The sequence below is a fragment of the Bacillus sp. DB-2 genome (assembly GCF_003315125.1).
GTDB lineage: Bacteria > Bacillota > Bacilli > Bacillales > Bacillaceae_G > Bacillus_A > Bacillus_A mycoides.
In genome coordinates this window covers 54,224-284,909 of record NZ_QNRN01000001.1, presented here as the reverse complement: position 1 = coordinate 284,909, position 230,686 = coordinate 54,224, and the positions used below count along the sequence as shown (strand labels likewise).

229 protein-coding genes, 3 tRNA genes, 3 pseudogenes, 2 riboswitches and 6 other annotated features (2 of these 243 cut by a window edge) are annotated in these 230,686 nt (G+C 36.7%); of the genes and pseudogenes, 193 read left to right on the top strand and 42 right to left on the bottom strand.

Annotated features, from left to right (window positions below; all coding sequences use genetic code 11):
• The 8 genes from DET63_RS01545 to DET63_RS01510 form a co-directional block, all read left to right on the top strand.
• Positions 1-117, top strand: partial view of an MFS transporter gene (locus DET63_RS01545; protein ID WP_113935656.1) — the final stretch only. 1,209 nt of this gene lie to the left of the window's left edge; 117 of the gene's 1,326 nt are visible here — the last part of the coding sequence; its start codon lies beyond the left edge, outside the window; its stop codon occupies positions 115-117.
• A gap of 232 nt (positions 118-349) precedes the next feature.
• Entirely contained in the window at positions 350-1,162 is an 813-nt protein-coding gene (gene racE / locus DET63_RS01540; RefSeq protein ID WP_002015338.1) for a glutamate racemase, read from the top strand.
• 130 nt (positions 1,163-1,292) lie between these two features.
• Entirely contained in the window at positions 1,293-2,339 is a 1,047-nt protein-coding gene (locus tag DET63_RS01535) for a GerMN domain-containing protein (RefSeq protein WP_113935655.1), read from the top strand.
• A 131-nt stretch (positions 2,340-2,470) separates the two neighbouring features.
• Positions 2,471-3,208, top strand: a complete 738-nt coding sequence (gene rph / locus DET63_RS01530; protein WP_002138500.1) for a ribonuclease PH — start codon at positions 2,471-2,473, stop codon at positions 3,206-3,208.
• An 11-nt stretch (positions 3,209-3,219) separates the two neighbouring features.
• Positions 3,220-3,828, top strand: a complete 609-nt coding sequence (locus DET63_RS01525) for an XTP/dITP diphosphatase (RefSeq protein ID WP_113935654.1) — start codon at positions 3,220-3,222, stop codon at positions 3,826-3,828.
• Between the two features lie 13 nt (positions 3,829-3,841).
• Complete coding sequence (locus tag DET63_RS01520) at positions 3,842-4,345, top strand: metallophosphoesterase (RefSeq protein WP_002034207.1); 504 nt, start codon at positions 3,842-3,844, stop codon at positions 4,343-4,345.
• Positions 4,346-4,453: 108 nt separating this feature from the next.
• Positions 4,454-4,527, top strand: a tRNA-Gly gene (locus DET63_RS01515).
• A 1-nt stretch (position 4,528) separates the two neighbouring features.
• Positions 4,529-4,602: transfer RNA gene (locus tag DET63_RS01510), tRNA-Arg, on the top strand.
• 51 nt (positions 4,603-4,653) lie between these two features.
• Here the strand turns inward: DET63_RS01510 and DET63_RS01505 are convergent.
• Entirely contained in the window at positions 4,654-5,268 is a 615-nt protein-coding gene (locus tag DET63_RS01505; protein WP_016092377.1) for a PH domain-containing protein, read from the bottom strand.
• A gap of 315 nt (positions 5,269-5,583) precedes the next feature.
• Between DET63_RS01505 and DET63_RS01500 the strand changes: the two genes are divergently transcribed.
• From DET63_RS01500 to yihA, 7 genes are all read left to right on the top strand, one after another.
• Positions 5,584-5,832 carry a hypothetical protein gene (locus DET63_RS01500; protein ID WP_001983650.1) on the top strand — a complete coding sequence of 83 codons (249 nt, stop codon included), beginning with the start codon at positions 5,584-5,586 and terminating at the stop codon, positions 5,830-5,832.
• 198 nt (positions 5,833-6,030) lie between these two features.
• Complete coding sequence (locus tag DET63_RS01495; protein ID WP_113768839.1) at positions 6,031-7,029, top strand: hypothetical protein; 999 nt, start codon at positions 6,031-6,033, stop codon at positions 7,027-7,029.
• A 310-nt stretch (positions 7,030-7,339) separates the two neighbouring features.
• Positions 7,340-8,617: a trigger factor gene (gene tig / locus DET63_RS01490; RefSeq protein ID WP_002034203.1), complete on the top strand. Its 1,278-nt coding sequence runs from the start codon at positions 7,340-7,342 to the stop codon at positions 8,615-8,617.
• 264 nt (positions 8,618-8,881) lie between these two features.
• On the top strand, positions 8,882-10,141 hold the full coding sequence (gene clpX, locus DET63_RS01485) for an ATP-dependent protease ATP-binding subunit ClpX (RefSeq protein WP_000472285.1): 1,260 nt from the start codon (positions 8,882-8,884) through the stop codon (positions 10,139-10,141).
• Between the two features lie 106 nt (positions 10,142-10,247).
• Positions 10,248-11,918 carry an ATP-dependent protease LonB gene (gene lonB / locus DET63_RS01480; protein ID WP_002034202.1) on the top strand — a complete coding sequence of 557 codons (1,671 nt, stop codon included), beginning with the start codon at positions 10,248-10,250 and terminating at the stop codon, positions 11,916-11,918.
• Between the two features lie 185 nt (positions 11,919-12,103).
• Positions 12,104-14,434, top strand: coding sequence for an endopeptidase La (gene lon / locus DET63_RS01475; protein ID WP_002067361.1), 2,331 nt, complete (start codon positions 12,104-12,106; stop codon positions 14,432-14,434).
• The gene (yihA, locus tag DET63_RS01470; protein WP_002088829.1) at positions 14,431-15,027 is read left to right on the top strand and encodes a ribosome biogenesis GTP-binding protein YihA/YsxC; all 597 of its coding nucleotides are present in this window, start codon (positions 14,431-14,433) and stop codon (positions 15,025-15,027) included. The genes lon and yihA overlap by 4 nt, the downstream gene beginning before the upstream one ends.
• A gap of 34 nt (positions 15,028-15,061) precedes the next feature.
• Here yihA and DET63_RS01465 read toward each other — a convergent pair whose 3' ends face one another.
• Together DET63_RS01465 and DET63_RS01460 are read right to left on the bottom strand one after the other, a co-directional pair.
• The gene (locus tag DET63_RS01465; protein WP_002067365.1) at positions 15,062-15,478 is read right to left on the bottom strand and encodes an organic hydroperoxide resistance protein; all 417 of its coding nucleotides are present in this window, start codon (positions 15,476-15,478) and stop codon (positions 15,062-15,064) included.
• 2 nt (positions 15,479-15,480) lie between these two features.
• Entirely contained in the window at positions 15,481-15,933 is a 453-nt protein-coding gene (locus tag DET63_RS01460; RefSeq protein ID WP_002015350.1) for a MarR family winged helix-turn-helix transcriptional regulator, read from the bottom strand.
• 417 nt (positions 15,934-16,350) lie between these two features.
• Between DET63_RS01460 and hemA the strand changes: the two genes are divergently transcribed.
• The 32 genes from hemA to pheA all read left to right on the top strand — a co-directional run bounded on the left by hemA (position 16,351) and on the right by pheA (position 49,884).
• Positions 16,351-17,682, top strand: coding sequence for a glutamyl-tRNA reductase (gene hemA / locus DET63_RS01455; RefSeq protein WP_002034196.1), 1,332 nt, complete (start codon positions 16,351-16,353; stop codon positions 17,680-17,682).
• 17 nt (positions 17,683-17,699) lie between these two features.
• Positions 17,700-18,533 (top strand): cytochrome c biogenesis protein, encoded by an 834-nt coding sequence (locus DET63_RS01450; RefSeq protein WP_002015354.1) that lies wholly within the window; start codon positions 17,700-17,702, stop codon positions 18,531-18,533.
• 15 nt (positions 18,534-18,548) lie between these two features.
• Positions 18,549-19,478: a hydroxymethylbilane synthase gene (gene hemC, locus DET63_RS01445; RefSeq protein WP_002034194.1), complete on the top strand. Its 930-nt coding sequence runs from the start codon at positions 18,549-18,551 to the stop codon at positions 19,476-19,478.
• A gap of 2 nt (positions 19,479-19,480) precedes the next feature.
• Positions 19,481-20,233, top strand: coding sequence for a uroporphyrinogen-III synthase (gene hemD, locus DET63_RS01440; RefSeq protein WP_113935653.1), 753 nt, complete (start codon positions 19,481-19,483; stop codon positions 20,231-20,233).
• A gap of 20 nt (positions 20,234-20,253) precedes the next feature.
• Positions 20,254-21,243 (top strand): porphobilinogen synthase, encoded by a 990-nt coding sequence (hemB, locus tag DET63_RS01435; RefSeq protein WP_113935652.1) that lies wholly within the window; start codon positions 20,254-20,256, stop codon positions 21,241-21,243.
• Positions 21,243-22,532, top strand: coding sequence for a glutamate-1-semialdehyde 2,1-aminomutase (gene hemL, locus DET63_RS01430; RefSeq protein WP_002138492.1), 1,290 nt, complete (start codon positions 21,243-21,245; stop codon positions 22,530-22,532). Before hemB ends, hemL begins: the two co-directional genes overlap by 1 nt.
• Positions 22,533-22,611: 79 nt before the next feature.
• Entirely contained in the window at positions 22,612-23,619 is a 1,008-nt protein-coding gene (spoVID, locus tag DET63_RS01425) for a stage VI sporulation protein D (protein ID WP_181777885.1), read from the top strand.
• Positions 23,620-23,691: 72 nt separating this feature from the next.
• Entirely contained in the window at positions 23,692-24,717 is a 1,026-nt protein-coding gene (gene ysxE / locus DET63_RS01420; protein ID WP_002088823.1) for a spore coat protein YsxE, read from the top strand.
• Positions 24,718-24,851: 134 nt separating this feature from the next.
• Positions 24,852-25,083 (top strand) — a binding site (T-box leader).
• A 38-nt stretch (positions 25,084-25,121) separates the two neighbouring features.
• A complete protein-coding gene (locus tag DET63_RS01415; RefSeq protein WP_002143265.1) occupies positions 25,122-27,767 on the top strand; it encodes a valine--tRNA ligase in 2,646 nt (881 codons plus the stop codon).
• 94 nt (positions 27,768-27,861) lie between these two features.
• Entirely contained in the window at positions 27,862-29,163 is a 1,302-nt protein-coding gene (locus DET63_RS01410; protein ID WP_113935651.1) for a bifunctional folylpolyglutamate synthase/dihydrofolate synthase, read from the top strand.
• Between the two features lie 164 nt (positions 29,164-29,327).
• Positions 29,328-30,290 carry a stage II sporulation protein B gene (locus tag DET63_RS01405; protein WP_113935650.1) on the top strand — a complete coding sequence of 321 codons (963 nt, stop codon included), beginning with the start codon at positions 29,328-29,330 and terminating at the stop codon, positions 30,288-30,290.
• Between the two features lie 217 nt (positions 30,291-30,507).
• Positions 30,508-31,083 (top strand): Maf family protein, encoded by a 576-nt coding sequence (locus DET63_RS01395; RefSeq protein WP_002143262.1) that lies wholly within the window; start codon positions 30,508-30,510, stop codon positions 31,081-31,083.
• A gap of 50 nt (positions 31,084-31,133) precedes the next feature.
• Positions 31,134-31,811 carry a DNA repair protein RadC gene (gene radC / locus DET63_RS01390; protein ID WP_002015368.1) on the top strand — a complete coding sequence of 226 codons (678 nt, stop codon included), beginning with the start codon at positions 31,134-31,136 and terminating at the stop codon, positions 31,809-31,811.
• A gap of 158 nt (positions 31,812-31,969) precedes the next feature.
• Positions 31,970-32,989 (top strand): cell shape-determining protein MreB, encoded by a 1,020-nt coding sequence (gene mreB / locus DET63_RS01385; protein WP_002015369.1) that lies wholly within the window; start codon positions 31,970-31,972, stop codon positions 32,987-32,989.
• A 41-nt stretch (positions 32,990-33,030) separates the two neighbouring features.
• Complete coding sequence (gene mreC, locus DET63_RS01380; protein ID WP_002138478.1) at positions 33,031-33,882, top strand: rod shape-determining protein MreC; 852 nt, start codon at positions 33,031-33,033, stop codon at positions 33,880-33,882.
• 14 nt (positions 33,883-33,896) lie between these two features.
• Entirely contained in the window at positions 33,897-34,442 is a 546-nt protein-coding gene (mreD, locus tag DET63_RS01375; RefSeq protein ID WP_002015371.1) for a rod shape-determining protein MreD, read from the top strand.
• Positions 34,443-34,477: 35 nt separating this feature from the next.
• Entirely contained in the window at positions 34,478-35,164 is a 687-nt protein-coding gene (gene minC, locus DET63_RS01370; RefSeq protein ID WP_002015372.1) for a septum site-determining protein MinC, read from the top strand.
• A gap of 2 nt (positions 35,165-35,166) precedes the next feature.
• Positions 35,167-35,964: a septum site-determining protein MinD gene (gene minD / locus DET63_RS01365; protein ID WP_000503308.1), complete on the top strand. Its 798-nt coding sequence runs from the start codon at positions 35,167-35,169 to the stop codon at positions 35,962-35,964.
• A gap of 133 nt (positions 35,965-36,097) precedes the next feature.
• A complete protein-coding gene (locus tag DET63_RS01360) occupies positions 36,098-36,844 on the top strand; it encodes a M23 family metallopeptidase (protein ID WP_002165033.1) in 747 nt (248 codons plus the stop codon).
• A complete protein-coding gene (locus tag DET63_RS01355; RefSeq protein WP_002088816.1) occupies positions 36,837-37,697 on the top strand; it encodes a M50 family metallopeptidase in 861 nt (286 codons plus the stop codon). Before DET63_RS01360 ends, DET63_RS01355 begins: the two co-directional genes overlap by 8 nt.
• Positions 37,698-37,830: 133 nt before the next feature.
• Positions 37,831-39,240, top strand: coding sequence for an Rne/Rng family ribonuclease (locus DET63_RS01350; RefSeq protein ID WP_113935649.1), 1,410 nt, complete (start codon positions 37,831-37,833; stop codon positions 39,238-39,240).
• A 77-nt stretch (positions 39,241-39,317) separates the two neighbouring features.
• Positions 39,318-39,396, top strand: a sequence feature (ribosomal protein L21 leader region).
• Between the two features lie 14 nt (positions 39,397-39,410).
• Positions 39,411-39,719 (top strand): 50S ribosomal protein L21, encoded by a 309-nt coding sequence (gene rplU, locus DET63_RS01345; RefSeq protein ID WP_000270907.1) that lies wholly within the window; start codon positions 39,411-39,413, stop codon positions 39,717-39,719.
• Between the two features lie 11 nt (positions 39,720-39,730).
• A complete protein-coding gene (locus tag DET63_RS01340) occupies positions 39,731-40,075 on the top strand; it encodes a ribosomal-processing cysteine protease Prp (protein WP_002138477.1) in 345 nt (114 codons plus the stop codon).
• Between the two features lie 3 nt (positions 40,076-40,078).
• Positions 40,079-40,369 (top strand): 50S ribosomal protein L27, encoded by a 291-nt coding sequence (gene rpmA, locus DET63_RS01335; RefSeq protein ID WP_000944957.1) that lies wholly within the window; start codon positions 40,079-40,081, stop codon positions 40,367-40,369.
• 63 nt (positions 40,370-40,432) lie between these two features.
• On the top strand, positions 40,433-40,981 hold the full coding sequence (locus tag DET63_RS01330) for a sporulation initiation phosphotransferase B (RefSeq protein WP_002015377.1): 549 nt from the start codon (positions 40,433-40,435) through the stop codon (positions 40,979-40,981).
• Positions 40,981-42,264 carry a GTPase ObgE gene (gene obgE / locus DET63_RS01325; protein WP_002015378.1) on the top strand — a complete coding sequence of 428 codons (1,284 nt, stop codon included), beginning with the start codon at positions 40,981-40,983 and terminating at the stop codon, positions 42,262-42,264. Before DET63_RS01330 ends, obgE begins: the two co-directional genes overlap by 1 nt.
• 172 nt (positions 42,265-42,436) lie before the next feature.
• Positions 42,437-43,144 (top strand): response regulator transcription factor, encoded by a 708-nt coding sequence (locus tag DET63_RS01320; protein ID WP_002034150.1) that lies wholly within the window; start codon positions 42,437-42,439, stop codon positions 43,142-43,144.
• Entirely contained in the window at positions 43,134-44,216 is a 1,083-nt protein-coding gene (locus DET63_RS01315) for a HAMP domain-containing histidine kinase (protein WP_113935648.1), read from the top strand. The genes DET63_RS01320 and DET63_RS01315 overlap by 11 nt, the downstream gene beginning before the upstream one ends.
• A gap of 93 nt (positions 44,217-44,309) precedes the next feature.
• A complete protein-coding gene (locus DET63_RS01310) occupies positions 44,310-45,086 on the top strand; it encodes an ABC transporter ATP-binding protein (RefSeq protein ID WP_002015381.1) in 777 nt (258 codons plus the stop codon).
• Positions 45,061-46,974: an ABC transporter permease gene (locus DET63_RS01305; RefSeq protein WP_113935647.1), complete on the top strand. Its 1,914-nt coding sequence runs from the start codon at positions 45,061-45,063 to the stop codon at positions 46,972-46,974. Before DET63_RS01310 ends, DET63_RS01305 begins: the two co-directional genes overlap by 26 nt.
• Before the next feature lie 49 nt (positions 46,975-47,023).
• Positions 47,024-48,937: an ABC transporter permease gene (locus DET63_RS01300; protein WP_113935646.1), complete on the top strand. Its 1,914-nt coding sequence runs from the start codon at positions 47,024-47,026 to the stop codon at positions 48,935-48,937.
• A gap of 95 nt (positions 48,938-49,032) precedes the next feature.
• Positions 49,033-49,884: a prephenate dehydratase gene (gene pheA / locus DET63_RS01295; RefSeq protein WP_002015384.1), complete on the top strand. Its 852-nt coding sequence runs from the start codon at positions 49,033-49,035 to the stop codon at positions 49,882-49,884.
• A gap of 112 nt (positions 49,885-49,996) precedes the next feature.
• On the opposite strand, the gene DET63_RS01290 is transcribed toward pheA, so the two are convergent.
• From DET63_RS01290 to DET63_RS01280, 3 genes are all read right to left on the bottom strand, one after another.
• Positions 49,997-50,644 (bottom strand): MOSC domain-containing protein, encoded by a 648-nt coding sequence (locus DET63_RS01290; protein ID WP_113935645.1) that lies wholly within the window; start codon positions 50,642-50,644, stop codon positions 49,997-49,999.
• Positions 50,645-50,724: 80 nt separating this feature from the next.
• Positions 50,725-51,267, bottom strand: a complete 543-nt coding sequence (locus DET63_RS01285) for a transcription repressor NadR (protein WP_113935644.1) — start codon at positions 51,265-51,267, stop codon at positions 50,725-50,727.
• Complete coding sequence (locus tag DET63_RS01280; protein ID WP_002034158.1) at positions 51,267-52,409, bottom strand: IscS subfamily cysteine desulfurase; 1,143 nt, start codon at positions 52,407-52,409, stop codon at positions 51,267-51,269. Before DET63_RS01280 ends, DET63_RS01285 begins: the two co-directional genes overlap by 1 nt.
• Before the next feature lie 153 nt (positions 52,410-52,562).
• On the opposite strand from DET63_RS01280, the gene nadB reads away from it, so the two are divergent.
• The 5 genes and pseudogenes from nadB to DET63_RS01255 all read left to right on the top strand — a co-directional run bounded on the left by nadB (position 52,563) and on the right by DET63_RS01255 (position 59,198).
• Positions 52,563-54,092, top strand: a complete 1,530-nt coding sequence (nadB, locus tag DET63_RS01275; protein WP_113935643.1) for an L-aspartate oxidase — start codon at positions 52,563-52,565, stop codon at positions 54,090-54,092.
• Positions 54,093-54,111: 19 nt separating this feature from the next.
• On the top strand, positions 54,112-54,945 hold the full coding sequence (nadC, locus tag DET63_RS01270) for a carboxylating nicotinate-nucleotide diphosphorylase (protein WP_113935642.1): 834 nt from the start codon (positions 54,112-54,114) through the stop codon (positions 54,943-54,945).
• 30 nt (positions 54,946-54,975) lie between these two features.
• Complete coding sequence (gene nadA / locus DET63_RS01265; protein WP_113935641.1) at positions 54,976-56,082, top strand: quinolinate synthase NadA; 1,107 nt, start codon at positions 54,976-54,978, stop codon at positions 56,080-56,082.
• Positions 56,083-56,306: 224 nt separating this feature from the next.
• A pseudogene (gene safA, locus DET63_RS30995) lies at positions 56,307-56,463 on the top strand (SafA/ExsA family spore coat assembly protein); the annotation flags it as partial.
• A gap of 2,087 nt (positions 56,464-58,550) precedes the next feature.
• Positions 58,551-59,198, top strand: coding sequence for a YhcN/YlaJ family sporulation lipoprotein (locus tag DET63_RS01255; RefSeq protein WP_002034140.1), 648 nt, complete (start codon positions 58,551-58,553; stop codon positions 59,196-59,198).
• Between the two features lie 32 nt (positions 59,199-59,230).
• On the opposite strand, the gene DET63_RS01250 is transcribed toward DET63_RS01255, so the two are convergent.
• Positions 59,231-59,665 carry a hypothetical protein gene (locus DET63_RS01250; RefSeq protein WP_002143234.1) on the bottom strand — a complete coding sequence of 145 codons (435 nt, stop codon included), beginning with the start codon at positions 59,663-59,665 and terminating at the stop codon, positions 59,231-59,233.
• Positions 59,666-60,098: 433 nt separating this feature from the next.
• On the opposite strand from DET63_RS01250, the gene DET63_RS01245 reads away from it, so the two are divergent.
• Entirely contained in the window at positions 60,099-60,614 is a 516-nt protein-coding gene (locus DET63_RS01245) for a BofC C-terminal domain-containing protein (RefSeq protein WP_113935639.1), read from the top strand.
• A gap of 13 nt (positions 60,615-60,627) precedes the next feature.
• Here the strand turns inward: DET63_RS01245 and DET63_RS01240 are convergent, their stop codons facing one another.
• Positions 60,628-61,572: an iron-hydroxamate ABC transporter substrate-binding protein gene (locus DET63_RS01240; RefSeq protein ID WP_113935638.1), complete on the bottom strand. Its 945-nt coding sequence runs from the start codon at positions 61,570-61,572 to the stop codon at positions 60,628-60,630.
• Between the two features lie 189 nt (positions 61,573-61,761).
• On the opposite strand from DET63_RS01240, the gene ruvA reads away from it, so the two are divergent.
• Genes ruvA through yajC form a run of 6 tightly spaced genes read left to right on the top strand, consistent with a single transcriptional unit; the run spans position 61,762 to position 66,095 of the window.
• A complete protein-coding gene (ruvA, locus tag DET63_RS01235) occupies positions 61,762-62,379 on the top strand; it encodes a Holliday junction DNA helicase RuvA (RefSeq protein ID WP_002088786.1) in 618 nt (205 codons plus the stop codon).
• 5 nt (positions 62,380-62,384) lie between these two features.
• Positions 62,385-63,386, top strand: a complete 1,002-nt coding sequence (ruvB, locus tag DET63_RS01230; protein ID WP_000344470.1) for a Holliday junction branch migration DNA helicase RuvB — start codon at positions 62,385-62,387, stop codon at positions 63,384-63,386.
• On the top strand, positions 63,383-63,583 hold the full coding sequence (locus DET63_RS01225; RefSeq protein WP_000138161.1) for a DUF2905 domain-containing protein: 201 nt from the start codon (positions 63,383-63,385) through the stop codon (positions 63,581-63,583). The genes ruvB and DET63_RS01225 overlap by 4 nt, the downstream gene beginning before the upstream one ends.
• Positions 63,584-63,602: 19 nt before the next feature.
• The gene (queA, locus tag DET63_RS01220; protein ID WP_113935637.1) at positions 63,603-64,655 is read left to right on the top strand and encodes a tRNA preQ1(34) S-adenosylmethionine ribosyltransferase-isomerase QueA; all 1,053 of its coding nucleotides are present in this window, start codon (positions 63,603-63,605) and stop codon (positions 64,653-64,655) included.
• Positions 64,656-64,667: 12 nt separating this feature from the next.
• On the top strand, positions 64,668-65,807 hold the full coding sequence (gene tgt / locus DET63_RS01215) for a tRNA guanosine(34) transglycosylase Tgt (RefSeq protein WP_002015319.1): 1,140 nt from the start codon (positions 64,668-64,670) through the stop codon (positions 65,805-65,807).
• 27 nt (positions 65,808-65,834) lie between these two features.
• A complete protein-coding gene (gene yajC / locus DET63_RS01210; protein WP_002015317.1) occupies positions 65,835-66,095 on the top strand; it encodes a preprotein translocase subunit YajC in 261 nt (86 codons plus the stop codon).
• 37 nt (positions 66,096-66,132) lie between these two features.
• Here the strand turns inward: yajC and DET63_RS01205 are convergent, their stop codons facing one another.
• Positions 66,133-66,516: a TIGR04086 family membrane protein gene (locus DET63_RS01205; protein ID WP_002034133.1), complete on the bottom strand. Its 384-nt coding sequence runs from the start codon at positions 66,514-66,516 to the stop codon at positions 66,133-66,135.
• A gap of 103 nt (positions 66,517-66,619) precedes the next feature.
• On the opposite strand from DET63_RS01205, the gene DET63_RS01200 reads away from it, so the two are divergent.
• A complete protein-coding gene (locus DET63_RS01200; RefSeq protein WP_002015314.1) occupies positions 66,620-67,276 on the top strand; it encodes a DUF421 domain-containing protein in 657 nt (218 codons plus the stop codon).
• A gap of 29 nt (positions 67,277-67,305) precedes the next feature.
• On the opposite strand, the gene spoVB is transcribed toward DET63_RS01200, so the two are convergent.
• A complete protein-coding gene (gene spoVB, locus DET63_RS01195; RefSeq protein WP_113935636.1) occupies positions 67,306-68,865 on the bottom strand; it encodes a stage V sporulation protein B in 1,560 nt (519 codons plus the stop codon).
• 186 nt (positions 68,866-69,051) lie between these two features.
• Between spoVB and DET63_RS01190 the strand changes: the two genes are divergently transcribed.
• From DET63_RS01190 to DET63_RS01145, 11 genes are all read left to right on the top strand, one after another.
• Positions 69,052-69,336, top strand: coding sequence for a post-transcriptional regulator (locus DET63_RS01190; RefSeq protein WP_002015311.1), 285 nt, complete (start codon positions 69,052-69,054; stop codon positions 69,334-69,336).
• Positions 69,337-69,618: 282 nt separating this feature from the next.
• Positions 69,619-71,883: a protein translocase subunit SecDF gene (gene secDF / locus DET63_RS01185; protein ID WP_113935635.1), complete on the top strand. Its 2,265-nt coding sequence runs from the start codon at positions 69,619-69,621 to the stop codon at positions 71,881-71,883.
• 297 nt (positions 71,884-72,180) lie between these two features.
• Positions 72,181-73,074, top strand: coding sequence for a cation diffusion facilitator family transporter (locus DET63_RS01180; protein ID WP_002034095.1), 894 nt, complete (start codon positions 72,181-72,183; stop codon positions 73,072-73,074).
• 101 nt (positions 73,075-73,175) lie between these two features.
• The gene (gene recJ, locus DET63_RS01175) at positions 73,176-75,497 is read left to right on the top strand and encodes a single-stranded-DNA-specific exonuclease RecJ (RefSeq protein ID WP_002138444.1); all 2,322 of its coding nucleotides are present in this window, start codon (positions 73,176-73,178) and stop codon (positions 75,495-75,497) included.
• Positions 75,498-75,562: 65 nt separating this feature from the next.
• Positions 75,563-76,075 (top strand): adenine phosphoribosyltransferase, encoded by a 513-nt coding sequence (locus DET63_RS01170; RefSeq protein WP_002015305.1) that lies wholly within the window; start codon positions 75,563-75,565, stop codon positions 76,073-76,075.
• Positions 76,076-76,286: 211 nt separating this feature from the next.
• Positions 76,287-78,470 (top strand): GTP diphosphokinase, encoded by a 2,184-nt coding sequence (relA, locus tag DET63_RS01165; RefSeq protein WP_002138443.1) that lies wholly within the window; start codon positions 76,287-76,289, stop codon positions 78,468-78,470.
• Positions 78,471-78,487: 17 nt separating this feature from the next.
• Entirely contained in the window at positions 78,488-78,928 is a 441-nt protein-coding gene (locus tag DET63_RS01160; RefSeq protein ID WP_016092357.1) for a D-tyrosyl-tRNA(Tyr) deacylase, read from the top strand.
• Positions 78,929-79,197: 269 nt separating this feature from the next.
• Positions 79,198-79,374: a hypothetical protein gene (locus DET63_RS30085; protein WP_001242605.1), complete on the top strand. Its 177-nt coding sequence runs from the start codon at positions 79,198-79,200 to the stop codon at positions 79,372-79,374.
• A 54-nt stretch (positions 79,375-79,428) separates the two neighbouring features.
• Positions 79,429-79,659 (top strand) — a binding site (T-box leader).
• Between the two features lie 69 nt (positions 79,660-79,728).
• On the top strand, positions 79,729-81,000 hold the full coding sequence (gene hisS, locus DET63_RS01155) for a histidine--tRNA ligase (protein ID WP_012261743.1): 1,272 nt from the start codon (positions 79,729-79,731) through the stop codon (positions 80,998-81,000).
• 12 nt (positions 81,001-81,012) lie between these two features.
• On the top strand, positions 81,013-82,788 hold the full coding sequence (gene aspS, locus DET63_RS01150) for an aspartate--tRNA ligase (protein ID WP_002067242.1): 1,776 nt from the start codon (positions 81,013-81,015) through the stop codon (positions 82,786-82,788).
• Between the two features lie 505 nt (positions 82,789-83,293).
• Complete coding sequence (locus DET63_RS01145; protein ID WP_000903181.1) at positions 83,294-84,061, top strand: tRNA threonylcarbamoyladenosine dehydratase; 768 nt, start codon at positions 83,294-83,296, stop codon at positions 84,059-84,061.
• 156 nt (positions 84,062-84,217) lie between these two features.
• On the opposite strand, the gene DET63_RS01140 is transcribed toward DET63_RS01145, so the two are convergent.
• Positions 84,218-84,859, bottom strand: coding sequence for an RsfA family transcriptional regulator (locus tag DET63_RS01140; RefSeq protein ID WP_113935634.1), 642 nt, complete (start codon positions 84,857-84,859; stop codon positions 84,218-84,220).
• A 37-nt stretch (positions 84,860-84,896) separates the two neighbouring features.
• Positions 84,897-86,183: a replication-associated recombination protein A gene (locus tag DET63_RS01135; RefSeq protein WP_002067244.1), complete on the bottom strand. Its 1,287-nt coding sequence runs from the start codon at positions 86,181-86,183 to the stop codon at positions 84,897-84,899.
• 395 nt (positions 86,184-86,578) lie between these two features.
• On the opposite strand from DET63_RS01135, the gene cymR reads away from it, so the two are divergent.
• The 7 genes from cymR to DET63_RS01100 all read left to right on the top strand — a co-directional run bounded on the left by cymR (position 86,579) and on the right by DET63_RS01100 (position 92,985).
• A complete protein-coding gene (cymR, locus tag DET63_RS01130) occupies positions 86,579-86,995 on the top strand; it encodes a cysteine metabolism transcriptional regulator CymR (RefSeq protein ID WP_000704117.1) in 417 nt (138 codons plus the stop codon).
• A 35-nt stretch (positions 86,996-87,030) separates the two neighbouring features.
• On the top strand, positions 87,031-88,176 hold the full coding sequence (locus tag DET63_RS01125) for a cysteine desulfurase family protein (RefSeq protein ID WP_002067246.1): 1,146 nt from the start codon (positions 87,031-87,033) through the stop codon (positions 88,174-88,176).
• A 16-nt stretch (positions 88,177-88,192) separates the two neighbouring features.
• The gene (gene mnmA, locus DET63_RS01120) at positions 88,193-89,308 is read left to right on the top strand and encodes a tRNA 2-thiouridine(34) synthase MnmA (RefSeq protein WP_002088752.1); all 1,116 of its coding nucleotides are present in this window, start codon (positions 88,193-88,195) and stop codon (positions 89,306-89,308) included.
• 110 nt (positions 89,309-89,418) lie between these two features.
• Positions 89,419-90,078 (top strand): tetratricopeptide repeat protein, encoded by a 660-nt coding sequence (locus tag DET63_RS01115; protein ID WP_113935633.1) that lies wholly within the window; start codon positions 89,419-89,421, stop codon positions 90,076-90,078.
• A 107-nt stretch (positions 90,079-90,185) separates the two neighbouring features.
• Entirely contained in the window at positions 90,186-92,522 is a 2,337-nt protein-coding gene (gene recD2, locus DET63_RS01110; RefSeq protein ID WP_113935632.1) for an SF1B family DNA helicase RecD2, read from the top strand.
• 127 nt (positions 92,523-92,649) lie between these two features.
• Positions 92,650-92,838: a hypothetical protein gene (locus DET63_RS01105; RefSeq protein ID WP_002015288.1), complete on the top strand. Its 189-nt coding sequence runs from the start codon at positions 92,650-92,652 to the stop codon at positions 92,836-92,838.
• A gap of 18 nt (positions 92,839-92,856) precedes the next feature.
• The gene (locus tag DET63_RS01100; protein ID WP_002015286.1) at positions 92,857-92,985 is read left to right on the top strand and encodes a YrzQ family protein; all 129 of its coding nucleotides are present in this window, start codon (positions 92,857-92,859) and stop codon (positions 92,983-92,985) included.
• Between the two features lie 36 nt (positions 92,986-93,021).
• Here DET63_RS01100 and DET63_RS01095 read toward each other — a convergent pair whose 3' ends face one another.
• Positions 93,022-93,234: a hypothetical protein gene (locus tag DET63_RS01095; protein WP_113935631.1), complete on the bottom strand. Its 213-nt coding sequence runs from the start codon at positions 93,232-93,234 to the stop codon at positions 93,022-93,024.
• A 158-nt stretch (positions 93,235-93,392) separates the two neighbouring features.
• Here DET63_RS01095 and DET63_RS01090 point away from each other — a divergent pair, with 158 nt between their 5' ends.
• The 13 genes from DET63_RS01090 (at position 93,393) to DET63_RS01030 (ending at position 106,953) form a co-directional block, all read left to right on the top strand.
• On the top strand, positions 93,393-94,478 hold the full coding sequence (locus DET63_RS01090; protein ID WP_113935630.1) for an AI-2E family transporter: 1,086 nt from the start codon (positions 93,393-93,395) through the stop codon (positions 94,476-94,478).
• A 112-nt stretch (positions 94,479-94,590) separates the two neighbouring features.
• Positions 94,591-94,809 (top strand) — a binding site (T-box leader).
• A 41-nt stretch (positions 94,810-94,850) separates the two neighbouring features.
• On the top strand, positions 94,851-97,493 hold the full coding sequence (gene alaS, locus DET63_RS01085; RefSeq protein ID WP_002015283.1) for an alanine--tRNA ligase: 2,643 nt from the start codon (positions 94,851-94,853) through the stop codon (positions 97,491-97,493).
• A gap of 78 nt (positions 97,494-97,571) precedes the next feature.
• A complete protein-coding gene (locus tag DET63_RS01080) occupies positions 97,572-97,838 on the top strand; it encodes an IreB family regulatory phosphoprotein (protein ID WP_000348591.1) in 267 nt (88 codons plus the stop codon).
• A gap of 3 nt (positions 97,839-97,841) precedes the next feature.
• The gene (ruvX, locus tag DET63_RS01075; protein WP_001221204.1) at positions 97,842-98,255 is read left to right on the top strand and encodes a Holliday junction resolvase RuvX; all 414 of its coding nucleotides are present in this window, start codon (positions 97,842-97,844) and stop codon (positions 98,253-98,255) included.
• 12 nt (positions 98,256-98,267) lie between these two features.
• Entirely contained in the window at positions 98,268-98,546 is a 279-nt protein-coding gene (locus DET63_RS01070; RefSeq protein ID WP_002034112.1) for a DUF1292 domain-containing protein, read from the top strand.
• 241 nt (positions 98,547-98,787) lie between these two features.
• A complete protein-coding gene (gene mltG, locus DET63_RS01065; RefSeq protein ID WP_113935629.1) occupies positions 98,788-99,858 on the top strand; it encodes an endolytic transglycosylase MltG in 1,071 nt (356 codons plus the stop codon).
• A 215-nt stretch (positions 99,859-100,073) separates the two neighbouring features.
• Complete coding sequence (locus DET63_RS01060) at positions 100,074-100,715, top strand: O-methyltransferase (RefSeq protein ID WP_012261742.1); 642 nt, start codon at positions 100,074-100,076, stop codon at positions 100,713-100,715.
• A 7-nt stretch (positions 100,716-100,722) separates the two neighbouring features.
• Positions 100,723-101,652, top strand: coding sequence for a peptidase U32 family protein (locus DET63_RS01055; RefSeq protein WP_113935628.1), 930 nt, complete (start codon positions 100,723-100,725; stop codon positions 101,650-101,652).
• An 18-nt stretch (positions 101,653-101,670) separates the two neighbouring features.
• Positions 101,671-102,951 carry a peptidase U32 family protein gene (locus DET63_RS01050; RefSeq protein WP_002015275.1) on the top strand — a complete coding sequence of 427 codons (1,281 nt, stop codon included), beginning with the start codon at positions 101,671-101,673 and terminating at the stop codon, positions 102,949-102,951.
• A gap of 17 nt (positions 102,952-102,968) precedes the next feature.
• Complete coding sequence (gene udk, locus DET63_RS01045) at positions 102,969-103,607, top strand: uridine kinase (protein WP_002015274.1); 639 nt, start codon at positions 102,969-102,971, stop codon at positions 103,605-103,607.
• A 255-nt stretch (positions 103,608-103,862) separates the two neighbouring features.
• Positions 103,863-104,339, top strand: coding sequence for a transcription elongation factor GreA (greA, locus tag DET63_RS01040; protein WP_078213491.1), 477 nt, complete (start codon positions 103,863-103,865; stop codon positions 104,337-104,339).
• Positions 104,340-104,431: 92 nt separating this feature from the next.
• Entirely contained in the window at positions 104,432-106,186 is a 1,755-nt protein-coding gene (locus DET63_RS01035; RefSeq protein ID WP_002138430.1) for a peptidoglycan D,D-transpeptidase FtsI family protein, read from the top strand.
• A 116-nt stretch (positions 106,187-106,302) separates the two neighbouring features.
• Positions 106,303-106,953, top strand: a complete 651-nt coding sequence (locus tag DET63_RS01030; protein WP_002138429.1) for a YrrS family protein — start codon at positions 106,303-106,305, stop codon at positions 106,951-106,953.
• A gap of 36 nt (positions 106,954-106,989) precedes the next feature.
• Here the strand turns inward: DET63_RS01030 and DET63_RS01025 are convergent, their stop codons facing one another.
• Positions 106,990-107,205 (bottom strand): YrzA family protein, encoded by a 216-nt coding sequence (locus tag DET63_RS01025; protein ID WP_002015268.1) that lies wholly within the window; start codon positions 107,203-107,205, stop codon positions 106,990-106,992.
• A gap of 137 nt (positions 107,206-107,342) precedes the next feature.
• Here DET63_RS01025 and DET63_RS01020 point away from each other — a divergent pair, with 137 nt between their 5' ends.
• The 13 genes from DET63_RS01020 to DET63_RS00960 all read left to right on the top strand — a co-directional run bounded on the left by DET63_RS01020 (position 107,343) and on the right by DET63_RS00960 (position 119,183).
• Complete coding sequence (locus tag DET63_RS01020; protein WP_002015267.1) at positions 107,343-107,981, top strand: class I SAM-dependent DNA methyltransferase; 639 nt, start codon at positions 107,343-107,345, stop codon at positions 107,979-107,981.
• A gap of 14 nt (positions 107,982-107,995) precedes the next feature.
• Positions 107,996-108,691, top strand: a complete 696-nt coding sequence (gene mtnN, locus DET63_RS01015) for a 5'-methylthioadenosine/S-adenosylhomocysteine nucleosidase (protein ID WP_002015266.1) — start codon at positions 107,996-107,998, stop codon at positions 108,689-108,691.
• Between the two features lie 82 nt (positions 108,692-108,773).
• Complete coding sequence (locus tag DET63_RS01010) at positions 108,774-109,697, top strand: O-acetylserine dependent cystathionine beta-synthase (RefSeq protein ID WP_113935627.1); 924 nt, start codon at positions 108,774-108,776, stop codon at positions 109,695-109,697.
• Positions 109,698-109,700: 3 nt separating this feature from the next.
• Positions 109,701-110,834 (top strand): bifunctional cystathionine gamma-lyase/homocysteine desulfhydrase, encoded by a 1,134-nt coding sequence (locus DET63_RS01005; protein ID WP_113935626.1) that lies wholly within the window; start codon positions 109,701-109,703, stop codon positions 110,832-110,834.
• A 260-nt stretch (positions 110,835-111,094) separates the two neighbouring features.
• On the top strand, positions 111,095-113,698 hold the full coding sequence (adhE, locus tag DET63_RS01000) for a bifunctional acetaldehyde-CoA/alcohol dehydrogenase (protein ID WP_113935625.1): 2,604 nt from the start codon (positions 111,095-111,097) through the stop codon (positions 113,696-113,698).
• 126 nt (positions 113,699-113,824) lie between these two features.
• The gene (locus DET63_RS00995; RefSeq protein WP_002034123.1) at positions 113,825-114,061 is read left to right on the top strand and encodes a YrhC family protein; all 237 of its coding nucleotides are present in this window, start codon (positions 113,825-113,827) and stop codon (positions 114,059-114,061) included.
• A gap of 147 nt (positions 114,062-114,208) precedes the next feature.
• Complete coding sequence (locus DET63_RS00990) at positions 114,209-115,156, top strand: ABC transporter substrate-binding protein (RefSeq protein ID WP_002015260.1); 948 nt, start codon at positions 114,209-114,211, stop codon at positions 115,154-115,156.
• A 5-nt stretch (positions 115,157-115,161) separates the two neighbouring features.
• The gene (locus tag DET63_RS00985; RefSeq protein WP_113935624.1) at positions 115,162-116,190 is read left to right on the top strand and encodes a FecCD family ABC transporter permease; all 1,029 of its coding nucleotides are present in this window, start codon (positions 115,162-115,164) and stop codon (positions 116,188-116,190) included.
• On the top strand, positions 116,177-116,995 hold the full coding sequence (locus DET63_RS00980) for an ABC transporter ATP-binding protein (protein WP_113935623.1): 819 nt from the start codon (positions 116,177-116,179) through the stop codon (positions 116,993-116,995). Before DET63_RS00985 ends, DET63_RS00980 begins: the two co-directional genes overlap by 14 nt.
• Positions 116,962-117,357 carry an ankyrin repeat domain-containing protein gene (locus tag DET63_RS00975; protein ID WP_113935622.1) on the top strand — a complete coding sequence of 132 codons (396 nt, stop codon included), beginning with the start codon at positions 116,962-116,964 and terminating at the stop codon, positions 117,355-117,357. Before DET63_RS00980 ends, DET63_RS00975 begins: the two co-directional genes overlap by 34 nt.
• A 294-nt stretch (positions 117,358-117,651) precedes the next feature.
• The gene (locus DET63_RS00970; protein WP_113935621.1) at positions 117,652-118,179 is read left to right on the top strand and encodes a GNAT family N-acetyltransferase; all 528 of its coding nucleotides are present in this window, start codon (positions 117,652-117,654) and stop codon (positions 118,177-118,179) included.
• A gap of 58 nt (positions 118,180-118,237) precedes the next feature.
• A complete protein-coding gene (locus DET63_RS00965) occupies positions 118,238-118,696 on the top strand; it encodes a GNAT family N-acetyltransferase (protein WP_113935620.1) in 459 nt (152 codons plus the stop codon).
• Between the two features lie 109 nt (positions 118,697-118,805).
• A complete protein-coding gene (locus DET63_RS00960) occupies positions 118,806-119,183 on the top strand; it encodes a hotdog family protein (RefSeq protein WP_002088730.1) in 378 nt (125 codons plus the stop codon).
• Positions 119,184-119,222: 39 nt separating this feature from the next.
• Here the strand turns inward: DET63_RS00960 and DET63_RS00955 are convergent, their stop codons facing one another.
• Entirely contained in the window at positions 119,223-119,768 is a 546-nt protein-coding gene (locus DET63_RS00955; protein ID WP_113935619.1) for a helix-turn-helix domain-containing protein, read from the bottom strand.
• A 156-nt stretch (positions 119,769-119,924) separates the two neighbouring features.
• Here DET63_RS00955 and DET63_RS00950 point away from each other — a divergent pair, with 156 nt between their 5' ends.
• Positions 119,925-120,329 (top strand): DoxX family protein, encoded by a 405-nt coding sequence (locus DET63_RS00950; protein ID WP_070144931.1) that lies wholly within the window; start codon positions 119,925-119,927, stop codon positions 120,327-120,329.
• Positions 120,330-120,350: 21 nt separating this feature from the next.
• Positions 120,351-121,208: a VOC family protein gene (locus tag DET63_RS00945; RefSeq protein WP_113935618.1), complete on the top strand. Its 858-nt coding sequence runs from the start codon at positions 120,351-120,353 to the stop codon at positions 121,206-121,208.
• Between the two features lie 16 nt (positions 121,209-121,224).
• Here the strand turns inward: DET63_RS00945 and DET63_RS00940 are convergent, their stop codons facing one another.
• From DET63_RS00940 to DET63_RS00930, 3 genes are all read right to left on the bottom strand, one after another.
• On the bottom strand, positions 121,225-121,539 hold the full coding sequence (locus DET63_RS00940; RefSeq protein WP_113935617.1) for a 4a-hydroxytetrahydrobiopterin dehydratase: 315 nt from the start codon (positions 121,537-121,539) through the stop codon (positions 121,225-121,227).
• Positions 121,520-123,274, bottom strand: coding sequence for an aromatic amino acid hydroxylase (locus DET63_RS00935; RefSeq protein ID WP_113935616.1), 1,755 nt, complete (start codon positions 123,272-123,274; stop codon positions 121,520-121,522). Before DET63_RS00935 ends, DET63_RS00940 begins: the two co-directional genes overlap by 20 nt.
• Before the next feature lie 162 nt (positions 123,275-123,436).
• Positions 123,437-123,664, bottom strand: a binding site (T-box leader).
• 51 nt (positions 123,665-123,715) lie between these two features.
• Positions 123,716-123,944 (bottom strand) — a binding site (T-box leader).
• A gap of 70 nt (positions 123,945-124,014) precedes the next feature.
• The gene (locus DET63_RS00930) at positions 124,015-126,762 is read right to left on the bottom strand and encodes a S8 family peptidase (RefSeq protein ID WP_113935615.1); all 2,748 of its coding nucleotides are present in this window, start codon (positions 126,760-126,762) and stop codon (positions 124,015-124,017) included.
• 228 nt (positions 126,763-126,990) lie between these two features.
• On the opposite strand from DET63_RS00930, the gene DET63_RS00925 reads away from it, so the two are divergent.
• A complete protein-coding gene (locus tag DET63_RS00925; RefSeq protein ID WP_113935614.1) occupies positions 126,991-128,229 on the top strand; it encodes a TolB family protein in 1,239 nt (412 codons plus the stop codon).
• A 43-nt stretch (positions 128,230-128,272) separates the two neighbouring features.
• On the opposite strand, the gene DET63_RS00920 is transcribed toward DET63_RS00925, so the two are convergent.
• Positions 128,273-128,395, bottom strand: a complete 123-nt coding sequence (locus tag DET63_RS00920) for a DUF4023 domain-containing protein (RefSeq protein ID WP_000071861.1) — start codon at positions 128,393-128,395, stop codon at positions 128,273-128,275.
• A 72-nt stretch (positions 128,396-128,467) separates the two neighbouring features.
• Positions 128,468-128,806, bottom strand: coding sequence for a phosphoglycerate mutase (locus DET63_RS00915; protein WP_113935613.1), 339 nt, complete (start codon positions 128,804-128,806; stop codon positions 128,468-128,470).
• Positions 128,807-128,975: 169 nt separating this feature from the next.
• On the opposite strand from DET63_RS00915, the gene DET63_RS00910 reads away from it, so the two are divergent.
• The 3 genes and pseudogenes from DET63_RS00910 (at position 128,976) to DET63_RS00900 (ending at position 130,661) form a co-directional block, all read left to right on the top strand.
• A complete protein-coding gene (locus DET63_RS00910) occupies positions 128,976-129,551 on the top strand; it encodes a histidine phosphatase family protein (protein WP_113935612.1) in 576 nt (191 codons plus the stop codon).
• A pseudogene (locus tag DET63_RS00905) lies at positions 129,552-129,896 on the top strand (delta-aminolevulinic acid dehydratase); the annotation flags it as partial.
• 264 nt (positions 129,897-130,160) lie between these two features.
• The gene (locus DET63_RS00900; RefSeq protein WP_113935610.1) at positions 130,161-130,661 is read left to right on the top strand and encodes a DoxX family protein; all 501 of its coding nucleotides are present in this window, start codon (positions 130,161-130,163) and stop codon (positions 130,659-130,661) included.
• A 36-nt stretch (positions 130,662-130,697) separates the two neighbouring features.
• Here DET63_RS00900 and DET63_RS00895 read toward each other — a convergent pair whose 3' ends face one another.
• Together DET63_RS00895 and DET63_RS00890 are read right to left on the bottom strand one after the other, a co-directional pair.
• Positions 130,698-131,582 carry an alpha/beta fold hydrolase gene (locus DET63_RS00895; RefSeq protein ID WP_113935609.1) on the bottom strand — a complete coding sequence of 295 codons (885 nt, stop codon included), beginning with the start codon at positions 131,580-131,582 and terminating at the stop codon, positions 130,698-130,700.
• Positions 131,583-131,597: 15 nt separating this feature from the next.
• A complete protein-coding gene (locus DET63_RS00890) occupies positions 131,598-132,437 on the bottom strand; it encodes a GNAT family N-acetyltransferase (RefSeq protein ID WP_113935608.1) in 840 nt (279 codons plus the stop codon).
• A 269-nt stretch (positions 132,438-132,706) separates the two neighbouring features.
• Between DET63_RS00890 and DET63_RS00885 the strand changes: the two genes are divergently transcribed.
• Together DET63_RS00885 and DET63_RS00880 are read left to right on the top strand one after the other, a co-directional pair.
• Complete coding sequence (locus tag DET63_RS00885; RefSeq protein ID WP_113935607.1) at positions 132,707-134,092, top strand: alkaline phosphatase; 1,386 nt, start codon at positions 132,707-132,709, stop codon at positions 134,090-134,092.
• A gap of 54 nt (positions 134,093-134,146) precedes the next feature.
• Positions 134,147-134,611: a hypothetical protein gene (locus DET63_RS00880; RefSeq protein ID WP_113935606.1), complete on the top strand. Its 465-nt coding sequence runs from the start codon at positions 134,147-134,149 to the stop codon at positions 134,609-134,611.
• Positions 134,612-134,790: 179 nt separating this feature from the next.
• Here DET63_RS00880 and DET63_RS00875 read toward each other — a convergent pair whose 3' ends face one another.
• Positions 134,791-135,441, bottom strand: a complete 651-nt coding sequence (locus DET63_RS00875; protein WP_002015229.1) for a GTP pyrophosphokinase — start codon at positions 135,439-135,441, stop codon at positions 134,791-134,793.
• A 304-nt stretch (positions 135,442-135,745) separates the two neighbouring features.
• Between DET63_RS00875 and DET63_RS00870 the strand changes: the two genes are divergently transcribed.
• From DET63_RS00870 to DET63_RS00860, 3 genes are all read left to right on the top strand, one after another.
• Positions 135,746-137,242 (top strand): YcdB/YcdC domain-containing protein, encoded by a 1,497-nt coding sequence (locus tag DET63_RS00870; RefSeq protein ID WP_113935605.1) that lies wholly within the window; start codon positions 135,746-135,748, stop codon positions 137,240-137,242.
• Positions 137,243-137,425: 183 nt separating this feature from the next.
• Positions 137,426-138,139 (top strand): RNA polymerase sporulation sigma factor SigK, encoded by a 714-nt coding sequence (gene sigK, locus DET63_RS00865; RefSeq protein WP_000051382.1) that lies wholly within the window; start codon positions 137,426-137,428, stop codon positions 138,137-138,139.
• 291 nt (positions 138,140-138,430) lie between these two features.
• Positions 138,431-139,219 (top strand): phosphatidylserine decarboxylase, encoded by a 789-nt coding sequence (locus DET63_RS00860; RefSeq protein WP_113935604.1) that lies wholly within the window; start codon positions 138,431-138,433, stop codon positions 139,217-139,219.
• A 152-nt stretch (positions 139,220-139,371) separates the two neighbouring features.
• Here the strand turns inward: DET63_RS00860 and sda are convergent, their stop codons facing one another.
• On the bottom strand, positions 139,372-139,527 hold the full coding sequence (gene sda / locus DET63_RS00855) for a sporulation histidine kinase inhibitor Sda (RefSeq protein WP_002015226.1): 156 nt from the start codon (positions 139,525-139,527) through the stop codon (positions 139,372-139,374).
• Positions 139,528-139,773: 246 nt separating this feature from the next.
• Between sda and DET63_RS00850 the strand changes: the two genes are divergently transcribed.
• The 8 genes from DET63_RS00850 to DET63_RS00815 all read left to right on the top strand — a co-directional run bounded on the left by DET63_RS00850 (position 139,774) and on the right by DET63_RS00815 (position 144,906).
• Positions 139,774-140,286 carry a YqeG family HAD IIIA-type phosphatase gene (locus DET63_RS00850; protein WP_002015225.1) on the top strand — a complete coding sequence of 171 codons (513 nt, stop codon included), beginning with the start codon at positions 139,774-139,776 and terminating at the stop codon, positions 140,284-140,286.
• A 3-nt stretch (positions 140,287-140,289) separates the two neighbouring features.
• The gene (gene yqeH / locus DET63_RS00845; protein ID WP_002015224.1) at positions 140,290-141,396 is read left to right on the top strand and encodes a ribosome biogenesis GTPase YqeH; all 1,107 of its coding nucleotides are present in this window, start codon (positions 140,290-140,292) and stop codon (positions 141,394-141,396) included.
• A 15-nt stretch (positions 141,397-141,411) separates the two neighbouring features.
• Entirely contained in the window at positions 141,412-142,245 is an 834-nt protein-coding gene (gene aroE / locus DET63_RS00840) for a shikimate dehydrogenase (RefSeq protein ID WP_113935603.1), read from the top strand.
• 4 nt (positions 142,246-142,249) lie between these two features.
• Complete coding sequence (yhbY, locus tag DET63_RS00835; protein WP_002015220.1) at positions 142,250-142,543, top strand: ribosome assembly RNA-binding protein YhbY; 294 nt, start codon at positions 142,250-142,252, stop codon at positions 142,541-142,543.
• Between the two features lie 135 nt (positions 142,544-142,678).
• On the top strand, positions 142,679-143,248 hold the full coding sequence (locus tag DET63_RS00830; protein ID WP_002067321.1) for a nicotinate-nucleotide adenylyltransferase: 570 nt from the start codon (positions 142,679-142,681) through the stop codon (positions 143,246-143,248).
• On the top strand, positions 143,238-143,807 hold the full coding sequence (yqeK, locus tag DET63_RS00825; RefSeq protein WP_113935602.1) for a bis(5'-nucleosyl)-tetraphosphatase (symmetrical) YqeK: 570 nt from the start codon (positions 143,238-143,240) through the stop codon (positions 143,805-143,807). Before DET63_RS00830 ends, yqeK begins: the two co-directional genes overlap by 11 nt.
• Positions 143,804-144,160: a ribosome silencing factor gene (rsfS, locus tag DET63_RS00820; RefSeq protein WP_000653209.1), complete on the top strand. Its 357-nt coding sequence runs from the start codon at positions 143,804-143,806 to the stop codon at positions 144,158-144,160. The genes yqeK and rsfS overlap by 4 nt, the downstream gene beginning before the upstream one ends.
• A complete protein-coding gene (locus tag DET63_RS00815) occupies positions 144,157-144,906 on the top strand; it encodes a class I SAM-dependent DNA methyltransferase (protein WP_002088700.1) in 750 nt (249 codons plus the stop codon). The genes rsfS and DET63_RS00815 overlap by 4 nt, the downstream gene beginning before the upstream one ends.
• 172 nt (positions 144,907-145,078) lie before the next feature.
• Here the strand turns inward: DET63_RS00815 and comER are convergent, their stop codons facing one another.
• A complete protein-coding gene (gene comER / locus DET63_RS00810; protein WP_002015213.1) occupies positions 145,079-145,906 on the bottom strand; it encodes a late competence protein ComER in 828 nt (275 codons plus the stop codon).
• A gap of 77 nt (positions 145,907-145,983) precedes the next feature.
• On the opposite strand from comER, the pseudogene DET63_RS00805 reads away from it, so the two are divergent.
• The 3 genes and pseudogenes from DET63_RS00805 to DET63_RS00795 all read left to right on the top strand — a co-directional run bounded on the left by DET63_RS00805 (position 145,984) and on the right by DET63_RS00795 (position 149,539).
• Positions 145,984-146,582, top strand: a pseudogene (locus DET63_RS00805) (helix-hairpin-helix domain-containing protein).
• A 63-nt stretch (positions 146,583-146,645) separates the two neighbouring features.
• Positions 146,646-147,203 carry a ComE operon protein 2 gene (locus tag DET63_RS00800; RefSeq protein WP_002088698.1) on the top strand — a complete coding sequence of 186 codons (558 nt, stop codon included), beginning with the start codon at positions 146,646-146,648 and terminating at the stop codon, positions 147,201-147,203.
• A 14-nt stretch (positions 147,204-147,217) separates the two neighbouring features.
• A complete protein-coding gene (locus DET63_RS00795; RefSeq protein ID WP_113935601.1) occupies positions 147,218-149,539 on the top strand; it encodes a DNA internalization-related competence protein ComEC/Rec2 in 2,322 nt (773 codons plus the stop codon).
• A gap of 31 nt (positions 149,540-149,570) precedes the next feature.
• Here DET63_RS00795 and DET63_RS00790 read toward each other — a convergent pair whose 3' ends face one another.
• Positions 149,571-149,705 carry a YqzM family protein gene (locus tag DET63_RS00790; protein ID WP_000997609.1) on the bottom strand — a complete coding sequence of 45 codons (135 nt, stop codon included), beginning with the start codon at positions 149,703-149,705 and terminating at the stop codon, positions 149,571-149,573.
• A gap of 348 nt (positions 149,706-150,053) precedes the next feature.
• Here DET63_RS00790 and holA point away from each other — a divergent pair, with 348 nt between their 5' ends.
• A complete protein-coding gene (holA, locus tag DET63_RS00785; RefSeq protein WP_113935600.1) occupies positions 150,054-151,064 on the top strand; it encodes a DNA polymerase III subunit delta in 1,011 nt (336 codons plus the stop codon).
• 84 nt (positions 151,065-151,148) lie between these two features.
• Here holA and rpsT read toward each other — a convergent pair whose 3' ends face one another.
• On the bottom strand, positions 151,149-151,406 hold the full coding sequence (gene rpsT, locus DET63_RS00780; RefSeq protein WP_113935599.1) for a 30S ribosomal protein S20: 258 nt from the start codon (positions 151,404-151,406) through the stop codon (positions 151,149-151,151).
• A gap of 180 nt (positions 151,407-151,586) precedes the next feature.
• On the opposite strand from rpsT, the gene gpr reads away from it, so the two are divergent.
• The 32 genes from gpr to DET63_RS00620 all read left to right on the top strand — a co-directional run bounded on the left by gpr (position 151,587) and on the right by DET63_RS00620 (position 182,821).
• Positions 151,587-152,690 carry a GPR endopeptidase gene (gene gpr / locus DET63_RS00775; protein ID WP_002088693.1) on the top strand — a complete coding sequence of 368 codons (1,104 nt, stop codon included), beginning with the start codon at positions 151,587-151,589 and terminating at the stop codon, positions 152,688-152,690.
• Positions 152,690-153,052: a DUF3679 domain-containing protein gene (locus DET63_RS00770; RefSeq protein WP_061689604.1), complete on the top strand. Its 363-nt coding sequence runs from the start codon at positions 152,690-152,692 to the stop codon at positions 153,050-153,052. Before gpr ends, DET63_RS00770 begins: the two co-directional genes overlap by 1 nt.
• A gap of 208 nt (positions 153,053-153,260) precedes the next feature.
• Complete coding sequence (lepA, locus tag DET63_RS00765) at positions 153,261-155,084, top strand: elongation factor 4 (RefSeq protein WP_002034072.1); 1,824 nt, start codon at positions 153,261-153,263, stop codon at positions 155,082-155,084.
• 189 nt (positions 155,085-155,273) lie between these two features.
• Positions 155,274-155,648, top strand: a complete 375-nt coding sequence (locus tag DET63_RS00760; protein WP_002015203.1) for a winged helix-turn-helix transcriptional regulator — start codon at positions 155,274-155,276, stop codon at positions 155,646-155,648.
• Between the two features lie 51 nt (positions 155,649-155,699).
• A complete protein-coding gene (gene hemW / locus DET63_RS00755) occupies positions 155,700-156,839 on the top strand; it encodes a radical SAM family heme chaperone HemW (protein ID WP_113935598.1) in 1,140 nt (379 codons plus the stop codon).
• 133 nt (positions 156,840-156,972) lie between these two features.
• Positions 156,973-157,989 (top strand): heat-inducible transcriptional repressor HrcA, encoded by a 1,017-nt coding sequence (gene hrcA, locus DET63_RS00750; protein WP_002067157.1) that lies wholly within the window; start codon positions 156,973-156,975, stop codon positions 157,987-157,989.
• A 114-nt stretch (positions 157,990-158,103) separates the two neighbouring features.
• On the top strand, positions 158,104-158,670 hold the full coding sequence (gene grpE / locus DET63_RS00745; protein WP_113935597.1) for a nucleotide exchange factor GrpE: 567 nt from the start codon (positions 158,104-158,106) through the stop codon (positions 158,668-158,670).
• Positions 158,671-158,696: 26 nt separating this feature from the next.
• Entirely contained in the window at positions 158,697-160,532 is a 1,836-nt protein-coding gene (dnaK, locus tag DET63_RS00740) for a chaperone protein DnaK (protein ID WP_002015198.1), read from the top strand.
• Between the two features lie 202 nt (positions 160,533-160,734).
• Positions 160,735-161,841, top strand: a complete 1,107-nt coding sequence (gene dnaJ / locus DET63_RS00735) for a chaperone protein DnaJ (protein ID WP_002015197.1) — start codon at positions 160,735-160,737, stop codon at positions 161,839-161,841.
• Positions 161,842-161,869: 28 nt separating this feature from the next.
• Positions 161,870-162,808 carry a 50S ribosomal protein L11 methyltransferase gene (gene prmA, locus DET63_RS00730; RefSeq protein ID WP_002138379.1) on the top strand — a complete coding sequence of 313 codons (939 nt, stop codon included), beginning with the start codon at positions 161,870-161,872 and terminating at the stop codon, positions 162,806-162,808.
• 145 nt (positions 162,809-162,953) lie between these two features.
• Complete coding sequence (locus DET63_RS00725) at positions 162,954-163,703, top strand: 16S rRNA (uracil(1498)-N(3))-methyltransferase (RefSeq protein ID WP_113935596.1); 750 nt, start codon at positions 162,954-162,956, stop codon at positions 163,701-163,703.
• Between the two features lie 6 nt (positions 163,704-163,709).
• A complete protein-coding gene (gene mtaB, locus DET63_RS00720; protein WP_002138376.1) occupies positions 163,710-165,062 on the top strand; it encodes a tRNA (N(6)-L-threonylcarbamoyladenosine(37)-C(2))-methylthiotransferase MtaB in 1,353 nt (450 codons plus the stop codon).
• A 464-nt stretch (positions 165,063-165,526) separates the two neighbouring features.
• Positions 165,527-165,700, top strand: a complete 174-nt coding sequence (gene rpsU, locus DET63_RS00715) for a 30S ribosomal protein S21 (RefSeq protein WP_000048061.1) — start codon at positions 165,527-165,529, stop codon at positions 165,698-165,700.
• Positions 165,701-165,715: 15 nt separating this feature from the next.
• Positions 165,716-166,159, top strand: coding sequence for a GatB/YqeY domain-containing protein (locus DET63_RS00710; protein WP_000054578.1), 444 nt, complete (start codon positions 165,716-165,718; stop codon positions 166,157-166,159).
• Between the two features lie 107 nt (positions 166,160-166,266).
• On the top strand, positions 166,267-166,560 hold the full coding sequence (gene yqfC, locus DET63_RS00705; protein ID WP_002067170.1) for a sporulation protein YqfC: 294 nt from the start codon (positions 166,267-166,269) through the stop codon (positions 166,558-166,560).
• Between the two features lie 249 nt (positions 166,561-166,809).
• Positions 166,810-168,009: a sporulation protein YqfD gene (gene yqfD, locus DET63_RS00700; RefSeq protein WP_002015190.1), complete on the top strand. Its 1,200-nt coding sequence runs from the start codon at positions 166,810-166,812 to the stop codon at positions 168,007-168,009.
• A 3-nt stretch (positions 168,010-168,012) separates the two neighbouring features.
• Positions 168,013-168,972: a PhoH family protein gene (locus tag DET63_RS00695; protein WP_002015189.1), complete on the top strand. Its 960-nt coding sequence runs from the start codon at positions 168,013-168,015 to the stop codon at positions 168,970-168,972.
• Positions 168,973-169,168: 196 nt separating this feature from the next.
• Complete coding sequence (locus tag DET63_RS00690) at positions 169,169-171,313, top strand: HD family phosphohydrolase (RefSeq protein WP_002015188.1); 2,145 nt, start codon at positions 169,169-169,171, stop codon at positions 171,311-171,313.
• Positions 171,310-171,780, top strand: coding sequence for an rRNA maturation RNase YbeY (ybeY, locus tag DET63_RS00685; RefSeq protein ID WP_002088675.1), 471 nt, complete (start codon positions 171,310-171,312; stop codon positions 171,778-171,780). The genes DET63_RS00690 and ybeY overlap by 4 nt, the downstream gene beginning before the upstream one ends.
• Positions 171,777-172,130 carry a diacylglycerol kinase family protein gene (locus DET63_RS00680; protein WP_113935595.1) on the top strand — a complete coding sequence of 118 codons (354 nt, stop codon included), beginning with the start codon at positions 171,777-171,779 and terminating at the stop codon, positions 172,128-172,130. Before ybeY ends, DET63_RS00680 begins: the two co-directional genes overlap by 4 nt.
• A 99-nt stretch (positions 172,131-172,229) precedes the next feature.
• Positions 172,230-172,628, top strand: coding sequence for a cytidine deaminase (locus DET63_RS00675; RefSeq protein WP_113935594.1), 399 nt, complete (start codon positions 172,230-172,232; stop codon positions 172,626-172,628).
• On the top strand, positions 172,621-173,526 hold the full coding sequence (gene era / locus DET63_RS00670) for a GTPase Era (RefSeq protein WP_002088672.1): 906 nt from the start codon (positions 172,621-172,623) through the stop codon (positions 173,524-173,526). Before DET63_RS00675 ends, era begins: the two co-directional genes overlap by 8 nt.
• 176 nt (positions 173,527-173,702) lie before the next feature.
• Positions 173,703-173,846, top strand: coding sequence for a YqzL family protein (locus DET63_RS00665; protein WP_000883924.1), 144 nt, complete (start codon positions 173,703-173,705; stop codon positions 173,844-173,846).
• A 33-nt stretch (positions 173,847-173,879) separates the two neighbouring features.
• On the top strand, positions 173,880-174,626 hold the full coding sequence (gene recO / locus DET63_RS00660; RefSeq protein WP_002129136.1) for a DNA repair protein RecO: 747 nt from the start codon (positions 173,880-173,882) through the stop codon (positions 174,624-174,626).
• Between the two features lie 106 nt (positions 174,627-174,732).
• Positions 174,733-175,365, top strand: coding sequence for a transcriptional regulator CcpN (gene ccpN / locus DET63_RS00655; RefSeq protein WP_002015181.1), 633 nt, complete (start codon positions 174,733-174,735; stop codon positions 175,363-175,365).
• A gap of 29 nt (positions 175,366-175,394) precedes the next feature.
• On the top strand, positions 175,395-176,207 hold the full coding sequence (locus tag DET63_RS00650; protein ID WP_113935593.1) for a pyruvate, water dikinase regulatory protein: 813 nt from the start codon (positions 175,395-175,397) through the stop codon (positions 176,205-176,207).
• A 664-nt stretch (positions 176,208-176,871) separates the two neighbouring features.
• Complete coding sequence (locus DET63_RS30080) at positions 176,872-177,015, top strand: hypothetical protein (RefSeq protein WP_162836445.1); 144 nt, start codon at positions 176,872-176,874, stop codon at positions 177,013-177,015.
• Between the two features lie 81 nt (positions 177,016-177,096).
• A complete protein-coding gene (dnaG, locus tag DET63_RS00640; RefSeq protein WP_002015179.1) occupies positions 177,097-178,899 on the top strand; it encodes a DNA primase in 1,803 nt (600 codons plus the stop codon).
• Positions 178,900-178,958: 59 nt separating this feature from the next.
• Complete coding sequence (rpoD, locus tag DET63_RS00635; RefSeq protein WP_000764062.1) at positions 178,959-180,086, top strand: RNA polymerase sigma factor RpoD; 1,128 nt, start codon at positions 178,959-178,961, stop codon at positions 180,084-180,086.
• 385 nt (positions 180,087-180,471) lie between these two features.
• Entirely contained in the window at positions 180,472-180,828 is a 357-nt protein-coding gene (cccA, locus tag DET63_RS00630) for a cytochrome c550 (RefSeq protein WP_002015178.1), read from the top strand.
• Positions 180,829-180,995: 167 nt separating this feature from the next.
• Positions 180,996-181,703, top strand: coding sequence for a tRNA (adenine(22)-N(1))-methyltransferase (locus DET63_RS00625; RefSeq protein ID WP_002015177.1), 708 nt, complete (start codon positions 180,996-180,998; stop codon positions 181,701-181,703).
• Positions 181,700-182,821 (top strand): Nif3-like dinuclear metal center hexameric protein, encoded by a 1,122-nt coding sequence (locus tag DET63_RS00620; RefSeq protein ID WP_002129128.1) that lies wholly within the window; start codon positions 181,700-181,702, stop codon positions 182,819-182,821. Before DET63_RS00625 ends, DET63_RS00620 begins: the two co-directional genes overlap by 4 nt.
• A gap of 40 nt (positions 182,822-182,861) precedes the next feature.
• Here the strand turns inward: DET63_RS00620 and DET63_RS00615 are convergent, their stop codons facing one another.
• Together DET63_RS00615 and vrrA are read right to left on the bottom strand one after the other, a co-directional pair.
• Positions 182,862-183,812 carry a 4-hydroxy-3-methylbut-2-enyl diphosphate reductase gene (locus tag DET63_RS00615; protein ID WP_002015175.1) on the bottom strand — a complete coding sequence of 317 codons (951 nt, stop codon included), beginning with the start codon at positions 183,810-183,812 and terminating at the stop codon, positions 182,862-182,864.
• A gap of 89 nt (positions 183,813-183,901) precedes the next feature.
• Positions 183,902-184,615, bottom strand: coding sequence for a VrrA/YqfQ family protein (vrrA, locus tag DET63_RS00610; protein ID WP_113935592.1), 714 nt, complete (start codon positions 184,613-184,615; stop codon positions 183,902-183,904).
• Positions 184,616-184,794: 179 nt separating this feature from the next.
• Here vrrA and DET63_RS00605 point away from each other — a divergent pair, with 179 nt between their 5' ends.
• Together DET63_RS00605 and DET63_RS00600 are read left to right on the top strand one after the other, a co-directional pair.
• Positions 184,795-186,105, top strand: a complete 1,311-nt coding sequence (locus DET63_RS00605) for a DEAD/DEAH box helicase (protein ID WP_002015172.1) — start codon at positions 184,795-184,797, stop codon at positions 186,103-186,105.
• 250 nt (positions 186,106-186,355) lie between these two features.
• Entirely contained in the window at positions 186,356-187,252 is an 897-nt protein-coding gene (locus tag DET63_RS00600) for a deoxyribonuclease IV (RefSeq protein ID WP_002088660.1), read from the top strand.
• Between the two features lie 19 nt (positions 187,253-187,271).
• On the opposite strand, the gene DET63_RS00595 is transcribed toward DET63_RS00600, so the two are convergent.
• Entirely contained in the window at positions 187,272-187,526 is a 255-nt protein-coding gene (locus DET63_RS00595) for a DUF2624 domain-containing protein (protein WP_002088657.1), read from the bottom strand.
• A 151-nt stretch (positions 187,527-187,677) separates the two neighbouring features.
• On the opposite strand from DET63_RS00595, the gene DET63_RS00590 reads away from it, so the two are divergent.
• The 4 genes from DET63_RS00590 to DET63_RS00575 all read left to right on the top strand — a co-directional run bounded on the left by DET63_RS00590 (position 187,678) and on the right by DET63_RS00575 (position 190,767).
• A complete protein-coding gene (locus tag DET63_RS00590; protein ID WP_002015168.1) occupies positions 187,678-188,556 on the top strand; it encodes a YitT family protein in 879 nt (292 codons plus the stop codon).
• 180 nt (positions 188,557-188,736) lie between these two features.
• Entirely contained in the window at positions 188,737-189,507 is a 771-nt protein-coding gene (locus DET63_RS00585; protein ID WP_002015167.1) for a metal ABC transporter ATP-binding protein, read from the top strand.
• Positions 189,507-190,340 (top strand): metal ABC transporter permease, encoded by an 834-nt coding sequence (locus DET63_RS00580; RefSeq protein WP_002015165.1) that lies wholly within the window; start codon positions 189,507-189,509, stop codon positions 190,338-190,340. Before DET63_RS00585 ends, DET63_RS00580 begins: the two co-directional genes overlap by 1 nt.
• 13 nt (positions 190,341-190,353) lie before the next feature.
• On the top strand, positions 190,354-190,767 hold the full coding sequence (locus tag DET63_RS00575; protein WP_002015164.1) for a Fur family transcriptional regulator: 414 nt from the start codon (positions 190,354-190,356) through the stop codon (positions 190,765-190,767).
• Between the two features lie 85 nt (positions 190,768-190,852).
• Here the strand turns inward: DET63_RS00575 and ispG are convergent, their stop codons facing one another.
• The 3 genes from ispG to yqgB all read right to left on the bottom strand — a co-directional run bounded on the left by ispG (position 190,853) and on the right by yqgB (position 193,339).
• Positions 190,853-191,956: a flavodoxin-dependent (E)-4-hydroxy-3-methylbut-2-enyl-diphosphate synthase gene (gene ispG / locus DET63_RS00570; protein ID WP_161793976.1), complete on the bottom strand. Its 1,104-nt coding sequence runs from the start codon at positions 191,954-191,956 to the stop codon at positions 190,853-190,855.
• Between the two features lie 165 nt (positions 191,957-192,121).
• On the bottom strand, positions 192,122-192,505 hold the full coding sequence (locus DET63_RS30075) for a hypothetical protein (RefSeq protein WP_181777884.1): 384 nt from the start codon (positions 192,503-192,505) through the stop codon (positions 192,122-192,124).
• 66 nt (positions 192,506-192,571) lie between these two features.
• On the bottom strand, positions 192,572-193,339 hold the full coding sequence (yqgB, locus tag DET63_RS00560; protein WP_002034056.1) for a protein YqgB: 768 nt from the start codon (positions 193,337-193,339) through the stop codon (positions 192,572-192,574).
• A 239-nt stretch (positions 193,340-193,578) separates the two neighbouring features.
• Between yqgB and DET63_RS00555 the strand changes: the two genes are divergently transcribed.
• The 15 genes from DET63_RS00555 to glcK all read left to right on the top strand — a co-directional run bounded on the left by DET63_RS00555 (position 193,579) and on the right by glcK (position 209,474).
• Positions 193,579-193,652, top strand: a tRNA-Ile gene (locus tag DET63_RS00555).
• A 223-nt stretch (positions 193,653-193,875) separates the two neighbouring features.
• Complete coding sequence (sodA, locus tag DET63_RS00550) at positions 193,876-194,487, top strand: superoxide dismutase [Mn] (protein ID WP_001052029.1); 612 nt, start codon at positions 193,876-193,878, stop codon at positions 194,485-194,487.
• A 122-nt stretch (positions 194,488-194,609) separates the two neighbouring features.
• The gene (locus DET63_RS00545; RefSeq protein WP_002015154.1) at positions 194,610-195,887 is read left to right on the top strand and encodes an MFS transporter; all 1,278 of its coding nucleotides are present in this window, start codon (positions 194,610-194,612) and stop codon (positions 195,885-195,887) included.
• Between the two features lie 109 nt (positions 195,888-195,996).
• Positions 195,997-198,123: a peptidoglycan D,D-transpeptidase FtsI family protein gene (locus DET63_RS00540; RefSeq protein ID WP_113935591.1), complete on the top strand. Its 2,127-nt coding sequence runs from the start codon at positions 195,997-195,999 to the stop codon at positions 198,121-198,123.
• A 522-nt stretch (positions 198,124-198,645) separates the two neighbouring features.
• Positions 198,646-199,563 (top strand): PstS family phosphate ABC transporter substrate-binding protein, encoded by a 918-nt coding sequence (locus DET63_RS00535; RefSeq protein WP_098635939.1) that lies wholly within the window; start codon positions 198,646-198,648, stop codon positions 199,561-199,563.
• Between the two features lie 27 nt (positions 199,564-199,590).
• The gene (pstC, locus tag DET63_RS00530) at positions 199,591-200,541 is read left to right on the top strand and encodes a phosphate ABC transporter permease subunit PstC (RefSeq protein WP_113935590.1); all 951 of its coding nucleotides are present in this window, start codon (positions 199,591-199,593) and stop codon (positions 200,539-200,541) included.
• A gap of 1 nt (position 200,542) precedes the next feature.
• Positions 200,543-201,409 (top strand): phosphate ABC transporter permease PstA, encoded by an 867-nt coding sequence (gene pstA, locus DET63_RS00525; RefSeq protein WP_002088645.1) that lies wholly within the window; start codon positions 200,543-200,545, stop codon positions 201,407-201,409.
• Positions 201,410-201,437: 28 nt separating this feature from the next.
• Positions 201,438-202,253, top strand: a complete 816-nt coding sequence (pstB, locus tag DET63_RS00520) for a phosphate ABC transporter ATP-binding protein (protein WP_002088644.1) — start codon at positions 201,438-201,440, stop codon at positions 202,251-202,253.
• 252 nt (positions 202,254-202,505) lie between these two features.
• Positions 202,506-203,636, top strand: coding sequence for an RNA-guided endonuclease InsQ/TnpB family protein (locus tag DET63_RS00515; RefSeq protein WP_113935589.1), 1,131 nt, complete (start codon positions 202,506-202,508; stop codon positions 203,634-203,636).
• A 272-nt stretch (positions 203,637-203,908) separates the two neighbouring features.
• Positions 203,909-204,565, top strand: a complete 657-nt coding sequence (phoU, locus tag DET63_RS00510) for a phosphate signaling complex protein PhoU (RefSeq protein ID WP_002015145.1) — start codon at positions 203,909-203,911, stop codon at positions 204,563-204,565.
• Positions 204,566-204,910: 345 nt separating this feature from the next.
• Positions 204,911-207,265 carry a sugar phosphate nucleotidyltransferase gene (locus tag DET63_RS00505; protein WP_113935588.1) on the top strand — a complete coding sequence of 785 codons (2,355 nt, stop codon included), beginning with the start codon at positions 204,911-204,913 and terminating at the stop codon, positions 207,263-207,265.
• A gap of 69 nt (positions 207,266-207,334) precedes the next feature.
• On the top strand, positions 207,335-207,484 hold the full coding sequence (rpmG, locus tag DET63_RS00500) for a 50S ribosomal protein L33 (RefSeq protein WP_001265616.1): 150 nt from the start codon (positions 207,335-207,337) through the stop codon (positions 207,482-207,484).
• Between the two features lie 104 nt (positions 207,485-207,588).
• Positions 207,589-208,167 (top strand): 5-formyltetrahydrofolate cyclo-ligase, encoded by a 579-nt coding sequence (locus DET63_RS00495; RefSeq protein WP_002034038.1) that lies wholly within the window; start codon positions 207,589-207,591, stop codon positions 208,165-208,167.
• Between the two features lie 103 nt (positions 208,168-208,270).
• Positions 208,271-208,471: a YqgQ family protein gene (locus DET63_RS00490; RefSeq protein ID WP_000253699.1), complete on the top strand. Its 201-nt coding sequence runs from the start codon at positions 208,271-208,273 to the stop codon at positions 208,469-208,471.
• Between the two features lie 19 nt (positions 208,472-208,490).
• On the top strand, positions 208,491-209,474 hold the full coding sequence (gene glcK, locus DET63_RS00485) for a glucokinase (protein ID WP_113935587.1): 984 nt from the start codon (positions 208,491-208,493) through the stop codon (positions 209,472-209,474).
• A gap of 80 nt (positions 209,475-209,554) precedes the next feature.
• Here the strand turns inward: glcK and DET63_RS00480 are convergent, their stop codons facing one another.
• Positions 209,555-209,725 (bottom strand): DUF2759 domain-containing protein, encoded by a 171-nt coding sequence (locus DET63_RS00480; protein WP_002034036.1) that lies wholly within the window; start codon positions 209,723-209,725, stop codon positions 209,555-209,557.
• A 170-nt stretch (positions 209,726-209,895) separates the two neighbouring features.
• Here DET63_RS00480 and DET63_RS00475 point away from each other — a divergent pair, with 170 nt between their 5' ends.
• Together DET63_RS00475 and DET63_RS00470 are read left to right on the top strand one after the other, a co-directional pair.
• The gene (locus tag DET63_RS00475) at positions 209,896-210,525 is read left to right on the top strand and encodes an MBL fold metallo-hydrolase (RefSeq protein ID WP_002088640.1); all 630 of its coding nucleotides are present in this window, start codon (positions 209,896-209,898) and stop codon (positions 210,523-210,525) included.
• Between the two features lie 9 nt (positions 210,526-210,534).
• Complete coding sequence (locus DET63_RS00470; protein ID WP_113935586.1) at positions 210,535-211,647, top strand: class I SAM-dependent methyltransferase; 1,113 nt, start codon at positions 210,535-210,537, stop codon at positions 211,645-211,647.
• A 150-nt stretch (positions 211,648-211,797) separates the two neighbouring features.
• On the opposite strand, the gene DET63_RS00465 is transcribed toward DET63_RS00470, so the two are convergent.
• The 4 genes from DET63_RS00465 to metI all read right to left on the bottom strand — a co-directional run bounded on the left by DET63_RS00465 (position 211,798) and on the right by metI (position 215,470).
• Complete coding sequence (locus DET63_RS00465) at positions 211,798-212,088, bottom strand: ArsR/SmtB family transcription factor (protein ID WP_000894375.1); 291 nt, start codon at positions 212,086-212,088, stop codon at positions 211,798-211,800.
• A 436-nt stretch (positions 212,089-212,524) separates the two neighbouring features.
• Positions 212,525-213,037: a cysteine hydrolase family protein gene (locus DET63_RS00460; protein WP_113935585.1), complete on the bottom strand. Its 513-nt coding sequence runs from the start codon at positions 213,035-213,037 to the stop codon at positions 212,525-212,527.
• A 160-nt stretch (positions 213,038-213,197) separates the two neighbouring features.
• Entirely contained in the window at positions 213,198-214,361 is a 1,164-nt protein-coding gene (metC, locus tag DET63_RS00455) for a cystathionine beta-lyase (protein ID WP_002088638.1), read from the bottom strand.
• Positions 214,358-215,470 carry a cystathionine gamma-synthase/O-acetylhomoserine thiolyase gene (gene metI, locus DET63_RS00450; protein ID WP_002143142.1) on the bottom strand — a complete coding sequence of 371 codons (1,113 nt, stop codon included), beginning with the start codon at positions 215,468-215,470 and terminating at the stop codon, positions 214,358-214,360. Before metI ends, metC begins: the two co-directional genes overlap by 4 nt.
• 89 nt (positions 215,471-215,559) lie before the next feature.
• Positions 215,560-215,673: riboswitch (SAM riboswitch) on the bottom strand.
• 202 nt (positions 215,674-215,875) lie between these two features.
• Positions 215,876-215,985, top strand: a riboswitch (SAM riboswitch).
• A gap of 70 nt (positions 215,986-216,055) precedes the next feature.
• Between metI and DET63_RS00445 the strand changes: the two genes are divergently transcribed.
• From DET63_RS00445 to DET63_RS00420, 6 genes are all read left to right on the top strand, one after another.
• On the top strand, positions 216,056-217,888 hold the full coding sequence (locus tag DET63_RS00445; RefSeq protein ID WP_016100611.1) for a bifunctional homocysteine S-methyltransferase/methylenetetrahydrofolate reductase: 1,833 nt from the start codon (positions 216,056-216,058) through the stop codon (positions 217,886-217,888).
• Complete coding sequence (gene metH / locus DET63_RS00440) at positions 217,888-221,286, top strand: methionine synthase (protein WP_113935584.1); 3,399 nt, start codon at positions 217,888-217,890, stop codon at positions 221,284-221,286. The genes DET63_RS00445 and metH overlap by 1 nt, the downstream gene beginning before the upstream one ends.
• An 18-nt stretch (positions 221,287-221,304) precedes the next feature.
• Positions 221,305-222,363 (top strand): undecaprenyldiphospho-muramoylpentapeptide beta-N-acetylglucosaminyltransferase, encoded by a 1,059-nt coding sequence (locus DET63_RS00435; RefSeq protein ID WP_002067149.1) that lies wholly within the window; start codon positions 221,305-221,307, stop codon positions 222,361-222,363.
• Between the two features lie 244 nt (positions 222,364-222,607).
• Positions 222,608-222,850, top strand: coding sequence for a DUF3966 domain-containing protein (locus DET63_RS00430; RefSeq protein WP_085960924.1), 243 nt, complete (start codon positions 222,608-222,610; stop codon positions 222,848-222,850).
• A gap of 97 nt (positions 222,851-222,947) precedes the next feature.
• Complete coding sequence (locus DET63_RS00425) at positions 222,948-223,325, top strand: nucleoside 2-deoxyribosyltransferase (RefSeq protein WP_113935583.1); 378 nt, start codon at positions 222,948-222,950, stop codon at positions 223,323-223,325.
• Positions 223,326-223,433: 108 nt separating this feature from the next.
• Complete coding sequence (locus tag DET63_RS00420; protein ID WP_002015119.1) at positions 223,434-223,922, top strand: hypothetical protein; 489 nt, start codon at positions 223,434-223,436, stop codon at positions 223,920-223,922.
• Between the two features lie 35 nt (positions 223,923-223,957).
• Here DET63_RS00420 and DET63_RS00415 read toward each other — a convergent pair whose 3' ends face one another.
• On the bottom strand, positions 223,958-224,269 hold the full coding sequence (locus DET63_RS00415; protein ID WP_002129099.1) for a hypothetical protein: 312 nt from the start codon (positions 224,267-224,269) through the stop codon (positions 223,958-223,960).
• 252 nt (positions 224,270-224,521) lie between these two features.
• Between DET63_RS00415 and DET63_RS00410 the strand changes: the two genes are divergently transcribed.
• Positions 224,522-224,737, top strand: coding sequence for a DUF3912 family protein (locus tag DET63_RS00410; RefSeq protein WP_113935582.1), 216 nt, complete (start codon positions 224,522-224,524; stop codon positions 224,735-224,737).
• A gap of 399 nt (positions 224,738-225,136) precedes the next feature.
• Here DET63_RS00410 and DET63_RS00405 read toward each other — a convergent pair whose 3' ends face one another.
• The 3 genes from DET63_RS00405 to DET63_RS00395 form a co-directional block, all read right to left on the bottom strand.
• On the bottom strand, positions 225,137-226,531 hold the full coding sequence (locus DET63_RS00405) for an L-cystine transporter (RefSeq protein ID WP_002138338.1): 1,395 nt from the start codon (positions 226,529-226,531) through the stop codon (positions 225,137-225,139).
• Between the two features lie 107 nt (positions 226,532-226,638).
• Positions 226,639-226,881: a DUF2626 domain-containing protein gene (locus tag DET63_RS00400; protein WP_002015110.1), complete on the bottom strand. Its 243-nt coding sequence runs from the start codon at positions 226,879-226,881 to the stop codon at positions 226,639-226,641.
• 279 nt (positions 226,882-227,160) lie between these two features.
• Entirely contained in the window at positions 227,161-227,856 is a 696-nt protein-coding gene (locus tag DET63_RS00395; RefSeq protein WP_002014995.1) for a helix-turn-helix transcriptional regulator, read from the bottom strand.
• 205 nt (positions 227,857-228,061) lie between these two features.
• On the opposite strand from DET63_RS00395, the gene comGA reads away from it, so the two are divergent.
• The 4 genes in view from comGA to comGD are tightly spaced (at most 11 nt apart) and all read left to right on the top strand, a layout consistent with a single transcriptional unit that may run on beyond the window.
• Positions 228,062-229,105 (top strand): competence type IV pilus ATPase ComGA, encoded by a 1,044-nt coding sequence (gene comGA, locus DET63_RS00390; protein WP_113935581.1) that lies wholly within the window; start codon positions 228,062-228,064, stop codon positions 229,103-229,105.
• Positions 229,092-230,129: a competence type IV pilus assembly protein ComGB gene (gene comGB, locus DET63_RS00385; RefSeq protein WP_016096112.1), complete on the top strand. Its 1,038-nt coding sequence runs from the start codon at positions 229,092-229,094 to the stop codon at positions 230,127-230,129. Before comGA ends, comGB begins: the two co-directional genes overlap by 14 nt.
• Before the next feature lie 11 nt (positions 230,130-230,140).
• Positions 230,141-230,440, top strand: coding sequence for a competence type IV pilus major pilin ComGC (comGC, locus tag DET63_RS00380; protein ID WP_002088623.1), 300 nt, complete (start codon positions 230,141-230,143; stop codon positions 230,438-230,440).
• Positions 230,437-230,686: the 5' portion of a competence type IV pilus minor pilin ComGD gene (gene comGD, locus DET63_RS00375; protein ID WP_002165074.1), read on the top strand. It continues 206 nt past the right edge of the window; the window shows 250 of its 456 coding nt (coding positions 1-250); the start codon lies at positions 230,437-230,439; the stop codon falls past the right edge of the window. The genes comGC and comGD overlap by 4 nt, the downstream gene beginning before the upstream one ends.

Here is a 230,686-nt window from a genome sequence, read left to right as displayed (position 1 = left end):
GTTATGGAATCTACAAATAGTTATCGTTTGAATTTTATTTTAATCATCATTTTAATTTCTGCTCATTTCTTCTTATTAATAGGGATGTCTTCTTTCCAAAAAAAGATGGAGCAATAAAGTGAAACTTTAATTAGTGGGATAAATGCGTATTTTGTATAGAAGAAACCGACTTTCATATAGAAGGTCGGTTATTTTTCTGTCTTGCAAATTATGAAAAAAAGGAGCAAAATAAAAAAGGTCCTAGTCTATACAGGTACAAATGAAAATTTTCATACAGAAGCAGTTTAAGTGAGCGAACTTAAAGTGTATAAAATATAATGATAAAATAAGATGATGAATGAGAAAACGGGTGATTAAGTTGAATAGAGCGATCGGTGTTATTGATTCAGGAGTGGGCGGTTTAACAGTAGCGAAGGAATTAATTCGTCAGTTGCCGAAAGAACGTATTATATATTTAGGAGATACAGCACGTTGCCCTTATGGTCCGCGTTCTCGTGAAGAAGTGCGTCAATTTACGTGGGAAATGACGGAGCATTTATTAGATTTAAATATCAAAATGTTAGTTATTGCGTGTAATACAGCAACTGCGGTTGTCTTAGAAGAAATGCAGAAACAATTACCAATTCCAGTAGTTGGAGTTATTCATCCAGGATCACGTACAGCTTTAAAAGTGACAAATACGTATCATGTTGGGATTATTGGAACGATTGGAACAGTAAAAAGTGGCGCCTATGAAGAGGCACTAAAGTCTATTAATAACCGTGTTATGGTAGAAAGTTTAGCGTGCCCACCTTTCGTTGAGCTTGTAGAGAGTGGGAATTTCGAAAGTGAAATGGCGTATGAAGTTGTAAGAGAAACATTGCAACCGTTGAAAAGTACTGACATTGATACGCTTATTCTAGGATGTACACATTATCCGATTTTAGGTCCTGTTATTAAAAAGGTAATGGGGGATCAAGTACAATTAATTAGTTCGGGTGATGAAACAGCGCGTGAGGTAAGCACGATTTTATACCATAGTAAGATGTTAAATGAGGGAGAAGAACAAAGTGATCATCTCTTCTTAACGACTGGTAAAATAGGTCTGTTTAAAGAAATTGCATCAAAGTGGTTCGGTCAGCCGATTGAAAATGTGAAGCATATCAATTTAGAAACAGAATAATAGTAGATTCATATAAGAGAACTCCTGAGAAATCAGGGGTTTTTTCTGTGTAAGTAGCTATAGCTTGTTCTAAAATATGAAACAGCTCGTATACATAATAGTACAAACTTAGATTTTAGGGGGGAATGGCATGCCTAAATCCACTTTTAAATGGGTTGTTGGTGCTACTGTGAGTGCGATTTTATTATCAGGGTGTGGCTTGTTAAATCAAGAGAAAGCGACAGAACAAATTGATCCGCCAAAAAAAGTTACGTATACAGAAGGTGAAAAGAAAGAAACTGCTAAAAAAGATAAACAAGAGCAAACAGTAAATAGAGAGTTATACCTCGTTGATAAAAATGGATATGTCGTACCGCAAACTATTGCAATGCCTACTCCGAAAGCGAATGAAGTTGTACAGCAAACGTTAGAGTATCTTGTGAAAGATGGACCAGTTACAAATTTATTGCCAAATGGATTTCGAGCAGTCCTTCCAGCGAATACGACGATGACCTTGAATTTGAAAAAAGGCGGGACAGCAGTAATTGATTTCTCTAAAGAAATGAAAAATTATTCAAAAGAAGAAGAACGTCAAATTGTTGAATCAGTAGCGTGGACTTTGACTCAATTTACAGAAATAAAACAAGTGCAGTTCCAAATAAATGGTGAAAAGTTAGCGAAGATGCCTGTTGCGGGTACACCGCTTGGTGAAGGTGTAAGTCGTGCGAATGGAATTAACTTTGATGATGAACAAGTAGCAGATGTGACGCATACAAAACCGGTTACACTTTACTTTATGGCGCAAAATAATAAGCAGCAATATTACGTACCGGTAACAAGGCGCGTTGCAGAAGGAAAAGAAAATGATTACTCGGCAATTGTGGATGAGCTTGTAAAAGGTCCGATTCAAGGATCACTACTAAATGATTTTAATCCAGGAGCTAAGCTTATTACGAATCCGAAAGTGAAGGACGGAAATATTACATTAAACTTTAATGAAAATATATTTGTGAACCCAGACAAAAATATGATTTCAAATTATGTGTTGAAATCGTTAGTCTTATCTTTAACGGAAAAACAAGGTGTGAAAAATGTTTCTATTGAAGTGAATGGGAAAGCAAATCTTATGGATGAGAAAGGTGAAAAGTTAATAAAACCTGTTAATCGTCCACAAAACGTGAATACAGGTAGTTTTTAATCGCGAATAATTTGATATACTTATGTAAGAAAGGGGAATTGCTTTTTGAGTTCCCCTTCTTTTATTGTTATACATATCGTACATTTAAATTTGGCTATACTAATGAGAGTATTTATGAGGGGGTTATTTTTATGCGAGTAGATGGTAGAGGAAAAGCAGAGCTACGCCATATACATATTCATACAAATTATTTAAAACATCCAGAGGGATCAGTACTAATTGAAGTTGGGGATACAAAGGTAATTTGTTCAGCGACAATTGAAGAGCGTGTACCGCCGTTTATGCGCGGAGAAGGAAAAGGCTGGGTAACAGCAGAATATTCAATGATTCCACGTGCGACAGAGCAACGTACAATCAGGGAGTCAAGTAAAGGGAAAGTAACAGGGCGCACAATGGAGATCCAGCGTTTAATTGGACGAGCATTGCGTGCGGTTGTTGATTTAGAAGCGCTTGGCGAAAGAACGGTTTGGATTGACTGCGATGTAATTCAAGCGGATGGCGGAACGAGAACAGCTTCTATTACAGGTGCTTATGTAGCGATGGTATTAGCTTTTGAAAAATTATTGCAAGCAGACAAAGTATCTAAAATTCCGGTGAAAGATTATTTAGCGGCAACGTCAGTAGGTGTTGTTGAAGAACAAGGTGTTGTTTTAGATTTAAATTATGCTGAAGATTCTAAAGCAGACGTTGATATGAACGTTATTATGACTGGAAAAGGTCAGTTTGTTGAAGTGCAAGGAACTGGAGAAGAAGCGACGTTTAGCAGAGCTGAATTAAATGAATTACTTGATGCTGCTGAACAAGGGATTTTCCAACTTGTTGAAAAGCAAAAAGAAGCATTAGGTGACATCGTATCTCATATAGAGTAGAGGTGGAAAATATGAAGCAAGTTGTTGTAGCGACGAAAAATCTTGGGAAAGTACGTGAGTTTGCTGAGTTATTTGAGAGATTTGACTTAGAAGTGAAATCTTTACACGATTTTCCTCATATTGAAGAAGTCGAAGAAACTGGTGAAACATTTGAAGAAAATGCAATTTTAAAGGCGGACAGTCTTAGTAGACAGTTGAATTCCATCGTAATTGCGGATGACTCTGGTCTTATTGTAGATGCCTTAAACGGGAAACCAGGTGTGTATTCAGCTCGTTTTGCTGGGGAGCCGAAAGATGATCAGGCGAATATAGATAAGGTGTTACAAGGGTTAACTGACTTCGATTTAGAAAAACGTACAGCTCGTTTTTACTGTGCGCTAGCAGTTGCTTTCCCTGAAGTGGATAAAGAGCCGGTTATTGTAAACGGAACGTGCGAAGGGAAAATTCTAGAACAGCGCCGCGGGGAAAATGGTTTCGGATACGATCCGATTTTTTATGTAGAAGAATATAAAAAATCGATGGCTGAGCTAAATTCGGATGAGAAAAATGCGATTAGTCACCGCGGACGCGCTCTTCGTAAATTAGAAGAAAAAATCCCAGAATGGTTTTTAGAAGAATAAGGGAGAGAGATTGATGAAAGCTTTAATCGTAAGCGATAGTCATAGCTCTGTGAAGGAATTACAGCAGTTAAAAGAGAATTACGAAGGGAAAGTAGATGTCATGATTCATTGTGGTGATTCAGAGCTAACGCCTGCTCACGAAGAGCTACAAGGTTTCCAAGTTGTAAAAGGGAATTGTGATTATGCTAACTTTCAAGATGAAATTGTAACTGATGTAGATGGAATTCGTTTCTTAGTTGTACACGGTCATCGTCATAATGTGAAAATGACGTTACAAACGTTAGCGTATCATGCAGGAGAAGTAGGAGCGCAAGTAGCATGCTTTGGACATTCTCATATATTAGGGGCAGAATTAATTGATGGGATTTTATTTATTAATCCAGGAAGTATTTTGCTCCCACGCTCTCGTGTGGAAAAGACATTCGCTTTATTAGAAATGGATGAAAATCATATAGAAGTTCGTTTTGAAACATTAGATGGACAGCTGGTGGAACAAGCAATTTTTAAAAGAGGATAAGAAAAATTATCCTCTTTTAAAAAAGTGTTGACTTTATAAGTAGTTATGAATATAATAAATATTGTCGATAGGGCAACGGCGCTAACGAAGAAAAATAAAATAACATATGCGGGTGTAGTTTAGTGGTAAAACAAGAGCCTTCCAAGCTCTGGTCGAGAGTTCGATTCTCTTCACCCGCTCCATGTCCCAGTAGCTCAGCCGGATAGAGCATACGCCTTCTAAGCGTACGGTCGGGAGTTCGAATCTCTCCTGGGACGCTAACAAAACCTTGTTATCTTTTGATAACAAGGTTTTTTGTTTGTTTTAAATTAGTTATTAATAAATTTTTCAAAGACAAAACCGTAATCTTTCACGTTATATTGCTTTTTCGTATCAACGAGCCAGTTAAAGGCGATCTCGTTCATCTCTTTAAACTGTTCTGCTAAATTTACTTGTGCATTTGAAATACGGCTGAAAGCGTTAGATGCCATATCTAAACTTTTATGTGCATACTGCAATTTAATGTCGTTGTCGTATGAAATTTCTTCGATTTTAAGAAGAGCCTTATATAAATCTTTTAATTCTTCAATATGTTTTTTATGAACATCAATTGAGTAATGCTCATCTCCCATTTGAAATTTAATTTCTACATCTAAATCAATCGTTCCTGCAGTTTCAAGTGCTACGTTTTTAATTTGATATTTACTATAGCTAAAGCGGCGTAATGTACGTTTTTTGCTTGTGGCACTTGTACCATCTAGGTGAATTAATCCTTTGTTTGTGAAACAATATTCATCTGATTTTGATTTAATAAGAAAGTAAATTTTCTCCCCATCTTCATGCATTACGTAATCATCAGCATCGACCTTATCGTAATCTTTTGGTGTGATAACGGAACCTACATCGCTTAATCCTAAAACGTCAGCTGCCATTTTTTTGAACATATATAATCCCCCTTGTAAATTAAATTCTTAATTGTACAAAAATATATTAACATGATTTTAAATCTATTTTTGAAATCTTACAATTCTGTAAGGTAAGTGTAAGGAAGTTCGATGGTAACAAATTACTAATCCTATATAATGAAGATAACAACGATAAATGAGGAGGAAGAGATGATGAAAGGATTAATCGTAACGGGTTTAACAGTAGCTTTTGGGTTTGTGGCGTATGAAAAGTTAACATATGTAATTGATGTTGTAAAACATTTAGTAGCGTAGAAAAAACTGCCATGAGAGGGAAAGGGAATGAGTGAATGAATGGAATGGTTATTTGGAATTATAGGTACTTGTAGTGTAGTTTTATTGTTCTTTGTCCCGAGTGGTATACTCAGTTCGACAACGAGTTTGTTTTTTTTAAGTTTGTTTGCTTGTACGATGCTCATTATTATGTTTTTAATGAAGCGAAGTAAACCAATCTTCTATTTTAGCATGATTGTTATGGCAATTATTGTTCTCCAAATTATTACCCTTGTTATATACCCCACAATTATAAAAGCTTTCCATTAATGATGAACCCTCTGCCGTCTGTTGCTGAGGGTTTTTGTTTGTGAAAAATGAATTTCATTTAGAAGTTTGTTGCTTTTTTGTTATGAAAATAGAATATTCCTATATTTCGAATAAATGTTTTTGGAATGTTGTGTTCTCATTACGCATTTGATATATTTACTTTGAAGATCATTAAAATCTAGAAAAAGAGGCGGACGTATGGATAAAAAAGAAAATACGGTCGTATTGTTTCCGCAACTATCAGAACGCTATATTGATAAAGGTTTTTTAGCGTTGAAAGAGCGGGAATTCGAAGATGCATTGCGCTGCTTTGAAATATTACGTCAGTATAATGCAGAAACGGAACAAACAGAATTAGCTTCCGTTATTTGTTTGCTAGAATTAAAACGTATGGAAGAAGCGAAAGAAAAATGTGAGCAGTTGCTTGAAACAGGAGCTGTATTATTTGGTGATATTCTTGAAACGTATGTAACTATTTTAGTTCAAACAAATGATTATGAAGGTGTCATTGAAACTGTTGAGGAAGTTTTGCAAACGAAAGATATAATTCCTGAGCAAAAGGAAAAATTGGCGCAGCTTGCTTTGTTTGCGCAAGGGATGCTGAATGAAGAAGATAAACCGCTAGTGGATTCGAATTTTGAATTAGAAGAATTTACCGATGGGCTTTTTGGAGAAAACTTTGGTCAAAAGCTAAGAGTGATCCAGAAACTTTCGTTAAAAGACCTGGATCTCGCACTTCCTACTTTAAAGAAATTTTTAATAGACGAAGATCAGCATCCTTATTTAAAAACTTCTATTTTGTATAAAATGGTAGAAAATCAAATAGAAGAAGAGATAGAAGTAGAGAAGTTTGGAAATACGATAAAGGTGATTCCAGCATTTACAGGTCATAATGAGGAGCAATCCGATAAAATTATACATAAATTCTCAAACCGATTAGAGCAAAATTATCCAGATATATTTAGTACGATGGTTACATACTGGAAAGAATTACAAATTAGCATTTTTCCGTTCCCTCTATTAATGGATAAAGTAGAAATTTGGGCTGCTGTCTTAGAGAGAATTGGAAGAAAGCGTTTCGGATTGGCTATTGATGAAGAAGAACTTATGACAGCATACAATATTGAGTTTGAGGAATTTCATATTGCCTATCAATGGTTACTGCGCATTGAAAGAGAAGGGTATTTGCCCGTATAATTATGAAAAAGAATCGTTCAGTTATTGAAACGAGCACATTCTATGTTATAATGTAAGGGTTGCAAAAGGCAGAAATCTGCCTGTTTGTAAGAGAAGAGGAGTATAATTCTCTTACTTAATATGTTTCATATTAGTCTCGAACAAAATATACCGTAGTTGTCTTTTAGACAATTAGTAGATTGGAACATTGTATCTGAAAGCTTTTTGCTAGAGGGTTATTTGTACATTTGTTATTTCAAGAAAGAGATAATAAAAATTTTGATCTATAAAGGTATGTGCATACATTATTATAGTTGGAGGGAAAGAATAAATGTCTACAAAATGGGAAAAATTAGAAGGTAACGTTGGCGTTTTAACAATCGAAGTTGATGCTAAAGAAGTAAATAACTCTATCGACGCTGCATTCAAAAAAGTAGTAAAAACAATTAATGTACCAGGTTTCCGTAAAGGGAAAATGCCTCGTCCATTATTCGAACAACGCTTTGGTATTGAATCTTTATACCAAGATGCTTTAGATATCATCTTACCAAAAGCATACGGTGAAGCAATCGATGAAGCTGGTATCTTCCCAGTTGCTCATCCTGAGATTGACATCGAGAAATTCGAAAAAGGCCAAAACTTAATTTTCACTGCAAAAGTTACTGTAAAACCTGAAGTTAAATTAGGTGATTACAAAGGTTTAGCAGTAGAAAAAGTTGAAACAACTGTAACTGACGAGGATGTAGAAAACGAAGTAAAAGCTTTACAAGAGCGTCAAGCTGAACTAGTTGTTAAAGAAGAAGGAACTGCTGCAGATGGTGATACAGCTGTAATCGACTTCGAAGGTTTCGTTGATGGCGAAGCATTTGAAGGCGGAAAAGGCGAAAACTATTCTCTTGCAATCGGTTCTGGTACTTTCATCCCAGGTTTCGAAGAGCAAGTAATTGGTCTTAAATCTGGTGATTCTAAAGAAGTTGAAGTATCATTCCCAGAAGAGTACCATGCTGCTGAATTAGCTGGTAAACCAGCAACATTCAAAGTAACAATTCACGAAATCAAAACAAAAGAACTTCCTGAGTTAAACGACGAGTTCGCTAAAGATGCTGACGAAGAAGTTGCAACTCTTGATGAATTAAAAACAAAACTTCGTACAAACTTAGAAGAAGGCAAAAAGCACGAAGCTGAGCACAAAGTACGTGACGAAGTAGTAGAATTAGCTGCTGCTAACGCTGAAATCGACATTCCAGAAGCTATGATCGACACTGAGTTAGATCGTATGGTTCGTGAATTCGAGCAACGTTTAAGCCAACAAGGTATGAACCTTGAGCTTTACTACCAATTCACAGGTACTGACGCTGACAAATTAAAAGAGCAAATGAAAGAGGACGCACAAAAACGTGTAAGAATCAATCTTGTTCTTGAAGCTATCATTGAAGCTGAAAACATCGAAGTTACTGAAGAAGAAGTAACTGCAGAAGTTGAAAAAATGGCTGAAATGTACGGTATGCCAGTAGACGCTATCAAGCAAGCTCTTGGAAGCGTAGACGCTTTATCTGAAGATCTTAAAGTGCGTAAAGCTGTAGACTTCTTAGTAGACAACGCTGCATAATAAAATAACAAGGCGCGATTTTAATCGTGCCTTGTTTTATAAATATAGAAATATATTTATAAAACTTTTCGATGAAGAAGGAAAAGTGCCTTTGTAAGTCGAATATACATATTTCAAAAGTTTTAAAATTTTTTTATTTGTACATAACTAGTCATATTATTTGTATTTCTCGCTACGTAGTGACATAATATGTATTTACATACGATACATTTATCGTGTACATACGAAGGCAAGAGGTTAGCACTTTGTAAGGGGTGTGAAAATATGTTTAAATTTAATGATGAAAAAGGTCAATTAAAATGTTCTTTCTGTGGTAAAACACAAACGCAAGTTCGAAAGTTAGTTGCAGGTCCAGGTGTTTACATTTGTGACGAGTGTATCGAGCTTTGTACTGAAATTGTACAAGAGGAGCTTGCGAAGGACGAAGAAGTAGAATTCAAAGATGTACCGAAACCGGTAGAAATTCGTGAAATCTTAGATGAGTATGTCATCGGACAAGATAACGCGAAAAAAGCACTAGCGGTAGCGGTATATAACCATTACAAACGCATTAATTCTAACAGCAAAATTGATGATGTAGAATTAGCGAAGAGTAATATTTCACTTATTGGGCCAACTGGTAGTGGTAAAACATTATTGGCACAAACATTAGCGCGTATTTTAAATGTTCCATTTGCAATCGCGGACGCAACATCTTTAACAGAAGCTGGATACGTTGGGGAAGATGTAGAAAACATCTTACTAAAACTAATTCAAGCGGCTGATTACGATGTAGAAAAAGCGGAAAAAGGAATTATTTATATTGATGAGATTGATAAAGTGGCACGTAAGTCCGAAAATCCATCAATTACACGTGATGTATCTGGTGAAGGTGTACAGCAGGCACTTCTGAAAATTTTAGAAGGTACTGTAGCAAGCGTTCCACCTCAAGGTGGTCGTAAGCACCCACATCAAGAGTTTATTCAAATTGATACAACGAACATCCTATTCATTTGTGGTGGAGCGTTTGATGGCATCGAGCCTATTATTAAACGTCGCCTTGGTGAGAAAGTAATTGGATTTGGTGCTGAGAAGAAAAATGCTGATGTAAATGAGAAGCATGTTTTATCTCACGTTTTACCAGAGGATCTTTTAAGATTCGGTTTAATTCCGGAGTTTATCGGTCGTCTTCCAGTTATTGCGAACCTAGAGCCGCTTGATGAAGATGCTCTTGTAGATATTTTAACTAAACCGAAAAATGCACTTGTTAAGCAATTCCAAAAATTATTGGAGCTTGACGATGTTGAGTTAGAGTTTGAAGAAGGTGCACTAGTTGAGATTGCGAAAAAAGCAATTGAACGTAAAACAGGTGCTCGTGGACTTCGTTCTATTATTGAAGGTTTGATGCTTGATGTAATGTTCGAACTTCCATCTCGCAAAGATATCGAGAAGTGTATTCTTACGAAAGAAACAGTAGCTGATAATGAACCGCCGAAATTGGTGTTACAAGACGGTACTGTACTTGATACAAAAACATCTGCATAATTCGAAGAAGAAACAGCAATTTTTATAATTGCTGTTTTTCTTTATGTTTAGCACTATTCCTCCCAGGAAATACTAAAAGGTAAAACATAGCGGGAGGAAATGAATTATGAGCTGGACAAATATATTTTTACTTGTTCAACTTGTTTTTGGCGTAATTGTCGGATTGTATTTTTGGCATTTACTTCGAAATCAGCGAACACAAAAAGTTTCAATTGATCGAGAATCGAAAAAAGAATTAGAGCAGCTTCGTAAAATGCGTGAGGTTTCTTTAACAGAGCCGCTTGCGGAAAAGGTACGTCCTACATCCTTTATAGACATTGTAGGGCAAGAAGACGGGATTAAGTCGTTAAAAGCGGCTCTTTGTGGTCCTAATCCGCAACATGTGATCATATACGGTCCGCCAGGTGTCGGAAAGACAGCGGCAGCACGCCTTGTATTAGAAGAAGCGAAACGAAATCCGAAATCTCCATTTCGTACAAATGCAACATTTATCGAACTTGATGCGACGACAGCTAGGTTTGATGAGCGTGGTATTGCGGATCCATTAATTGGTTCAGTGCATGATCCTATTTATCAAGGAGCAGGTGCAATGGGACAAGCGGGTATCCCGCAACCGAAAAAAGGGGCTGTAACAGATGCGCATGGTGGTATTTTGTTCATTGATGAGATTGGTGAATTACATCCAATTCAAATGAATAAAATGCTAAAGGTGTTAGAAGATCGGAAAGTGTTTTTGGAAAGTGCGTATTATAGTGAAGAAAATTCGATGATTCCAACGTATATACATGATATTTTTCAAAAAGGTTTACCTGCAGATTTTCGCTTAGTTGGTGCAACGACACGTTCACCAGAGGAAATTCCTCCTGCAATTAGGTCGCGTTGTTTAGAAGTGTTCTTCCGTGAGTTAGATACAGAAGAAATTCAAAAAGTAGCGAAAAATGCAGCTGACAAAGTGGAGATGCAAGTAGGTGAGAACGGTATCGAAATGATTGGAATGTATGCAAGAAATGGACGAGAAGCAATTAATCTCGTGCAAATTTCTGCTGGTATGGCGATAAATGAAGAACGACCTTTCATTAAAGATGAAGATATTGAGTGGGTTGTTCATTCTAGTCAGCTTACACCAAAGTACGAAAAACGTATTTATCCAATTCCGAGAATCGGTCTTGTGAACGGGCTTGCTGTATATGGGCCGAATACAGGTGCGTTATTAGAAATTGAGGTAACAGCTATTCCTGCGAAAGATAAAGGATCAGTAAATGTCACTGGAATTGTAGAAGAGGAAAGTATTGGAAATCAAACGAAATCAATCCGCCGTAAAAGTATGGCGAAAGGTTCTGTTGATAATGTGTTAACAGTACTTCGTTCTCTAGATGTGTTGCCAGAAGGATATGATATACATATTAATTTTCCTGGTGGTATCCCGATTGATGGTCCTTCAGCAGGTATTGCTATGGCAACAGGTGTCTATTCAGCAGTGCATCGTACGTATGTGAATAATGAAGTAGCGATGACAGGTGAGATAAGTATCCACGGAGAAGTGAAACCTATTGGTGGTGTGTACGCAAAAATAAAAGCTGCGAAAAAAGCGGGAGCTAAGAAAGTCATCATTCCGGCTGAAAACATGCAACCATTTTTGTATACAATAAAGGGAATTGAGATCATTCCTGTTCGCAAATTAAAAGAAGTATTTGAATTAACATTTATGCAGGAAAATATGCATCGTGAGCTTGATGCACATAATGATTTGGACGAAACAGATGCACAATCAATGTGAGAATATACAATAATAAAAATTTGCCAGACTTCGTTTAAGTTTGTATGCTTAAGCGGAGTCTTTTTTCTTTTCGTGAGGCACAAAAAAACAGGGGATTAACAATTGCGAAGAATCTCTGCAATTGCATCTAGATGTATTGTAATATAAAATAGTTGAACAGGAGTTTAATTTATTATGGAGGTGCTATGTCTAGTATGAATACGAATGAAAGAATTGTGCCCCTCCTACCATTAAGAGGCATTCTCGTATATCCAACGATGGTTCTGCATCTTGATGTAGGACGTGATAAATCGATACAAGCACTAGAGCAGGCGGCAATGGATGAAAATATCATCTTTTTAGCAATGCAAAAAGAAATGAATATCGACGATCCGAAAGAAGATGACATATATAGTGTAGGTACAGTGGCGAAAGTGAAGCAAATGTTAAAATTGCCGAACGGTACGCTTCGTGTCCTTGTAGAAGGTTTACATAGAGCAGAAGTAGTAGAGTTTATCGAAGAAGAAAATATAGTGCAAGTTTCTATTAAAACGGTAACGGAAGAAGTAGAAGATGATTTAGAAGAGAAGGCTCTTATGCGTACGTTACTGGAGCATTTCGAACAATATATTAAAGTTTCGAAAAAAGTTTCAAATGAAACATTTGCAACGGTAGCTGATGTAGAAGAACCGGGAAGACTAGCTGATTTAATTGCTTCTCACTTACCGATTAAAACGAAGCAGAAACAAGAGATTTTAGAGATTGTATCTGTGAAAGAACGACTACATACACTTATTTCAATTATTCAAGATGAACAAGAGTTACTTAGCCTAGAAAAGAAAATTGGACAAAAAGTGAAACGTTCAATGGAGCGCACGCAAAAAGAATATTTCTTACGTGAGCAAATGAAGGCAATTCAAACTGAACTTGGTGATAAAGAAGGCAAGGGCGGGGAAGTTGAAGAACTTCGTGAGAAAATTGAACAGTCAGGAATGCCTGAAGAAACAATGCAGGCTGCACTGAAAGAATTAGATCGTTATGAAAAATTACCTGTAAGTTCTGCTGAGAGTGGTGTCATTCGTAATTATATTGATTGGTTATTAGCTCTCCCATGGACAACAGCAACAGAGGATATGATTGACCTCACTCATTCGGAAGAAATTTTAAATAAAGATCATTACGGTCTTGAAAAAGTGAAAGAGCGAGTACTTGAATATTTAGCTGTACAGAAGTTAACGAATTCATTAAAAGGGCCAATTCTTTGTCTAGTAGGACCTCCTGGGGTTGGGAAAACTTCGTTAGCACGTTCTATTGCAACATCGTTAAATCGTAATTTTGTACGTGTTTCTCTTGGTGGTGTGCGTGATGAATCTGAAATTCGTGGTCACCGTCGTACATATGTAGGAGCGATGCCAGGACGTATTATTCAAGGTATGAAAAAGGCGAAAACAGTTAATCCAGTCTTCTTATTAGATGAGATTGATAAAATGTCTAACGATTTCAGGGGAGACCCATCAGCGGCGTTACTTGAAGTGTTAGATCCAGAACAAAACCATAACTTCAGTGATCATTACATTGAAGAGCCATATGATTTATCGAAAGTTATGTTCGTTGCAACTGCTAATACACTTGCAAGTGTTCCAGGCCCATTGCTTGACCGTATGGAAATCATTTCGATTGCTGGTTATACAGAACTTGAAAAGGTGCATATTGCTCGTGAGCACTTATTGCCGAAACAATTAAAAGAGCACGGTTTGCGAAAAGGTAATTTGCAAGTACGTGATGAAGCGCTTCTTGAAATTATTCGTTATTATACACGCGAGGCTGGTGTTCGTACGTTAGAGCGTCAAATTGCAAAAGTTTGCCGTAAAGCAGCAAAAATTATCGTTACAGCAGAACGCAAGCGCATTGTTGTAACAGAGAAAAATATTGTTGATTTACTTGGTAAGCATATATTCCGTTATGGTCAAGCTGAAAAAACAGACCAAGTTGGTATGGCAACAGGTTTAGCTTACACAGCAGCGGGCGGCGATACACTTGCAATTGAAGTGTCTGTAGCGCCAGGAAAAGGGAAATTAATTTTAACAGGGAAACTTGGGGATGTTATGAAAGAATCCGCACAAGCCGCGTTTAGCTATATTCGTTCTCGTGCAGAAGAACTTCATATTGATCCGGATTTCCATGAGAAAAACGATATTCATATTCATGTTCCAGAAGGAGCAGTTCCAAAAGATGGACCGTCAGCAGGTATTACGATGGCAACGGCACTTATTTCTGCACTAACAGGTATTCCTGTAAGTAAAGAAGTTGGTATGACAGGTGAAATTACACTTCGTGGTCGTGTATTACCGATTGGTGGTTTGAAAGAAAAAACATTAAGTGCTCACCGCGCGGGATTAACAAAAATTATTTTACCGGCGGAAAATGAGAAAGATTTAGATGATATTCCAGAGAGCGTAAAAGAAAACCTTACGTTTGTGCTTGCATCTCATTTAGACGAAGTATTGGAGCACGCATTAGTAGGAGTGAAACAATGAAAGTAACAAAAGCAGATATTGTAATTAGTGCCGTTAAACCGGAACAATATCCAGACAGTGATTTACCAGAAATTGCCTTAGCAGGTCGTTCTAATGTCGGGAAGTCTTCCTTTATTAATAAAATTTTAAATCGTAAAAAGTTAGTACGTATTTCTTCTAAACCAGGAAAAACGCAAACGCTGAACTTTTTCTTAATCAATGAAATGATGCATTTTGTTGACGTTCCAGGTTATGGATATGCGAAAGTATCTAAAACAGAGCGCGCGGCATGGGGCAGAATGATTGAGACTTACTTTACAACACGTACGCAATTAGACGCAGCTGTATTAGTAGTTGATTTACGTCACCAACCAACAAAAGATGACATTATGATGTATGATTTCTTAAAGCATTATGAAATCCCAACAATTATTATTGCAACGAAAGCCGATAAAATTCCGAAAGGGAAATGGCAAAAGCATTTAAAAGTTGTAAAAGAAACGCTTGCTGTTGAAATTGGCGATGAAATCGTTCTATTCTCTTCTGAAACAGGACTTGGAAAAGAAGAAGCATGGAAAGCAATTCATAAAATGACAAAAACAAAAAACGCGTGACGAATGTCGCGCGTTTTTTTTATTTACTAAACTTTTAGCGTACGTTTAATGTAACTTCAATATTTCCTCTTGTTGCTTTAGAGTAAGGACATACACCGTGAGCGGCTTCTACAAGTTCTTGTGCTTCGGCATGAGAAACACCAGCAACATGTACGTCAAGTACAGCAGATAGTCCGAAACCACCATCTGTATCTTTACCGATAGAAACGTGTGCAGCCACTTCTGTACTTTCCACCTTCATACGTTTTGTACGAATTACAAGTTGCAATGCACTATCAAAGCAAGCTGCATAACCAGCTGCAAATAATTGTTCTGGATTTGTTGCTTCTCCGCCTGCGCCACCTAATGCTTTTGGCATTTTTACATCAAGATTTAATATGCCATCATCTGAAACTACCTTACCGTTTCTTCCACCTGTTGCTGTTACTGAAGCAGTATATAATTTATCCATGTTTATTCCCCTTTTCTGTCATTAATTTTTTTCATTGTTTCAATTAATGTGTTTAATTGGATTAATAAAGAATGATATTCTTGCTCTGTAATTCCTAAATTTGTAGCCATCGTTGTTGGTAATGAACAAGCTATTTCTTTTAAATCTTTACCTTGTTCTGTTAATTCAATACAAACTTTTCGCTCGTCTTCTTTTGAACGAACACGTTGTACAAGTTTTAATGATTCCATCCGTTTTAACATAGGTGTTAAAGTACCAGAATCTAAAAATAGACGTTCTCCAATTTCTTTCACTGTTAGTCCGTCTTGTTCCCAGAGTACGAGTAAAGTAATGTACTGGGGATACGTAATGCCCATTTCTTCTAAATAGGGGCGGTAAAAACGGGTAACCTCTCTAGAACAAGCGTAAATAGAAAAACAAAGTTGGTTATCTAGATGCAAAGGATTTTCTTTCATAGGCAACTCCTTATATTTTTAAGTTGTGCACAATTTAATTTTGTAAAACCAATATAACGAAAAAGAAATACAATGTCAAATGCATTGCATCGAGAAAGTGAGTACTATATTTTGGAACAATCATACATATTTTCCTTCATGATGAAAGAAGATAGAAAAGATGATGTTATAATTAATATGGAATAGTTTCCATCACTTGATTATGAGGACTTTTTTTGGTAACGTACAAATAGAGTTATTATTTTATAATTATTATAAAGTAGAAAGTTCTTTATTAATCTTACTGAAGCTCCTTTATTACATATGGAGAATAAATAAAAAATAATCAGTTGTTCACACGATTGTCAGATTCATAAGAGGAAAGTTGTATTATGATAGTAGATAAAGTGATAAAACGGGTGAAGGGGGACATGCTGCGTGCATATTCTTGTTGTTAGTGTAAATTATCGAACAGCCCCTGTAGAATTTCGTGAGAAACTCACATTTCAGGCAGCAGAGCTAGAGCAAGCAATGACTACATTACAAAACCAAAAGAGCGTGCTAGAAAATGTCATTGTATCAACTTGTAATCGCACTGAGATTTACGCTGTTGTCGATCAATTACACACGGGACGGTATTACATTAAGAAGTTTTTAGCTGATTGGTTTCAGCTTGAAATAGAAGAAGTCGCACCATACTTGTCTATTTTTGAACAAGATGGCGCAATAGATCATTTATTCCGCGTAACATGCGGTTTGGATTCTATGGTTGTTGGAGAGACGCAAATTTTAGGTCAAATAAAAGATAGCTTTTTAGAAGCACAACAAGTAAAAGCGACAGGTACAATTTTTAATGAGTTGTTTAAGCAAGTGGTTACGTTAGCAAAACGTGCGCACTCAGAAACAACGATTGGTGAAAGTGCGATGTCTGTTAGTTATGCTGCTGTTGAGCTCGGAAAGAAAATATTTGGCGATTTAACAGATTGTCATGTACTTATTCTTGGTGCGGGTAAGATGGGTGAACTTGCACTGCAAAACTTATACGGAAGTGGAGCTCGTAAAGTAACGGTTATGAATAGGACGCTTACGAAAGCGGAAGTGATGGCTGAGAAATATATGGGACATGCAAAGCCTTTAAGTGAATTGCAATGTGCATTATTAGAAGCGGATATTTTAATTAGTTCAACGGGTGCATCAGAATATGTCATTACGAAAGAAATGATGACAAAAGTAGAGAGAATGCGCTCTGGTCGTCCGTTATTTATGGTTGATATTGCAGTACCACGTGATATTGATCCGGCGATTGATGAATTAGAAGGCTCTTTCTTATATGATATCGACGATCTGCAAGGTGTAGTTGAAGCAAACCGTGCTGAACGTTTAAAAGAAGCAGAGAAAATTCAATTTATGATTGAAGAAGAAATGGTTTTATTTAAAACGTGGTTAAGTACGCTAGGTGTTGTACCGTTAATATCAGCTCTTCGTGATAAAGCGCTAGCAATTCAAAGTGATACGATGGAAAGCCTTGAGCGAAAAATACCAAACCTTAGTGATCGTGAGAAAAAAGTAATTAGTAAACATACGAAAAGTATTATTAACCAATTGTTAAAAGACCCAATTTTAGTAGCTAAAGAATTAGCTGTTGAAGAGGGAGCTGGCGAAAAATTAGCTTTATTTGCGAAGATTTTTGATTTAGAAGTGGAAGAAGCGGGAAATACGGAAGAAGTAGAACATAAAAGAGCGTGGACACCATCCGTTCCATCTTTATAACTTGGAAGGATGATCGGATGAGTTTTTTAAATAACAGTATTATTTATCATATTGCAATTATTTTATATGCTTGTAGCATTAGTTTATATTTTATAGATTATTTCCAAAGTAACCGAAAGGCGAACCGCTTTGCTTTTTGGTTACTTTCGATTGTATGGGTTCTGCAGTCTATCTTTATGTTGCTTAGGGCTACAGATTCAGAAACGAATCCTATTTTAACTTTATTATCAGGGATTTATTTTTATGTTTGGTTATTGATTACGATGTCATTAGTCATTAATCGATTTATGCGTATTGACTTTTTAGTCTTTTTTACAAATGTTGTAGCATTTGGCGTAAGCGCTTTTTCTATTTTTACACCGCTCGGGAAGATGTCGCCAGTACTTGCAGAGCAACTAGTTTCAGAACTTGTATACGTGCATGTCGGTATGGCGATTATTTCTTATGCAACGTTTACTGTATCGTTTATTTTTTCTATTATGTATTTATTGCAATACCGACTATTAAAAAAGAAAAAGTGGAATGCGAGATTAAGAAGATTAGGAAATTTGCCGAAGCTTGAATCTATGTCTTACGGATTAAATTTATTTTCTGTTCCGTTTTTCTTATTAGCAATTATATTAGGATGCATATGGGGATATACAAAATTGGATAATTTCCATTGGTATGATACGAAAGTAATTGGGTCTTTTGTCGTTCTATTTGTATATTGCGTGGGCTTATATTTACGAGCGGCAGATGTGTTGCAAGGTAAGAAAATTGTGCAGTGGAATATCGGGGCATTTCTCGTAATGCTAGTTAACATTTTTCTATTAAGCAGTTTATCTAATTTCCACTTTTGGTATTTATAATGAGGAGAGAGAATTATGCGCAAAATTATTGTAGGTTCACGAAAGAGTAAACTAGCATTAACACAAACTAATTGGTTTATTGATCAATTAAAAGCGCTTGGTTTACCATATGAATTTGAAGTGAAAGAAATCGTCACAAAAGGTGATGTTATTTTAGATGTTACTCTTTCAAAAGTAGGCGGAAAAGGTTTATTTGTAAAGGAAATTGAACATGCGTTACTTACGAAAGAAATTGATATGGCTGTACATAGTATGAAAGATATGCCAGCTGTACTTCCAGATGGATTAACGATTGGTTGTACGCCAAAGCGCGTTGACCCTCGTGATGCTTTTATTTCTAAAAACGGAGAATCGTTTAAAGACTTAGCAGAAGGCGCGATCTTAGGAACGAGTAGTTTGAGACGTAGTGCACAACTACTAGCTGCGAGACCAGATTTACAAGTGAAATGGATTCGTGGGAATATCGATACACGCTTACGTAAGTTAAAAGATGAAGATTACGATGCAATTATTTTAGCGACAGCTGGATTACAGAGAATGGGCTGGGACGGAGAAGTTATTACAGAACATTTAGATGAAACGTTATGTGTACCAGCCGTAGGACAAGGTGCATTAGCGATTGAATGTCGTGAGGATGATACGGATTTACTTCAGTTGTTAGCGCATATTAATGATGCAGTAACAGAAAGAACAGTGGCTGCTGAACGAGTATTTCTTCATAAACTTGAAGGTGGATGCCAAGTTCCAATCGCTGGATATGCAACTCTTAAAGAAAATGATGCAATCGAATTAACAGCGCTTGTCGGTTCTATGGACGGTTCTGTTTTATTGAAAGAGATAGTAGTAGGCAATGATCCGAAGCAAGTTGGATTAGAGGCTGCGGACCGTTTAATTAAACAAGGAGCAAAAGAGCTCATCCTTGCTGCAAATAAGGAGCAACAATAAATATGAACGCTCTCGCTGGCAAAACAGTATTGATTACACGTGCCCAGCATCAAGCGAAACAAATGAGTGTAGCAGTGAAAGAAAGGAGCGGAATTCCATTGGAAATTCCGCTTTTGCGTATGAAAGGCACATCTCATAGGCAAATTCAACGTATAACAAGGCAACTACATTCGTATGACTGGGTTATTTTTACGAGTAAAAATGGTGTAGCTTTTTTTCTAGATGGTTTAGAAACAAAAATACCATTAACTATTAAAATCGCTGCGGTAGGCGTGAAAACAAAATTAGAGTTAGAAAAAAGGGGCTATCAAGTTCATTTTGTTCCGACCTCGTTTGTTGCAGAAACATTTGCCGAAGAGTTTCTAAAAGAATTAAGTGGAAACGAGCGTATTTTATTTCCGAAAGGGAATTTAGCAAGAGATGTAATCCCGGTTAAACTTAGGGAGTTTGGTGTTTTTCTAGATGAGTTAATTGTATATGGTACGAAGGTGAATGTAGAGAAAAAACAAGAACTTATAACAGCATTGAAATTAGGAGAAGTAAATATTATTACATTTACGAGCCCTTCAACTGTTGATAGTTTTGTTCGTTTACTTGAGGGTACAAACTGGAGAGAATGGACGAAAAAATGTACAATTGCTTGTATAGGGCCTATTACGGAAAAAGAGGCGAACCTCTATTTTCCACATGTTATTGTGCCAAAAGAGTACACTGTAGAAGCATTACTGCAATGCATTTGTGAATCTATAAAATAAAAGAATGGGGATAGAAATCTATGAATTCTTTACAATTTAATCGTCATCGTCGTTTAAGACAAAGCGGGGGCATGCGTGCGCTTGTACGTGAAACATTTTTACATACAGAAGATTTTATTTACCCTATTTTTGTATTAGAAGGAGAAAATACTCGTAATGAAGTTCCTTCTATGCCAGGCGTATATCAAATGTCTTTAGATTTATTGCAAGCTGAAATGCAAGAGGTCGTTGATTTAGGTATTCGTTCTGTTATTGTATTTGGTTTACCTGCTGAAAAGGACGAAGTTGGATCATCGGCATATTGTGAGCATGGAATTGTACAGCGTGCAATTAAGCAAATTAAAGATGAGTTCCCAGAGCTAGTAGTAGTTGCAGATACATGTTTATGTCAATTCACAAGCCATGGTCATTGCGGTGTTATTGAAGATGGCGTTATTTTAAATGATGAGTCTCTTGCAGCTCTTGCAAAAACAGCTGTAAGTCAAGCGAAAGCAGGGGCAGACATTATTGCACCATCTAACATGATGGACGGATTTGTAACAGCAATTCGCCATGCATTAGATGAAAATGGTTTCGCGCACGTACCAGTTATGTCGTACGCTGTGAAATATTCATCAGCATTTTACGGACCGTTCCGTGATGCAGCACACGGTGCACCGCAGTTTGGTGACCGTAAAACATATCAAATGGACCCAGCGAACCGTATGGAAGCATTCCGTGAAGCAGAATCAGATGTAATGGAAGGGGCAGACTTCTTAATTGTAAAGCCAGCTCTTTCTTATCTAGATATCGTTCGTGATGTGAAAAATAACTTTAACTTACCAGTCGTTGCTTATAACGTAAGTGGTGAATATTCGATGATTAAAGCAGCAACACAAAATGGTTGGATTAATGAAAAAGAAGTTGTACTTGAGAAATTAATTAGCATGAAACGCGCAGGAGCAGACTTGATTATTACGTATCATGCAAAAGATGCAGCAAGATGGTTACAAGAAGGAGGCGCTAAATAATGAAAAAATTTGATAAGTCGATTGCGGCGTTTGAAGAGGCTCAAAATTTAATGCCTGGAGGCGTAAACAGCCCTGTTCGTGCTTTTAAGTCTGTTGGTATGAATCCGCTGTTTATGGAGCGCGGAAAAGGCTCTAAAGTATATGATATCGATGGGAATGAATACATCGATTACGTATTATCGTGGGGACCTTTAATTCATGGTCATGCGAATGATCGTGTTGTTGAGGCTTTAAAAGCTGTTGCTGAAAAAGGAACAAGCTTTGGTGCACCAACAGAAATTGAAAATAAATTAGCGCAGCTTGTTATTGAGCGTGTACCATCAATTGAGATTGTGCGTATGGTTAACTCTGGAACAGAGGCGACAATGAGTGCACTACGTTTAGCTCGTGGTTACACTGGACGTAACAAAATTTTGAAATTCATTGGTTGTTATCACGGTCATGGTGATTCTTTATTGATTAAAGCAGGTTCGGGTGTAGCAACGCTAGGTTTACCAGATAGCCCTGGTGTACCAGAAGGTGTAGCGAAAAATACGATTACAGTAGCGTATAACGATTTAGAAAGTGTAAAATATGCTTTCGAACAATTCGGTGATGACATCGCTTGTATAATTGTAGAACCAGTGGCAGGGAATATGGGTGTTGTTCCCCCGCAACCAGGGTTTTTAGAAGGACTTCGTGAAGTGACAGAGCAAAACGGTGCACTACTTATTTTTGATGAAGTAATGACAGGATTCCGTGTTGCTTATAATTGTGGACAAGGTTATTACGGTGTAACTCCTGACTTAACTTGTTTAGGTAAAGTAATCGGTGGTGGCTTGCCGGTAGGAGCATACGGTGGGAAGGCAGAGATTATGCGTCAAGTTGCACCAAGCGGACCGATTTACCAAGCTGGAACATTATCGGGTAATCCACTTGCAATGACAGCAGGTTATGAAACGTTAGTGCAGTTAACGCCAGAATCATATGTGGAATTTGAGCGTAAAGCAGAAATATTAGAGGCTGGACTACGTAAGGCAGCTGAAAAGCATAATATCCCGCATCACATTAATCGTGCAGGTTCTATGATTGGTATTTTCTTTACGGATGAGCAAGTTATTAATTATGATGCAGCAAAATCTTCAAACTTAGAATTCTTTGCAGCTTACTATCGTGAAATGGTAGAACAAGGTGTATTTTTACCACCTTCTCAATTTGAAGGTTTATTCTTATCGACAGCACATAGTGATGCAGATATTGAGGCGACAATTGCAGCGGCCGAAATTGCAATGTCAAAATTAAAAGCATAATTTCTTAGAGAAAATCGCTTTCCATTAGGGGAGCGATTTTTTTTATTCATAAAGTAGCCTTAGGGAACATAAATCTGTAATGACATATAGTTTGGGAGGGGGAAAAGAAGTGGCAACAGATCATTCATTACGATTTTCATTAAAAGAATCTGTTTGGTTCCAGAAGGGACAGGAAGTCGAAGAACTTTTGTCAATTTCGTTAGATCCAGACGTTGAGATAGAGGAGCTCGATCATGAAGTTATCGTGAGGGGGCAATTAGATTTAACGGGAGAGTACGTTGCAAGGCAAGATGATTCAGCTTATTCATTAAGAGAGCTATCACCAGCAAAGGCAATTGATTATGTAGAAACAAGGGGAGACGGGGTTAATGAGCTTGTCCATTCCTTTCCGCTCGAAATATCAATTCCAAGAAATCGAGTGAAAGTAATTGAAGAATTATATGTATCAATCGAGGAATTTGATTATGAATTAAAGGAAAATGGTTGCTTACAACTATTAGCGGATATATCTATTACAGGCTTATGTGATGAGGAAAGAACCGAGGATGAAGAGGAAGAGACGGTGTATGCTGAGTTGGAAGCTGATTCAGCTGAAGAGGATGAAAGTAGACCTGTGCTGCACGAAGAGGTACCAGTCTATAAAGAATCAGATGGATGGGAAGATTATGCATTTGAACCGTTTCAGCTAGAGGAAAGAAAAGAGCAAGAAATAGAAGAAGAGGCATTAGAAGAACATGAACTTGTGGAGCGTGAAGAGGAGCAAGAAAAGACGCCACAATTTGAATTGTTCGGGCGGAAAAATTTCAAGAAAGAAAAAGCGAAAAAGCAGGAAGAGCCAGAGGAAGAAGCATATTCACAGCGAGATGAAAATGCACTTTATTTAACGAAATTATTTACGAAAGAACCAGAAGAAGAATTTACGAAGTTAAGAATGTACTTCGTACAAGAAGGAGATACAATTGAATCGGTTGCAGAACGTTATGAAACGACTGTACAAAGCTTATATCGTGTAAATCAATCAGAAGATATATATTTAACTACAGGGCAAATTATATATATTCCTGTTTCAAAAGCAACAGTGAAATAAGTGAGTGAGTTTTTTCACTCACCTCTTTTCTTTTCCTAGAAGCTATGTTTTGAATAAGAAAGGGTTATTCGTATGGATATTGAATTACGAAATCGCTATGAACCCATTGTGAGGCAATATAGATTGGACACTCAGCATATGGAAGAGCACGGAAGTGTAATGAAAATTTATACGAATCAAGGTCCGTATGCGTTAAAGAAAATACAAGATAGAAAATTAGAGCGGAATAATTTTTTACACCATATTCAATATTTGAAGGAGAAAGGTTTTTCGAATTATGTACCTATCTATCACACGACGGACGGGAATTATGTTTTAAGTGATGGGGCGTATAGCTATTATTTAATGCCTTGGTTAGAACGTGCGGAAGGAAACGGCGAAGATAATGATCAATACCATAAGATGTTTCAAACGCTCGGGACGTTGCATCAAAAAACGGTGAAAGAGGAGACTTATACAGAAGAAGATTTAGAAAAACATTATACAAATATATCCGACCGTTGGGAAAATGATGGCGAGATATTAGAAGAGTTTCTCATAGAATCTGAAGCGAAGTGGTATATGTCTCCATTTGAATTACAATATTGTACGTATTATCACCACGTTATGAGAGCACGTGAGTTCGCAACGAAACAATTAAGTGAATGGCATGATGCAATGAAAGAAAAGGAAAAAACACGTACTACTTTCGTTCATGGAAATGTATCGCTTAATCACTTTTTATTTGATTATGAACGAAACGGTTATTTTATTAGTTTAGAAAAGTCTCAGTTTGCTACACCGGTACAGGATATCGTCAGCTTTTATTCAAGGTCTTTGAACACATATCCAATTGCGCGGAGCGACCGCTTTGAATGGTATCAAATGTATCAAAAAAATTTTCCATTTACGAAAGAGGAGCAGCTTCTTATGTTTGCGTATATGACGTACCCGTCGCATTTTATTCGGCAAATTCAGTCGTATACGAAAAGAAGAAAGAGTCGTAATGAAGAAAATGAGCTTCGCGGGGTGAAAATTCTGCAGCAATCGCATTGGCTCATTAGTAATACAGAATATTTCCTTTCGCAATTACAAGCTGCCCAGCAAGGGAACGGATAAAGAAGATAAGTAGGGAGAACCCTGCTTATCTTTTTTTATTAGTTCCATAAAGAGATAAAAGCCGTAGTTTCAAATTTATCTTGACGAATAAGGTTTCGTTTTTTACACTATTGTATATAATAATTAACAATCACATAAATGCATTGAAGGGGAAGAGTATAACATGAAACGTCTTCAGAGAGGGGAACCATTGGCTGGGAGGTTCTCTAGATAGTTATGTTAGAAGGTAGCCCTGGAGCATCTTTTCTGAACGGAATGATTCTTATTAGGAAAAGACGGATTTGTCCGTTATCAAATTAAGAGTATAAGCAAATTCTGAATTTGTTTGTAAATAAAGGTGGTACCGCGATGTCCCTCGTCCTTTTTTGGATGAGGGGCATTTTTTATTTTAAGGAGGGAAAATAATGTCAAACACGGAAAATAATTTACCAACTAAATATGATCATATGTCCGTTGAAGAAGGCCTTTACAAGTGGTGGCTTGAAGGCAAATATTTCGAAGCAACAGGAGATGAGAAGAAACAACCATATACAATTGTAATTCCACCTCCGAACGTAACTGGTAAGTTACACTTAGGTCACGCCTGGGATACGACGCTTCAAGATATTTTAACTCGTACAAAGCGTATGCAAGGTTACGATGTATTATGGCTTCCAGGAATGGATCATGCTGGTATCGCAACGCAAGCGAAAGTAGAAGGGAAACTTCGTGAAGAAGGTATTTCACGTTACGATCTTGGTCGTGAGAAATTCCTTGAAAAAGCTTGGGAATGGAAAGAAGAATACGCTTCTCACATTCGTCAACAATGGGGGAAAGTTGGTTTAGGACTAGACTATTCTCGTGAACGCTTCACATTAGACGAAGGTTTATCTAACGCTGTTAATAAAGTATTCGTTCAATTATATGAAAAAGGCTTAATTTACCGCGGTGAGTATATCATCAACTGGGATCCAGCAACACGCACAGCTCTTTCTGATATTGAAGTAATTCATAAAGAAGTTCAAGGTGCATTCTACCATATGAACTATCCGCTAACAGACGGTTCTGGTCACATTCGCCTTGCAACTACTCGTCCAGAAACAATGCTTGGTGATACAGCGGTAGCAGTTCATCCAGAAGATGATCGCTACAAACATTTAATCGGAAAAACAGTTACACTTCCAATCGTAGGCCGAGAGATTCCGATTATTGCTGATGAATACGTAGAAAAAGACTTCGGAACAGGCGTTGTGAAAATTACACCAGCTCATGACCCGAATGACTTTGAAGTAGGTAACCGTCATGACTTACCACGTATTTTAGTAATGAACGAAGATGGAACGATGAACGAAAAAGCTGGTAAGTATAACGGTATGGATCGTTTCGAATGCCGTAAAGAGTTAGTGAAAGACTTACAAGAAGCTGGCGTATTAGTAGAAATCGAGCCTCATATGCACTCAGTAGGTCATAGTGAGCGTAGCGGTGCAGTTGTTGAGCCTTATTTATCAACACAATGGTTCGTAAAAATGGCTCCACTTGCAGAAAAAGCGGTAGAACTTCAACAAAAAGAAGAAGAAAAAGTAACGTTCGTACCAGAGCGTTTTGAAAACACATACTTACGCTGGATGGAAAACATTCATGACTGGTGTATTTCTCGTCAATTATGGTGGGGACACCGCATTCCAGCTTGGTATCATAAAGAAACTGGTGAAGTATACGTAGGTACAGAAGCGCCAGCAGATCTTGAAAACTGGAATCAAGATAATGACGTGCTTGATACATGGTTCAGTTCAGCATTATGGCCATTCTCAACACTTGGCTGGCCGAATGAAGATGCAGCAGACTTTAAAAAGTTCTATTCAACAGATGCTTTAGTAACTGGTTATGACATCATCTTCTTCTGGGTATCTCGTATGATTTTCCAAGGTTTAGAGTTTACAGGAGAGCGTCCATTTAAAGATGTATTAATTCACGGTTTAGTTCGTGATGAGCAAGGACGTAAAATGAGTAAATCTCTTGGTAACGGTATTGATCCGATGGATGTTATCGAGAAGTACGGTGCAGATGCGATGCGTTACTTCTTATCAACAGGAAGTGCACCAGGTCAAGATTTACGTTTCAGCATGGAAAAAGTAGAATCTACTTGGAACTTCATTAATAAAATTTGGAACGCATCACGTTTCGTATTAATGAACATGGATGACATGAAGTATGAAGAAATCGATTTAACTGGTGAAAAATCAGTTGCAGATAAGTGGATTTTAACTCGCTTAAACGAAACAATCGAAAGTGTAACACGTAACATGGATAAATATGAGTTCGGTGAAGCTGGTCGTTCATTATACAACTTCATTTGGGATGATTTCTGTGACTGGTACATTGAGATGGCGAAACTTCCACTATACGGTGAAGATGAAGCAGCTAAGAAAACAACTCGTTCGATTTTAGCTTACGTATTAGACCAAACAATGCGTCTATTACATCCATTCATGCCATTTGTAACAGAGAAAATTTGGCAGCATTTACCGCATGAAGGCGAGTCTATTACAGTAGCAGCATGGCCAACAGTTCGCGAAGATTTACAAGATAAAGAAGCGGCAGCGGAAATGCACCTTCTAGTTGATATCATTCGCTCTGTTCGTAACATCCGTGCGGAAGTAAATACGCCAATGAGCAAAAAAGTTCAAATGCAAATTAAAGCAAAAGACGAGGCAGTACTAGCCCAGCTTACGAAAAATAGCTCTTACATTGAGCGTTTCTGTAACCCAAGTGAACTAACAATTAAGATTGATTTACAAGCGCCAGAAAAAGCGATGACTGCAATCGTATCAGGTGCAGAGTTATTCTTACCGTTAGCTGATCTTATCAATCTTGATGAAGAGAAAGCGCGTCTTGAAAAAGAACTTGAGAAGTTTGGTAAAGAAGTAGAACGTGTACAGAAGAAACTTTCAAACCAAGGATTCGTAGCGAAAGCTCCTGCAGAAGTTATTGACGGAGAGCGTGCGAAAGAGCAAGATTATCTAGAAAAACGCGAAGCGGTTCGTCAACGTCTAGCTGATCTTGAGAAATAAAAATGTTTTTCAGAGACTCACTATATTGGTGAGTCTCTTTTCTTTGCGTATAATAGAAGTATGAAGGTTGTCTTTTGAAAGGGGAATAACACACGTGATACATACATACGAAGAAGCGATAAACTGGATTCATAGCCGATTGAAATTTGGGATAAAACCAGGGCTAGAAAGAATGCAATGGATGTTAGAAGAACTCGGAAATCCAGAGCGTCATATAAAATGTGTTCATCTAGCCGGCACAAATGGAAAAGGTTCAACTTTAACATACATGCGCTACATGTTAGAAGGTGCGAAATATAAAGTAGGATCGTTTACATCGCCTTACATAGAAACATTCAATGAACGTATTAGTGTAAACGGAATACCGATTGCAGATGAAGAGATTGCAGAACTTGTAAATATGGTAAAGCCAGTCGTTGAAAAATTAGATGAGACGGATTTAGGAGAAGCGACTGAGTTTGAAATTATTACAGTAATGGCAATTTATTATTTCGGTAGAGTTAATTTCTGTGATGTCGTTTTATTTGAAACGGGGCTTGGGGGAAGATTTGATTCTACAAATGTTATTCATCCGGTTCTCACGATTATTACGAATATCGGTCACGATCATATGCATATTTTAGGCAATACACTAGGAGAAATTGCATATGAAAAGGCAGGGATTATTAAGTCTGGTGTTCCAGTTATTACTGGTGTGAAAAATGAAGAAGCATTGCAAGTAATTCAAAAGGTTGCTAAGGAAAATCATGCAAGCTTATATGAATTTGGAAAACAGTTTACAACATTACATAAACATTCTAATAAAGATGGGGAACATTTTGATTTTGCTTGTCCATTCGCCTCGTTTGAAAATGTTCGGATTTCAATGAAAGGTATTCATCAAGTAGGCAATGCAGCGCTAGCACTTATGGCAGTCATGTATTTAAAAACATATTTATCATTTTTAATTAATGAAGAGGAAATAAAAGCTGGCTTACAAGAAGCATACTGGATTGGTCGATTTGAAAAGTTACAAAGTAATCCAGATATTATAATAGATGGTGCTCATAATCCAGAAGGTATTGAAAGTCTTGTAAAAACAGTAGAGGCACATTATAAAAAGAAGAATGTAATAGTTTTATTTACTGCTCTTGGTGACAAACAGTTACATAACATGGTAGGGCAATTAGAAAAAGTTGCTGATGAAATAATATTTACGACGTTTGCCTTTGATCGTGCCATTTCTGCTGACAAGCTTGCATCGTATTCACAACAAGAATCAAAATTAGTTTTTGAAGATTGGAAAGAGGCAATTGATACAAAAGTTGATATGATTGGAGAAAATGATGTCTTTATCATAACAGGTTCTCTTTATTTCATTTCTGAAGTTCGAAAATATATTCGCGAGAAAAACTAGATAGTCTTTGCTATCTAGTTTTTTGTTCTACAAATGAAGTCAAATGCATACATATAAGATAATAATATAGGGTTATTTGACGAATTCCTCTGACAAATATCTCGTTTTTTTGTGGAATGAATATGATATGATGCGGACAATGACAAGAGGTGAGGTGTGAGTGTATGGACAAGCAATCACGAACGATCTCGGTGAAAGTAAATGGAACAGAAGCGAAGTATGAGGAAAAAAAGAAGGATGAGTTTGACTGGATGGTAGCAGAAAGTGAGAGACCGAAAAATGTCGTTCCGTTTCAAAAAGCGAAATCAGTATCTATGGAAAAATATCGAAAGAAGTGGAGCAATACGATAATCGCAATCGTTGCAACTGCAATAATTATTGGTACTGCATTTGGGATGGGTATGATTCATTTATTAACTGGACAAGGGACGACAGAAGAAGGTAAGGTAACGGCTTCGAAGCAGGCAGGTAATGAGGAACAAAAGGTGGGTGGAACGGCAGAACAAACACCAACACCGAAAGAGGAAAAACCAAAAGCACAGGTAGGAACGTCATTAGACCCAATGAAACTATTTTTCGTTCAAGGAGGGCTTTATTCCTCTGAAGAAAAAGGACAGGCTGCTATTGAAGAGTGGAAAAGTAATGGGGGCGTGGCTACTTTGAAACCGAGTGGTGATAAGTATGCGTTAGTTGTTGCTATTACGAGCGATGAACAGGCTGTTAATCAATTAATAGATCAGTATAAGCAAGATGGTGTTTCAGTTTTGAAAAAAAATTGGGATATTACAGATAAAGCATTGCTCAAAAATGATAAAGAAGTAGGAATGTTTTTAGCGAAAGTGCAGCCATTATATACTCATTTAGCAAAATATGTGTCCAGCGTACAAACTAGTGGAAAAAGTAATCCAAAAGATATAGAAGCGATTCAAAAAGAGTGGAAAGCTATGGAAAAGGAAGGGAAGAGTATGAAGCGTGAAGATGCAAAGAAGCTTTATATGTATACGTCAATAGCGGTGCAAACGATTAAGGAAGGGAAGAGCGATAAGGAATCTGTAGCTAAATTAAATCAAGTTATTATTGATGGTATACTTTCGTATGAAAAAATGGTTTCACAAAAAGTAAAATAATAAGATAATGATGAAGGGGAAAGAAGTACATATACTTCTTTCTTTTCTTTTGAATTTAGAACAAAGTGCTTTCTGTATGGGCAGCATATAATCGTATTTAAAAAGAACTATTATTTTGTTTAGAGAAAATGATATTTCTAGAATTTGTGGGGAAACTATTCCTTTGATACGATTGATTTGAATTATTCTGCTTCATGTGAGAAGGGAAGGAGAAAATATGAGGAAAATTATTTTAGCTTCAGGGTCACCTAGGAGGAAGGAACTGCTTGAATTAGCAGATGTGCCATTTGACATCGTTGTTAGTGAAGTAGAAGAGAAGATTGGTGCATATTCATCACCTTCTGATATTGTCATGTCGCTTGCTTTGCAAAAAGCATCTGCTGTGGCAGAAAACCATAGTAATCAAGTTGTACTAGGTGCAGATACAATTGTTACATATGATTCGCGTATTCTTGGAAAGCCGTCTAATGGGGCTGAGGCGAAAGAAATGTTACAATTATTATCAGGGAAAACACACGAAGTATACACAGGTGTTGCAATTATATCGAAAGAAAAAACTGTAACTTTTTATGAACGTACAGAAGTAACATTTTGGGGATTAACAGAAGAAGAAATAGACGTATACGTTGCATCGAAGGAACCACTTGATAAGGCAGGAAGCTATGGAATTCAAGGTAAAGGGTCTATTTTTGTTCAACATATTCAAGGGGACTACTACAGTGTAGTTGGCTTGCCAATTGCACGTCTTGTCCGTGAATTAAAACAGTTTGATAGCGATGTAACCCATGTGTAAAATTGCATGGGGTTTTCTTTAGGAGAAATCGTAAAAAAAGGGGTGGAGAGATGAACGGTATTCGTGATGTTGTGAGAGAAGAACAGCCACGGGAGCGTTTATTGTTAGAAGGAGCAGGAAGTTTATCGAATCGAGAACTTCTTGCAGTTTTACTCAGAACGGGTTCTAAAGAAGAAACGGTGTTAACGTTATCAGATAATATTCTACATCATTTTGACGGCTTACGAATGTTAAAGGATGCAACGTTAGAAGAGATGATGAGCATTCATGGTGTTGGGATTGCAAAGGCGTCGCAGCTTATGGCTGCTTTTGAATTAGGTAGAAGAATGGTACGTTTAGAATATCAAAATAGATATAGTATTCGAAGTCCAGAAGATTGTGCGAGTTATATGATGGAAGAGATGCGTTTTTTGCAACAGGAGCATTTTGTTTGTTTATATTTGAATACGAAAAATCAAGTTATACATAGGCAAACTATTTTTATTGGAAGTTTAAATACGTCGATTGTGCACCCAAGGGAAGTTTTTAAAGAAGCGTTCCGTCGGGCAGCAGCCTCTATTATATGTCTTCATAACCATCCCTCAGGAGATCCGGCGCCGAGCCGTGAAGATATTGAAGTTACAAAACGATTAGTAGAATGTGGTCGAATTATCGGAATTGAAGTACTTGATCATATCATAATAGGTGACCATAAATTCGTGAGTTTAAAGGAAAAAGGTCATATTTAAGACTATTCTTTTTACTTATTTTGTTTTATAATGTGATTTATGAGTTTTTTGTAGAAAATTATCTACAAAAAGGATGCAGATATAAAAAAACGTACTGTTTTTATAAATATAAAGTAAGAAAAATGAGTCCGTGAAAATAAGAAGGGAAGATAAATGATATGTTTGGATTTGGTGGATTTACTCGCGATCTTGGAATAGACTTAGGAACGGCGAACACGCTTGTATATGTGAAAGGGAAAGGTGTAGTTTTACGTGAACCTTCAGTAGTAGCATTACAAACTGATACGAAACAAATCGTTGCGGTAGGTAGCGATGCAAAACAAATGATTGGTCGTACACCAGGAAATGTAGTGGCACTTCGCCCTATGAAAGATGGTGTAATTGCTGATTACGAAACAACAGCAATAATGATGAAATACTACATTCAACAAGCTCAAAAATCAAATGGATTCTTCTCACGTAAACCATATGTAATGGTATGTGTACCATCTGGTATTACAGCTGTAGAAAGACGTGCAGTAATCGATGCGACTCGTCAAGCTGGTGCTCGTGATGCTTATCCAATCGAAGAGCCATTTGCAGCAGCAATTGGTGCAAACTTACCTGTTTGGGAGCCGACTGGTAGTATGGTTGTTGATATCGGTGGTGGTACAACAGAAGTTGCAATTATTTCTTTAGGTGGTATCGTAACAAGTCAATCAGTTCGTGTTGCTGGTGATGATATGGACGATTCAATCATTCAGTACATTAAGAAAAGCTACAACTTAATGATTGGTGAAAGAACAGCAGAAGCACTAAAATTAGAAATCGGTTCTGCAGGCGAGCCAGAAGGTATTGAGCCTATGGAAATTCGCGGTCGTGATTTAGTAAGTGGTTTACCTAAAACAGTACTAATTCAACCAGAAGAAATTGCAGATGCATTAAAAGATACAGTAGATGCAATTGTAGAATCAGTTAAAAATACGTTAGAAAAAACTCCACCTGAATTAGCAGCGGATATTATGGACCGCGGTATCGTATTAACGGGTGGCGGGGCATTACTACGTAACTTAGATAAAGTTATTAGTGAAGAAACAAATATGCCAGTTCTTGTTGCAGAGGATCCATTAGATTGCGTAGCAATTGGAACGGGTAAAGCATTAGACAATATCGACCTTTTCAAAACTGCTGCTCGATAATATTGCAAAATAAAAATCAATGAAATTAAGAGGGTGTGAACGTGCCACAGTTTTTCTTAAACAAAAGATTAATTGTTTTGTTAGTTAGTATTATTCTTCTCGTGGCATTGATTGGAATCTCATTGAAAGAACGGAACAGTTTATCATGGCCAGAGCAGTTTATAAAAGATACTGTCGGTGTTGTAGAACGTGTATTCCAAAAGCCAGCGAATTATGTTGCCGGATTCTTCGAGAACGTAGAAGATGTAAAGCGCACGTATGAAGAGAATAAAAAGCTGAAAGCAAAATTAGATTCTACCGCAGATTTATCTGCAGTAGTGAAAAATTTAGACGATGAGAATAAAAAACTACGAGAATTAACTGGTAAAGAAAAGTCCCGTGGTGATTATACGGAAGTACAAGCTAGTGTGGTTTCTCGTAATCCCGATAAATGGTACGATTTAGTTGGAATTGATAAAGGAGCACAGCAGGGGATCAAAAAAGATATGGCTGTTGTAACTCCGAAAGGTTTAGTTGGACGCGTAAAAAGTGTATCTCAGTTTACATCTTCAGTAGAGTTGTTAAGTTCGATGAGCCGAACAAACCGTGTTTCTGCTATTGTACAAGGACAAGAAAATATCTTTGGATTAATTGAAGGTTACGATAAAGAAAAACAACTACTTCTTTTCACAAAGATTAGCTCTGATGCAAAAGTAGAAAAAGATCAACTAGTTGTAACATCTGGACTTGGTGATATCTTCCCAAAAGGTCTTGCGATTGGGAAAATTGTTGATGTTCAGCCAGATCCATACGGTTTAACAAAAACAGCTTATGTAAAACCATCCGCTGATTTGAATGATGTAGAGCATATTATAGTTGCAAAACGTGATATGCCTACAGCGCCGTTAGAATAGGAGGGAGAGAAGAGATGATGACGATTTTAAAAAGAGCAGCTCTTCCTCTTTTGCTCCTTTTTGTTTTTTTATTTGAAAATATGTTCTCTACTGTTGTTCCAACAGACGTCTTTTGGAAAGGCAGTATAGCAGCACCGCATTTCTTTATAATTGTGTTATGTTTTATTACAGTGTACTATAGTCCGGTTCAAGGGATTTACTACGGACTATTATTTGGTTTCTTATTTGATACCGTATACACGGAACTTGTCGGTATATATATATTTGCTTATCCGATTTTAGCTTATTTAGTTTATAGTGTGATGAAAGTATTACAATTGAATTTATTTATTGTCGCTTCTATCGTACTGGCTGGCATTGCAGCATTAGAGTATTATGTGTATGGGTTTTTAACTTTGTTAGGACGTACTCACATGTCAGCATCTGTCTTTTTCACAGATCGTCTCCTTGCTACTTTATTGCTAAATGGAATTTTCTTATTAATAGTTTGTTTCCCACTGAGACGATATTTAGTGCGTCTTTCAAAAGCGATAGAAGAAAAAGAAAAAAGGATTTTCTAATTTTATGTCGAATTGAATCGGTGGGGTGAACTTTAGTGGAAGAAAAAAAGCAACAAAATGTAACGATAAAAGGGACAAAAGATGGAATAACACTTCATTTAGATGATTGCTGTTCATTCTCTGAGCTACTAAAAGAATTGGATGAAAAGCTTTCTACACATTACTATGAGAGTGACGGACGTTCTTTAATTGAAGTGCGTGTTAAAGTAGGAAATCGCTATTTAACAGAAGTACAACAAGAAGAGATTCGTACGTTAATTCGCAATAAGAAGAACCTTGTTGTAGAATCAATCGAAAGTGATGTTATAACAAAAGCAGAAGCAATAGCTTGGAAAGAAGAAACAGAAATTGTCCCTATTTCCAAAATTGTTCGCTCTGGACAAGTGTTACATGTAAAAGGCAATTTATTATTAATTGGAGATGTTAATCCAGGCGGAACGGTTATCGCTGGGGGGAATATTTTTGTCTTGGGATCATTAAGAGGAATTGCACATGCGGGGTATGATGGAGATTCAGAAGCTGTTATTGCTGCATCTATTATGAACCCTATGCAACTCCGAATTAGTGATGTGACAATGCGGGCTCCGGAAGAGAAAGAAGACGGAGCAGAGGCGGCAGAATGTGCGTACATTAATGAGAATAATCACATTGTTGTCGATCGCCTGCAACTTCTCACTCATCTTAGACCTAATTTAACAAAGTTAGAAAGGGGAATTGTATAGCTGTGGGAGAGGCAATAGTAATTACATCTGGAAAAGGCGGAGTAGGTAAAACTACAACGTCTGCGAACATTGGTACAGCCCTTGCGTTATCTGGAAAAAAAGTGTGTTTAATTGATACAGATATCGGTTTACGCAATTTAGACGTAGTAATGGGGCTAGAAAATCGTATTGTATTTGATCTTGTTGATGTCGTTGAAGGGCGTTGTCGTTTACCTCAGGCTCTTATTAAAGATAAGCGTTTTGATGATCTTTATTTATTACCTGCAGCACAAACGAGCGATAAATCGGCGGTAACACCTGAACAAATGGATGAATTAATACAAGTATTACGTCAAGATTATGATTACATATTAATTGATTGTCCTGCGGGGATTGAGCAGGGGTTTAAAAATGCAGTAGCAGGTGCGGATAAAGCAATCGTTGTAACAACACCAGAAGTATCCTCAATGCGTGATGCGGATCGTATTATCGGGCTTTTAGAGAAAGAGGATATTGAACCACCGAAACTTGTCATTAACCGTGTGCGTAGTCATATGCTTCATGAACAGGATATGTTAGACGTTGATGAAATCGTACGTACACTGTCAATCGAGCTTCTTGGAGTTGTCGAGGATGATGATGAAGTTATTCGTGCTACGAATACAGGTGAACCTGTAGCGCTGCAACCTAGTGGGAAAGCAGCAATAGCTTATCGTAATATTGCAAGACGCTTGTTAGGTGAGAATGTACCATTACAAGCATTTGAACAAGAAAAAGTATCGGTATTTACAAAGATGAAAAATTTCTTTGGAATCCGTTAAAAGCACTTCGCATAAATGCGGAGTGCTTTCTTTTTTCTTCGCATGAATATCTTCCTTCTATAACTCATACATATGTACAAACTGTATATAACTGTTTCTATTTGAATAAGGCTAACGAAAGAAAGGAGACAGTATGAAGAATAGACGTGTGGAAGAAATTAAAAAGCGGATTGCGAAAAGGAAAGCAGAGCAAGAATTGCTAGAAGAAGAGCAGTATTTTGCGGGAGGAGATTTTGATAGCGAAACGGTCTTTATTGAAGAGGGGGAGAAGGAAATTCATCCTCTATTTCGAAAAGAAGTTTTTCTCTTCAAAGTTTTGCTATCAGCAATATTAGTTCTTTCGGTTGCTATTTTATTTAAGAACGCACCTTCTTCTTTTGATGGTACTAGAGCTGTTACAGAAAAAGTTATGCAAGAAGAATTTCAATTTGCTACTATATCGAAATGGTATGAAAATCAGTTTGGAAAACCTCTCGTGTTCTTTTCTCCAAATGAGAAAAAAGAAGAGGCTATTCAGCAAAAGGATTATGCGATTCCTGCCTCTGGAAAGGTGATGCAAGGATTTCAAAAAAACGGCCAGGGTGTATTTGTTCAAACGGCTACAAATGCAACGGTGGAGTCAGTAAATGAAGGTATAGTTGTTTTTGCGGGCAAGAAAGAGGAACTTGGAAATACAGTTCAAATTCAGCACGCTGATGGCACGGAGTCATGGTATGCAAATTTAAATGATATGTCAGTAAAATTATATGATTACGTTTCCAAGAAACAAAGAATTGGAATAGTGAGTAATGATGAAAACAATAAAAATGGAAAATTTTATTTTGCAATAAAAAAGAATGAAAAATTTATTGATCCAATTCAGGTGATTTCATTTGATTAAATATAGGGATGTTTTCACGAAAATTTCTGTGCATCCGTTATTTTGGGTTATTATTGTCATTGGTATTTTTACGGCGCGTTTTAAAGAGTTACTATTGTTATTTTGTATCGTTTTAGTTCATGAACTTGGGCATGCTTTTGCCGCAGCGTATTATAATTGGCGTATTAAACAAATTCAGCTTTTGCCGTTTGGTGGCGTAGTCGAGATGGAAGAACATGGGAATAAATCATTAAAAGAAGAATTAATTGTCGTTATGGCGGGGCCAATTCAGCATATATGGATGATTGCGGTCGCTTACATTTTGTATAAAGCGGGCTGGGTAACTGATGATTTGTACCATTTCTTTGTATGGAATAATGTCATTATTTTAGGGTTTAATTTATTGCCTATTTGGCCACTTGATGGCGGAAAAGTATTATTTAATGTATTATCATATCGTTTTCCCTATTTACAAGCACATGAAAAGATGATGAAATTGTCATGTGTTTTTTTTAGTGTAATATTAGGATGGCAGTTACTTTGGAATAGTAATAACATTATGATGTGGGTATTACTCGTTTTTCTAGCGATTTCTTTATATCAAGAATGGAAACAAAGACGGTACGCATTTATGCGTTTTTTATTAGAGCGTTATTATGGGAATAAAAGAGATATTGAAAAAATAGCACCTATTGAGGTGAAAACGGAAGATCATTTATATACGATTTTCACAAAATTTCGCAGAGGATATAAACACTCTATTATCGTCCATGGAAAATATAAAGAGCATTACACATTGGACGAAAATGAATTGTTGTATGCGTATTTTGCTGAAAAACGAACAACCTCATCTGTTGAAGAATTAATTGGTTAGTGTTGACGACGACACTAACCTTTTACCCCGCATTAACTGCCCGTAAACGCCCGATTGGTTCAACTAATAATCAGTGGGGGATGAATAAAACCCCCACTGATTAAAGTTTCACTTTATATTGTAAGGAAAAGAAATGAAAAGTGAGGAAAGAATTTTGAAGACGTTATATATTAACTACACTGGTTCGGAAAAGCGTGTTGCGATAGAAGAGAAGCAAAAAGTTGTCGAGCTTTTATGGAAACGGAATGAAGAGCAGGAGATTGTCGGACATATTTATGTTGGGCGTATCGTAAGAACAATTGCTGGAATGAACGCAGCCTTTGTAAATATCGGATTAGAAAAACATGCATATCTTTCATTTGATGATGTACCATCTTCATATCGCATACATGAAGGACAGGCGATACTTGTACAAGTTGTGAAAGAGGCAATTGATACGAAGGGGCCAAAATTAACGGCGAAGATAGAATTTACCGGAAAATATGTCGTTTACATGCCCTATGATGACATGCGCGCTGTTTCTCGGAAAATAAAAAATAATAAAAGAAGACAACAGTTACTGGGAATTGAAGTAGAAGGAACAGGTGGATACATTTTCCGTTCTGCTTCTGAAAAAGGAACGATCGATGAAATACAAGCTGAAATGCAAGGGTTGCAGCAGTTATATGAAGAGCTAAAAAGAAAAGAAGATCAAGGGAAGGCGCCCTTACTACTTCATCAACCAGCGACGTTTTTAGATCGTGTATTTCAGGAGAACCCAATTGAAACAATTGAAAAAATAGTTGTAGATACGAGAAGTATAGTAAAAGAATTAGAAGAAAAAGTAGGGAAAGAAAGAGTATCCTTTTATAATGAAAAATCTTCGATGTTTAACCATTTTGGAATAGATCGTGAAATCGAGAAAGCACTTCAAAAAATTGTGTGGCTACCAAATGGTGCCTATCTAATTGTAGAACAAATGGAGACGATGACTGTAATTGATGTGAATACAGGTAAATTTACTGGAAAACAAAATTTACAAGATACCGTATTTCGCACAAATGAAATGGCTGCTGAAGAGATTGCTCGTCAATTAAGACTTCGTGATATTGGCGGGATGATATTAATTGATTTTATTAATATGAAAAGACGAGAAGATAAAGAGAAGGTAAGAGAGCGTTTAATGATAGCTTTACAAGATGATCGCACATATACAAGAGTGCTTGGGTTTACAGAGTTAGGTATTTTAGAGATGACGCGTAAGCGCAAGAAACATTCGTTACGTGACGTATTATTAGAAGAGTGTGCGCCTTGTAAAGCGACAGGTTACGTTATATCTAATGAAACAATTGCGTATGAGCTAGAGAGAGAGCTTATTACTTATGGTAATATAGAGGATGAAGCTGTATTGATTGGTGCTTCAAAAAAAGTACAAAAACATTTTTCACAAAAAGAATTACAAAAAAATATTCCATTTGAAATTTATTTCAAAGATGATATTATCGAAAAGTACGCTATTATCCGTTTTGGAAGTAAGAAAGAAATTGTAGAACGGAAAAAATAGTTAGCAGAACATTCATTGACAATAGTCAATGAGTCATGGTAATATTTTTATGTTATAGTTTATAGCACCTAAACTGCTATATGCTACAACCGCACAAGACAGGTTCCCTAAAGACATTTTATGTCTACCTCGTTTTTGGCGAGTCTTAGTAATTAAGAGGAGGTGCAAGTATGTACGCAATTATCGAAACAGGTGGAAAACAAATTAAAGTTGAAGCTGGTCAAGCAATCTACATTGAAAAATTAGATGTTGAAGCTGGTGAAACTGTTACTTTTGACAAAGTTCTTTTCGTTGGTGGCGAAAACGTGAAAGTTGGTAGCCCAGTTGTAGAGGGTGCAACAGTTACTGCGAAAGTTGAAAAACAAGGTCGCGCTAAGAAAATCATCGTTTTCAAATACAAAGCGAAAAAGAACAATCGTAAGAAACAAGGTCATCGTCAACCTTACACTAAGCTAGTAGTTGAAGCTATCAACGCTTAATTCTGGTTAAGATGATTAAGATTACGATAAGTCGCACGAAACTAGGAAGTATCCGATCATTTAAAATGACTGGACATGCCAATTATGCGCCACATGGACAAGATCTTGTCTGTGCTGGAACTACAGCGGTTGTGTTTGGTTCTATAAATGCAGTGGAAGAACTTTGTAATGTGCAGGCAACTATTGAACTCGGAAGTGATGGCGGATTCTTGACGTATGAATTGCCTAATGATTTAGACGTTCATACAGCAGAAAAAGCACAAATACTTTTAGAAGGATTGGTTGTTTCACTTAAGACGATTGAACTTGATTACGGAAAGTATATCCGTTTAATAGAAAAAGTGCAGGAGGTGTAACGTATGTTAAGATTAGATCTTCAGTTTTTCGCATCTAAGAAAGGTGTAGGTAGTACAAAGAACGGTCGTGACTCTCAGTCAAAACGTCTTGGTGCTAAACGCGCAGATGGTCAAACGGTTTCAGGTGGTTCAATTCTTTACCGTCAACGCGGTACAAAAATTTATCCAGGTGTTAACGTTGGTCGTGGTGGCGATGACACTTTATACGCGAAAGTTGACGGCGTAGTACGCTTTGAGCGTCTTGGTCGTGACCGCAAACAAGTGAGCGTATATCCTGTTGCTCAAGAAGCATAAGAACTCACGGAAAACTCTAACCTGAGTGCAGGTTAGAGTTTTTCTATATTAAGGGGTATCTAAATGAATGAAAAATGGACAATTATAGATGCGTTGAGCCACTCGAGACATGATTGGCTCAATCGTTTGCAGATGGTTAAAGGAAATCTTTCCCTTGGAAAAGTGGAAGAGATTCATAGGCTCATCGATCGTTTTGTCCAAGAAGCGAGACAAGAATCCAATCTGATGGGGCTATCAATGCCTTTATTTTCAGAGTGGATTTTAACATATAATTGGAAACAGCAACCGTGCTTATTGGAGTACGAAGTATTAGGGAAATTACATAACTTATCTCATCTAGATGAGACTGTATGTACATGGACGAATCAGTTTTTCTTAATGCTTCAGCATAGTTTAGACGTATATGTTGAAAATTATGTTTGTATCACAATTGAAAGTGACGCGGAGAATGCTCGTTTCTTTTTTGATTTTCGTGGAAAGCTAACGAATGTAGAAGAACTACAAACGTGGCTTGCGAACGAAAACAATAAATGGTATTCCATTTCTTATACAGTACGAGACGAAGAAGTCTCAGTTATATTACAACTAATCGAAAAAAGTGTGGTGAAATAATGTTTGTAGATCAGGTCAAGATATATGTAAAAGGCGGCGACGGTGGTAACGGAATGGTTGCGTATCGTCGTGAGAAGTATGTACCTAAAGGTGGCCCAGCAGGTGGCGACGGTGGTAAAGGTGCAGATGTTGTTTTTGTTGTTGAGGAAGGCTTACGTACATTAATGGACTTCCGCTACCAACGTCATTTCAAAGCTGATCGCGGTCAGCACGGAATGAGTAAAGGTCAGCACGGTCGTAAATCTGAAGATTTAATCGTAAAGGTTCCACCAGGAACAATAGTGAAAGATGAAAAAACAGGTGAAATTCTTGCCGATTTAGTAACGCATGAACAAACAGCTGTAATCGCAAGAGGTGGCCGTGGTGGCCGTGGTAATTCACGTTTCGCAACAGCGACGAACCCAGCGCCAGAAATCGCTGAGAACGGGGAACCAGGTCAAGAACGTGATGTCACGCTAGAACTTAAAGTGCTAGCAGATGTTGGACTTGTTGGATTCCCAAGTGTAGGTAAATCTACATTATTATCTGTTGTATCATCAGCGCGTCCGAAAATTGCAGAATATCACTTTACAACAATCGTTCCGAATCTTGGTGTTGTTGAAACTGGTGATAACCGCAGCTTCGTTATGGCTGACCTTCCTGGACTAATTGAAGGCGCACACTCCGGCGTTGGACTTGGACACCAATTCTTACGTCATATCGAACGTACACGTGTAATTGTGCACGTTATCGATATGTCTGGTTTAGAAGGACGTGAGCCATATGAAGATTATGTCACAATCAATAATGAACTAAAAGAATACAATATGCGTTTAACTGAGCGTCCACAAGTTGTTGTTGCAAACAAAATGGATATGCCAGATGCAGAAGAAAACTTACAAGCATTTAAAGAGAAATTGGGAGACGAAGTGAAAATTTTCCCAATCTCAGCTGTAACGAAACAAGGTGTTCGTGACTTACTATTTGAAGTAGCGAACTTATTAGAAACAACACCAGAATTCCCAATGTACGATGATGTAGAAGAATCTGAAGCAAGTGTAATGTACAAATTTGAATCTGAATCTAATTTTGAAATTACACGCGAAAGTGATGGCACATTTGTTATTTCTGGTTATGACATTGAGAAAACATTCAAGATGACAGACTTCTCACGTGATGAATCTGTACGCCGATTTGCTCGTCAAATGCGTGGAATGGGTATTGATGAAGCCCTTCGTGCACGTGGTGCAACAGACGGAGATATTGTGAAAATTCTTGAATATCAATTTGAATTTATCGATTAAGACTGCCGAAATATGGCGGTCTTTTTTTTTCGTTATTTGAGTCCAGTAAAAACCTAATTCATATAGGCGAACCATAAGTCGATATAGGAAAAAATCCCCATTGATTAAAGTTTCAATTTATAATAGAAAAAGGAGTGATTTTAGAAGAATATTTTATGGGGAGAAAAGGAATATGTATAAAATATTAATTGTAGAAGACGATGAAAAAATTGCAGAGATATTAGAGGAGCATTTAGAAAGGTATGGATATCAATCTTTCAGAGTGAGCGATTTACGGCATATAAAAGATGAGTTTGTAAAAGTAAGTCCTCATCTTGTGTTACTTGATATTAATTTACCATACTTTGATGGCTTCTACTGGTGCCGCCAAATCCGCACTGTATCGAATGCGCCAATTATTTTTGTTTCTGCAAGAACAGGGGAAATGGATCAAGTAATGGCGATTGAAAATGGCGGAGATGATTACATTACGAAGCCATTCCATTTAGATATCGTAATGGCAAAGGTGAAAAGTGCACTCCGCCGCGGGTATGGTGAGTATGCTTTGGCCGCGGAAAGTGACTGCTTAGGTGTTAATGGATTGTTATTATTCCCATCACAGCACACAGTAGAGTGGAAAGGTCAACAAACGGAACTTACAAAAAATGAGTTTTATTTATTAGAATGTTTAATGAAACAAGCAAATCAATACGTGACACGTGAAGAGCTGTTAGAGGCTTTATGGGATGAAGTAGCTTTTGTTGATGATAATACATTAACCGTGAATGTAAAGCGTGTAAGGAAGAAACTTGAGGAGTTAGGCATTAAAAATGCAATTGTCACAAAGCGTGGGTACGGTTATGCTCTTCTTACTGAGTGGGGCGAAGGGCATGAAGGTTAAAAATTACCTCATAGAACGTTTTTCCTTAATCCTTTCTTACATTATAAGCCTTTGTTTATTTGGACTCGTATTGCAGTTGCAAAGCCTTTTAGAAAAGCGTGCGCTGGACTGGAGTACATGGTTATACGGACTTTTATTAGGGACAGTTGTGTTTAGTGTATACCTTATTTACGATTACCGAAAACGAAGTGTGTTTTTAAAGAGAATAGAACAGTATATTGCCGGTGGACATACATTACATGACTCTTTACTTATTGATACTTCTTATACAGCAGAGCAAGAACTGGTCGTTGAAGCGTTTACGCTATTAAGGCAGCAATATATGAATGAAGTTCATAAGCAGCATGCAAAAGAGCAACAGCAAATGATTTTTATGAACCAGTGGATCCATCAAATGAAAACACCAGTATCCGTTATTGAATTATTGTTACAGAAATATGGTAAGGAACACCGTGAAGCAAGGGGAACGATTGAAAGTATTCGTGAAGAAAATAACCGTATTTTAAATGGGTTAGATTTAGCGTTACATATGGCAAGGTTAGATCAATTTTCGAAAGACTATAAAGTAGAAGTAGTAAATGTTATAGAGGTCATTCGAGATATTATTAATGAAAATCGGAAGTCGTTCATTCAATCTTCTGTATTTCCGAAAATGATGTTTGAAGAAGAGACTTGTATGATTGCGTCTGATAGAAAGTGGCTTAGTATCGCGATGAGCCAAATTGTTGTGAATGCAATTAAGTATACAAAAATTTCAGAAGCAGAGAAAAAAGAAATTCAATTTCAAATTGAAGAGAAAGATCAAAAGGTGTTATTACATATTAAGGACAATGGAATTGGTATTCCTGAGCAGGATGTAAAGCGTATATTTGATCCGTTCTTTACGGGAATAAATGGCCGTAAAACGAGAGAAGCGACTGGAATGGGTTTATATATTACGAAGGAAATTTGCGATAATTTACATCATGGAATGTATGTGCAATCGGCTGAAGGGGAAGGGACAACATTCACGTTCCAATTTGCAAAAGATGAAGAATATCATACATTAATGAGAAAAATGACAAAACTGTAAGATAACAAAACGTTTTGTAAGGGAAATCACTCGTTTCTTTTTCTTATTTTTCTTATAGTAAGTGTAAGAAGAAAACACATAGGGGGATTAGAAATGAGTGTTCTTGAAGTAAAAGGATTAACAAAAGTGTACCAATCAAAAGGGTCAGTAGCGACGACTGCTTTAAACGATATAAATTTTAAAATAGAAGAAGGCGAATTTGTAGGAATTATGGGGCCTTCAGGGAGCGGAAAAACAACGCTTTTAAATTTATTAGCAACAATTGATAAGCAAACTTCAGGTCATGTGCTTGTAAATGGTGAAGAAATTAATCAAATGCGTGCTGCAAAATTGGCGGAATTTCGCCGTACACATCTAGGATTCATTTTCCAAGATTTCAACTTACTTGATACATTATCGATTAAAGAAAATATTATTTTGCCGCTTGTAATGGCGAAGAAATCTGTAAAAGAAATTGATGCGAAAGTACTTGAAATTGCGAGGTTTTTAAACATCGAAGAAATTTTAAATAAAAAAGTATACGAAGTATCAGGTGGACAACAACAACGTGCAGCAGCTGCAAGGGCGATTATTCATGAACCAACATTAATTTTAGCGGATGAGCCAACAGGAAACCTAGATTCTAAGTCAGCGAAATCATTAATGGGAGCACTTCAAGATTTGCATGAGCAAAAGAAAGTAACGATTGCAATGGTAACACATGATCCAGTAGCCGCTAGTTATTGCGAACGTATCCTTTTCATACGTGATGGAGAGATTTTTTCAGAAATACATAAAGGAAGAACGAAGCAAGCCTTTTTCCAAGAAATTTTAGACGTACTTGCGATGCTAGGAGGAGAATATCATGAACTTTCGCCAGCTCGCGCTTAATAATGTAAAAGGAAATTGGCGTAATTATAAAGCGTTTCTTATTAGTAGTTGTTTATCGATTGTCGTATTTTTCATGTATGCTTCCTTCATTTATCATCCAGATGTCGTAAGCGGTAATATTAGTATGAAGACGATGATTACAAAAGGGTTAGAATCGATGAATTATATTGTAGTAATCTTCTCAGCACTCTTTATTTTATATGCGAATTCAACGTTTTTACGAGCAAGAAAAAAAGAATTTGGCTTATTAACGTTAATAGGTGGAACAAAGTCTCAGCTCGGCCGAATGATTATATTAGAGCAACTGATGTTAGGGAGTATTGCCATTGTAGTAGGTATTGGGATTGGAATGCTTTGTTCAAAACTTTTCTTCCAAGCACTCAGTGTCTTACTAAAAATTGATAAAACACTGCCGCTTGTGTGGAATGGAAAAGCAGTTCTTATTACAGTTGGTATATACTTTGTCCTCTTTTTAATACTATCATTGTTTAGTGTTTGGACAGTAGGCCGCTTGCAAATTATTGATTTATTAAGAGAGGCAAGAAAACAAAAAGTAGAACCTTTTGCATTTACATGGTTAGGGGTAGTTGGTATAGGCTGTATTATTGCTGCATATGTGCTTAGCTTCCAAGTGACATTTATGAATTTTATAATGCTGTTTTTACCGATTGTAGGGCTGACAATAGGCGGAACGTATTTACTGTTTACGCAAGGTAGTACAGTCGTATTAAAAGCACTGCAAAAAAGAAAACAATCTTTTTATACGTATCCAAATATGTTCGTATTTAGCAATCTTATTTACAAAATGAAAGATAATGCTCGTTTTCTATTTGTAATTTCTATCATTACGGCGGTTGTTTCTTCAGCAGTTGGTACACTGTACGTGTTCTTTGAGGATATGAGTTATAAAACAGTGGCTAGTGCTCCGCATGCTATTTCGTATGAAGAAAAGGGGGTAAATACGCATAACATCATTAGTGAAGGGAAAGCACAAGAACTAATAAAAAAACACGGATTTGAAGAAGCGCGAAAAGTAATGTATGTAAAACTTCCTGCAACTCAAAAGGTAACGATGTTTAACGGTGAACATGAGATGCCGTTAGGGATTATCTCTGAAAAGGAATATAATAAAGAAGCGCGTAAACAGAACGTGCCAGAAGTGCAAAATAAGCCGGGAAGTGCAACGATGGTTGTAGTTGATATGATGAATGATATTGTCAAGCCGGATCTTACGAAGCCATTTGAATTTAAATTGAACGGACAAAAACAGTCTATTAAGCTAAATGATCCAGTATCAAAGTCTGTTTTTAATGATGATGGCTATTTGATTGTGAATGATGAGGATTTTGTGAAATATTCACAGCTCGTAGCAGATGAAGAAAAGACAAAATATTATGGATATTATATTGAAGATTGGAAAGGAACAGAAAATCTTGTACTAGACTTAAAGAAAGAAATTGCACAAGAACAACAACAGAATTTCCACAATTCTATCCTTACGTATAAAGCGATAAAGGAGCAAGGAGCGATTACAATGTTCATCGGCTTCTTCGTAGCAGTACTGTTCTTCTTCTTTGCTTGTAGCATGACATACTTTAAATGGTTTAATGATAAAGAACAAGATCGTATTCAATTTAAGTCATTAAAAAGAATTGGTATGACAGATAAAGAAATTCGTAAAATTGCAATTCGTCAGATGGGTGTTATCTTCTTTATCCCAATTTTAATCGGTACAATTCATAGTGGGTTTGCTCTTCATACGTTAGGGAAAATGCTTTATATCGATTTATGGAAATCAGGTGCGATTGTAATAGGGGCTTATATTTTAGCTTCTGCCATTTACTTTATGATCGCGCAAAGAGGATATTTAAAACACGTGAAAAGCTAGGGAAACCTCTAGCTTTTTGCCTATGTAGTAAGGTACAGGAGGACGATAGATGAACATTCGGCAACTAGCGCTACAAAATATAAAGGGAAATTGGCGTAATTATAAAGTGTTTTTCTTAAGTAGTTGTTTTGCAATATTTGCTTCTTATGCATACATGTCTGTCATTGTACATCCGTATATGCAAGAGACGATGTGGTATCAAAATGTACGCTGGGGACTTATCATATGTAACGTTATAATTATTTCTTTTTTCGTCATATTTATTTTGTACTCTACTTCTATTTTCATAGAAGCACGTAAGAAAGAATTAGGGTTATATATGTTAATGGGAGCGACGAAGTCTAACGTAATAGGAGTGATTATGACCGAGCAAATATTGATCGGAATTTTCGCTAATATTTTCGGTATTGGGCTGGGCATGATTTCTTTAAAACTCTTTTTTATGGTATTTAGTATGTTACTTCATCTTCCGAAAGAACTCCCTGTCATATTTGACATGAGAGCGATTGGTGTAACGTTTGTTACATATATGCTTGTCTTTGTTCTGTTATCTTTTATAAGTGCTTTACGTATATGGAATATAAAAATCATACGGTTATTAAAAGAATTTCGAACAGATAAACGAGAGAGGAAAACATCAAAGTGGCTTTGTTTATTCGGTTTTGCTTGTTTAGGGACGGGATATGCGTTAGCGCTACAAGTGACGATGACAACGATAGCATTATACTTTTTTCCGGTTGTTATACTCATTTCTTTTGGGACGTATTTCTCATTTACACATGGCGCTACACAAATATTAGAAGTGATAAAAAGAAATAAAAGGATTATGTATACATATCCGTATTTATTTATAGTGAATCAATTGTCACATCGAATGAAGGAAAATAGTCGCTTTTTCTTTCTATTGTCTATGGCAACAACGTTTGTCGTTACGGCGACAGGTACGGTGTTCTTATATTTTTCTAGCATGCAAGATATGTGGCGTGGCGGAGGAGTACACTCATTTTCATACATAGAAAAAGGCACTTCTGCTCATGAAGTTTTCGAGAAAGACAAGGTTGAAAACTTATTACATCAATATGGATATGATGATTTTCAATCTATGAGTTTTGTTGGAGTGTATGCATCCTTTCAGTCCAATAAGGGAGAAACAGAGGTAGCACCGCTTATAAAGGAAAGTGAATACAATCAAGAGGCAAGAAAACAAAAACAGAAAATGTATTATCCTAAAAAAGGAACAGTTACACTTGTCTATTATAATAAACGCAATTATCCAAATGTATATAATCAAAAAGAGATTCAATTGCAAGTAATGAATCAAGCGTATCCATTCGCATTTAACGGTCAGAAAGAAGGGGTACAATTTAACTATCACCCTTCATACATTAATGGTCTGTTTTTTGTCATGAATGATGAAGATTTTAACAGTATAGCAAATACAATTCCGGATTCTGAAAAAATGATATATAGAGGGTATACATTACCAAATATCGAAAATACGAAGGAATTAAACGAAGCTTTACGGAAACATATGAAACATGATACAAATGATGCGTTTCGAAGTAATATGGAATTATATGTGAATATGAAAGAAGGTGGTGATATTACTCTATTTATAGGCTCATTCATTAGCATATTATTCTTCCTTACGTCATGTAGCATCGTATATTTTAAATGGTTTCATAATATTGCATCCGATCGAAAGCAGTACGGGGCGCTCTCTAAACTTGGAATGACGAAGGAAGAAGTGTGGAAGATTTCTCGTTGGCAATTGTGTATGCTATTTTTTGCGCCAATTATAGTAGGGAGTATGCATAGTGCAGTTGCGTTATATACGTTTCATAATACTCTTTTTATGGACGGATCATTAAGAAAAGTGGGATTGTTTATTCTGTTTTACATTGCTGCATGTATCATCTATTTCTTCTTCGCTCAAAGAGAATACAAGAAACATTTAGACTAGCGAATGCTAGTCTTTTTTTAATATTCGAAATTCTCATAGAAGAATATTAAAAAGTATGGTATAACAGTAAGAAAACGAAAAAGAGGGAAAAGACGATGATTCGAGTAGGATATTTAGGACCAGAAGCGACATTTACAAATATGGCGGTGAGTCGTTTTTTTCCGGAAGCAGAGCATGTACCGTATCGAACGATTCCGGATTGTATTGATGCAGCTGCAAATGAAAATGTAGATTATGCGGTCGTACCGTTAGAGAATGCCATAGAAGGTTCAGTTAATATAACGGTTGATTATCTCGTACATGAGCAGCCACTTTCCATTGTAGGAGAAATTACAGTGCCAATTCAGCAGCATTTACTCGTACACCCGCAGTACGAAGAAGTGTGGAAAGAAGTATACGCTGTACATTCTCATCCGCATGCCATTGCACAGTGCCATAAATTTTTAAATGAGGAATTAAAAGGGGTAACCGTTCGCGATATGACATCAACAAGCGCTGCTGCGCAATATGTGAAAGAACATCCTGAAGAAAAAATTGCAGCTATTGCAAATGAAGCAGCGGCAGAAAAATACGGATTAACAATTGTAAGGCGTGATATTCATACGCATAAAAACAATCATACACGTTTCCTTGTTCTCCATAAGAAAAAGAAAGCAGTACTCCCAAATAACGGAGAAAACCGAGGAGAGAAAACGACGCTTATGATAACGTTACCTGCTGATTACGCAGGGGCACTATATCAAGTGTTATCAGCTTTCGCATGGAGAAAATTAAACTTATCAAAAATCGAATCTCGCCCGATGAAAACAGGTCTTGGAAATTACTTTTTCTTAATCGACGTAGATAAAGCATATGATGACGTATTATTGCCAGGCGTAATGATGGAACTTGAAGCACTCGGTTTTTCTGTTACAGTGCTGGGGAGTTATTCTTCTTATTGGTTGTAAGAGAGGTGGATGAACTGTCGATATTTCCCTTCTAATCGCTGATATAATTTTATCGGATAATACATTTTGTGATAGATAAATAGAATCCCACCTATAAATGGTGGGATTCTATTTATTTTAACTTCGCAAGACGATCCTCTAACTGACCACGCCAAATCTCGGCTAGTTCTGGAACAGCAAGAACCTTCTCAATGCCATCTTTATCTTTCTTATTATGAAAATAAATTTCGTTAGAGAACAAAACAGATACATTGTTTGATGGACGCTCTAATAATGTAATTTTAGAATCTTGACGTACAGTACCTTCTTGAAGAACGCGGCATAAATAACCAGTATATCCAGTTGCTACAATGCGTGGCAAAATACCAGGAATACCAAGGCGTTTTGAAATTGTGCTACAAGGTACTCTCGCTTGTGTAACTTGAATGATTGCTTCGCCTAGTTGATATGTATCTCCGATGCATACATCACGCTCTAACATATTTGTTACGGTAATGTTTTCGCCAAATGTGGAAGCCGGAAGTGTAGTTTGAAATTCTTCTTCCCATAGTGCGTAATGCTCGTGTGGGTACACGCAAACTGCGCGATCAGGTCCCCCGTGGTGTTTTAAATCCGCTACATCATCACCACGGAATCCGTCTTTTGAGAGGAAGGCCTCTTCTGTAGGATCTTTACATATACCTGTTATCATTTCTTTATCTTCGCCATATTTCATTTGTTTCGGTTTACCGGTGCTAAAGTGAACGAGTTCAATTCCCATATTTGACCCCCTTTACAATTGATTACAATATTATATCACTAAAAAAGCACAGAGAATGATAAAAAACTCTGTGCTTTACATTAATAAACGAGAAATCCAGCGCGGTCTAGTGCCTCGCAAGCGGCATCTAATTTCTCTTTAGAATCTGCTTCAATTGTATGTAAGTGAATACCATCTGTTAGTTGCGAAAGATAGGAAGCGTTTGTGTTTTCGATTTTTTGTAAATATTGCTCTACATCAAAGCGATTACTTACCATAATTGATGCTGTTAAATCGCCGTATACAGGATGCTCAACTTTTACGTCTTTAATCGTAATGCCGTGGTCAACTAACATAGTAAGTTCTTGACGTACTTCTGCCGGTTTATGTTGGCATACGATTACGCGTTCAAAAGCTTGTTGTCTTGTTTGTGGTTTTAAATATAAATACCCTTGTGCAGTCGCAATAATTGGTTCATTTCGTGCTTTTAGTAAGGAAATGTCTTGAACGATAACTTGCCTACTTACGTTTGTCTTTTTAGATAGCTCATTCCCCGATAACGGTTCATTTGCAGCAAGAAGCCACTCAAGGATGAGTTGTCGTCTTTCTTCGCCTAAAATCTTTTTTTGATCATTTTGTTTCATTATGATTTAACACCTCTATAAAATTGATTTCCAATTGTGTGTAGTGCATGAATAGTTGTATCAATTTGTTCTTTCGTTGTGTGATGTCCGAAAGAAAAGCGGACATATTGTTTTGCCTCTTCATACGTTTTTCCAATTGCAAGCATTGTTTTTGAAGGGTCTTGTTTACCGACTTGGCAAGCACTTCCAGTTGAAATGGCTATACCATGACGGTTACATTCTAACATTGTATACTGACCTTCTATTCCTTTTATTGTAACCCCAATAATATGTGGTAAACAAGAAGTAGAATGTCCTTTCACTTCAATTTCTAGAGGAAGTGTTTGTAATTGCTCTAAAAAATAAGATCGTAATTGTTTAAAACGGAAGCTCTCTTCCTTTTGATTCTTTAATATATGCTCTGCGGCTGTTAAAAAAGCAGCAATTCCAGGAACGTTCACTGTACCAGGGCGAAAGCCTTTTTCATGAGAAGTTCCCGGAAATACTTGTTCCCAGCGAACTTGCGGATTTATATAGCAAGCTCCAACTCCTTTTGGTCCGTATATTTTATGAGCTGAAACAGAGAGACTATCAATCTCCATCGCTTTAACGTCTATTGGAAGTTTACCAAACGTTTGAACACAATCCGAATGAAATAAAACATTATATTTTTTTAAAAGTGCTCCGATCTCTGCAATGTTTTGAACGGTCCCGATTTCAGAGTTTCCGTGCTGTATACTTGCTAGAGCAGTATCTTCTGTAATAGCTGCTTCTAAATCTACTAAATGAATTATCCCACTTTTATCCACAGGAATCTCAGTAATAGTATAACCTTGCGATTGTAAGGATTGGAAATAACTTCGAATCGATGCGTGTTCCATAGGTGTCGTAATAATGTGCTTTCCATTTCTAGCATTTAGAAGGGATTGAATCGCAAGGTAGTTAGATTCTGAACCGCCGCTTGTAAAGAATACACCTTGTTCCTTACCCCCAATCATTTCTGCAAATGTTTCTCTACAAACTTGTAATAAAGATGATGCACTTCCGCCGATATCGTGTAAACTTTGTTCATTTCCGAAATATGTTTTTGCCGCTGCTATATATGTTTCTAAGGCTTCTTCGCTCATAGGTGTTGTCGCTGCATAATCTAGATATATCATCATGTAATTTCCTCTCTTCAGTAAGAGTGACATTTGTTTTCGTTTTTAGAATGGTAGTGAAAATAAGAATTGTAAAAAAACTCTTGTCATTATTTTAAAACTATGTAAATATAGGTGTCAAGACAGTTGAAAAGTGTAAAGTAGGAGGCAACAATTATGCCAAGTGCAGATGTCTTGATTATCGGAAGCGGCGTTGCAGCGCTTCGTGTTGCGAAAGAGCTTTGTCACGAAAAGAATGTGATAATTATCACAAAAAAAACAGGACGTAATAACAATACACATTTAGCTCAAGGAGGAATTGCAGCAGCTGTTGCTACATATGACGATCCGAGTGGGCATTTTGAAGATACATTAGTGGCAGGTTGCCATTATAACAACGAAGAAGCAGTTCGTTATTTAGTTGAAGAGGGACCGAAAGAAATAAGTAAGCTTATTACGAATGGAATGAAATTTGATGGGGATGAAAAAGGGATCCACCTTGGTAAAGAAGGGGCGCATCGAAAACGGCGCATTTTACATGCCGGAGGAGATGCAACTGGTAAAAATCTATTAGAGCATTTAATACAAGAAGTAGTTCCGAACGTTACTGTCGTTGAGCATGAAATGGTACTCGATTTTATTATAGAAAATAATAAATGCATAGGAGCTTTAACGCGAAATAGTGAAGGGAAGCTGAAGCGTTACTATGCTGATAATACGGTGTTAGCATCAGGAGGAATAGGTGGTTTGTACGCCTTTACATCGAATGATGAGACAATTACAGGCGATGGACTTGCGATGATATATCGAGCTGGGGGAGAACTTGTTGATTTAGAATTTGTACAATTTCATCCGACAATGTTATATGTGGACGGGCGATGTTGTGGTCTCGTTTCTGAAGCAGTCCGTGGTGAAGGAGCTGTCCTTATAAATGCAAAAGGACAGCGTTTTATGATGGATATACATCCCGGGAAAGATCTCGCACCGCGTGATGTAGTGGCAAGGGCTATTCATGAACAACTTCTTGCGGGTGAAACAGTGTACTTAAACATCGAAACCATTCAAAACTTTGAACAACGTTTTCCGACCGTCTCATCATTATGTAAAAAGAATGGTGTTGATTTAAAAGAAAATTCTATTCCGGTCGTACCGGGCGCTCATTTTCATATGGGCGGCGTGAAGACGAATTGTGACGGAGAGACGTCCATTTCAAACTTATATGCGGTCGGTGAAGTGGCTTGTAATGGAGTTCATGGTGCGAATAGATTGGCGAGTAATTCATTATTAGAAGGTCTTGTGTTTGGAAGACGAATAGGAAAACACATTTTAGCTAAGCCAGCAGAGGAAAGAAAAAATGTGCCGGAAGAGAGAGGGAAAAGTTTTATAGCTCTTAATGATTTACCGTTGAAAGAAGAAATACAAGAATACATGATGAAGCATGTTGGGATTGTGCGAACTGAGAAAAATTTATCATATGCTCAGAGATGGTTTAGTAGGTACGGTGTGCGAAATATGATCTTACAATATGATGCACTTACAAATGAAGAGATAACGCTTATTAATATGTTAACAGTTTGTGAGCTTATAACAGTATCAGCTTTGCAAAGAGAAGACAGTGTTGGTGGTCATTATCGCATTGATTATCCAGAAAGAAATAGCGTGAAAAAAGAGATTATCCGAGTGAGAAGAAAACTACAACTTGTTTAATAAGGGGAAGAGGGATTTTATGAATACGTTAAAAGTTAAGGAAGCATTAAATCGATTTTTTCTAGAAGATATAGGAGAAAGAGATGTAACATCTCAGCTTATCTTTCCCGATAATGCACTTGCGAAAGGAACGTTTCTTGTAAAGGATACAGGGGTATTTGCAGGGTGCTTAGTAATTGAAGAAGGATTTAAAGTAATTGATCAGAGAATTGAAGTTGAACTTCATAAAAAAGATGGGGATCTTGTAGAAAAAGGCGAAATAATTGCAACCGTGCAAGGCCCAATCGCATCATTATTAACGGCAGAGCGCGTTATATTAAACGTTATTCAGCGTATGAGCGGGATAGCGACGATGACACGTAAGGCGGTTTTTGCTTTAGATAGCAGTCATACACGCATTTGTGATACGAGAAAAACGATGCCAGGACTACGTATGTTTGATAAATATGCTGTAGTATGCGGGGGCGGATTTAACCACAGATTCGGTTTATATGATGGTGTCATGATTAAAGACAATCACATTGCTTTTGCTGGCTCGATTACAAAAGCTGTTACATCGGTGAAAGAAAGATTGGGACATATGGTGAAAGTAGAAGTCGAAACAGAGACAGAGGCGCAAGTAAGAGAAGCAGTAGAGGCCGGCGCAGATGTTATTATGTTCGATAATCGTACGCCAGAAGAGATTCGTGAGTTTTCAAAAATTGTACCAAGTGCCATCGTTACGGAGGCTTCAGGTGGTATTACAATTGAAGATTTATCAAAATACGGAAAAACAGGGGTAGATTATATTTCACTTGGAGCGTTAACACATTCAGTGAAAGCACTTGATATTAGTTTTAATATTGAGGCCTAATGAGAGTGGTTTAGAGGGGGAGAATCATAAATGGGTATTTTAGAGAAAGTTCAGCCAATTGAAGTAATGTTACCAGAGCGTTATCAAACGATGTCTACATTAGAGATGGAAGAGCGTGTCCGTGAAATTAAAGAAAAAATGGGGGCATTACTATTTATTCCAGGACATCATTATCAAAAAGATGAAGTGGTGCAATTTTCAGATGCAGCAGGGGACTCACTGCAACTCGCGCAAGTTGCAGCGAATAATAAAGAGGCAAAATATATTGTGTTTTGTGGTGTGCACTTTATGGCAGAAACGGCAGATATGTTAACGACAGATGATCAAATTGTCATCTTACCAGATATGCGTGCCGGCTGTTCTATGGCAGATATGGCAGATATTGAACAAACAGAAAGAGCGTGGAAAGAGCTCGCGAAATTATTTGGGGATACGATGATTCCATTAACGTATGTAAATTCAACAGCTGCGATCAAAGCGTTTTGTGGTCGTAATGGAGGGGCAACAGTAACCTCTTCTAATGCAAAACAAATGGTGTCTTGGGCGTTTACACAAAAAGAGCGTCTCGTCTTTTTACCAGACCAACATTTAGGAAGAAATACAGCGTATGATTTAGGTATTCCGTTAGAAAAAATGGCAGTGTGGAACCCGCATACAGATTCATTAGAGTACGATGGAGATATAGAAGAAATTCAAGTGATTTTATGGAAAGGCCATTGTTCTGTTCATCAAAACTTCACTGTGAAAAATATTGAAAATGTGCGGGAAAATCATCCGGATATGAATATTATTGTTCACCCTGAATGTTGTTATGAAGTGGTTGCTGCTTCTGATTATGCAGGATCAACGAAATATATTATTGATATGATTGAAGCAGCTCCGGCGGGAAGTAAGTGGGCGATTGGTACAGAGATGAATTTAGTGAACCGAATTATTCAGCAACATCCAGATAAAGAAATTATTTCGCTAAATCCGTTTATGTGTCCTTGCTTAACGATGAACCGAATTGACTTACCTCACCTGTTATGGGCACTTGAGAACATAGAAAGAGGAGAACAAATTAACGTTATTCGTGTAGAGAAACAAGTAACAGAAGAGGCAGTTCTTGCATTAAATCGTATGTTAGAGCGCGTTTAAAGCAGCGGGATTTCCGTTGCTTTTTTTCGTACATATAATCATAACAAGGATGAAATAGGCATACATTGTGTTGAGGAAATCATTGCGGTTTTTCTATGCTTATTCCACTTCGAATCATATTGAAAATAGAAGAAGTGATAAAAGTAAAAGAAGTTAATGTTGTTTAGAAAGTGTTACTTCAAAGTGTTTTTACTTATAGATAAGTTATACAGGAGGGGGAAAATTTGAAAATTCATATCGTGCAAAAAGGGGAGACCCTTTGGAAAATTGCAAAAAAGTACGGAGTGGATTTTGAAACGCTAAAAAAAACAAATACACAGCTTAGTAATCCAGACCTAATTATGCCAGGGATGAAAATTAAAGTGCCATCGCATAGCGTTCATGTGAAACAACAAACTGGATCGGGTTCAGCGCCCCCGAAACAATATGTAAAAGAGGTGCAGCAAAAAGAGTTTGCATCAACACCAACGCCACTTGCAATAGAAGATGAAGATGAGATCACGTATCAATCAACACCTATTACACAACAACCAGCTATGCAACAAACGCAAAAAGAAATGCAGATAAAACCGCAAAAAGAAATGCAGGTGAAGCCGCAAAAGGAAATGCAAGTGAAGCCGCAAAAGGAAATACAGGTGAAGCCGCAAAAGGAAGTGCAAGTGAAGCCACAAAAAGAAGTGCAAAAAGAAATTCCGATTCAAAAAGAGAAGCCAGTTGAAAAGCCGCCTGTCATTCAAAAACCACCTGTTGTAGAGAAAGTAGAAAAACTAAAACCTACTACGAAAGAAAACACTAAATTTTCTATCAATGTGTTACCACAGCCACCGCAACCACCAATTAAAGCGAAAAAAGAATATAAAATTTCAGATGTAATAAAAAAGGGAAGCGAGTTAATTGCTCCTCAAATTAATAAAATGAAACCTAACAATGTCATTTCTCCGCAAACGAAAAAAGACAATATAGGAAACATAGTGTCACCGCAAGTGAAGAAAGAGAATGTAGGGAATATAGTGTCGCCGCAAGTGAAAAAAGAAAATATAGGGAATATAGTGTCGCCGCAAGTGAAGAAAGAGAATGTAGGGAATATAGTGTCGCCGCAAGTGAAAAAAGAAAATGTAGGGAATATAGTGTCGCCGCAAGTGAAGAAAGAGAATGTAGGGAATATAGTGTCGCCGCAAGTGAAGAAAGAGAATGTAGGAAGCATAGTCTCGCCACAAGTGAAGAAAGAAAATATAGGAAGCATAGTCTCACCAAACGTATCAAAAGAAAGTGTTATTATCCCGCAAGTAATACCGCCTAATATTCAAGTGCCGAATATAATGCCAATAATGGATAACAATCAAATGCCAAATATAATGCCAATAATGGATAACAATCAAATGTCGAACATGATGCCGATAATGGATAACAATCAAATGCCAAACATGATGCCGATAATGGATAACAATCAAATGCCAAACATGATGCCGATAATGGATAACAACCAAATGCCAAACATGATGCCGATAATGGATAACAATCAAATGCCAAACATGATGCCAGTAATGGATAACAATCAAATACCGAACATGATGCCGATAATGGATAACAATCAAATGCCAAACATGATGCCGATAATGGATAACAACCAAATGCCAAATATGATGCCGATAATGGATAACAACCAAATGCCAAATATGATGCCGATAATGGATAACAATCAAATGCCAAACATGATGCCGATAATGGATAACAACCAAATGCCAAATATGATGCCAATAATGGATAACAATCAAATGCCAAATATGATGCCAGTAATGGATAACAATCAAATGCCGAACATGATGCCGATGATGGATAACAATCAAATGCCGAACATGATGCCGATAATGGATAACAATCAAATGCCAAACATGATGCCGATAATGGATAACAATCAAATGCCAAACATGATGCCATATCAACAGCCAATGATGCCGCCATATCCGCAATATCAGCAACAAAATCCATACAATCAAATGCCGTATCAACAAATGGCACCGCAATATACTTCTATGCCAAATCCAAATATGATGCCAATGGATAATAATATGCCGCCACTCGTGCAAGGTGAAGAAGATTGTGGATGCGGAGGAGAAAGTAGGTTATATAGTCCACAACCGGGTGGACCACAATATGCTAATCCTTTATATTATCAACCAACTCAGCCAGCATATGCACCACAGCCAGGAACGATGTATTATCAGCCGGACCCACCAAACGTATTTGGAGAACCAGTTTCAGAAGAAGAGGACGAAGAGGAAGTTTAAAAAAAGGTGGGGTTATTCCCACCTTTTTTGTATTCGTGATAGTTAGGAATATGGTGAATTTACATTAAGTGTTAGAAAATTCCTAGTGAAATATTAACAGTGTAAAAAACCTCTCTGTTACTCATCATAAGGGGGAGCTTTTCGAAAGAGAAGTTCATTCTAACAGAGGGGGTTTTTGTATTGAATACGAAAGTAAAAGTTATTGCTGCTTCTTTGTTAGTTACCAGTGCATTAGCTGCATGTGGTACACCAAAAGATAATAATGCGATGGATGGACGTAACTATAATTACGAGCGTACATCTTATAATGATACACACCAGTATCGTGATAATGTAGCGCGTAACGATCGTTCTACAGATTATGTAACATATAGAAACGGTCGTAACGATACAGGATATAATAATTATTACCGTGATGTAAATTACAATGGGCAAATTGCTAATCCACATCCAACTCGTAATATTACAATGAACAATTCATACATTAACAATGATGGTAAAACTGCGGAGAAAATTACGAATCGTGTGAAACGTATGAATAACGTAGACCGAGTTTCTACAGTTGTATATGGAAACGATGTAGCGATTGCGGTAAAACCACGTAATACAGCGACGAATGAAACAGCGATGGCGAACGAAATTCGTCAAGCTGTTGTGAATGAAGTTGGAAATAGAAACGTATATGTTTCTGTAAGAAATGACATGTTTACTCGTGTCGATGCAATGAGTACGCGTTTACGTAACGGCACAGCTACAAACGATTTTAATCGTGACATAACAAATATGTTCCGAGACATTCGTTACGGCCTGACTGGTACTATGCGATAACAAATTAAAGAGGAAGGGCTAGCCCTTCCTCTTTATTCATCATCGTCTTGTAAACGGCGTTTTGTTATAAAATAACTAACGGAGTAAGACGCTAAAAAGCATATGAAGAGAATACCACCTGTTAAAATAGCTTCAAATAGAGGTCTTTCTGGACTGAAAATGATATAAATAATAGCTATGATAATTCCTACAATAAGAGAGCGTAAAATAATTTTGTAATAAGGAGTTAACTTTATTTCCTTTTCGCTTTCTTCTACATCGATAGAAACGCTTAACTGTAAATAACTAAGTACAATACTTGTAAGAATAAATAATAACCACAATGGAGATTTCGTAATTTGATCCATTCCTTCTGTGAATCCGATATAGCCTAAAATTCCGATTATACCAATTGATTGAAAAAGAAAGGCAATACGTATGTTTTTTAACGTTTGAAGTATGAGGCGTTCATCTTTAATTTTTTTCAAAGCATTCATCCCCTGTTTATATTTATAGTATCAATTGTAACATATATATTGCATTAATCAATTTATAATTTACATAGATTTCAATTGGTTGAAAGAGGAAGAAAAATATATTTAGAAATATATTGCGCTTCTACCTTGTTAATGTTATATTAGCAAAGCGATGAGCTAATTTACGTAAGTCGAGAGATATGCTTAAGTGCTAAACACGCGAATGTGGTCGCCTGGTCTTTCGCCGTAAACGCATCAGACGCCTGCTTTGCAGGCGTCTTTCATTTTATATAAAAGTAAATGATACATGCAGATGAGGATTAACCCTTATCTGCATTTTTTATTTTCCTTAGAAATTTAATGCTATTGTTTATATGGATAAAACCCCCATTTCCGGAAAAGCTACAAATGAAAGTATGATTTTGCCTAGAAGAGGTGAACGGAAATGAAATGGATGCTAATTGCAGTGCAAGCTTTTGTTGTGATGTTTTGCTTAGCTTATGGATCCGATGTGAGGGCAGAAATAACAGAAAAAGTACCTGAGGTTACAATTTTATTAGAGCGTATGTATGTTGATGGAGAAGTAAGCGAGGAAATACTGACAGAAAAAGTAGCGGATTTAGAAAAGTTTTTGCAGCAATATAAAGAATGGCAACTTGTTGATCGTGATGATGTGCAAATCGTATTACAAAGGAAAGTTGATGATATTTCTCCTTTACTGAAAACGAGCGGTTATTTTGGTGTTTCAGAGGAAGGGATATTGCAAATTTTTAAAGGGGTACCGAAAAGTGATAACGCGATCCATTCCTTCTTTCAAATTGATATGAAAAAGCTTGAAAGTTATGAGCGTGCGGAATTGAAACGTGGTATTCGCATAAAATCAAAAGAAGGTTTTGTAAAGACAATCGAAAAAATGAAGCAATACGCAGTGCAAAATAAGAAAAAAAGCAGCTCAGGGTGAGCTGCTTTTTTTCTTATTTATTCTTAGCTAAAATCTCTTTTGCGATTTCATCAATTAGCATATCTTTTCCGATTGGATTGAATGCTTTCGTATTGAAGATTTCATTCGATACTTCATATACGTGATTGTTTTTTACTGCTTTATTATCTTTCCAAACCGCACTGTTTTTATAGTCTTCGTACACTTTATCAGCTTCTCCGCCGAAGTTTACAATAAACATTTGATCAGGCTGGAATGCAACAAGACCTTCTAGTGATACTTGTGCCATCGTTTGTTTTAAATCTGTACCTTTTGTTGCTGGAAGTTTTAAGTCGTTAAAGATGATGTCACCATATCCGAAGCTACCGTATACACGGAAGTTTTGTGGTGTTACTGCAACGAACATAAAGTTCTCATCTTTTGTTTTCTCTTTAATTTTTTTAGATAAAGAGTCTGCTTTTTTATCGTAATCTGCAATCCATTTGTCGGCTTTCTTTTCTTCGCCAAATAGTTTACCTACTTCTTTAAACTTACCGCGCCAGTCTTCTAGATTTGTTTCTAGAACAACTGTCGGTGCCACTTTTTCTAGTTGATCATAAATTTTCAATTGACGATTGTTTAAAATAATTAAGTCTGGTTTTAAAGCTGTAACAGCCTCTAGGTCAACTTTAGGTGCCCAGTACCAGCCGACTGCCTTTACACCGTCTAGCTTGTCCGTTAAGTGATTTTGGATTTTATCTTTATATGTGTTTGCTGTGCCAACAGGTTTATGTCCAAGGATTAATAATTCCTCTGTTGATCCAGATAAATCAACAATTCTCTTTGGATTAGCTGGAATTGTTGCTTCCCCTTTAGCATGTTTTACAACTTTTGTTTTCGGTTGTTCTTTTGCTTTTGCTTCTTCTTTTTGAGAAGAACAGCCAACGATAGAAAGAACAACTAGCATAATAGTAAATAAAATAAATAGCTTTTGTTTCATCCTGATGTAACCCCTTTAATTAATATTGATAATCATTATCGACTTCTGTATATTAATGTTCTTTTTGTATTTATGTCAATAGAAAAAAACGGAAATTGTAAACGGGGAACATTTGTTGGGGCAGTCTCGCTTTTCTATTGTTAAATATGTTAAAATGGAATACATGATTTGAGAGGGAGAGATCGTATTTTGTTTGAATATGTTACAGGTTACGTGGAGTATGTAGGACCGGAATATGTCGTAATTGACCATAATGGAATTGGTTATCAAATTTTCACACCAAATCCGTATGTATTTCAAAGAAGTAAGCAAGAAATCCGTGTCTATACATATCACTATGTGAGAGAAGATATTATGGCACTTTACGGGTTTAAAACACGTGAAGAGCGTTTATTATTTACAAAATTGTTAGGTGTATCGGGGATTGGACCAAAAGGTGCTCTTGCAATTTTAGCTTCTGGTCAAACCGGACAGGTCGTTCAAGCGATTGAACATGAAGATGAGAAGTTCTTAGTGAAGTTCCCAGGCGTCGGAAAGAAAACAGCGCGCCAAATGATTTTAGATTTAAAAGGAAAACTAGCAGATGTTGTACCAGATGCGTTTGTTGATTTGTTCTCAGATACTGAAAGTTTTGATACGAAGAAAGGTTCATCAGTTGAACTTGATGAAGCACTGGAAGCACTGCGTGCACTTGGCTATGCAGAACGAGAAGTCTCTCGCGTTGTACCAGAGTTATTAAAAGAATCACTAACGACGGATCAATATATTAAAAAGGCACTTAGTCTTTTACTAAATGGTAAGAGGTGAGTATAATGGACGAACGTCTCCTTTCAGGGGAATCTGGATACGAAGATGCGGATTTAGAGTATTCATTACGGCCACAGACGCTCCGTCAGTATATTGGCCAAGATAAAGCGAAACATAATTTAGAAGTGTTTATTGAAGCGGCGAAAATGCGTGAAGAAACGTTAGATCACGTACTTTTATATGGCCCACCTGGACTTGGTAAAACGACGCTTGCGAATATTATTGCCAATGAAATGGGTGTTAACATTCGAACGACGTCAGGTCCCGCAATTGAAAGACCAGGAGATTTAGCAGCTGTATTAACAGCGCTTCAGCCAGGAGATGTATTATTTATTGATGAAATTCATCGTTTGCATAGATCTATTGAAGAAGTGCTATACCCAGCGATGGAAGACTTTTGCCTTGATATCGTTATTGGGAAAGGACCGTCAGCTCGCTCTGTACGTCTAGATTTACCTCCATTTACGCTAGTTGGGGCAACGACGCGTGCAGGTGCATTATCAGCACCACTTCGTGACCGTTTCGGTGTACTTTCACGATTAGAGTACTATACAGTAGATCAGCTTTCTGCGATTGTAGAACGTACAGCAGAAGTGTTTGAAGTTGAAATAGATTCGTTAGCAGCATTAGAAATTGCAAGACGTGCCCGTGGTACACCTCGTATTGCGAATCGTCTATTACGACGTGTACGTGACTTCGCACAAGTTCGCAGTGACGGAACGATTGCGATGGAAATTACACAAATGGCGTTAGAACTATTACAAGTAGATAAATTAGGACTTGATCATATCGACCATAAATTACTGCTTGGTATTATTGAAAAGTTCCGCGGTGGTCCAGTTGGATTAGAAACTGTTTCAGCAACGATTGGAGAAGAATCGCATACGATTGAAGATGTGTATGAACCGTATTTATTACAAATTGGCTTTTTACAAAGAACGCCAAGAGGCCGGATCGTAACACCGCTTGCATATGAGCATTTCGGAATGGAGATGCCAAAAGTATGACGGAGATGCCAAAGCTGCTTATTACAGCTGGTATTTTGCTCATTGTTGTTGGATTAGCTTGGAAGTTCATAGGAAGGCTTCCAGGCGATATTTTTGTGAAAAAAGGTAACGTTACCTTTTATTTTCCTATCATTACATGTATTGTGTTAAGTATTGCATTATCTTTCATTATGTATATAATAAATCGATTCAAATAAGAAATAGGTGGATACAGTTATGGATATTAATCTGTTTGATTTTCATTTACCAGAAGAACTCATTGCACAAATTCCGCTTGAAGAGCGTGAAACATCAAGATTGATGGTGTTAGACCGTGAAACAGGAGATATTGAGCATAAACATTTTACGGACATTCTTTCTTACTTACAAGAGGGGGATTGCTTAGTTTTAAATGAAACGAAAGTGATGCCAGCTCGCTTGCACGGTGTGAAAGAAGATACAGGTGCACACATTGAAGTGCTTCTTTTGAAACAAGAGGAAGGCGATAAGTGGGAAACGCTTATAAAGCCAGCGAAGCGTGTAAAAGAAGGAACTGTCATCTCTTTTGGTGAAGGAAAGTTAAAAGCAACTTGCATTGGAACAGCAGATCAAGGTGGGCGTCAACTTGAGTTTTCATATGACGGCATCTTTTATGAAATTTTAGACGAGCTTGGAGAAATGCCACTTCCTCCATATATTAAAGAGACGCTAGAAGATCGCGATCGTTATCAAACGGTATATGCGAAGGAAATCGGTTCAGCAGCAGCACCGACGGCTGGCCTTCACTTTACAGAAGAGTTACTTGAGAAATTGAAGCAAAAAGGCGTCGGGTTAGCATTCATTACACTCCATGTAGGACTTGGAACATTTAGACCAGTTTCTGCAGATACTATTGAAGAGCATCATATGCACGCAGAGTATTACCATATGTCTGAAGAGACTGCGGCTTTATTAAACCGCGTGAAAGAGGATGGCGGCCGTATTATTACTGTAGGTACGACATCAACACGTACGTTAGAAACGATTGCGACAGATCATAGTGGTAAGCTTTGCGCAGCTTCTGGCTGGACAGATATTTTTATGTACCCAGGATATGAATTTAAAGCAATTGATGGTTTAATTACAAACTTCCATTTGCCGAAATCAACATTAATTATGCTTGTAAGTGCATTTTCAAATAGAGATAATGTACTTCATGCTTATAATGAAGCAGTAAAAGAAAAATATCGTTTCTTTAGTTTCGGTGATGCGATGTTCGTTGCATCTCACGCTAAAATGAGAAACAAATAAAAGGAGTAAATTATGACAGCAATTCGTTATGAATTTATTAAAACTTGTAAACAAACGGGTGCGCGTTTAGGTCGAGTGCACACGCCACACGGCTCATTTGATACACCGACATTTATGCCAGTTGGTACACTTGCAACAGTTAAAACAATGTCACCAGAAGAATTAAAAGCAATGGATTCTGGCATTATTTTAAGCAATACGTATCATTTATGGCTACGTCCAGGCCACGAAATTATTCGTGAAGCAGGTGGCTTGCATAAGTTTATGAACTGGGATCGTGCAATCTTAACGGATTCAGGTGGATTCCAAGTATTTAGCTTAAGTGATTTCCGACGCATTGAAGAGGAAGGTGTTCATTTCCGCAATCACTTAAATGGCGATAAATTATTCTTATCTCCAGAAAAAGCGATGGAAATCCAAAATGCATTAGGTTCAGATATCATGATGGCATTTGATGAGTGTCCACCGTTCCCTGCTACTTTTGAATACATGAAAAAGTCTGTAGAGCGTACAAGCCGCTGGGCAGAGCGTTGCCTAAAGGCGCATGAACGTCCACAAGATCAAGGTTTATTCGGTATTGTACAGGGCGGGGAGTTTGAAGAGCTTCGTCGTCAAAGTGCGAAAGATCTTGTTTCAATGGACTTCCCTGGCTATGCTATAGGCGGTCTATCTGTTGGTGAACCGAAGGATATTATGAATCGTGTTCTTGAGTTTACAACACCACTTCTTCCTGATGATAAACCACGCTACTTAATGGGTGTAGGTTCTCCTGACTCGTTAATTGATGGTGCGATTCGCGGTGTTGATATGTTTGACTGTGTACTTCCAACTCGTATCGCTCGAAATGGTACATGTATGACAAGTGAAGGCCGCTTAGTTGTGAAAAATGCGAAATTCGCTAGAGACTTCGGGCCGCTTGATCCGAACTGTGATTGCTACACATGTAAAAACTATTCTCGTGCGTACATTCGTCACTTAATGAAATGTGATGAAACGTTCGGAATTCGTTTAACGTCTTATCACAACCTTCATTTTCTGTTAAACTTAATGGAGCAGGTGAGACAAGCTATTCGTGAAGACCGTCTTGGCGATTTCCGCGAAGAGTTCTTTGAACAGTATGGCTTTAATAAACCGAATGCTAAAAACTTCTAATACATAATTTAAAAGGAGGAACACAAGATGAATGCAGGTATGATGAATATCGTTATGATTGTTGCGATGTTTGCGATTTTCTATTTCTTATTAATTCGCCCGCAACAAAAGCGTCAAAAAGCAGTTGCACAAATGCAAAATGAAATCAAAAAAGGTGATGCTATCGTAACAATCGGTGGTTTACACGCTACAATCGAATCAGTGGATGAAACAAAAATTGTTGTTAAATCTGGTGGTGCACACTTAACTTTCGATCGCAATGCGATTCGTGAAGTTGTGAAAAACTAATGATGAAGGCCCTGCATGAAATGTGCAGGGCCTTTTTTTAACTATTTTGTTTTGACATATTTACACCGAAAATACCTCCGAGTGTACTCGCACCCATTAATGCTAATTGGTAGAGTAACTGTGAGTTCGATAAAGTTTGAGAGAAGCCTAAATAGTTAACGAGAAAGACGAGAATAGCGAATGTAAGGCCTGTTGTGAAACCTACTAGCCATCCTTTTCCTTGTGCCTTTTTACCAGCAATAAATCCAGACATAAGCATAGACAGAAGGGCTATTATAAAAATAATAATTACTAATGTCCCTTCATTAATATTCGTAAATTTTAATAAAAGAGCCATGACCATACTTGTAATAGATGCGAGGATTAATAGGGTAATAATACCGAAGCCGATTGCGCTCGATAATTTTTTCGTTCCATCCATTATGCATTCCCCCTTTTTAATACAAGCATATTTTCATTTTGTTTAAGTTAGACTAGTTTCTTTTTTGTAGGGGAGCCTATAAGTAAAAAAAGGGGATGTAGAAATGGAATGGGTATCAATAATCGGACGAACAATGCTTTTGTATATAATCATTTTAATTATTTTTCGTCTTATGGGTAAACGTGAAATTGGAGAATTAAGTGTATTAGATTTAGTTGTATTCATTATGCTAGGTGAAATGGCTGTAGTGGCAATTGAAAATACAGATAAATCACTTTGGCATCAATTAGTTCCAATGACTTTTCTTATGTGTATACAAATCATTTTGTCGGTCATTTCTTTAAAGTTCCAGCGTTTTCGGCATTTAATAGAAGGGGAGCCTGCGATTCTTGTGAATGCAGGTAAAATTGATGAAAAAAAGATGCGGAAGCAGCGATATAACATAGATGATTTATTGATGCAACTACGTGAGCAAGGAATCGGAGATGTGCGTGATGTAGAATACGCTATTTTAGAACCATCTGGAAAGTTATCTGTCTTTCAAAAACAAAAAAGTAAAAAGAGCAAAAATGATACACCAATTTTTACACTCCCACTAATTATTGATGGAGAAATTCAATACAATCATTTGCAAATGATCGAACATACAGATGGGTGGCTCGTTGAGAAACTGAATAACTTAGGTTATAAAGATGTGAAACAGATTTTATATTGTAGTTTTCAAAATGGACAGTTTTTCGTTGATTTGAAAGAAAATTAGAGGCTTACCATTTTGAATGGCAAGCCTGCTTACTTCAAAAATGAAAGTTTCCGAATGATAGGGAGACGACTTAATTCTTCTTTTCGAATGAGTTTGAAAGCAAAGAGGAGGAAAATATAAACGATTGTTGTTAAAGTGATTTCCCATAATGTTTGTACGCCAAGTGAATGAGAGAAAATAATATACTTATGAAGGTAAAAACCGAAGGCGCCTGCAATACCGATGGCAAGTCCTCCAAAAATATAGTCTTTTGCATAAATGGTAAATTTAATTTTCTTTAAAACAGTAGCATAGTGAAGGAATGTTACGGTCACTATATTTGCTGCAATAGCGAGGGCAACTCCCATCATTTGAAACTCTGGCTTTGAAGCTAGTACAAAAATAACGATTAATTTCACGATAGCGCCAATAAATGTGTTCATCATTGCAGCTCTTGCTAAGTTTAAAGCTTGCAACACAGATGTAAGTGGGCTTTGAAAATAATGAAATAAAAAGCAAGGTGCAAGAAGTTGGATGAACGCTGTTGCACTGTCCGATCCATACATAAGCGTTAAGATGGGTGAAGCAAATACATATAAAATAACGACTGACCATCCACCAGTAATTAAGGAAATTCGAAGGGCTTGTTGTAAACGGTGTTCCACTAATTTGTGCTGTCTCTTTGCCATTGCCTCGCTAATTGATGGGACGAGTGCTGTAGAAAGAGCGTATGTAATAAAGGCAGGTAGTGATAGAAGCGGGAAGGCGTAACCGTTCAATATACCGTATTGCTGTGTTGCGACAGAAGCGGCAACCCCGGCAATTGCTAAGCTTTGCATAACAACGATAGGTTCAAAGAAATATGAAACGGAACCGATTAAACGGCTTCCTGTAGTTGGAAGTGCGATATCCATAAGAGAATAAAATGTATTTTTGCTCTCCTTTACCGTAGTGAAAAAACCAGAGCGTATAGATAAATGTTTTTCGCGCTGGAATAAAGTAAGTAAAAATAATAAAGATGCAACTTCGCCAAGAACAGCTGATAGCATAGCACCGGCTGCAGCATATTCTACGCCGTAAGGTAAAAATAACCGAATGCATACAGCGATAATTGTAATGCGGACAACTTGTTCTATGACTTGAGCGTAAGCGCTCGGCTTCATGTTTTGTTTCCCTTGGAAATAACCACGTAAAACGGAAGAAACTGCAATAACGGGGACGACAGGTAAAATAGCCATTAATGGATAGTAAGTTCTTTCATCTGTTAATAATGTTTTTGCTAAAATAGGTGTGAGTAGCATAATACCAATTGTTAAAATGATACTAATAAAGGATGTAACAGCTAGGGAGACGGTTAATATTTTTTTAACTCTTTGTTTGTCGTTCACTGCTTCCGCTTCTGCTACAAATTTTGCAATCGCAACAGGAAGGCCAATTTGTGTTAATGTAATTGCTAAAATGAAGGTGGGGACAGCCATCATATAAAGGCCAACGCCTTCTTCTCCTAAAATACGTGCCATTACAATGCGGTTAATAAATCCAAGGATTTTTGTAATAAAACCGGCTATCATTAAAATAAATGCGCCTTTTAAAAAGCTTTGTCTCGTCATACTCTTCTCCTACCTTCTCAAAATCAATGGAATGATTTACAATAATTTATATGCACGTATGAGACAAGAATGACAAGCATTTAAGAGAGTGAAGTATGAATGGTACTCTTGAAAGAAGTTATTACTGTCCATTAGAGCGGGATTAAAAGCGACTTTTCGTGCTGAAATAAGAAGGAGATGTTATATATGTTGGATAAAGAGGCTTTGGTAGAATCATACCGCGGACAGTTACAAGTCGTTTTAGAAAGTAAAGTAGAAGAGTTTCAGTTGTTCGGTTACGACCGAGTGACAGATAATGATATTTGGAAGTTTCTCAAGGCGAAAAAGTGGAAAAAGATAGATAGTGATGTTAGGTTATATGAATTAGTAAATGATGTATTAAGAGTAAGTACTAATGAATATATGAATTATTTAACTGTTGAAGCATATCAAGCGCCACTTTGGTCGTTTGATGAATATGAAAATAAATAACCGGCTGTAATTGGTTTGTTCTTCCTTTTGCAGTATAATGATAGGTATTGATAAAGAGGAATTAATTATGTCTAAGATTATATATAAAGGAGGTAGTGAAGAGGGAAAATAAATAATGAATAGTGTAGGTATTGTGAAAAGCTTACCGACACAGCTAGTGATGAACTAGCGGAAATACATGTATTTTATAGAAAGTAAGTCTACTAACTAGGCGTATGCACACGTGCGAAAATGAATCGTAAGAGATTTATTGAAAGTGTTAGTAGCAGAAAGAGGGTACATATGGCAAAGCGTGGTACAAGAATTGCCGCCTTTTTCCTCATCGTTTTATTAATCGGTGGCGTAATTGGTGCGGCAGGAAAAGACATAGCAAAAGGAATTAGTCTAGGACTAGACCTTCGCGGTGGTTTTGAAATTCTGTATGAAGTAAAACCAGCCAAAAAAGGTGATAAAATTGACCGAGAGGCACTTGTAAGTACAGTAGGTGCTCTTGAAAATCGTGTCAATGCACTCGGTGTAAGTGAGCCGAACATTCAAATCGAAGGACAGGATCGAATTCGTGTGCAGCTTGCTGGTGTACAAGATCAGCAAAAAGCACGTGAAATGTTATCAACGCAAGCGAAATTAACATTCCGTGATGTAGATGACAACCTTCTTATGGATGGAGCGGATTTAAAAGGCGGCGGAGCGAAGCAAACATTTGATGATAAAGGTCGTCCAAGTGTTGGACTTACGTTAAAAAGCGCTGAAAAATTCCGTGAAGTAACAGAGAAGATTTCAAAAATGCCACCACCAACGAATTTAATGGTAATTTGGCTTGATTTTGAAGAAGGAAAAGATTCGTATAAAGCAGAATCTGCAAAACCGAATCCAAAGTTTTTATCAGCGGCAACAGTAGAACAAGTATTTAATCAAGCTGAAGTATCTATCGTAGGTGGAAACTTTACAGTTGAAAGTGCGAAAGAACTGTCATCTTTATTAAATGCAGGTGCACTTCCTGTTGATTTAAAAGAAATGTATTCAACATCTGTTGGAGCAAAATTTGGTCAACAAGCATTAGAGCAAACGATTTTCGCTAGTGCAATCGGTATTGCTATTATCTTCTTATTCATGCTTGTATTCTACCGTTTACCAGGGCTTGTAGCGGTTATTATGTTAGGTTTATACATTTTCGTTACATTACTTGTCTTTAACTGGATGCATGCGGTTCTCACGTTGCCAGGTATTGCGGCATTAGTGCTCGGGGTAGGTATCGCAGTAGATGCGAATATTATTACGTACGAGAGGTTAAAGGAAGAGCTGAAAATTGGTAAGTCAATGATGTCAGCATTTCGTGCTGGTAACCATCGTTCATTAGCAACAATTTTAGATGCGAACATTACAACGATTGCAGCAGCGGGTGTATTATTTGCTTACGGTAATAGCTCTGTAAAAGGTTTCGCAACAAGTTTAATTGTTAGTATTTTAGTCGGTTTCATTACGAACGTATTCGGTACTCGTTTCTTACTAGGTTTACTTGTAAAGAGCCGTTACTTCGATAAAAAACAATCTTACTTTGGTGTTAAGGAAAAGGATATTATTCCATTAACAAAAGGTGTAGTACATCCGCCAACGAGATTTGATCGTATTAACTTCGTAAATATCGGTCATAAATTCTTCTTATTCTCAATTGTAGTCGTAATTGCTGGGGCAATTATATTACCGATTTTCAAAATGAATCTTGGTATTGACTTTGCAAGTGGGACACGTATCGACTTGCAATCAAAACAAGCAGTTACTGTGTCTGATGTTCATAAAGATTTTAAAGAATTGAACATCGATGTGAAGGAAGAAAATATTGTACCGACTGGAGATGACAATAAAGGTTTCGCAGTTCGTACATTAGGTGTTCTATCAAAAGATGAAATTGCGAAAACAAAAACATTCTTCCACGATAAATACGGTACAGATCCGAATGTAAGTACAGTTTCACCGACAATCGGTAAAGAGATTGCACGAAATGCATTTATCGCAGTATTAATTGCTTCTGCAGTAATCGTTTTATACGTAAGTATTCGTTTCCGTCTTACGTACGCAGTATCTGCAGTAATCGCATTATTACATGATGCGTTCGTTATGATTGTTGTGTTTAGTCTTTTCCAGATAGAGGTAGACTTAACGTTTATCGCTGCGGTATTAACGATTATTGGTTACTCTATCAATGACTCAATCGTTACGTTTGATAGAAACCGTGAGTTATACAAACAGAAAAAACGAGTTCGCGACATAAAAGACCTAGAAGAAATCGTAAACTCAAGTATTCGCCAAACAATTGGTCGTTCAATTAATACTGTTTTAACAGTGTTGTTCCCAGTAATTGCACTACTTATTTTCGGTAGTGAATCACTGCGTAACTTCTCACTTGCGTTATTAATTGGATTAGTTGTAGGTACGTACTCTTCTATTTTCGTTGCTTCTCAAATTTGGTTAATGCTTGAAAACCGTCGTTTGAAAAGGGGAAAAAACAAGAAGAAGGTTGAGAAAGAAGAACCTGAACCGCAAGTATAAAAAAGATGATGTCTCATTATGAGGCATCTCTTTTTTCGTTTGTGGATACAATAAGATAGCAACTTTTGAAAGAATGAAATGGAATAAAGTGGTGATGTTATCGCTGATTTTGTTAAAATAAAGTGAAACTTTAATAAGTGGGGGGTTTTGTTCATCCCCACTTATTATTAGCCCTCACCAATCGGGCTTTTACGGGCAGTTGATCTCCCACCTAACTTCCTTGTATTTGCCGGATTTTGAGGTGGGGCGCAAATAGCGGGATAAAAAGATAGGTTAAGAAAAGAAGGGATTTCAATTATGGAAAAAGATGAACGTTTTAAACAGGCCGAGTTTGGTGCTATTGTCGGAATCGTTGGTAATATTATATTAGCGATTGTAAAAGCGGTAATTGGTTATATTGGAAACAGTAAGGCACTTTTAGCGGATGCAGTGCATTCTGGATCAGATGTAATTGGCTCGTTAGCTGTACTTTTTGGATTACGAGCGGCAAAGCAACCGCCTGATGAAGATCATCCGTATGGTCATGGTAAAGCGGAATCGATTTCAGCGATTATTGTTGCGGTATTATTATTTATTGTTGGAATAGAGATAGCGATTTCGTCTATAAAAGCTTTTTCACAAGATTTGGAACCACCAAAAGGAATTACGATTTTTGCAGTTATTCTTTCGATTGTAGTGAAAGAAGGGATGTTTCAGTATAAATATCGATTAGGGAAGAGGATAAATAGTGCTGCAATTATTGCAAATGCATATGAACATCGTTCGGATGTGTTTTCTTCAATTGCAGCTTTAATCGGCATTTGTGCAGCTATTATCGGCGGTAAGTTAGGTATAGATTGGCTTGTATATGCCGATCCAATTGCGGGATTATTTGTTTCAATTCTCGTTGCTAAGATGGCGTGGAGTATTGGAGCAGAAGCTATTCATGCAACGCTCGATCATGTTCTGCATGAAGAAGATGTTGTTCCGCTTAGGGAGGCAGTTTTTCAAGTGGAAGGTGTGAAAAAAATCGGCTCTTTATATGCAAGAGAACATGGCCACTATGTTATTGTCGATATTAAAGTATCTGTAGATCCATATATCACTGTAGAAGAAGGTCACCGCATCGGAAAACATGTAAAAGAAAAACTTATGAAACAAGATAACGTACAAAACGTTTTTGTACATATTAATCCGTATTCTCCAAATTAAACATAACAGATATTTAATTATATAGATATCTAATCGTAGTTTGCATTATATTGTCACCCCTTAATCTGTCTTGTATAATGGATAGGTTAAGGGGTGATTTCGTGTTACAACCGAAGACGCGTTGGAAAGAAAAAGAATATAATGAGGAACTAGTGAGTGAATTAGCAAATAAATTGCAACTATCACCTCTTGTGACTTCATTATTTCTTGGCAGAGGCTTAAATACAGAAGATAAGATTGTAGACTTTTTAAATACAGCAGATCAAGAATTTCATGATCCATTTTTACTTGAAGGAATGGATCGGACTGTAGAACGTGTGAAAAAAGCTATTGAAAATGGAGAACAAATATTAATATTTGGCGATTACGATGCGGACGGAGTAAGTAGTACGACTGTGTTATATCTTGCTCTCAAAGAATTAGGTGCAGAAGTAGAGTTTTATATTCCAAATCGTTTTACTGAAGGCTATGGGCCAAATGAAGAAGCGTTTCGTTGGGCGCACAGTGCAGGGTTCTCACTAATTATTACTGTCGATACTGGTATCGCAGCGGTACATGAAGCGAAGGTAGCGAAGGAACTTGGAATAGATCTTATTATTACAGATCATCATGAGCCACCACCAGAATTACCAGAGGCACTTGCGATTATTCATCCGAAATTAGAAGGCGGTGTTTATCCGTTTCATTATTTAGCGGGTGTTGGTGTTGCATTTAAAGTTGCACATGCACTTTTGGGTCGTGTACCAGAGCATTTGTTGGAAATTGCAGTAATCGGTACGGTAGCCGATTTAGTATCGCTTCACGGTGAAAATAGATTATTAGTACAGCGTGGACTGAAGCATATGCGAATGACTCGAAATATCGGTTTAAAGGCGTTATTTAAAGTCGCTAACGTTTCGCAAAGCGAAATTACAGAAGAAAGCATCGGATTCTCACTCGCACCTCGTATTAATGCGGTTGGTCGTTTGGAAGATGCAACACCTGCTGTACACCTTTTATTATCAGAAGATCCAGAGGAAGCGAAAGAGCTAGCTGAAGAAATTGATGAGCTGAACAAACTTCGAAAAGATATTGTAAAGCAAATTACTGAAGAAGCTATCGCTGAAGTCGAAAATAATTTCCCGCCAGAAGAAAATAAAGTATTAGTCCTTGCAAAAGAAGGTTGGAATCCAGGGGTAATTGGAATTGTCGCTTCTAAGTTAGTTGAACGTTTTTATCGTCCGACGATTGTATTAAGCATTGATCCTCATAAAGAAACAGCAAAGGGATCGGCTCGTAGTATTGCAGGATTTGATTTGTTTGCAAACCTTTCAGATTGCCGTGAATTGTTACCGCATTTCGGAGGTCATCCGATGGCAGCGGGAATGACGCTTAATATGAATGATGTGGATGAATTAAGACGCAGGTTAAATGAGCAAGCTGATGTAATTTTAACAGCAGAAGATTTTATTCCGATTACAGCAGTGGATGCATTTTGTAAAGTAGAGGATGTAACGCTTGCCGCGATTGAGGATATGCAAAAGTTAGCGCCATTTGGCGTAGGAAATCCGAAACCGCGTATTGCGGTGAAAGATGCCGACTTAGAAAGTATCCGTGCAATTGGATCTGATGGTTCGCATTTGAAAATGGCTCTTCGTGATGGACAAGCAACACTGGACACGATTGGATTTGGATTTGGTACTTATGCGAAAGAAATCTCTCCAGTTGCGAAGGTTTCTGTAGTAGGAGAAGTGTCCATTAATGAATGGAATAACTTTAAAAAGCCGCAATTAATGGTGCAAGATATTGCTGTAGAGGCATGGCAATTATTTGACTGGCGTAGTATGCGTAATGTAGAAGCAAATTTAGCAGAACTTCCGAAAGAAAAAATAACAATGGTGTATTTTTCTGAAGAGGTATTGAATAAATTTTCTTTAGAAGGCTATAAAGAACAGCTCGTGCATGCATCAGAGGTAGCTCATTTTGATGATCAATACATTGTGCTACTTGATTTGCCGAAAGGAACAGATGAATTAGGTGATGTATTTAAGGCTGGATTCCCAGCTCGAATTTACACGCTATTTTATCAAGAGAATAATCATTTATTTAGTACGGTCCCAACGAGGGAACATTTTAAATGGTACTATTCTTTCTTAAGCCAAAAAACACCATTTTCTTTAAGGCAATATGGGGAACAACTGTGTCGTCATAAAGGTTGGTCAAAAGATACAGTAAATTTCATGACACAGGTGTTTTTTGAGTTAGAATTTGTTACAATAAAAGACGGTGTCATTTTTATGGCAGACAAAAAACAAAAGCGTGATTTAATTGAATCGAACACATATCGTGAGAAAATGAACCACTTACAATTAGAGAAAGAATTGGTTTATAGCACATATCAGCAACTATATACATGGTTTGAAACGATTCGTGATCATAAATAAGTAGAACAGTTAGGGTAAAGGATTTGTATTTACAAACCTTTTATATCTGAGGAGGATTCAGAAATATGGATTTCAAGCAACATATCGCAATTGTACCAGATTATCCGAAAGAAGGTATTGTGTTTAAAGACATTACACCTTTAATGAACGACGGAAAAGCATATAAAGCAGCAACAGATGCAATCGTTGAGTATGCAAATAAAAGAGACATTGATGTTGTAGTAGGACCAGAAGCGCGTGGTTTTATTATTGGTTGCCCAGTTTCTTATGCATTAGAAGTAGGTTTCGCACCAGTTCGTAAATTAGGAAAATTACCACGTGAAGTAATTACAGTTGACTACGGTAAAGAATATGGAACGGATGTTTTAACAATCCATAAAGATGCAATTAAGCCAGGCCAACGTGTATTAATTACAGATGACTTATTAGCTACAGGTGGAACAATCGAAGCGACAATTAAACTAGTTGAAGAACTTGGTGGAGTTGTAGCAGGAATTGCATTTTTAGTAGAGCTTACTTACTTAGATGGTCGTAAAATGTTAGATGGTTACGATGTATTAGTATTAGAAAAATACTAATCATTATATAGGTGAAACTACGGTGATAAAAAAGTACCCGTGAATCTCTTGGAGAGGAGCGGGTACTTTTGTATAATTGCACAAAAAAACATGGTGAAATGTCAGTAAAATCTTTTCCTTTTCACAATTCACAATCATTGGGTTATAATGATAGAATATAATTTATTCTATTCAATAAAGATAAAGTCAATTTTCAATAAAAGGTGATTCGATGGCAAATGAGCAAGTACTAACAGCTGAACAGGTACTCGAGAAAGCAAGTCAATATTTAGCGGATGGAGATATTGAGCTAGTGGCACGTGCCTATGAATATGCGCGTGATGCACATAGCGAACAATATAGAAAATCGGGTGAACCATATATTATTCACCCAATTCAAGTTGCAGGTATTTTAGTTGATTTACACATGGATCCGGCTACAGTATCGGCAGGTTTCTTACATGATGTAGTGGAAGATACAGAAATTACATTAGAAGACATTGAACGGGAATTTAATAAAGAAATCGCTATGCTTGTCGATGGTGTTACAAAGCTTGGAAAGATTAAATATAAATCCCATGAGCAGCAACAAGCAGAAAACCATCGCAAAATGTTTATTGCAATGGCTCAAGATATTCGAGTTATTTTAATTAAACTAGCTGATCGTCTTCATAACATGCGTACATTGAAACATTTGCCTCAAGAGAAGCAGCGTCGCATTGCGAATGAAACGTTAGAAATCTTTGCACCTTTAGCACATAGACTCGGAATTAGTACTATTAAATGGGAGTTAGAGGATACGTCACTCCGCTATTTAAACCCACAGCAATATTATCGTATTGTAAATTTAATGAAGCGTAAACGTGCAGAGCGTGAAGAATATTTAGATGAAGTAATGACTGGTATTCGTGAGAAATTAAAAGAAGTTTCAATTCAACCTGAGATTTCTGGAAGACCAAAACATATTTACAGTATTTATCGTAAAATGGCATTGCAAAATAAACAATTCAATGAAATTTACGATTTACTAGCTGTACGTGTCGTTGTGAATAGTATTAAAGATTGCTATGCGGTGCTTGGAATTATTCATACGTGCTGGAAACCAATGCCAGGTCGTTTTAAAGATTATATTGCAATGCCGAAAGCAAATTTATATCAATCTCTTCATACGACTGTAATTGGACCAAAAGGTGATCCGCTAGAAGTGCAAATTCGTACGAAAGAAATGCATGAGATTGCAGAATTCGGAATCGCGGCACACTGGGCGTATAAAGAAGGAAAAACAGCAGAAACAACTGGTACATTAGAGAAGAAACTAACTTGGTTCCGTCAAATATTAGAATGGCAAAATGAAGCTTCTAATGCAGAAGAGTTTATGGAATCATTAAAAATTGATTTGTTCTCTGACATGGTATTCGTCTTCACACCGAAAGGCGATGTAATGGAATTACCACTTGGATCTGTTCCAATTGACTTTTCGTATCGTGTCCATTCAGAGATTGGGAATAAAACAATTGGTGCAAAAGTAAATGGGAAAATGGTGACCCTTGATTATAAATTAAAAACGGGTGACATCATTGAAATTTTAACATCGAAACATTCTTATGGCCCAAGTCAAGATTGGGTAAAGCTTGCTCAAACATCTCATGCGAAAAATAAAATACGTCAATTCTTTAAGAAACAACGTAGAGATGAAAATATTGAAAAAGGCCGTGAGCTTGTTGAAAAAGAAGTGCGTGGCTTAGAGTATGAGATGAAAGAAGTATTAGCGCTTGATAATTTAAAACGTGTCGCTGAGAAGTTTAACTTTGCAAATGAAGAAGATATGTTTGCAGCAGTTGGATATAACGGAATTACAGCAGCGCAAATTGTTACGCGACTAACGGACAAGTTCCGTAAACAACGTGAAGAAGAAGACATCGTTGAAGTTAAAGAAGTTCGTAAACCGATGAAAATTCGAAAATGGGATTCTGGTGTAAAGGTAAGTGGTGCAGATAATTTGTTAATTCGTTTATCAAAATGCTGTAACCCAGTTCCAGGTGATGATATCGTTGGTTATATTACGAAAGGTCGAGGCGTATCAATTCACCGTTGCGATTGCGTCAATGTGCATACAGAAGAAGCGGTGGAGCGTTTACTAGAAGTAGATTGGGAAGGTAGTCCTGAAAAAGAAATTGAGTACAATGTTGATATTGAAATTTCAGGCTATGATCGTCGTGGTTTATTGAATGAAGTATTACAAGCTGTTACAGAAACGAAGACGTATATCTCAGCTGTTTCTGGTAGAAGTGATCGTAATAAGATGGCAACGATTAACATGTCGATTTCTATTCGAAACTTACAACACTTGAAAAAAGTAGTAGAGCGCATTAAACGTGTTCCGGAAATTTATGCCGTACGACGCATGATGCATTAATAGGGAGTGTAGAAAAGATGAGAGTTGTTTTACAACGATCAAAGGAAGCGTCTGTCACAGTAGATGGCGAGATTGTAGGACAAATTCCATTCGGTTTAACATTACTAGTTGGCATTACGCATGAAGATACAGAAAAAGATGCAACTTATATCGCAGAAAAAATTGCAAACCTACGTATTTTTGAAGATGAGAGCGGAAAGATGAACCACTCTGTACTTGATATGAAGGGACAAGTTCTATCTATTTCGCAATTTACATTATACGGAGATTGCCGCAAGGGAAGACGTCCAAACTTTATGGATGCTGCGAAACCTGATTATGCAGAACATTTATATGATTTCTTTAATGAAGAAGTTCGTAAACAAGGACTGCATGTGGAGACAGGACAGTTCGGAGCAATGATGGACGTTTCTTTAATCAATGATGGTCCGGTGACCTTAATTGTGGATAGTAAATAGTGTTGCTTAAGAAGAGGGGATTATATAATCCTCTCTTTTTTATACATTGTTGTATGTTTTGTTCATTTATCCCGCTATTTGTGGGAGATCCACTGCTCGTAAAAGCCTGATTAGTGAGGGCTAATAATGAGTGGCGATGGACAAAACCCCTATTCATTAAAGTTTCACTTTATTTGGAATCAATAGCTGTTTTCAGTTATGTATAACTCTTTCATCAATATGGAACAATAACAAGTAAAACATCCATATTGAATGTGAGGGATATACGTATGCGTATGAATGAAAAAGGGCATTCTGTTACAAATGGTGCAAATCAACTGTTTAACGTGAATTTTCATGATTTTATTTCAAAAGAGCAAAACAATACTTCAATGGAGCTTGCTTCAGAGTTCGGAATTTCACTGCAAGATGTAAAGCGCCTAAAGAAGCAAATTGAGCGCTCTTAGAGCACTTGACAATCCTACTCAACAAACGTATAGTAATTTTATATTTACATATGAATATAGCCGTTGATAGAGGAGAGTAAATGAGATACACATGGAAAGAGAAGAAATGTCCTAGGCTGAAAACATTTCTACATGATGACTGATTGAATGACACTCTGTAGGTTTCAACTTGAAAGGCTTATACGCTTAGTAGAGATGAACGCAAATTTAAGCGTTATTAAAAAAGTGGAAGCATACGTGCTTCAATTAGGGTGGCACCACGGGTATAATACTCTCGTCCCTACTGTTCAAACAGTAGAGGCGGGAGTTTTTTTATTTTTATTAAGATTAAAACAATTTGAGGAGGAACTGAATATGTCTATTCAAATCCCACGCGGAACGCAAGATATTCTTCCAGGTAGTGTTGAGTTATGGCAGTATATCGAAGGGCAAGCGCGCGACATTTGCCGTCGTTACAATTATAAAGAAATTCGTACACCAATTTTTGAGCACACAGAGCTATTTTTACGTGGTGTTGGTGATACGACAGATATCGTACAAAAAGAAATGTATTCATTCCAAGACCGTGGAGAGCGTAGTTTAACATTACGTCCAGAAGGTACTGCACCTGTTGTACGTTCTTACGTTGAGAACAAAATGTTCGGTGATGCAACACAACCAACAAAATTATACTATATCGGCCAAATGTTCCGTTATGAAAGACCACAAGCAGGTCGCTATCGTCAATTCGTACAATTCGGTATTGAAGCAATTGGTAGTAACGACCCAGCAATTGATGCAGAAGTAATTGCACTTGCTGTAGAGTTTTACCGCGGTATGGGCTTAAAAAATATTAAAGTTGTATTAAATAGCTTAGGTGATGCAGCGAGTCGTCAAGCACACCGTGATGCGTTAATTGCTCACTTTGAGCCGCGCATCGGAGAATTCTGTTCTGATTGCCAATCTCGCTTAGAAAAAAACCCTCTTCGTATTTTAGACTGTAAGAAGGACCGTAATCATGAATTAATGAGCACGGCACCATCTATTACAGAATACTTAAACGAAGATTCAGCAGTATACTACGACAAAGTACAAGAACTACTAACGATGATGGATGTTCCATTTGAGAAAGATCCGAATTTAGTACGTGGTTTAGACTACTACCAACACACTGTTTTTGAAATTATGAGTGAGGCAGAAGGTTTCGGTGCTATCACAACATTAAGTGGCGGTGGCCGTTATAACGGACTTGTACAAGAAATCGGTGGACCGGAAATGCCAGGTATCGGTTTTGCGATGAGTATTGAGCGTTTAATTATGGCACTGAAGGCTGAAAATATTGAGTTACCAATTGAACATAGTATTGATTGTTACGTTGTAGCACTTGGTGAAAAAGCGAAAGACCGTGCTGCAAAAGTTGCGTTCGATCTTCGTAAAGCTGGATTATCAGTTGAAAAAGATTATTTAGATCGCAAAATGAAAGCACAATTTAAATCTGCAGATCGTTTAAATGCGAAATACGTAGCTGTATTAGGGGAAGATGAGCTAGATAAAGGCATCATTAACTTAAAAGATATGGCAACAGGCGGACAAGAAGAAGTAGCGTTAGATGTATTTGCTTCATATGTAGCAGAGAAATTAATATAGGGGGAACTTAAAGTGGCTGAAAGAACACATGCATGCGGGAAAGTAACAGTAGAAGCGGTTGGACAAACAGTTCAATTAAAAGGTTGGGTACAAAAACGCCGTGATTTAGGTGGATTAATCTTTATCGACTTACGTGACCGTACAGGTATCGTACAAGTTGTATTTAATCCTGAAACATCAAAAGAAGCGTTAGAAGTAGCAGAAACGATTCGTAGCGAATACGTATTACACGTAGAAGGTACAGTTGTTGAACGTGGTGAAGGCGCAATTAATGATAATATGGCAACTGGTCGTATTGAAGTACAAGCATCGAAAGTAAATGTATTAAACGCAGCGAAAACAACGCCAATCATTATTGCTGATGATACAGATGCATCAGAAGATGTGCGTTTAAAATATCGTTACTTAGACTTACGTCGTCCTGCAATGTTCAACACATTCAAAATGCGTCATGACGTAACGAAAACAATTCGTAACTTCTTAGATACAGAAGAGTTCTTAGAAGTTGAAACACCAATTTTAACGAAGAGCACGCCAGAAGGAGCTCGCGACTATTTAGTACCAAGCCGTGTGCATGATGGTGAATTTTATGCATTACCTCAATCTCCGCAGCTATTTAAACAGCTTCTTATGGTCGGTGGATTTGAACGTTACTATCAAGTAGCACGTTGTTTCCGTGACGAAGATTTACGTGCGGACCGTCAACCGGAATTCACGCAAATTGATATCGAGGCATCATTCTTAACGCAAGATGAAATTTTAGAAATGATGGAGCGTATGATGACGAAAGTCATGAAGGATGCAAAAGGTGTAGAAGTTAGTGCACCATTCCCTCGTATGAAATATGCTGATGCAATGGCTCGCTTTGGTTCTGATAAGCCGGATACACGCTTTGAAATGGAACTAAAAGACCTATCTGAATTTGCAGTAGGTTGTGGATTTAAAGTATTTACAAGTGCTGTAGAAAACGGCGGACAAGTAAAAGCGATTAACGCAAAAGGTGCAGCGAGCAAATACTCTCGTAAAGACATCGATGCATTAACTGAATTCGCCAAAGTATACGGTGCAAAAGGTCTAGCTTGGCTTAAAGTTGAAGAAGACGGCTTAAAAGGACCGATTGCGAAATTCTTCGGTGAAGAAGATGCAAACGTGTTAATGAGTACATTAGAAGCGGATGCTGGTGACTTATTACTATTCGTAGCAGATAAGAAAAGCGTTGTTGCAGATAGCTTAGGTGCACTTCGTTTACGTTTAGGTAAAGAGCTTGAGTTAATTGACGAAAGTAAATTTAACTTCCTATGGGTAACTGATTGGCCACTTCTTGAGTACGATGAAGATGCAGATCGTTACTTCGCAGCTCACCACCCATTCACAATGCCATTCCGTGAAGACGTTGAGTTATTAGAAACAGCACCAGAAAAAGCACGTGCACAAGCATATGACCTTGTATTAAACGGTTATGAGCTTGGTGGTGGATCACTTCGTATTTACGAGCGTGACGTACAAGAAAAAATGTTCAAAGCACTTGGATTCTCACAAGAAGAAGCACAAGAACAATTCGGATTCTTATTAGAAGCATTCGAATACGGTACACCACCACACGGCGGAATCGCATTAGGTTTAGACCGTCTTGTTATGTTACTTGCAGGTCGTACGAACCTTCGTGATACAATTGCATTCCCGAAAACAGCAAGCGCAAGCTGCTTATTAACAGAAGCGCCAAGCCCAGTTGCAGAAGCTCAGCTTGAAGAGCTAAGCTTAAAATTGAGCTTGAAAGAAGAGAAGTAAGAATAGAGTCTAGATGGTTATACTAACCCCATCTAGGCTTTTTTTATAGAGGTTGTTTAAAAAGTCCGGTTCAGATAACCGTCGCATCTCATCGTTGCTTATGCTAGTCCGGTGCTCGAGTAGTAAAGCTACACTGTGCTCCTCCTAGCATAAGTGCCTCGATCTGCTCGGTTCTCTAAATCCTCCTTTTTAAACGTATATTGAAGAGGTTGTTTAAAAAGTCCGGTTCAGATAACCGTCGCATCTCATCGTTGCTTATGCTAGTCCGGTGCTCGAGTAGTAAAGCTACACTGTGCTTCTCCTAGCATAAGTGCCTCGATCTGCTCGGCCATCTGAATCCTCCTTTGTAAACTTGCATTTAGGAAGAAGTAAAAGCCCGGTTTACACTATGTTTTCATTTTTAAAATATGTATTTTTAAGGATTCTATAACTTTTTCTATACAAATAGTCGGAAAAACGCTAGAATACATGGTAGACCATTTTTGTAATAGGAGTGTAGAGCTGAATGTTACATCAATTTTCACGTAATGAATTAGCCTTTGGAAAAGAAGGCCTTGAAATATTAAAAAATAGTACAGTCGGTATTTTAGGTATTGGCGGTGTAGGATCATTTTCGGCAGAAGCGTTAGCACGTTCTGGCGTAGGACGTCTTGTATTAGTTGACAAAGATGTTGTAGATATTACAAACGTAAACCGTCAAATTCACGCGTTAGTATCTACTGTAGGACGTTCAAAAGTAGAATTAATGAAAGAGCGTATTGCAGATATTAATCCAGAGTGTGAAGTAATTGGACTAGAGATGTTTTATACAGATGAAACATATGAAGAGTTCTTTAAACACGGTTTAGATTTCGTAGTAGATGCATCTGATACGATTACGTTCAAAATTCATTTAATTAAACAATGTTTACGTCGTAAAATCAAAATTATCTCATGTATGGGTGCGGCAAATAAAATGGACCCAACTCGTTTCCGTATTGCGGACATTTCTAAAACGCATACAGATCCAATTGCGAAAGTAATTCGTACGAAGCTTCGTAAAGATGGTATTAAAAAAGGTGTAAAAGTTGTCTTCTCTGACGAAAACCCAATCGTAATTCGTGAAGAAGTACGTAAAGAAATCGTACCAGACGAAAATGCAAAAATTCGTAAAGCGAAATTACCACCTTCTTCAAATGCGTTCGTACCATCTGTGGCTGGTTTAATTATGGCAAGTCACGTTGTACGTGAGCGTATTAAAAACGTAGAAGTGAAGCGTGTAGGGCAAGAATAAAAAGGAAGCATATATCGTTTAGGATATATGCTTTTTGTATGTTTTAAAGAAATATCGATGTCGAATCGTTAATATAATTACATTTACTGTGGTGCTTTTTTACTAAGGGAAAATAAACAGGGATGTCACTTAGTTGAAAAAGTGGCATCCCTGTTTTTAGTTTTCTGCAGAATATATAATATCTAAATTTCCATTTTGATCGGTTTTGAAAATCGGAGCAATTTGCTCTTCTTGTTCTTCGACCGAAACAAGTTTTCGAGCACGATCCATAATTCTAACAAGCATTGCATAATCTTCTTCGATTGCTTGTTGTTTTTTTGTGAGAACAGCTAATTTTGCTTCAAGTTCATTATTCATTTTTTGCAGGGAAGTGAGCTGATCTTGTAATACGTCATTTTCAGTTTGTAACTTTGCGAGTGAAGGGTTATTGTGCTCCAAGTTTTGCAAAAATGAGATGACATTTTGCATTGTAAGACCTTGTTTATTTGGGACAATATCTTCTGAAAACTCGGCATCGATTACGAGCTGCCGAGTTTGTGTGAACTGCTCTTTTTCTATTTTAGCTTCCGAACGCTTTAATTCTTTACGTTGTTTTTTTGCGATTTGCACCGCATCTTCATAATATGGTCTTACTTCAGCATTCCATCTAAAGCCACAAGCTGCTGAAGTTCGGTTTAATGTATCACCGACTTCATCGAATGCTTTTATTTGTGTACTTCCGCTGCGAATATGTCGTAAAACAGTTTCTGCTAAAAGGAGATCGTCTTCTTTTGTCCATGCATCTTGACGTGTTTTCATAAGCGAACCCTCCGTAATGGTGACGTTTTCGCTTATATTACCCTTTATTCTTCGTTTTATGCGAACTTTGTAATCTTTCATAAACAGTAGAAAGTGCTTGTTCAAATTTTCCTGTCGTTTTCGGTTTATAATATTGCTTGTTTTTAATTTTATCAGGTAAGTATTGTTGTTGTACCCAACCGTTTGGGTGATCGTGTGGATATAAGTATCCGATGCCTCTTCCTAACGATTCGGCTCCTTTATAATGACTATCTTTTAAATGACTTGGAATATCGCCTGTTTGGCCATTACGTAAATCGTGTAGTGCGGCATCGAGTGCTTTATAGGCCGAGTTTGATTTCGGTGATAGACAAAGTTCAATAACAGCATTTGCAAGTGGTATGCGTGCCTCTGGGAAGCCGACCCGTTCAGCTGATTCAATCGCTGCAAGTGTACGTTGTCCAGCTTGTGGGCTAGCAAGTCCGATATCCTCATATGCCATAATAAGCAGACGTCTACCGATGCTTTGTAAGTCACCAGCTTCAATAAGACGTGCTAAATAATGAAGCGCGGCGTTCACATCACTTCCGCGTACTGATTTTTGAAAAGCAGATAAAACGTCATAGTGAGCATCGCCACCTTTGTCGTGAACAAAACTCTTTTTCTGTAAGCATTCTTCCGCGATTTCAAGTGTAATTTCCGCGGCTTTGTCGTCAGTTGTAAAGCTAGATAAAACAGCTAGTTCAAGTGCATTATAAGCTGAGCGCATATCTCCGCCTGACGCATTTGCAAAGTGATGTAATGCTTCATCCGTAACAGTTACATCATATTCCCCAAGCCCTTTTTCTTTATCTTCAAGCGCTCGTTTTAAGCCAATTAAAATATCATCTTCTGTTAATGCGTGTAATTCGAAGATTTGACAACGGCTTCGAATAGCAGAATTAATAGCATGGAACGGATTGCTTGTCGTTGCACCAATTAAAGTAAGAAGTCCGCTTTCTAAATGGGGTAATAGAAAGTCTTGCTTCGCTTTATCTAGCCTATGAACTTCATCCAAAATTAAAACGAGGTGCCGATGCATCTTCGCTTCTTGTACGACAACTTCCATATCTTTTTTATTATGAGTAACAGCGTTTAAGAGGCGAAACAGGGTTCCAGTACTTCCTGCAATTGCGCTAGCGATTGATGTTTTTCCTGTGCCTGGAGGACCGTATAAAATCATTGATTGAAAATGATTTGCTTGGACCATACGCCATAAAATCTTGCCTTCACCAACTAAGTGCTGTTGTCCGATAATTTCTTGAATATTTGTAGGGCGCATTCGATGTGCGAGTGGTTGTTTCATTTGACCCTCTCCCTTAATGTATAATCTCATTCTATCGTATCATTTTTTTTGATGAAATTTGAAATAGGATGCTGTTTTGTGGGGAAAACGAATACGAATATTCATATTTTTCTTTCAATTGTAATAATTTCCGAGTTTTTCAATGTGATTTTATGTTATCATTTTGATACACAAGTTGAAATTTCTTATAATACTATATTATGCTATAATTTCATAGGATTTTAAATTGTGTTCTTTTATAAAGTGAAACTTTAATTAGTGGGGGTTTTGTTCATCCCCCACCTAACTTCTTTGCTCCAGCCGAATTGTGAGGTGGGAGTTTTACTGCCCGCAAATAGCGGGATAAATAAGATATAACCAATAGAAGTGAAAATTTGAAAAGAGGTGCAAAATAGATGAAGATTTCAACAAAAGGCCGCTACGGCTTAACAATTATGATCGACCTTGCAAAAAAGTTTGGTGAAGGCCCAATTTCATTAAAATCAATTGCACAGGCACATGACCTATCTGAGCATTACTTAGAGCAATTAATTTCACCACTTCGTAACGCTCGTCTTGTAAAGAGTACGCGCGGGGCATATGGCGGATATGTATTATCTGATCAGCCAGTCAACATTACAGCTGGAGATGTAATCCGTGTACTAGAGGGTCCAATTAGTGTTGTAGAAATGATAGAAGAAGAAGAACCAGCACAACGCCAATTATGGATGCGTGTTCGTGATGCGGTGCAAGAAGTATTAGATAGTACAACTTTAGAAGATTTAGTACGTTATGAGGAAGAAAATCACGGGGGCTATATGTTTTACATTTAATTCCTTGTGAAACGATTTGGAAAGAAGGAGATTTAATGGAACGCATTTACTTAGATCATGCTGCGACATCTCCGACTCACCCAGAAGTGGTCGAAAAGATGATTCCATATATGACAGAAACATTTGGAAACCCGTCTAGTATTCACTTTTATGGGCGTCAAACGCGCCATGCGGTAGATGAGGCGAGACGTGTGTGTGCACGTAGCATTCACGCGAGTCCAAATGAAATTATATTCACGAGCGGTGGTACAGAAGCTGATAATTTAGCACTTATAGGTGTAGCGCGTGCGAATCGTCATAAAGGTAACCACATTATTACAACGCAAATTGAACATCATGCGATTTTGCATACGTGTGAATTGTTAGAGCGTGAAGGATTTGAAGTGACGTATTTACCTGTTGATGAAACAGGGCGTGTTCAAGTTTCTGACATACAAAAGGCACTAACGGAAGAGACGATTCTTGTATCTATTATGTTCGGGAATAATGAAGTAGGGACAATACAACCAATTGTGGAAATAGGAAAGCTGTTAAAAGAGCATCAAGCTTATTTCCACACAGATGCTGTACAAGCTTACGGTTTAATAGAAATAGATGTGAAAGAGTTTGGTATTGATTTATTATCGATTTCTGCTCACAAAATTAACGGCCCAAAAGGTGTAGGGTTCCTATATGCTGGTGCAAATGTGAAATTTGAACCGTTATTAATAGGCGGAGAGCAAGAAAGAAAACGTCGTGCTGGTACTGAAAATGTACCTAGTATTGCTGGACTTCAACATGCAGTTTCGCTAGCTGAAAAAACTCGTGAGCAAAAAAATGCCCAATATGAAGAGTTTAAAGATATAATGGTATCTGTCTTCAAAAATGAGGACATTCATTTCGAGGTAAACGGAGACTTGGAATATCGCTTACCACATGTGTTTAATATAAGTTTTACAGGAATGAATATTGAACCGTTTCTTGTAAACCTAGACTTAGCTGGTATTGCAGTATCAAGTGGTTCTGCTTGTACAGCTGGTTCGATTGATCCATCACATGTATTAGTGGCGATGTTCGGAAAAGACTCCGATCAAATACGTTCATCCGTACGCTTTAGTTTCGGACTTGGAAATACGAAAGAGCAAATTGAAAAAGCGGCGTACGAAACAGTGAAAATCGTGAAGCGATTAACACAAAATTAGCATGGGAGGTGACATGATGAACAAACTACCTCAAGAAACACGCGTTGTCATCGGGATGTCCGGTGGCGTCGATTCATCTGTAGCAGCTCTTTTATTAAAAGAGCAAGGTTATGATGTAATCGGAATTTTTATGAAAAACTGGGATGATACAGATGCAAATGGTGTCTGCACAGCAACAGAAGATTACAATGATGTAATTGAAGTGTGTAACCAAATCGGCATTCCGTATTATGCAGTAAACTTTGAAAAACAATACTGGGATAAAGTATTTACGTACTTTTTAGATGAGTACCGAGCTGGTCGTACACCAAACCCAGATGTAATGTGTAACAAAGAAATTAAATTTAAAGCATTTTTAGAGCATGCAATTGCACTTGGTGCTGATTATGTAGCAACAGGTCATTATGCACGCGTTGCTTATATGGACGGCGAATATAAAATGCTTCGCGGCGTTGATGACAATAAAGATCAAACATATTTCTTAAATCAATTAAGCCAAGAGCAACTATCAAAAACAATGTTCCCATTAGGTGAATTAAAGAAACCACAAATTCGCGAAATGGCGACAGAAGCTGGTTTAGCGACAGCGGCGAAGAAAGATAGTACTGGTATTTGCTTCATCGGTGAGCGTAACTTTAAAGATTTCTTAAGTAACTATTTACCGGCGCAACCAGGTGTGATGCAAACATTATCTGGTGAAGTGAAAGGGAAACATGATGGTTTAATGTATTATACAATTGGACAACGTCATGGCCTTGGTATTGGTGGTAATGGTGATCCGTGGTTTGCTGTGGGGAAAAACTTGAAAGAAAACATTTTATATGTTGATCAAGGATTCCATAACGAACTTCTATATGGTGATGAAGTTATTGCTACGAATGTAGGCTGGGTAAGTAATAAAGCGAAGGAAAAAGAATTTACGTGTACAGCGAAATTCCGTTATCGTCAAGCAGACAATAAAGTAACGGTTCAAATCGTTGATGAAAATACAGTTCGTATTCTTTGTGATGAGCCAATTCGTGCGATTACGCCAGGCCAAGCAGTTGTTTTCTATGATGGAGATGAGTGCTTAGGCGGCGCTACAATTGATGAAGTATATCATAGTGGTAAGAAATTAGATTATTTAGGATAACACGAGAAGCCTCTGCCGATTAGCGGTTAGAGGTTTCTTTTACATAAAGCGAATTTTTGTTCGCTTGGAAAATACATTCTTTGTTATAATTTGTTGTAGAGGTGAAGGATATGTCAAACAAACTTGAAACAGGTATTAAATATATGCAAGAAGGAAACTGGGAAGAAGCAGCTAAAAATTTCACAGAAGCAATCGAAGAAAATCCGAAAGATGCGCTTGGATACATTAACTTTGCGAATTTATTAGATGTATTAGGTGATAGTGAGCGAGCAATTGTATTTTATAAACGTGCATTAGAATTAGATGGTAAATCTGCGGCTGCTTATTATGGCTTAGGAAATGTATATTACGGTCAAGAGCAATTTGCAGAGGCAAAGGCTGTATTTGAACAAGCGATGCAAGTGGGATTACAATCAGCTGATGTAACATTTATGCTAGGTATCACGCATGTGCAACTTGGCAATGACCGTCTTGCGCTGCCATTTTTACAAAGAGCAACTGAATTAGATGAAAATGATGTAGAAGCTGTTTTCCAATGCGGACTTTGCTTCGCGCGACTAGAACATATTCAAGAGGCGAAACCTTATTTTGAAAAGGTATTAGAAATGGATGAAGAGCATGCAGATGCGTATTATAATTTAGGTGTTGCGTACGTATTCGAAGAAAATAACGAGAAAGCTCTTACTTTATTTAAGAAAGCGACTGAAATTCAAGCAGACCACTTTTTAGCTGGTAATGGTATTCGTTTATTAGAGCAAGAAGCTGAATAAAGTGAAATTATAGTTTAATGCGCAGTTACCCCTCATCTAAAGACTGTGAAAGAGGTGGGGGATGTACTGCTCATTAAAGTGAAAAGAACTCGGAAAGGAGAGGAAATATGGGAAATCAACATGCAATGGATTTGTTTGAGGAAGAGAAAAAATTTATAAAAGCGCAAGTTCTTCATACCATTTTCCACAACGAAGAAAACCTCTATTCCGTTGTCAGTATGAAAGTCATTGAAACGAATGAAACATACGACGAAAAAAAAGTAATGATAAACGGTCATTTTCCCCGTATGCATGAAGATGAAGTGTTTACATTAACAGGTCATTTTAAAGACCACCCAAAGTATGGAAAACAATATTTAGTTGAAACGTTTAAAAAAGAACTGCCACAAACAAAAGCAGGTATGGTGCAATATTTAGCGAGCGATTTATTTAAAGGGATTGGAAAGCGTACAGCCGAAAAGATCGTGGACCATCTCGGTGAGCATGCGATTTCTAAAATTATGGATGATCCTGATGCGCTAAATGGTGTTGTAAACAAGCAAAAGGCGCAGGAAATATATGAGACGATTATTGAGCATCAAGGGCTCGAGAAAGTGATGAGTTTTTTAAATGGTTACGGTTTTGGAACAAAACTTTCTATTAAAATTTATCAGCAATATAAAGAGATGACATTAGAAGTGATTCGTAATAATCCGTATAAACTTATTGAAGAAGTGGACGGAATTGGATTTGGAAGAGCAGATGATATAGGGCGTGCAATCGGAATAACGGGCAATCACGACGACCGTGTACGTGCAGGGTGTTTTTATACGTTAGAGAATATTTCATTACAACTCGGTCACGTGTATATGGAAAAAGGTCAGCTTGTAAGAGAAACGATGTCACTTTTAAATAATCAAGAAGGCAGAGTGACTGAGGAAGATATTGTAGGCTGCGTTGAAATGATGCAAAGCGAAGGGAAAGTCATTATAGAAGAAGAGCGAGTGTATTTAGCTTCTTTATTCTATTCTGAGAAAGGCGTTGTAAAGTCAATTCGTCGTCTTATGAATCAAGAAGAAACCCCTGCATTCCCTGAAGCAGAAGTGTTAAAAACATTAGGAGAAATTGAAGAACAGCTAAAGGTACAGTATGCGCCGCTTCAGCAAGAAGCAGTTCAAACTGCACTTCATAAGCCGATGATGTTATTAACAGGTGGACCAGGGACGGGGAAAACAACAGTTATTAAAGGAATTGTTGAAATGTATGCGTCACTTCACGGAGTATCATTAAATCCGAATGAATATAGTGATGATAATCCATTTCCAATATTATTAACGGCCCCAACTGGAAGAGCGGCGAAGCGCATGAGTGAATCGACAGGACTTCCAGCTTGCACAATTCATCGTCTGCTTGGATGGACGCCAGAAGGATCTTTTCAGCGCAATGAAACAGACCCTGTACAAGGGAAGCTCCTTATTATTGATGAGTTTTCGATGGTAGATATTTGGCTTGCAAATCAGCTATTCAAGTCACTTCCGACAAATATTCAAGTTATCGTTGTAGGTGATGAAGATCAGTTGCCATCTGTAGGACCTGGACAAGTGTTAAAAGATTTATTGAATGCAGGTGCGGTTCCAACGGTCAAGCTTACAGAAATTTATCGTCAAGCGGAAGGGTCATCTGTTATTCAACTTGCCCATGCGATAAAAGACGGAACACTTCCACCAGATTTAGCGCAAAATAAAAAAGATCGTTCATTTATCAGCTGTGCAGGTGCTCAAATTGTTGAAGTTGTAAAAAAAGTATGTGAAAACGCGAAGACGAAAGGGTTTAGCGCAAGAGATGTACAAGTGTTGGCACCTATGTACCGCGGACCAGCAGGTATTAATGTGTTAAATGAAGCTCTCCAAGAAGTGTTCAATCCGAAAAAAGAAAAAAGTAAAGAAATTGCCTACGGTGACGTTGTATACCGCAGAGGTGATAAAGTACTTCAATTAGTCAATCAGCCGGAAAGCCAAGTATTTAATGGTGATATCGGAGAAATCGTTTCGGTGTTTTATGCGAAAGAAAACGTTGAGCAACAAGATATGATTATCGTTTCATTTGATGGGATTGAAGTAACGTATACAAAGCCAGATTTAAATCAAATTACACATGCATATTGCTGCTCGATTCATAAATCACAAGGTAGTGAATTTCCGATTGTTATTATGCCGATTGTAAAAAGCTATAACCGTATGTTACGTCGTAATTTAATTTACACGGGTATTACAAGGAGTAAGAAATTCCTTATTATTTGCGGGGAGGAAGCAGCGTTTCAATCCGGTGTAAATCGCCTTGATGATGCAATGCGTCAAACGACTTTAGCTGGCCGATTGCAAGAATCACAAGGAGAAGTGCAGATGGTGACGGTTAATGGTGAAGAAATGGACGTGGAAAACATTTCACCGTATGATTTCATGTAACAAGGTGAAATTATATAGTGAACCTTTCAAACGTATAACGTTGAAAGGTTCTAGCAATGTATAAATGAATGCAGTTTGGACATAATGGCGAATAGAATCTGGGAGACTGTAAGGAGATGAAAGCCATATGTTCAGTTGTCCAAATTGCAAAGGGAAAGACATCGGAAAAATAGGTGTCAACCAATTTTATTGCTGGAATTGTTATATCGAATTATCGGTTTCAAAGGGGAAAATCCATACACATCAAGTAGAGGAAGATGGTTCATTAAGCTCTCTTGATGATTTATTTGATGATAATGAAAGAACGATCGGATAACGAAAAGGGGGATTTACTTTGAATCTACGCAATTCATTAATCGCATTAGGTGTTGGAGCTGCAGCATATCAATATGCTCGCAAACAAGATGTATTCTCAAAACGCAATGTGAAAAAAGCACGTAAGATGATTAAGTCTTATTTATAAGGCGTAAAAAACTCCCTTTATGATAAGGGAGTTTTTTTATGCGCTTGTATGCAAATATAAAAGTCCGATTTCAGAGAAGAGATAAGATAAACCGTAGCATCCAACGCCAAGCATTCCATAATGCCATAAGTGCTTAGCTCTTTCCTTTCGTGAGGAACGAATAAAGAAGCCTTTCCAAATACCAAACCCGATACAAATCCATTCAAGAAGCATAAAAAGTGCGGATAATACAAGCATAAATAAGATCATTATGAGCCCTCCTGATTATATTTTGACATTCTGTATTTTCAGGGGTGGTTGTCCTTATTATGTTAAATATATGTACGTCTTTAAAAAACAGTATGGTCTGTATAAAAAGATTTTAAAACTTTTGCACATAACCTAACCTATTTATTTTCAAAATAAAGATGGAGGAGGTTTTTCGTGTGAAGAATCTTAAAATCATTTGGATATATCGTTTAGGATTATTGTTACTCGTTTTTCTTTGTTTGCTCGTCTTTTTAAAAATTAAGCCACTATGGGCACCGATTATTTTTGTATTTAAAGTGGCGATCACACCGTTCTTTATTGCTTGTTTTATTGCTTATTTATTACACCCTTTAATTGAAAAAATCCATAAGGAAGGAATGCCACGCACACTTGCTATTTTGCTCATTTATATTCTTTTCTTTGGCGGAATTGGCTATGGAATTTATAAAGGAACGCCAGTTGTTATTAAACAGTTACAAGAAATTAATGAACAATTTCCACAGTTTACAAAAATGTACGATTCTTGGATGGATGGAGTTACAGAACAAACAGCGAATTTCCCATCATTTATTCATGAAAAGGTGAAACAAATTTTTGGTGGTGTAGAAACGAAGATTCAAGCGCTTTTAAATAAAGTCATGAGCACAGCTCGTGGTGTACTGGATTCGTTACTCATTATTTTCTTAATTCCATTCATTGTATTTTACATATTAAAAGATTACGGTGAGTTTTATCATATATTTTGGAAATTAGTCCCGAGTAAGTGGCGTAGTACGGGTCAATTGCTTGCGAAAGAAATTGATAAGTCACTCGGAAGTTATATTCGAGGACAGTTATTTGTTTGCTTAGTATTAGGGGGAGTATCTGTTCTTTCTTTTTGGTTTATCGGTATGAAATATCCATTGCTGCTCGGCATTATTATTGGGGTAACGGATATAATCCCGTACTTTGGTCCTATTTTAGGGGCGATTCCCACGTTGATGATTGCGGCAACGGTATCAACGAGTTTACTCATTAAGGCGGGGATTACAATTGCTATTTTGCAATTTTTGGAAAGTAACATTTTATCGCCTTACATCGTTGGTAAGTCGCTTCGTATGCATCCGGTTATTATTATGCTCGCATTACTAGTTGGAGGAGAGATAGCCGGGATTGTAGGATTGCTAATATCGGTTCCAATTTTAGCTGTTATTCGTACAGTGATCGTTCATGTGAGGCCTCTTTGGAAAAGAGAAGATATTTAAAATGAAAAGCAGATGCTTATGTAGCTAACGAAAATGTGTGTAGTACAATATAATTATTATTATCTACATTGACAAACTTAAGAGAATTCTATTATATTTAGTCATATAATACATTAAATCAATGACGGAACAAGTATGTTACAGTCCATTTATAGAGAGAAGCTTCCAATGGCTGAAAGAAGCTTTAAATGAAGGGTAACAGAAAGCTAATCCTGAGAGCAGCTAATCACTGCCGTCTTGCCACGTTACGGCACCATGAGGTGATGAATTGATTGTTATAATAATCAATTCATAATTAGGGTGGTATCGCGAGTTAACTCTCGTCCCTTTTATTAGGGGCGGGAGTTTTTTATATTTAAGGAGGAAAATACAATGAAACAACTAACAGGCGCACAAATTCGTCAAATGTTTTTAGACTTTTTCCAAGAAAAAGGACATGCAGTAGAACCAAGTGCATCACTAGTTCCTCATGAGGATCCATCTCTTCTATGGATTAATAGTGGTGTAGCGACATTAAAGAAATATTTTGATGGTCGTGTAATCCCACAAAATCCACGTATTACAAATGCACAAAAATCAATTCGTACAAACGATATTGAAAACGTTGGGAAAACGGCTCGTCACCATACATTCTTTGAAATGTTAGGGAACTTCTCAATCGGTGATTACTTCAAAGAAGAAGCAATTACTTGGGCTTGGGAATTTCTAACGAGCGACAAATGGATCGGATTCGATAAAGAATTACTATCTGTTACAATTCACCCGGAAGATGAAGAAGCATTCACAATTTGGAATGAGAAAATGGGTGTTCCAAAAGAACGCATCATCCGTTTAGAAGAAAACTTCTGGGATATCGGTGAAGGGCCAAGTGGACCGAATACAGAAATTTTCTATGACCGCGGTGAATCTTACGGTAATGACTTTAGTGACCCAGAATTATATCCGGGCGGAGAAAACGAGCGTTACTTAGAAGTATGGAACCTTGTATTCTCTCAATTTAACCATAATCCAGACGGTTCATATACGCCACTTCCTAAGAAAAACATCGATACAGGAATGGGTCTAGAGCGTATGACATCTATCGTTCAAGATGTACCTACGAACTTTGATACAGACCTATTCATGCCGATGATTGGTGCAACAGAATCAATTTCTGGTGAGAAATATCGTAATGGCGATTTAGAAAAAGATATGGCGTTTAAAGTAATTGCTGACCATATCCGTACAGTAACATTCGCTGTTGGTGACGGTGCTCTTCCATCTAACGAAGGCCGTGGTTATGTGTTACGTCGTTTATTACGCCGTGCTGTTCGTTATTCTAAGAAATTAAACATCAACCGTCCGTTCATGTTTGAATTAGTACCGGTTGTTGGAGAAGTAATGAAAGACTTCTATCCAGAAGTACTTGAAAAGAAAGATTTCATCGCAAAAGTTGTGAAGAATGAAGAAGAGCGTTTCCATGAAACACTTCATGATGGTGAATCAATTTTAGCTGAAGTAATTGCAAAAGCGAAAGAAGAAAAAACAACTGTTATTTCTGGCGTAGATGCGTTCCGCCTATACGACACGTACGGTTTCCCAATTGAATTAACAGAAGAATATGCAGAAGAAGCTGGTATGACAGTTGATCAAGCGGGCTTTGAAAATGAAATGGAGAAACAACGTGAGCGTGCACGTGCTGCTCGTCAAGACGTTGATTCTATGCAAGTTCAAGGCGGTGTACTTGGTGAAGTTAAAGTAGCGAGCGAATTCGTTGGTTACGGTACAGTTGCAACAGAAAGTAACGTTGTTGCACTTGTGAAAAATGGTGAGTATACAGATAGCTTACAAGCAGGTGAAGAAGGACAATTAATGCTTGATGTAACGCCATTCTACGCTGAGAGCGGTGGGCAAATTGCAGACCGTGGTTACCTTCTTGCTGACGGCGTGAAAGTTGTTGTAAAAGACGTACAAAAAGCACCAAATGGTCAAAATTTACACAAAGTTGTTGTTGAAGAGGGTACATTAACGAAAGAAGCGGCTGTAAAAGCTCTTATCGATACGAAAAACCGTAGTAGCGTTGTGAAAAACCATACAGCAACTCACTTACTGCACCAAGCATTAAAAGATATACTTGGAACGCATGTTAACCAAGCGGGTTCTCTTGTAACATCTGAACGTTTACGTTTTGACTTCTCTCACTTCGGTCAAGTACAAGCTGATGAATTAGAAAAAATTGAGCGTATCGTAAATGAAAAAATTTGGGAAAGTATTGATGTTGCGATTTCTCAAAAAGCAATCGAAGAAGCGAAAGAAATGGGCGCAATGGCATTATTCGGTGAAAAATACGGTGATGTTGTACGCGTTGTACAAGTAGGCGATTACAGCTTAGAGCTTTGCGGTGGTTGTCACGTTGATAACACAGCTTCTATCGGTATTTTCAAAATCGTTGCTGAGTCTGGTATCGGTGCAGGAACTCGTCGTATTGAGGCGGTAACTGGTAAGTCTGCATACGAATTAATGAACGATCAAGTAGGTTTATTAAAAGAAGCAGCAGGAAAAATGAAAACAAATCCGAAAGATATTTTAACAAGAGTTGATGGTTTATTTACTGAAGTAAAACAACTTCAAAAAGAAAACGAATCTCTTGCTGCGAAATTAAGCAATATCGAAGCTGGAAACTTAACTGATTCAGTAATGACAGTTGATGGCGTGAACGTATTAGCGGCAAAAGTAAATGTTGCAGATATGAACAACTTACGTACAATGATGGATGACCTTAAAAATAAATTAGAGTCTGCAGTTGTTGTATTAGCGTCTGTAAATGACGATAAAGTAAATATTTTAGCTGGCGTAACGAAAGATTTAATTAGTCAAGGTTACCATGCGGGTAAACTTGTGAAAGAAGTAGCTTCTCGTTGTGGAGGCGGCGGTGGTGGCCGTCCTGATATGGCACAAGCAGGCGGTAAAAATCCAGCGCAAGTAGAGGAAGCTTTAGCGTTTGTACAAGAGTACGTTAAATCTGTTTCAAAATAAAGAGATAGTAGTGTACAATGGTAGGGAGAGGAGAAGTTCTTCTCCCTATACTTACTACTTACAAGTGAGGTGCTTGAAATGGACGGTTTTGATAAGACAATGAAGTTTAGCATTCAAGATGAAAAACAGAGTGTCCATGTAAATGATGTACTTTTAACTGTGTATGATGCACTTCAAGAAAAAGGTTATAATCCGATTAACCAAATCGTCGGTTATTTATTAAGTGGAGATCCAGCATACATACCTCGCCATAAAGATGCACGAAGCATCGTTCGCAAGCTTGAACGTGATGAGATAATTGAAGAACTTGTGAAGTCTTACTTGAAACATCATCGTGAGGAGTAGTTTATGCGGATATTAGGTTTAGATGTTGGTACTAAAACAGTCGGTGTTGCAATGAGCGATGAGATGGGCTGGACAGCACAAGGGCTGGAAACAATCAGGATTAACGAAGAACGAGGCCACTTTGGTTTTGACCGTATTTCTGAGCTGGTAAAACAGTACAATGTGGACAAAATAGTAGTAGGTTTACCTAAAAATATGAATGGTACAATCGGCCCTCGTGGTGAAGCGTGCCAACAATTTGCAGAAAACCTGCGAAATCTGTTACAATTAGAAGTTGTAATGTGGGACGAGCGTTTGTCGACGATGGCAGCGGAACGTCTGCTCATTTCAGCTGATGTGAGCCGTAAGAAGCGAAAACAGGTAATCGATAAGATGGCTGCAGTCGTGATCTTACAAGGATTTTTAGATAGTAAATAAGAGGTGACCAAAATGGAAGAAAATCAAATTACAATTGTAGACGAAAAAGGAAACGAACATTTATGTGAAATTATTTTCACTTTTGATGCTGAAAAATTCGGCAAAAAATCTTACGTAGTCTTCTCTCCAATCGGTGAAGTAGACGAAGATGGAGACCAAATCTTCGATGCAATGGCATACGAGCAAAGCGAAGAAGAGGGCGGAACATTACTTTCAATTGAATCTGAAGAAGAGTGGGAAATGGTACAAGAAATGTTTAACACTCTTGCTGATGAGCAAGAAGAAGAATAGTAATGGATAAAAAGGCGAGCTGTGTACACAGTTCGCCTTTTTTGTATTCATATGCAAAATGACAGATTTTTTGTCGAAACTACTTAATTGTTTATAGTATAATAAGACGGGTTGTATGAAAAAAGGTTTTAAATAAGTAGCTGTCACCGATTATTTAGAAATGATTGGTTTTGCTTTATGTTTGTAGGGCATTGTATAGAGGAAGTGTATACGGTCTACAATTGAATAAGGAGGAAGAATTTTGGTAGAGAATCAAGTGAAGAAGAAGCGTAGACGCATTTTTTTAATTTCGATTATCGCACTGCTTTTAGTTTGTGGATCAGTCTATGCGTATATTTCATCTGCATTAGGGCCAGTTGATAGTGGAAATAAAAAAGAGATTGAGGTAGAGATTCCAAAGGGGTCATCTACAAGTAAAATCGGTGAGATTTTAGAAGAAAAAGGTGCTGTGAAAAGCAGTACAGTTTTTAGTTTTTATACGAAATTTAAGTCGAAAAGCTTACAAGCAGGTACATATTTATTAAATCCTTCGATGAGTGCTAACGATGTCATTGAACAAATGTCATCTGGCAACGTACATCGTCCGGCTCTTTATAAAGTGACGATTAAAGAAGGGGCGCAAGTAAATGAAATTGCTGAAGTGATTGCGGCAGAATTAAAGTGGAATAAAGATGATGTTGTGCGTCAATTAAACGATAAAGCATTTATTCAAAAAATGCAGCAAAAGTATCCGAAGCTATTAACAGATAAAATTTTTGATAGCAACATTAAATATCCACTAGAAGGATACTTATATCCAGCAACGTATTCTTTCTATAAAAAGGATACGAAATTAGAAGAAATTGTAATCCCAATGCTTGAGAAAACAAATGCAATTATTGTTCAAAATGAGGCGAAAATGAAAGCGAAGAACTGGGATGTTCATCAACTTCTCACGTTGTCTTCACTTATTGAAGAAGAGGCTACTGGCTTTACTGATCGCCAAAAAATCTCTAGTGTTTTCTATAATCGTTTAGCGAAAGGCATGCCGCTTCAAACGGATCCGACGGTATTATACGCGCTTGGAAAGCATAAACAACGTGTATTATACGAAGACTTGAAAATAAACTCACCGTACAATACGTATGTTGTGAAAGGGTTGCCAGTTGGACCGATTGCAAACTCTGGTAAACATTCAGTGGAAGCAGCGTTAGATCCTGCGCAAACAGATTATTATTATTTCTTAGCTGCACCAAGTGGTGAAGTGTATTATGCGAAAACATTAGAAGAACATAATGCATTAAAGCAAAAATACATTACGAAAAAACAGTGAAATGGGGAGGGATAGCGAAAAGGGTCGCATATCCCTCTTTTTTGTGGTAAAATATATCGGGTTAAAAACTGGCAGAAGAATCGTTTTTAATATCAAAACGGGACGTACAAGCTAAGGGTGAAACTGGCTTGTATTTTTATTGCATTCTATGTGTGAAAAGACAAAGGTTGACGCGTCATAGAGGCACTTCTCCATGTAAATAAGGAGGACCAATTATGGAGGATGCAGTTAACGAGTACCTATTATCATTTATTGATCCAAAAGATAAATTAATTCTTGAAATGGAAGAGTATGCAACTGAAAACCATGTGCCGATTATGGATCGACTTGGAATGGAATTTATGCTGCAATTTTTACGTTTAGTTGGACCGGAAAGTATTTTAGAACTTGGAACAGCAATCGGTTATTCTAGTATTCGTATGATGCAAGCTATTCCGAACTCTCGCATTGTGACAGTAGAGCGCAATCGTGAACGATATGAAAAGGCACTTGAATATATAGAATGTTCCTCGGTAACAGACCGTATTTCTGTTATTTACGGTGATGCTTTAGAAACGGGCGAACAAGTGAAAGAACATGGAACATTTGATGTTATTTTTATTGATGCAGCGAAAGGGCAGTATCGTCGCTTTTTTGACTTATACGAACCGTTATTAAATCCTGGTGGCGTTATTATTTCAGATAACGTTATGTACCATGGTCTTGTGACGACAAAAGAGAAAATTGAAAATAGACGTACCCGTGGTTTGATTCGTCGTATTAAGACGTACAATGAATGGCTTATGAATCATGAAGGATATGATACAACGATTTTCCCAATTGGCGATGGAGTGGCTGTAAGTAAAAAGAGAGGGTGACAAAAGTATGAAGAAACCTGAATTGTTAGTAACGCCTAGAGCGGTGGCGGATATTGAACCTCTTGCGAAAGCAGGGGCAGATGCAGTAATGGTTGGTGAACAAAAGTTTGGTTTACGTTTGGCAGGAGAGTTTTCACGTGAAGATGTGAAACAAGCTGTAAACATTGCACATGAAAATGGTGTGAAAGTATACGTTGCAATGAATGCGATGTTCCACAATGATAAAGTAGAAGAATTAACGGACTATGTTGCCTTTTTAAATGAGGTAAATATAGATGCGATTGTTTTCGGAGATCCAGCGGTATTAATGGCTGTTCGTGAAGTTGCACCAAATATGCAACTTCACTGGAATACAGAAACGACAGCAACAAACTGGTTTACTTGTAACTATTGGGGGCAAAGAGGAGCGAAACGCGCTGTATTAGCTCGTGAGCTTAGCTTAGATGAAATTGCTGAATTAAAAGAAAATGCTGAAGTGGAACTTGAAGTGCAAATTCACGGTATGACTTGTATGTTCCAATCGAAGCGTTCACTAGTAGGAAACTACTTTGAGTATCAAGGGCGTAATCTCGACATCGAAAAGAAAAAGTATGAAGAGAATATGTTCTTATACGACCCAGAACGTAATAACAAATATCCAATTTATGAAGATGAAAATGGTACTCACATTATGAGTCCGAATGATATTTGTTTCATCGATGAGTTAGAGGAACTAATCGATGCTGAAGTCGATAGCTTAAAAATTGATGGTGTCCTAAAAAGTTCTGAGTACATTATTGAGGTGACGAAGAAATATCGTAAGGCGATTGATTTATGTGTAGAAGATCGTGATGCGTATTATGACGTGAAAGATGATTTATTTAAAGAGATAGAAGAAATACAACCGGTAAATCGTCCGTTAGATACAGGATTCTTCTTTAAAGAAACGGTTTACTAAACGAGGAGGGTGTAGGAAATGACTGTACAAGAAATTTCACGAGTGATCGATGGCAAACGCGTTATTGTGAAAAAACCTGAACTGTTAATCCCTGCGGGTAACTTAGAAAAATTAAAAGTAGCTATCCATTATGGGGCAGATGCTGTATATTTAGGTGGACAAGAATTTGGTCTTCGTTCTAATGCAGGTAACTTTACGCTGGAAGACATGGCAGAAGGCGTTGAATTTGCAAAGAAATATGGAGCAAAAATATACGTGACAACAAATATTTTTGCACATAATGAAAATATGGATGGGCTAGAGGAATATTTAAAAGGGATTGAAAAAGCTGGCGTAACGGGAATTATCGTTGCCGATCCGCTTATTATTGAGACATGTAAACGTGTAGCTCCTTCTGTTGAGGTGCATTTAAGTACACAACAATCACTATCCAACTGGAAAGCAGCACAGTATTGGAAAGAAGAAGGTTTACATCGTCTTGTATTAGCTCGTGAAGCAAGCTATGAAGAAATGAAAGAAATTAAAGAAAAAGTTGATGTTGAAATTGAAGCATTCGTCCATGGTGCAATGTGTATCGCGTATTCAGGGAGATGTACATTAAGTAACCATATGACAGCGCGTGACTCTAACCGTGGTGGTTGTTGTCAATCTTGCCGCTGGGATTATGATTTAGTTCAAACGGTATCACAACATAAAGATGCAAAAGAGCTTCCTCTATTCCAAGAAGAAGATGCTCACTTTGCGATGAGCCCAAAAGATTTAAATTTAATCTTATCAATTCCGAAAATGATTGAAATTGGAATTGATAGCTTAAAAGTTGAAGGACGTATGAAATCTATCCATTACGTAGCGACTGTAGCAACTGTATATCGTAAAGTAATTGATGCGTATTGTGCGGATCCGGATAACTTTGAGTTTAAACAAGAATGGTTAGATGAACTTGATAAATGTGCAAATCGTGATACAGCTCCTGCATTTTTTGAAGGGGTTCCAGGACATCAAGAGCAAATGTTTGGAAATCATAGTAAGAAAACAACGTATGATTTTGCTGGTTTAGTGTTAGATTATAATGAAGAAACGGGCATCGTAACGCTTGAGCAACGTAATCACTTCAAACCAGGACATGAAGTGGAGTTCTTTGGGCCAGAAATAGAAAACTTTACGCAGACGGTGGAGAAAATTTGGGATGAGGATGGAAACGAATTAGATGCAGCGAGACATCCGTTGCAAATCGTGAAATTCAAAGTGGATCAACCAGTGTATGTGAATAATATGATGCGCAAAAACATACTTCAATAAGAAAGAGTGGTAGTCGAATGGGGACGAATAAGCCTGTTGTAATTGGAATCGCTGGTGGTTCAGGATCAGGAAAAACAAGTGTAACGAAAGCGATTTTTGACCATTTTAAAGGTCATTCCATTTTAATCTTGGAGCAAGATTATTATTACAAAGATCAAAGCCATTTACCAATGGAAGAACGTTTAAAAACAAATTACGATCATCCGTTAGCGTTTGATAATGATTTGTTAATTGACCATTTGCAGCAGTTGCTTGCATATGAGCAAGTGGAAAAGCCTATATATGACTATACATTGCATACGCGTTCAGAAAAAATTATTCCAGTTGAGCCGAAAGATGTAATCATTTTAGAAGGAATTCTTATTCTAGAAGACCCACGTCTTTGTGAGTTAATGGATATTAAGGTGTTCGTTGATACAGATGCAGACCTTCGTATTTTACGCCGCATGCAGCGCGATATTGAAGAGCGCGGTCGTACAATGGATTCAGTTATCGACCAATACGTAAACGTTGTACGTCCAATGCATAATCAATTTATTGAGCCTTCTAAGAAATTCGCGGATATTATTATCCCTGAAGGTGGACAAAACCATGTTGCAATTGATATTATGGTTACAAAAATTGCAACAATTCTTGAACAAAAAGTAAATTTGTAATAGCATAGTAAAAGATATACGATAGGAAGGGATTTTTTCCCTTCTTATCGAATACAATGAAACATGAAACCTCACCTACTAATAGGTGAGGGCATATTTATATCAACTTTCCATACATACCTTCTTTATATAAGGAAGAATTGGAGAATAAGGGAGTGCTACGTGTGCTAGAAACCTCCGCTATATAAGCGGAGGAGTTTTCATATGGAACTCCTCTTTTTTTCGGGGGATTGGTATATAAAAGGAGTGGAAAACATGGCAACAGAAAAAACATACCCTATGACGCAAGAGGGTAAGCAAAAACTAGAGAACGAAGTTGAACAATTAAAAACAGTAAGACGTAAAGAAGTTGTAGAGCGTATTAAGATCGCACGTAGCTTCGGAGATCTTTCAGAGAACTCTGAGTATGATGCAGCGAAAGATGAGCAAGCATTCGTAGAAGGACGTATTACACAACTTGAAAACATGATTCGTAATGCGGTTATCATTGAAGACAATGGTGAAGAGTCTACAGTTGTAACATTAGGTAAAACAGTAATATTTAAAGAGTTACCAGGTGGAGACGAAGAAGCGTACATAATCGTAGGTAGCGCAGAAGCCGATCCATTTGAAGGAAGAATTTCTAACGATTCTCCAATCGCAAAAAGCTTATTAGGTAAGCAAATTGGTGAGAAGGTAGCAATCCAAACACCAGGTGGAGAAATGCAAGTAGAGATTATCTCTGTAAAATAACGTAAAAAATCACTCGTGTAAAAACGAGTGATTTTTTATTTGTATAAAAGGTGAAACACCTCGTCTAAACTACAATAGACGAGGTGTTTTTTATGAAAATGAAACGGAGAATTATAATTGTTTTAATTTGTTTTATGGGTGTGATTTTTTTATTACTTTGTCGTTTAATCCAAATACAGATTATAGATACGGAATCATTTACTGACCGAAATATCAATCTGATTGAAAAAAGTGTTACGCAACGAACACAATCACTTACAGTAGATAATGGAAGAGGGCATTTTACAGATCGAAATGGTAAGGAAATTGGTGAAGAGAAATATCCAGTCTTAATTGTTTTTCCGTTTTTACAAATAAAAAATGACATGTTAGAGAAAATTGCGCATATCATTGGTGTGTCGAGACAAGAGATAAGACTGCAAATGAAAAATAAGAATCAAGCATTTATATTACGAAAGGAGAATACCCCATTTCAATTAACGCTCGAGCAGATGAAGAAGGTAAATCAATTAGATATTTTAGGTATTGTAGCAGCAGAAGTTCGACTGAAGCAAATGGGGGAGGCAAATCATTTAATTGGTGATGTGGGAGAGAATGAACAGGAATTTCAAAAGCGTTATGGAGAAATGAAAAAAACTTCGAAACAAACGCCAATTGGTATTTCTGGATTGCAACAATCATTTGATGAATTTTTACTGACTGATGGAGAAGCGAAAGTACTATATCAAGTGGATCGACAAGGAGAACCGATTTTTGGGAAGCAGGCGAAATACACTTCACCAGGAAATCCATTTTATCCAGTTACTATTCAAACAACAATACATAAAACGTTGCAACGACGAGCAGAGAAGATTATAGATGAAAACGGAATAAAAAAAGGTGGGTTAGTATTACTAGACATAAAGAATAGTGAAGTTTTAGCAATGGTAAGTAGGCCTTCTTTACAGATGAATGATAGGAGGATATATAAATCTACACTTGAAAATCAAATGTTAACTCCTCATTTTCCAGGGTCTGTTTTTAAAACAGTAGTTGCAGCAGCAGTAATTGATGAGAATTTGGTGCGGTTTAATCGTACATTTAACTGTAATACGGATTTATACGGTGAAAATCTTCCACAAGTTATGATGGGGTCATTAAACTTTAAGGAAAGCTTTGCTAGAAGCTGTAATCGAACGTTTGCCGTATTAGGTGATGAACTAATGCAAAAGGATAGGGAAGTATTAGAAACGTATTTAGAGGCCTTAGGAGCAAGTGAGAAGGTAGGTTGGAAAGGTTCAGTGTTTCATACACCAGAATTTGAGCAATTGCCAGAAGAAAAGAGTGCTATTATTTGGGGAAGCGAAGAAAATAAAGATAGTAGAAAAGCGATTGCTCAAACGATGGTCGGACAAAAAGATGTACGTGTGTCACCTCTAACTATAGCGAATATGATGGCGACAATTGCTAGAGGTGGAGAGAAGATGGAAGTGAAAGCTGTGAAAAAAATAGTGTATAAAAATGGAACCGACTTTTTTGCATTTGAAAATCATAAATTAAATGGGAAACAGCTTTCTTATGAAACGATGAAAAAATTACAACAGTTGTTAAGAGCCGTTGTAACGATGGAGAAAGGAACGGGAACCGCATTCCGTTCGTTGCCACTAACTGTCGCTGGAAAATCTGGGACGGCACAAACAGGAAAAGGAGAGAGGGTGAATCGCTGGTTTGCAGGTTATTTTCCATATGAAAACCCAAGATATGCTTTAGTTGTAGTTGATATAGAAACAGATAGTAATGAAAATGTAGTCACACCAGTTTTTGCAGAAATGGTAGAGGCAATTCATCAATTAGAAATTGAAAAGTAATCTTGCAATTATTTATGAAATGTTTTCATTTCGTGAAAATATTATTGTAAATGTTCAACCTTTCTAGATTTAATGTTACAATAGCAAGTATGAAAAACTGCATGGAGGTTTGAAGAATGGCAGGAGGATCTAGATTCCAACAGAAACAACAAAAACGTCGTCAAAACGGTGTTTTAAATATTGCAATCGCTATTGTATTAGTAGCAGTAGCTATTGTAGCATATCAATTGTTTGTTCCTGACACAAAAGAGCAAGCGTCTTCTAATGATAAAAAGGTAGCTCAGCAAACAACAAAAGAGAATAAAGCTGAGAAAGCTAAAGGTAAAGAAGAGCCGAAGAAGAATGAGCAAGATAAGACAGAGGCTAAGAAGAAGGAAGAAGAAGAGAAGCAAAAGGCTGAGGAAGAAAAGAAAAAAGCTGAAGAAGAAGCGAAAGCTAACGAGAAAGCACCAGCTGAAAAAACACAGTCACAGGCAACAGATGCTTATACGAAATCTTCTTGGAAGCCAGTAGGTACAGAGCAAGGTGCAACACCTGCGATGACGTTTAAAAAAGGTACAGCAGATTGGAATGAGATGAATCAAGCGATTTCAGCTGCAATTGACGTTCCAGTAAATCAATTAGTTATCCATAGAATTGGAAATAACGGTAAGAATAAAGCTTACGGTAACGTACAAGATAAACAATCAGGTAAAAAATATTATGTAAATATTGATTGGGTAGACAATGAGGGCTGGAAACCAGTACTCGTTCAAACTCTAAACTAAAAAAAGAGAGGCTCTTAAGAGCTTCTCTTTTTTTAGTTAGCGTAATTTCTTTAATTTAAAATGAACAACCGCACTATAATAAGGTCTTTTGCTTTCAGGATCCATAATCATTTGGTGAGAAATATGATGAACTTCGAGCATAAGTGCTTTATTATTATCAATTTGTTCGTTAATTTTTTTTTCTAGAGAAACTAAGTTTGCAGCCTCGAAAAATTCTACTTTATCTTCTAACATTTCAAAGGTAAATGACACGAAGATGCCCCCTCTCCTATGATAATCACCTATAGTGTAACAAAGAAAAGAAGGAAATACTACGTACATTTCAATTGACATTTTTAGAAAGAGAGAATATCATACTGATAAAACCGATAAGAAAAAGGGGAATTTTTATGGGAACAGAATTTAATGGTTTATTTGATGAATGGGCTCATACGTACGACTCATTTGTACAAGGCGAAGATATACAATATAAAGAAGTTTTCGCCCATTATGAGGACATTTTAGAGGATGTAGTTAACAAGTCATTTGGCAACGTATTAGAATTCGGTGTTGGTACTGGCAATTTAACAAATAAATTATTACTTGCTGGTCGCACAGTTTACGGTATAGAACCGTCACGCGAAATGCGTACTATTGCAAAAGAGAAATTACCAAAAGAGTTTTCAATTACAGAGGGTGATTTTCTTTCATTTGAAGTCCCAAATTCAATCGATACTATTGTGAGCACTTACGCATTTCATCATTTAATAGATGAAGAAAAAGACGTAGCAATTGCGAAGTATAGTCAATTGCTAAACAAAGGTGGTAAAATAGTGTTTGCTGATACGATATTTGCAGATCAAGATGCATATGATAAAACTGTCGAAGTAGCAAAACAAAGAGGTTTTCATCAGTTAGCAAACGATTTGCAAACAGAATACTATACACGTATTCCGATCATGCAATCTATTTTTGAAAACAATGGCTTCCACGTAACGTTTACGAGATTAAATCATTTCGTTTGGGTAATGGAGGCAACTAAGCAATAGAAAGAGGGATTAGATTGAGAATTGCTGTAATTGGAGCAATGGAAGAAGAAGTACGTATTTTACGTGACAAACTAGAACAAGCAGAAACAGAAACTGTTGCAGGTTGTGAATTTACGAAAGGGCTATTGGCAGGGCATGAAGTAATCTTGCTAAAGTCTGGTATTGGTAAAGTAAATGCAGCGATGTCAACGACAATTTTATTAGAAAAATATAAACCTGAAAAAGTAATCAACACTGGTTCAGCTGGTGGATTCCATCATTCTTTAAATGTTGGAGATGTGGTTATTTCAACAGAAGTTCGTCACCATGACGTAGATGTAACAGCATTTAACTACGAATATGGTCAAGTGCCAGGAATGCCACCAGGATTTAAAGCTGATGAGGCATTAGTTGCATTAGCTGAGAAATGTATGCAGGCAGAAGAGAATATTCAAGTTGTAAAAGGTATGATTGCAACAGGTGATTCATTTATGAGTGATCCTAACCGCGTTGCAGCAATTCGTGATAAATTTGAAGACCTTTATGCAGTAGAAATGGAAGCAGCAGCTGTTGCGCAAGTATGCCACCAATATGAAGTTCCGTTTGTTATTATTCGCGCACTTTCTGATATTGCTGGTAAAGAATCAAATGTTTCATTTGATCAATTTTTAGATCAAGCAGCTCTTCATTCTACAAACTTTATCGTAAAAGTACTAGAAGAGTTAAAGTAATGTAACAAAAAGGCAACTGTCTCATATAAAGAAAATACATACAGTTGCCTTTTCTTTATTGGCAAATAAGGGGGAGAACACGATGAATGTATATCGTGGCGTTCATGAATTGATTGGTCATACACCAATTGTAGAAATTACGCGTTTTTCACTTCCAGAAGGAGTCCGTTTATTTGCAAAGCTTGAATTTTACAACCCAGGCGGAAGCGTTAAGGATCGTTTAGGAAGAGAATTAATTGAAGATGCACTAGAAAAAGGGCTTGTTACCCAGGGCGGAACAATTATTGAACCGACGGCTGGGAATACTGGCATTGGACTGGCACTTGCAGCGTTACAACATGATTTACGCGTCATTGTTTGTGTACCAGAGAAATTTAGTATTGAAAAACAAGAATTAATGAAAGCGCTAGGTGCAACGGTTGTGCATACACCGACTGAGCAAGGAATGACCGGCGCAATTGCAAAAGCGAAAGAGTTAGTAAATGAAATACCGAATTCATACTCTCCAAGTCAGTTTGCGAATGAAGCAAACCCTCGCGCTTATTTTAAAACGCTAGGACCTGAACTTTGGTCGGCACTGAATGGAGAGATTAACATATTTGTTGCAGGGGCAGGAACTGGCGGTACGTTTATGGGAACTGCATCTTATTTGAAAGAGAAAAATATTGATATTAAAACGGTTATTGTAGAACCAGAAGGCTCTATTTTAAATGGTGGTAAAGCTGGTTCACATGAAACAGAAGGTATTGGTCTTGAATTCATTCCACCATTTTTGAAAACATCTTATTTTGATGAAATTCATACGATTTCTGATCGAAATGCATTTTTACGAGTGAAAGAATTAGCGCAAAAAGAAGGACTTCTCGTTGGAAGCTCTTCAGGAGCAGCATTTCATGCGAGCTTACTTGAGGCAGAGAAAGCAACACCAGGTACAAATATTGTAACGATTTTTCCTGATAGTAGTGAGCGCTATTTAAGCAAAGACATATACAAAGGATGGGAATAAAAAATGAGAGCAAAGACAAAGTTAATTCATGGTATTCGCATAGGAGAACCTTCAACTGGATCTGTAAACGTACCGATCTATCAAACAAGTACGTACAAACAAGAAGCAGTTGGTAAGCATCAAGGATATGAATATTCACGTACAGGCAATCCAACACGTGCAGCTTTAGAAGAAATGATTGCTGTATTAGAAAACGGTCATGCTGGATTTGCATTTGGTTCAGGAATGGCTGCTATTACAGCAACAATTATGTTGTTCTCAAAAGGTGACCACGTCATTTTAACAGATGATGTTTATGGCGGAACGTACCGTGTTATTACGAAAGTATTAAACCGCTTCGGTATTGAGCATACATTTGTAGATACAACAAACCTAGAGGAATTTGTAGAAGCGATTCGTCCAAATACGAAAGCGATTTATGTAGAAACACCAACGAACCCATTACTAAAAATTACTGATATTAAGAAAATATCTGCTCTTGCTAAAGAGAAAGATTTATTAACAATTATTGATAACACATTCATGACGCCATATTGGCAGTCGCCAATTTCTTTAGGAGCAGACATTGTGCTTCATAGTGCAACGAAATATTTAGGAGGACATAGTGACGTAGTTGCAGGCCTAGTAGTTGTAAATAGCCAGCAATTAGCAGAAGACCTTCACTTTGTACAAAACTCAACAGGAGGTATTCTTGGACCACAAGACAGCTTCTTACTACTTCGTGGTTTAAAAACATTAGGAATTCGTATGGAGGAGCATGAAATAAATTCACGCGCAATTGCTGAGTTTTTAAATAACCATCCGAAAGTAAATAAAGTATATTATCCAGGTCTTGAATCACATCAAAATCACGAATTAGCAAAAGAACAGGCGAACGGATTTGGTGCAATCATCTCATTCGATGTAGATAGTGAAGAAACATTAAATAGAGTACTTGAGAAGTTACAATACTTTACACTTGCTGAAAGCTTAGGAGCAGTAGAAAGTTTAATTTCTATCCCATCTCAAATGACACATGCATCAATCCCAGCAGATCGCCGTAAAGAATTAGGAATTACAGATACATTAATTCGAATCTCTGTTGGTATTGAAGATGGAGAAGATTTAATTGAAGATTTAGCACAAGCACTAGCATAGTAAAAATGCACTGCTAATATAGAGCAGTGCATTTTTATTATATTAATTTGTGAAACATTTCACAAATTAGACATACACAAATGAAATGATTTCATGTATATTGAATTCATGAAATGTTATTCACGAACAAACTTGTGAAATATTTCACAAGTGATGGGATTCATGTAGGAAGGTAACTCTATTTTTTTACGCTAATCGGGACTTGTTATGACCTATAGGGACTTATAAAGACCGTGATAACAGAATAGGAGGAAATTTACATGGTAGTCAAAGAGAAAGTTGTAAATGAAATGCAAGAGGTAAAAGAGATGATTGATACGTTAGTAGATAACGGTCAAAAAGCTTTACAAGCATTAGAAAGTTTTACACAAGAGCAAATTGACAACATTGTTCATGAAATGGCGCTTGCGGGTGTCGATCAACATATGCGGCTTGCGAAGTTGGCTGTTGAAGAAACGGGCCGTGGCGTATATGAAGATAAATGCATTAAAAATATTTTTGCCACTGAATATATTTGGCATAGTATAAAGAAAGATAAAACGGTAGGAATTATTCATGAAGATCCTCATGAAGAAATAATAGAAATCGCAGAGCCTGTCGGTGTAGTAGCTGGGGTAACGCCAGTAACGAACCCAACATCGACAACAATGTTTAAAGCATTAATCGCGATAAAAACGAGAAATCCAATTATTTTCGCATTTCATCCTTCTGCACAAAACTGTTCCGTTGCAGCGGCAAAAACAGTATATGATGCAGCAGTGAAAGCTGGTGCACCAAAGCATTGTATTCAATGGATTGAAAGACCTTCTGTGGAAGCAACGAAACAATTAATGAACCATGATGGTGTCGCACTCGTTCTAGCAACTGGAGGGGCTGGTATGGTGAAATCGGCTTATTCTACTGGTAAACCCGCGCTAGGTGTAGGGCCAGGTAATGTACCATGTTATATAGAGAAATCGGCACATGTAAAACGCGCTGTTAATGATTTAATTTTATCGAAAACATTTGATAACGGTATGATTTGTGCGTCAGAACAAGCTATCATTGTAGATAAGGAAATCTATAATGATGTTAAAGCAGAAATGATTGCAAATAATTGTTATTTTGTAACAGAGGAAGAGAGAAAGAAATTAGAAAAGCTTGTTATTAATGAAAATACATGTGCAGTAAATAGTGATATTGTTGGGAAATCAGCACAGTATATTGCTGAATTAGTAGGAATTACTGTACCTGAACATACAAAAATGCTTGTAGCTGAAATTAAAGGTATCGGAGCGGCGTATCCACTATCTCGTGAGAAACTGAGCCCAGTGTTAGCTTGTGTAAAAGCAAATTCATTAGAAGAAGGATTTACATATTGCGAAGAAATGTTAGAGCTTGGTGGCCTAGGGCATTCAGCGGTTATCCATTCTATAAATAAAGAAGTACAAAAACAATTTGGGTTACGTATGAAAGCCTGCCGTCTCATTGTAAATGCACCTTCATCACAAGGTGGAATTGGTGATATATATAATGGATTTATTCCATCACTTACGCTTGGTTGTGGCTCCTACGGGAAAAACTCAGTTTCCCAAAACGTAACGGCGACTCATTTATTAAATATAAAAAGGTTGGCAAATAGAAAAAAGAATATGCAGTGGTTCAAATTACCACCCAAAATTTATTTTGAAAAACATGCGACAGCATATTTAGCAAACATGCCTAACATTTCCCGCGCATTTATTGTAACGGATCCAGGGATGGTTGAGCACGGTTATGTAGATACAGTTACGCACTATTTACGTAAGCATGCAAATGATGTGAAAGTTGAAGTTTTCTTTGAAGTTGAGCCAGATCCATCAGATGAAACTGTATTTAAAGGTGCGGACATGATGAAAAGCTTTAAACCAGATGTAATTATCGCGCTTGGTGGCGGTTCAGCTATGGATGCAGCAAAAGGGATGTGGCTATTCTATGAGCACCCAGAAACGACATTCTATGGAATAAAACAGAAGTTTTTAGATATAAGAAAACGTACATGTAAGTATCCGAACTTGGGAAATAAAGCACAATTTGTTGCCATTCCAACAACATCAGGGACGGGATCAGAAGTGACGCCATTTGCGGTTATTACAGATAAGAAAAATAATATTAAATACCCGCTTGCGGATTATGAATTAACACCAGATGTAGCGATTGTTGATCCGCAATTTGTAATGACAGTACCACCTCATGTGACGGCAGATACTGGTATGGACGTATTAACACATGCAATTGAAGCGTATGTGTCTGTTCTGGCAAATGACTATACTGATGGTTTAGCATTAAAAGCAATTGATCTCGTATTTAAATATTTACCGAGAGCATATAAAGATGGAAATGATGAAGAAGCACGAGAAAAAATGCATAATGCTTCCGCAATCGCAGGGATGGCATTTGCAAATGCTTTCCTAGGTATTAATCATAGTTTAGCGCATAAAATTGGACCGGAATTCCATATTCCGCATGGACGTGCGAATGCAATTCTTATGCCGCACGTAGTTCGCTATAATGCTATTAAGCCAAGAAAACACGCATTGTTCCCAAAATATGAGCACTTTGTGGCTGATGAACGCTATGCACATATTGCGAGAATGCTCGGGCTTCCAGCAAGCTCAACAGCGGAAGGTGTGGAATCACTCGTCCAAGCAATTATTGAGCTTGGAAAAAGCTTAAATATAAATATGAGTATTGCAGGACAAGGAGTTGCTAAAGACCAATTTGAAGGGGGTGTTGGATTATTAGCAGAAAGAGCTTTTGAAGATCAATGTACAACAGCTAATCCAAAATTACCGCTCATTTCAGAGCTGAAAGAAATCTATATGGAAGCATATAAAGGCGTATAATAGATAAAAAAGAGCCGCGAGTAAGCGGCTCTTTTTTACTTTGGAAAACATCTCCCAGATTGGTTCTATTTACTTGTCTTTAAGCTTGATAGAATGTGATAAAGTGAGGATGGGAGTGATAAGAAGATGAAAGAATTACAAGAAAAAATAGCAGATTATACCCGGTTTGCACAAGTGCTTTTAGCTATAAGTACATTTTTAATGATCGGTTTATTAATTCCAAGTGGAATAAAAAGTATGGTACAGTCTTTTGTTATGATGGGGAGTATTATTGTATTTTTAGTTCTTGCTTTTTTCTTCTTTAAGCGTGTTAGAACGATGCGTGATCAATTAGAGGAGAGCGAATATGAAGAAAATTGTTAAATAGGGCGCTACGAAAAGAAGAAATCTTTTTGTAGCGTTTTTTCATTTTTGTAGAAAATGTATGCGTTTCATATTGACAATGATAATCCTTATCAATTAAAGTAGAATAGTAGTTAATGATTATTATTATCAATTAGAGGTGAAAGAATGAACAAATCTATTACGCTGTTCACAGCGATCTTATCTATTTTTTTCTTATTAATAGGTTGCAGTGCAAAAGAAAACGAAAAAGCATCCGCAACAAAAACAGACAAAGGAACAGACAAAATCGAAATTACCGATCTCTCAGACAGAAAGATAACATTCAATAAAGTTCCTGAAAGTTTTGCTACGTTGAGTATGGGAGACATGGATATTATTCATGCTTTAGGTGGAAAAATAGTAGGTCGTCCTGATACAAAATTAACTCTCCCAGAGGAATTAAAGAAAGCACAAGTAATCGGGAATGCACATCAACCGAATTTTGAGCAAATTGCTAGTTTAAAACCGGATGTACTTGTTGCTAACAATGGATTCCAAAAGAACATTCCAACGGTCGAAGGACAAGGAACAAAAGTAATCATTTCTTCAGCCAACTCTGTAAAAGATATTCAAAAGGGTATTGAAATGTATGGAACAGTAATGAAGAAAGAAGATAAAGCAAAAGAGCTTAACCAAAAAATTAATGATCAAATGAAGAAATATGAGAAAAAGAGTGACGTTAAAGCGTTGCTAGTTTATGGAGCACCAGGCACTTATTTAGCGGCATTACCAACATCTCTATCAGGGGATATTTTAGAAAAAACAGGCGGGAAAAATATCGCAGCTAGTTTTCCAGAAATGAAAGAGTATCCGCAATATGCACAGCTAAGTGTAGAGCGTATTATCGAAGCAAATCCAGATGTGATTTATTTAATTACACATGGAGATCCCAATAGTGTGAAAAAAGCATTTGAAGGCGAAATGATGAAAAATGAAGCATGGAAAAATTTAGATGCAGTAAAACAAAATCGTGTAGTTATTTTACCACCAGATTTATTTGGATCAAATCCTGGGACAAAAGTTACAGAAGCGATGGACTTTATGTATAAAAGTATACAAGATGTAAGGAAATGATAAGTATGGAGAGTAGTGAAATAGTAAGAGAAAAGGAACATCCTTTTGCGAGAAAAAGGTGGATAATAACAGTTACTTTAGTCGTATTAACTGTTCTAGGTCTTTTTTATGGCCTTTTTGCAGGGAGCTTATCTTTTTCTTTACGAGACATTATAGAAGGTATACAAGATGAAGGTTCGACAGTTCATCGAATTGTATGGGATCTTCGTATACCGAGAGTGCTCGTTGGTTTTATAGTAGGAACGTGTTTAGCTGCATCAGGAGCATTATTGCAAGGGGTTATGAGAAATCCTCTTGCAGATCCTGGAATTATCGGAGTTTCATCAGGAGCAGGTCTTGTAGCAATTATAATCATGATTTTATTTCCTCAACATATGGCATTCTTACCACTAGGAGCGTTTTTAGGAGCTTTTATTACAGCAATGGTCATTTACGCACTATCATGGCAAAGGGGGGCGCCACCTTCACGAATTGTATTAGTAGGTGTTTCAATAAACGCCTTAATTGGTGCAGCGACCTCAGCGCTAATGCTATTACATAGTGACAAAGTACAATCAGTTTTACCGTGGTTAGCTGGTGGTATTGGTGGTGTTAGTTGGGCACATTTAAATATGATTATTTACTATGCGATATTCGCTATTATATTAGCTTTCTTCGGTATTAAACATATTCGAGTATTAATGCTTGGGGATGAAATGGCAAAATTATTAGGGTATAACGTGGAAAGAAGTCGGTTTTATTTAATAGTAGTAAGTACAATGTTAGCTGGAATAGCAGTTAGTGTTTCTGGTCTTATTGGATTTGTCGGTCTTGTTGTACCGCATATGTTACGTTTATTAGTTGGAAATGACTATAAATATTTACTGCCATTATCATGCCTTGGCGGTGGGATATTACTTGTTTTTGCGGATGCGATAGCTCGAAGTTGGTTCGATCCAATCGAATTGCCTGTTGGTATTTTATTGTCCTTCTTAGGTGGTCCATTCTTCTTATATTTAATCCATAGAGGAGGAAAACAACGTGATTTCCGTTAACAAAGTGTTTTACGCACATTCTGAAAGATTTCAAATGCAAAATATGAATGTACATATTAAAGCTGGGGAAATCGTTAGTTTAATCGGTCCGAATGGATCGGGGAAATCTACTTTGCTTCGTTTAATAGCACGGCTACTTAAGCAAAGCGAAGGAGACATCATTTTAGATGGGGAAAATATTCATATGATGAAGAGTGCAGATGTAGCGAAGCAATTAGCGATGTTACCACAAATGCACGATCATCAATTAGATTTAACAGTGAAAGAACTAATAGAGTTCGGAAGAGGTCCTCATAAATCATGGAGTAGTCGCTTAAATAAAGAAGATGAAGAAATTGTTGATTGGGCATTGTCTGTTACAAAGCTTGAAGGGTATGAATATCGTCTTTTACAATCCTTATCAGGAGGAGAAAGGCAACGTGCTTGGATTGCAATGACGCTTGCACAACGTACAAATGTCTTATTGCTAGATGAACCAACAACCTTTTTGGATATCGTTCACCAGTTGGAAGTAATGGAACTTGTGAAACGATTAAATGAAGAGTTTGGTATGACAATTATAATGGTTTTACATGACATTAACCAAGCAGCTCAATATAGCGATCGTTTACTCGTATTAAAGCGAGGGAAGATTCAGTATGATGGTGTGCCAGAAGAAGTACTATGTCATCAAATGTTTCAGCGTGTATTTGGAATTGAAGTTGATATATTCCAAGGGAGTGACAAGCCATTTTTTACACCGAAACGAATTTGTGAAAAGGGAGAAGAGAGATGCAAACAGACGAGCGTATTACCACTGAGTTAGTAAGGGAATTTGTTATGGCAGCTCACGGAGATCTAGAAAGAGTACAGGAGCTTTTGGCCGAATCACCAAGCTTACTTCATGCTTCTTATAATTGGGGTGGCTCAGATTGGGAAAGTGCCTTAGGAGCAGCGGCCCATGTAGGCCGTAAAGATATTGCTCTTTATTTACTGGAAAAGGGAGCTCGGATGGATATTTTTGCAGCAGCTATGCTTGGTGAACTTGAAGTCGTACAAGCCATTTTAGTAGCACAACCAGAAGCATTACGTGCATCTGGCCCACATGGCATCACTCTTCTTCAACATGCACGAATGGGTGGAGAAAAAGCTCAGCGTGTATTTGAGTACTTAACAGTGCTTTCTTAATGACCGCAAAGTTCTTATGTGCGGTAAACTTTCCACTCAAAAGATTGGAAGGTTTACCGCCCGTTAGAACGGGATAAGTATCTAGTATATTTGAAAATCCTACACCCCCTCAATTGTAGTTTTCTTTATACTAGTTATGATATGGATGCAGTAGACACTCTTTTGTCTACTGCTTTTTTTTGATATAATACACTTTTATAAGATTGAATTTTCTTTCTTTTTGGTAACTTTCTTGATATGAATTATTCAACACTTACGTAGTTTGAAATATGTTGTTATGTAATGAGGTTCAAAATGATGGGAGTGAATAAAAGAGTGTTCCATACAGATCGCTTACAATTTCGTAAATATACAATGGATGATTTACCATTTTATGCTTCTTTATGGGAGGATGAGAAGGTAATGCGTTATATTGGAAATGGAACGTTAAAAACATTTATGCAATGTAAAAAAAGTTTGGAGGAGAGGGTACTTCCAAATTATAAAAACGGTCTCGGTTTATTTGTAATGATTGAAAAGGAAACAGGGATACGAATTGGTCATGCAGGACTTGTCAAGCAGAAGGTAGATGGAAAAGAGGAAATTGAGATTGGCTATTGGCTACTTCCTAAGTATTGGGGGAAAGGGTATGCGAAAGAGGCTGCGGCGGCATTTCGAGACTATGGTTTTCAAGCATTACAAATGAATAAATTAATTTCACTTATTAATCCGAACCACCCAGCTTCAATATTTGTTGCTAGAAAAACAGGGCTTAGTTATGAGAAAACAACTTCATTTCATGAGATGGATGTTCTCGTTTATTCCATTAAGCGGGTTGGATGAAAAAAGGTGAATTGCATTTTTGGGAGAATGGTATATAAAAAATAAAGGGAGGGATTACATGTATATTTATCATAATGGACTAATTATTCGTGAAGGAACGAATGGAGTGCCAGCATATGCGATTAAGACATTATTTGAAGATACTGGCTGGAGTAATGATAATATCCCTTCTTGGCAAATTGAAAAGTTTACGATTGCATTTGAAAATTCAACATGGGCTTTCACAATTTGGGATGAAGAAGAAATGGTCGCGATGGTTAGAGTGATTTCTGATCAAATCATGGTTGCTAACATAGTAAATTTAGTTGTGAAGTGTGAGTATAGGGGGAAAGGGTTAGGTAAGAAACTTGTAGCTCTTTGTTTACAAAAGCTTCCGCATGGTGATTGGTTTGCGCATACGTCCGCTAACAATTTTGATTTTTATAGAAGTTGTGGTTTTGAAGTAAGAGAGTTATCAAGAAATGGAACATGTGCGTACTATGGGTATCAAGTGGCAAAAAAGGAAGGGCATCGATAACTTATAAGGTAATAAAGAAAAAGGATTGCTATTTTAATAATATAAACTGAACTGAGACTCATTTTGTGATAAAATAAAAGAAAATTCAGTTTATTAACGGGGGATAAAAATGAATGTAAAAGTTGGAGATATATTTAAATACGAAAGAAGATTTACCGAGGAAGAAGTTTTTGAATTTGCAAATATTACAGGCGATAAAGGTAGACATCATATGGAATATGATGAGAATGGACGATTAATGGTCCATGGTTTATTGACTGCTAGCATTGGGACGAAAGTAGGCGAAGAGTTACATTACATAGCGAGGGAATTAGTAAGTGAGTTTATTAGACCAGTTTTTACAGGGGATACGATTACTTGTGAATTAACTTTAACAAATATTGAGCAAATGGAAGGATATAAAAAAGTTTCAATTGAGTCAGTTTATCGCAATCAACATGAAAAGACCGTACTAGTTGGGACGAGTTATGGAATTATAAGGGAATAAAAAAGAAGCCTGTTACGAAACAGGCTTCTTTTTTATCGTTTAGTAAACACGTTTTCGATTTTCCGCATGACTAGAGATAAGTAATAATGCAGATTCTTCACCTATATTGCGAACAATATGAGGAACGCATGCATTCCAAGAGAAAGAATCACCTTCTTCTACAATCGCAATATCTTCTCCATGTTGAACTTCTAGTTTTCCGCGTAATACAAGATGACACTCTTCACCTTCATGAGCATTTGGTGAGTTTTCTTTCGGGAATCCGGCAGAAATTTCTACTAGAGATAGGCGGAGACTACCTTGCTCCGCAACATGCTCAATTCTTTGTTCATCTTTTCCATACACACTGTATTTACGCTCTTCTTTTTTTACAATTTTCAAACGATCTTTTTGTTCTAACAATAAATATGGAAGGGGAACATTTAAAAAATTAGCGATCATTTCTAAAGTTGAGATAGATGGTGATGTTTTATTGTTTTCAACCTGACTCATAAAGCCTTTAGAAAGACCTGTTCCTTCACAAATTTGGGCAATCGTAATTCCTCTACGTTGACGAATTTCACGAATCGCAGAACCGATATTCATAAAATCATGCTCCTTTTTGTAAACAACTATTTGTATCATAGCAAAAAAAAAATATTTTTTCTCATGAAAAATGGATTGACGAATAAAAATAATTAGTGTATGTTTTGTAATGTAAATAAAAGTTTTGTATAACAAAACTATAAAGGAGAGAAAGAAATGAATCAACATATTGGTAACTTAATTATTCGTATCGTGTTAGGGGTAACGTTCTTTATGCACGGTTTAACAAAATTCCAATCAGGAATTGACAATATTGCAGGGTGGTTTACAAGCATTGGTTTACCAGGAGGACTTGCATACGGTGTAGCAACAGTGGAATTAGTTGGTGGTCTATTGTTAATTCTAGGTTTAGGTGTAAGATATATTGGATTATTATTTGCACTTGTTATGGTTGGAGCGATTGTGAAAGTAAAATGGTCAGCTGGTTTGTTAGGAGACGGGAAAAATCCTGGATTTGAGTTAGAACTTGCATTATTAGCAATGGGTGCTTATTTATTTGTTGCGAAAGCTGATGGTTTTGTAGATAATTTCTTAAAAGAGAAAATGTTAAAGAAGAACTAATTTAAATGGGGGTATAACAAGATGAGCTTTCAACTTCATCCCGAAACAACACTTGGGGTTGTTCATTTATATGTATCAAATTTAAAGAAATCGCTAGAGTTTTATACAGAAGTATTGCGTATGAAGGTACTGGAAGAAAAAAGTACAATCGTTACGTTTGGTAATGAGGACAATGAGCCACTTCTCATAATAGAAGAAAAGGAAGACGCTCTTCCGAAGCAAAGAGGTCGAACTGGTTTATATCACTATGCAATTTTATTACCAAACAGACAAGACTTAGCAAATATTCTTCGTCATTTTGTTGAGAGAGTACATCCATTACATGGTGGGGCTGACCATTACTTTAGTGAAGCTCTTTATTTAGCTGATCCAGATGGAAACGGGATTGAAATTTATCATGATCGCCAAAAAGAAGTTTGGCATGATGAAAATGGAGAGCTACCATTTGTTAGTAACCCGTTAGACGGCGAAGGATTATTACAGCAAGGAAGTACATGGAATGGGTTCCCGGCTGGTACTGTGATGGGACATATTCATTTACATGTAGCTGACTTAGAAGAAGCGAAACGTTTCTATGTTGATGGCCTTGGTTTTGATGTAACGATTCCAGCTCGTAATGGAGCGTTGTTCGTATCAGCAGGTGGTTATCATCACCATATCGGTTTAAATACATGGCAGGGTGAAGGTATACCACCACAAATGCCAAATTCCGTTGGTTTGAAATATTTCACAATTGTACTAGCAGATGAAAAACAAAAAGAGCAAGTGTGTGAAAGTTTAAAATATATTGGCGTAGTTGCTACGTATAAAGATGGAATATTACAGGCCGAGGATCCGTTTGGACATTGTATACATTTTAAAGTGAAAGGAGAAGCCTAAAAAGGCTTCTCTTTTTTCACTTTCTTATAATAGCTTTTTCATTTTGTAAAAATAGTTCATCAAATTGCTTTGCAAGGTCAAAATCTAGTTTCGTTAAACCTTTTGCATTCCATGATGACAAAGTAATAATGACTGCTTTATACTGGATAAGGATAAATGGGTGGTGATTATGTTCTTCTGATAGTTTGGCGGCTTCAGAGACAAATTCGACTCCTTTTAAGTAGTCGGAAAACATATATTTTCTTTCAATCCATTTTTCATCTTTCACTGTCCATTTATCCCGCTTTGTTAATTCCTCTTGTACTTCTTCATTAGTTAATCGTAGCATCATTTTTCACATCCTTTACCTGCAGTAACGCAAGACCATTGTTAATAAGACGTGTTACAGATTCTTCAGTTGTGAAAGTAGAAAGTTGTTGTAATAATGCTGCTGATGCTTCGTGACCTTTGTTATGTTCTAAAAGCAATTCTAAAATTTCAAGACGAAGCAACCATTCTTTCGGATAAAATTTATTTAATACTTCTTGAATAGCTATTAATTGATCAGTATGAGTATCGTGTAAAATACTATCGTTACGTATATCTCGAACTGTTTGATACATACGTTCAAGCTTATTCAGTACAAGTGGATCAGGCGTTTCTTGTACTTCTTCATTCATCGGGAAAAATGCAACCGCATCTGCCGCTCCTGGGAATACAGAAGTGATTTGTGAGCCGACAGCCATATCAAATGCTCCCCATGAAGGATCAAATAATAAGCGATCTTTATGAGTAACTGCACAATTTATAAAGGAGATAAGAGCAATTTTTTTATCATTCTTTACAATGTCTGTTACTGTTCCTTTTACATGAATGCCACTTGCAAAAGTAAACTCTGCACTGCTTCCAATTGTAATGCCTAATGATTGTAATTGTTCTTCTGTACAATTTTCTAATGCAATATCTCCATCTAGTAATCCGATTGGTGTCCCGAATCCATCGCTGTGCACAGATGTAGAATGATTTGCTAGTTGTTTATTGTGAATTGCTAATGCAGTTGGTGAGCTTGTTCGTGTGTAAATAACTTCACCAGTATCATTTTTAATTGCCTCTGTAAATGTACCCGTAATTTGTAATCCACTACTTAGCTCAGTTGTAGCATGATTTTCGGAGCGGATTGCTTTTTCTAATCCTTCTGTGCCACCTGTTTTAAATGCCATCGTTGTAGAGAACTGCTCAAGGGCCTCAGTCAATTCTTCAAATGATTCACAAACAAATAGCTGTGGTTGCATTTTTGTCACATCATAAGTTGTCCCGGTGCAAGCTTCAATTGAGAATGGGACTTTCTTTACAGCGTTTGTTAAGCAATGCTTACTTTCACCGACAGAGGAAAGGAGACCAGCACCGTAAATTTTCGGATCATTTATATTGCCGATTAAGCCGTATTCCACTGTCCACCAGAATAAACGTGAAATTTGTTCTGCTTCTGATAAACCAGAAACTAAGTTTTGTTTTTCGATTACAGCATTTTCAGCAACTGCAACTTCTTCAGGTGTAGAAGTAGGGCTTTCTTTTACGATCGTTAATGTACGAACGGCTTCAAAAGCATCATGTTCTTCTTTTGTGGAGAAAGCTTTCGCTCCAATTTGTCCAAAGCGTTTCACATATTTTGCATATGTAGAATCAAGCAAAATCGGTGCGTGGCCTGCAGCTTCATGAACGATATCAGGAGCGGGTGTATACTCGATATTTTCTACTTTACGAATATCTGTTGCGATTGGTAGTAATCCATGCCCCTGAAAATCGAAGAATGCGACGCCGGGAATAAGTCCGTCAATCGTTACGGCACCCCAGCCGCTTGGTGCTAAACAGTCATTCATTTCTTCTACTTTTGGAATTGCATCTATATTAATACCAGATGATTGTAGTCCGTTAACATAGGATGGATGAGCAACATCTTTTAAGAAGCTATGGTTTTGTCTCATAATGTAACGCCAAACAGCGTGATTCACCGGTGTGTATTGATCATAATGCTGTGTGGATACGAATGGTTTTAAATGTGATGGAATTTCTGTTTTCTTTGTCATTTAGACGTCCTCCTTTTTCTCTATAAAAATGAATACCAGTTTTGTATAACTTGTACCACCTCCTTTCAAAATTGTAAGCGCTTATAAAATTTTATCATAACATTCGAAATTCTTTAACAACTGTTTGCGTGAGAAATAGAAAAATCCCCTATCGGAAAATCCGATAGGGGCGAAAAAATCGCGGTACCACCCTATTTGTAAGTGAAAATATACTTACATCTCAACTAATGATAACGGAAAAATTCCGTCTTTTCCTTCATGCATAAAAGCACTACGAAAAAGAAGCTCCAGAATTGTAATTCGTACTTATATATGTGCTAATTCCCACCGACCATTAGCTCTCTGAAACAGGGATACAAGATACTACTGCGATTCTTTCAACGCGTATATATGAAGTTATTTAAAAGGGAAGGACGCAAAAAAGCCCCTATCGGAAAATCCGATAGGGACGATAAAAATCGCGGTACCACCCTATTTGTAAACAATTAATTGTTTACCACTTACTTTAAGATAACGGAAAGATCCGTCTTTCTCTTCATGCATAAAAAGCATTACGGGAAAGAAGCTCCAGAATTGTAATTCACCCTTGTATATGTACTGATTCGCACCAACCATCAGTTCTCTGAGACAGGGATATAAGTCGCTACTAGTATTCCTTCAAAGCCGATATATAATTCGTTCAACTAAACTATGTTTTGTATTATAAAACTATATTTAAAAGCTTGTCAACAATAATTTTATTATTTCACTTCTAAATCGACGTTTAAATTAGATTTATTTCCAGCTGCATCGGTTGCTACAATATGAATTGTATTCTTTCCTTGTTGTAATTGACTACGATCGAAATAAATTTCATAGTTTTTCTCCCAAGGATTTAGGTATGCACTTTCCCATGCTCCATTTCCGTTAATTTCATACTGTATCGTTACGGGATGTCCTGGAGCAACCCATCCAGATTCGGTCATCCAATCTAAAAGTATATCATCTACTTTCCCTCTAATTACGAGGTTTTCTTGATCTACTTCAGACGATAATTTCGGTGCAGTGCGATCGACAAACACAGCTCCTGTCTGTTTCGTTTCTCCTCCAGAATTAGAAGCAACGGCTTCAATTTGGTATAAGCCATCAGGTAGAGGGGATCCATCAGTTTTCGTACCATTCCATTTGAAAGATTTATAACCAGGTGTTTCGTTTTTACCTTGATACACCATGCCTTGATATGTTACTCGGTCTTTCGTAATTAAATTAGCATGAAACGTTACATCCTCAACCGGTGTAACTAAATAGTAATTGATCAGGTTGTCATCTAGTATTCCATCATTATTTGGACTAAAAGTAGAATTAACGATTTCAAGGCCGTCAATACGTTTGTATTCTTTCGGATCAATGCTAAATGTAAATGGAATACGCATTTCTTCAGTCTTCCCTTGCTCTTTCACATATAGATTTCCTGTATATACACCTTGTGGTAAGGAGCTATCTACAGTAATAGTAAAAGGCTTTTCGATGTTACTATTAGGTTTCACACTAATAGAAGAAGAGAAAGAAGTCTGGACTTTTGTTTTTGTATCTAGTAATTCAATGCGAGTTGAAAAGTTTTTCTTTTTGTTAGAAAGATTTTGTAACGTAATATTTTGTGTTAACTTCACTTTGCCGCTATTAGGTTTAATAAGACCGAAACTTACATTGTTAGGTTTCACTAATGCATCTGTTTGGGCTGCTTTTGGAATGTTAATTAAACCAGATCCTTGTGCCATGACAGGATATGTATTTTCATTGACATCCTTTAATGTTTTTGCTGTATTGGCAAGAGCTGCTTTCAATTGTTCTGTCGTCCAATCAGGATGCATTTGACGGAGTAGGGCAACAGCTCCCGCCACTTGTGGCGCAGCCATACTTGTCCCGTTGTGAGATTCATAGCCACCTCTTGGGACAGTACTAGTAATTTGTACTCCAGGTGCAACAATATCAGGCTTTATTAGCCAACTACCTTGTGATGGTCCTCTTGAACTAAAGTTACCAATAAGTTCTGTTTGCTTTGGTTGTCCAATTTTTATATTTTTCTTTCGTTTTGTAATTAAAGTTTTTAACTCTTCGCCATTTGTATTTGATAACTGCATTACTGGAACAGCTAGATTTTCACGTCCAAAATATTCGGGCATAATATTAATTTCTTTTTCATTAGAAATTAGTAGCACGCCAAGAGCACCAGCTTGTTTCGCTTGTTCTGCTTTTACTAACGTGCTTGAGGTTCCTTGTAAAACAAGGGCGAACTTACCTTTCACATCTTGTTTAGCGTAATCACTTGAATTACCATAACCAACATATATAAGCTGAGCATCGTTGCCTACTTGGAAATCTGATTTTGATAACGGTAATCCTTGGTAAGATTTATTGGAACCAGCTACTTGGAATGTTGGAAATGGAATAGAAACAGTAGATGCTCCAACAGAGATGACACTACTTGCGTTACCAGGAGCGTCAACAGACCAAGGCTTTGGTCCATCATTCCCATTTGAGACGACTGCAGTAACACCAAGTTTTGCTGCGCGTTCTAACGTCATTGTTACAGGTTGATCAGGTACATTCAAATCTTGACCAAGAGATAGATTTAAAACATCGGCACCATCTTGAATAGCGCGCTCAATACCTTGAATAATATCTTCGGTCGTACCAGTACCAACATCATTCATGACACGGTAAGCGAGTATAGAAGCATTCGGAGCAATCCCCTTTATTTTTCCGTTACCAGCGATAATTCCTGCAACATGGGTACCGTGAACGTTTCCATCCATCGGATCATTATCCTCATCGACTGTATCATAGCCACCGATATAATTTGCTTGCAAATCAGGATGGGTATAGTCTACACCTGAATCGATAATAGCGACTTTCATCCCTTTCCCATCAAGTGGTTTACCAGTTGGATCTTTTAAATTCCAAGCTTCAGGTGCACCAACTGTAGGGCCTCCAACGTTTGGTGTTTCTTGATCTGTTAGGCTTTTTGACGTTTCATGTAATTTATATGTTAAGTTCGGATAAATTGCTTTTACTTCAGGTAAAGAAGCTAGAGCGGCAATTTGATCCCCTGGGATAGAAATAGAAAATCCAGAAAATAACGTACTATACGTTTCTTTTATGGTTGCTTTCGGTGCTTTTTCTTTTATTTTCTTTGTTGTATCCTCTTGTGCTTTTTTTAGTTGTGCATGGTATGATTGCACATTGCTATTTTGTAGGTCCGGGGCATGTTGAATGTTACTTTGTGAAGCGAGTGGAGCATGTTGCAATTCTACAATAACTGAAATTTCTTTTGATGTTTTTGTTTCAACATTTTGCGCGATTTTGTTTTCTCCCCATTGTTCAATATTTGCTTTTAACTGTGGACTAAATTGCTTCTCTTTTTGCAGTGATTCAGCATGGGCGCTTAATGCTCCAAAGCTCGAAAAGACGAGCGCCATACTTAATAGTGTTGATGTAGTTTTCTTCATTGAAACTCCCCCTAATAAAAGTGCCAATTTTCCGAAAATAAATATTACATTTTTATCGTTAATTATAGGTACGGATGTTGGCTAAACTATACATTCGACATAATTCATACCAAACCTCTTTGAATTGAAAATTTCTTGGGAAATTTTTTGGGATTATGTCGAATGGATAATATTTGCATATAGTAAGCGGAATATGAGGAATGCTAAAGGGGGAAATGGGGGTGCTACATGAAAAGGTTTATAGTAAGTGGAATCGTGATTTTGTTCCTTTTTTTCTGTTCAAGTTCTATTACTAGCGCAGAAAACAATGGAGTGAAAGTTGCCTTTATTCGTAATCATAATCTATGGATTAAAGTCGGTGGAAAAGAAAAACAAATTACAAAAGGAGAGTACATAACAGGGCCGAAATGGTCACAAAATGGAGAATGGCTTGCATATGCAAAAGGAAAGAAGCGAAATCACTTTGAACTGTATCGGCTGAAAGATGGAAAGAAAGTTACACCATCTCAATCAGAAGCATCGAATTATCAATGGTCACCAACAGAGAATATAATTGCATTTGTATTTGCACACACATTAAATACATTTGATGCTGAAAAAAAGAAAGCAGATTTTGAAAACGTAGCTAATGGTGTAGGTGACTATGCATGGTATCCTGATGGTAAGAAGTTTCTTGTATCATCAGAAGCGTACTTGCTTCCAACAGGATGGACAGGTGCTCAGTTATATGAAATACAAAAGGATGCAAATATGAATCCTCATAAGATGAAGCATTTATATGCACTACCGAATGAGCATGATGACTTTTTAGCATTAGTTGGAAGTGGATTTAATTGGTCGCCAGATCAAAAATGGATTTCGTTTTTGGCAGTACCAACAGCTTCTTTGTCAGCTGATAGTAATCCCCTTTGCTTAATTCGATCAGACGGCAGTCGTTTTGAAACAGTAGATCAAATGTTATTAAACACACAATGGTTCAAATGGGCGCCATCAAAGAATATATTAGCCTATATTGAAGGAAGCGGGAGAGTGGCTTTAGAGAATAAGCATTTAAAAATAAAAGAATTGCCGGCTCTCCAGCAAAATACATTTACTCCAAAAGGCTATGTTGATTGGGATTTCACATGGAAGAACGATAATGTAATTATCGTTTCAAGGGCAACGGAAGCAGAGCTATCGGTCCCTCTAGAAAAAAGACCACTACCATCTTTATATGAAATAAATAGTACAACAGATGAACAACATCAAATTACAAAGCCATCAAATAGCCAAGGCGATTATAACCCTATTTTTAGTAAGAAAAGCAACCAATTAATGTGGCTCCGTTCAAATCGTAAGAAAGCTGATGTATGGCTTGCTCATAACGATGGAAAACATGAGAAGAAGTGGATTGAAAATATAGATGTGCCAGAGTGGTATTATGAGAAATGGAATTGGGAAGATGTCGTTTCGGTTAAAGACGAGTAAAAAAACCTGCCTGAAATATAATTTTCAGGCAGGTTTTTCAATGTTATTTATGTGTTTTATTTGGCTTTTTTTTCGCAGGGTTTCCGTTCCCTTGGCGCTTTCTATTTTGTTCATCTTTTGCTTGTTTTTCATGTAATGTATCTAAAAAATCATTTGAGTTACTCATTTTTATATCTCTCCTTTTTTCATTGCGTCCTAGTTACTATAACCATTTAGGAGGGAAATCATGAGATAAAAGTTAAGCGTTTAGTTTTCTTCGGTAGTATACGTAAAATATGCCATATGTAATGAATAACATAAGTAAAACTTGTAACTCTACATTTTCTTTTAAAATAGTTGCGACAGAAGATGGTAAGTAAGGTGATGTATCGATCGTTCCTAAACCTAACCATTTGTTTAAGAGGTTCATGATACAAAATATGAAAACACCAGACCAGCTTGCGATAATTGCTTTTTGTTTAATTTTTGTTTCACGCTCATCATCTGTAATCCAAGGATTAGCAGTTTTATCACTATTAAAAAAGCCATTTATGTATCCCCATATGATCATTCCCATAAAAACGATAATCCATTTCATATTTGTAATCCTCCTCTTCTTGTAAAAAGTATTTTACATATATAATTGTAATATTTTTCAAATGTTGGTGTCGAACACTTTTTACATTCTACTTTTTAAAATAGCAGGAGTAAAGAAAAAAATAGGGAAGAAATATGTGAGACTATTTCCTAGTGAGAGGAAGAGGAGAATGAAGCTTATTTTTGTTCGGCATGGTGAAGGTGAACATACGAAAGATTTACCATTAAGTTTACAAGCAGTGAATCCGCCATTGACGGGCGTGGGAAAGAAGCAGGCTGAATTGCTTCAGTGCGATGTACCATTACAAGAAAAGGATATATTAATTGCTAGTCCTACACTTCGAACTTTACAAACTGCGACAATATGGAGTGCGGAAGTTGCTTGTCAAAAAATTGTTCACCCATATATATCCCCACGTATTTTTCCTTATCGGGAATCCGCCAAAACATTACCGTGCGATCAATTATTAGATCGAAAGATAATACAAAATTTATTTCCACATTTTTCATTAGAAGAAAGTAGAAATGAATTGTTATGGAATGAGGGAGTCAATATCATCTCGGAGATGCAATTTCAGCAAATAGTAGATGAATTTCTGCACTGGTGCTATCAGTTAAAAGCAGAAAAAATTTGTATCGTTGCACACGATGGAACAATTACAGCGTATAGGCAATATTTACAGAAAGTCGCTTTAACTAGAGCTGATTTTTTGAAAGAAACGGGTATATATGAAATGGACTTATAGGAGAGAAAATTTGTAATGGAAGAGTTAGGAGAAGATGTGTACGACTTAAATGGGCCGAGAGTATACTTTAGCGTAGCGGAAATTAAGTAATATGCAAAATTGCATATTACACATATTGTAAATGGTTGGTATAAGTTTGGGGAGTTGAAACTAGTAGAATCCATTTTACATAAAGATACAAAATCACATGTTAAATCGATAGATTATGTAGATGGAAATATAGCACTTATGTTTACAATACGCTTATTTTACAGGCTTATTAACCATGACAAAATGTTAGAAGAAGCTGTTCAAGAAACTAGATTAATCGATGAGGAGACACATACATTTCGATTATATAAATAGCGTGAAACACGTTTATTCTATATTCGAATAAATGTTTTTCACATTTAACTCACAGTTTTGTTACACTTTATTCAATGAAAATGATTATCACCTGTGGTATGATATGTTCAAGTTTTTACAGGTAATAAAAGTTACTATATATACGTTAGTATTTAATGTTTTGTACACATGTCACGAATTATTCACAATTAACATTTTAAAAGTAAGTAACCAATGTTATTATATTATCTGTAACTGACTTAATTACAACTTTAGGAGGAAGATATGATTATTCAATTTTTAAGAGAAAACAAAGCAGTTTCTTTTGTATTAGCGATAATTCGAGTGTATCTTGGTTACACATGGGTAATGGCTGGAATCGGTAAACTACAAGGAAAAGGCTTCGATGCAACTGGTTATTTACAAGGTGCAATTGAAAAATCTAAAGGAGCACAACCAGCTGTTCAATCTTGGTGGGCATCATTCTTACAAGATTTTGCAATTCCAAACGTTGACTTATTTAATACACTTGTGACGTGGGGAGAAATTTTAGTCGGAATTGGTTTAATTGTAGGCTGTTTAACAAAAACAGCGGTCTTTTTCGGTCTTTTAATGAACTTTTCCTATATGTTTAGTGGGTCAATTGGTGTAAACCCTGAAATGGTTATCTTATCCATGTTCGTTCTTGTTTCTGGTATGAATGCTGGAAAACTTGGAATTGATGGCTTAGTTATTCCAAAAGTACTAGGATCAAAAATTCAAAAACGTCAAAAGCAAGCTGCTTAATATATGAAAACGGGTATCTCAAAATGAGATACCCGTTTATTTTTCAGTACTTATAGGATTTTTCTTGAAGAAATCTTTTACATACCCTACAAATTCTTGTGGCTCTTGACGAAATGGAGCATGATAACCTTTTTCGATAATATGGAAATTGCTATTTTTTAAGAATTGATGATAAGTTTCTCCTTCTTTCCAAGAAACGCTATTATCATTTCTTCCCCATATAATTAAAGTTGGTTGCTTGATTTCAGTTGCATTGATTTGAAGACGCCTAGGCCATAATTTCATTTTATTATAATGCTCTTCATCATTACGCTTGAATTTAACTTTGCTCTCATCATAATCTGCAATAGAAGAAACGGTACTTAAATCAGTCGACAACTTTGGTTTTGGTGAACCTTGTTTATTAACGAACGTATGAGGGCCGCCTGTAGCATCAGTTAAAATAAGGTGGGTAACCGCTTCGGGGTATAAATATGTTAAATTAAGAGAAATTTCTCCGCCCATAGAATGTCCCAGTATTGCGAATGAGTCATACCCTAGTTTTTTCATTAACTTATAATACAAATTTGCATGAGTTGGGAAAGAATAATAAAAATCCATCGGTTTAGAGGAACGTCCGAATCCTAAAGCATCAACAGAAATAATCGTATGATCTTTTGCTAAATCTGAGTAAACCTTTTGAAAACCATCGGATGATCCTCCAAATCCATGGATCATAAGTAAAGGTGGTTTTTCATCACCAATCTTTTTAAAGTAAATCGTTTGACCATCTATCTCTACCATTTTTTCCTCGGTAGCTAGTTTCGCTGTAATTGTATTTTTAACTTGTTTTACTTGTTCTACTGGCTTTTCTGCTGCACTACATCCTACTAATAGTGTAAGAGTAAGACAACCTACCATAAAATAGCTAAATTGCTTCAATTAGGTGTCTCCTTTCTAACATAATGCTGCATCTATCATAGCAAATAGTATATTACGATTTCCAGGAAGTTGATTACCATTCTTTATCATAAGAGGTGAAAGGAGCGTTTCCTGGAAATTTTCTGTTTGAAGAAATTGACGGAAAATGAATTGTGAGTGCGGAACATCAATGCGTATTGACCCATTCCACGAGTTACAAATTATTTCTAATAACTGAATAGCGTCTTTTTCTTTTTTTGAAATAAGTGGAGTGATACATAGTACATCTCCTTTTTGTATGCATAAAGCAAAAGCATCTATTTGATTATCTCGCTCTATTTTAAAGGAGTAAGTTGCTCTCGATAGTAGTGATAAATAAAGATTAGAACGATCTGCACCAGTCGCAGTTTGATCAAGAAAAATGAGAGATTGAAGATCGGCTTGCTGAATTTGTTTTATGGGAAAAGAATTTATACTTATATGAGCCGCTTGTTTTTCGAAACGATGAATTGTTGTTATTGATTGAAATCCATAAGATTCATATAAGGATTCACCAGCTTTTGTTGCAATGAGCGTAATAGGGAGCGATGGATAAGTTACTTTTAAGCTATTGTTTAACAAAATACGACCAATTCCTTTTCTTTGAAAATCAGGATGCACGATTAACATACCGATAGAAGAATATCCAGGGGCAAACGAAAAGACCCCGCCCGCTGCAATAAGTTTATTCTCATGTACATAGCCAAAAATTGTGCCAATGGAAAGGTACATATGGAATTGCTCTTTCATAAAACTCTCATGCTGTAACCACCCGACTGATTTGCAAAGAGAGAGTAAATCTGGAATGGAAGATGCGTCTAGTTTTACTGTTTTCATAAAGTTCACCATATTTCTATTTAAATTAGAAAAAATAAGAATAATATTACGAAATGTAAAATAATAGGTTCGTATTAAAAGAAATCCAACATGTTTATATTTATCTTTGTAAAGGAGAGTATGCTTGATATGAAAAGACAAACTTATACAAATTATAACTGAAATTTACATAAGTTAACAAAAAATTTACATATAACTCATTTTCTCTTAACAGTCTTCTATTAAATTTGATAGAGGGAAATGAATAACCTAATTAGGGGGACAAGACAGTGAAAAAGTTTGTAAAAAAAGCATGGCCATTTGCAGTTGTGGCGTCGTTAGCAGTTACTTCGGTAGCAACATGGAATTTTACGCGTTCTAGTGAGGTTAATGCAGATGAGAACGGAAACAATGCAAAAATTAAAAATGTCATTGTATTAATTGGGGACGGTATGGGGCCTTCATATATGACAGCTCATCGTTATATGAAAGATAATCCAAAAACATTTGAGATGGAATCTACAGAATTTGATAAGCATCTTGTAGGAACACAAAAAACATATCCAGAAGATGAACATGAAAATATTACAGACTCTGCATCGGCAGCTACTGCGATGTCAGCAGGTATAAAAACATATAACGCAGCTATTGCAGTAGATAATGATAAAGCTGAAGTGAAAACAGTATTGGAGCAAGCGAAAGAAAAAGGGAAGTCAACGGGACTCGTTGCAACTTCTGAAATTACGCATGCAACACCAGCTGCATTCGGTGCACATGATATTAGTCGTAAAAATATGGACGCAATTGCAAATGATTACTTTGATGAAAAAATTAAAGGTAAGCATAAAATAGATGTTATGCTTGGCGGTGGTGTAAATAACTTTGTTAGAAAAGACCGCAATCTTACAGAAGAATTTAAGAAGTCTGGTTATAGTTATGTAACAGATCGTAATCAATTATTAAATGATAAAAGCGATCAAGTTCTTGGCTTATTTGCACCAGGTGGTTTAGACAAAATGATTGATCGTACTGACAAAACACCTTCATTAGAAGAGATGACAAATGCAGCGATTGAGCGTTTGAACAAAAATAAAGACGGTTTCTTCTTAATGGTCGAAGGTAGTCAAATTGATTGGGCTGGACATGATAATGATATTGTCGGTGCAATGAGTGAAATGGAAGACTTCGAAAAAGCGTTTAAAGCAGCAATTGAGTTTGCGAAAAAAGATAAGAACACATTAGTTGTTGCAACTGCAGATCATTCTACTGGCGGATTATCTTTAGGTGCGAATGGTGAGTATAATTTTAAAGTAGATCCGATTAAAGCTGCGAAACGTACGCCAGACTTTATGGCAAGTGAGATTGTAAAAGGTGCAAATGTAGAAGAAACATTGAAAAAGTATATTGATCTACAATTAACACCAGAAGAAATTAAAGCTGTAAATGATATAGCTCCATCAAAAGATGTAACAAAGATTGATAATGCAATTGAAGATATCTTCAATAAGCGTTCGGTTACAGGTTGGACAACGGGTGGACATACAGGTGAAGATGTGAACGTATATGCATTCGGACCAGGTAAATACTTATTCTCTGGCGTTCAAGAGAATACAAATATAGCTAAACGTGTCTTTGACATTATTGGCGGCGGCGATCCAAATAAAGGAAGACGCTAATTATAAATGAAAGTGAGGCGAAATGCCTCACTTTTCTTTTTAGGAGATGGAAAGATGAGCGTTTTTTTAGGGAAATTAAGATTCCTTCTAGTATTTGTATTATTGCTAGTTGGATGTCAATCTCAAGAGAATAATATAGAACAAAAATCTGCTGGAAAAACTGAGGAAAAGGTACATATAACGAAAGAAGAAGAGAAATTCATTCAAGATGTTATTGAGGCATTTGTACGGACGACGAATGAAAAAAATCTTGCTGAACATATGGAGTTATTTTCAAAGAAGATGCCTAGTGCTGAAGACTTAAAAACACAAAAGGAAGCGGCATTTCAAAAGGGAAATAAGAAAATAGAGTTAGAACATATGAATATGAAAGCTCTTAAAGGTGGGCTTGTTATTGTTGAAACGGAGGAAAAAGAAGTAGATGGAGGGGTTACTCTTCAAAAGAAAATGCAGTATGCACTTGGAAAAGAAGACGAAGGGTGGAAGATTGAAGAGGTTCGTACGATAGAGAAGAAATAAAGTGAAACTTTAATCAGTGGGGGTTTTGTCCATCCCCCACTGATTATTAGTTGAACCAATCGGGCTTTTATGGGCAGTTGATCGCCCACCTAACTCCTTCGCATTCGCAGAATTTTGAGGTGGGAGTCTTACTGCCCGCAAATAGCGGGTAAAAAAGGTTCTCATAGGAGAGAACCTTTTTATAGTGGTAATAAAATTTGATTTGAACATGCTTCAATGTCATCAATATCTTGACGGATTGTTGCCATCTTATTATCGAGGTCTTCAGCTTTCATAGCAGCGTCATGTAGTTCATCTTTCAAATAGTCAGGTATATTTCCTTCATATTTGTAGTAAAGTTTATGTTCTAAACTTGCCCAAAAGTCCATGGCAAGTGTACGTAATTGAATTTCTGCAAAGACATCTTTCGTACCAGAATTTAGTGACAATGGATATTTAATAATCATATGCAAACTTTTATAGCCATTTCCTTTTGGATTAGCAATATAATCTTTTACTTCTACAATTTCCATATCTCCACGATTTTCAATAACTTCTTTTAAATGATAAATATCTTCTACAAAGCAACATGTAATACGGATGCCAATAATATCTTGTAATTGTGTTTGAGCATTTTCAACTGTTGGTGATAAGTTTTTACGCTCAAGCTTCCTGATGATACTTTCGGGTTGTTTAAGTCTTGTTTTTATATGTTCAAACGGGTTGTAGTCTTCTAAAAATTGAGCTTCCCGGTTCATAATTTCAAATTTAGTTTTTAACTCTTCTAAAGCAAATGTATAAGGTAATACAAAAGCTTTCCAGTAGTTAACGGTTGATTGGTTATATTCCATTTATATACACACCTTTTCTTATTTACAAGTGAAGTTGTTATTATACTAAACACCAAATCATGTAGGCGCAAGCAGCAAATGATGAGATCATAAAGCGATATTTAGTTTTCATCTTTTCAACCCCTTTCAAATGAAATTATATATGAATAAACGTCATTGTTAGTAATTTCACTATGTACAATTCTTATAGTAATAGATTCATGTGAAATTCGTATGAACTAATTGTTTCAGCTTTTTGTCTTTTTGCTAATGATTTTTGGTTTTGTTTGTTATAATTACCTTAAAATGTAATAAAGGAGAGGTTATGATGAATTCAAAAGATAAAGAAAGAACAGAGCAAGTGGCTCATATTATTGAAATTCCAGATGAATATAGGCTTGTTGTAGATGATCAAGAAGGTGTGGATGACCCATATCATCTATTATGGTGGGAACATAAAGCGGATGAGGAGAAAACGATACAAATTACGTTGAATAGACATACTGGTAATTTAATTGAATTTAGGATAGATGATGAAAATTCTTTCTCGATCAAGGAAGCGATAGAGGAGAATAAAGCAAGAGAGATTGCAAATACATTCTTAAAAAAATATACAAAAGAAGGATATGAATTTTATACATATGTAACTGTTAAGGATGACTGGCGTGGTTGGAAAGAAATAAATTATATGCAGGAAGTGAATGGATATCCATTGCCGAATACAGGATGTGTTGTGCGAATTCATCCTTCAGGTAATGTTGTGCATTTTCATTACAATGGACAAAAAGCTATAGAGAAAAAACCGTTATGGCCAATTGAAATTGTTGAGGAGAACGTCGTTTTAGAAACTTTGAGATCTAGACAAGATATGAGATTTGTATTTGTGGATTTAACACATTCTTCATGTAAATATGAAAATGGTGAGGAAGTAAAAGGCTATCATCTTGTATATGAACTAGAACCTAGTCATGCGTTTATTGATGCAAGTACAGGTAAAGATTTGTTTGACCCAGATCATTATAAATTACCTCCAACTGTAGCTGTTGAAAAACCGAAAAAAGGTAGTCAACAAGATGATATATTCGATTTATTTGACTGGGATAAAGAAAGTTTTATAAAAGTAGCTGAGACAGAAAATGAAGATGGAATAAGGATGAAATTTGTTTCGAGAGAGGAATTACAAAAACAGAAAGAAGAAAAGAATCCATATTTAATGAATGAATTCTTTAAAAAGCATTTACCGATGTTAAAATATAATAATTTAGTTGGCATTACGATTGATAAATCAACCAATGAGTTAATTGGTTTTATAAAACTGGCAGACGATAAAGAAGTAAAACAAATACTGTCTAGAGAGGAATGTTTACAAAGAGCACTTCAATTTTTAGAACGAGTTATTCCAGATATCACACAATATCTTCGTCTTTGGGAAGAACGTGAAGAAGCAGAAGATGGGATTGAAAGATTTACCTTTTCCGTATATGTGAATGGGATTCCAATAGACTATATGCAATTTGTGATCAACATCAATACAGAAAATGGTGCTGTGATGCACTACTCAGGAGAATCTAGCAACTTTATAAAAGAATTACTTGCATATGAAACAACACCAAAAGTAACAAAAGAAAAAGCGTTAGAAATATATAAAGAGGTCATTCGAGTAAAATTAGAATGGTGTATAGATCATGATGCAGAGGAAATGAAATATAAACTGCTGTATAAACAAACGACGAGTGAAAATCATAAAGAATCCGTCGATTGTAGTCGGAAAATTCGTTACATAGGTGCGCATACTGGAGAGAAAATTTGGAGTGAATATTAGTAAAAGCCAATCGATACGTTTCGATTGGCTTTTACTATGTTTATAGAAAAAATTAATGATTAGCGTTGAGTGGTTTAAGAATGCCATTAAGTTAAGAGTTCCATATTTACATCGTACAGACACAAACAACCTCATGCCCACATACACATAGTAAAGACCACTATTTTGGCGGAGGTGAAAGGTTTGAGTCTATTCGCCGCAATTGGATATATGGTTCGAGAAGTGTTTGTATTTGTTTCTTATGTGAAGAACAATGCGTTCCCGCAGCCGTTATCATCAGATGATGAGAGAAAGTACTTAGAGTTAATGGAGCAAGGTGATGCTCAAGCGAGAAATCTTTTAATTGAACATAATTTACGGCTTGTAGCTCATATTGTTAAGAAATTCGAAAACACTGGTGAAGATGCAGAAGATTTAATTTCAATTGGTACCATTGGGCTTATTAAAGCGATTGAAAGCTATTCAGCAGGGAAAGGAACTAAGCTTGCAACATATGCAGCACGCTGTATCGAAAATGAAATTTTGATGCATTTACGTGTGTTGAAGAAAACGAAAAAAGACGTTTCACTTCATGATCCGATTGGGCAAGATAAAGAGGGTAATGAAATATCGCTTATTGATATATTAAAATCAGAATCTGAAGATGTAATTGATATGATTCAGCTTAGTATGGAGTTAGAAAAAATTAAAGAGTATATCGATATTTTGGACGAACGAGAGAAAGAAGTAATTGTGAAGCGTTTTGGACTTGGGCTTGATAAAGAGAAAACACAGAGGGAGATTGCGAAGGCACTCGGTATTTCAAGAAGCTACGTATCGCGAATTGAAAAGCGTGCTTTAATGAAAATGTTCCATGAATTTGTGCGGGCTGAGAAAGAGAAAAAAGCAAAAGAATAATGTGTATTGTAAGCAGCTACACTTTAAAAGTGGCTGCTTTTCTTTCGGGAAAACGGAAAGAAAACGAGCTGTTCTAAGAAGAAATACATGTTCACTGTTGAAAATGGCGGGTTCTATCTGTAATATTAGAAGGTGCTAAACAATTTAAGAATAAAAATTATACTTAGTTTTTCTTCGTGTATAACGAAACGGCTCTATTCTATATGTGGGAATAAGAACCAGTTTTACATATGATATAGAGAGAAAAGAAGGGGAAACTAAAGTTATAGGCTGATTAGGAGGTTTCGTAATTTGCGACGGACATTATATCGACTTATGATCGAACTTACAAATGGTCGTTTTACTTCTTATATATTACGTAAATTTGCACAATCTCGTTTGAGCTCTATCATTATTCCATCGTATGTGAAAGTTTTTCAAATTAATCAAGATGAGATGGAAAAGGGTTTGAAGGAATATCGAACATTGCATGATTTATTTACACGTAGGCTAAAAGAAGGAAAGCGTAGTATTGATACTGATGCATCGAGTATCGTTAGTCCTGTTGATGGTGTTTTTGCTGATAAAGGTCCTATTGAGGATACAAAAACATTCGATATAAAAGGAAAGCGTTATTCAATTGTGGATATGCTAGGTAATGAAGAGCGTGCAAAGCGATATGCAGGCGGTACATATATGGTAATTTATTTGAGCCCAAGTCATTATCATCGTATTCATAGCCCGCTTTCTGGCTCTGTGACTGAAAGATTTGTACTCGGTAGAAAATCATATCCGGTAAATGCAGCGGGTATGGAGTATGGGAAAGAACCATTGTCAAAAAATTATCGCTCTGTTACAGAAGTAAATAGTGACGGCGAACATATGGCACTTGTAAAAGTAGGTGCTATGTTTGTTAATAGTATCGAGCTCCTTCATGAAAGAAGTACTGTTCAAAAAGGTGAAGAGATGGCATACTTTACATTTGGCTCAACAGTTGTTTTATTATTTGAAAAAGATATGATTGAAGCAGTGCAGGAATTGACAAGTGGGCAAGAGTTGCGTCTTGGTGAAAAAATTGCAACCCGAGTATCTCATAAGTAAAGAAAAGATTTTATAATATACTTATGAAGCTCTAATTAAGAAATATGGACAAAGATGCTTAATGGAGAAATCCCCTAGATGGGAGTACTTGTTTATTCGAGAGCCATCGCAGGATGGCTCTTTTTACAGGTCAATCAGCAATCTATATGTACTCAAGAAGATTTGACGAGCTTGTCCTCTAACGAGCGTCTAATAATTTCTTGTTTTATAAGTAAAATGAAGTCGGGATTTAATTTTAGTTCTTTTGCTTTATAATAAGACTCAGTGAGTAAATCAGTAGATAACTGTTCCATATGTTTTGTTTTCAAGGTGAGTCACCTCCTAATAATATAAGGATTGATTCGTTGTTGCATTTAATGTACCAAAAAAATATGACAGTCACAAACAAGAGGTTATCCACATAACTCAGTGGATAAAATGTGGATAGATTGTTAGTAAATTCCAAATTGACTGAAAAATTAACGTGGAAAGTGTGTACAAGTTTATCCACAGGTTATCTATCGAAAAATGTTGTCGAAAAATTTTATGAAAAATCCTCAAAGAGGTGAAAGAAATTGAAGTTATTTTTACCAAATGAATATGTGAAAAATATATATCATATTCAACCAGAAGATTTGAAAAAACGTGGAATTAAAGGAGTTATTACTGATTTAGATAACACTTTAATTGAATGGGATCGTCCAAATGCAACGCCACAGCTTGAAGAGTGGTTTTTGAAAATGAAAGAAAATGATATTCAAGTAACGGTCGTTTCAAATAACAACGAGCAACGCGTTAAAGACTTCGCTGATCCATTAGGTATTCCGTTTATTCATAGTGCGCGCAAACCGTTTGTTCGCGCATTTAAGCGTGCGATACACGAGATGCACCTGCAGCCAGATGAAGTTGTAGTAATTGGAGATCAGTTACTAACGGATGTGCTCGGCGGGAATCGTGTGGGACTTCATACAATTTTAGTTGTACCGGTAGCGCAAACGGACGGATTGGTGACACGATTTAATCGGAAAATTGAACGAAGAATTATGAGAAACATGAAGAAAAAAGGCTTAATTAACTGGGAGGAATAAAGTTTGACTGAAACAATTAAATGTATTGGTTGCGGTGTAGAAATTCAAACAGAAAATAAAAATGAAGTAGGATACGCTCCTGTATCATCTTTAGAAAAAGAACAAGTAATTTGCCAACGTTGTTTTCGTTTGAAACATTATAACGAAATTCAAGATGTATCTTTAACAGATGATGATTTCCTTCGTATTTTGAACGGAATTGGACAATCAGACGCACTGGTGGTTAAAATCGTAGATATTTTCGATTTCAATGGTAGCTGGTTACCGGGCTTACATCGTTTTGTAGGGAACAATAAAGTATTACTTGTAGGGAATAAGGCTGACTTAATTCCAAAGTCAGTTAAGCATGATAAAGTAAAACATTGGATGCGCTATAGTGCAAAGCAACTTGGTTTAAAACCAGAAGATGTCTTTTTAATTAGTGCAGCTAAAGGACAAGGAATCGCTGAACTTGCTGATGCAATTGAGCATTACCGCGAAGGTAAAGATGTTTATGTTGTTGGATGTACGAATGTTGGTAAATCAACATTTATTAATCGTATGATTAAAGAGTTTAGTGATGAGACTGAGAATGTAATTACAACATCACATTTCCCAGGAACAACGCTTGATTTAATTGATATCCCATTAGACGAAACGTCATCTTTATACGATACACCAGGTATTATTAATCATCATCAAATGGCGCATTATGTTGGGAAACAAAGCTTAAAGCTTATTACACCGACTACAGAAGTTAAGCCAATGGTATTCCAATTAAATGAAGAACAAACATTATTCTTTGGTGGATTAGCACGATTTGATTATGTAAGTGGTGGCCGTCGTGCATTCACTTGTCATTTCTCAAACCGTTTAACAATCCATCGTACAAAGCTTGAAAAGGCTGATGAATTGTACGAAAAACACGCTGGAGAATTATTGAATCCACCGACACCAGAAGAATTAGAAAATATGCCTAAGTTTGTGAAATATGAATTTAATATTCGTGAGCCGAAAACGGATGTTGTATTCTCTGGATTGGGCTGGGTTACTGTAAATGAATCAGGAGCGAAAATTGTTGCTCATGTACCAAAAGGAGTAAGTGTTTCATTACGTAAATCTTTAATTTAATATGGAGAGGGATTTATGAAACAATTATATGGTGTAATCGGAAATCCAATTGGACATTCATTATCACCCGTTATGCATAACGATGCATTTGAACACTTGAATATGGATGCCCATTACCATGCGTTTCTTGTAGAAGAAGAAGCGCTAGGGGAAGCAGTAAAAGGTTTGAAAGCATTAGGTATTTCAGGATTTAATGTAACGACTCCGCACAAAGTTGCAATTATGGAGTACTTGGATGAGATTGCCCCGTTAGCAAGGCAAATCGGTGCGGTAAATACAGTAGTTCATCGAGATGGAAAATTGATTGGGTATAATACAGATGGAATTGGTTTTGTTCGTGCCCTGCAGTCAATTAGTGAAGATCCACTTCAAGAGAAACGTATTTTATTAATCGGTGCAGGTGGTGCTAGCCGAGCTATTTACTTCTCGCTTGCCGATGTAGGTGTGAAAGAAATTGATATTGCTAATCGTACGAGAGATAAGGCGAAAAACCTTATCTCTGGGTGCATGGCAAATGTTAATTCGCATGCTCTATCGTTAGAATGTGCAGCAGAAAATCAAGGGGAATATGATATTATCATCCAAACAACAACGATAGGTATGCATCCACATGTTGAGTATACGCCGCTGGAAATTCGTTCATTGAAACAAGGAACGGTTGTTTCTGATATTATTTATAATCCATTTGAGACGAAAATTTTAGGCGATGCGAAAGAACAAGGTGCAATAATTCAAAATGGAATCGATATGTTCGTTTATCAAGGTGCACTTGCGTTTGAAATGTGGACAGGGTGTGTGCCGAATATTGATAGAATGAAACAATTAGTAATGAGAGAGCTTGGAGGCTAATTATATGTTAACAGGAAAACAAAAAAGATTTTTACGTGCAAAGGCACATCATTTAACACCGATTTTTCAAGTTGGAAAAGGTGGCGTGAATGAAAATATGGTGAAACAAATTGGAGAAGCATTAGAAGTTCGTGAACTATTTAAAGTGAGCGTATTACAAAACTGTGAATTTGATCGTAGTGAAGTTGCAGAAGAGCTTGCACAAGGTGCACGAGCTGAAATCGTTCAAGTAATCGGAAGCACAATTGTTTTATACAAAGAATCAAGAGAAAATAAGCAGATTAAGCTTCCTCGATAAAAGATATACGTGAGTTATTTCGTAATGGACGCTTGATATGTAGAAAGCGAAACCAATTGAACTTTTATTAACAGTGGGCTCTCTTCGAATTTGTATGGGGAGAGTTGCTGTATGTAAAAGGAAGGGGCGTTTCTTTTGAGAAAAATTGGCATTATTGGTGGCACGTTTGATCCACCTCATAATGGACATTTGTTAATTGCAAATGAAGTGTATCATGCTTTAGGGTTGGAAGAGGTATGGTTTTTGCCGAATCAAATTCCACCGCACAAGCAAGGACGTAACATTACGAGTGTGAAAAGTCGATTAAACATGTTGCAAATAGCGATTGAGGAAGAAGCATACTTTTCAATTTGTTTAGAAGAGCTAGACAGAGAAGGCCCATCTTATACGTACGATACTATGGTACAATTAACGGAGAAGTATCCGGATGTGCAGTTTCACTTTATTATTGGCGGAGACATGGTTGAGTATTTGCCGAAGTGGTATAACATTGAAAAGTTACTTAAGCTTGTGACTTTCGTTGGAGTTGCAAGACCAGGTTATACATTACATACGCCTTATGATATCGTAAAAGTGGAAATTCCGGAGTTTGCAGTTTCTTCTTCTCTGTTACGTGAGAGATATATGACGAAGAAAACGTGCAAATATTTACTCCCCGAAAAAGTACAGGTATATATCGAGAGGAATGGGTTGTATGAATCGTGAGGAAGCACTTAGTATTGTCAAACAACAAATGCATGAAAAACGTTATATACACACGGTTGGTGTAATGGAAACAGCGATTGAACTTGCTAGGTTATATGGTGTAGATGAGAAAAAGGCAGAGACGGCTGCTATATTTCACGATTATGCAAAATGTAGAGCGATTCCAGAAATGGAAGAGATTATTAAGAGAGAAGCTTTGTCAAAGGATCTACTGCACTATAACAAAGAGTTATGGCATGCACCTGTTGGGGCATACTTAGTAGAAAAAGAAGTAGGCATTACTGATCCTGAAATTCTACAAGCTATTACATATCATACAAGTGGTCATGAAAAAATGACAATGTTAGATAAAGTTATTTATGTAGCAGATTACATTGAACCAGGACGTAAGTTTCCTGGTGTGGAAGAAGCGAGGAAACTCGCATATAAAGATATAAATCAAGCTTTACTGTTTGCTTTAAAGCGAACAATTCAATTTTTAATGGAAAAAGATCAAACGATTTATCCATTAACATTCCAAACATACAATGAAGTTATCAAGGAGGAAATTAATAAATGAAAGATAAAGAGTTATTAGTATTAGCGGCAAAAGCAGCTGATGATAAGAGAGCAGAAGATATGGTTGTACTAAATATGCAAGGTATTTCACCGATTGCAGACTATTTTATTATTTGTCACGGAAATTCAGACAAGCAAGTACAAGCAATTGCACGTGAAATTAAAGCGAAGGCACATGAGTTCGAAATTAACGTACAACGTATGGAAGGCTTTGATGAAGCGCGTTGGGTTTTAGTAGACCTTGGTGATGTGGTTGCTCATGTATTCCATAAAGATGAGCGTAATCACTATAATTTAGAGCGTCTATGGGGCGATGTGCCGCGTGAAGATATTGCAGATGAGCTAGATCAATGAAATACGAACAATTTGCTTTGCTGTATGACGAACTGATGAATGATGTCCCTTATGATAAATGGGTGGAATTCACAGAGGAAAGTTTACAACAGGCATCTATGAAAGAGGCAAGAATCCTTGACGTAGCATGTGGAACTGGTAACGTAACACTTCCGCTTGTGCGAAAAGGTTATGATTTAATTGGTGTAGATCTTTCGGAAGAAATGTTAACTGTCGCGCAGCAAAAATTGGGGGGAGAAGGCTATTTTATTCCTTTTTACCAACAAGACATGAGAGAGCTCGATGTTCCTGGTGAATTTGATTGTGTGACAATCTTTTGTGACTCATTAAATTATGTATTGCAAGAAGATGGAGTGCAAGAAACATTTAGAAGAGTTTTCCACCATTTACGTCAGGATGGCTTGTTTTTATTCGATGTACACTCTTTATATAAAATACATCACGTATTTCAAAATGAAACATATACAGTGAACGGCGAAGAAATATCACTTATTTGGAACTGCTTCCCTGGAGAAGAATCAGATAGTGTGGAACATGATTTGACATTCTTTGTACAAGATTCAGAAGAAGATGTGTATCATCGTTTTGACGAATGTCACGTGCAGCGTGCGTATTCGGTTGAAGTGTTAACAAAATGGCTTGAAGAAGCTGGGTTTACAGTGCTTCGCGTCACAGGTGACTTTGAACGAATTGAAGTGACAGAACAAACAGAGCGTATCTTTTTTATGGCGAAGAAGAATGGATAAAAGAAAAGCAACCGATAAGGTTGCTTTTGTTTTATAGAAAAGATGTAGTTTTAGTTCTAGAAAAATAAAAAGATGATATGTGTAAAGTGTAAAAATGCTAGTTTTAGTGAAAATGTAGCATGAAAAAGATAAGTATTAATAAAAAGGGTTTGGGATTACGATGGCGTATTTATTATGTGTGTTTATTGAATTGCTGCTCAACGCATTTTAAATCTTCATCAAATTTCTCATGTGTCCGTTCGATTAATTTATGAAACATATCCCCAACGTGCTCTTCTAAAATACGAATACCTTCTCCTGTAACACCGCCTTTAACGCATACCTTTTCTTGTAAAGTAGGTAATGTAAAAATTTCTTTTTCCAGTAATTTCCCCATTCCAATGACCATTTCACTTACTAAAGTAGTGGCTTCTTCATGTGTAATATTTGTTTTATCTACAGCAGCGTTAATGAAACATTGTAATAAATAACTAAAAAAAGCAGGGCCGCAGCTTGCTATATCAGATGAAACGCGCGTTATATCTTCTTCTATAACAAGGGGAGTAGAAATGTTTTTGAATAGACGAAGTAGTTTTTGTTGCCATTCTAGAGAGCAGTTATTTCCAAATGTAAATAGTGATGCGCCGGATAAGGCGCGGTTTGTGATGCTTGGAATGATACGAGCGACGTGGCAAGGTATAAGTGTTTCTAATTGTGATGGAGATATGGGGCTTGTGATAGAAACTAAGCAATCTTCGTCTGAAAAATGGTCAGCGTATTTTTGTAGAATAGGGTATATATCTATCGGTTTTACGCAAATGAAAATAAGCTGGGATTGTTCGATTACCTCTTGGATTGTTTTGGCTATATGAACAGAAGGGTATTTTTCTTTTATATGATATGCTTTGGCAGGCGTCCGATTAATAATAGTAAGGCACGAGGGTTTGACAGCACGGGTTTCTAAAAATGCATCGATTAGTATATTCCCCATGTTCCCTGTCCCTATAATTCCTATGTTCAATGTTTCATCCCTCCTTCGTAACAGCTTTCTCCTAAACAATATGAATGATGTTATAAATTTATGATTAGAGGTGTAAAATGATGTGGGATTTTCCGAAAAAATGGTTGGGATTAGTGATTATTATTGGCACTTTGATTTTTCTTTTTTTCTGGAAAACGAATCAGCAAACAGAGCGATCGCTCATTACAACGGAAGTTCAAGTGAAAGATGTGGAGAAAAAAAGTAAACCGAAAGTATTGGATACAAAGGAGCAGAAAAAATAATTATAATTGATGTGAAAGGGGCGGTTTTTAAAGAGGGTGTGTATGAAATGAAGGAAGGGGACCGGGTGAAGGAGGCAGTTGAAAAAGCTGGTGGTTTGTTGCCGGATGCAGATGTGAAGAAAGTGAATTTGGCGCAAATGGTCCAAGACCAAATGCTTCTTTATGTTCCTAACAAGAATGAGCCAGTGCAAGAAGGGGCTACTTTTTCAAAAAGCGAGGGTAAAGTGCAAATAAATACAGCTTCTAAAGAGCAACTTGAAAAAATAACAGGCATTGGTTCTCGGAAAGCGGAAAGTATTTTGAAATACCGAGAAGAACATGGTCCGTTTCAGAAAATAGAAGATTTATTAGAAATTGATGGGATTGGTGCGAAGTCTTTAGAGAAAATAAAAGATCAAATTATTATTCCATAAAAGATTGACGAAGTTTTTCTTTTTTCGCTACACTACAAGTAGACAAAAAAGAAGGTGAAAAATATGGAACGAATTTCATGGGATCAATATTTTATGACGCAAAGCCATCTACTATCTTTACGTAGTACATGTACAAGGCTTGCGGTAGGAGCGACAATTGTTCGTGATAAACGAATTATTGCTGGTGGATATAACGGTTCAATTAAAGGTGGTGTGCATTGTATAGACGATGGTTGCTATGTCATTGATAATCATTGCGTTCGTACAATTCATGCTGAAATGAATGCTTTATTACAATGTGCGAAGTTTGGTGCAAAAACAGAGGAAGCGGAAATTTATGTCACACATTTTCCTTGTTTGCAGTGCTGTAAGGCGATTATTCAAAGTGGTGTTACAGCGGTTTATTATGCACAGGACTATAAAAATCATCCGTATGCCGTAGAGTTATTTGAACAAGCGAGTGTAACAGTAAAGCACGTTCCACTAGAATACGATATTACATCGCTAGAGGAACAAGAGCGTCATTTACAGCTAAAGGAATTATTCGCAGCTTTAGAAAAAGATAATTTATCAATGGAAGAATTACAGCGTGTATTCACTAAAGCGAAAATGATGCTATAAGGAGTGAGTATGAGTTGAATGGGCAATGGGGCTATGTTGCAATCTCGTTTATAATTGGGATTGCAATTACCTTTTCCGCATCGCATTTGTTGGCTGCTTGTTGTTTCGTTTGTTATGTTTTATTTTGTTTATATCGTACTTCGCGTAAAACCTTCATATTTTGTATAATAGCGTGTTTTAGTGGCGCTATGTACACCACGTATGTTCAGAGTCTAAATAAGCCGCTAGGGGAGTCCTATGAAGTTACACGAGGGGTCGTGCAAAATACACCTCTAATTAATGGGGATCGTCTCTCTTTTCAAATTGAAGATCAGAATAAAAACTTAGTGCAGTTAAATTATAAAATACAATCTGCTTCGGAAAAGAAGCAGTTGCAACAATTACATGCAGGTATATCGTGTACATTTAAAGGGGAGGTGAAAGAACCACAAACTGCCCGGAATTTTCATGTTTTTGATTATCGTAATTATTTATATCAGCAAAAAATACATTTTATATTTGATGTGACATACATTTCTGAATGTCAAAAAACATCGTTGTCACTCGTGCAATGGATTTTCCTTCTCAGGCAACAAACAATCTCGAAAGTTACAGAAATGTTCCCGGAACAATCAGGTGCATTTATGAACGCATTATTATTTGGAGATCGACAACAAATGACGTTTGAAGTAGAAGAGCAATATCAACAATTTGGTCTTATACATTTGTTAGCAATTTCAGGATCGCATATCGTATTATTAATGGTTATAATGTATTTTGTTTTGCTAAGAAGTGGTGTGACGAAAGAGACAGCAACAGTATGCCTTATAGTTTGCATTCCTCTGTATATGATCATAGCTGGGGCGTCGCCATCTGTTGTGAGGGCTTCTATAACAGGAGTTTTATTATTGGTAGCTTTCATGTGCTCTGTTCGCTTATCTAGTCTAGATGCCTTAAGTATAACAGCTATATGTATGCTTATATACGATCCGTATCTTATTTTCAACATTGGATTTCAATTCTCATTTGTAGGTAGTTTTTCTTTACTACTATCTGCGCCGATATTATTAGGGCGTAGTAATGGGATAGTTCGAAATTCTATTTACATTTCTATAATTTCACAGCTCGCTAGTACCCCCATCTTGTTATATCATTTTGGTTATTTTTCTCCTTATAGCATTTTCCTCAATCTTATATATGTTCCTTTTCTATCCATTATTGTATTGCCGTGTAGCATCATTATTCTTATATGTATGCCGGTTATTCCATTTTTCGCAAAAGGAATTGCATATGTACTTTCACTATGTTTAACCATTTCTAATGATTTTCTAAGTTACTGTGAAAGTTTCCCTTTCATCCGACTTACTTTTGGTCAAACTCCTTTATTTCTTGTGGCTATATATTGTTTTAGTATCGTTAGTATATTTGTGATTTGGGAAAGGTTAATAACGAAAAAAATTTTGTGCATAGTTGTGGGTGTGTTTCTTTTTATTAGTACTTGTCATTATGTATATCCATATTTTCGCGAAAGTGGGAGTGTTACATTTCTTGATGTTGGACAGGGAGATGCGATATTAATTCGTCTTCCGTACGATAAAGAGGTTTATCTTATTGATACAGGAGGAGCCCTTCCTGTCAAGAAGGAAGCGTGGCAACAGAAAAAGCATGAATTTTCTGTTGGGCATGATATTCTTGTTCCTTTTTTACAAAAAGAAGGTATAAAAACGATTGATAAATTAATTGTAACGCACGGAGATGCGGATCATATAGGTGCTGCGCTGGATTTGCTGTCATCTATTATTGTAAAAGAAGTTGTATTTGGGAGAAAGGAACAAGATGCTTTATTGGAAAAAGTGGTGAAGAAAAAGGCGTTAGAAAAGAGCATGAAGATAAGTGTAGTAGGAGAAGGGGAAGGTTGGAGGGTAAATGAAGCGGAATTTTTCGTATTAGCTCCAAAGGGGAAAGAAAAGGGAGAAAATGACTCTTCGATTGTACTATGGGCCAGACTAGGGGGACTAACATGGCTATTTACGGGTGATCTAGAAGAAGAAGGAGAAAAGTTTATAGTATCAACATATCCTGATTTGCGAGCTAATATTTTAAAAGTTGCCCACCATGGGAGTAAAACATCGTCTACAGATCCATTTTTAAGCCTTGTACAGCCTGCTGTAGCGATTATTTCTGTGGGGGAGCGTAATAGGTATGGGCACCCGCATAAGGAAGTTATAGAGCGTTTTAAGAAGATGGGTATTGATATATGGCGTACGGATAAGCAAGGTGCTATTTCCTATGTTTTTAATGGAGAAAAAGGAACCTTTCAAAGTAAAATCACATATGATGAAACACATAGAAGATGAAAAAAAGAAGACTGCCGTTAAGCAGCAGCCTTTAAGAACCGATGAATTTAATAACAGTTGCAATAATGAAAAGTGTTGCGAAAAAACCAAATGAGACGATAAATCCTACCCCTGAATCAATAGCGTCATTGCGTTTACTTTGAACGTTTTGTTCAAAATCATTCATTTAGAATCCCTCCCCAACATTCCATTTTAGTATAAAATATTGTCAGAAAAAAATCTACAATTTCCATATGAAGTGAAATAGAGTATTTGTATACTTTTTCTAGTTAGTTAAGTAGCGTGAATTTTTCATTTCCAATCATGTTAACAGTTGGCACTTATACTAAGATTATTATTGTAAATAATAAAGGGAAGGTGATTACCGCACACCAATAAGAAATCCGGGGCTTATTGTGTGGCGTTTTATATAAATAAAGGGGCGGGTTATAAAGACCGTCCCTTTGTACTTGTAAAACAAAAGCTAGGGCATTAGTATAAATATATATTGCCAAGTTAGGGAGTAGGAAAAAATATGAGTGATATACATAAGAAGATTAAAAAGAAACAGTTCGCTCCGTTGTATGTACTGTATGGAACGGAAGCCTATTTTATAAATGAAACGATAAAGCTTATTACAACGTACGCGCTTGAAGAGGAAGATCGAGAGTTTAATGTTGTGACATACGATTTGGAAGAAGCGTATTTAGAAGATGTAGTTGAGGATGCGCATACGCTTCCTTTTTTTGGCGAGCGTAAAGTTATATTAATAAAATCACCACTATTTTTAACGGCACAAAAAGAAAAATTAGAACAAAATATAAAAATTTTAGAAGAATATATTGGGGAGCCATCTCCTTTTTCTATTCTTGTTTTTGTTGCGCCTTATGAAAAATTAGACGAAAGAAAAAAAATTACAAAACTATTAAAGAAAACAGCGGATGTAATAGAAGCAAATGCGATGCAAGTGCAGGATGTTCAGAAGTGGATTGTTTCTCGTGCGGATGAGGTGCATGTGCATATTGATAATTCAGCTGTTAGTTTATTGTTAGAGCTTGTGGGAAGTAATGTAACAATGTTGGCGAAGGAAATGGACAAGTTAACGTTATACGTCGGTATGGGCGGAGAAATTACGCCAAAACTTGTCACGGAACTTGTGCCGAAATCTGTTGAGCAAAACGTGTTTGCTTTAACAGAAAAAGTGGTGAAAAAAGATATCGCTGGTGCGATGCAAATTTTAGACGGATTATTTACACAGCAGGAAGAACCGATTAAACTGCTAGCTTTATTAGTAAGTCAGTTCCGCTTGCTACATCAAGTGAAAGAGTTGCAACAGCGTGGTTACGGACAAAATCAAATCGCGTCCCATATTGGTGTACATCCGTACCGGGTAAAGTTGGCGATGAATCAAACGAAGTTTTTCTCTTTTGAAGAATTAAAAAAAGTTATTATAGAATTGGCGGAAGCTGATTATAGTATGAAGACTGGAAAGATGGATAAGAAACTTGTGCTTGAGTTTTTCTTAATGCGGTTAAATCATATGTAGTGACACAAAAAAGTTCACGTACTTAGTACGTGAACTTTTTTGTGTATATAAAAAACGATCCGAATGGATCGTTTTTTAAACGCCTTACGCGTTTACTTGTTTCGCTAAGCGAGATTTTTGACGAGATGCAGCGTTTTGGTGGATAAGACCTTTACGAGCTGCTTTGTCAAGTTTTTTAGAAGCAGTTTTGAAAGCTTCTTTAGCATTTTCAAGATCGTTATTAGTAACTAAAGTTTCTACAGTTTTAACAGCAGTACGCATGTCAGACTTGATAGAAGCGTTATGTGAACGACGCTCTTCGCTAAGTTTAGCGCGTTTGATAGCAGATTTGATGTTTGCCATACTTTTCACCTCCCTGGTGCAATCGAATGACTCGATTCTTACATAGAACAAGTGATATTCTATCAAACGGTGAAGAGAATTGCAATAGTATATCAATGAAATTTCACGTAAAGGAAAGAATGACCTAATATAACTTGGGGAAATCTAACGATATTTACTATGAATTACGGAGGAGATACGATGAAAGAACCATTAGATTTAAGTAAATATAGTGTTAGAACTGACCTTGCTGTAGAGGCGCACCAAATGCTACAAGAGCGCCAAGAAGAACAAAAAGGGATACAGGGAGTTATTGTAAAAGAGAGGGAAGAAGAGGGAGTTACAATTACAAAAGTAACTATTGATGAAATTGCATCTGAGTCGATGGGGAAAAAACCTGGAAGTTATTTAACTCTTGAGGTGCAAGGTATACGACAACAAGATACGGAACTTCAGCAAAAGGTAGAGCGTATTTTTGCAAAAGAATTTTCTTATTTCTTAGAAGAGGTTGGAGTTTCAAAAGAAGCGAGTTGTTTAATCGTAGGTCTTGGGAATTGGAATGTAACGCCGGATGCACTCGGACCGATAGTTGTAGAGAACGTACTGGTGACGAGACATTTGTTTAAATTGCAGCCTGAAAGTGTGGAAGAAGGGTTTAGACCTGTTAGTGCCATTCGTCCAGGGGTAATGGGAATTACAGGGATTGAAACGAGCGATGTCATTTACGGAATTATTGAGAAGACAAAACCAGACTTTGTCATCGCAATTGATGCATTAGCTGCTCGTTCTATAGAACGAGTAAATAGTACGATACAAATTTCTGATACAGGAATTCATCCAGGATCTGGTGTTGGGAATAAGCGTAAGGAACTAAGTAAAGAAACATTAGGTATTCCTGTTATCGCAATTGGTGTGCCAACTGTGGTAGATGCTGTTTCGATTACGAGTGATACAATTGATTTTATTTTGAAACATTTTGGCCGGGAACTGAAAGAAGGAAACAAACCGTCACGCTCTTTATTGCCAGCAGGTTTTACATTTGGAGAAAAGAAAAAATTAACAGAAGAAGATATGCCAGATGAAAAGAGTCGAAATATGTTTTTAGGAGCTATTGGTACGTTAGAAGAAGAAGAAAAGAGAAAGTTAATTTATGAAGTGTTATCTCCTCTTGGTCATAATTTAATGGTAACTCCAAAAGAAGTAGATGCGTTTATTGAGGATATGGCAAATGTAATAGCCAGCGGTTTAAATGCAGCGCTGCATCATCAGATTGATCAGGATAATACAGGGGCATATACACATTGATGGAAAGAGGCAGAAATAGCTTGAGTCAATTTACGCTGTTATGTATATGCGGTACAGTCTTATGTTTGCTTATGATGATAGCTGGAGTGGGACTCGCTAATCATGGTCTAAAAAGTATGAAGGGATATCGTCAGCTGTCATATGAACAAATTGCTCATATGACAGGAACAGAAGGCGCTGGGGCTGAACCCGGAATTTCGGGAGAGACGTTTTCGGCTATTGAAAAACAAAAACAGTTAGAAAGCTTAAGAAGTTTTAATGTTGTAGAAGGTATCGGTATGGCGATAGCAAGTGTTGCTCGTGATATGACAAAGTTTGGAACGGATATAGTTGTTGGGGCAATAAAAGGAATTTTTAGTTAAGGGTAGCGGGAAGGATGGTTGTCTTATGTTTGTAAGAGAGCTGTCTTTTAATTTGAAAAAGGTTTGTCTCTTATGGTTTGTTCGCATAAGATATAGATAGAGTGATTTGTATTGTAAGCAGCACGAGTTTTCATTGAATCTTTGCTGCTCTATTGATATAATCAGTGCTAGTGTATATTGGCGAGACTATTAGGAGTTGAGAACATAGATGAATAAAGAAGAAAGAGCAAAAAGACAGTCCAAAATTCGTAACTTCTCCATCATTGCTCACATTGACCACGGGAAATCAACGTTGGCAGACCGTATTTTGGAGAAAACAAACGCGTTGGCACAGCGCGAAATGAAGGCGCAATTGCTTGACTCTATGGAGTTGGAGCGTGAGCGTGGTATTACAATTAAATTAAATGCAGTACAACTAACGTATAAAGCGAAAGACGGTGAAGAGTATATTCTTCACTTAATCGATACTCCAGGACACGTCGACTTTACGTACGAAGTATCTCGTAGTTTAGCGGCTTGTGAAGGTGCAATTCTTGTAGTGGATGCAGCGCAAGGAATTGAGGCCCAAACATTAGCAAACGTATATTTAGCGCTTGATAATAATTTAGAAATCTTACCAGTTATTAATAAAATCGACTTACCAAGTGCAGACCCAGAACGCGTACGTCAAGAGGTAGAAGATGTAATTGGTTTAGATGCATCGGAAGCTGTACTTGCTTCAGCGAAAGCTGGCATTGGTATTGAAGATATTTTAGAACAAATCGTTGAAAAGGTACCAGCTCCAACAGGTGATTCAGAAGAGCCGTTACAATGTATGATTTTCGATTCTTTATATGATCCGTACCGTGGTGTAATTGCATATATCCGTGTTGTAAATGGAACGGTAAAAGTTGGCGATAAAGTACGTATGATGGCAACTGGAAAAGAATTTGAAGTAACAGAAGTAGGTGTGTTTACACCGAAAACGACGCAACGTGACGAGTTAACAGTAGGTGATGTAGGTTTCTTGGCAGCATCTATTAAAAATGTAGGCGATACACGTGTTGGTGATACGATTACACATGCGAAACGTCCGGCTGCAGAGCCGTTAAAAGGGTATCGAAAATTAAACCCAATGGTATTCTGTGGTTTATATCCAATCGATTCTGCACGTTATAACGACTTACGTGATGCGTTAGAAAAACTAGAATTGAATGATTCTGCTCTTGAATTTGAGCCTGAAACATCTCAAGCTTTAGGTTTTGGTTTCCGTTGTGGTTTCTTAGGGCTTCTTCACATGGAGATTATTCAAGAACGTATTGAACGTGAATTCAAGATTGACTTAATTACAACAGCGCCAAGCGTTATTTATAAAGTGTATTTAACGAACGGTGAAGATTTTATTGTTGATAATCCATCTAATATGCCAGATCCACAGACTATCGATCGTGTAGAAGAGCCGTTTGTGAAGGCTGCAATTATGGTTCCGAATGACTATGTTGGAGCTGTAATGGAAATTTGCCAAGGGAAACGTGGAACGTTTATTGATATGCAATATTTAGATGAAACACGTGTTACATTGACATATGAAATCCCGTTATCAGAAATCGTATATGATTTCTTCGATCAATTGAAATCAAATACGAAAGGATATGCATCATTTGACTACGAGTTAATTGGTTATAAACCATCTAAACTTGTGAAAATGGATATTCTTTTAAATAATGAACAAGTGGATGCTTTATCATTTATTGTACATCGTGATTCAGCGTATGACCGTGGTAAAGTAATTGTAGAGAAATTAAAGAAATTAATTCCAAGACAACAGTTTGAAGTGCCAATTCAAGCGACTATCGGAAATAAAGTTGTATCTCGTTCTACAATTAAGGCGATGCGTAAAAACGTACTTGCAAAATGTTACGGTGGTGACATTTCTCGTAAGCGTAAACTTCTTGATAAGCAAAAAGAAGGTAAAAAACGTATGAAGTCTGTTGGTTCTGTAGAAGTGCCGCAAGAAGCATTCATGGCTGTACTGAAAATGGATGATAACTAATGGAGTGAACTATAATTAGTGGAGATTTTTCTATTTTTCGCTAATTATTAGCCCGCACCAATCGTGATAAAAGTAGAAGCCGTTCGTTCGGCTTCTTTTTTATATGCTACTTTTTAGACATCTTAGCATCTCTCATTTACAATAGTGAGAGAGCTTTTTAGTGATTGATATAGAGTTAGGAGACTATTAATGTCCGAAAATATTCGAAAAGATATTCGAGAGAAAATACAAAAAGGTAATTTTAATTGCGAAAAGGAACTGACGCTTTCTATAATTAGTGGGAAGTGGAAAGTTGTGATATTGTGGCACTTAGGTGTGGAAGGTCCGCATCGTTTTAGTGAATTGCAACGTCTGTTCCCGAGCATTTCTCATAAAGTGTTGTCAAATCAATTGAAAGAGTTAATGGAGGACGGGATTGTTGATCGAACGGTATACCCGGAAATTCCTCCGCGTGTTGAGTACTATATGACGGAATTAGGTATGTCGCTTTTACCGATCGTTGAAATGATGTATGATTGGGGAAAAATGCGAATGGAACAAATCCGTAATACAGTAGAGAAGTAAAGAATCCTCCGGAGTGCGGAGGTTTTCTTTTTAGAAAGGTAGGAGTTATATTTGGTACAAGCTGCATATATTCATATTCCGTTTTGTCAGCATATTTGTCACTATTGTGATTTTAATAAAGTATTTATTGAACGCCAACCGGTTGATCGATACTTACAATATTTAGAGAAAGAAATAATAAATACGGTTCAAAAAGTACCGTTTGAAAGTATGAAAACGATTTTTGTTGGCGGAGGAACTCCGACGGCATTAAATATGGAACAGACAAAAAAACTACTCGACATCATTAACCGTCGTTTGCGTCCATTTGCGCCGAATTGTGAATTAACATTTGAAGCGAATCCAGGTGATTTACCGAAAGAGAAATTGAACGTATTGCTAGAAGGTGGAGTAAACCGAATTAGTTTTGGTGTGCAAACGTTTCGTGATGAGCTACTTGAGAAGATTGGACGCAGGCATACGAGAGAAGATGCATTCGTAGCAATTCGAGAAGCGCAGGAAGTCGGTTTTAAAAATATTAATGTAGATTTAATTTATGCTCTGCCAGGACAGACGATAGAAGATGTAAAGGAAACATTAGAAATTGCCTTTACGCTTGGTGTACAACATTTCTCGGCATATTCCTTAATTGTGGAACCGAAAACCGTATTTTATAACTTAATGAATAAAGGGAAATTAAGACTTCCAGGTGAAGACCATGAAGCGAAAATGTACGAAATGGTAATGGATGAAATGGAGAAACATGGTTATAACCAGTATGAGATTAGTAACTTCTCAAAAGGTAATAATGAAAGTAGACACAATCTCACATACTGGAATAATGAAGAGTATTATGGATTTGGAGCTGGAGCACATAGCTATGTGAACGGGGAACGAATTCAAAATGTAGGTCCGCTCAAGCAATATTTCACTAAAATTGATGAGACAGGATTTCCATATTTAGATGTTCACCCAGTGACAGAGAAAGAAAAAATGGAAGAAGAGTTGTTCTTAGGACTTCGAAAAACAAAAGGTGTTTCTAAGTTAGAATTCCAAAAGAAATTTAATGTGGAGATGGATCATGTTTTTGCAAAGCAGTTACAAAGTAATCAAGAACAAGGATTACTTGAAAACAGAGATGGACATGTTTGTTTAACGAGGAAAGGGAAACTATTAGGGAATGAAGTATTCCAGTCATTTTTGATTGATTAATTAAATGTGCCATAAGCGTGAAAAAGTTTCGTTATTTCGTGACGTTTCCGTTGACAATTGAATGTCAATTTTGGTAAGTTATTAATAGATTTAGCACTCGAAGACAAAGAGTGCTAACAGAGGTGATGATGAGATGCTTACGGAACGTCAGCTCTTAATTTTACAAACAATTGTTGATGACTTTATTGGATCAGCGCAACCAGTTGGTTCGAGGACGTTGGCTAAGAAAGATGAAATTACGTTTAGTTCAGCTACTATTCGAAATGAAATGGCTGATTTAGAAGAACTAGGATTTATTGAAAAAACGCATAGTTCTTCTGGGCGTGTTCCTTCTGAAAAAGGGTATCGCTTTTATGTAGACCATCTTTTAGCGCCGCAAAACTTACCGACCGATGAAATTGTACAAATTAAAGATTTATTTGCTGAAAGAATTTTTGAAGCAGAAAAAATTGCACAACAATCAGCTCAAATTTTATCAGAGCTTACGAATTATACGGCCATTGTTCTTGGTCCGAAATTGAGCACAAATAAACTTAAAAATGTACAAATTGTACCGCTTGATCGTCAAACAGCAGTCGCTATTATTGTAACAGATACAGGGCATGTGCAAAGTAAAACGATTACCGTTCCGGAATCTGTTGATTTATCAGATTTAGAAAAAATGGTTAATATTTTAAATGAGAAGCTATCTGGTATACCTATGGCAGAACTTCATAATAAAATCTTTAAAGAGATTGTTACAGTCTTGCGTGGGTATGTTCATAATTACGATAGCGCAATAAAAATGTTAGATGGTACATTTCAAGTTCCTTTATCGGAAAAGATATACTTTGGAGGGAAAGCAAATATGCTTTCGCAACCAGAGTTCCATGACATTCAAAAAGTAAGATCCTTGCTGACGATGATTGATAACGAAGCTGAGTTTTATGATATTTTGCGTCATAAACAAGTTGGTATTCAAGTGAAAATTGGTAGGGAAAATTCTTCAATAGCTATGGAAGATTGTAGTTTAATTTCTGCAACATATTCGATTGGAGAAGAGCAACTAGGAACAATTGCGATTTTAGGTCCGACGAGAATGCAATACTCTCGTGTAATTAGTTTGTTGCAGTTATTTACAAGACAATTTACAGACGGACTTAAAAAGTAAATGAGAGTAATACATTCGCTCAAGTGATGAGATTCTCATTGCTGTGTGTAATATATAATGCTTAGGTAATCGTGCTAAGCGTGATACCTAATACCTTTTAAGGAGGTGAAAATTGTGGAAGAGCGTAACGAACAAGTGGTAGAAGAAGTGAAAGAAGCGCAAGTTGAAGAAGCTGTCACGCCAGAAAACAGTGAAGAAGCTGTAGAAGAAAAAAGTGAGGCTGCTCTTTTACAAGAAAAAGTAGATGAGTTACAAGCGAAACTAACGGAAACGGAAGGTCGCACATTACGTCTACAAGCTGATTTTGAAAATCATAAGCGCCGTGTCCAAATGGATAAACAGGCTGCTGAAAAATATAGAGCACAAAGTTTAGTTTCAGATATTTTGCCAGCTCTTGATAATTTTGAAAGAGCGATGCAAGTGGAAACAACTGATGAGCAAATGAAATCCTTGTTACAAGGTATGGAAATGGTGCATCGTCAATTGCTAGAAGCGCTGACTAAAGAAGGTGTTGAAGCGATTGAATCTGTTGGTAAACAGTTTGATCCTAATGAGCACCAAGCTATTATGCAAGTCGAAGACAGTGAATTTGAATCAAACGCGGTTGTGGAGGAATTCCAAAAAGGTTATAAACTAAAAGACCGTGTGATTCGCCCATCAATGGTAAAAGTAAATCAATAATTTACATAAAAGTAGGAGGAATCGCCATGAGTAAAATTATCGGTATTGACTTAGGTACAACAAACTCTTGTGTAGCTGTTATGGAAGGTGGAGAACCAAAGGTTATCCCAAATCCAGAAGGAAACCGTACAACACCTTCTGTTGTAGCTTTCAAAAATGAAGAGCGTCAAGTTGGGGAAGTTGCGAAGCGTCAAGCAATTACAAACCCAAATACAATCATGTCTGTTAAACGTCATATGGGTACAGACTACAAAGTAGAAGTTGAAGGTAAAGATTTTACACCTCAAGAAATTTCTGCAATCATTTTACAAAACTTAAAAGCTTCTGCTGAAGCATACTTAGGTGAAACAGTAACGAAAGCTGTTATTACAGTACCTGCATACTTCAACGATGCAGAGCGTCAAGCAACGAAAGATGCTGGTCGTATCGCTGGTTTAGAAGTTGAGCGTATCATTAACGAACCAACAGCCGCAGCACTTGCTTACGGTTTAGAAAAACAAGATGAAGAGCAAAAAATCTTAGTATATGACTTAGGTGGCGGTACATTTGATGTATCTATCCTTGAGTTAGCAGACGGCACATTCGAAGTTATTTCAACTGCTGGTGACAACCGTCTTGGTGGAGATGACTTTGACCAAGTTATCATCGATCATTTAGTAGCTGAATTCAAAAAAGAAAATAGCATTGATTTAAGCCAAGATAAAATGGCACTTCAACGTCTGAAAGATGCAGCTGAAAAAGCGAAGAAAGATCTTTCTGGTGTAACACAAACACAAATTTCATTACCATTCATTAGTGCTGGAGCTGCTGGCCCATTACACTTAGAATTAACGTTAACAAGAGCTAAATTCGAAGAAATTTCAGCTGGTCTTGTTGAAAGAACATTAGAGCCAACTCGTCGTGCATTAAAAGACGCTGGTTTTGCTCCAAGCGAATTAGATAAAGTTATCCTTGTTGGTGGATCTACTCGTATCCCAGCTGTACAAGAAGCAATTAAACGTGAAACTGGTAAAGAGCCATACAAAGGTGTAAACCCAGATGAAGTTGTAGCATTAGGTGCTGCAGTTCAAGGTGGCGTACTTACTGGTGATGTAGAGGGCGTTCTATTATTAGACGTAACTCCACTTTCTTTAGGTATCGAAACTATGGGCGGTGTGTTCACGAAACTAATCGAGCGTAACACTACAATTCCGACAAGTAAGTCACAAGTATTCTCAACAGCTGCTGATAACCAACCAGCGGTAGACATTCACGTACTACAAGGTGAGCGTCCAATGTCAGCTGACAACAAAACGTTAGGTCGTTTCCAATTAACAGACCTTCCGCCAGCACCACGTGGAATTCCACAAATCGAAGTAACATTCGATATTGATGCGAACGGTATCGTTAACGTACGTGCAAAAGACTTAGGAACAAGCAAAGAGCAAACTATTACAATCCAATCTTCTTCAGGTCTTTCTGATGAAGAAGTAGATCGTATGGTACAAGAAGCTGAATCAAATGCTGATGCTGACCAAAAACGTAAGGAAGAAGTTGAACTTCGTAACGAAGCTGACCAACTTGTATTCCAAACAGACAAAGTTGTAAAAGATTTAGAAGGTAAAGTAGATGCAGCTGAAGTAGCGAAAGCAACGGAAGCGAAAGAAGCATTACAAGCGGCAATCGAGAAAAACGAACTTGAAGAAATCCGCGTGAAAAAAGATGCTCTTCAAGAAATCGTACAACAATTAACTGTTAAATTATACGAGCAAGCTCAAGCGGCTGCAGGGCAAGCAGAAGGTGCACAAGGAGCACAAGACGCTGGCGCAAAAAAAGATAATGTAGTAGACGCTGAGTTTGAAGAAGTAAAAGAAGACAAGTAATACAGTGAAATAAAATAAGTAAGATGACAAAAAGTCAAAGTCAAGCGTGCCTTGGCTTTGACTTTTTTCACGAATAAGAAGAAATGTGTGAGGATCTTAGTTTTTTTATTTTGCATACTGTAAGTGAGGAAACTTTGTTGCAAAGCACTTTCTTTCGGTGTTAAAATTACGTTTATGTGAAAGATTCGGGGGTTGCAAATTTATGAATAAACGAGACTATTATGAGGTCCTTGGACTTAGCCAGGGCGCTTCAAAAGATGAAATTAAAAAAGCGTATCGTCGTTTGGCTAAAAAGTACCATCCAGACGTAAGTAAAGAAGAAAATGCAATTGAAAAGTTTAAAGAAGTACAAGAAGCATACGAAGTATTGAGCGATGATCAAAAGCGTGCGCAGTATGATCAATTTGGTCACGCGGGTCCGAATCAAGGTTTCGGTGGCGGAGGAGACTTCGGCGGTGGCTTTGGTTTCGAAGATATCTTTAGTTCATTCTTTGGCGGTGGCGGCGGAAGACGTCGTGACCCGAATGCTCCACGTCAAGGTGCTGATTTACAATATCAAGTTACTTTAGAGTTTGAAGAAGCTATTTTTGGTAAAGAATTAAACGTTGAGATTCCAGTGGAGGATCCATGTGATACTTGTAAGGGTAGTGGAGCGAAACCAGGGACTTCAAAAGAAACATGTAAACATTGTTCAGGATCAGGGCAAGTAAGTGTAGAACAAAATACACCATTTGGGCGTATTGTAAACCGTCAAGCTTGTGGACATTGTTCAGGAACAGGTCAAATGATTAAAGAGAAATGTACGACATGCCATGGTTCTGGTAAAGTTCGTAAACGTAAAAAAATCAATGTTAAAATTCCAGCGGGTATCGATAATGGTCAACAAATTCGTGTATCTGGAAAAGGTGAAGCAGGCGTAAATGGCGGACCGGCAGGTGACTTATATGTTGTTGTTCATGTGAGAAATCATGAATTCTTTGAACGCGAAGGGGATCACATTATTTGCGAAATGCCAATAACATTTGCGCAAATGGCACTTGGTGCGGAAGTTGAAGTTCCTACCGTTCATGGCAAAGTGAAGCTGAAAATTCCAGCAGGAACACAAACAGGAACAGAATTCCGCTTAAAAGGAAAAGGTGCTCCGAACGTACGTGGATATGGTCAAGGAGATCAATATGTAGTCGTTCGTGTTGTTGTGCCGACGAAATTAACTTCACATCAAAAAGATTTATTGCGTGAATTTGCAGGGCAAGAAGAGCAGGATGATAGCTTATTCAGAAAGCTTAAACGTGCTTTCAAAGGGGAATAATGGAAATAAAAAATGGAGTTGGTAAATTGTGAAATGGTCAGAAATTAGTATTCATACAACAGAAGAAGCAGTAGAAGCTGTCTCTCATATTTTGCATGAAGCAGGCGCTAGCGGGGTTGCGATTGAGGACCCAGCGGAGTTGACGAAAGAGCGCAAGCAACAATACGGTGAGATTTATGCACTTAACCCAGATGAATATCCAAGTGAGGGTGTTTTGGTAAAAGCATATTTCCCACAAACGGATTCTTTACACGAAACAGTTGCAGGTGTAAAATCATCTATTGATGCACTACCATCTTTCGACATCGAAATTGGTAAAGGAACTATTACAATTAATGAAGTCGATGAGGAAGATTGGGCTACTGCTTGGAAGAAGTATTATCATCCAGTTCAAATTTCTGATACATTCACAATTGTGCCGACGTGGGAAGAGTATACACCGTCTTCTCCAAATGAAAAAATTATTGAATTAGATCCAGGTATGGCGTTTGGTACAGGGACACATCCCACAACGACGATGTGTATTCGTGCGTTAGAAAAAACGGTTCAGCCAGGTGATACTGTGATTGATGTGGGGACAGGTTCGGGGGTACTTAGTATTGCTGCGGCAAAATTAGGTGCGGCTTCTGTTCAAGCGTATGATTTAGACCCAGTTGCAGTTGAAAGTGCAGAAATGAATGTGCGCTTAAATAAAACAGATGACATTGTCAATGTTGGACAGAATAGTCTATTAGAAGGTATTGAAGGCCCAGTTGATTTAATCGTAGCAAATTTACTAGCGGAAATTATTCTTCTATTCCCTGAAGATGCAGCGAGAGTTGTGAAGCCAGGTGGATTATTTATTACATCTGGTATTATTGGGGCGAAAGAAAAAGTAATTTCTGAAGCGTTAGAAACAGCTGGATTTTCAATTGAAGAAGTACTTCGAATGGAAGATTGGGTAGCAATTATTGCACGAAATGCGTAATATAGATTTTAGTCTATAAAGAACAGGGGAGTCTCTCACCGTATAAGGTGAGGGACTTGCCGTTTGTTATATGAAAATGATAACGTTTCGTTCTTTTCGTAAGTATTGACTTACGAAAGGAACGAAACTCTACTAAGGTGATTATATGCAACGTTATTTTGTAGAAGAGAAATATGTAAATGAGACAAGTATTCGCATAATGGGTGATGATGTCCATCACATCGCAAGAGTGATGCGTATGTCAGCTGGTGACCACATTTATTGCTGTGTAAATGGTAAAACAGCAGAGTGTTCAATTGCTGAAATTACCAGTGAATTTGTGGATACCACTATTGTAGAATGGGTAGAGGCGTCAAGCGAACTTCCTGTATTCGTGACGATTGCAAGTGGACTGCCGAAAGGAGACAAGCTAGAGTTAATTTTTCAAAAAGGAACTGAGCTTGGGGCAGCTGCATTTTTACCATTTCAAGCATCTCGATCTATTGTAAAGTGGGATGCGAAAAAAGCAGATAAAAAAGTTGAGCGTTTGAAAAAAATTGTAAAAGAAGCTGCGGAACAATCGCATAGAAGTGAAATTCCAGAAGTACACGTTCCCTCATCATTTAAACAACTGCTGTCGATGAGTAGCGAGTATGATGTTTGTCTTGTTGCGTATGAAGAAGAAGCGAAACAAGGTGAGAAATCTAATTTTGCGAAAGCTTTAGCGACGGTTAAACCAGGCCAAAAGCTGCTGATTGTATTTGGACCAGAAGGCGGCTTAGCGGAGGAAGAGATAACCGCACTTCGTGAACATAAATTTGTACCATGTAGTTTAGGACCAAGAATTTTAAGAACAGAAACGGCTCCGCTTTATGCGTTAAGTGCCGCTTCTTATCATTTTGAATTGATGGGGTGATAATCAATGGCAACTGTTGCGTTCCACACGTTAGGTTGTAAAGTAAACCACTATGAAACAGAAGCGATTTGGCAATTGTTTAAACAAGGTGGTTATGAAAGAACTGAATATGAAAAAAAATCTGATGTATACGTTATTAACACATGTACAGTAACGAATACTGGAGATAAAAAAAGCCGTCAAGTAATTAGACGTGCTGTACGTCAAAATCCAGATGCGGTAATTTGTGTAACTGGATGTTATGCACAAACATCTCCAGCGGAAATTATGGCGATTCCAGGTGTAGATATTGTTGTTGGTACGCAAGATCGTGAGAAGATGTTAGGATACATCGAAGAATTCCGTAAAGAGCGTCAACCAATTAATGCTGTCCGCAATATTATGAAAACACGTGTATATGAAGAGCTCGATGTACCATATTTCACGGACCGTACACGTGCATCTTTAAAAATACAAGAAGGTTGTAATAACTTCTGTACATTTTGCATCATTCCTTGGGCGCGTGGTTTAATGCGTTCTCGTGATGGAAAAGAAGTTATTAAACAAGCGCAGCAATTAGTAGATGCGGGCTATAAAGAAATCGTATTAACAGGTATTCATACAGGTGGGTACGGTGAAGATATAAAAGAGTATAACTTAGCTGGATTACTGCGCGATATGGAAGCGGAAGTAGGCGGATTGAAACGCCTTCGTATTTCTTCTATTGAGGCGAGTCAAATTTCTGATGAAGTAATTGAAGTGTTAGATAAATCAGAAGTAGTTGTACGTCACTTGCATATTCCATTACAGTCAGGATCTAATACTGTATTGAAACGTATGCGCCGTAAGTATACGATGGAATTTTTCCAAGAGCGTTTAGATCGTTTGAAAGAAGCGTTACCAGGTCTTGCGATTACATCAGACGTAATTGTTGGATTCCCAGGCGAAACAGAAGAGGAATTCATGGAAACGTACAATTTCATTAAAGAGAATCGTTTCTCTGAACTACACGTTTTCCCTTATTCGAAACGCACAGGTACTCCAGCAGCACGTATGGAAGATCAAGTTCCTGAAGACGTGAAGAACGATCGTGTTCACCGTCTAATTGAGCTATCAAATCAATTAGCGAAAGAGTATGCTTCTAGATTTGAAGGTGAAGTACTTGAAATCATTCCGGAAGAGACATTTAAAGATGGTGACCGTAAAGGTTTATATGTAGGTTATACAGATAACTACTTAAAAATTGTGTTTGAAGGATCTGAAGAATTGATTGGTAAGCTAGTAAAAGTGAAAATTACAAAAGCTGGTTATCCATATAACGAAGCGCAGTTTGTTCGTGTTCTTGAAGATGATGTAAAAAAAGAATCAGCAAGCGCATAAAGTGAAACTTTAATCAGTGGGGGGGTGTTCATCCCCGCTGATTATCAGCCTGACCCCCGCCTAAGTTCTTTGCTTTCGCTGAATTTTGAGGTGGGGGTCTTACTGTCCTGGCAAATAGCGGGATAAAAAAGCATGCAAACGGAAACGATTTGCATGCTTTCTTTTTTTTGTGGAGAAGTTAAGTACTGAAAAGGCAGGTACGTTGAATGAGTAGTTATTTAATGCTTTCTTGTATTAAAAAAGGTGTAATGATAAAAAATATAGTTGTCTTCAGGGGAAAAGGATAATAGCTATCTACATAGCTTTTGAACAGGTAAGGGCATCTATTCTTCTTTTATTCTGCCAAATAGTTGACCTGAAGTGATAAAATGTATTATAATCGTAAAAGACATGCTGAAGAAGGGTTTCTTTTTGCATGCTGAAATTAGTATGTAAGTGTGATGTTTCGGAGGGAGGGAAAGAGAATGTCAAAAACAGTCGTTCGTAAAAACGAGTCTTTGGAGGATGCACTTCGCCGTTTTAAAAGATCGGTTTCTAAAACTGGTACACTTGCTGAAGCAAGAAAGCGCGAGTTTTATGAAAAGCCAAGTGTAAAACGTAAGAAGAAATCTGAAGCGGCAAGAAAGCGTAAGTTCTAAGAGAGGGTGTAAGTTATGAGTCTTCTCGGTCGTTTAAACGATGATATGAAACAAGCGATGAAGAATAAACAAAAAGAAAAATTAACCGTTATTCGTATGGTTAAGGCTGCTTTACAAAATGAAGGTATTAAACTGCAACATACTCTTACTGAAGAAGAGGAATTAACAGTTTTAGCTCGTGAAGTAAAACAGTATAAGGACTCCCTCCTTGAATTTAAAAAAGCTGGTCGTGAAGACCTTGTTGATAAACTGCAAAGTGAAATTCAGATTTTAAGCGCATATTTGCCGGAGCAATTAACAGAAGAAGAACTAGCGGATATAATTAAGCAAGTTATTTCTGAAGTTGGTGCTACATCTAAAGCAGATATGGGTAAAGTGATGACTGCTGTTATGCCGAAAGTAAAAGGTAAAACAGACGGATCACTTGTGAATAAGCTGGTTATCCAGCTATTAGCATAAAAAAGCGTCTCATTTCGTATGAGACGTTTTTTTATGCTTTTTTCAGTTTGGACGTGATATTACAAGCTCTTTTTTCATACATATGGGATGAGAGGGGGTCTTTTGAGATGAAAAAAATAGAACAAATGAAGAATTGGTTAACGAAGCAAATAGACCTGCCAGTGGATGTGTTAATGGATCTACCTCGGATCACGCTTGTTGGGCAAGTACATATCTATATAGAAAATCATCGAGGATTATTAGTGTTCTCAGATAAAGAGGTAAGATTGCTATTGAAACATGGTCAATTATTAATTAAAGGTCAATCCTTTGTTATTAAAACAATCCTTCCAGAAGAACTGTTGCTTGAAGGGATTATTGAACAAGTGACGTTTTTAGAAAATGAAAAGAAAGAGGAGTGAGGAGAAACTTCCGTTTGTGAAGTTTTTCTTCGTTACCTTGTATTAACAGGCAGTAACGTTCTGGCCTCAATATTCGGTTCGTACAAAGAGGATAGGTGGGAATTGAGTTCCACGTAAAAAACTGGCTCGTGAAGGTTAATAATTAGTGAGGATCAAGGAATCTGCTAATTAAAATTTTAGTACGAGCTAGTTTGATAATCGAATTGAAAAGTAGTGTATCTACTTTTAGAAAGGTAGTGGAGATAGTCGATGAAAAATAAATGGTTTATAAAATGGCTTGGGTATGTAAAGGTGCGAATTGAAGGTAGAGGAGCGGAACGCTTTGTTAACGAGTGTGTGCGGAAGAAATTACTCGTTTGGGATGTAAAGAAGATAGCTGATGAAACGTTAGTTTTTTGTATGTTATTACGAGATGTGAAAAAGATAAAACCAATTTATAGAAAAAATGAATGTAAATTATATTTTATTGGACGTTACGGTTTTCCTTTTTGGAATAAGCGTGTAATTAAAAATAGTGGATTTTTAATTGGGTTTTTAATATTTTTTTTCGGAATGATCGCATTGTCAAATATGGTGTGGAAAATTGAAATTACAGGAGCAAAACCTGAAACAGAATATATATTGATGAAAGAATTGGACAAAATGGGTATAAAAAAAGGTAAATTACAATTCCAAATGCCGAGTGTAGAAGATGTTCAACGTCATTTGACAGACAATATTAATGCGATTACTTGGGCGGGATTAGAAATAAGAGGGACAACATATCATTTTAAGATTGTTGAAAAAAATGAGCCGAAAAAAGAAAGTGAACAACAGCCACAAAACTTAGTAGCAAAAAAAGAAGGGATTATTACAAAAACATTTGTGGAAGTTGGGAAGCCGGTTGTCATGAAAAATGACCATGTAGAAAAGGGGCAACTTCTCGTATCCGGGATGTATGGTAATGAGGAGAATCCGACAGTTGTTTCGGCTAAAGGGATTGTATATGGAGAAACGTGGTATAAATCTGAGGTGGATGTTCCGTTAAAGACACAATTTCAAGTGTATACTGGTAATTCATACAATGAATATTTCCTTAAATTTGGGAGTACTAAAATAAAAATATGGGGATTTCTACAGGATAAGTATAAGCGCTCTCGTACTGAAAGTGTAAAACATGATGTGAAATTATTTGGATTTACATTACCAATTGCATACGAGAAAGATATTGTACGAGAAGAGGAAGAAGCGAACCGAGAATATACCGAAAAACAAGCAATGAAAGTAGCGAAAGAGATGGCAGAAAAAGAACTGAAGAAAAAATTGGATGAACATGCTATGATTGTAAGTGATAACATTTTGAGTAAAGAGGTTGAGGCGGATCACCTAAAGGTCACATTACATTATACAGTGATTGAAAATATTGCAGAGCCACAACCAATATCTGAATCCGATATTCAAGGAGACTGAGTAATGGCAGAACAATTAGTAGAAATGAACCAACAATTGGAAAACCCCAACGAAGCAATCGCTCTTTTTGGGGTAAATGATGCTCATTTAAAAGTAATTGAACGAGAACTTAGTGTATCGATTGTGACTAGAGGAGAATCTGTTCGTGTATCTGGGGCAGATGAAACTGTGGTGCTCGTAGAAAAAATCTTACAACAGTTACTTGTTGTTATCCGTAAAGGTGTATCAATTTCGGAAAGAGATGTTGCGTATGCGATTCAGCTTGGGCAACAAGGGAAAATTGCTCAATTCGAAGAATTATATGAAGAGGAAATTTTTAAAACGGCAAAAGGTAAATCCATTCGTGTGAAAACGATGGGGCAAAGACGATATATTCATGCAATGAAAAAGAATGATATTGTATTTGGGATAGGACCTGCTGGGACAGGAAAAACATACTTAGCCGTAGTAATGGCTGTGAGAGCTTTAAAGCAAGGGTATGTAAAGAAAATTATTTTAACAAGACCTGCTGTAGAAGCTGGAGAGAGCTTAGGGTTTTTACCAGGTGATTTGAAAGAAAAAGTAGATCCGTATTTACGTCCACTATATGATGCGTTACATGATATTCTTGGACAAGAATATACACAACGTATGATGGAACGTGGTGTAATTGAAATTGCACCTCTTGCTTATATGAGAGGGCGTACTCTTGATGATTCATTTGTTATATTAGATGAGGCGCAAAATACAACTGGTGTTCAAATAAAAATGTTTTTAACACGATTAGGTTTTAGTTCTAAAATGGTTATTACGGGGGATCCCTCACAGGTAGACTTGCCAAAAGGGGTAAAGTCAGGTCTTTCTATTGCTGCTAATATTTTATCTGGTGTATCAGGTCTTTCGTTCATTACATTGGAACAAACGGACGTTGTGAGACACCCGTTAGTGCAACGTATTATTGAGGCATATGATAAAATGGAATGATCCTATTTGTCAGGATCATTTCTTTTTGTATGATAAGGTTGGCGAATGACATATTTTTTACTATCATTAAAGACGAGGGAAATAAACTGTAGGTGAGAGTGGATAAAAATGTTGTCCAAAAAGTATCGTTACCTAGAAGAAATGAAAGCTATAAATAGTTTCACTTTATTTCTGGAGAGGAGAAGGTATTGAAATCATGTCAAGATCTCAAGAAATTTCTAAGTGGTTTCGTAATTTACAACATTCGAAAAAACTAAGTTGGATTTCTTACGTTTTATTAGGGGCAGTGCTGTTTTTTGCACTTATGAATAATGTAAAACCAGAGCAATTAGATGTTACAACATATTCTATTGCGAAAAAAACAATCCATTCTCCTATTAAAATTGAAGATAAAGTTACAACGGACAAAAAGAAAAAAGAAGCCGCTACAAAAGTTGAAGATCAATATACATATAAAAGTGAGTATAAACAAAATAAAGTGGATATTGTGAATGACGTCTTTGCTAAAGTAGATGAAGTGATACAAGAGATTAAAGCGGTTGGACCGGATGAGCAAAAAAAGATTACTGATGCTGAAAAAGTGGACAAGTTGAAAAAAAAATTGCCTACTGATTTAACGAAAGAATTATCTGATTCAAACTTACTGAACTTAATTAATGCGGATTCGAACCAATTAGTATTAGCGAAAGATGCAACAGTTACAGCTATTAATAGTATCATGACTGAGCATGTTAAAATGGATGAATTGAAGGATGCGAAGGAACGATATGTAAGTGAGATGAATAGTGTTAATGTTGATAATGGTTTAAAGGAATCTATTAAGGCGTTAGGGAAATATGCGATTTCTGCAAACTATTTTTATGATCCGACCTTAACAAAAGAGAAGAGAAAAGCGGAAGAAGATTTAGTTCCACCTGTTTATATTCTTCAAGGGCAAGTCCTTGTTAGAGAAGGTGAAACGATTTCAAGTGATATGTACAATCAGTTGAAATTAGTTGGTCTGTTAGAAAAAGGGAACAGTTTTCAACCCTATGTTGGGTTAGCGGTACTCATTGGTGTGCTATTGTACTTTATGCATAAGCAGTTTGAAGTGTTTTTACAGCGGAAAAGAGAAGATAGGCCGTATGTCTTAGCGTATATTACAATTTTGTCTATCACGATTGTTTTAATGAAAATCATTAGTTTGTTTCAAAAGCTTGAGTATGCAGGAATCGCGTATGTTGTTCCAGTTGCAATGGGAACAATACTTGTAAAATTAATGATTGGTGATCGATTTGTATTTTTAACGAGTATGATCTTTTCTGTATGCGGAAGTATTATGTTTAATGAAGGTGTAACGAGTACACTGAATTATAGTGTGGGGATTTATGTTTTATTAAGTTCATTATCAGTTAGTATTTTCTTGAGAGAAAAAAATCGTCGTACGATGATTTTACAAGCTGGTATACTCGTTTCTGTATTAAATGTAGTCGTATTAGCGGCTTTGCTATTATTACGTAACGGGAATTTTTCGCCTCTTGAAATTGGGGTGCAATTATTAATGGCTGCTGTTTCGGGTATTATCTCTTCTGTTCTAGCTATGGGGATTTTACCGTATTTAGAAAGTGGTCTTGGGATTGTATCGAGTATGAAATTGATGGAACTTTCAAGTCCGAATCACCCGCTTTTGCGTAAAATTTTATTAGAAGCACCAGGTACATATCACCATAGTGTAATGGTAGCTAATCTCTCAGAAGCTGCTTGTGAAGCAGTTGGAGCAAATGGAGTATTAGCGCGTGTAGGGGCGTATTATCATGATGTAGGGAAAACGGTACAACCACAGTTTTTTATTGAAAACCAAATGGGTATTGAAAACCCGCATGATAGATTAGACCCTGTAACGAGCAAAGATATTATAATTGCTCATGTAACCGATGGGGTGAGAATGTTAGAAGAACACCATATACCTCAAGAAATTATCGATATTGCTGGACAGCATCATGGTACAACGTTACTTAAATATTTTTATTATAATGCGATTAAAGAAGATAAAGAGAAATATACGGAGGAAATGTTCCGCTATCCAGGATCAAAAGCAACTTCTAAAGAGTCGGCGATCGTTGGTATTGCTGATAGTGTGGAAGCGGCGGTACGTTCGATGAACCATCCAACACCAGATCAGATTAATAATTTAGTGCAAAGTATTATTAAAGATCGCCTGCAAGATGGTCAATTTAGTGAATGTGATTTGACATTTAAGGAACTACAAATCGTTGGAAAAACGTTATGTGAAACGTTAAATGGTATTTTCCATTCCCGTATTACATATCCGGAACCGCCGGAAGAAAAGGAGAAAGAATGAGTTTATTAATTGATTTTATTGATGAAACAGAAGAAGTGAAAGACGAATATATAAGTTTGATTCGAGGTTTAGTAGAGAAAGCAGCCCAAATGGAGAACATAGAAGAAGGCGCAGAATTATCGGTTACATTTGTAGATAATGAACGTATTCGTGAAATAAACCGTGATTACCGAGATAAGGATCAGCCTACGGACGTTATTTCTTTTGCTATGGAAGAAATGGGAGAAGGCGAAATGGAAATTGTCGGTGCAGAGATGCCGCGTATGTTAGGAGATCTTATTATTTCTATTCCGAGAGCAAAAGAACAAGCTGAAGAATATGGACATTCTTTTGATCGAGAACTTGGGTTTTTAGCACTACATGGCTTTTTGCATTTGCTTGGTTATGATCATATGACAGAAGAAGATGAGAAAGAAATGTTTGGAAGACAAAAAGAAATTTTAGAGGCCTTTGGATTAGGACGATGAAAACAGGAAAACTTTTAGATAGTTTTGGATATGCTATAGCTGGTATATACTTTTGTCTTCGTCATGAACGAAATATGAAAATTCATTATTTAGCCGCAGTCATCGTTATATGCTGCGGCTTTTATTTCCATATTACAACAATGGAATGGATTGTCGTACTTATTGTGATAGGGATTGTAATGAGTTTAGAGATGGTGAATACGGCTATTGAAAAAACAGTAGACTTAGCAACCGTCGATATTCATCCGGTTGCAAAAGTTGCAAAGGATGTTGCAGCAGGGGCAGTTTTATTATTTGCAATTATAGCTGCTGTAATTGGTGCTATTATCTTTTTACCGTATATGGTATAGTTGCATTCCGAAGCTTTTATTAAGCTTTGGGAGCGCCGTGAAGGCCTTTAATGAAAGAGTGTATCTATTCACATCTATGAACGGAAAGGATGCGGGAATATGAATAGCGAACAATTAATTCAAGAAGCAACCGAAGCGCGTAAACGAGCGTACGTACCATATTCTAAATTTCAAGTAGGTGCAGCTTTACTAACTCAGGATGGAAAAATATATCGTGGATGTAATGTTGAAAATGCATCATATGGTTTATGTAACTGTGCAGAAAGAACAGCGTTATTTAAGGCGATTTCTGAAGGGGATAACGAGTTTGTAGCTATTGCAGTCGTAGCGGATACAAAGCGTCCAGTACCTCCTTGTGGAGCATGTCGACAAGTTATGATAGAATTATGTAAACAGGATACGAAAGTATACCTATCAAACTTACATGGTGATGTTCAAGAGACAACAGTCGGAGAATTGTTACCAGGAGCATTTTTAGCGGAGGATTTACATGAATAGAAAAGGTTATAAATCAGGTTTTGTCTCTATTATTGGCAGACCGAATGTTGGGAAATCTACATTTTTAAATCGTATTATTGGCCAAAAAATTGCTATTATGAGCGATAAGCCACAAACAACTCGTAATAAAATTCAAGGTGTATATACAGAAAATGATTCACAAGTAGTTTTCATTGATACACCAGGAATACATAAACCTAAACATAAACTAGGCGATTTCATGGTGAAGATGGCTCAAACGACATTAAAAGAAGTTGATATTGTTTTGTTTATGGTCAATGCAACTGAAGGATATGGTCGTGGTGAGGAATTTATTATTGAGAAATTACAAGAAACGAAACAACCGGTATTTTTGGTAATTAATAAAATTGACCAACTTCATCCAGAGCAATTGCTGGAGTTGATTGATCAATATCGTAAATTATATGAGTTCGCGGAGATTGTGCCAATTTCTGCATTGGACGGTAATAACGTTGAAGCGTTAATCGGAGCAATTAAAAAGTATTTACCAGAAGGACCGCAATATTACCCGGATAATCAAGTAACGGATCATCCAGAGCGATTTATTATTTCAGAGCTTATTCGTGAAAAAGTATTACATTTAACACGTGAAGAAGTACCGCATTCTGTAGCGGTTGTTATTGATGCAATTCAAAAGCGTGAGGGCGGAGCGGTTTATATAAACGCAACGATTGTTGTTGAACGTGCATCACAAAAAGGAATTATTATAGGTAAGCAAGGGAAGATGTTAAAAGAAGTCGGTAAGAGAGCTCGTTTTGACATTGAAGCACTTCTTGGTTCTAAAGTATTTTTAGAAGTATGGGTGAAAGTGCAAAAAGATTGGCGTAATAAGATGTCACAGCTTCGTGACCTTGGTTTCCGTGAAGACGAGTATTAATATGAAGTAAAGTTGTGATCAGTGGATGTTTTGTTCATCCGCTGATTATTGGTTTTTATGAACCTTGATAAATTAGGAAAAATTTTTCTCACATGAAAATGAACAAAATGGGTCAACTTAATAACAACAAAAGAAATTGGTTTATAGGCTACGCTTATTGAGAAAGGTGGATTCTTATGCTAGATTTTACCTGGAAGTTTTTCTCCAAAACAGGAAGCATTGAAACGTATTTGCTTTTGAAAGAAATGGAAAAAGACGTAAACGATGAGATGGATCAACATGAAGAGGAGTTAGCGCATCTAGACTCTCCAATTTCTTGACCCGTTTTGTTCAAACCTTGGATGGTGACGAACATGTTTCAAAAAGTTGAGGGCATTGTTATCCGTACGACTGATTACGGAGAAACAAATAAGATTGTTACAATATACTCACGGGAATTTGGTAAGGTAAGTGCAATGGCAAGAGGGGCGAAAAAGCCGAAGAGTCGGTTAGCAGCTATTTCGCAACTTATGACACATGGTCATTTTCTTATTCAAATGGGATCTGGACTTGGAACTTTGCAACAAGGCGAGATTATTTCATCTATGAAAGAAATTCGTGAGGATATATTTTTAACTGCTTATGCATCATTTATTATTGAATTAACCGATAAAGCAACAGAAGATAAGAAGCATAATCCGTATTTATTTGAAATGTTATATCAAACGTTGCATTATATGTGTGAGGGTGTTGATCCAGAAGTATTATCATTAATTTATCAAACGAAAATGCTTCCGGTATTAGGGATGCGCCCGTACTTTGATACATGTGCTATTTGTCATCAAGAAACAGATTTTGTCGCCTTCTCTGTCCGGGAAGGCGGTTTTCTGTGCTCGCGTCATGCGGAGCAAGATCCGTATCGTATTCCGGTGGGAGAGGCTGTTCATAAATTATTACGTCTCTTTTTTCACTTTGATTTACACCGGCTCGGTAATGTATCGGTGAAGGATAGTACAAAAAAACAAATGCGCACAGTATTGAATACATATTATGACGAATATTGTGGGATTTATTTGAAAACAAGGCGTTTCTTGGAACAACTTGATAAGTTTCAAATATAAAAAGGGCCGTATAGGGTCCTTTTTACATACTTTCTTTTTCGAATAGCATATTTAGTATATAATATTTAAGAGATAGTATAACTTTTTTCGTTGTGCATTAAAGGTGGTGATTATCATAGAGCTGAATAAACGGCAAGAGCATATCATTCAGATTGTAAAAGATCACGGTCCTATTACAGGGGAGTCAATTGCTGGGCAATTGGGTTTAACACGTGCAACGCTAAGACCAGACTTAGCAATTTTAACGATGGCTGGTTATTTAGAAGCGCGTCCACGTGTAGGTTATTTTTATACGGGTAAAACCGGGGGACAGCTATTATCTGAAGCTGTTAAGAAAATTAAAGTGCAAGATTATCAATCTAGACCGGCTGTAATTGATAAAAATGTATCAGTATACGATGCAATCTGTACTATGTTTCTAGAGGACGTTGGTACATTATTTGTTGTAGATCAAGCTACTTTATTAGTTGGCGTTGTATCTCGTAAAGATTTATTACGAGCTAGCTTAGGAAAGCAGGATTTAACCTCTCTTCCGGTTAATATTATCATGACAAGGATGCCAAACATTGCGATGTGTCGCAGGGAGGATTCTTTATATGATATTGCGATGGAATTAATAGAAAGACAGATTGATGCGATGCCGGTTGTGAAGGATACGAAACAAGGTTTAGAAGTGATTGGACGAATTACAAAAACAAATATTACACGTGCGTTTGTAAATTTAGTAAATAACGAATAAGTGTAATTTGTTTAAAGTGAGGTAATGTAATGGATAATAAAATCGTATATGTCGTATCTGACTCTGTAGGAGAAACTGCTGATTTGGTTGTTAGAGCGGCAATGGGACAGTTCCCATTCGCTCCTGATATTAGGCGTGTACCGTATGTAGAAGATACAGGGACATTAAAAGAAGTAATCTCGATTGCCAAGAGCAATCAAGCGCTTATTTGTTTTACGTTAGTAAAGCCTGATATGCGTCAATATTTATTGACAGAAGCGGCAAAAGAAGGAGTAGAGGCATACGATATTATCGGACCTCTTATCGATCAAATTGAAGAAATTACAGGGCAAGTACCAAGGTATGAGCCAGGTGTCGTTCGAAGATTAGATGAAGAGTACTTTAAAAAAATTGAAGCGATTGAATTTGCAGTTAAGTATGATGATGGTAGAGATGCACGTGGTATTTTAAAAGCTGATATCGTGTTGATTGGAATTTCACGTACATCAAAAACACCACTTTCACAATATTTAGCGCATAACAAACGTTTGAAAGTTGCTAATGTACCACTTGTACCGGAAGTGGATCCGCCTGAGGAATTATATCGAGTGGCAAAAGAGAAATGTTTCGGTTTGAAAATTATACCAGATAAGTTAAATCATATTCGAAAAGAACGATTGAAATCACTTGGATTAAGTGATGGAGCAACATATGCAAATATTAATCGTATTCAAGAAGAAATTGATCATTTTGAGGAAGTAATTAGTAAAATAAATTGTCAAGTGATTGATGTATCAAATAAGGCAATTGAAGAAACAGCAAATATTATTGTGAATGCAGTGCAAAACCAAAAAATGTTTTAGCACATTTACCAAAGGTGAATGTGCTTTTTTCGCTCGTGAGAAGGCGTTAGAGGAAGATGCGAAGTAGAGCATGAACTTTCGGCTTAGTAATAGAATATAGCGGAATGGTTATACTTATATTCTTCTGTTTTTTAATTATGCTAAAGGAACGATTTCGTTATCTTTAAGTGTAAGATGAAAATTAAAGGGATATGTAGCGTAGTTGAAGAAAATATATTATAATAAAAAATTGTGATAAAAACCTATATTTTACGTTTAGACTTTAATTTTTCAGAATAAACTAGGGATAGGATTTTCGAAAAAGACATGTATTTACGTTAAATCGACAAAATCTAGACAAGAAAACGCACATTATGGAAGGATTCACAGAAGGGATGTAGAATACAGAAATATGCAAAACATCAGATAAGATATTATTTGATGCAGATGCGTATCCCGTGAAGAATGCAATTGTGCAAGTTGGAACAAAATTTTATGTCGAAATTTTGTTTGTCGTATCCTATGCTCATCGTTCAAGAAAACAGCAAGGTAATTGGGTCTATGTAGATTCTGAGCAAGATGAAGTTGACTGTTATATTTATTAACATGCAAAAGCTACAGATCTCATGATCATACAGGCTATAGTGCTTCTTGCTAGTCTTCTTGTGAAAAAGGAGTATATGTATTGTCTCCAGGAGATACATTTGTAACAGATGAGCAAATGTATACAATTTTATATAGTAGTATGTATCTGCGAATTTACGCAGACTGGGGACTTATACGAAAGGTCCAAAATCGTTTACACAATGTGATCGACAGTACTTTCTAACAAATTTAGAAAAATATTGTCGAATTATAAAGGAATCTTTTAATTTATATCGAATACAAAATACGACACGGAGATGGAGTTATGGGGAACAGAATTCCTGAAGAAGTTGTTGAACAGATTCGGACATCATCCGATATTGTAGAAGTGATTGGTGAGTATGTTCAACTTAGAAAGCAGGGGCGTAACTATTTCGGCCTTTGTCCATTTCATGGTGAGAATTCTCCTTCATTCTCTGTTTCATCTGATAAGCAAATTTTTCATTGTTTCGGATGTGGAGAAGGTGGAAATGTATTTTCTTTTCTTATGAAAATGGAAGGACTTGCTTTCACAGAGGCTGTTCAAAAGCTTGGCGAAAGAAATGGAATTGCAGTTGCAGAATATACATCAGGGCAAGGACAACAACAACAAGAAGACATATCTGATGACACTGTCATCATGCAACAGGCTCATGAACTTTTGAAAAAGTATTATCATCATTTATTAGTAAATACAGAAGAAGGAAATGAAGCACTTTCATATTTATTAAAACGTGGTATTACAAAAGAGATGATTGAGAAATTTGAAATTGGTTATGCATCACAAGCTTGGGATGCAGCGACGAAAATTTTACAAAAAAGAGGTTTGTCGCTATCTAGTATGGAACAGGCTGGCCTTCTTGTAAGAAGTGAGAAGGATGGCAGTCATTATGACCGCTTCCGCGGAAGAGTTATGTTTCCGATTTATACTTTACAAGGTAAGGTGATAGCGTTTAGTGGAAGGGCATTAGGAGATGACACTCCGAAATATTTGAATAGTCCTGAAACACCGATTTTTTACAAAAGTAAGCTGTTGTATAATTTCCACCAAGCAAGGCCGTTTATTAGAAAACGTGGGCAGGTTGTCCTTTTTGAAGGTTATGCCGATGTACTAGCCGCGGTGAAAAGTGGTGTGGAAGAAGCTGTTGCGACAATGGGAACAGCTTTAACTGAAGAACAAGCGAAACTTCTGCGACGTAACGTTGAAACTGTTGTTCTTTGCTATGATGGTGATAAAGCAGGGCGAGAAGCGACGATGAAAGCAGGGCAATTACTATTGCAAGTTGGTTGCCAAGTAAAAGTTACATCCTTGCCAGATAAGCTTGACCCTGATGAATATGTGCAACAATATGGGACAACCGCTTTTGAAAATCTTGTGAAATCAAGTATAAGTTTTGTTGGTTTCAAAATAAATTATTTGCGTTTAGGGAAAAATTTGCAAGATGAGTCTGGCAAAGAAGAATATGTAAAAAGTGTTTTAAAAGAGTTATCATTGCTACAGGATGCGATGCAGGCGGAATCATATTTAAAATCATTATCGCAAGAATTTTCGTATTCAATGGAAACACTTTTGAATCAATTGCACCAATATCGCAAAGAACAAAAGGTACAGCAAAAACAAATAAAGCAGGTTTCTAAGCCATCTCAAATTGTTCAAACGAAACCGAAATTAACAGGTTTTGAAAGGGCAGAAAGAGAAATTATTTACCATATGTTGCAAAGTGCAGAAGTGACAGTGCGTATGGAACCTCATATAGAAGATTTTTATACAGAAGAACATAAAGGGATTTTATATGAACTATACGCATATTATGAAAAGGGAAATGAACCTTCAGTCGGAACATTTTTAAGTTGGCTCTCTGATGAAAAGTTGAAAAATATTATTACTGATATTTCGACGGATGAATTTATTAATCCAGAGTACACAGAAGAAGCGTTACAAGGTCATTTGGAGGCGCTAAGACGCCATAAAGAAAAACTTGAAAAGATGGAAATTATCTTTAAAGTAAAACAAATGGAAAAAACAGATCCTGTAGAGGCTGCTAAATATTATGTGGCATATTTACAAAGTCAAAAAGCAAGAAAATAGCTTTTTCGATAAAGTTTTAGTATAATGAATGTTTGTATCTCGCGTAAGGAGGGGAACAGATGGCTGATAAACCAGCTCGTTCTAAACAAATTGAAACTGAAATGACCCTTGAGCAAGTGAAAGAACAACTCACTGAGCTCGGAAAAAAACGTGGCGTTCTTACATATGAAGAGATTGCAGAACGCATGAATGGATTTGAAATTGAATCCGATCAAATGGATGAATACTATGAATATTTAGGTGAACAAGGGATTGACTTAGTTGGTGACAATGACAACGACGAAGGTCCTAATAATCGTCAAATTACAAAAACGGAAGAAGAATTTGACCTTAATGATTTAAGTGTGCCGCCAGGTGTGAAAATCAATGACCCTGTTCGTATGTACTTAAAGGAAATTGGTCGTGTAGACTTACTATCTGCTGAAGAAGAAATTCGACTTGCGACACGTATTGAAGAAGGCGATGAAGAAGCAAAACGCCGTCTTGCGGAAGCAAACTTACGTCTTGTAGTAAGTATTGCAAAGCGCTACGTGGGCCGTGGTATGCTTTTCTTAGACTTAATCCAAGAAGGAAATATGGGTCTAATTAAGGCAGTTGAAAAGTTCGACTACCGTAAAGGTTTTAAATTTAGTACGTATGCAACTTGGTGGATTCGCCAAGCTATTACACGTGCGATTGCAGACCAAGCGCGAACAATTCGTATTCCAGTTCATATGGTTGAAACAATTAATAAGTTAATCCGTGTACAACGTCAATTATTACAAGATTTAGGACGCGAACCATCTCCTGAAGAGATTGGTGAAGAAATGGATCTTGCTCCAGAAAAAGTACGCGAAATCTTAAAGATTGCACAGGAGCCAGTTTCTCTTGAAACACCAATTGGTGAAGAAGACGACTCCCATTTAGGTGACTTTATCGAAGACCAAGAAGCAACATCGCCTGCGGACCATGCAGCGTATGAATTGCTAAAAGAACAATTAGAAGATGTGTTAGATACACTAACAGATCGTGAAGAAAATGTTCTGCGTCTTCGTTTTGGTTTAGATGATGGACGAACTCGTACGCTTGAAGAAGTTGGGAAAGTATTCGGCGTAACGAGAGAACGTATTCGTCAAATTGAAGCGAAAGCACTTCGCAAATTAAGACATCCAAGCCGTAGTAAGCGTCTTAAGGATTTCTTAGAATAGGCTACCTTTAAGTTTACTTCACTTTTGTGAAGTAAACTTTTTTATTTTGTTAATTTTTGTTAAAATTTAGCTATCGGCAACGATTACAATTTCTTGTAATTTATTTTACAGAATTGTCTTTTGATTTGCAAATGCTCATTTTTCGATTTTTCGATTTATTTTGTTTATTATATACAAAATAATATGTAGAAAAGTAAAAAATATGATGAGAAACGTTAGTAATTATCGAAATAATATGCGATATAATAGTGAAAATCAATAAAATGAATTTACGGAATATTTTTAACAAGTAGTAGTTTGCTCTTTTCTGATAGGGCGTTTTCAAGTACAATATAAATGACTGAATCATCTAACTATTTAGCGGTATAGAGGGGGGAGAAGAGATATGAAACGTAATCCGTTGATTCCGTTCGCTCTTATTGCAGCATTAGGTATTATCGTTATGTTTGTATTTTCATTTCAGGGGCTAAATAAATCTAAAGAGTTAGCTGATGCAAAAAATGGTGGGAAACCAGCACAAACAGCATCAAAGCCAGAGGATATTGTAAAGCAAAGCTGTACGAGCTGTCACGGTGATCAGTTACAAGGGGCAGTGGGACCTAATTTACAAAAAATTGGTGGGAAACTTTCGAAAGATGAAATTAAAGAAGTTCTTTCAAAAGGAAAAGGAAATATGCCAGCTAATTTAATTCCAGCTGATCAAGCAACGAAAGTAGCTGATTGGTTATCGAAGAAAAAATAAAGTTTCGTATTACAAGCCTTTTGCTTTTGTGCAAAAGGCTTGTTTTTCTATACTTTCTAAAATACGATTAGTAATAGAGAATTGAAGTGTTGTTATGGACTTGCAACAACTACTATAAATTCATTATCATGGAGACAGACTGAGAAGAGAAGGAGTAATGGAAATACATGAATGAAGTAAAGCTTTCGAAACGATTAGAAGAAGTTGTGAGGGAGATTCCGGTAGGCTCTACAGTAGCTGATATTGGATCGGATCATGCGTATTTACCGTGTTATACAATTATAAATAATATTGCTACGAAAGCAGTTGCAGGAGAGGTTGTAGATGGACCGTTTCGCTCTGCACAAGCAACTGTAGCTGAAAGTGGCTTGCAAGATAAAGTAGACGTTCGTAAAGGGAATGGATTAGCTGTTATAGTGCCAGGAGAAGTAGATGTTATTACGATTGCTGGTATGGGTGGAGCGTTAATTCGTGACATTTTAGAAAGTGGTAAAGAAAAATTAGAAGGTGTAACACGTTTAATCTTACAGCCGAATATTGCAGCACACCATATCCGTGAATGGTTTATTGAAAATGGATGGGAGCTTATCCGTGAGAAAATTGTAATAGAAGACGGAAAGATTTACGAGATTTTAGTCGGAGAACGAGGAGATACAGCAGTACCTTACTCTGAAAATAAACAAACTGAATTGTTTATGGGTCCATTTCTAATAAAAGAAAAAAGTGAAGCTTTTGTTGAAAAGTGGGAAGGGGAATTGAAAAACTTCCAAAATATTTTAAAACAGTTAGAGCGTGCAGCAGAGTCTGAAGAGAAGAAAGCGAAGCGTGCAGAAGTAGAAGCGAAAATGAAAATGATAGGAGAGGTTTTATCATGAGTAAAATTCCGAATGGTCATGAAATTATTTCTTTGTTTGAAGGTATGTATCCGAAGCATTTAGCGATGGAAGGGGATAAGATTGGCTTACAGATTGGAGCGCTTAATAAACCTGTGCAGCACGTATTAATCGCATTAGATGTAACTGAGGAAGTTGTGGACGAGGCAATCCAATTAGGAGCAAATATCATTATAGCGCATCACCCTTTAATCTTTAATCCATTAAAAGCGATTCATACAGATAAGGCGTACGGAAGAATTATTGAAACGTGTATTAAAAATGATATTGCGGTTTATGCCGCACATACAAATGTAGATATTGCTAAGGGCGGGGTAAATGATTTACTTGCTGATGCGTTAGGGTTACAAAATACAGAAGTATTAGCTCCTACATATGCAGAAGAAATGAAAAAAATTGTTGTATTTGTTCCAGTAACCCATGCAGAAGAAGTGCGCAAAGCTCTTGGAGATGCGGATGCAGGTCATATCGGTAATTATAGCCACTGTACGTTCGGTAGCGAAGGGGTAGGTACTTTTATCCCTCAAGAAGGTACAAATCCTTATATCGGAGAAACTGGGCAGTTAGAACGTGTGGAAGAGATACGTGTCGAAACGATTATTCCAGCTTCATTACAAAGAAAAGTTATTAAAGCGATGTTGGCAGCCCATCCATATGAAGAAGTGGCATATGATGTATATCCGCTTGATAATAAAGGTGAAACATTAGGTCTTGGTAAAATAGGGTATTTACAAGAAGAAATGACGCTTGAGCAGTTTGCTTTACATGTGAAACAATCATTACATGTAAAGGGTGCAAGAGTTGTTGGAAAGTTAGATGATAAGGTGCGTAAAGTAGCTGTACTTGGTGGTGACGGTAATAAATATATAAACCAAGCGAAATTTAAAGGAGCAGATGTATATGTAACAGGTGATATGTATTATCATGTTGCTCACGATGCGATGATGATTGGTTTAAATATAGTCGATCCAGGACATAACGTTGAAAAAGTAATGAAGCAAGGTGTACAAAAACAATTGCAAGAAAAAGTAGATGTGAAGAAATTCAATGTACACATTCACGCTTCGCAGTTACATACAGATCCATTCACATTTGTATAAGAAAAATAAAAACCGTTGCTCATGTAGGCAACGGTTTTTATTATTGTTCTTTTTTCACTTTTACACGAGGTAGTATCTTTTGAAGTGGTACTTTTCGAATTCTGTCCCATGTAGCTGGATTCATTGGGTCATATTGATCTAAGAAAGCAATAACTTCTTTTGTAATTGGCGTTGGAGTAGAAGCACCTGCTGTAACAGCTACGTTTTCTACACCTTGTAGCCATTCTAATTGGATTTCACTTACGTCTGCAACGCGGTATGCTGTCGTACCAGCGATTTCTTGTGATACTTGTGCTAAACGGTTTGAGTTGTTACTTTTCGGATCACCGACAACAATTGTTAAATCTGCAACATCAGCTTGTTTAGCGACAGCTTCTTGGCGAACTTGAGTTGCTAAACAAATTTCCTTGTGGAATTCTGCTGTTGGGAATTTTTTCTGAATGTCCTCCATTAAATGTTGAACATCCCATTGACTCATTGTTGTTTGATTCGTAACTAAAATTTTATCAGTTGGAATTTCTAGTGTTTTTAAATCATCAGCTTTTTCGATAAGATGAACGATATCAGGTGCGATACCAACTGCGCCTTCTGGTTCTGGATGATTTTTTTTGCCGATATAAATGACATGGTATCCTTCAGCTTTCTTTGCTTCGATAAGGTCATGTGTTTTTGTAACATCTGGACAAGTTGCATCAATTGTCGTTAAACCTTTTTCTTTTGCACGTTGTTTAACTTCTGGAGAAACACCGTGTGCAGTGAAAATAACAGTACCAGAATCGATTTTATCTAAAATTTCTAATCGACTTGGACCGTCTAATGTAATGATGCCATCCTCTTCGAAAGCATCTGTGACATGCTTATTGTGAACAATCATACCTAAAATATAAATGGGTCTCGGTAATGATTTATCTAATGCGGCGTTACGTGCAATAACCATTGCGTCAACAACACCATAGCAATAACCACGAGGGGAAATTTTAACAATCTTCATGTGAGTAATCCTCTCCTTCTAAACAAGGGATACTTTTGTGCATAGTCCATTACATTATAAAGGAGGAGTGGATAGAAAACAAAGGATTGTTACACATATAGTTTTGGTTTTGTTGCTGATTGTTGAACGGGTTCTTTCGGAACCTCTTTTTCTATTACCGGTTCAAGCACTATTTTTTTTCGTTTCCTTTTTGGAGGTGGAGGGGGTGGAGTTGCTACCTCAACCTGTTCTGTTGCATCTTCAGTTTGATTTTCTTCCGTACTTTTTCCAGAGGTGAGGATTTTAACAATGCTTGGTAGACTACGCATAATGGGACCGTACTGTTCGACAACAGGACCGACAGATTGCACGACTTGAGATACTTTTTCGATATTATTTATCATATTAGTTGGGTTCGAAATTAAATTTGAAAAAAAACTACCGATGCCGCTGCTAGATGCCGCTGCAGTTGTAGCTGACGCAGCACCACGTGTATCATTTGATTCATACATTTGAGGTGGTATCATCTGCTCTGGATATTGCTGCAGGTATGGCTGATATTGTTGTGTATATTGTTGTTGGTATGGCTGTTGCTGTTGATATTGGGGCGGCGGTTGTTGGTGCATCATCGGTGGCCCTTCCATTTGTCGATAAGGAGGGACCATTTGCATGAAAGGTTCGGTTGGATCGTGTTTTTTAAAGAGTTTAGCAAGGAAACCTTTCTTTTTTTGAGCCATCGGTGGTAGTTGTGGAATCGGATATGGTGTGTAAGATTGTTGTCCTCGATTCGGATACATTTGTCTTATAGGGGATTTCGGAAACATGTGGGAAATCCTCCTTTCTTCAGTTAGGTATATACACATACAATATGCAATGGAAGGAAAGAAGGTTAGTTTTTGAGATAAAAACCTAAACTAAAGATGGATTTTACTTGTAGATTTCGATATAATGTAGACTTGACTGATTTGTGCGCAGTAGAAATTTTAGAAAGAAGGTGTAACTTATGACACTACAAACTTTTACACAGTATGATTTTAAACCATTTTTAATAGATGCAGTTCGTGAACTACGCTTTACAGAGCCAACAGGAATTCAAAAGAAAATTTTCCCGGTCGTGAAAAAAGGTGTGAGTATAATTGGACAATCCCAAACTGGTTCTGGGAAAACACATGCATACTTACTTCCTACATTAAACAGAATTGATGCAAGTCGTGAAGAGGTACAACTTGTTATTACAGCGCCTACTCGTGAGTTAGCACAACAAATTTACGAAGAAATTGTAAAACTAACAAAGTTCTGTGCAGAAGATCAAATGATTACAGCACGCTGTTTAATTGGTGGAACTGATAAACAACGATCAATTGAAAAGTTGAAAAAACAACCTCATATTGTAGTTGGAACGCCAGGACGTATTAAAGATTTAGTAGAAGAAAAGGCGCTATTTGTTTATAAAGCGGATACTATTATTGTCGATGAAGCGGACTTAATGCTTGATATGGGATTCATTCAAGATGTAGATAAAATTGCGGCACGTATGCCTAAAAATCTGCAAATGTTAGTTTTCTCTGCAACAATTCCTCAAAAATTAAAACCATTTTTGAAGAAATATATGGAGAATCCAGAACATATTCATATTAATCCGAAGCAAGTTGCAGCAGGAAATATTGATCATTACCTTGTGCCTTCAAGACACCGTAATAAAACTGAATTAGTGAAAAATATGCTACTTCAATTTAAACCATATTTAGCAATTGTCTTTACAAACACAAAGAAGAAGGCTGACGAAGTAGCCGATGGATTAGCAGAACGTGGATTAAAAGTAGGGCGTATACACGGTGATTTATCACCACGTGATCGTAGAAAAATGATGAAACAAGTTCGTGATTTAGAGTTCCAATACATTGTCGCAACAGATTTGGCGGCACGCGGTATTGATATTGAAGGAATTAGCCATGTTATTAACTATGAACTTCCACCAGATTTAGATTTCTTCGTTCACCGTGTTGGAAGAACTGCACGTGCGGGTCATTCAGGTATTGCAGTGACGATTTATGATCCAGCAAATGAAGAAGCGTTAGATAGTTTGGAAAAACAACGTCATATCGAGTTTAAGCATGTGGATTTACGCGGAGATGAATGGGCGGATTTAGGTGACCGTCGTCGTCGTAAGAGCCGTAAAAAACCAAGTGATGGACTAGATGTTATGGCAACAAAAGTTGTTAAAAAGCCGAAAAAAGTAAAACCAAACTATAAACGAAAACTTGCAACAGAACGTGACAAAGTGAAGAAAAAATATAGCAATAAAAAAAGATAAGGGATTTCCCTTATTTTTTTTTATCTCACTACTTGAGAGAAAGTCGAGTAATGCAGACTAATAATTAGTGAGGGGTAGAAAAAACGTTGACTAAAGTTTCGCTTTATTGGGTTAATTTAAGTATAGAGTTCAGAGTGTTTGAATAGTCTGTTTAATTTATGTAGTGCCTTTTGTGTGAACAAACAATTCGCTACATATTTCTACAAATTATGCTATCATTATATCTATTGTATATTGAAGAGGTGATTGTATGTTAAAGATTGGATCTCATGTTTCTATGAGTGGTAAGAAAATGTTATTAGCAGCAAGTGAAGAGGCTGTTTCATACGGTGCAACGACGTTTATGATTTATACAGGTGCACCGCAAAATACACGAAGAAAACCAATTGAAGAATTGAACATAGAAGCAGGAAGAAAACATATGGAACTAAACGGTATTGAAGAAATTATCGTACATGCGCCATACATTATTAATCTTGGGAATACGACGAAGCCAGAAACATTCCAATTAGGTGTAGACTTCCTTCGCATGGAAATTGAAAGAACATCGGCATTAGGTGTAGCGAAACAAATCGTTCTTCACCCAGGTGCGCACGTTGGTGCAGGAGCGGATGCTGGTATTCAACAAATTATTAAAGGGCTTAATGAAGTATTAACGCCAGAGCAGACGGTTAACATTGCGTTAGAAACGATGGCAGGAAAGGGAACGGAATGCGGTCGTAGCTTTGAAGAAATTGCGAAAATTATTGATGGTGTGAAATATAATGAAAAACTATCTGTATGTTTTGATACGTGTCATACGCATGATGCAGGTTATGACCTTGTAAATGATTTTGACGGTGTGTTAAACGAATTTGATAAAATTGTTGGGATAAATCGTTTACAAGTACTTCATATTAACGATAGCAAAAATGTACGCGGAGCTGGAAAAGACCGTCATGAAAATATTGGTTTTGGTCATATTGGCTATAAGGCATTGCATCACATTGTGCATCACCCACAACTTACGCACGTACCAAAAATTCTTGAAACGCCGTATGTAGGTGAAGATAAAAAAGATAAGAAGCCACCATATAAATTAGAAATCGAAATGCTGAAAAATGGTACTTTTGATGAAGGAATTCTTGAAAAAATTAAAGCGCAATAAGGAGGGGATTTTCCCCTCCTTATTTTAATAGCTGCTGAAATAAAATATTTACTTGTTGGGCAGTGGCAGGAGTAGTTACTTTAGCGATTTGTTTTAACAAATCTAGTCGTTCGGTATTATCGTAAATGTTAATGTTTTTCCCTTTCATAAGTAAAACGATTTTATCAGCTTGTGCAGTTGTGATTGGAACTTCGTATTCTTTACTATATTTCAATAGTTCTTTTGTAGAAATATGATTTAATTTTTTGTTCACAATTTGTTTAATGAGGTTCATCGTGTTGTCCTCCTTCACACGTTCTTCTATCGAAATATATGTACGCATAGCTTGTACATATTCGTATCAAGGTGCATTTTTTCAATGGGGAAAAGAAGCTTATGTTATAATATAAGAACAAAACTATAGATAAAGAGTATAAGGAGGACTTATGGAAAAAAAGCAACATCGAAAAGAAAGTGTTATTCATCTTGTATATCGTTTAGTTATGATTGTCTTTGGGGCAGCGTGTGCGGCGGTAGCGATTGAACTGTTTTTAATGCCAAATAAAATTATTGATGGTGGAATTATTGGTATTTCTCTTATATTAGATTATCTTACTCCTAATATTTGGTGGTTAAGCTTTTCTACTTTAGTTGTTATCCTCAACATTCCTTTTATGTACTCCGGGTATAAGCAAATTGGAAAAACATTCATGTTATCTTCAGCATTTGGAATTGTAGCTTTAGCATTTATTGAATCAACGTTGCATGCTATCCCGCCATTTACAACAGAGCCGATTTTAGCAACAGTTTTCGGCGGTCTTATTTTAGGGATTGGTGTAGGACTTGTTATTCGTCATGGTGGATCGTTAGACGGGACCGAGATTATGGGAATTCTATTAACGAAGAAATTACCGTTTTCTGTTGGTGAATTCGTAATGTTTGTGAACTTATTCATTTTTGCATGGGCAGCATTTGTTTTTGGTGTTGAACAAGCGATGTATTCTGTTATGACGTACTATATCGCATTCAAAACAATTGATACGGTAATTCAAGGATTAGACGAAACGAAAGCAGTTTTAATAGTATCGGATCAATATGAGGAAGTATCAAATGCAATTTTACACCGCCTTGGTCGTGGAACAACAAAACTTGTTGCTAAAGGTGGCTATACAGATAAAGAAAAAGAAGTTATTTATGCAGTTGTAACACGTCTGGAAGTGACGAAGTTAAAATCAATTGTGCATGAAATTGATGAAAACGCATTTGTTACGATTATGAATACACAAGAGACAAATGGTGGTAAGTTTAAATCAGCAATTCACTAAAAAGTTAATTGTAATATCTTTTGAAAGCAGAGAATTCTTCTCTGCTTTTTGTTATAATAATAAGGTTTCTTGAAATAAAGAATATATTTTAGGCAGATTGGTTTACAACTATAATAAGCTGTACTATAATTCAAATAGAGATAAATCGGAATCATTCTGAATTAAAATAGGTGAGATGCTATGAATAATATATTGGAAATAGAAGGATTAACGTTTCGGTATGAAGATCGCAACGTGTTAGAAGATATTAATTTGCAAGTTCCGAAGGGAGCTTTTTTAGGTTTAGTTGGACCGAATGGTTCAGGGAAATCGACTTTACTTAAATGCTTATTGGGTGTTTTAAAACCAAAGCAAGGAAGTATTAGATTGTTTGGCATTGATAGTAAGAAATTTAAAGAGTGGAATAAAGTTGGTTATGTATCCCAAAAGGCAAGTAGCTTTAACTCAGGTTTCCCGGCAACTGTTTTCGAGGTTGTTTCAATGGGGCTCGTTTCGAAAAAAGGGCTTTTTCGCTTTTTTACGAAAGACGATAATGCGAAAGTAGAAAAAGCGATTGCTGATGTAGGTATGAGCGAGTTTCGAGGTCGCAACATTGGAGAACTTTCTGGCGGACAACAACAGCGTGTATTTATTGCTCGTGCACTTGTAAGTGATCCGGAATTGCTTATTTTGGACGAGCCTACTGTTGGGATTGATGTGAAGAATGTGGCAAGTTTTTATGAGATACTAGAGGATTTAAACAAAAGATTGGGAATTACGTTAATTCTTGTTACGCACGATATGGGTGCTGTAACAGAGAAGGTGACGCATGTTGCATGTTTGAATCAGCATTTACATTTCCATGGGAATGTAGAGAAATTCCGAGAGTTAGAAGATGCAGAAATGTCGATTTTATATGGACATCATGTTCATCGCTTAGAACATGAACATGGGCATCACGGGAGGATATAATGATACAGGATTTTTTACAATATGATTTTTTACGTAATTCCTTATACGCTGGTATTTTAATAGGGCTTGTCGCACCACTTATCGGCGTGTTCGTTGTAATTCGCCGCATGTCGCTTATTGCGGATGCATTAAGTCATGTGACGTTATCAGGAATTGCAGCAAGTTTATTACTTGAAAAGACAATCTTTACCGGTGGGTTTTTAAACCCTTTATATATGGGGATGTTTTTTTCAATCGGTGGAGCATTGCTAATTGAAAAATTACGTACTGTATATAAACATTATCAAGAGTTAGCAATCCCGATTATACTTTCAGCAGGGATGGGGATTGGAGTTATCTTCATCTCACTTGCTAATGGATTCAATACGGATTTATTTAGTTATTTATTTGGTAGTGTAAGTGCTGTAACAAGTGCGGATTTAATTATTATTGGTATAGTAGCAATTGTTGTTATTGCGACGATTGTTTTATTATACAAAGAGTTGTTTTTACTATCATTTGATGAGGAATACGCTGTATCAACCGGTTTAAGTGCAAAGTGGATTCACTTTATCTTCATTATATTAGTTGCTCTTGTAATTGCGGTATCAATGCGTGTTGTAGGTGTTCTTCTCGTATCATCTTTAATGACGTTACCAGTTGCAGCAAGTATTCGTATTGCAAAAGGATTTAAACAAACAATTTTCTTTTCCATTTTATTTGGTGAAATTGCAGTAATTGGTGGAATGTTTGCTTCGTATCAACTTGATTTAGCTCCAGGTGGTACAATTGTTATGATAGCGGTTCTTATTTTAATTGGTGCAATTTTATGGAAAAAGAAAAAAACTGCATAAAGTAGGGATAGGTATGAATCTAACAGAAGCTTTACGCCTAATGAAGGAAAAGGGATACAAACATACAGGGAAAAGGGAAGAAATGCTGAGGTTATTCGCAGCTCATAATCGTTATTTAACTGCGAAAGATGTTTTAGAGCATATGAAGGGTGATTATCCAGGACTTAGTTTTGATACGATTTATCGTAACTTAACGGTTTTTGCTGAAGTCGGTGTTTTAGAGCAAACGGAATTAAATGGTGAAAAGCATTTCCGTTTTACATGCTCCATTATGGAACATCATCATCATTTCATTTGTTTAGATTGTGGTGGTACAAAAGAGATTAATTCCTGCCCAATGGATTTTATGAATAAAGATTTTAAAGGTTATGAGGTAACGGGGCATAAGTTTGAAATATATGGTCGTTGCCCAAAATGTGCAAAATGAGAGGGCTCGTCAGTTATATAACTGACGAGTTTTTAATTTGAATGTAAAAAGAAGGTTGCTCACAAAAATTGTGGCAACCTTCTTTTTATTGTTCTTGTTTTTCTTTTTCTTTTTCTCGTTCGGCAGCCATTTCAGCAGCGATTACATCAATTTCTTTTTTCAGTTCTTCTACCATTGTTTCTTCTGGTACTTTACGAACGACTTGCCCTTTACGGAATAATAAACCTTCTCCGCGTGCACCGGCAATACCGATGTCAGCTTCACGAGCTTCACCAGGACCGTTTACGGCACAGCCGAGTACTGCAACCTTAATTGGAACTTTAAGTGTGGAGATGTATTCTTCGACTTCATTAGCAATGCTAATTAGGTCGATTTCAATACGACCACAAGTTGGACAAGAAATAAGTGTTGCGGCATTAGATGCAAGACCGAATGATTTTAATAGTTCACGTGCAACTTTTACTTCTTCAACTGGATCAGCGCTTAAAGAGATACGAAGTGTATTTCCGATGCCTTTACTTAAAATTGCTCCAAGACCGGCGGCGCTTTTTACAGTCCCAGCAAACAATGTTCCTGATTCTGTAATACCTAAATGTAATGGATAATCAAAAGCGCGAGCAGCTTTTTCGTATGCTTCAATTGCTAAGTTAACATCAGAGGCTTTCATTGATACGATAATATCGTGGAAATCTAAGTCCTCTAAAATTTTAATATGGTGCAGTGCGCTCTCGACCATACCATCAGCAGTTGGATATCCATACTTTTCTAAAATATGACGTTCTAATGAGCCGGCATTTACACCGATACGGATTGGAATGCCACGCTCTTTCGCTGCATTTACAACAGCTTCTACTTTATGGCGACGTCCAATGTTACCTGGATTGATACGTACTTTATCAATGCCGCCTTCGATTGCTTTTAAAGCAAGGCGGTAATCAAAATGAATATCAGCAACAAGTGGAATGTTGATTTGTTTTTTAATATCAGCAATAGCATTTGCTGCGCGTTCGTCTGGAACAGCAACACGAACAACTTGACAGCCAGCTTCTTCTAAACGTTTAATTTCAGCAACTGTAGCCTCAACATCATGCGTTTTTGTTGTCGTCATACTTTGTATAATTAATTCATTGTTACCGCCAATTGTTAAATTACCGACTTTAACTGGACGTGTTTTTGTGCGTTGAGTCATTTCATTCACGAATTGATCGCTCTCCTTATAAAAGAAGTTTCTTATTTTAGTCCCTTACATCAATGATAGTATGTGTGAGAAAGGGGTATAGAAACCAAAGTACTCGGTTTCACTTTTACTATTGTATCAGCGCCTTTATGTAATTGACAAGGATTAAGTGATTGCTTATTGATATAAGGGGAATTTATAAGACTTTCCAACTTGGATTTTTGTAGCAGATGTATTTTTATTTAATTGCTTAAAATCATCAATTACTTTTTCAATAGAAGGAATTTTTTTCTTATTAATCGCTTCTGTAATAGAAAGAACTGTATCGCCAGTTTTTACTTCGATTGCTTTATAAGCTGTATCCGTTTCTTTTTCTTTTTCTTTTTCTTTTTCTGTTTCTTTCTCTTTATTTTGTTTTGTATCTGTATTTTCTTTTTTTATCGTTTGGGCAGCAGATGTTTTTTTGTATGAACTTAACATCGGTAAAGTACCGATTTTTATGTCGTAATAAAATATATAACCGAGGACAAGCACGAATAAGAGTACACCTAATCTCTTCATATCCTTCACTCCTTTGCTAGGAATATATGCTTGTCCAAAAAAAAAATGCCTATTTAGGCATTTTTTTTATAGTTCTTGTTTTTCTTTCGGCTTTGGAACTTCTTTAATTGTTAAGTATAGAACGATTAAAACAACTGCAATGTAAATGAATGTTGCGCCAGGTACGTTTATTTTGAATAAATCCATAATCATAAAGAAGATTGTTGGAATTGTGTAGCTGTAAGCAGTTAATGTCCAAACTTGTTTATAAGATAATTTGCGTTGACCGCTCATCGCAGAACCGATGAAGGCAAGCAATGTAACTCCTACAAAGGTAATAAATAATTGGAACAAGTACAGTAAGAACCCAATAACGAATAATAAGATTGGATAAATACTGTCAAATAACGAAATGAAATCTTGTAAATCTTTTTTCTCAAGAGATGCGCCTAATAAGTCATTATAGGAGTATGTTTGTGTTTGACCATTCCCCATGGAGACTACTTTATCTTTTAAAACAAATAAACCTGTTTTATTTTGATATTTTTCTAAGTCTGTTGAATTTGGATCAAATACGAAAAGGGCATTTCCATCTTCTTTTTCGATAGGTTGATCAATATCAGCTGTTAGCTCGCCATTTTCAATTTTAAAATCAGGTAAATCTTTTTCGATTACTTTATTTACCATGTTAACACCATCTTGAATAACGCTACCGTACAAGAAAGTTCTTGGAATAGTAGTGATTAGGCAAAGAAGCATAATATACAAAATGGTTTTACCGATTTTTTGAAAACGGAAAAGCGCCATATCTTTAGGCGAATATACGCTTTTTGCTAGCTGTGTAAAAATGGACATAGATTCACTTCCTTTATGTATGTATAAAATCATTGTAACGTACGAATCTAGAGAAGCTCAAGATATATTATATTTACATATAGTAGAGAAGACTAAATTCCTTCTTATTAATTTACTTCTTTTAGTAGAGAAAAATACAATTGACACTTTTCTTTCGTATATGGTAAATTTATCTTACATTTTTCAAACGATATATCCGATTGGAATTTAGTTGTTTTTAATGGTACATACATAATCGTGGACCCTTAGCTCAGTTGGTTAGAGCAGACGGCTCATAACCGTCCGGTCGTAGGTTCGAGTCCTACAGGGTCCATATCCATTTCATATGTTTATTATGTCAGCAGGAAGCTTCCTTGTAGAAGGAAGCTTTTTTTCGGAATATATGAGCATTTTAATTGAAAAGAAGTGGGAATTTTGCTACTTTAATGATAGCAAGACAAAGCGATTTATTTGTTTGCACCCTATGGCAATTAGGGTAGAATGAAGTTGTAGGTCACATATGTAGTGGCAATACATAAACCGGGAGGAATATAACAATGGCAAAACACGAATTACCAAATTTACCTTATGCGTATGATGCTTTAGAACCTCACTTTGATAAAGAAACAATGAACATCCATCATACAAAACATCACAACACGTATATTACAAACTTAAACGCTGCTTTAGAAGGTCATGCAGAATTAGCTGACAAAAGCGTTGAAGAATTAGTTGCAAACTTAAACGAAGTACCTGAAGCAATCCGTACAGCAGTACGTAACAATGGTGGCGGACATGCTAACCATACATTCTTCTGGACAATCCTATCTCCAAACGGCGGGGGACAACCAGTAGGCGAACTTGCAACTGCGATTGAAGCGAAATTCGGTAGCTTCGATGCATTCAAAGCAGAATTCGCAAAAGCTGGCGCAACTCGCTTCGGTTCTGGTTGGGCTTGGTTAGTAGTAAACAATGGTGAATTAGAAGTAACAAGCACTCCAAACCAAGATTCTCCTCTAACTGAAGGTAAAACTCCAGTTATCGGTTTAGATGTTTGGGAGCATGCTTACTACTTAAATTACCAAAATCGTCGTCCTGACTACATCGGTGCATTCTGGAACGTTGTAGATTGGAACGTTGCTGAAAAACTTTACCAAGAAGCAAAATAATTAAAGTTAATACAGCTAGAAAAAAGCTAGGGGGTTTTCTCCTAGCTTTTTTCTATGTTCTCCTTTTACATAATTGAGCTTGTCTTTGGAAGACTAGAACATGAAGTAAAGGAGAGTTGTGTATGAAGTGGAAACATGTAATCGGTGATGTTGAAGTGAATCGGGATTTAGTATTATTGCTCGTTATAGGAGGTTTATACACGCTCGCAATTTCTTTATCGAATACGTTTGTAAACATTTATTTATGGAAGCAAACACAAAATTATGTGAATCTGGGCTTGTATAATTTGGCCAGCGTTGTATTGCAGCCTCTAACATTTCTTGTGGGCGGGAAATTAGCGAAACGTATTGATCGCTCGATTTTATTGAGAATCGGTGTAGGCACGTTAGCTGTTTTTTTTATCGTCGTTTTAGTAGCGGGAAAAAGTGCATCTCACTATATTTTATTAATGGGAGCTCTTTTAGGAGTTGGTTATGGTTTTTATTGGCTCGCTTTTAACTTGTTAACATTTGAGATTACAGAACCAGAAACAAGAGATTTTTTTAACGGTTTTCTAGGACTTCTTACATCGTTCTCTGGAATGATTGGACCGATAGCAGCAGGATATACAATTTCACGTATGGAAAAATGGAGTGGTTATACTGTCGTTTTCTTCCTCTCGTTAATGCTATTTGCGGTTGCAGTCGTTCTAAGCTTTTTTTTATCGAAGAGGGAATGTGAAGGACGCTATGAAATTGTGCAAGTATTGAAAGAGCGGCAAGTTGATGAAAACTGGGGAAGAATTACGCGCGCTCATTTCTTCCAAGGTTTGAGAGAGGGAACGTTTATTTTCGTTATTTCGGTATATGTCTATTTAGCATCTGGTAGCGAGTTAGCACTGGGGAAATATAGTTTAGTGAATTCTGCAGTATCATTTGTATGCTATTATTTAGTTGCTCGTATGTTAAAGAAAGAATGGCGAAAAAAAGCAATTTTACTTGGCGGTATTATTTTATACGCGGTTGTATTTTTAGTTATTTTTAATGTTACATATACGAAATTACTTATTTATGCAGCATGTATTGCGGTTGCATATCCGATTTTACTCGTTCCGTACGGCTCAATGACATACGATGTAATTGGTAGAGCAAAACAGGCGAGAGAATGGCGTGTAGAATATATAGTGGTCAGGGAATTATGGTTAAATGCCGGAAGAATTTGTTCCATTTTAAGTTTTTTATGTGCTGTCATATTTTTTCCGCCTGAAAAAAGTTTACCTTTCTTACTATGTATTTTAGGAGCTGGACATTTTCTTATTTATTTTGCAGTTAAAAATGTCAAATATGATGAGGGGAATGTGAACAAAACCAGTGTTGTAGCGCAAGGAAGCACGCAGAATCAAACTGAACCAGAAGGTTAACTTATCGCGTGTTTTATGCTAGAATAGAAAAAGATGTAAGACAGCAGTGAGGGCACCTGTATGAAGGTGTCCCTTTCACATTACATAGCTGTTGGTAGAGGGGGTTTGTATGAGCAAGAAGCAGAAACAACAAAAGAAAAAGACCCACGTTCCTTTTCGGTTAAACGTGTTGTTTTTTTGCGTGTTTTTAATGTTCTCCGCGGTTATTGTAAGGCTTGGATACGTACAAATTGTTCGTGGTGAGGAATATAAAAATGAAGTTGAGAAAAAAGAAAACTCAACGATAAGTAATCCTGTACCACGCGGGAAAATATTTGATCGTAATGGAGAAGCGGTCGTAGATAATGAGCCTATTCGTACAATTACATTTACAAAAATGAAGGGATCAACTGCAGCAGATCGCTTAGAGACGGCGAAAAAGTTAGCAGATTTAATTGAAGTCCCAACAGATAAGTTAACAGATCGCGATAAGAAAGATTATTGGCTTGCTTTACATAAAGAAGAAGCAGAAGCAAAAATCACAAAAAAAGATCGTGAAGAGTTTAAAGTGAATAAAATTGACGATAAAGAACTAGATGAACGTCAACGAAATCGTGTAACAGAAGAAGAGATTAATCAACTGTCAGCAAAAGATTTAGAAATATTGGCGATCAAAAGTAAGATGGAAAGCGGATATGCAATGACGCCGCAAATCGTTAAAAAAAATGCAACACCGGAAGAATACGCGATTATTAGTGAAAATTTAGCGAAATTACCAGGTGTAGATACAAATGTTGACTGGGAGCGAAAATATAAGTATGACGATATGTTCCGAAGTGTACTTGGTGGTGTAACTTCTTCTGATGAAGGGTTACCGAGAGAAAGATTAGATCACTATCTTGTTCGTGATTATAATCGTAACGATCGTGTAGGAAAAAGTTACCTTGAGCAACAGTACGAAGATAGTTTACACGGCACAAAAGCTGAAGTTAGAAATGTTACAGATAAAGACGGTAATATTTTAGAAACTATTAATGTGTCACAAGGACAACGAGGTAACGATCTAAATTTAACGATTGATATGAAATTACAAAAGCGCGTAGAAGAAATTCTTACAAAAAACTTAATGAGATTTAAAGGGAGCGAACCTCTTTTAGACCGTGCATTCGTTGTAATGATGAACCCGAAAAATGGTGAAGTTTTATCTATGGCGGGGAAACAATTAGTGAATAAAGACGGGGAAACGAAAGTAGATGATTTTGCATTAGGAACGATGACAAGTTCTTATCCGATGGGTTCAACTGTAAAAGGTGCGACAGTACTTACGGGGTATCAAACTGGTGCGATTCAACCTGGAGCTGTACAGTATGATGAACCGATTAAATTAAAAGGGACACCTACGAAGTCATCTTGGAAACAGATGGGGTATATTAATGACCTTACAGCGTTAAAACAGTCTTCAAACGTTTATATGTTTAAAACAGCGATGAATATCGCTGGGGTTCCATATGTACGAGGCGGTACGTTAGATATTCCGAAAAGTGCGTTCGATACTATGCGTTACTATTTTGGTCAGTTTGGACTTGGTGTGAAAACAGGAATTGATTTGCCAAATGAAACTGCTGGTCAAATAGGTAAAGGAAATCAACCAGGTTTCTTATTAGATTTATCAATCGGGCAGTATGATACGTATACACCGCTTCAATTAGCGCAATATATTTCGACGATTGCAAATGGTGGATATCGTATGCAACCCCAAGTTGTAAAGGAAATTCGTCAGCCATCGGCGAAGCCAGAGGAAGTTGGAAAAGTTGTTCAATCCATGGAACCGAAAGTATTAAATCGTGTTGATATGCCTGAATCACAAATTAAACGTGTTCAAGAAGGATTTAGACAAGTGTTTAACGATACAGGTGGTACAGCTACAAAATACTTTACTGGTGCAAAATATAAAGCTGCAGGGAAAACTGGTACAGCGCAAACCGTATATGGCGGAGATAAAGAGATTGGTAAAAAAGCAGATGGTCAGCGTGTGGAGACTTATAACTTAACATTAGTAGGTTATGCCCCGCTCGAAGATCCAGAAGTAGCATTCTCTGTTGTTGTTCCGTGGGTACATGATGATAAGACTGGTATTAATGGATATATTAGTCGTGAAATTATGGATGCTTACTTTGATTTGAAAAACCAAGCATTAACTGGTGAAGCTCCGCAAGATGAAAAAGCGCAAAAAAATAAAAATCAAGATGATGAATAAAAAAGTTGTAAAAAAAGCACACTATCTGAAAAGATAGTGTGCTTTTTTTTATGCCTTACGCATATGGTTTAGTAAATGTGGACAAGCATAAAATATTGAAAAAACATGTAGTTTCAAAAACGATGAACACAACAAGATTAGTGCATACGCTCTAAGTTTGTTGTGTGTGATAGGCGATAGCAGTTTTATCCCGCATTTGAGGGCGTTAAAACTCCCACCTCAAAATTCAGCTGGAGCAAAGAAGTTAGGTGGGAGCCCTGCTGCCCGTAAACGCCCGATTGGTGAGGGCTAATAATTAGTGGGGGGATGAACAAAACCCCCACTAATTAAAGTTTCGCCTTATGGATGATTAGAAAATTTCCTGCATCTAAAGTACAAAAGTGAAAATAAAGTTTGTGTATACAGTTGTTTTTGTGGGACTTTACAAAACTTTTACAAATAATTAAAACCGAATTAATAGTTTAGCAGTATTCTTATATCTGTAATCCTGTTATTTCCGGTTACTTCTAGGAGGAAGAACACGTGAAATGGATGAGCACATCGATTAAAGTTTTGACATTATCGACATGTTTCCTTTGTTTTAATATGTCTACTGCATTCGCTACAAATGAAATGGGAGAAGTGAGAGTTGATGGATCCTCAACGGTTTTCCCCATTATAGAGGCAGTAGCAGAGGAATATACAAAGGCCCATCCAAACGTGAAAATTTCTATTAGTATTTCTGGGACAGGGGGAGGATTTAATCGTTTCAGTAAAGGAGAAGTAGATATAAACAATGCTTCGAGATTGATGAAACCGGTAGAAGAAAAAGCAATGCAGAAAAAATTCATTCAATTTACACCATTTGAGGTTGCTTATGACGGTCTAACGATTGTTGTGAATCGTCAAAATACGTGGGTAAACAATATGACGATAGACGAGTTACGTCTATTATGGAGTGAAAATGGAAGATTGAAACGATGGTCACAAATTCATTCATCATGGCCTCGTGAACAAGTTAAATTTTATGCGCCAGGCGTAGACTCTGGTACTTATGATTATTTCCAAAATGTTGTCTTACAAAATAATCGCCTTGTAAAAACGGTTTCTTTGTCTGAAGACGATCAAGTTATTATGCAAGGGGTAATGAATGATAAAAATGCCATTGCTTTTGTAGGATATGCTTATTATATGGCCAATCGAGATAAGGTAAAAGCAATACAGGTGGATGGTGTATTTCCAACGAAAGAGACCATTCAGTCGGGTACGTATAAGCCATTATCTAGGCCGCTATTTACGTATGTGAATCATGCATCTATCAGAAATAAAATTAATGTAGCAAATTATGTTGAGTTTATGATTAAGCATGTTGGAAGCCTTGCTGAAGAGGTCGGATATGTAAAATTACCAAAAGAAAAATATAATGAACAGCTGCGAATGTTAACAGAAATAAAAAGGTAATGTCAGGGTGGAAAGGGGTTTTCATCTTTGGCTCATAATGACAAAAGTCAAGTTACATTTTCTGTACAACATTTGATTGAGAGAAATACAAATAGAAGAAAAAAAACGCAGCGAATCAATCGAATTGTTCCGTTAATACTAAAAGCCATTGCTAGCGTGTCCATTGTAACGACACTTGGAATTATTATTACGTTGGCAAATGAAACAATCATGTTTTTTCAAAAGATATCATTGTATTCTTTTTTGACAGAGAAGGAATGGTTACCTTTTTTTGAAGATCCAAAATTCGGTATATTACCACTTATATGTGGAACAATCCTTGTAACAGCAATTGCCATGTTCGTAGCAATTCCTATTGGTTTAGGTTGTGCCGTGTTTTTAAGCGAATACGCTTCGAATGGCGCTCGGAAAATATTAAAACCGTTGTTAGAGCTACTAGCAGGCATCCCGACAATTGTATATGGTTTTTTCGCGTTAACAGTTGTCACACCACTTTTACAACGGGTTATACCAGATTTGCAGTTTTTTAATGCTATTAGTCCAGGTATTGTTATAGGGTTTATGATGATACCGACGATTGCATCTCTCTCTGAAGATGCGATGAGAGCTGTAGCGAAAGGAATTAAAGAAGCCTCATTAGCGCTAGGAGCAACTCGTTTTGAGATGGTAAAACAAGTGGTGTTTCCATCGGCTTTTACGGGCATAATGGCAGCGATTATATTAGCAGCTTCCAGGGCAATTGGTGAAACGATGATTGTTGTTATTGCAGCTGGATCAACACCTAATGTATCGATAGATCCGACTCATTCTATTCAAACATTAACAGCCTATATTGTACAAGTGAGTTTAGGTGATGCTCCGCACGGAACGATTACTTATTACAGCATGTATGCTGTAGGTGCAACGTTATTTATGTTTACTTTTATTATGAATTTCATTTCGCAATATATTATGCGCCGTTTTAGGAGGTTGACATAATATGCGAATGTTAAACCATAAGAACATACAAGAAAATATGGCATCGCGTTTTTTAAAGGATCGGATTTACAAGTGTTTGTTTTATATAGCAATTTTGTTTTCAGTAGTAATACTTTTTATATTGCTTTTTCAAATTTTTGAAAAAGGTATAAGTTATCTTTCAATAGATTTCTTTACAAACTTCGCCTCACGTAATCCGAGAGAAGCTGGGATTGTCGCTGCTTTGTCAGGAACAATACTATTTATGAGCATTGTTATACCAGTCTCTTTTATATTTGGAGTCGGAACAGCTCTTTATTTAGAGCATTATGCGAAGGAGTCCGTTTTTAAAAAGTTAATTGAATTAAATAATCAAACATTAGCAGGGGTACCTTCCGTTGTGTTTGGTTTACTCGGGTTAACTATTTTCGTATACGCTCTCCATTTGGGAGAGAGCATAATGGCAGCGGCACTGACGATGAGTTTACTCGTCTTACCAACTGTTGTTGTAGCTAGTCAAGAAGCGATTAGAACTGTGCCGAGCTCATTACTAGAGGCTTCTTACGGATTAGGTGCTACGAAATGGCAAACGATGTATCAAATTGTATTGCCAGTCGCTTTGCCAGGGATTGTAACGGGATGTACGTTAGCGGTATCGAGAGCAATTGGTGAGGCAGCACCATTATTAGTTATTGGGGCCCTTGCCTTTGCAAATTATGTTCCGTTCAGTATGTTTGATAGATTTACGGTTTTACCAATTCAAATTTTTAATTGGATGAGTAGACCACAAGAAGAATTTCAGTATGTAGCAGCAGCTGGGATGATTGTTTTGCTAGGATTGTTGCTCTTTATAAATATATTTGTCTTATGGTTACGAAATCGAAAATAAGTTGGAAGTGGATGAAAGGGGAATTCAAATGGTAGCAACAGTAGTAAATGTACAGGTGAAAAATGAGAAAAAGATTGAGACAGCACCAAAAAAAATAGTATTTGATACGAAAAATTTAAATTTATGGTACGGAGAAGACCATGCTTTAAAAGATATCAACTTAAGTATTCATGAGAATGAAGTAACAGCGATTATCGGTCCAAGTGGTTGTGGGAAATCAACATACTTAAAAACGCTAAATCGTATGGTAGAGTTAGTGCCTATCGTTCGAACTACGGGCGTTATCGAATATAGAGAACGAAACATATTTGATAAATCATATCCGGTTGAAGAATTACGTACGCATGTGGGTATGGTGTTCCAAAAGCCAAATCCATTCCCAAAATCTATTTATGAAAATGTAGCATATGGTCCGAAAATCCATGGTGTTCGTGACAAAAAAACACTTGATGAAATTGTTGAAAATAGCTTGCGCGGCGCAGCTATTTGGGATGAGTTAAAAGATCGTTTGCATGATAATGCATACGGTTTATCTGGTGGTCAGCAACAACGTCTATGCATTGCACGCTGCTTAGCGATTGAGCCAGACGTAATTTTAATGGATGAGCCAACATCGGCGCTAGATCCAATTTCAACATCAAAAGTAGAAGAATTAATTCAGGAGTTAAAGAAAGATTTTAGTATTGTTATCGTAACGCACAACATGCAACAAGCAGCACGAATTTCAGATAAAACTGCTTTCTTCTTAAGTGGAGAAGTTGTGGAATATACAGATACGAACAAATTATTTACAACACCTGCAGATAAGCGTACAGAAGACTACATTACAGGACGATTTGGTTGATATCGCTAGCAAGGCTAAGAGTAAATGCCCTCTTAACAGAGGGTAACTAACTGTTACGATTTATTTAACCAATTATAACCAAAGTTAATTAAAGATATCAGTAAGCCCTGCTAGTCAAGTGATTGGCTAGTAGTGAGGGTTAACTGCGTGCAATCCCTAAAGCTGATTGAACTACAACGTGGCTAGAAATGGTGAGCGTGAATGTTGCGAAAGTAGAAAAAATCAATCAGATGATTAAGGAGTTGACTTCTGATGATATTGGCGAAGAAAGTCAGACTGATTCCAACGCCTGAACAAGAAAAAGTGCTTAGAAATCATGCTGGAGCTTCAAGATTTGCTTATAACTATTGTAAAAGAATGAGTGATAGATACTATAAGCTATTTGGAAAATCTGTTTCACAGTTAGATTTACAGAAACGATTTACAAAGATCAAGAAGCGAAAGAGATATGAGTGGTTAAATGACATCAACGCACAAGTTCCAAAACAGGCTTCAAAAGATTTTGATAAGGCGAGAAGAAATTCGTTCAAAAAGTACAAAAATGGTTATCACACTTCTTATAAATCCAAAAAAGATTTAATTCAAGGATTTTATGCCAATTATGAAAGACTGATTATAGGAAAGAAAGTAGTTGATATTCAGTCTATTGGAGAAGTGAAAACAAGCCAACAACTACCAAGAAACAAAAAATCATCAAATCCAAGAGTTACATTTGATGGTCGTCACTGGTGGATTAGTGTAGGGTTCCAGGAAGACTTTGAATCACAAGAACTAACCAATGAGTCGTTTGGTGTGGATGTTGGTTTAAAAGAGCTGTTTGTAGCTTCTAATGGTACGAAAGAACGAAATATAAACAAAGATGCTAAGGTTAAAAAACTTTTGAAAAAGAAAAAGTCAGCGCAAAGAGATATGTCTAGGAGATTTAAAAAAGGTGTGAAATTTCAATCTGCCGGATATGAAAAAGCTAAAATTGAGCACCTTCGGCTATCTAGGAAAATTACGAATATTCGAAATAACCATATCCATCAATCAACAGCTAAATTGGTGAAAACCAAACCAATGAGGATTGTTGTGGAAGACTTACCTATCTCAAACCTGTTAAAAAACAAAAAACTATCGAAAGCATTTTCATTTCAAAAATTAAACTTCTTCTTTCAATGTTTATCATACAAGTGTGAGAAGTACGGCATTGAATATGTAAAAGCTGATAAATGGTTCGCTTCCAGCAAGATTTGCTCATGTTGCGGAGTTAAATACGACCATTCAGTTCAACCAGAAGGACAGTGGAGTTTAAAGATTCGTGAATGGGACTGTGTTGGGTGCAATAGCCATCACGATAGGGATGTAAATGCTTCGATAAATTTATCAAGATGGGTAAAATAAATGCTTGATAATAGGAGGTAACGATACTGCCTCGTGTGGAGTGTTATACCCCTCGTCCCTTCGGGGTTGCGAGAACACTTTGAAGCACTAACTTGTGTGAATTTGATTGAATTGTATAGATTTAGTTAAGTTTATCGTATCGGCATTTCTCATTTTTACCTCATTTTAAATAGGGGAGTAATATTTCTCTTTTCTCAAGGCTTAATAAACATACAAGAGGCTGGGTAGGGGATTTATATAAAATGGCACATAATATTGAGGGGGAAGAAATGATGGTAAGAGAACAGTTTCAATGTGATTTAAAAACGTTACAGCAAAAGGTGATCGAGCTTGGTGAGTTAGCAAGTGGAGCTTTATTGATTGCTATGGAAGGTCTTCACAACAGGGATGTAGAGAAAGCGTTAGAAGTCATTGATGGGGATTATCGCATGGATAATTTAGAAGAGGAAATAAATGACCTTGCGCTTATGCTTATTACAAAGCAGCAGCCTGTAGCAAGTGATTTAAGAAGAATTTTCATTTCAATTAAAACAGCGACAGATTTAGAACGTATTGCAGACCATGCTGTTAATATTGCGAAATCAACAATTCGTCTTGGTGAAAAAGAAGTGGTTGTTAGTTTACATAATCTTGAGGAAATGTTTGAGATTGCTCATAAGATGTTAAATTTAGCATTAGAAGCATATGAGCAAGAAAATTTAACTTTTGCTAAACAAATTGCTGAAATGGATGATTCAGTTGATGAAATTTATGGGAAGGCGATTCGTGAATTTATTTCATCTATCCCTGGACAACCAGAAGCGATTACACAAATTACACAACTATCCTTTGTTGCAAGATATATTGAGCGTGTAGCAGACCATGTTACAAATATTGCCGAGAATGTATTTTATGTAGTAAAAGGAAAGCATTATTTATTGAATGAGTAGGGGGAAAAGTAGGTGATGAGAAATCACCTGCTTTTTTTAGTCAAAACATGACAAAAAAAGCTCGTTGTTTCCTTTAGTCTATGATGATAAGATGTATCATAATTGATGGGAAAATAAGTACATATGTGTTAGTTACGTATTATTAATTATTTTACCAAGTTAATGGTAAGCGCTTTCTTTTGGGTGGGAGTTAAAAGGTATATTTATTTATAAAGTGAGGCTTTAATTAGTGGGGCTGTCTCTCGCTGATTGTTAGATCATACCAAACCGGACTTTTACTGCAGTTAATGTGGGGTAAATGATATACGGAGTTCTTGAACATTATATAAGTGGAGGCTGAAGTATATGAAGGGGGTTATTTTAGCTGGAGGAAAAGGGAGACGCCTTAGACCATTAACATGTAATACTCCAAAACCGATGTTACCATTGTTAGAAAAACCAGTTCTTGAATATAATATTGAATTATTACGTCAGCATGGTATTCGTGAAATTGCAATTACAGTTCAATATATGAGTACTGCCATTAAGCAATACTTTGGTGATGGTAGTAAGTGGGGAGTTAACTTGTATTATTTTGAAGATTCTCCTCCGCTTGGAACAGCAGGGAGTATTAAGCAAGCGGAAAGTTTTTTAGATGAAACATTTGTTGTTATTAGTGGGGATGCATTAACTGACTTTCAATTATCAGAAGGAATTGCATTTCATGAACAGAAGAAGAGAATGGTAACGATGTTTGTGAAAGAAGTAGAAAACCCACTCTCATTTGGCTTAGTTGTAATGAATAAAGAACAAGAAATTATACGATATATAGAAAAGCCGAGCTGGAATGAGGTAGTTTCTAATATTGTGAATACAGGTATTTATATAATGGAGCCAGAAATCTTTTCTTACATACCATCCATGGAATTTTCGGATTTCAGTCATGATGTGTTTCCTTTATTGGCAAATAAAAATGCTTTATTTGCATATTTATCAGAAGACTATTGGCTAGATATTGGTACATTTGATCAATATCGGCAAGCTCAATTCGATTTGTTGACGAAAAAATTGAAGGTGCCTATTCCATATACAGAAGTATTACCGATGGTGTGGATGGGAGAAGGTGTAACGATAGGAAAAGGGACGAAAATTCATGGCCCTTCTTTTATTGGAGAAGGAGCAATGATTGGTGCAGGGGCTGTAATTGAACCGTACTCTATTATCGGGAAAAATAGTATCGTTTCAAGTTATTCTCATCTTCAAAAAAGCATCATTTTTGCAAACGCTCATATAGGAAAAAATTGTGAGTTGTTAGAAACAACAATAGGAGATCATACAATGGTCGAAGATGATGTTACACTTTTTCAAAAAAGTATTGTAGCGGACCATTGTCATATAGGGAAAAGTACAGTAATTAAGCAAAAAGGAAAAATATGGCCATATAAGGAGATAGATAGTCATTCGATAGTAGGGTCTGCCGGTGTTAAAGAGAGTGAAAAGAGTGCAGGGTGGTTACAAAAAAGCCGGATTTTAGGAAGGGGTAATGTTGAAATTACTCCTCAATTTATTGTGAAAGTTGCAATGGCTTATGGATCTCTTTTTGCTAAAGGAGAGAGTATATTGATTGGAAGTCAGGAAAATATAGAAACAACTTCCTTTAAAAATTTATTCCTCCATGCCATTCATGGCAGCGGGATTCATACGATGGAATGTAAAGAAATGAATGAGTCGCTTTTTCAGTATGCCATTCATAATTTGCAATGTGCAGGTGGAGTTTTCGTTCAAGTGGAAAGCGAAAGAGGGATTGTTATACAATTGTATGGTAAGGAGGGCTCATTTTTAACGTATAAGCAGCAAAAAGCGATAGAACAAGTATATATGTCTGAGTCGTTTTATTACGCTTCTGAGAAAGAAATGGGACGAAATAAGCTAGTTCACGTTTCTGTAAATAATTATGTAGAAGCTGTGTTAGAGCATATTGATATTGAAACGATACAAAAACAGAAGTTTCATCTTCTTATTAATAAGAGAAATGATATGTTACAACATTTACTTATGATTTTTTTGCAAAGGCTCGGATGCACAGTTACATGGATTTATGCGGGCGAACAAAAGCATCATGTGAAAGCCTTGATGAAATCAAGTAAAGCAAATATGGCACTTATGTTTTCAGAGCAAGGAAATTATTTCGAGTTATATGATAATCATAGTAATATTTACCAGGGAACAGATTTTGAAGAGGTAGATATTCCAGATTTATTACTTGAATCGGCAGGAAATATTTACCCGATGTCTTTGAAATTAGGAGAATGTTACCTTCTATTTTATACGCAGGATGAAAAAAAGTCGTTTCAAGCGAGATGGAAGCGAGATATTTTATATCGAATTGGAAAATTATTCGAGCTAATAGCATTGCAGGGAAAAACATTTCTCAGCATAGTAGAGCAATCACCTCCGCTCTATCTACTTTGTGATGAAGTTGTATGTTCATGGAATGAAAAAGGGAAAGTAATGAGGAAATTATTGGCTGATATGGAAAGAAAGGAAGAAGGTATATTTGAAGGAGTACAGTTCAAATATACCGAAAAAGAGTGGTCTTATATCGTTTCTGACACAAAACAACCGAAATTTTTAGTGTATTCGCATGCTAGAAACCCAGTAATAGCAAGGGAAAACATGAAAAATCTTATAGAAAAAATTAGACAATATCAAAAGGTGTAGAATTTTTATTTTAAAAGTGGTATTATAGTATAGTCTGATTTAAGTTATTAGTACTGGAGGGAAATAAGAATGCGTGTGAATATTACTCTAGCATGTACAGAATGCGGAGATCGTAACTATATCTCAAAGAAAAACAAACGTAACAACGCTGAGCGTATCGAGCTTAAAAAGTATTGCAAGCGTGACAAGAAGTCTACGTTACACCGTGAAACAAAGTAAGCAGTAGGAATATTTTCCTACTGTTTCTTTTTTTATTCGGTTCCTCTGTTAAAAGTGATACACTATCATCGTAGAGCAAAGTGTCACTGTGAGGGGGAAAATGTGTGAGAGAAGAGAAACTACGTTTGCGTAAACAAATAATAGAACACATGAATTCTTTATCAGAAGAACGGTATACAACTTTATCAGAGCAAATTGCAGCTTCGTTGTATGCGCAAAAAGAGTGGGTTGAAGCTAAAACAATTGGAATCACCCTCTCAATGGAAAATGAAGTGAATACATATCCTATTATCGAAAAAGCTTGGGAAGAAGGAAAGAAAGTTGTTGTTCCGAAGTGTAATAAAGGAACACGAACGATGTCTTTCCGGAAAATTAGTAATTTTGATCAATTAGAAACAGTGTATATGAATTTACGTGAACCAATTCCAGCGCTTACGGAAGAAGTGAATGCAGATGAAATTGATCTTCAAATCGTGCCAGGCGTAGCTTATACAGAGCGAGGAGAACGGATTGGATATGGCGGTGGCTATTATGATCGTTATCTCGTGCATTATAAAGGGAAAGCGTTATCATTAGCTTATAGTTTTCAAATGGTAGAACATATTCCAGTAGAGCCATTTGATAAAAATGTAGAAAAAATTATTACAGAAAAAGGAACAATGGTTAAAAATGGGCTTGTATAGACAAATAAAAATTGACGAGACTTTTTCTTCGTGATTATAATAAAATATGTGAACGTTTTCTTATTATAATTTTTTATAGTAAGTGAGCATAGAGGGTGATGAAATGGTATCTATTTATGATATTCAGCAATTGCTAAAGAAATTTGGTACGATTATTTATACGGGTGATCGAATTGCAGATTTACAATTAATGCAAGATGAATTGCGTGAATTAAATCAATCACAGCTAATCGATCCACAAGACTATCAAACAGCTTTATTTTTATTGAAGCAAGAAATTCAAAAAGAGCTAAATAAGAATTAGATAAAGGTAGGTAAGTAACATGGAAGAGAAATGGTTAGTTGGTGTTGACCTTGGTGGTACAACGATTAAATTAGCATTTATTAATGTGTACGGTGAAATTTTACATAAGTGGGAGATCCCTACGAATACAAATGAACAAGGAAAACATATTACACTTGATGTAGCGAAAGCTATTGATAAAAAGTTAGAAGAATTAGGTGAATTAAAAAGCAAGCTAATTGGTATTGGTATGGGAGCTCCTGGTCCTGTACATGTGGCATCTGGAATGATTTATGAAGCGGTTAATTTAGGATGGAAAAACTATCCGTTAAAAGACTTGCTAGAAGTAGAAACAGGATTACCTGTTGTTATTGATAATGATGCAAACTTAGCGGCGCTTGGTGAAATGTGGAAAGGTGCTGGCGAAGGAGCAAAAGATTTAATTTGTATGACACTTGGCACTGGTGTTGGTGGTGGTGTTATCGCCAATGGTGAGATTGTACATGGTATAAGCGGTGCTGCTGGTGAGATTGGACATATTACAGTTGTTACAGAGAACGCTTTTCCATGTAATTGCGGGAAGTCAGGTTGCTTAGAAACAGTAGCTTCTGCAACAGGTATTGTACGTGTTGCTATGCAACAAATACAAGAGACAGATAAAGAAAGTGTTTTACGTTCTATGTTAGCAGAAGAAGGGCTTATTACATCAAAAGATGTGTTTGAAGCGCTTGGACAAGGTGACGAACTAGCAGGTGAAGTAGTGGAAAAAGTAGCTTCTTATTTAGGATTAGCTGTAGCGAACCTTGCTAGTACGTTGAACCCAGAGAAAATCGTAATTGGTGGTGGCGTATCTAAAGCTGGAGACGCACTATTAGAGCCAATTCAACGTTATTTCGAGCAATATGCTTTCTCTCGTGCTGTAAAGAGCACAAAGTTAGCAATTGCAATACTTGGTAATGATGCAGGTGTAATTGGAGGAGCGTGGCTTGTAAAAAAGAACAAATACGAGGCGAAGATGATATAAGTTGTGAATAATGAAAAGAGGAAGGGGCCCCCTTCCTCTTTTTATGCAAGATCTTGTTGGAGAATAAAAATGTAAATGGATTAAGCTGGTGGGTACCCATTATATAGAACAGTCATGATTGTAAACCATCCGAAAACAAGTACGGTTGCAATAGCGAAGCCGCCCGCGAATAAGTTTTTTTCGCGAAGTGTTCTAAGCGTAGCAAATACAGCTAACAGAGTGACTAGCGTAAAAATAATAACAAGGCCCATACAATATCCTCCTCTGTCTACTCATTCCTTAGAATAAGTTTTTAGAATATTTACTCTTTTATATTGTACATGTTTTAAAAATGATTGTCGAGATGACACGCCTTCTTTTCCTAAGAGAAAGAAATGTTGTATCATTAAAAGTAAATTAAATAACTGGAGGAGATTTTCATATGAAATGGATACAAATGCCTTTAGGCCCATTACAAACAAATGCTTATATTTTAAAGAATGATCAAAATGAGTGTATTATTTTTGATCCTGGTCATGAAGGAGAGAAACTTGTTACATATTTACAGGAAGCGCAGTTAAAGCCACTTGCGGTTTTATTAACACATGCTCACTTTGATCATATTGGTGCTGTTGATGCCGTGAGAGACGCTTTTCATATTCCGGTATACGTACATAAAGAAGAAGCGAATTGGTTAGGCGATGCAACTGTGAATGGCTCGCAAATTTTTATGATGAACCGCAGTATTACAGCAAAACCAGCAGATCATATTATTGACGAAGAGGGTACATTAACGATCGGTTCTTTTAGTTTTGAAATTTTTGAGACACCAGGACATTCTCCAGGAAGTATTTCTTATTATAGTAAAGAAGCGAATGCTGTATTTTCTGGAGATGTATTGTTCCAAATGAGTATTGGAAGAACGGATTTACCTGGTGGAAGTTTTGCTGAATTAATTGGAAGTATTGAAGAGAAATTATTTGTATTACCAGATGAAACAGCGGTGCTATGTGGACACGGTCCAGAAACAAGCATTGGTTTTGAAAAAGAAAATAATCCATTTTTACAATAAGGAGTCATTATGGGGATGGAGCTCAATTTAAGAGAATGGATGGGAAAAGAAAAGGATCATTCGATTTCATATAGTACGTATATGAATCTCGTATTATATGCAGAGGAACATGGGTATTATATGAGAGAACGTGAAAAAATTGGAAGACAGGGAGATTTTTTTACGAGTAGCAATGTATCTTCTGTATTTGCGAAGACTTTTGCTAAGCTTTTTATTCGGCTTGTTGAAAAGGGAGAAGTTTCTCCAAATATTTGTGAGATTGGTGGGGGAACAGGAAAGTTTGCCTATGATGTTTTACAAGAATGGAAACAATTATCTCCGGAAACCTTTATCAATTTAAACTATTCAATTATTGAAGTGAGCCCTTTTCATAGAAGGCTACAACAGGAGAGGCTTTGCTTATTTGATAATGTGTCGTATTATACATCTTATATTGAAATGGGAGAGTCTTTCGAAGGAATTATTTTTTCGAATGAATTATTTGATGCGTTTCCTGTTGAGATAGTTGAGAAAAGAAATGGAATTTTGTATGAAGTACGTATCACGTATACAGATGAGGGAAACCTTACAGAAGTATTTAGACCGATAGAGAAAAGAGTCGGTCGTTACTTATTGAAATATAACATTCATATTGCTGAGGGACAGCGCTTTGAAGTGCCTATTGCAATGGAAGAGTATATAGAAGAGATTGCGAAATGGTTTCAGAAAGGTATATGTATTACAGTTGATTATGGATATACAAAAGAAGAATGGATGCATCCTGCACATCGTGAAGGAAGTTTAAGAGGATATTATAAGCACAAGCTAATTCGTAATCCTCTTGCATATCCAGGAGAAATGGACCTTACTACGCATGTTCATTGGGATGAGTTGAAGATGAATTTTGAGCTGCACGGAATTAATACGATATGGCATAGGAAGCAATCAGAGTTTTTGTTAGCAGCAGGAATATTAGATCAGCTTGCTAGCCATCAAGATACCAACCCTTTTTCTGAAACTCAAAAACTAAATAGAGCTATTCGCTCTATGATTTTGAACGGAGGATTAGGTAATGCTTTCGATGTTGTTATACACACAAAAGATATGAAGAATTTACTTTTGAATCAATATTTAACGATATGAAAAAAACAAGACACAGTATTTTCTGTGTCTTGTTTTTTAATACGACTTTTAATTATGTAGCATTATATATTTTCTCTCATGATATATATTTATATTAAAGATATGAGATGAAAAATATAGAATACACTCTTTTTCTCTGTCTATAGGTCCCTAACCTAATAATACACGAACGAGTTGAATAATTGTTTCGTTTTCTACTTTGTAGTAAATTTCCAATCCTTTTCTTTCACTAGAAACGATTTTAGCACTTTTTAACTTTGCTAAATGCTGTGAAATTGTAGATTGTGGCATGTTTAAGCCTGTGTACATTGTAGAAACGTTGCTTGGGCCACGTTCAATTAATCCCTTTACAATACATAAGCGAACAGGATGAGCAAGCACTTTCAATAATTCTGCATTGCTTTCATATAGTTCTATTTCTTTTTGAAAGGTTTCTAACATGTTCTTTTCCACCTCCGTGTGAGCTGTTATACCATACTATACATACCAAAAAATCAAAGAAAAGAAAACAGTTGTTGCAGAAAAAAAGTCCTAAAGTAAAGAAATTGTAAGAAAAGAGACCCTGATGTAAATAAAATAGATAAATTTGCACAGTTTTGTAAAATGACATTTTTGAGTGAAAATTTTGATGCGTTTCAAAAATTGAAAGATATAGATATATTCGTAACACAATTTTATCATGATTTTCTTATTCTTTCAAATGAATATACAAAATTTTTAAAATAATATGACAAAGGAATTATAATGTTATATATAGAATATATAACAGGTTAAAAGAAAAGAAGCTGATTATGATCAGCTTCTTTATAATGGTGATAATGAAATATTTGAATGTGGCTGATAAATCTTAGAATGATCAAGTTATTAGTCATTTATTCTAGAGTTCATCTTGTATCAATTTTAAAAATCTGTGATTCCATATATTTTCATAAAAATTAATTGTCTCTTTTGCGGACATAAATGGATTATTTAACGTAGAGGTTGTTTTCTGTATCATGAAGTTTTCGTATCCTAGTCCATGGGCAAATTTAATCGTAGCATCCATACAGTACTCTGTTTGGGCACCACAAAATTCAATATGATGTACAGATAATTGGTCTAAAATCTCTTTTAAGTTCGTTTTATAAAATGAATTTGCATGTGTTTTTCTTACAAAAAAATCTTGTTCTTGAACATCTAGATCGGTATGAATAGCCCAAAGTTCTTTTTCGGGTACTAAATCATCATCACAATGTTGAACAAAAATGATTGGTTTATTTGATTTTCTATAGGAAGAAATTCTTTTATTTACTTTTGTAAGCAAGTTTTGTAAATCAAATAAATGCTCTCCGTTATAACATACCCCATTTTGTAAATCGATAACGATTAAAACATCTGCACAAGTATCCATTATTTTTGCCCCTTTTTTACTTTTTAATATATCAATTAATTCATTACTTGGAAATAGATGGTGCTCTTTCGTTTTTTATGAACTATACGAAAAGTAAAAAATATACTTAACGGCATAAAAAAGAAGAGATGAAAACTTAATTTCATATCTTCTGTTCGTCCTATGCATTTACAGGCTCTTCTACATAAGAAAGGGCATTTTCAAAATCGGATATTAAATCGTCAACATTTTCAAGGCCAACGGATAACCGAAGTAATGAATTAGAAATACCTCTTTCATCACGAGCTTCTTGCGACAGTGCTGCATGTGACATTTTAGCTGGGTAGGAAAGAATCGATTCGACAGCTCCTAAACTAACTGCGAAGACAGGTAATTTTACTTTTGATAAAAATTGGCGGAGTGCGTCTTCTGATTGTAAAGTGAAAGATAGGACAGCTCCGGCTGATGTAGCTTGAGATTGTTGAATGTCAAATCCAAGATGTGTTTGTAAGCCAGGATAATAGACATTTTGAACTTTAGTGTGCTCTTGTAAAAAATGTGCGATTTTGTTGGCACCTGCAGCTGAATGTTCGAGACGTACATGCAATGTTTTAATGCCGCGAAGCACGAGAGAACAATCTTGCGGTCCTAAAATAGCACCAAAAGCGTTTTGTAGAAAGCCGAGCTTTTGAGCGAGTTCTTCATCTTTTACGACAGCTAATCCGGCGGTGACATCGCTATGACCAGCAATAAACTTTGTAGCGCTATGAAGAACGACATCAGCGCCAAGATCAAGCGGTTTTTGAAATAGTGGTGTCAAAAATGTATTATCAACAAAAGTAAGAGCACCAATAGATTTTGCAAGATTAGAAACAGCACGAATATCTGTCACTTTTAAAAGTGGGTTAGAAGGTGTTTCTACATAAAAGAGCTTCGTATTTGGTTTAATGTTTTCTTTTACTTCTTCCACATTGGTCATATCAACAAATGTATGTGAAACACCATAACGGGAGAGAACTTCAGTAACAATTCGATAAGTGCCTCCATATACATCTTCTGAAATAAGAACATGGTCACCTTGTGAAAGAAGGAGAAATGCAGTAGAAATGGCTGCAATGCCTGATGCAAAGGCAAATCCTTTTGTCCCGCCTTCTAATAAAGCAATGATATCTTCAAGAGCTTCACGTGTTGGATTTCCAGATCTACTATAGTCATACTTTCCGAAAGCATCTACATCAAACTGATGGAATGTTGATGTGTTATAGATGGGAACGTTAACAGCTCCTGTGTGTGAGTCATGCTTGTATTGATTATGCAGTAAAAGCGTATCTATGGAATAACTCATATTCTTACACCTTCTTTTACAAGTTTAATTGCTTGCTTTAAGTCTTGAATTAAGTCGTTGCTATTTTCGATGCCGACTGAAAAACGGAGAAGACGATTACACACACCACGTGCTGTTCGAACATCTTCTGGAATGTCGGCATGAGTTTGCGTTGCTGGATAAGTCATTAAACTTTCGACGCCGCCAAGACTTTCAGCAAATGTAATTAAGGATAAAGATTGTAAGAAAGGATTAATCCAAGTTTCATCTTGAAGGCGAAATGAAATCATACCACCTCTTCCTGGATAAAATACATCTGTCACACCATCTTCATCATTTAAATAAGCAACAATTGCATGAGCGTTTTCTTCATGCTGTTTCATGCGAAGTGCTAAAGTCTTCATCCCTCGAATTAATAGCCATGAATCAAACGGGCTTAAGACAGCACCAGAGGCATTATGATAATGAGCAAGCTCCTCGCAAAGAGATTTCCCTTTCGCAACGACAAGTCCGCTTAGTACATCGTTATGACCGCCTAAATATTTAGTTGCGCTATGAAGGACGATGTTTGCACCTTCTGTTAATGGTTGCTGTATATAAGGTGTATAGAACGTGTTATCTACAATAAGAAGTAGTCCGTGCCTTTTCGCTACACTTGCTACACTTACGATATCAGTTACTTGCATTAATGGATTAGTCGGTGTTTCTATGAAAATAGCCTTCGTTTGAGATGTGATTGCTTGCTCAATTTGTTTAATAGATTGTGTATCTACGTATCTACATCGAATATTCCACTTGTCTTCATGTTCGGAAAATAGACGATATGTTCCCCCGTATAAGTCTTCAGATACGATAAGCTCATCTCCGGAACGGAATAGTGAAAGGACAAGGAGAACAGCCGCCATTCCTGAACTACAGGCATACCCTTGCTCACCGCTTTCTAAGTCTGCAATTGCCTGTTCTAAAAGGCCACGAGTCGGATTTCCAGTTCTTGAATAGTCAAATCCAGTAGATTTACCAATTCCTTCGTGACGATAAGCAGTTGAGAAATAAACAGGTGGATTAACCGTTCCTGTTGTAGCTTCGCTACGGTTCCCGATTTGTGCTAGTTTTGTTTCGATTGTTGACATGTGAAAATTCCCCCTTTTTAAAGTGAACGACTAAGTGAAAATAAAAAAAGCCTTCTAAGAAGAAGGCTTTCGGATTGAATAGAGTCTTCTTCTCATCTGTCAAATCTTTCACAATTTGCTGGAATTAGCACCTTATTAACGAATGAATGTTAATGGTTGCTGAGGCGTCAAAGGGCCAGTCCCTCTACCTCTCTAGATAAGAATGTTCGTATGAAATTTTATTATGGTTTTAACTTTACAACAAAAGATATTTGAATTGCAACTTTATTTTAAATAATTTTTATTTTTCCGCAAGTGTCATTGACTTTTATTTTAGTGCGTGCTAAATTTATAAAAAATTAACAAACATTGTTAAAAGGGGAACGTATTTCCTTTTAGCTACATAAATAAAATAATAAAGACAAACTCTTATTGAGAGCGGTGGAGGGAAAGGCCCTGTGAAACCCGGCAACCTTCAAACTAAATGTTTGAAACGGTGCTAAAACCTGCAAAACGTGTGTTTTGCATAATAAGAGGAGGAACAATTATGTCCCCCTCTTCAAAGTGAAGAGGGGGTTTTTATATTGATAGAAATGAGGGAGATTCGTGAAATTACTAGATTTATTATCAAAAGGAATTGTAATAGGTGATGGTGCGGTTGGAACGTTATTACATTCGCATGGTTTACAAAGTAGTTTTGAAGAATTGAATTTGTCTGACCCGGACTTAATTATATCGATCCATAAACAATATGTAGCTGCTGGAGCGGATGTTATTCAAACGAATACGTATGGTGCGAATGAAGCGAAACTCCGCATGTATGGTCTAGAAAATCAAGTTGTCCAAATTAATAAAGCGGCAGTGAATATTGCGAAAGCATCAGTAACAGATCGGAATGCAATTTTAGGGACAATTGGAGGTATGAAACATATTGGTGCTGTTACAACGACTGATATAGAGCGAGAATTTATGTTACTTGAGCAGGCAGGTGCTTTACTAGAAGAACAGGTTGATGGATTACTATTAGAAACTTTTTATGATGAATTTGAATTATTGCATGCGGTTAAAGTATTGCGTAAACAAACGAATATTCCGATTGTTGCTCAGTTAGCGTTACATGAGGCAGGTACGACTCAAAATGGGAATGATGTCAATGAAATATTAAAACAGCTTTTAGATTACGGTGCCAATGTTGTTGGGTTGAACTGTCAACTAGGCCCGCTTCACATGACGGAAGCTTTCAAAATGATATCGATTCCTCAAAATGGCTATTTATCAGCATATCCGAATGCAGGTCTCCCGAATTATGTGGAAGGGCGTTACGTATATGAGGGAAGTCCAGCGTATTTTGAAGAAATGACACCGAAATTTATTGAACAAGGTATTCGTTTATTAGGTGGTTGTTGTGGTACTACCCCGGAACATATTGAAGGAATGAAACGTGCTACTCTAAATGTTGCACCTGTAATAGCAAAGGAGACGATTCAAAGGCCTAAAGTGGTCCATACACATGAGAAGCGTTCGAGAGCTCATGTTACTCTAGCAGAAAAGGCAAAGAAACAAACGACAGTTGTAGTGGAATTAGATCCACCGAAAACGTTAGACACGCAGCGTTTTTTTGAAGGGGCAAGAGCACTGAAAAGGGCTGGAGCGGATGCTATTACTCTAGCAGATAATTCATTAGCATCTCCTCGTGTTTCGAATATGGCTATGGGTGCATTATTAACGAAGCATGATATTCCAGTATTGACGCATTTAACGTGTAGAGACCATAACGTCATTGGACTACAGTCTCACTTACTTGGATTATCAGCATTAGGTATGGAGGAAGTGCTAGCTTTAACTGGTGATCCAGCGCGCGTTGGTGATTTCCCAGGTGCAACTTCTGTATATGATTTGTCATCGATAGAGCTCATTAAAATGATTAAAGAGATGAACGACGGACGCTCTATTTTAGGGAAATCAATTGGTCCGGCAACAAGATTTTCTGTCGGAGGGGCATTCAATCCTCATGTAAGGCATTTAAAAGCAGCGGTCAAGCGAATGGAACGAAAAATTGATGCTGGTGCTGAATATTTCTTAACGCAGCCGATATATGATGTTGCTTTAATAGAAGAAGTATATGAAGCGACAAAGCATTTGGAACAACCTATCTTTATTGGAATTATGCCGTTAGTAAGTAAGCGGAACGCAGATTTTCTTCATTTTGAAGTGCCGGGTATTACTCTCCCTGAAGAGATAAGACAAAGAATGGATGGACATGAAACGAAAGAGGCAGCCATAGAGGAAGGGATTCGTATTTCACAGGAGTTGATCGATGCGGCGATGAAATACTTTAACGGTATTTATCTTATTACACCGTTTTTAAAATATGAAATTACAGAACATCTCGTGAAATATGTGAGAGAAAAGCAAGAAGTGAAAGAAGGTATTAATTGATGAAACGAATAGAAGAGAGATTACAACATGAAATTTTAATATTAGATGGTGCAATGGGAACGATGATCCAGCAAGAAGACTTAACAGCGGAAGATTTTGGAGGAGAAGAATACGAAGGTTGTAATGAATATTTAGTAAAAACAAGACCGGATGTTATTTTAAATATTCATAAAGTCTACATTGAAGCTGGAGCAGATATTATTGAAACGAATACGTTTGGTGCAACAAATATTGTATTAAGTGATTATGCATTGTCTCATTTAGATGAAGAGTTAAACGAAAGGGCAGCGCTTTTGGCGAAGCAAGCGGTTAAAGAAAGTGGGAAAGAAGTGTATGTTGCGGGAGCGATGGGACCAACGACGAAAGCGATTAGTGTTACAGGTGGTGTGACTTTTGAAGAGTTAATTGAAGCCTATACAAGGCAAGCGAGAGGACTATTAAGAGGAGAAGTTGATGTATTACTCGTTGAAACGAGTCAAGATATGCGTAATGTGAAAGCTGCGTACATTGGAATTCAATCGGCGTTTGAAGAACTAAACAAAATAGTACCTATTATGATTTCTGGAACAATTGAACCGATGGGAACGACTTTAGCGGGTCAAACGATCGAAGCCTTTTATTTATCGGTAGAGCATATGAAGCCATTATCGGTTGGATTAAACTGTGCTACTGGTCCAGAATTTATGAGGGAACATATACGTTCCCTATCTGATTTATCGGAGTGTTATATTTCGTGTTATCCAAACGCTGGTCTTCCTGATGAAGATGGGCATTATCACGAATCTCCAGCGTCACTTGCTGAAAAAGTAAAACGTTTTGCTGAAGAAGGATGGATTAATATTATTGGTGGTTGTTGTGGCACAACACCAGAACATATACGTGTAATGAAATCAGCGCTTGCCTCGATTAATCCTCGTGAGCATCATGAAAGGGTTGGACATGGAATTAGTGGACTAGAAGCGTTGCAATATGATGATTCTATGAGGCCTTTATTTGTTGGAGAAAGGACGAATGTAATTGGATCGCGTAAGTTTAAAAGATTAGTAGCAGAAGGGAAATTTGAAGAGGCTGCTGAAGTGGCAAGAGCGCAAGTGAAGAAAAATGCTCATATTATTGATATTTGTATGGCAGACCCTGATCGTGATGAAATAGAAGATATGGAAAGATTCTTGGCAGAAGTTACGAAAGTGTTAAAAGTACCGATTATGATTGATTCAACAGATGAAAATGTTATGGCGAAAGCTCTTACTTATATTCAAGGAAAAGGTGTTATCAATTCTATTAATTTAGAGGATGGAGAAGAACGTTTTGAAAAAGTGACACCCCTTCTTCGGAAATACGGTGCTGCGATAGTTGTAGGGACAATTGATGAAGATGGTATGGCAGTTAGTGCAGAAAGAAAGATAGAGATTGCTAAAAGAAGCTATGAATTACTAACGAAAAAGTATGGTATACGCCCATCTGATATTATTTTTGATGCGCTTGTGTTTCCTGTAGGAACAGGTGATGAAGAATATATAGGTTCAGCGGCAGCGACTATAGAAGGAATTCGTCTTATTAAAGAAGCGTTACCAGAATGTTTAACGATTCTAGGTGTGAGTAATATATCTTTTGGTTTACCACCAGCTGGACGTGAAGTATTAAACTCTGTCTTTCTATATCATGCAACGAAAGCAGGATTAGATTATGCGATTGTTAATACGGAAAAATTAGAACGCTATGCGTTAATTCCAGAGGAAGAAAAACGTCTTGCGGATGCATTATTATTTGAAACGACGAAAGAGACGTTAGAAAAATTTACAAACTTTTATCGTGTTGCCAAAAAGAAAGATGTCGTTATACAAGAAACGCTAACACTTGATGAACGACTGGCAAATTATATTGTAGAAGGTACGAAGCAAGGACTACAAGAAGATCTAAGTCTCGCGCTTACAGAAGGACGAAAACCTCTGGATATTATTAACGGGCCGCTTATGACAGGAATGGATGAGGTGGGGCGATTATTTAATGGTAATGAGCTTATCGTTGCTGAAGTATTGCAAAGTGCTGAAAGTATGAAAGCTGCCGTAAGTTATTTAGAGCCACATATGGAATCTAGTGAGAGTGCAAAAAAAGGGAAAGTATTATTAGCGACTGTTAAAGGAGACGTACATGATATTGGGAAAAACCTTGTTGAAATTATTTTATCAAATAACGGATATGAAATTATTAATTTAGGAATTAATGTTCGTTCGGATCGAATTGTTCAAGAAGTACAAGAAAAGAAACCTGATATTATTGGCCTTTCTGGTTTGTTAGTAAAATCAGCGCAACAAATGGTAACGACTGCTGAAGATTTAAAAGCAGCGAATATTGATATTCCAATTGTTGTAGGTGGTGCAGCACTAACGAGGAAATTTACAGATAATCGTATTTCTCCATCTTATAAAGGGCTCGTATGTTATGCAAGTGATGCAATGACAGGTCTTGATATTATTAACAAATTACAAAAAGAAGAAGAACGTGAAAAGATGAAGCGAGATAAAAAGGAACGCCATCTTCATATTGTGAAACAAGAGGAGAAAGAAATAGAAATTCCTGCAGTTATTGAGCCGTTGCCAAAAGCAACTGTTATAGTGCCAGATTCGACGAAACGAGTTGTATTACGGGATATTCCTGCCCTTCATCTTGCACCGTTTTTAAATAGACAAATGTTAATTGGACACCATCTTGGGTTAAAAGGAAACGTAAAAAAACTCTTGCAAGAAGGGGATAAAAGAGCACATGAGCTAAATGATTTAATTGATGAATTATTACAAGAAGGACAATTTTGGTTACGCCCAAAAGCGGTGTATCAATTTTTCCCGGCGCAAAGTGATGGACAAAATATAATTATATACGATCCGGAAGATCACACACGTATTATAGAGCGATTTGAATTTCCGAGACAAGGGAAAGCACCATACCGTACTTTAGGAGATTATATACGCCCGATTGGAGATGAGATGGATTATGTCGCTTTCTTATCTGTTACCGTTGGAGAAGGGGTTCGAGATATTGCAGAGGAATGGAAGGCGAAGGGAGATTATTTACGCAGTCATGCGATTCAGTCGTTAGCACTTGAATTAGCAGAAGGACTTGCTGAAAAAACACATATGCTCATTCGTGATCGTTGGGGAATTCCAGATTCACCTGAACTGACGATGGAAGAGAGATTCCGTACAAAATATAGAGGAATACGCGTATCATTTGGTTATCCAGCATGCCCAGAACTTGCTGATCAAGAAAAATTATTTCGCTTAATTCATCCAGAAGAAATAGGTATTTCATTAACAGAAGGATTTATGATGGAGCCAGAAGCGTCTGTAACGGCTATGGTATTTTCTCACCCTGAGGCAAGGTATTTTAGTGTACTATAGTGTAGAAGGGGGAGACGTATGAAAAAAATAGTCTTTACAGGTGGCGGTTCGGCCGGGCATGTAACACCTAATTTAGCAATTATTCCACATTTACAAAAGCAGAACTGGGATATCTCTTATATTGGTTCTCATCAAGGGATTGAGAAAACGATTATAGAAAAAGAAGGAATCCCATACCATAGTATTGCAAGCGGGAAGCTACGTCGTTATTTTGATTTGAAAAATATAAAAGATCCTTTTCTCGTGATGAAGGGTGTTATGGATGCGTACGTAACAATTCGTAAACTAAAACCGGATGTTATTTTTTCAAAAGGTGGTTTCGTATCCGTACCAGTCGTAATAGGAGGGTGGCTAAATAGGGTGCCAGTTTTATTACATGAATCTGATATGACACCTGGACTAGCAAATAAAATTGCGCTCCGTTTTGCCTCGAAAATATTTGTTACATTTGAAGAAGCAGCGAAACATTTACCGAAAGAAAAAGTAATATATACAGGATCGCCTGTACGTGAAGACGTACTAAGAGGAAATCTTGAAAAAGGTTTAAAGTTTCTAGGGTTTTCCCGGAAGAAATCAGTTATTACTGTTATGGGAGGAAGTTTAGGCGCAAAGAAAATTAATGAAACGGTTCGATCGGCACTTCCAGATCTTCTGAAAAATTATCAAATTGTGCATCTTTGCGGAAAAGGAAATCTTGATGAATCCTTACAAAATAAAGAAGGATATAGACAATTTGAATATGTACATGAAGAGTTGCCGGATATATTAGCAGCAACAGATTTTGTTATTTCACGTGCGGGATCCAACGCGATTTTTGAATTTTTAACAATGCAAAAGCCGATGGTGTTAATTCCGTTATCGAAATTTGCAAGCCGTGGAGATCAAATTTTAAATGCTGAATCCTTTAAAAGACAAGGGTATGCATCGGTATTATATGAAGAGGATGTAACGGTGAACTCACTTATAAAGCATATAGAAGAGCTATCTCATAATAATGAGACGTATAAAACAGCATTAAAAAAATATAATGGGAAAGAAGCGATTAAAACTATCATTCAACATATTTCAGAGGCATGATTAAACAATCATGTCTTTTTTAGTAGGATGAAAGATTCCAAGAATTGATATTTTTATGTTACAATAAAGTGAAACTTTAATCAGTGGGGGGTTCATCCCCACTGATTATTAGCCCTCACCAATCGGGCTTTTACGGGCAGTTAATCCCATACCTAACTTCTTTGTTTTCGCTGAATTTTGAGGTGGGGGTCTTACTGCCCTCAAATAGCGGGGTAACAAATGGTTAATAGGGAAATTCCAATTGATTAAGCGTGAAAATACGAATGGATTAGGAGTGACTGTGTTGGAGCTAAGTCTCTATGAAAATACTGCACTTATTATATGCTTTGTGTTGTACGTTGGTAGTGTTATTGTTTATATTTCACGGAAATTTTCACAAGAACGAGAGCTTGAAAAATCAGAAATAACAGCTGAACTAGAAATGTTAGCTGATGAAAGTTATAAAAAACAAAAAATAAAAGAAGATCATGAGGCACCCCATCATTGAAACGCAAATAAGTTCTAAGGATGGGGATTTTTTTTGAAAAAATCCCATTAACGCTAAAAAAGGAGTTTCCCCATACATATTTAAGGAGTGAATATAAATGAAATTTTATATTGCTTCAGGATTTCAAAATAAACATCTTGTTCGTTTCGTATCAAGCCAGTTGAAAGAAGTGGGATGGCAGCATACATATGATTGGACGAAAAATGAAAGAGCAACCAATAGAGAACAATTGCAAAAGATTGGTGAAGAAGAACAAGAAGCGATACGAGAAGCTGATGTTTTCTTACTCATACTAGAGGGTGGGAATGGAAGTCATACAGAATTAGGGATGGCAATTGCTTTAGAAAAGAAAATTTATATATATCACAGGGGCAAGGAGTTGCAAACTACATTCTCCCATTTACGAGAAGTTGATATTTTCAAAGGAGAAATTGAGGGACTTGTCTCATATATATTGAATAAGGTGGAATGTTAGACGTGGGAATGCAGCGAGAAATATTTTTTGCAAAAAAAGAGTGAAGGTTACCATTAGGCTATTTTGGGCACAGTTATTATAAGTAAAGCATATAAAGGAGTTATAAATATGAAATTAGAAAATGGATGGGAAACAAGTTTTTTAGAGGTTGTACAAAACAGTGAATTTAAGAAAGATGCAATTCTTAGTCAATTGCTTTTTGCGGATAGTGAAGAAGTAGAAGAGCTTGTTGATGATTACGGTTATGAAGAGATTATTGAACGCGAACATGATGATGAGTTAGCAGGAATTTTAGGAGAAGAACTTTTCAGTGAGCTGGAGCGAAATGTATTCTTATCTCCACAGCCAGAAGAAAAACTTATTTCATTCGTAAATGGATTAGGTTTTCATGTGTTAGATTGGATTGTGCTTCTTGAAACAGAATTTGGCATTGATAGCGCAAACTTCACATCGGATGCAGTGAAAATGTTAGAAAAGCGCTTTAGACAGTTTCCCTATATAGAAGAGAAGACAATTTTTGATATGACGTTTGAAGAAGCGATGGATGTATTAGAATCTGTTACAGGATTACAGCTGAAGGGGAAAATGAACGTATAATGAAAAAGAACGTGATAGCTTCACGTTCTTTTTTTTTACATAATAATAATTTTATCATCTAGCTTTGTTTGTCCAGTAAGAAGTGCATTTAAATACTCTACTTTTCGTATGCAAGCTTGTATATGTCTTTCAACCTCTTGTAACTCTGCTTGGTGATGCGTTTCAATTGGATGAATTTGTACGTTAAATTTTTCGAATTGACTACTATATGTTATTTCTGCATAGCCGCTCATAATATCGGTTTCGTTATGAAATAAAAATTGCTTCGTTTCTTCACAGAATGATACATCCTGAAAGCCATATACTTTTAATGCTTCAATTACTTTGTTAATCATGTTTGTATTCATTTTTTAACCCTCTTTACGAAGTTCTACTTTTATATTATAACATAAAAAAATACGTAGAAAGCGCTTCCAAGTGTATTTTATTATAAACTTTACGTTTCAATCATAAAAATGAAACAAAGAAAAAATAATTGTAAAGAAGGAAGGACTCTTTTATTGTTTCGTCATATATATAGAGAAATAGTGCAATGAAAGGAAATTTTCCGAGGTGGAGATTGTATTTCCAATTTGAGCGCAGTAAAAGAGGTGAGAATCTTGAACTTTGATATTGTAGGACAAAAAGCATATATAAAAGATGGGCCGCATCGGAACCGAATTGGAACTGTAAAGAAAAATGAAAAACAATTAGAATCCCATTTTGCTATTGTAATTGGGGAACAAAGTATTGCTGTAGAGCTAAAGGATATCGTGTTAGTTGGAGTAGATGTAGGACAATTTCATAAATGGTGTGAGCAAAATGGCTATTTGTGAAAGGGACGGGCTGTGAGATAGTGAAATATATTTGAGAAAAGAGAATATGTTATTGTATTCTCTTTTTTTATGTGTAAGGAGATAGAAATGAAGTATAAAGAACGAGATTTTACATTGGAGTTAAAAGAGCAACTAGAAGAGTTTTTAGTAGAAGTATAAAGATTGGTTTTTATAAAACCTTACAAAAATGTAATTTTTATAAAAATCCGAAAAGATATATAATTTATTTATAATTATCTATTCTAATATACAGGTGGTGTTTTACTATGGTTGAAGTAATCGGTAGAGCTTTATACATAGTGTTTGAAACAATATGTTATGCCTTATGTTTAAAAGATAAAGAGGAAGATGAAAAGAAATAAAAAAGGACGCTAACATTTTTGTTAGCGTCCTTTTTTATTATGAAGCAATTTCACCAGTTTTTACATCATCTTGATTGTACGTATCTTGATCTAATTCACCAAGCCATTTACTAGAAATAAGACCTGCTGTCATAGAACCACTTACGTTAAGAGCCGTACGACCCATATCGATTAATGGTTCAACCGAGATAACAAGAGCGACAATGCCGATTGGTAAGTTCATTGTAGATAGTACGATTAACGCTGCGAATGTTGCACCGCCACCCACGCCGGCAACACCGAATGAGCTAATAGCAACGACAGCGATTAAAGTTAAAATAAATTGTGGTTGTAATGGATCGATTCCTACAGTTGGAGCGACCATCATAGCAAGCATTGCTGGGTAAATACCTGCGCAACCGTTTTGACCGATAGATACCCCAAAGGATGCAGCGAAGTTAGCGATTCCTTCAGAAATACCAAGCTTTTCTTTTTGAGCTTCAATATTTAATGGCATTGCACCAGCACTAGAGCGAGATGTGAATGCAAATGTTAATACAGGGAACACTTTTTTCAAATATTGAATTGGATTTAAACCAGATAATGCGATTAATAATAAGTGAATGATAAACATTACGATAAGAGCTACGTAAGATGCTAACACGAAGTTACCAAGTTTTAAAATAGCGTTAATATCGCTACCAGCAACTGTCTTTGCCATCAGAGCTAATACGCCGTATGGAGTAAGACGTAAAATTAATGTTACCATACGCATTACGATTGCATATACAGCATCAAGCATTTTCTTAAATAGCTCTGCTTGTTCTGGATATTTTCGTTTTACACCTATAAAGGCAATCCCGATAAAGGCTGCAAATATTACAACAGAAATTGTTGATGTTGGACGAGCACCTGTTAAATCAAGAAAAGGATTCGTAGGCAACAGTTCTAACAATTTGTCTGGAATTGTTGTCTTTTCAATAGAGGTAAATCTTTCTTCTACTAATTTCAGACGAGCAGATTCTGCATCACCTTGTTGTAATCCTGTCGCTGATACATCAAATCCTGCGCTTGCAGCTATACCGACAGCTGCGGCAATTCCTGTAGTAAGAATTAAAATTCCGATAATAAGACCACTGATTTTACCAAGGTTTTTCGTTAATTGTAATTTTGTAAATGCTGAAATAATAGATACTAAAATAAGTGGCATAACGATCATTTGAAGTAATTTCACATAACCGTTACCAATTAAACTAAACCAGGTATTTGATTCGATAATTACTTTAGAAGTAGGTTCATAAATAAATTGTAATATAAGACCAAAGATAATTCCGACTCCTAAAGCAGTAAATACACGTTTATTAAAAGATACATGCTTACGTTGCATATAATACAATACGCCAACTAAAATGAGCATGACTGTGATGTTAATCCCGACAAGCAGTGTATTCATGTTGATTCCCCCTAATTCCAATGTGTTATATAGAATATAAGGTAATAAAACCTATAAGTCAACTAGGGAATTGCGGGATTAAAAAAAAGATGGCAATTTGCCATCTCTTAATGCCCAGCTCCAGGGACAAGTAAAAATGTTGTGTACCATGTAAATCCGATGAAGAAAACGGTTAAATATGCCCCGAATACGTATATATACATACGCTCTGTTAATTTTAAATAACTTAAAAGTACGAAGAATCCTGTTTGTCCTAAAAATAGTAGTGCAGTCGAATGCATATCCCCTACGTAAAACATAACCGAGAAAATTCCAGTCCAAAAGCCGAGAACGCGAAACATGCGCTCCATGCCATCTCCCTCCTTTTCTAAAAAAAGTAAAACCTCTTTTCATTATAGTTTATTTTTCTAACTATTGTAAATATTCATTCGTATAAAAAGAAGTCAATTATAATATTGACTTCTTCTTAGTTGAAAAACTAAATTTGAACTTTATCCCGCTATTTGTTGGCAGTAAAACTCCCACCTCAAAATTCGGCTTGAGCAAAGAAGTTAGGTGGGAGATAACTGCCCGTAAAAGCCCGATTGGTGAAAGCTAATAATCAGTGGGGGAAGAACACCCCCCACTGATTAAAGTTTCACTTTATAGTTACAAGATTTGCATCCATCTAGTAGACTATCGTTTCGTGTTAATTCGACGTTCGGGAATAAGATTTCAAAAATCCCTTTCATCATATCTCCGTGCATGTTACAAATTTCAGTTGGATGATGCGCAGCAACTTCTTTAAACGGGCAATTGTGTACATCATAGAAAATTTTTGTGCCATCTGTACTTAATTCAAAAGCAGGGGATAAGCCCGCTGTTGAGAATGCTTCTTTTGCGATTAGCATTTTTTGTTCTATCGTCAATGCTTCTGCACTTACATTTAAGCGATGCATATGTTGTTGCATTAATTCTTTGCCGAATTGTTTCCCTGTTTCATATAGCGCTTTTTCACCAGCACTACCTAAGCTTAGCAGTGAATTAAATGCTATCTGCGCTAATAATTGATAATCGCGAAATGGGAATTGTAACTGGATGACATCTTGAGACAAGACGTATAGTCTGCTTGGTCTTCCGCCTTTCCCAGTTTTTTTTGTTTCTGATTTGAGCATATTAACATCTTCTAATTTAGATAAATGTAAACGCGCTACGTTTGGATGAATGTTAAACTCATCTGCAATTTCTTGTACAGTTACGTAATTATGCTTTTGCGAAATATATTTATAAATGTAATAACGAGTAGGGTCAGATAACACACCTGTAATTTTTAAAGCTTGTTCCATTAGGATCTCCACCTTTATCACTTTATCCAAGATATTAACATTATAATACAGATAAACTTCCATATAGGTAATTTCAGACAATAATTCAGAAATTGTTCATAATTTCACAAACATATTTTCCCTTTTTATCCTAGTGAAAATACAAAATCTCTAATTTTTCTTGTGCATTTTTTCATGATATATACATAGTGAGGAGGGAAACTTGATGAACAGTGTCGAGCTTTTTGCAAATATGATTATGAAAGAAGCTTGTGGGGTGCAAGCATCGGACTTACATATTGTGCCCAGGCAGAAGGATGTGGCGATTCAATTACGTATTGGAAAAGATTTAATTACGAAACGGTGTATTGAAAAGGGATTTGGAGAAAAGCTTGTTTCGCACTTTAAATTTTTAGCATCAATGGATATAGGAGAGAGGAGAAAACCTCAAAATGGTTCGTTGTACTTACAAATTGATGGACAAGAAGTGTATTTACGCCTTTCAACACTTCCAACAGTATATCAAGAAAGTCTCGTTATTCGCCTCCATTTACAAGCATCTGCTCAGCCGTTGTCTCACCTTTCGTTATTTCCAAGTTCAACGGAAAAATTATTCTCTTTTTTAAAGCATTCGCATGGGTTACTCGTATTTACTGGGCCGACTGGTTCTGGAAAAACAACAACAATGTATGCGTTATTAGAAGTAGCTAGAAAATGGAAAACACGTCGCATCATTACACTGGAAGATCCAGTTGAGCAAAGAAAAGACGGTTTATTACAAATTCAAATAAATGAAAAAGCTGGTATCACATATAAAACGGGATTAAAGGCTATTTTGCGTCATGATCCAGATATTATTTTAGTTGGCGAAATTCGTGATGAAGAAACAGCAAAAGTAGCTGTAAGGGCCAGTTTGACGGGACATTTAGTAATGACAACCTTGCATACAAATGATGCGAAAGGAGCGATACTACGATTTATGGATTATGGTATTACAAGGCAAGAAATTGAACAATCATTATTAGCAGTAGCTGCTCAGCGGCTCGTCGAATTAAAATGTCCATTTTGCAGAGGGAAGTGTGCAACTTTATGTAAATCAATGAGGAAAGTGAGACAGGCAAGCATTTATGAACTGTTATATGGATATGAATTAAAACAAGCGATTAAAGAAGCTAGTGGAGAACATGTTACGTATCACTATAAAACGTTGGAATCGTCGGTTCGAAAAGGGTATGCTTTAGGCTTTTTAGAAGAAGATGTATATGTTTAAGAGAAAATGGAGTTTAAGTGATCAAGCATTATTATGTAAAAGATTAAGTGATTTATTAGAGAAAGGTTACTCACTTTTGCAGGCGTTAGAATTTTTGCAGTTGCAACTACCATTAGGGAAGAAATTACAGTTACAGCGTATGATCGAGGGATTGAAAAATGGACAAAGTTTGCACGCTTCTTTTCACCAATTAATGTTTCACTCTGAGATGTTAAGTTATTTGTTTTATGCAGAGCGACATGGTGACATTTCTTTTGCTTTGCAACAAGGGAGCGTACTTCTTTACAAGAAAGATAAATATAGGAAAGATATGATGAAAGTAATGCGATATCCTATGTTTTTATCATTTTTTTTAATGATTATGCTTTCTGTTTTTAACCTCATTTTATTGCCTCAGTTTGAAATGATGTATAGTTCTTTACGTTCTACAGCACCACCACTTACGGAGCAAATTTTAGTTGCAATTAAATTATTACCCTACTTCATTTATATGATTGTTCTTATCGTTATAACGGGATTTAGTTTATATATATTTTATTTCCGAAAACTTCCGCCTACTCAAAAGGTAAAGATTATGATCCGTATTCCCCTTATGAAAACATTTCTTATTTTAAATCATTCGCATTATTTTTCCACTCAATTAAGTGGTTTATTACACGGTGGATTGTCGGTACACGAAGCATTAACAATAATGATGAAGCAAAAGTATCATCCGTTCTTTCAGTATGAAGCAGACCGAATTGAGCGGCAATTAATTGCAGGAGAACCGTTACAATCTATTATTGATAAAAGCGGTTATTATGAGAAAGAACTTTCTTATATCATTACGCATGGACAAGCAAACGGTAATTTAGCAAATGAGCTTGGTGATTACAGTGAGCTCATTATTGAAAAGGTAGAACAAAAAATTAAACGTATGTTATTTGTGATTCAACCCATTTTATTTACATGTCTTGGGGTTATAGTCATTTTGATGTACTTAGCGATGATTATGCCGATGTTTCAAATGATGAATTCTATATAGGGGGCATTTACATGCAGAATGAGGAGGGTTTTACTCTTTTAGAAATGTTATTAGTTATGGTTGTCATAACTGTATTATTACTATTAATTATTCCAAATGTAGTTACACAGCGCTCATCCGTCCAAGGAAAAGGATGTGCAGCCTATGTGAAATCTATAGAAGCACAAATACAAGCATATCACTTGCAACATAATAAGATTCCATCAATAGAGGAACTTGAAACAGGAAAGTATATTACTTCAAAAACTTGCCCGAAAGGTGAACCAATCCATATTTCCGATGATGGTACGGTATCAGCTGGAAAATCGTGAAGCAAAAAGGTTTTACTCTTTTAGAAATGCTACTTGTCTTATTTGCTATTTCTGTACTGAGTGTTGTTACGCATTTTAACGTTACTTCATTACATGAAAAACAAAAAGTTGAGCAGTTTTTGAAACAGTTTTCAAATGATATTTTGTATATGCAGCAGTTAGCGATTAAGCGTCAAAAACATTATACGTTACGCTGGTTTAAAGAGAAACATATGTATTATATTTCGGAATCGGAGACAGCCCTTT

What these genes read in the sequence shown, in the direction of transcription:
- DET63_RS01180 (WP_002034095.1), top strand. Translation starts at nt 72,181, where the DNA reads ATGGAAAAAGATGAACGTTTTAAACAGGCCGAGTTTGGTGCTATTGTC.
- DET63_RS01020 (WP_002015267.1), top strand. Translation starts at nt 107,343, where the DNA reads ATGGGAACAGAATTTAATGGTTTATTTGATGAATGGGCTCATACGTAC.
- rpsU (WP_000048061.1), top strand. Translation starts at nt 165,527, where the DNA reads ATGTCAAAAACAGTCGTTCGTAAAAACGAGTCTTTGGAGGATGCACTT.
- DET63_RS01520 (WP_002034207.1), top strand. Translation starts at nt 3,842, where the DNA reads ATGAAAGCTTTAATCGTAAGCGATAGTCATAGCTCTGTGAAGGAATTA.
- DET63_RS00575 (WP_002015164.1), top strand. Translation starts at nt 190,354, where the DNA reads ATGAATCTAACAGAAGCTTTACGCCTAATGAAGGAAAAGGGATACAAA.
- DET63_RS00875 (WP_002015229.1), bottom strand. Translation starts at nt 135,441, where the DNA reads ATGGAATATAACCAATCAACCGTTAACTACTGGAAAGCTTTTGTATTA.
- DET63_RS01200 (WP_002015314.1), top strand. Translation starts at nt 66,620, where the DNA reads ATGGAATGGGTATCAATAATCGGACGAACAATGCTTTTGTATATAATC.
- recO (WP_002129136.1), top strand. Translation starts at nt 173,880, where the DNA reads ATGTTTCAAAAAGTTGAGGGCATTGTTATCCGTACGACTGATTACGGA.
- DET63_RS01030 (WP_002138429.1), top strand. Translation starts at nt 106,303, where the DNA reads ATGGCAGGAGGATCTAGATTCCAACAGAAACAACAAAAACGTCGTCAA.
- DET63_RS00945 (WP_113935618.1), top strand. Translation starts at nt 120,351, where the DNA reads ATGAGCTTTCAACTTCATCCCGAAACAACACTTGGGGTTGTTCATTTA.
- DET63_RS00425 (WP_113935583.1), top strand. Translation starts at nt 222,948, where the DNA reads ATGAAATTTTATATTGCTTCAGGATTTCAAAATAAACATCTTGTTCGT.
- era (WP_002088672.1), top strand. Translation starts at nt 172,621, where the DNA reads ATGAATAGAAAAGGTTATAAATCAGGTTTTGTCTCTATTATTGGCAGA.
- mreD (WP_002015371.1), top strand. Translation starts at nt 33,897, where the DNA reads ATGATGACGATTTTAAAAAGAGCAGCTCTTCCTCTTTTGCTCCTTTTT.
- DET63_RS00470 (WP_113935586.1), top strand. Translation starts at nt 210,535, where the DNA reads ATGGGGATGGAGCTCAATTTAAGAGAATGGATGGGAAAAGAAAAGGAT.
- greA (WP_078213491.1), top strand. Translation starts at nt 103,863, where the DNA reads ATGGCAACAGAAAAAACATACCCTATGACGCAAGAGGGTAAGCAAAAA.
- DET63_RS01245 (WP_113935639.1), top strand. Translation starts at nt 60,099, where the DNA reads ATGAAATGGATGCTAATTGCAGTGCAAGCTTTTGTTGTGATGTTTTGC.
- DET63_RS01415 (WP_002143265.1), top strand. Translation starts at nt 25,122, where the DNA reads ATGTCAAACACGGAAAATAATTTACCAACTAAATATGATCATATGTCC.
- DET63_RS01310 (WP_002015381.1), top strand. Translation starts at nt 44,310, where the DNA reads ATGAGTGTTCTTGAAGTAAAAGGATTAACAAAAGTGTACCAATCAAAA.
- DET63_RS00475 (WP_002088640.1), top strand. Translation starts at nt 209,896, where the DNA reads ATGAAATGGATACAAATGCCTTTAGGCCCATTACAAACAAATGCTTAT.
- DET63_RS00995 (WP_002034123.1), top strand. Translation starts at nt 113,825, where the DNA reads ATGAAAGAATTACAAGAAAAAATAGCAGATTATACCCGGTTTGCACAA.
- DET63_RS00920 (WP_000071861.1), bottom strand. Translation starts at nt 128,395, where the DNA reads ATGAGTAACTCAAATGATTTTTTAGATACATTACATGAAAAACAAGCA.
- nadC (WP_113935642.1), top strand. Translation starts at nt 54,112, where the DNA reads ATGAATACGTTAAAAGTTAAGGAAGCATTAAATCGATTTTTTCTAGAA.
- DET63_RS01205 (WP_002034133.1), bottom strand. Translation starts at nt 66,516, where the DNA reads ATGGATGGAACGAAAAAATTATCGAGCGCAATCGGCTTCGGTATTATT.
- DET63_RS00955 (WP_113935619.1), bottom strand. Translation starts at nt 119,768, where the DNA reads ATGAATATCGGTTCTGCGATTCGTGAAATTCGTCAACGTAGAGGAATT.
- DET63_RS00620 (WP_002129128.1), top strand. Translation starts at nt 181,700, where the DNA reads ATGAGTAAAATTCCGAATGGTCATGAAATTATTTCTTTGTTTGAAGGT.
- nadB (WP_113935643.1), top strand. Translation starts at nt 52,563, where the DNA reads ATGCCAAGTGCAGATGTCTTGATTATCGGAAGCGGCGTTGCAGCGCTT.
- DET63_RS00690 (WP_002015188.1), top strand. Translation starts at nt 169,169, where the DNA reads ATGTCAAGATCTCAAGAAATTTCTAAGTGGTTTCGTAATTTACAACAT.
- DET63_RS01105 (WP_002015288.1), top strand. Translation starts at nt 92,650, where the DNA reads ATGTTCAGTTGTCCAAATTGCAAAGGGAAAGACATCGGAAAAATAGGT.
- queA (WP_113935637.1), top strand. Translation starts at nt 63,603, where the DNA reads ATGGATATTAATCTGTTTGATTTTCATTTACCAGAAGAACTCATTGCA.
- DET63_RS01010 (WP_113935627.1), top strand. Translation starts at nt 108,774, where the DNA reads ATGAATGTATATCGTGGCGTTCATGAATTGATTGGTCATACACCAATT.
- recD2 (WP_113935632.1), top strand. Translation starts at nt 90,186, where the DNA reads ATGGGAAATCAACATGCAATGGATTTGTTTGAGGAAGAGAAAAAATTT.
- nadA (WP_113935641.1), top strand. Translation starts at nt 54,976, where the DNA reads ATGGGTATTTTAGAGAAAGTTCAGCCAATTGAAGTAATGTTACCAGAG.
- DET63_RS00925 (WP_113935614.1), top strand. Translation starts at nt 126,991, where the DNA reads ATGAAAAGGTTTATAGTAAGTGGAATCGTGATTTTGTTCCTTTTTTTC.
- DET63_RS01160 (WP_016092357.1), top strand. Translation starts at nt 78,488, where the DNA reads ATGAGAGTTGTTTTACAACGATCAAAGGAAGCGTCTGTCACAGTAGAT.
- DET63_RS00665 (WP_000883924.1), top strand. Translation starts at nt 173,703, where the DNA reads ATGCTAGATTTTACCTGGAAGTTTTTCTCCAAAACAGGAAGCATTGAA.
- DET63_RS00960 (WP_002088730.1), top strand. Translation starts at nt 118,806, where the DNA reads ATGAATGTAAAAGTTGGAGATATATTTAAATACGAAAGAAGATTTACC.
- yqgB (WP_002034056.1), bottom strand. Translation starts at nt 193,339, where the DNA reads ATGTCCATTTTTACACAGCTAGCAAAAAGCGTATATTCGCCTAAAGAT.
- DET63_RS00600 (WP_002088660.1), top strand. Translation starts at nt 186,356, where the DNA reads ATGTTAAAGATTGGATCTCATGTTTCTATGAGTGGTAAGAAAATGTTA.
- metH (WP_113935584.1), top strand. Translation starts at nt 217,888, where the DNA reads ATGAAACGAATAGAAGAGAGATTACAACATGAAATTTTAATATTAGAT.
- DET63_RS00435 (WP_002067149.1), top strand. Translation starts at nt 221,305, where the DNA reads ATGAAAAAAATAGTCTTTACAGGTGGCGGTTCGGCCGGGCATGTAACA.
- DET63_RS00395 (WP_002014995.1), bottom strand. Translation starts at nt 227,856, where the DNA reads ATGGAACAAGCTTTAAAAATTACAGGTGTGTTATCTGACCCTACTCGT.
- DET63_RS00400 (WP_002015110.1), bottom strand. Translation starts at nt 226,881, where the DNA reads ATGGAGCGCATGTTTCGCGTTCTCGGCTTTTGGACTGGAATTTTCTCG.
- hemL (WP_002138492.1), top strand. Translation starts at nt 21,243, where the DNA reads ATGAAAAAATTTGATAAGTCGATTGCGGCGTTTGAAGAGGCTCAAAAT.
- DET63_RS01005 (WP_113935626.1), top strand. Translation starts at nt 109,701, where the DNA reads ATGAGAGCAAAGACAAAGTTAATTCATGGTATTCGCATAGGAGAACCT.
- spoVB (WP_113935636.1), bottom strand. Translation starts at nt 68,865, where the DNA reads ATGACGAGACAAAGCTTTTTAAAAGGCGCATTTATTTTAATGATAGCC.
- DET63_RS01290 (WP_113935645.1), bottom strand. Translation starts at nt 50,644, where the DNA reads ATGGGAATTGAACTCGTTCACTTTAGCACCGGTAAACCGAAACAAATG.
- DET63_RS01240 (WP_113935638.1), bottom strand. Translation starts at nt 61,572, where the DNA reads ATGAAACAAAAGCTATTTATTTTATTTACTATTATGCTAGTTGTTCTT.
- hisS (WP_012261743.1), top strand. Translation starts at nt 79,729, where the DNA reads ATGTCTATTCAAATCCCACGCGGAACGCAAGATATTCTTCCAGGTAGT.
- gpr (WP_002088693.1), top strand. Translation starts at nt 151,587, where the DNA reads ATGAAAGAACCATTAGATTTAAGTAAATATAGTGTTAGAACTGACCTT.
- rpmG (WP_001265616.1), top strand. Translation starts at nt 207,335, where the DNA reads ATGCGTGTGAATATTACTCTAGCATGTACAGAATGCGGAGATCGTAAC.
- vrrA (WP_113935592.1), bottom strand. Translation starts at nt 184,615, where the DNA reads ATGTTTCCGAAATCCCCTATAAGACAAATGTATCCGAATCGAGGACAA.
- DET63_RS00595 (WP_002088657.1), bottom strand. Translation starts at nt 187,526, where the DNA reads ATGAACCTCATTAAACAAATTGTGAACAAAAAATTAAATCATATTTCT.
- tgt (WP_002015319.1), top strand. Translation starts at nt 64,668, where the DNA reads ATGACAGCAATTCGTTATGAATTTATTAAAACTTGTAAACAAACGGGT.
- aroE (WP_113935603.1), top strand. Translation starts at nt 141,412, where the DNA reads ATGAAACAATTATATGGTGTAATCGGAAATCCAATTGGACATTCATTA.
- metC (WP_002088638.1), bottom strand. Translation starts at nt 214,361, where the DNA reads ATGAGTTATTCCATAGATACGCTTTTACTGCATAATCAATACAAGCAT.
- DET63_RS00680 (WP_113935595.1), top strand. Translation starts at nt 171,777, where the DNA reads ATGAAAACAGGAAAACTTTTAGATAGTTTTGGATATGCTATAGCTGGT.
- DET63_RS01125 (WP_002067246.1), top strand. Translation starts at nt 87,031, where the DNA reads ATGGAACGCATTTACTTAGATCATGCTGCGACATCTCCGACTCACCCA.
- yqeK (WP_113935602.1), top strand. Translation starts at nt 143,238, where the DNA reads ATGAATCGTGAGGAAGCACTTAGTATTGTCAAACAACAAATGCATGAA.
- DET63_RS01055 (WP_113935628.1), top strand. Translation starts at nt 100,723, where the DNA reads ATGAAGAAACCTGAATTGTTAGTAACGCCTAGAGCGGTGGCGGATATT.
- comGA (WP_113935581.1), top strand. Translation starts at nt 228,062, where the DNA reads ATGAACAGTGTCGAGCTTTTTGCAAATATGATTATGAAAGAAGCTTGT.
- secDF (WP_113935635.1), top strand. Translation starts at nt 69,619, where the DNA reads ATGGCAAAGCGTGGTACAAGAATTGCCGCCTTTTTCCTCATCGTTTTA.
- DET63_RS30075 (WP_181777884.1), bottom strand. Translation starts at nt 192,505, where the DNA reads ATGAAGAGATTAGGTGTACTCTTATTCGTGCTTGTCCTCGGTTATATA.
- comGC (WP_002088623.1), top strand. Translation starts at nt 230,141, where the DNA reads ATGCAGAATGAGGAGGGTTTTACTCTTTTAGAAATGTTATTAGTTATG.
- hrcA (WP_002067157.1), top strand. Translation starts at nt 156,973, where the DNA reads ATGCTTACGGAACGTCAGCTCTTAATTTTACAAACAATTGTTGATGAC.
- DET63_RS01340 (WP_002138477.1), top strand. Translation starts at nt 39,731, where the DNA reads ATGATTAAGATTACGATAAGTCGCACGAAACTAGGAAGTATCCGATCA.
- DET63_RS00760 (WP_002015203.1), top strand. Translation starts at nt 155,274, where the DNA reads ATGTCCGAAAATATTCGAAAAGATATTCGAGAGAAAATACAAAAAGGT.
- DET63_RS01095 (WP_113935631.1), bottom strand. Translation starts at nt 93,234, where the DNA reads ATGATCTTATTTATGCTTGTATTATCCGCACTTTTTATGCTTCTTGAA.
- DET63_RS01225 (WP_000138161.1), top strand. Translation starts at nt 63,383, where the DNA reads ATGACGGAGATGCCAAAGCTGCTTATTACAGCTGGTATTTTGCTCATT.
- DET63_RS01495 (WP_113768839.1), top strand. Translation starts at nt 6,031, where the DNA reads ATGGATAAAAAAGAAAATACGGTCGTATTGTTTCCGCAACTATCAGAA.
- DET63_RS01145 (WP_000903181.1), top strand. Translation starts at nt 83,294, where the DNA reads ATGTTACATCAATTTTCACGTAATGAATTAGCCTTTGGAAAAGAAGGC.
- spoVID (WP_181777885.1), top strand. Translation starts at nt 22,612, where the DNA reads ATGACATATAGTTTGGGAGGGGGAAAAGAAGTGGCAACAGATCATTCA.
- rpsT (WP_113935599.1), bottom strand. Translation starts at nt 151,406, where the DNA reads ATGGCAAACATCAAATCTGCTATCAAACGCGCTAAACTTAGCGAAGAG.
- DET63_RS00910 (WP_113935612.1), top strand. Translation starts at nt 128,976, where the DNA reads ATGAAGCTTATTTTTGTTCGGCATGGTGAAGGTGAACATACGAAAGAT.
- cccA (WP_002015178.1), top strand. Translation starts at nt 180,472, where the DNA reads ATGAAACGTAATCCGTTGATTCCGTTCGCTCTTATTGCAGCATTAGGT.
- DET63_RS00650 (WP_113935593.1), top strand. Translation starts at nt 175,395, where the DNA reads ATGGATAATAAAATCGTATATGTCGTATCTGACTCTGTAGGAGAAACT.
- tig (WP_002034203.1), top strand. Translation starts at nt 7,340, where the DNA reads ATGTCTACAAAATGGGAAAAATTAGAAGGTAACGTTGGCGTTTTAACA.
- glcK (WP_113935587.1), top strand. Translation starts at nt 208,491, where the DNA reads ATGGAAGAGAAATGGTTAGTTGGTGTTGACCTTGGTGGTACAACGATT.
- ruvX (WP_001221204.1), top strand. Translation starts at nt 97,842, where the DNA reads ATGCGGATATTAGGTTTAGATGTTGGTACTAAAACAGTCGGTGTTGCA.
- DET63_RS00870 (WP_113935605.1), top strand. Translation starts at nt 135,746, where the DNA reads ATGATGAATTCAAAAGATAAAGAAAGAACAGAGCAAGTGGCTCATATT.
- DET63_RS00675 (WP_113935594.1), top strand. Translation starts at nt 172,230, where the DNA reads ATGAATAGCGAACAATTAATTCAAGAAGCAACCGAAGCGCGTAAACGA.
- DET63_RS00930 (WP_113935615.1), bottom strand. Translation starts at nt 126,762, where the DNA reads ATGAAGAAAACTACATCAACACTATTAAGTATGGCGCTCGTCTTTTCG.
- DET63_RS00935 (WP_113935616.1), bottom strand. Translation starts at nt 123,274, where the DNA reads ATGACAAAGAAAACAGAAATTCCATCACATTTAAAACCATTCGTATCC.
- relA (WP_002138443.1), top strand. Translation starts at nt 76,287, where the DNA reads ATGGCAAATGAGCAAGTACTAACAGCTGAACAGGTACTCGAGAAAGCA.
- radC (WP_002015368.1), top strand. Translation starts at nt 31,134, where the DNA reads ATGAACGGTATTCGTGATGTTGTGAGAGAAGAACAGCCACGGGAGCGT.
- rplU (WP_000270907.1), top strand. Translation starts at nt 39,411, where the DNA reads ATGTACGCAATTATCGAAACAGGTGGAAAACAAATTAAAGTTGAAGCT.
- holA (WP_113935600.1), top strand. Translation starts at nt 150,054, where the DNA reads ATGAGTGATATACATAAGAAGATTAAAAAGAAACAGTTCGCTCCGTTG.
- rpmA (WP_000944957.1), top strand. Translation starts at nt 40,079, where the DNA reads ATGTTAAGATTAGATCTTCAGTTTTTCGCATCTAAGAAAGGTGTAGGT.
- DET63_RS00480 (WP_002034036.1), bottom strand. Translation starts at nt 209,725, where the DNA reads ATGGGCCTTGTTATTATTTTTACGCTAGTCACTCTGTTAGCTGTATTT.
- DET63_RS00915 (WP_113935613.1), bottom strand. Translation starts at nt 128,806, where the DNA reads ATGAAATGGATTATCGTTTTTATGGGAATGATCATATGGGGATACATA.
- DET63_RS01360 (WP_002165033.1), top strand. Translation starts at nt 36,098, where the DNA reads ATGAAGAATAGACGTGTGGAAGAAATTAAAAAGCGGATTGCGAAAAGG.
- DET63_RS00940 (WP_113935617.1), bottom strand. Translation starts at nt 121,539, where the DNA reads ATGATGCTACGATTAACTAATGAAGAAGTACAAGAGGAATTAACAAAG.
- DET63_RS01070 (WP_002034112.1), top strand. Translation starts at nt 98,268, where the DNA reads ATGGAAGAAAATCAAATTACAATTGTAGACGAAAAAGGAAACGAACAT.
- DET63_RS01525 (WP_113935654.1), top strand. Translation starts at nt 3,220, where the DNA reads ATGAAGCAAGTTGTTGTAGCGACGAAAAATCTTGGGAAAGTACGTGAG.
- DET63_RS00615 (WP_002015175.1), bottom strand. Translation starts at nt 183,812, where the DNA reads ATGAAGATTGTTAAAATTTCCCCTCGTGGTTATTGCTATGGTGTTGTT.
- cymR (WP_000704117.1), top strand. Translation starts at nt 86,579, where the DNA reads ATGAAGATTTCAACAAAAGGCCGCTACGGCTTAACAATTATGATCGAC.
- hemB (WP_113935652.1), top strand. Translation starts at nt 20,254, where the DNA reads ATGAATTCTTTACAATTTAATCGTCATCGTCGTTTAAGACAAAGCGGG.
- rpoD (WP_000764062.1), top strand. Translation starts at nt 178,959, where the DNA reads ATGGCTGATAAACCAGCTCGTTCTAAACAAATTGAAACTGAAATGACC.
- metI (WP_002143142.1), bottom strand. Translation starts at nt 215,470, where the DNA reads ATGTCAACAATCGAAACAAAACTAGCACAAATCGGGAACCGTAGCGAA.
- clpX (WP_000472285.1), top strand. Translation starts at nt 8,882, where the DNA reads ATGTTTAAATTTAATGATGAAAAAGGTCAATTAAAATGTTCTTTCTGT.
- DET63_RS00800 (WP_002088698.1), top strand. Translation starts at nt 146,646, where the DNA reads ATGGAACGAATTTCATGGGATCAATATTTTATGACGCAAAGCCATCTA.
- DET63_RS01450 (WP_002015354.1), top strand. Translation starts at nt 17,700, where the DNA reads ATGAGTTTTTTAAATAACAGTATTATTTATCATATTGCAATTATTTTA.
- DET63_RS01505 (WP_016092377.1), bottom strand. Translation starts at nt 5,268, where the DNA reads ATGTTCAAAAAAATGGCAGCTGACGTTTTAGGATTAAGCGATGTAGGT.
- DET63_RS01350 (WP_113935649.1), top strand. Translation starts at nt 37,831, where the DNA reads ATGAAAAGTGAGGAAAGAATTTTGAAGACGTTATATATTAACTACACT.
- hemC (WP_002034194.1), top strand. Translation starts at nt 18,549, where the DNA reads ATGCGCAAAATTATTGTAGGTTCACGAAAGAGTAAACTAGCATTAACA.
- mreB (WP_002015369.1), top strand. Translation starts at nt 31,970, where the DNA reads ATGTTTGGATTTGGTGGATTTACTCGCGATCTTGGAATAGACTTAGGA.
- DET63_RS00770 (WP_061689604.1), top strand. Translation starts at nt 152,690, where the DNA reads ATGGAAAGAGGCAGAAATAGCTTGAGTCAATTTACGCTGTTATGTATA.
- DET63_RS00490 (WP_000253699.1), top strand. Translation starts at nt 208,271, where the DNA reads ATGGTATCTATTTATGATATTCAGCAATTGCTAAAGAAATTTGGTACG.
- DET63_RS01315 (WP_113935648.1), top strand. Translation starts at nt 43,134, where the DNA reads ATGAAGGTTAAAAATTACCTCATAGAACGTTTTTCCTTAATCCTTTCT.
- yajC (WP_002015317.1), top strand. Translation starts at nt 65,835, where the DNA reads ATGAATGCAGGTATGATGAATATCGTTATGATTGTTGCGATGTTTGCG.
- rsfS (WP_000653209.1), top strand. Translation starts at nt 143,804, where the DNA reads ATGAAAGATAAAGAGTTATTAGTATTAGCGGCAAAAGCAGCTGATGAT.
- lonB (WP_002034202.1), top strand. Translation starts at nt 10,248, where the DNA reads ATGAGCTGGACAAATATATTTTTACTTGTTCAACTTGTTTTTGGCGTA.
- DET63_RS00415 (WP_002129099.1), bottom strand. Translation starts at nt 224,269, where the DNA reads ATGAATACAAACATGATTAACAAAGTAATTGAAGCATTAAAAGTATAT.
- DET63_RS01305 (WP_113935647.1), top strand. Translation starts at nt 45,061, where the DNA reads ATGAACTTTCGCCAGCTCGCGCTTAATAATGTAAAAGGAAATTGGCGT.
- DET63_RS00890 (WP_113935608.1), bottom strand. Translation starts at nt 132,437, where the DNA reads ATGAAAACAGTAAAACTAGACGCATCTTCCATTCCAGATTTACTCTCT.
- DET63_RS00975 (WP_113935622.1), top strand. Translation starts at nt 116,962, where the DNA reads ATGCAAACAGACGAGCGTATTACCACTGAGTTAGTAAGGGAATTTGTT.
- lepA (WP_002034072.1), top strand. Translation starts at nt 153,261, where the DNA reads ATGAATAAAGAAGAAAGAGCAAAAAGACAGTCCAAAATTCGTAACTTC.
- DET63_RS00900 (WP_113935610.1), top strand. Translation starts at nt 130,161, where the DNA reads ATGATTATTCAATTTTTAAGAGAAAACAAAGCAGTTTCTTTTGTATTA.
- DET63_RS00695 (WP_002015189.1), top strand. Translation starts at nt 168,013, where the DNA reads ATGGCAGAACAATTAGTAGAAATGAACCAACAATTGGAAAACCCCAAC.
- pheA (WP_002015384.1), top strand. Translation starts at nt 49,033, where the DNA reads ATGATTCGAGTAGGATATTTAGGACCAGAAGCGACATTTACAAATATG.
- DET63_RS01395 (WP_002143262.1), top strand. Translation starts at nt 30,508, where the DNA reads ATGAGGAAAATTATTTTAGCTTCAGGGTCACCTAGGAGGAAGGAACTG.
- DET63_RS01170 (WP_002015305.1), top strand. Translation starts at nt 75,563, where the DNA reads ATGGATTTCAAGCAACATATCGCAATTGTACCAGATTATCCGAAAGAA.
- alaS (WP_002015283.1), top strand. Translation starts at nt 94,851, where the DNA reads ATGAAACAACTAACAGGCGCACAAATTCGTCAAATGTTTTTAGACTTT.
- DET63_RS01115 (WP_113935633.1), top strand. Translation starts at nt 89,419, where the DNA reads ATGTCAAACAAACTTGAAACAGGTATTAAATATATGCAAGAAGGAAAC.
- DET63_RS00710 (WP_000054578.1), top strand. Translation starts at nt 165,716, where the DNA reads ATGAGTCTTCTCGGTCGTTTAAACGATGATATGAAACAAGCGATGAAG.
- DET63_RS01285 (WP_113935644.1), bottom strand. Translation starts at nt 51,267, where the DNA reads ATGAAACAAAATGATCAAAAAAAGATTTTAGGCGAAGAAAGACGACAA.
- DET63_RS00815 (WP_002088700.1), top strand. Translation starts at nt 144,157, where the DNA reads ATGAAATACGAACAATTTGCTTTGCTGTATGACGAACTGATGAATGAT.
- DET63_RS00590 (WP_002015168.1), top strand. Translation starts at nt 187,678, where the DNA reads ATGGAAAAAAAGCAACATCGAAAAGAAAGTGTTATTCATCTTGTATAT.
- DET63_RS00580 (WP_002015165.1), top strand. Translation starts at nt 189,507, where the DNA reads ATGATACAGGATTTTTTACAATATGATTTTTTACGTAATTCCTTATAC.
- pstA (WP_002088645.1), top strand. Translation starts at nt 200,543, where the DNA reads ATGCGAATGTTAAACCATAAGAACATACAAGAAAATATGGCATCGCGT.
- hemD (WP_113935653.1), top strand. Translation starts at nt 19,481, where the DNA reads ATGAACGCTCTCGCTGGCAAAACAGTATTGATTACACGTGCCCAGCAT.
- DET63_RS01135 (WP_002067244.1), bottom strand. Translation starts at nt 86,183, where the DNA reads ATGAAACAACCACTCGCACATCGAATGCGCCCTACAAATATTCAAGAA.
- DET63_RS00515 (WP_113935589.1), top strand. Translation starts at nt 202,506, where the DNA reads ATGATATTGGCGAAGAAAGTCAGACTGATTCCAACGCCTGAACAAGAA.
- DET63_RS00405 (WP_002138338.1), bottom strand. Translation starts at nt 226,531, where the DNA reads ATGAATACACTGCTTGTCGGGATTAACATCACAGTCATGCTCATTTTA.
- DET63_RS01140 (WP_113935634.1), bottom strand. Translation starts at nt 84,859, where the DNA reads ATGAAAACACGTCAAGATGCATGGACAAAAGAAGACGATCTCCTTTTA.
- ruvB (WP_000344470.1), top strand. Translation starts at nt 62,385, where the DNA reads ATGGACGAACGTCTCCTTTCAGGGGAATCTGGATACGAAGATGCGGAT.
- DET63_RS00605 (WP_002015172.1), top strand. Translation starts at nt 184,795, where the DNA reads ATGACACTACAAACTTTTACACAGTATGATTTTAAACCATTTTTAATA.
- DET63_RS01465 (WP_002067365.1), bottom strand. Translation starts at nt 15,478, where the DNA reads ATGGATAAATTATATACTGCTTCAGTAACAGCAACAGGTGGAAGAAAC.
- ispG (WP_161793976.1), bottom strand. Translation starts at nt 191,956, where the DNA reads ATGACTCAACGCACAAAAACACGTCCAGTTAAAGTCGGTAATTTAACA.
- udk (WP_002015274.1), top strand. Translation starts at nt 102,969, where the DNA reads ATGGGGACGAATAAGCCTGTTGTAATTGGAATCGCTGGTGGTTCAGGA.
- DET63_RS01060 (WP_012261742.1), top strand. Translation starts at nt 100,074, where the DNA reads ATGGAGGATGCAGTTAACGAGTACCTATTATCATTTATTGATCCAAAA.
- dnaG (WP_002015179.1), top strand. Translation starts at nt 177,097, where the DNA reads ATGGGGAACAGAATTCCTGAAGAAGTTGTTGAACAGATTCGGACATCA.
- DET63_RS01405 (WP_113935650.1), top strand. Translation starts at nt 29,328, where the DNA reads ATGGACAAGCAATCACGAACGATCTCGGTGAAAGTAAATGGAACAGAA.
- dnaK (WP_002015198.1), top strand. Translation starts at nt 158,697, where the DNA reads ATGAGTAAAATTATCGGTATTGACTTAGGTACAACAAACTCTTGTGTA.
- yqfD (WP_002015190.1), top strand. Translation starts at nt 166,810, where the DNA reads ATGAAAAATAAATGGTTTATAAAATGGCTTGGGTATGTAAAGGTGCGA.
- DET63_RS01035 (WP_002138430.1), top strand. Translation starts at nt 104,432, where the DNA reads ATGAAAATGAAACGGAGAATTATAATTGTTTTAATTTGTTTTATGGGT.
- ybeY (WP_002088675.1), top strand. Translation starts at nt 171,310, where the DNA reads ATGAGTTTATTAATTGATTTTATTGATGAAACAGAAGAAGTGAAAGAC.
- mnmA (WP_002088752.1), top strand. Translation starts at nt 88,193, where the DNA reads ATGAACAAACTACCTCAAGAAACACGCGTTGTCATCGGGATGTCCGGT.
- dnaJ (WP_002015197.1), top strand. Translation starts at nt 160,735, where the DNA reads ATGAATAAACGAGACTATTATGAGGTCCTTGGACTTAGCCAGGGCGCT.
- DET63_RS00625 (WP_002015177.1), top strand. Translation starts at nt 180,996, where the DNA reads ATGAATGAAGTAAAGCTTTCGAAACGATTAGAAGAAGTTGTGAGGGAG.
- DET63_RS01300 (WP_113935646.1), top strand. Translation starts at nt 47,024, where the DNA reads ATGAACATTCGGCAACTAGCGCTACAAAATATAAAGGGAAATTGGCGT.
- rph (WP_002138500.1), top strand. Translation starts at nt 2,471, where the DNA reads ATGCGAGTAGATGGTAGAGGAAAAGCAGAGCTACGCCATATACATATT.
- DET63_RS00970 (WP_113935621.1), top strand. Translation starts at nt 117,652, where the DNA reads ATGATGGGAGTGAATAAAAGAGTGTTCCATACAGATCGCTTACAATTT.
- yqfC (WP_002067170.1), top strand. Translation starts at nt 166,267, where the DNA reads ATGAAAAAAATAGAACAAATGAAGAATTGGTTAACGAAGCAAATAGAC.
- DET63_RS00460 (WP_113935585.1), bottom strand. Translation starts at nt 213,037, where the DNA reads ATGGATACTTGTGCAGATGTTTTAATCGTTATCGATTTACAAAATGGG.
- yhbY (WP_002015220.1), top strand. Translation starts at nt 142,250, where the DNA reads ATGTTAACAGGAAAACAAAAAAGATTTTTACGTGCAAAGGCACATCAT.
- DET63_RS01050 (WP_002015275.1), top strand. Translation starts at nt 101,671, where the DNA reads ATGACTGTACAAGAAATTTCACGAGTGATCGATGGCAAACGCGTTATT.
- DET63_RS00540 (WP_113935591.1), top strand. Translation starts at nt 195,997, where the DNA reads ATGAGCAAGAAGCAGAAACAACAAAAGAAAAAGACCCACGTTCCTTTT.
- yihA (WP_002088829.1), top strand. Translation starts at nt 14,431, where the DNA reads ATGAAAGTAACAAAAGCAGATATTGTAATTAGTGCCGTTAAACCGGAA.
- DET63_RS01190 (WP_002015311.1), top strand. Translation starts at nt 69,052, where the DNA reads ATGTTGGATAAAGAGGCTTTGGTAGAATCATACCGCGGACAGTTACAA.
- sodA (WP_001052029.1), top strand. Translation starts at nt 193,876, where the DNA reads ATGGCAAAACACGAATTACCAAATTTACCTTATGCGTATGATGCTTTA.
- phoU (WP_002015145.1), top strand. Translation starts at nt 203,909, where the DNA reads ATGGTAAGAGAACAGTTTCAATGTGATTTAAAAACGTTACAGCAAAAG.
- DET63_RS00465 (WP_000894375.1), bottom strand. Translation starts at nt 212,088, where the DNA reads ATGTTAGAAACCTTTCAAAAAGAAATAGAACTATATGAAAGCAATGCA.
- DET63_RS01280 (WP_002034158.1), bottom strand. Translation starts at nt 52,409, where the DNA reads ATGATGATATATCTAGATTATGCAGCGACAACACCTATGAGCGAAGAA.
- DET63_RS00545 (WP_002015154.1), top strand. Translation starts at nt 194,610, where the DNA reads ATGAAGTGGAAACATGTAATCGGTGATGTTGAAGTGAATCGGGATTTA.
- DET63_RS01460 (WP_002015350.1), bottom strand. Translation starts at nt 15,933, where the DNA reads ATGAAAGAAAATCCTTTGCATCTAGATAACCAACTTTGTTTTTCTATT.
- DET63_RS00790 (WP_000997609.1), bottom strand. Translation starts at nt 149,705, where the DNA reads ATGAATGATTTTGAACAAAACGTTCAAAGTAAACGCAATGACGCTATT.
- DET63_RS01080 (WP_000348591.1), top strand. Translation starts at nt 97,572, where the DNA reads ATGGACGGTTTTGATAAGACAATGAAGTTTAGCATTCAAGATGAAAAA.
- ysxE (WP_002088823.1), top strand. Translation starts at nt 23,692, where the DNA reads ATGGATATTGAATTACGAAATCGCTATGAACCCATTGTGAGGCAATAT.
- DET63_RS01320 (WP_002034150.1), top strand. Translation starts at nt 42,437, where the DNA reads ATGTATAAAATATTAATTGTAGAAGACGATGAAAAAATTGCAGAGATA.
- DET63_RS00965 (WP_113935620.1), top strand. Translation starts at nt 118,238, where the DNA reads ATGTATATTTATCATAATGGACTAATTATTCGTGAAGGAACGAATGGA.
- DET63_RS00585 (WP_002015167.1), top strand. Translation starts at nt 188,737, where the DNA reads ATGAATAATATATTGGAAATAGAAGGATTAACGTTTCGGTATGAAGAT.
- DET63_RS00725 (WP_113935596.1), top strand. Translation starts at nt 162,954, where the DNA reads ATGCAACGTTATTTTGTAGAAGAGAAATATGTAAATGAGACAAGTATT.
- DET63_RS00990 (WP_002015260.1), top strand. Translation starts at nt 114,209, where the DNA reads ATGAACAAATCTATTACGCTGTTCACAGCGATCTTATCTATTTTTTTC.
- pstB (WP_002088644.1), top strand. Translation starts at nt 201,438, where the DNA reads ATGGTAGCAACAGTAGTAAATGTACAGGTGAAAAATGAGAAAAAGATT.
- comGB (WP_016096112.1), top strand. Translation starts at nt 229,092, where the DNA reads ATGTATATGTTTAAGAGAAAATGGAGTTTAAGTGATCAAGCATTATTA.
- DET63_RS00950 (WP_070144931.1), top strand. Translation starts at nt 119,925, where the DNA reads ATGAATCAACATATTGGTAACTTAATTATTCGTATCGTGTTAGGGGTA.
- DET63_RS01500 (WP_001983650.1), top strand. Translation starts at nt 5,584, where the DNA reads ATGGAATGGTTATTTGGAATTATAGGTACTTGTAGTGTAGTTTTATTG.
- adhE (WP_113935625.1), top strand. Translation starts at nt 111,095, where the DNA reads ATGGTAGTCAAAGAGAAAGTTGTAAATGAAATGCAAGAGGTAAAAGAG.
- DET63_RS00880 (WP_113935606.1), top strand. Translation starts at nt 134,147, where the DNA reads ATGAGCGTTTTTTTAGGGAAATTAAGATTCCTTCTAGTATTTGTATTA.
- DET63_RS00505 (WP_113935588.1), top strand. Translation starts at nt 204,911, where the DNA reads ATGAAGGGGGTTATTTTAGCTGGAGGAAAAGGGAGACGCCTTAGACCA.
- DET63_RS01535 (WP_113935655.1), top strand. Translation starts at nt 1,293, where the DNA reads ATGCCTAAATCCACTTTTAAATGGGTTGTTGGTGCTACTGTGAGTGCG.
- lon (WP_002067361.1), top strand. Translation starts at nt 12,104, where the DNA reads ATGTCTAGTATGAATACGAATGAAAGAATTGTGCCCCTCCTACCATTA.
- DET63_RS30085 (WP_001242605.1), top strand. Translation starts at nt 79,198, where the DNA reads ATGCGTATGAATGAAAAAGGGCATTCTGTTACAAATGGTGCAAATCAA.
- mtaB (WP_002138376.1), top strand. Translation starts at nt 163,710, where the DNA reads ATGGCAACTGTTGCGTTCCACACGTTAGGTTGTAAAGTAAACCACTAT.
- DET63_RS01330 (WP_002015377.1), top strand. Translation starts at nt 40,433, where the DNA reads ATGAATGAAAAATGGACAATTATAGATGCGTTGAGCCACTCGAGACAT.
- DET63_RS00420 (WP_002015119.1), top strand. Translation starts at nt 223,434, where the DNA reads ATGAAATTAGAAAATGGATGGGAAACAAGTTTTTTAGAGGTTGTACAA.
- DET63_RS00985 (WP_113935624.1), top strand. Translation starts at nt 115,162, where the DNA reads ATGGAGAGTAGTGAAATAGTAAGAGAAAAGGAACATCCTTTTGCGAGA.
- DET63_RS01090 (WP_113935630.1), top strand. Translation starts at nt 93,393, where the DNA reads ATGGAGGAGGTTTTTCGTGTGAAGAATCTTAAAATCATTTGGATATAT.
- obgE (WP_002015378.1), top strand. Translation starts at nt 40,981, where the DNA reads ATGTTTGTAGATCAGGTCAAGATATATGTAAAAGGCGGCGACGGTGGT.